General features: G+C 69.7%; 206 protein-coding genes, 1 tRNA gene, 2 pseudogenes and 1 riboswitch (2 of these 210 only partly in view). Of the genes and pseudogenes, 150 read left to right on the forward strand and 59 right to left on the reverse strand.

The window, feature by feature from the left end; all coding sequences use genetic code 11:
- Window positions 1-3,146: the 5' portion of an isoleucine--tRNA ligase gene (gene ileS / locus ACFV9C_RS20195; RefSeq protein WP_380195630.1), read on the reverse strand. The gene continues 7 nt to the left of window position 1, outside the view; the window shows 3,146 of its 3,153 coding nt (coding positions 1-3,146); its start codon is at window positions 3,144-3,146; its stop codon lies off the left edge, out of view.
- 278 nt (window positions 3,147-3,424) lie between these two features.
- Here ileS and ACFV9C_RS20200 point away from each other — a divergent pair, with 278 nt between their 5' ends.
- From ACFV9C_RS20200 to ACFV9C_RS20215, 4 genes are all read left to right on the forward strand, one after another.
- Window positions 3,425-3,700 carry a DUF167 domain-containing protein gene (locus ACFV9C_RS20200; RefSeq protein ID WP_380195632.1) on the forward strand — a complete coding sequence of 92 codons (276 nt, stop codon included), beginning with the start codon at window positions 3,425-3,427 and terminating at the stop codon, window positions 3,698-3,700.
- Window positions 3,701-4,115: 415 nt separating this feature from the next.
- Window positions 4,116-4,571: a TraR/DksA family transcriptional regulator gene (locus ACFV9C_RS20205; protein ID WP_380195634.1), complete on the forward strand. Its 456-nt coding sequence runs from the start codon at window positions 4,116-4,118 to the stop codon at window positions 4,569-4,571.
- The gene (gene lspA, locus ACFV9C_RS20210; protein ID WP_380195636.1) at window positions 4,544-5,371 is read left to right on the forward strand and encodes a signal peptidase II; all 828 of its coding nucleotides are present in this window, start codon (window positions 4,544-4,546) and stop codon (window positions 5,369-5,371) included. The genes ACFV9C_RS20205 and lspA overlap by 28 nt, the downstream gene beginning before the upstream one ends.
- Window positions 5,368-6,291: an RluA family pseudouridine synthase gene (locus tag ACFV9C_RS20215; protein ID WP_380195638.1), complete on the forward strand. Its 924-nt coding sequence runs from the start codon at window positions 5,368-5,370 to the stop codon at window positions 6,289-6,291. The genes lspA and ACFV9C_RS20215 overlap by 4 nt, the downstream gene beginning before the upstream one ends.
- Here the strand turns inward: ACFV9C_RS20215 and ACFV9C_RS20220 are convergent.
- Complete coding sequence (locus tag ACFV9C_RS20220) at window positions 6,288-7,097, reverse strand: class I SAM-dependent methyltransferase (RefSeq protein WP_380195640.1); 810 nt, start codon at window positions 7,095-7,097, stop codon at window positions 6,288-6,290. The genes ACFV9C_RS20215 and ACFV9C_RS20220 overlap by 4 nt on opposite strands.
- A gap of 112 nt (window positions 7,098-7,209) precedes the next feature.
- Here ACFV9C_RS20220 and ACFV9C_RS20225 point away from each other — a divergent pair, with 112 nt between their 5' ends.
- Window positions 7,210-7,899, forward strand: coding sequence for a DUF998 domain-containing protein (locus ACFV9C_RS20225; RefSeq protein WP_380195642.1), 690 nt, complete (start codon window positions 7,210-7,212; stop codon window positions 7,897-7,899).
- Here the strand turns inward: ACFV9C_RS20225 and ACFV9C_RS20230 are convergent.
- A complete protein-coding gene (locus tag ACFV9C_RS20230) occupies window positions 7,896-9,473 on the reverse strand; it encodes an HD domain-containing phosphohydrolase (RefSeq protein ID WP_380195644.1) in 1,578 nt (525 codons plus the stop codon). The two genes, ACFV9C_RS20225 and ACFV9C_RS20230, sit on opposite strands and share 4 nt — an antisense overlap.
- 165 nt (window positions 9,474-9,638) lie before the next feature.
- On the opposite strand from ACFV9C_RS20230, the gene dnaE reads away from it, so the two are divergent.
- From dnaE to ACFV9C_RS20255, 5 genes are all read left to right on the forward strand, one after another.
- Window positions 9,639-13,187 (forward strand): DNA polymerase III subunit alpha, encoded by a 3,549-nt coding sequence (dnaE, locus tag ACFV9C_RS20235; protein WP_380195646.1) that lies wholly within the window; start codon window positions 9,639-9,641, stop codon window positions 13,185-13,187.
- Window positions 13,188-13,300: 113 nt separating this feature from the next.
- On the forward strand, window positions 13,301-13,831 hold the full coding sequence (locus ACFV9C_RS20240) for a hypothetical protein (protein ID WP_380195648.1): 531 nt from the start codon (window positions 13,301-13,303) through the stop codon (window positions 13,829-13,831).
- 47 nt (window positions 13,832-13,878) lie between these two features.
- A complete protein-coding gene (locus ACFV9C_RS20245; protein ID WP_380195650.1) occupies window positions 13,879-15,690 on the forward strand; it encodes a DUF3352 domain-containing protein in 1,812 nt (603 codons plus the stop codon).
- Window positions 15,691-15,816: 126 nt separating this feature from the next.
- Entirely contained in the window at window positions 15,817-16,188 is a 372-nt protein-coding gene (locus ACFV9C_RS20250; RefSeq protein WP_380195652.1) for a VOC family protein, read from the forward strand.
- A 19-nt stretch (window positions 16,189-16,207) separates the two neighbouring features.
- The gene (locus ACFV9C_RS20255; RefSeq protein WP_380195654.1) at window positions 16,208-17,350 is read left to right on the forward strand and encodes a serine hydrolase domain-containing protein; all 1,143 of its coding nucleotides are present in this window, start codon (window positions 16,208-16,210) and stop codon (window positions 17,348-17,350) included.
- Here the strand turns inward: ACFV9C_RS20255 and ACFV9C_RS20260 are convergent.
- From ACFV9C_RS20260 to ACFV9C_RS20270, 3 genes are all read right to left on the reverse strand, one after another.
- Window positions 17,343-17,909, reverse strand: coding sequence for a dihydrofolate reductase family protein (locus tag ACFV9C_RS20260; protein WP_380195656.1), 567 nt, complete (start codon window positions 17,907-17,909; stop codon window positions 17,343-17,345). The genes ACFV9C_RS20255 and ACFV9C_RS20260 overlap by 8 nt on opposite strands.
- A 69-nt stretch (window positions 17,910-17,978) precedes the next feature.
- Window positions 17,979-19,814 carry a DNA helicase RecQ gene (recQ, locus tag ACFV9C_RS20265; RefSeq protein ID WP_380195658.1) on the reverse strand — a complete coding sequence of 612 codons (1,836 nt, stop codon included), beginning with the start codon at window positions 19,812-19,814 and terminating at the stop codon, window positions 17,979-17,981.
- A 10-nt stretch (window positions 19,815-19,824) separates the two neighbouring features.
- A complete protein-coding gene (locus tag ACFV9C_RS20270; RefSeq protein ID WP_380195660.1) occupies window positions 19,825-20,673 on the reverse strand; it encodes a helix-turn-helix domain-containing protein in 849 nt (282 codons plus the stop codon).
- A gap of 120 nt (window positions 20,674-20,793) precedes the next feature.
- On the opposite strand from ACFV9C_RS20270, the gene ilvD reads away from it, so the two are divergent.
- A complete protein-coding gene (gene ilvD / locus ACFV9C_RS20275) occupies window positions 20,794-22,644 on the forward strand; it encodes a dihydroxy-acid dehydratase (RefSeq protein WP_380195662.1) in 1,851 nt (616 codons plus the stop codon).
- Here ilvD and ACFV9C_RS20280 read toward each other — a convergent pair.
- From ACFV9C_RS20280 to ACFV9C_RS20295, 4 genes are all read right to left on the reverse strand, one after another.
- Entirely contained in the window at window positions 22,641-22,943 is a 303-nt protein-coding gene (locus tag ACFV9C_RS20280) for a type II toxin-antitoxin system PemK/MazF family toxin (RefSeq protein WP_380195664.1), read from the reverse strand. The genes ilvD and ACFV9C_RS20280 overlap by 4 nt on opposite strands.
- On the reverse strand, window positions 22,943-23,176 hold the full coding sequence (locus tag ACFV9C_RS20285; RefSeq protein WP_380195666.1) for a ribbon-helix-helix domain-containing protein: 234 nt from the start codon (window positions 23,174-23,176) through the stop codon (window positions 22,943-22,945). The genes ACFV9C_RS20280 and ACFV9C_RS20285 overlap by 1 nt, the downstream gene beginning before the upstream one ends.
- Window positions 23,177-23,200: 24 nt before the next feature.
- Window positions 23,201-24,028, reverse strand: coding sequence for an SDR family NAD(P)-dependent oxidoreductase (locus ACFV9C_RS20290; protein WP_380195668.1), 828 nt, complete (start codon window positions 24,026-24,028; stop codon window positions 23,201-23,203).
- 65 nt (window positions 24,029-24,093) lie between these two features.
- Entirely contained in the window at window positions 24,094-24,765 is a 672-nt protein-coding gene (locus tag ACFV9C_RS20295; RefSeq protein ID WP_380195670.1) for an LON peptidase substrate-binding domain-containing protein, read from the reverse strand.
- Window positions 24,766-24,866: 101 nt separating this feature from the next.
- Here ACFV9C_RS20295 and hisD point away from each other — a divergent pair, with 101 nt between their 5' ends.
- From hisD to hisH, 4 genes are read left to right on the forward strand one after another with little or no spacing between them, the layout of a single operon-like run.
- Window positions 24,867-26,180 carry a histidinol dehydrogenase gene (hisD, locus tag ACFV9C_RS20300; protein ID WP_380195672.1) on the forward strand — a complete coding sequence of 438 codons (1,314 nt, stop codon included), beginning with the start codon at window positions 24,867-24,869 and terminating at the stop codon, window positions 26,178-26,180.
- Entirely contained in the window at window positions 26,180-27,298 is a 1,119-nt protein-coding gene (locus ACFV9C_RS20305) for a histidinol-phosphate transaminase (protein WP_380195674.1), read from the forward strand. The genes hisD and ACFV9C_RS20305 overlap by 1 nt, the downstream gene beginning before the upstream one ends.
- A complete protein-coding gene (hisB, locus tag ACFV9C_RS20310) occupies window positions 27,295-27,894 on the forward strand; it encodes an imidazoleglycerol-phosphate dehydratase HisB (protein WP_380195676.1) in 600 nt (199 codons plus the stop codon). The genes ACFV9C_RS20305 and hisB overlap by 4 nt, the downstream gene beginning before the upstream one ends.
- Window positions 27,891-28,532: an imidazole glycerol phosphate synthase subunit HisH gene (gene hisH, locus ACFV9C_RS20315; RefSeq protein WP_380195678.1), complete on the forward strand. Its 642-nt coding sequence runs from the start codon at window positions 27,891-27,893 to the stop codon at window positions 28,530-28,532. Before hisB ends, hisH begins: the two co-directional genes overlap by 4 nt.
- Here hisH and ACFV9C_RS20320 read toward each other — a convergent pair.
- Window positions 28,529-28,942: a ferritin-like domain-containing protein gene (locus tag ACFV9C_RS20320; protein WP_380195680.1), complete on the reverse strand. Its 414-nt coding sequence runs from the start codon at window positions 28,940-28,942 to the stop codon at window positions 28,529-28,531. The two genes, hisH and ACFV9C_RS20320, sit on opposite strands and share 4 nt — an antisense overlap.
- Window positions 28,939-29,496: a cell division protein FtsK gene (locus ACFV9C_RS20325; protein WP_380195682.1), complete on the reverse strand. Its 558-nt coding sequence runs from the start codon at window positions 29,494-29,496 to the stop codon at window positions 28,939-28,941. The genes ACFV9C_RS20320 and ACFV9C_RS20325 overlap by 4 nt, the downstream gene beginning before the upstream one ends.
- 153 nt (window positions 29,497-29,649) lie before the next feature.
- Here ACFV9C_RS20325 and rimP point away from each other — a divergent pair, with 153 nt between their 5' ends.
- The 9 genes from rimP to ACFV9C_RS20370 all read left to right on the forward strand — a co-directional run bounded on the left by rimP (window position 29,650) and on the right by ACFV9C_RS20370 (window position 39,166).
- Complete coding sequence (rimP, locus tag ACFV9C_RS20330; RefSeq protein ID WP_380195684.1) at window positions 29,650-30,195, forward strand: ribosome maturation factor RimP; 546 nt, start codon at window positions 29,650-29,652, stop codon at window positions 30,193-30,195.
- Window position 30,196: 1 nt separating this feature from the next.
- A complete protein-coding gene (nusA, locus tag ACFV9C_RS20335) occupies window positions 30,197-31,189 on the forward strand; it encodes a transcription termination factor NusA (RefSeq protein WP_380195686.1) in 993 nt (330 codons plus the stop codon).
- A gap of 45 nt (window positions 31,190-31,234) precedes the next feature.
- Window positions 31,235-31,528, forward strand: a complete 294-nt coding sequence (locus ACFV9C_RS20340) for a YlxR family protein (RefSeq protein WP_380195688.1) — start codon at window positions 31,235-31,237, stop codon at window positions 31,526-31,528.
- A 134-nt stretch (window positions 31,529-31,662) separates the two neighbouring features.
- Window positions 31,663-34,911 (forward strand): translation initiation factor IF-2, encoded by a 3,249-nt coding sequence (infB, locus tag ACFV9C_RS20345; protein ID WP_380195690.1) that lies wholly within the window; start codon window positions 31,663-31,665, stop codon window positions 34,909-34,911.
- A gap of 95 nt (window positions 34,912-35,006) precedes the next feature.
- On the forward strand, window positions 35,007-35,444 hold the full coding sequence (rbfA, locus tag ACFV9C_RS20350; RefSeq protein ID WP_380195692.1) for a 30S ribosome-binding factor RbfA: 438 nt from the start codon (window positions 35,007-35,009) through the stop codon (window positions 35,442-35,444).
- A gap of 8 nt (window positions 35,445-35,452) precedes the next feature.
- On the forward strand, window positions 35,453-36,343 hold the full coding sequence (gene truB, locus ACFV9C_RS20355; protein ID WP_380195694.1) for a tRNA pseudouridine(55) synthase TruB: 891 nt from the start codon (window positions 35,453-35,455) through the stop codon (window positions 36,341-36,343).
- A gap of 34 nt (window positions 36,344-36,377) precedes the next feature.
- The gene (locus tag ACFV9C_RS20360) at window positions 36,378-37,241 is read left to right on the forward strand and encodes an LLM class flavin-dependent oxidoreductase (RefSeq protein WP_380195696.1); all 864 of its coding nucleotides are present in this window, start codon (window positions 36,378-36,380) and stop codon (window positions 37,239-37,241) included.
- A gap of 67 nt (window positions 37,242-37,308) precedes the next feature.
- Window positions 37,309-38,256 (forward strand): acyltransferase domain-containing protein, encoded by a 948-nt coding sequence (locus ACFV9C_RS20365; protein WP_380195698.1) that lies wholly within the window; start codon window positions 37,309-37,311, stop codon window positions 38,254-38,256.
- A gap of 13 nt (window positions 38,257-38,269) precedes the next feature.
- Complete coding sequence (locus ACFV9C_RS20370; RefSeq protein WP_380195700.1) at window positions 38,270-39,166, forward strand: NAD-dependent protein deacetylase; 897 nt, start codon at window positions 38,270-38,272, stop codon at window positions 39,164-39,166.
- Between the two features lie 40 nt (window positions 39,167-39,206).
- Here the strand turns inward: ACFV9C_RS20370 and ACFV9C_RS20375 are convergent, their stop codons facing one another.
- Window positions 39,207-40,214: an SGNH/GDSL hydrolase family protein gene (locus ACFV9C_RS20375; RefSeq protein ID WP_380195702.1), complete on the reverse strand. Its 1,008-nt coding sequence runs from the start codon at window positions 40,212-40,214 to the stop codon at window positions 39,207-39,209.
- Between the two features lie 118 nt (window positions 40,215-40,332).
- On the opposite strand from ACFV9C_RS20375, the gene ACFV9C_RS20380 reads away from it, so the two are divergent.
- The 16 genes from ACFV9C_RS20380 (at window position 40,333) to ACFV9C_RS20455 (ending at window position 62,370) form a co-directional block, all read left to right on the forward strand.
- Window positions 40,333-41,301, forward strand: a complete 969-nt coding sequence (locus tag ACFV9C_RS20380) for a bifunctional riboflavin kinase/FAD synthetase (protein WP_380195704.1) — start codon at window positions 40,333-40,335, stop codon at window positions 41,299-41,301.
- A gap of 130 nt (window positions 41,302-41,431) precedes the next feature.
- Entirely contained in the window at window positions 41,432-41,704 is a 273-nt protein-coding gene (gene rpsO / locus ACFV9C_RS20385; RefSeq protein ID WP_171670133.1) for a 30S ribosomal protein S15, read from the forward strand.
- A 260-nt stretch (window positions 41,705-41,964) separates the two neighbouring features.
- The gene (locus tag ACFV9C_RS20390; RefSeq protein ID WP_380196245.1) at window positions 41,965-44,178 is read left to right on the forward strand and encodes a polyribonucleotide nucleotidyltransferase; all 2,214 of its coding nucleotides are present in this window, start codon (window positions 41,965-41,967) and stop codon (window positions 44,176-44,178) included.
- Window positions 44,179-44,225: 47 nt separating this feature from the next.
- Window positions 44,226-45,488 carry a M16 family metallopeptidase gene (locus ACFV9C_RS20395; protein ID WP_380195706.1) on the forward strand — a complete coding sequence of 421 codons (1,263 nt, stop codon included), beginning with the start codon at window positions 44,226-44,228 and terminating at the stop codon, window positions 45,486-45,488.
- A gap of 180 nt (window positions 45,489-45,668) precedes the next feature.
- The gene (locus ACFV9C_RS20400; RefSeq protein ID WP_380195708.1) at window positions 45,669-47,348 is read left to right on the forward strand and encodes an ATP-binding cassette domain-containing protein; all 1,680 of its coding nucleotides are present in this window, start codon (window positions 45,669-45,671) and stop codon (window positions 47,346-47,348) included.
- 171 nt (window positions 47,349-47,519) lie between these two features.
- Entirely contained in the window at window positions 47,520-49,307 is a 1,788-nt protein-coding gene (locus ACFV9C_RS20405; RefSeq protein ID WP_380195710.1) for an ABC transporter ATP-binding protein, read from the forward strand.
- Window positions 49,304-51,067 (forward strand): ABC transporter ATP-binding protein, encoded by a 1,764-nt coding sequence (locus ACFV9C_RS20410; protein WP_380195712.1) that lies wholly within the window; start codon window positions 49,304-49,306, stop codon window positions 51,065-51,067. Before ACFV9C_RS20405 ends, ACFV9C_RS20410 begins: the two co-directional genes overlap by 4 nt.
- Before the next feature lie 283 nt (window positions 51,068-51,350).
- Entirely contained in the window at window positions 51,351-52,931 is a 1,581-nt protein-coding gene (locus tag ACFV9C_RS20415; RefSeq protein WP_380195714.1) for an ABC transporter substrate-binding protein, read from the forward strand.
- Entirely contained in the window at window positions 52,928-53,854 is a 927-nt protein-coding gene (locus ACFV9C_RS20420; protein WP_380195716.1) for an ABC transporter permease, read from the forward strand. The genes ACFV9C_RS20415 and ACFV9C_RS20420 overlap by 4 nt, the downstream gene beginning before the upstream one ends.
- The gene (locus ACFV9C_RS20425; RefSeq protein WP_380195718.1) at window positions 53,847-54,746 is read left to right on the forward strand and encodes an ABC transporter permease; all 900 of its coding nucleotides are present in this window, start codon (window positions 53,847-53,849) and stop codon (window positions 54,744-54,746) included. Before ACFV9C_RS20420 ends, ACFV9C_RS20425 begins: the two co-directional genes overlap by 8 nt.
- Window positions 54,743-55,744 (forward strand): ABC transporter ATP-binding protein, encoded by a 1,002-nt coding sequence (locus ACFV9C_RS20430; protein WP_380195720.1) that lies wholly within the window; start codon window positions 54,743-54,745, stop codon window positions 55,742-55,744. The genes ACFV9C_RS20425 and ACFV9C_RS20430 overlap by 4 nt, the downstream gene beginning before the upstream one ends.
- Window positions 55,745-56,752, forward strand: coding sequence for an ABC transporter ATP-binding protein (locus ACFV9C_RS20435; protein WP_380195722.1), 1,008 nt, complete (start codon window positions 55,745-55,747; stop codon window positions 56,750-56,752). It begins immediately after the preceding gene.
- Between the two features lie 29 nt (window positions 56,753-56,781).
- Window positions 56,782-58,578 carry a hypothetical protein gene (locus tag ACFV9C_RS20440; RefSeq protein WP_380195723.1) on the forward strand — a complete coding sequence of 599 codons (1,797 nt, stop codon included), beginning with the start codon at window positions 56,782-56,784 and terminating at the stop codon, window positions 58,576-58,578.
- A 39-nt stretch (window positions 58,579-58,617) separates the two neighbouring features.
- On the forward strand, window positions 58,618-59,364 hold the full coding sequence (gene dapB / locus ACFV9C_RS20445; RefSeq protein ID WP_380195725.1) for a 4-hydroxy-tetrahydrodipicolinate reductase: 747 nt from the start codon (window positions 58,618-58,620) through the stop codon (window positions 59,362-59,364).
- A gap of 1 nt (window position 59,365) precedes the next feature.
- Entirely contained in the window at window positions 59,366-59,809 is a 444-nt protein-coding gene (locus tag ACFV9C_RS20450) for a hypothetical protein (protein ID WP_380195727.1), read from the forward strand.
- 95 nt (window positions 59,810-59,904) lie between these two features.
- A complete protein-coding gene (locus tag ACFV9C_RS20455; RefSeq protein WP_380195729.1) occupies window positions 59,905-62,370 on the forward strand; it encodes an ATP-binding protein in 2,466 nt (821 codons plus the stop codon).
- A 351-nt stretch (window positions 62,371-62,721) separates the two neighbouring features.
- On the opposite strand, the gene ACFV9C_RS20460 is transcribed toward ACFV9C_RS20455, so the two are convergent.
- The 3 genes from ACFV9C_RS20460 to ACFV9C_RS20470 all read right to left on the reverse strand — a co-directional run bounded on the left by ACFV9C_RS20460 (window position 62,722) and on the right by ACFV9C_RS20470 (window position 66,289).
- Complete coding sequence (locus ACFV9C_RS20460) at window positions 62,722-64,419, reverse strand: alpha/beta hydrolase (RefSeq protein WP_380195731.1); 1,698 nt, start codon at window positions 64,417-64,419, stop codon at window positions 62,722-62,724.
- Window positions 64,420-64,480: 61 nt separating this feature from the next.
- Entirely contained in the window at window positions 64,481-65,083 is a 603-nt protein-coding gene (locus ACFV9C_RS20465) for a GNAT family N-acetyltransferase (protein ID WP_380195732.1), read from the reverse strand.
- Between the two features lie 18 nt (window positions 65,084-65,101).
- A complete protein-coding gene (locus ACFV9C_RS20470) occupies window positions 65,102-66,289 on the reverse strand; it encodes a DUF418 domain-containing protein (RefSeq protein WP_380195734.1) in 1,188 nt (395 codons plus the stop codon).
- A 165-nt stretch (window positions 66,290-66,454) separates the two neighbouring features.
- Here ACFV9C_RS20470 and paaA point away from each other — a divergent pair, with 165 nt between their 5' ends.
- From paaA to paaE, 5 genes are read left to right on the forward strand one after another with little or no spacing between them, the layout of a single operon-like run.
- The gene (gene paaA, locus ACFV9C_RS20475) at window positions 66,455-67,366 is read left to right on the forward strand and encodes a 1,2-phenylacetyl-CoA epoxidase subunit PaaA (RefSeq protein WP_380195736.1); all 912 of its coding nucleotides are present in this window, start codon (window positions 66,455-66,457) and stop codon (window positions 67,364-67,366) included.
- The gene (gene paaB / locus ACFV9C_RS20480; protein ID WP_167213524.1) at window positions 67,363-67,641 is read left to right on the forward strand and encodes a 1,2-phenylacetyl-CoA epoxidase subunit PaaB; all 279 of its coding nucleotides are present in this window, start codon (window positions 67,363-67,365) and stop codon (window positions 67,639-67,641) included. Before paaA ends, paaB begins: the two co-directional genes overlap by 4 nt.
- Window positions 67,638-68,372, forward strand: coding sequence for a 1,2-phenylacetyl-CoA epoxidase subunit PaaC (gene paaC / locus ACFV9C_RS20485; RefSeq protein WP_380195737.1), 735 nt, complete (start codon window positions 67,638-67,640; stop codon window positions 68,370-68,372). The genes paaB and paaC overlap by 4 nt, the downstream gene beginning before the upstream one ends.
- Window positions 68,366-68,830 carry a 1,2-phenylacetyl-CoA epoxidase subunit PaaD gene (gene paaD, locus ACFV9C_RS20490; RefSeq protein ID WP_380195738.1) on the forward strand — a complete coding sequence of 155 codons (465 nt, stop codon included), beginning with the start codon at window positions 68,366-68,368 and terminating at the stop codon, window positions 68,828-68,830. The genes paaC and paaD overlap by 7 nt, the downstream gene beginning before the upstream one ends.
- On the forward strand, window positions 68,830-69,915 hold the full coding sequence (gene paaE / locus ACFV9C_RS20495) for a 1,2-phenylacetyl-CoA epoxidase subunit PaaE (protein ID WP_380195740.1): 1,086 nt from the start codon (window positions 68,830-68,832) through the stop codon (window positions 69,913-69,915). The genes paaD and paaE overlap by 1 nt, the downstream gene beginning before the upstream one ends.
- A 52-nt stretch (window positions 69,916-69,967) precedes the next feature.
- Here the strand turns inward: paaE and argG are convergent, their stop codons facing one another.
- Window positions 69,968-71,401 (reverse strand): argininosuccinate synthase, encoded by a 1,434-nt coding sequence (gene argG, locus ACFV9C_RS20500; protein WP_380195742.1) that lies wholly within the window; start codon window positions 71,399-71,401, stop codon window positions 69,968-69,970.
- A gap of 99 nt (window positions 71,402-71,500) precedes the next feature.
- Here argG and ACFV9C_RS20505 point away from each other — a divergent pair, with 99 nt between their 5' ends.
- Window positions 71,501-72,304 carry a metal-dependent hydrolase gene (locus tag ACFV9C_RS20505; RefSeq protein ID WP_380195744.1) on the forward strand — a complete coding sequence of 268 codons (804 nt, stop codon included), beginning with the start codon at window positions 71,501-71,503 and terminating at the stop codon, window positions 72,302-72,304.
- Here ACFV9C_RS20505 and ACFV9C_RS20510 read toward each other — a convergent pair.
- Window positions 72,295-72,801, reverse strand: coding sequence for a hypothetical protein (locus tag ACFV9C_RS20510; RefSeq protein WP_380195746.1), 507 nt, complete (start codon window positions 72,799-72,801; stop codon window positions 72,295-72,297). The two genes, ACFV9C_RS20505 and ACFV9C_RS20510, sit on opposite strands and share 10 nt — an antisense overlap.
- A gap of 229 nt (window positions 72,802-73,030) precedes the next feature.
- On the opposite strand from ACFV9C_RS20510, the gene dapA reads away from it, so the two are divergent.
- The 3 genes from dapA to ACFV9C_RS20525 are packed head-to-tail and all read left to right on the forward strand — an operon-like array spanning window position 73,031 to window position 76,704.
- Window positions 73,031-73,945 carry a 4-hydroxy-tetrahydrodipicolinate synthase gene (dapA, locus tag ACFV9C_RS20515; protein ID WP_380195747.1) on the forward strand — a complete coding sequence of 305 codons (915 nt, stop codon included), beginning with the start codon at window positions 73,031-73,033 and terminating at the stop codon, window positions 73,943-73,945.
- Window positions 73,942-75,636: a ribonuclease J gene (locus ACFV9C_RS20520; RefSeq protein WP_380195748.1), complete on the forward strand. Its 1,695-nt coding sequence runs from the start codon at window positions 73,942-73,944 to the stop codon at window positions 75,634-75,636. Before dapA ends, ACFV9C_RS20520 begins: the two co-directional genes overlap by 4 nt.
- Before the next feature lie 36 nt (window positions 75,637-75,672).
- On the forward strand, window positions 75,673-76,704 hold the full coding sequence (locus tag ACFV9C_RS20525; protein ID WP_380195750.1) for a LacI family DNA-binding transcriptional regulator: 1,032 nt from the start codon (window positions 75,673-75,675) through the stop codon (window positions 76,702-76,704).
- Here the strand turns inward: ACFV9C_RS20525 and ACFV9C_RS20530 are convergent.
- From ACFV9C_RS20530 to ACFV9C_RS20540, 3 genes are all read right to left on the reverse strand, one after another.
- Entirely contained in the window at window positions 76,658-77,509 is an 852-nt protein-coding gene (locus ACFV9C_RS20530; RefSeq protein WP_380195752.1) for a hypothetical protein, read from the reverse strand. The genes ACFV9C_RS20525 and ACFV9C_RS20530 overlap by 47 nt on opposite strands.
- Window positions 77,510-77,530: 21 nt before the next feature.
- Window positions 77,531-78,577 carry a fatty acid desaturase family protein gene (locus ACFV9C_RS20535; RefSeq protein WP_380195753.1) on the reverse strand — a complete coding sequence of 349 codons (1,047 nt, stop codon included), beginning with the start codon at window positions 78,575-78,577 and terminating at the stop codon, window positions 77,531-77,533.
- 75 nt (window positions 78,578-78,652) lie between these two features.
- Window positions 78,653-79,732, reverse strand: coding sequence for a fatty acid desaturase family protein (locus ACFV9C_RS20540; protein WP_380195755.1), 1,080 nt, complete (start codon window positions 79,730-79,732; stop codon window positions 78,653-78,655).
- 196 nt (window positions 79,733-79,928) lie between these two features.
- Here ACFV9C_RS20540 and ACFV9C_RS20545 point away from each other — a divergent pair, with 196 nt between their 5' ends.
- Complete coding sequence (locus ACFV9C_RS20545) at window positions 79,929-81,449, forward strand: alkaline phosphatase D family protein (protein WP_380195757.1); 1,521 nt, start codon at window positions 79,929-79,931, stop codon at window positions 81,447-81,449.
- 74 nt (window positions 81,450-81,523) lie between these two features.
- Here the strand turns inward: ACFV9C_RS20545 and ACFV9C_RS20550 are convergent, their stop codons facing one another.
- The 3 genes from ACFV9C_RS20550 to ACFV9C_RS20560 are packed head-to-tail and all read right to left on the reverse strand — an operon-like array spanning window position 81,524 to window position 84,696.
- Window positions 81,524-82,135 carry a maleylpyruvate isomerase family mycothiol-dependent enzyme gene (locus tag ACFV9C_RS20550; RefSeq protein WP_380195759.1) on the reverse strand — a complete coding sequence of 204 codons (612 nt, stop codon included), beginning with the start codon at window positions 82,133-82,135 and terminating at the stop codon, window positions 81,524-81,526.
- Entirely contained in the window at window positions 82,132-82,860 is a 729-nt protein-coding gene (locus tag ACFV9C_RS20555) for a disulfide bond formation protein DsbA (RefSeq protein WP_380195760.1), read from the reverse strand. Before ACFV9C_RS20555 ends, ACFV9C_RS20550 begins: the two co-directional genes overlap by 4 nt.
- Window positions 82,861-82,908: 48 nt before the next feature.
- Window positions 82,909-84,696: a LuxR C-terminal-related transcriptional regulator gene (locus tag ACFV9C_RS20560; RefSeq protein ID WP_380195762.1), complete on the reverse strand. Its 1,788-nt coding sequence runs from the start codon at window positions 84,694-84,696 to the stop codon at window positions 82,909-82,911.
- A 37-nt stretch (window positions 84,697-84,733) separates the two neighbouring features.
- Between ACFV9C_RS20560 and ACFV9C_RS20565 the strand changes: the two genes are divergently transcribed.
- Entirely contained in the window at window positions 84,734-86,782 is a 2,049-nt protein-coding gene (locus ACFV9C_RS20565; protein ID WP_380195763.1) for a prolyl oligopeptidase family protein, read from the forward strand.
- Between the two features lie 10 nt (window positions 86,783-86,792).
- Here ACFV9C_RS20565 and ACFV9C_RS20570 read toward each other — a convergent pair whose 3' ends face one another.
- The gene (locus ACFV9C_RS20570) at window positions 86,793-88,157 is read right to left on the reverse strand and encodes an aminotransferase class V-fold PLP-dependent enzyme (RefSeq protein WP_380195764.1); all 1,365 of its coding nucleotides are present in this window, start codon (window positions 88,155-88,157) and stop codon (window positions 86,793-86,795) included.
- A gap of 17 nt (window positions 88,158-88,174) precedes the next feature.
- Window positions 88,175-88,288: riboswitch (SAM riboswitch) on the reverse strand.
- Between the two features lie 96 nt (window positions 88,289-88,384).
- Between ACFV9C_RS20570 and ACFV9C_RS20575 the strand changes: the two genes are divergently transcribed.
- The 8 genes from ACFV9C_RS20575 to pgsA all read left to right on the forward strand — a co-directional run bounded on the left by ACFV9C_RS20575 (window position 88,385) and on the right by pgsA (window position 98,459).
- A complete protein-coding gene (locus ACFV9C_RS20575) occupies window positions 88,385-88,900 on the forward strand; it encodes a DinB family protein (RefSeq protein ID WP_380195765.1) in 516 nt (171 codons plus the stop codon).
- 64 nt (window positions 88,901-88,964) lie between these two features.
- Entirely contained in the window at window positions 88,965-91,058 is a 2,094-nt protein-coding gene (locus ACFV9C_RS20580; protein ID WP_380195766.1) for a DUF6351 family protein, read from the forward strand.
- A gap of 18 nt (window positions 91,059-91,076) precedes the next feature.
- Complete coding sequence (locus ACFV9C_RS20585; RefSeq protein WP_380195767.1) at window positions 91,077-91,850, forward strand: DUF4184 family protein; 774 nt, start codon at window positions 91,077-91,079, stop codon at window positions 91,848-91,850.
- A gap of 271 nt (window positions 91,851-92,121) precedes the next feature.
- The gene (locus ACFV9C_RS20590) at window positions 92,122-94,542 is read left to right on the forward strand and encodes a DNA translocase FtsK 4TM domain-containing protein (protein WP_380196247.1); all 2,421 of its coding nucleotides are present in this window, start codon (window positions 92,122-92,124) and stop codon (window positions 94,540-94,542) included.
- 4 nt (window positions 94,543-94,546) lie between these two features.
- Window positions 94,547-95,113, forward strand: coding sequence for a hypothetical protein (locus ACFV9C_RS20595; RefSeq protein ID WP_380195768.1), 567 nt, complete (start codon window positions 94,547-94,549; stop codon window positions 95,111-95,113).
- A 109-nt stretch (window positions 95,114-95,222) separates the two neighbouring features.
- Entirely contained in the window at window positions 95,223-95,978 is a 756-nt protein-coding gene (locus ACFV9C_RS20600) for a helix-turn-helix domain-containing protein (protein WP_380195769.1), read from the forward strand.
- A 103-nt stretch (window positions 95,979-96,081) separates the two neighbouring features.
- Window positions 96,082-97,839, forward strand: coding sequence for a MiaB/RimO family radical SAM methylthiotransferase (locus tag ACFV9C_RS20605; protein ID WP_380195770.1), 1,758 nt, complete (start codon window positions 96,082-96,084; stop codon window positions 97,837-97,839).
- Window positions 97,836-98,459 (forward strand): CDP-diacylglycerol--glycerol-3-phosphate 3-phosphatidyltransferase, encoded by a 624-nt coding sequence (gene pgsA / locus ACFV9C_RS20610; protein WP_380195771.1) that lies wholly within the window; start codon window positions 97,836-97,838, stop codon window positions 98,457-98,459. Before ACFV9C_RS20605 ends, pgsA begins: the two co-directional genes overlap by 4 nt.
- 178 nt (window positions 98,460-98,637) lie before the next feature.
- Here pgsA and ACFV9C_RS20615 read toward each other — a convergent pair whose 3' ends face one another.
- The gene (locus ACFV9C_RS20615) at window positions 98,638-99,786 is read right to left on the reverse strand and encodes a DUF2332 domain-containing protein (RefSeq protein ID WP_380195772.1); all 1,149 of its coding nucleotides are present in this window, start codon (window positions 99,784-99,786) and stop codon (window positions 98,638-98,640) included.
- A gap of 100 nt (window positions 99,787-99,886) precedes the next feature.
- Here ACFV9C_RS20615 and ACFV9C_RS20620 point away from each other — a divergent pair, with 100 nt between their 5' ends.
- The gene (locus ACFV9C_RS20620) at window positions 99,887-100,381 is read left to right on the forward strand and encodes a CinA family protein (RefSeq protein WP_380195773.1); all 495 of its coding nucleotides are present in this window, start codon (window positions 99,887-99,889) and stop codon (window positions 100,379-100,381) included.
- Window positions 100,382-100,544: 163 nt separating this feature from the next.
- A complete protein-coding gene (locus ACFV9C_RS20625) occupies window positions 100,545-100,835 on the forward strand; it encodes a helix-turn-helix domain-containing protein (protein ID WP_380195774.1) in 291 nt (96 codons plus the stop codon).
- Between the two features lie 8 nt (window positions 100,836-100,843).
- Here the strand turns inward: ACFV9C_RS20625 and ACFV9C_RS20630 are convergent, their stop codons facing one another.
- The 3 genes from ACFV9C_RS20630 to ACFV9C_RS20640 all read right to left on the reverse strand — a co-directional run bounded on the left by ACFV9C_RS20630 (window position 100,844) and on the right by ACFV9C_RS20640 (window position 106,821).
- Window positions 100,844-101,329 (reverse strand): DUF4262 domain-containing protein, encoded by a 486-nt coding sequence (locus ACFV9C_RS20630; protein WP_380195775.1) that lies wholly within the window; start codon window positions 101,327-101,329, stop codon window positions 100,844-100,846.
- Between the two features lie 82 nt (window positions 101,330-101,411).
- Window positions 101,412-102,197: an Fpg/Nei family DNA glycosylase gene (locus ACFV9C_RS20635; RefSeq protein ID WP_380195776.1), complete on the reverse strand. Its 786-nt coding sequence runs from the start codon at window positions 102,195-102,197 to the stop codon at window positions 101,412-101,414.
- Window positions 102,198-102,201: 4 nt separating this feature from the next.
- Window positions 102,202-106,821, reverse strand: coding sequence for an ATP-dependent helicase (locus ACFV9C_RS20640; RefSeq protein WP_380195777.1), 4,620 nt, complete (start codon window positions 106,819-106,821; stop codon window positions 102,202-102,204).
- Window positions 106,822-106,941: 120 nt separating this feature from the next.
- Here ACFV9C_RS20640 and ACFV9C_RS20645 point away from each other — a divergent pair, with 120 nt between their 5' ends.
- Both ACFV9C_RS20645 and ACFV9C_RS20650 read left to right on the forward strand, forming a co-directional pair.
- Entirely contained in the window at window positions 106,942-108,120 is a 1,179-nt protein-coding gene (locus ACFV9C_RS20645) for an LppM family (lipo)protein (RefSeq protein ID WP_380195778.1), read from the forward strand.
- Complete coding sequence (locus ACFV9C_RS20650) at window positions 108,117-108,311, forward strand: DUF3046 domain-containing protein (RefSeq protein ID WP_380195779.1); 195 nt, start codon at window positions 108,117-108,119, stop codon at window positions 108,309-108,311. Before ACFV9C_RS20645 ends, ACFV9C_RS20650 begins: the two co-directional genes overlap by 4 nt.
- 9 nt (window positions 108,312-108,320) lie before the next feature.
- Here ACFV9C_RS20650 and ACFV9C_RS20655 read toward each other — a convergent pair whose 3' ends face one another.
- Both ACFV9C_RS20655 and ACFV9C_RS20660 read right to left on the reverse strand, forming a co-directional pair.
- On the reverse strand, window positions 108,321-108,881 hold the full coding sequence (locus tag ACFV9C_RS20655) for a GrpB family protein (protein WP_380195780.1): 561 nt from the start codon (window positions 108,879-108,881) through the stop codon (window positions 108,321-108,323).
- 39 nt (window positions 108,882-108,920) lie between these two features.
- Window positions 108,921-109,712: a hypothetical protein gene (locus ACFV9C_RS20660; RefSeq protein WP_380195781.1), complete on the reverse strand. Its 792-nt coding sequence runs from the start codon at window positions 109,710-109,712 to the stop codon at window positions 108,921-108,923.
- A 243-nt stretch (window positions 109,713-109,955) separates the two neighbouring features.
- Here ACFV9C_RS20660 and recA point away from each other — a divergent pair, with 243 nt between their 5' ends.
- The 6 genes from recA to rny all read left to right on the forward strand — a co-directional run bounded on the left by recA (window position 109,956) and on the right by rny (window position 118,288).
- A complete protein-coding gene (gene recA / locus ACFV9C_RS20665) occupies window positions 109,956-111,029 on the forward strand; it encodes a recombinase RecA (RefSeq protein ID WP_380195782.1) in 1,074 nt (357 codons plus the stop codon).
- Window positions 111,030-113,154: 2,125 nt separating this feature from the next.
- On the forward strand, window positions 113,155-113,676 hold the full coding sequence (locus tag ACFV9C_RS20670; RefSeq protein WP_380195783.1) for a regulatory protein RecX: 522 nt from the start codon (window positions 113,155-113,157) through the stop codon (window positions 113,674-113,676).
- A 700-nt stretch (window positions 113,677-114,376) separates the two neighbouring features.
- Window positions 114,377-114,691, forward strand: a complete 315-nt coding sequence (locus ACFV9C_RS20675) for a GNAT family N-acetyltransferase (protein WP_380196248.1) — start codon at window positions 114,377-114,379, stop codon at window positions 114,689-114,691.
- Window positions 114,692-114,700: 9 nt separating this feature from the next.
- The gene (locus ACFV9C_RS20680) at window positions 114,701-115,093 is read left to right on the forward strand and encodes an MmcQ/YjbR family DNA-binding protein (protein ID WP_380195784.1); all 393 of its coding nucleotides are present in this window, start codon (window positions 114,701-114,703) and stop codon (window positions 115,091-115,093) included.
- 383 nt (window positions 115,094-115,476) lie between these two features.
- A complete protein-coding gene (locus tag ACFV9C_RS20685) occupies window positions 115,477-115,875 on the forward strand; it encodes an antitoxin (protein ID WP_380195785.1) in 399 nt (132 codons plus the stop codon).
- Between the two features lie 772 nt (window positions 115,876-116,647).
- The gene (gene rny, locus ACFV9C_RS20690; protein ID WP_380195786.1) at window positions 116,648-118,288 is read left to right on the forward strand and encodes a ribonuclease Y; all 1,641 of its coding nucleotides are present in this window, start codon (window positions 116,648-116,650) and stop codon (window positions 118,286-118,288) included.
- Between the two features lie 3 nt (window positions 118,289-118,291).
- On the opposite strand, the gene ACFV9C_RS20695 is transcribed toward rny, so the two are convergent.
- The 5 genes from ACFV9C_RS20695 to ACFV9C_RS20715 form a co-directional block, all read right to left on the reverse strand.
- The gene (locus tag ACFV9C_RS20695) at window positions 118,292-118,726 is read right to left on the reverse strand and encodes a group II truncated hemoglobin (RefSeq protein ID WP_380195787.1); all 435 of its coding nucleotides are present in this window, start codon (window positions 118,724-118,726) and stop codon (window positions 118,292-118,294) included.
- Between the two features lie 69 nt (window positions 118,727-118,795).
- Window positions 118,796-119,959: an acyl-CoA dehydrogenase family protein gene (locus ACFV9C_RS20700; protein WP_380195788.1), complete on the reverse strand. Its 1,164-nt coding sequence runs from the start codon at window positions 119,957-119,959 to the stop codon at window positions 118,796-118,798.
- A gap of 54 nt (window positions 119,960-120,013) precedes the next feature.
- Entirely contained in the window at window positions 120,014-120,490 is a 477-nt protein-coding gene (locus ACFV9C_RS20705) for an NUDIX domain-containing protein (protein ID WP_380195789.1), read from the reverse strand.
- Window positions 120,487-121,062 carry a DUF1707 domain-containing protein gene (locus ACFV9C_RS20710; protein ID WP_380195790.1) on the reverse strand — a complete coding sequence of 192 codons (576 nt, stop codon included), beginning with the start codon at window positions 121,060-121,062 and terminating at the stop codon, window positions 120,487-120,489. The genes ACFV9C_RS20705 and ACFV9C_RS20710 overlap by 4 nt, the downstream gene beginning before the upstream one ends.
- 21 nt (window positions 121,063-121,083) lie before the next feature.
- Window positions 121,084-121,776, reverse strand: a complete 693-nt coding sequence (locus ACFV9C_RS20715) for a type 1 glutamine amidotransferase (protein WP_380195791.1) — start codon at window positions 121,774-121,776, stop codon at window positions 121,084-121,086.
- Window positions 121,777-121,865: 89 nt separating this feature from the next.
- On the opposite strand from ACFV9C_RS20715, the gene ACFV9C_RS20720 reads away from it, so the two are divergent.
- From ACFV9C_RS20720 to ACFV9C_RS20745, 6 genes are all read left to right on the forward strand, one after another.
- The gene (locus tag ACFV9C_RS20720) at window positions 121,866-122,699 is read left to right on the forward strand and encodes an FHA domain-containing protein (protein WP_380195792.1); all 834 of its coding nucleotides are present in this window, start codon (window positions 121,866-121,868) and stop codon (window positions 122,697-122,699) included.
- A 17-nt stretch (window positions 122,700-122,716) separates the two neighbouring features.
- Window positions 122,717-123,928, forward strand: a complete 1,212-nt coding sequence (dxr, locus tag ACFV9C_RS20725) for a 1-deoxy-D-xylulose-5-phosphate reductoisomerase (protein ID WP_380195793.1) — start codon at window positions 122,717-122,719, stop codon at window positions 123,926-123,928.
- On the forward strand, window positions 123,925-125,232 hold the full coding sequence (locus ACFV9C_RS20730) for a M50 family metallopeptidase (protein ID WP_380195794.1): 1,308 nt from the start codon (window positions 123,925-123,927) through the stop codon (window positions 125,230-125,232). The genes dxr and ACFV9C_RS20730 overlap by 4 nt, the downstream gene beginning before the upstream one ends.
- 6 nt (window positions 125,233-125,238) lie before the next feature.
- Entirely contained in the window at window positions 125,239-126,390 is a 1,152-nt protein-coding gene (gene ispG / locus ACFV9C_RS20735; protein WP_380195795.1) for a flavodoxin-dependent (E)-4-hydroxy-3-methylbut-2-enyl-diphosphate synthase, read from the forward strand.
- 18 nt (window positions 126,391-126,408) lie between these two features.
- On the forward strand, window positions 126,409-126,603 hold the full coding sequence (locus ACFV9C_RS20740; protein WP_380195796.1) for a hypothetical protein: 195 nt from the start codon (window positions 126,409-126,411) through the stop codon (window positions 126,601-126,603).
- A gap of 147 nt (window positions 126,604-126,750) precedes the next feature.
- Window positions 126,751-127,299 (forward strand): nucleosidase, encoded by a 549-nt coding sequence (locus tag ACFV9C_RS20745; protein WP_380195797.1) that lies wholly within the window; start codon window positions 126,751-126,753, stop codon window positions 127,297-127,299.
- Here ACFV9C_RS20745 and ACFV9C_RS20750 read toward each other — a convergent pair.
- The gene (locus tag ACFV9C_RS20750) at window positions 127,280-127,783 is read right to left on the reverse strand and encodes an NUDIX domain-containing protein (RefSeq protein ID WP_380195798.1); all 504 of its coding nucleotides are present in this window, start codon (window positions 127,781-127,783) and stop codon (window positions 127,280-127,282) included. The genes ACFV9C_RS20745 and ACFV9C_RS20750 overlap by 20 nt on opposite strands.
- 63 nt (window positions 127,784-127,846) lie before the next feature.
- On the opposite strand from ACFV9C_RS20750, the gene ACFV9C_RS20755 reads away from it, so the two are divergent.
- Both ACFV9C_RS20755 and trxA read left to right on the forward strand, forming a co-directional pair.
- On the forward strand, window positions 127,847-128,212 hold the full coding sequence (locus ACFV9C_RS20755) for a MerR family transcriptional regulator (protein WP_380195799.1): 366 nt from the start codon (window positions 127,847-127,849) through the stop codon (window positions 128,210-128,212).
- Window positions 128,209-128,544: a thioredoxin gene (trxA, locus tag ACFV9C_RS20760; RefSeq protein WP_380195800.1), complete on the forward strand. Its 336-nt coding sequence runs from the start codon at window positions 128,209-128,211 to the stop codon at window positions 128,542-128,544. The genes ACFV9C_RS20755 and trxA overlap by 4 nt, the downstream gene beginning before the upstream one ends.
- A 182-nt stretch (window positions 128,545-128,726) precedes the next feature.
- On the opposite strand, the gene ACFV9C_RS20765 is transcribed toward trxA, so the two are convergent.
- Window positions 128,727-129,104, reverse strand: a complete 378-nt coding sequence (locus ACFV9C_RS20765; protein ID WP_380195801.1) for a nuclear transport factor 2 family protein — start codon at window positions 129,102-129,104, stop codon at window positions 128,727-128,729.
- Between the two features lie 81 nt (window positions 129,105-129,185).
- On the opposite strand from ACFV9C_RS20765, the gene ACFV9C_RS20770 reads away from it, so the two are divergent.
- The 8 genes from ACFV9C_RS20770 (at window position 129,186) to ACFV9C_RS20805 (ending at window position 136,455) form a co-directional block, all read left to right on the forward strand.
- Complete coding sequence (locus ACFV9C_RS20770; RefSeq protein ID WP_380195802.1) at window positions 129,186-129,350, forward strand: CopG family transcriptional regulator; 165 nt, start codon at window positions 129,186-129,188, stop codon at window positions 129,348-129,350.
- Entirely contained in the window at window positions 129,347-129,973 is a 627-nt protein-coding gene (locus ACFV9C_RS20775; protein ID WP_380195803.1) for a VOC family protein, read from the forward strand. The genes ACFV9C_RS20770 and ACFV9C_RS20775 overlap by 4 nt, the downstream gene beginning before the upstream one ends.
- Window positions 129,970-130,446, forward strand: a complete 477-nt coding sequence (locus ACFV9C_RS20780; RefSeq protein ID WP_380195804.1) for a GNAT family N-acetyltransferase — start codon at window positions 129,970-129,972, stop codon at window positions 130,444-130,446. The genes ACFV9C_RS20775 and ACFV9C_RS20780 overlap by 4 nt, the downstream gene beginning before the upstream one ends.
- Before the next feature lie 18 nt (window positions 130,447-130,464).
- A complete protein-coding gene (locus tag ACFV9C_RS20785) occupies window positions 130,465-131,724 on the forward strand; it encodes an MFS transporter (protein WP_380195805.1) in 1,260 nt (419 codons plus the stop codon).
- Window positions 131,725-131,773: 49 nt separating this feature from the next.
- Complete coding sequence (locus tag ACFV9C_RS20790) at window positions 131,774-132,598, forward strand: GNAT family N-acetyltransferase (protein WP_380195806.1); 825 nt, start codon at window positions 131,774-131,776, stop codon at window positions 132,596-132,598.
- A gap of 10 nt (window positions 132,599-132,608) precedes the next feature.
- Window positions 132,609-132,965, forward strand: a complete 357-nt coding sequence (locus tag ACFV9C_RS20795) for a DoxX family protein (protein WP_380195807.1) — start codon at window positions 132,609-132,611, stop codon at window positions 132,963-132,965.
- Window positions 132,966-133,054: 89 nt separating this feature from the next.
- On the forward strand, window positions 133,055-134,818 hold the full coding sequence (locus tag ACFV9C_RS20800; RefSeq protein ID WP_380195809.1) for a proline--tRNA ligase: 1,764 nt from the start codon (window positions 133,055-133,057) through the stop codon (window positions 134,816-134,818).
- A 254-nt stretch (window positions 134,819-135,072) separates the two neighbouring features.
- Window positions 135,073-136,455, forward strand: a complete 1,383-nt coding sequence (locus ACFV9C_RS20805) for an FAD-binding oxidoreductase (RefSeq protein WP_380195811.1) — start codon at window positions 135,073-135,075, stop codon at window positions 136,453-136,455.
- Here the strand turns inward: ACFV9C_RS20805 and ACFV9C_RS20810 are convergent.
- Together ACFV9C_RS20810 and ACFV9C_RS20815 are read right to left on the reverse strand one after the other, a co-directional pair.
- Entirely contained in the window at window positions 136,419-137,630 is a 1,212-nt protein-coding gene (locus ACFV9C_RS20810) for an RNA polymerase sigma factor (RefSeq protein WP_380195813.1), read from the reverse strand. The two genes, ACFV9C_RS20805 and ACFV9C_RS20810, sit on opposite strands and share 37 nt — an antisense overlap.
- A gap of 7 nt (window positions 137,631-137,637) precedes the next feature.
- Window positions 137,638-138,030 carry a YciI family protein gene (locus ACFV9C_RS20815; RefSeq protein WP_380195815.1) on the reverse strand — a complete coding sequence of 131 codons (393 nt, stop codon included), beginning with the start codon at window positions 138,028-138,030 and terminating at the stop codon, window positions 137,638-137,640.
- A 90-nt stretch (window positions 138,031-138,120) separates the two neighbouring features.
- Between ACFV9C_RS20815 and ACFV9C_RS20820 the strand changes: the two genes are divergently transcribed.
- Both ACFV9C_RS20820 and ACFV9C_RS20825 read left to right on the forward strand, forming a co-directional pair.
- Entirely contained in the window at window positions 138,121-138,897 is a 777-nt protein-coding gene (locus ACFV9C_RS20820) for a sulfite exporter TauE/SafE family protein (RefSeq protein ID WP_380195816.1), read from the forward strand.
- A gap of 20 nt (window positions 138,898-138,917) precedes the next feature.
- A complete protein-coding gene (locus tag ACFV9C_RS20825) occupies window positions 138,918-139,670 on the forward strand; it encodes a class I SAM-dependent methyltransferase (protein ID WP_380195817.1) in 753 nt (250 codons plus the stop codon).
- Here the strand turns inward: ACFV9C_RS20825 and ACFV9C_RS20830 are convergent.
- On the reverse strand, window positions 139,654-140,766 hold the full coding sequence (locus ACFV9C_RS20830; RefSeq protein WP_380195818.1) for a cytochrome P450: 1,113 nt from the start codon (window positions 140,764-140,766) through the stop codon (window positions 139,654-139,656). The genes ACFV9C_RS20825 and ACFV9C_RS20830 overlap by 17 nt on opposite strands.
- A 121-nt stretch (window positions 140,767-140,887) precedes the next feature.
- On the opposite strand from ACFV9C_RS20830, the gene priA reads away from it, so the two are divergent.
- The 12 genes from priA (at window position 140,888) to ACFV9C_RS20890 (ending at window position 153,350) form a co-directional block, all read left to right on the forward strand.
- Window positions 140,888-141,625, forward strand: coding sequence for a bifunctional 1-(5-phosphoribosyl)-5-((5-phosphoribosylamino)methylideneamino)imidazole-4-carboxamide isomerase/phosphoribosylanthranilate isomerase PriA (priA, locus tag ACFV9C_RS20835; protein WP_380195819.1), 738 nt, complete (start codon window positions 140,888-140,890; stop codon window positions 141,623-141,625).
- The gene (locus tag ACFV9C_RS20840; protein ID WP_380195821.1) at window positions 141,622-143,910 is read left to right on the forward strand and encodes an HAD-IB family hydrolase; all 2,289 of its coding nucleotides are present in this window, start codon (window positions 141,622-141,624) and stop codon (window positions 143,908-143,910) included. The genes priA and ACFV9C_RS20840 overlap by 4 nt, the downstream gene beginning before the upstream one ends.
- On the forward strand, window positions 143,907-145,106 hold the full coding sequence (locus ACFV9C_RS20845) for a zinc-binding dehydrogenase (protein ID WP_380195823.1): 1,200 nt from the start codon (window positions 143,907-143,909) through the stop codon (window positions 145,104-145,106). The genes ACFV9C_RS20840 and ACFV9C_RS20845 overlap by 4 nt, the downstream gene beginning before the upstream one ends.
- Window positions 145,107-145,157: 51 nt before the next feature.
- Complete coding sequence (locus ACFV9C_RS20850) at window positions 145,158-146,720, forward strand: lactate racemase domain-containing protein (protein WP_380195825.1); 1,563 nt, start codon at window positions 145,158-145,160, stop codon at window positions 146,718-146,720.
- Window positions 146,720-147,652: a lysophospholipid acyltransferase family protein gene (locus ACFV9C_RS20855; protein ID WP_380195826.1), complete on the forward strand. Its 933-nt coding sequence runs from the start codon at window positions 146,720-146,722 to the stop codon at window positions 147,650-147,652. Before ACFV9C_RS20850 ends, ACFV9C_RS20855 begins: the two co-directional genes overlap by 1 nt.
- Window positions 147,653-147,842: 190 nt before the next feature.
- Complete coding sequence (locus ACFV9C_RS20860) at window positions 147,843-148,160, forward strand: hypothetical protein (protein WP_380195828.1); 318 nt, start codon at window positions 147,843-147,845, stop codon at window positions 148,158-148,160.
- Window positions 148,161-148,629: 469 nt separating this feature from the next.
- Entirely contained in the window at window positions 148,630-149,190 is a 561-nt protein-coding gene (locus tag ACFV9C_RS20865; protein WP_380195830.1) for a hypothetical protein, read from the forward strand.
- A gap of 54 nt (window positions 149,191-149,244) precedes the next feature.
- Window positions 149,245-149,814 (forward strand): hypothetical protein, encoded by a 570-nt coding sequence (locus ACFV9C_RS20870; protein WP_380195832.1) that lies wholly within the window; start codon window positions 149,245-149,247, stop codon window positions 149,812-149,814.
- Window positions 149,815-149,934: 120 nt separating this feature from the next.
- Complete coding sequence (gene hisF, locus ACFV9C_RS20875; RefSeq protein WP_380195833.1) at window positions 149,935-150,696, forward strand: imidazole glycerol phosphate synthase subunit HisF; 762 nt, start codon at window positions 149,935-149,937, stop codon at window positions 150,694-150,696.
- Complete coding sequence (locus ACFV9C_RS20880) at window positions 150,693-151,148, forward strand: MarR family winged helix-turn-helix transcriptional regulator (protein ID WP_380195835.1); 456 nt, start codon at window positions 150,693-150,695, stop codon at window positions 151,146-151,148. The genes hisF and ACFV9C_RS20880 overlap by 4 nt, the downstream gene beginning before the upstream one ends.
- 103 nt (window positions 151,149-151,251) lie before the next feature.
- Entirely contained in the window at window positions 151,252-151,758 is a 507-nt protein-coding gene (locus tag ACFV9C_RS20885; RefSeq protein ID WP_380195837.1) for a MarR family winged helix-turn-helix transcriptional regulator, read from the forward strand.
- Window positions 151,758-153,350 (forward strand): MDR family MFS transporter, encoded by a 1,593-nt coding sequence (locus ACFV9C_RS20890; protein WP_380195839.1) that lies wholly within the window; start codon window positions 151,758-151,760, stop codon window positions 153,348-153,350. Before ACFV9C_RS20885 ends, ACFV9C_RS20890 begins: the two co-directional genes overlap by 1 nt.
- Here the strand turns inward: ACFV9C_RS20890 and ACFV9C_RS20895 are convergent.
- The 5 genes from ACFV9C_RS20895 to dacB form a co-directional block, all read right to left on the reverse strand.
- Complete coding sequence (locus tag ACFV9C_RS20895; protein ID WP_380195841.1) at window positions 153,347-154,600, reverse strand: MFS transporter; 1,254 nt, start codon at window positions 154,598-154,600, stop codon at window positions 153,347-153,349. The two genes, ACFV9C_RS20890 and ACFV9C_RS20895, sit on opposite strands and share 4 nt — an antisense overlap.
- A complete protein-coding gene (locus ACFV9C_RS20900; protein ID WP_380195843.1) occupies window positions 154,600-155,190 on the reverse strand; it encodes an ArsR/SmtB family transcription factor in 591 nt (196 codons plus the stop codon). Before ACFV9C_RS20900 ends, ACFV9C_RS20895 begins: the two co-directional genes overlap by 1 nt.
- A gap of 133 nt (window positions 155,191-155,323) precedes the next feature.
- Window positions 155,324-156,373, reverse strand: coding sequence for a GNAT family N-acetyltransferase (locus tag ACFV9C_RS20905; protein ID WP_380195844.1), 1,050 nt, complete (start codon window positions 156,371-156,373; stop codon window positions 155,324-155,326).
- Complete coding sequence (locus ACFV9C_RS20910; protein ID WP_380195846.1) at window positions 156,370-157,320, reverse strand: GNAT family N-acetyltransferase; 951 nt, start codon at window positions 157,318-157,320, stop codon at window positions 156,370-156,372. The genes ACFV9C_RS20905 and ACFV9C_RS20910 overlap by 4 nt, the downstream gene beginning before the upstream one ends.
- 41 nt (window positions 157,321-157,361) lie before the next feature.
- On the reverse strand, window positions 157,362-158,933 hold the full coding sequence (gene dacB / locus ACFV9C_RS20915; RefSeq protein ID WP_380195848.1) for a D-alanyl-D-alanine carboxypeptidase/D-alanyl-D-alanine-endopeptidase: 1,572 nt from the start codon (window positions 158,931-158,933) through the stop codon (window positions 157,362-157,364).
- Between the two features lie 173 nt (window positions 158,934-159,106).
- On the opposite strand from dacB, the gene ACFV9C_RS20920 reads away from it, so the two are divergent.
- The 4 genes from ACFV9C_RS20920 to ACFV9C_RS20935 are packed head-to-tail and all read left to right on the forward strand — an operon-like array spanning window position 159,107 to window position 163,913.
- Entirely contained in the window at window positions 159,107-160,402 is a 1,296-nt protein-coding gene (locus ACFV9C_RS20920; RefSeq protein WP_380195849.1) for a family 43 glycosylhydrolase, read from the forward strand.
- Between the two features lie 50 nt (window positions 160,403-160,452).
- Window positions 160,453-162,558 carry an alkaline phosphatase family protein gene (locus ACFV9C_RS20925; RefSeq protein WP_380195851.1) on the forward strand — a complete coding sequence of 702 codons (2,106 nt, stop codon included), beginning with the start codon at window positions 160,453-160,455 and terminating at the stop codon, window positions 162,556-162,558.
- Window positions 162,559-163,323, forward strand: a complete 765-nt coding sequence (locus tag ACFV9C_RS20930) for an MBL fold metallo-hydrolase (protein ID WP_380195852.1) — start codon at window positions 162,559-162,561, stop codon at window positions 163,321-163,323.
- On the forward strand, window positions 163,320-163,913 hold the full coding sequence (locus ACFV9C_RS20935; RefSeq protein WP_380195854.1) for a DedA family protein: 594 nt from the start codon (window positions 163,320-163,322) through the stop codon (window positions 163,911-163,913). Before ACFV9C_RS20930 ends, ACFV9C_RS20935 begins: the two co-directional genes overlap by 4 nt.
- Here ACFV9C_RS20935 and ACFV9C_RS20940 read toward each other — a convergent pair.
- Window positions 163,899-164,540: a TIGR03085 family metal-binding protein gene (locus ACFV9C_RS20940; RefSeq protein ID WP_380195856.1), complete on the reverse strand. Its 642-nt coding sequence runs from the start codon at window positions 164,538-164,540 to the stop codon at window positions 163,899-163,901. The genes ACFV9C_RS20935 and ACFV9C_RS20940 overlap by 15 nt on opposite strands.
- A 93-nt stretch (window positions 164,541-164,633) precedes the next feature.
- Between ACFV9C_RS20940 and ACFV9C_RS20945 the strand changes: the two genes are divergently transcribed.
- Together ACFV9C_RS20945 and ACFV9C_RS20950 are read left to right on the forward strand one after the other, a co-directional pair.
- Complete coding sequence (locus tag ACFV9C_RS20945) at window positions 164,634-166,454, forward strand: ABC transporter ATP-binding protein (RefSeq protein ID WP_380195857.1); 1,821 nt, start codon at window positions 164,634-164,636, stop codon at window positions 166,452-166,454.
- A complete protein-coding gene (locus tag ACFV9C_RS20950; protein WP_380195859.1) occupies window positions 166,451-168,256 on the forward strand; it encodes an ABC transporter ATP-binding protein in 1,806 nt (601 codons plus the stop codon). Before ACFV9C_RS20945 ends, ACFV9C_RS20950 begins: the two co-directional genes overlap by 4 nt.
- A gap of 87 nt (window positions 168,257-168,343) precedes the next feature.
- On the opposite strand, the gene ACFV9C_RS20955 is transcribed toward ACFV9C_RS20950, so the two are convergent.
- On the reverse strand, window positions 168,344-168,646 hold the full coding sequence (locus tag ACFV9C_RS20955) for a Fe-S cluster assembly protein HesB (RefSeq protein ID WP_380195860.1): 303 nt from the start codon (window positions 168,644-168,646) through the stop codon (window positions 168,344-168,346).
- A 90-nt stretch (window positions 168,647-168,736) separates the two neighbouring features.
- Between ACFV9C_RS20955 and ACFV9C_RS20960 the strand changes: the two genes are divergently transcribed.
- Complete coding sequence (locus tag ACFV9C_RS20960) at window positions 168,737-169,603, forward strand: GNAT family N-acetyltransferase (protein WP_380195861.1); 867 nt, start codon at window positions 168,737-168,739, stop codon at window positions 169,601-169,603.
- Here the strand turns inward: ACFV9C_RS20960 and ACFV9C_RS20965 are convergent.
- A complete protein-coding gene (locus tag ACFV9C_RS20965; protein WP_380195863.1) occupies window positions 169,600-170,712 on the reverse strand; it encodes a dipeptidase in 1,113 nt (370 codons plus the stop codon). The genes ACFV9C_RS20960 and ACFV9C_RS20965 overlap by 4 nt on opposite strands.
- 89 nt (window positions 170,713-170,801) lie before the next feature.
- Between ACFV9C_RS20965 and hisI the strand changes: the two genes are divergently transcribed.
- The 11 genes from hisI (at window position 170,802) to lgt (ending at window position 179,453) form a co-directional block, all read left to right on the forward strand.
- A complete protein-coding gene (gene hisI, locus ACFV9C_RS20970; RefSeq protein WP_380195865.1) occupies window positions 170,802-171,125 on the forward strand; it encodes a phosphoribosyl-AMP cyclohydrolase in 324 nt (107 codons plus the stop codon).
- Window positions 171,122-172,612: an anthranilate synthase component I gene (locus ACFV9C_RS20975; protein WP_380195867.1), complete on the forward strand. Its 1,491-nt coding sequence runs from the start codon at window positions 171,122-171,124 to the stop codon at window positions 172,610-172,612. The genes hisI and ACFV9C_RS20975 overlap by 4 nt, the downstream gene beginning before the upstream one ends.
- Entirely contained in the window at window positions 172,609-173,139 is a 531-nt protein-coding gene (locus ACFV9C_RS20980; RefSeq protein ID WP_380195868.1) for a Trp biosynthesis-associated membrane protein, read from the forward strand. Before ACFV9C_RS20975 ends, ACFV9C_RS20980 begins: the two co-directional genes overlap by 4 nt.
- Window positions 173,140-173,207: 68 nt before the next feature.
- Window positions 173,208-173,453, forward strand: coding sequence for an HGxxPAAW family protein (locus ACFV9C_RS20985; RefSeq protein WP_380195870.1), 246 nt, complete (start codon window positions 173,208-173,210; stop codon window positions 173,451-173,453).
- A gap of 13 nt (window positions 173,454-173,466) precedes the next feature.
- Window positions 173,467-174,273, forward strand: coding sequence for an indole-3-glycerol phosphate synthase TrpC (trpC, locus tag ACFV9C_RS20990; RefSeq protein ID WP_380195871.1), 807 nt, complete (start codon window positions 173,467-173,469; stop codon window positions 174,271-174,273).
- 79 nt (window positions 174,274-174,352) lie between these two features.
- Entirely contained in the window at window positions 174,353-175,561 is a 1,209-nt protein-coding gene (gene trpB / locus ACFV9C_RS20995) for a tryptophan synthase subunit beta (protein ID WP_380195873.1), read from the forward strand.
- Window positions 175,558-176,379 carry a tryptophan synthase subunit alpha gene (trpA, locus tag ACFV9C_RS21000; RefSeq protein ID WP_380195875.1) on the forward strand — a complete coding sequence of 274 codons (822 nt, stop codon included), beginning with the start codon at window positions 175,558-175,560 and terminating at the stop codon, window positions 176,377-176,379. The genes trpB and trpA overlap by 4 nt, the downstream gene beginning before the upstream one ends.
- A gap of 7 nt (window positions 176,380-176,386) precedes the next feature.
- A complete protein-coding gene (locus ACFV9C_RS21005; RefSeq protein WP_380195877.1) occupies window positions 176,387-177,061 on the forward strand; it encodes an SCO family protein in 675 nt (224 codons plus the stop codon).
- Window positions 177,058-177,537: a MauE/DoxX family redox-associated membrane protein gene (locus ACFV9C_RS21010; protein WP_380195879.1), complete on the forward strand. Its 480-nt coding sequence runs from the start codon at window positions 177,058-177,060 to the stop codon at window positions 177,535-177,537. Before ACFV9C_RS21005 ends, ACFV9C_RS21010 begins: the two co-directional genes overlap by 4 nt.
- Window positions 177,534-178,232, forward strand: a complete 699-nt coding sequence (locus ACFV9C_RS21015; RefSeq protein WP_380195880.1) for a DsbA family protein — start codon at window positions 177,534-177,536, stop codon at window positions 178,230-178,232. Before ACFV9C_RS21010 ends, ACFV9C_RS21015 begins: the two co-directional genes overlap by 4 nt.
- A 51-nt stretch (window positions 178,233-178,283) precedes the next feature.
- Entirely contained in the window at window positions 178,284-179,453 is a 1,170-nt protein-coding gene (gene lgt, locus ACFV9C_RS21020) for a prolipoprotein diacylglyceryl transferase (RefSeq protein WP_380195882.1), read from the forward strand.
- Here the strand turns inward: lgt and ACFV9C_RS21025 are convergent.
- Window positions 179,446-180,474: a 1-aminocyclopropane-1-carboxylate deaminase gene (locus ACFV9C_RS21025; protein WP_380195884.1), complete on the reverse strand. Its 1,029-nt coding sequence runs from the start codon at window positions 180,472-180,474 to the stop codon at window positions 179,446-179,448. The genes lgt and ACFV9C_RS21025 overlap by 8 nt on opposite strands.
- A 27-nt stretch (window positions 180,475-180,501) precedes the next feature.
- Here ACFV9C_RS21025 and ACFV9C_RS21030 point away from each other — a divergent pair, with 27 nt between their 5' ends.
- Window positions 180,502-181,284: a hypothetical protein gene (locus ACFV9C_RS21030; protein WP_380195885.1), complete on the forward strand. Its 783-nt coding sequence runs from the start codon at window positions 180,502-180,504 to the stop codon at window positions 181,282-181,284.
- On the opposite strand, the gene ACFV9C_RS21035 is transcribed toward ACFV9C_RS21030, so the two are convergent.
- On the reverse strand, window positions 181,221-182,078 hold the full coding sequence (locus ACFV9C_RS21035) for a phosphotransferase family protein (protein ID WP_380195887.1): 858 nt from the start codon (window positions 182,076-182,078) through the stop codon (window positions 181,221-181,223). The genes ACFV9C_RS21030 and ACFV9C_RS21035 overlap by 64 nt on opposite strands.
- A 241-nt stretch (window positions 182,079-182,319) precedes the next feature.
- Between ACFV9C_RS21035 and gltB the strand changes: the two genes are divergently transcribed.
- The 4 genes from gltB (at window position 182,320) to pyk (ending at window position 191,599) form a co-directional block, all read left to right on the forward strand.
- Window positions 182,320-186,843, forward strand: a complete 4,524-nt coding sequence (gltB, locus tag ACFV9C_RS21040; RefSeq protein ID WP_380195889.1) for a glutamate synthase large subunit — start codon at window positions 182,320-182,322, stop codon at window positions 186,841-186,843.
- Entirely contained in the window at window positions 186,843-188,309 is a 1,467-nt protein-coding gene (locus ACFV9C_RS21045; RefSeq protein ID WP_380195891.1) for a glutamate synthase subunit beta, read from the forward strand. Before gltB ends, ACFV9C_RS21045 begins: the two co-directional genes overlap by 1 nt.
- Window positions 188,310-188,497: 188 nt before the next feature.
- On the forward strand, window positions 188,498-190,048 hold the full coding sequence (locus ACFV9C_RS21050; protein WP_380195893.1) for a metallophosphoesterase: 1,551 nt from the start codon (window positions 188,498-188,500) through the stop codon (window positions 190,046-190,048).
- Between the two features lie 99 nt (window positions 190,049-190,147).
- A complete protein-coding gene (pyk, locus tag ACFV9C_RS21055) occupies window positions 190,148-191,599 on the forward strand; it encodes a pyruvate kinase (RefSeq protein WP_380195894.1) in 1,452 nt (483 codons plus the stop codon).
- Window positions 191,600-192,181: 582 nt separating this feature from the next.
- Here the strand turns inward: pyk and ACFV9C_RS21060 are convergent.
- A tRNA-Leu gene (locus ACFV9C_RS21060) sits at window positions 192,182-192,255 on the reverse strand.
- 118 nt (window positions 192,256-192,373) lie between these two features.
- On the opposite strand from ACFV9C_RS21060, the gene ACFV9C_RS21065 reads away from it, so the two are divergent.
- From ACFV9C_RS21065 to ACFV9C_RS21105, 9 genes and pseudogenes are all read left to right on the forward strand, one after another.
- A complete protein-coding gene (locus tag ACFV9C_RS21065) occupies window positions 192,374-193,099 on the forward strand; it encodes a transcriptional regulator (protein ID WP_380195895.1) in 726 nt (241 codons plus the stop codon).
- Between the two features lie 15 nt (window positions 193,100-193,114).
- Window positions 193,115-193,702 (forward strand): response regulator, encoded by a 588-nt coding sequence (locus ACFV9C_RS21070; RefSeq protein WP_344197031.1) that lies wholly within the window; start codon window positions 193,115-193,117, stop codon window positions 193,700-193,702.
- Window positions 193,703-194,051: 349 nt separating this feature from the next.
- Complete coding sequence (locus tag ACFV9C_RS21075) at window positions 194,052-195,281, forward strand: branched-chain amino acid ABC transporter substrate-binding protein (RefSeq protein ID WP_380195896.1); 1,230 nt, start codon at window positions 194,052-194,054, stop codon at window positions 195,279-195,281.
- 84 nt (window positions 195,282-195,365) lie between these two features.
- Window positions 195,366-195,509: pseudogene (locus tag ACFV9C_RS21080) on the forward strand (branched-chain amino acid ABC transporter permease); the annotation flags it as partial.
- 111 nt (window positions 195,510-195,620) lie between these two features.
- Window positions 195,621-195,719 (forward strand): annotated as a pseudogene (locus tag ACFV9C_RS21085) (branched-chain amino acid ABC transporter permease); the annotation flags it as partial.
- A gap of 30 nt (window positions 195,720-195,749) precedes the next feature.
- Window positions 195,750-196,682: a branched-chain amino acid ABC transporter permease gene (locus ACFV9C_RS21090; protein WP_380196249.1), complete on the forward strand. Its 933-nt coding sequence runs from the start codon at window positions 195,750-195,752 to the stop codon at window positions 196,680-196,682.
- Window positions 196,679-198,394 carry a branched-chain amino acid ABC transporter permease gene (locus tag ACFV9C_RS21095; protein WP_380195897.1) on the forward strand — a complete coding sequence of 572 codons (1,716 nt, stop codon included), beginning with the start codon at window positions 196,679-196,681 and terminating at the stop codon, window positions 198,392-198,394. The genes ACFV9C_RS21090 and ACFV9C_RS21095 overlap by 4 nt, the downstream gene beginning before the upstream one ends.
- Window positions 198,391-199,371 carry an ABC transporter ATP-binding protein gene (locus tag ACFV9C_RS21100; protein WP_380195898.1) on the forward strand — a complete coding sequence of 327 codons (981 nt, stop codon included), beginning with the start codon at window positions 198,391-198,393 and terminating at the stop codon, window positions 199,369-199,371. The genes ACFV9C_RS21095 and ACFV9C_RS21100 overlap by 4 nt, the downstream gene beginning before the upstream one ends.
- Entirely contained in the window at window positions 199,371-200,087 is a 717-nt protein-coding gene (locus tag ACFV9C_RS21105; RefSeq protein WP_380195899.1) for an ABC transporter ATP-binding protein, read from the forward strand. Before ACFV9C_RS21100 ends, ACFV9C_RS21105 begins: the two co-directional genes overlap by 1 nt.
- A 16-nt stretch (window positions 200,088-200,103) precedes the next feature.
- Here the strand turns inward: ACFV9C_RS21105 and ACFV9C_RS21110 are convergent, their stop codons facing one another.
- Window positions 200,104-200,844 (reverse strand): DUF554 domain-containing protein, encoded by a 741-nt coding sequence (locus ACFV9C_RS21110; protein WP_380195900.1) that lies wholly within the window; start codon window positions 200,842-200,844, stop codon window positions 200,104-200,106.
- A 115-nt stretch (window positions 200,845-200,959) separates the two neighbouring features.
- Here ACFV9C_RS21110 and ACFV9C_RS21115 point away from each other — a divergent pair, with 115 nt between their 5' ends.
- Window positions 200,960-201,550 carry a GNAT family N-acetyltransferase gene (locus ACFV9C_RS21115; protein ID WP_380195901.1) on the forward strand — a complete coding sequence of 197 codons (591 nt, stop codon included), beginning with the start codon at window positions 200,960-200,962 and terminating at the stop codon, window positions 201,548-201,550.
- Here ACFV9C_RS21115 and ACFV9C_RS21120 read toward each other — a convergent pair.
- Window positions 201,513-201,932 (reverse strand): hotdog fold thioesterase, encoded by a 420-nt coding sequence (locus tag ACFV9C_RS21120; RefSeq protein ID WP_380195903.1) that lies wholly within the window; start codon window positions 201,930-201,932, stop codon window positions 201,513-201,515. The two genes, ACFV9C_RS21115 and ACFV9C_RS21120, sit on opposite strands and share 38 nt — an antisense overlap.
- Window positions 201,933-202,000: 68 nt before the next feature.
- Between ACFV9C_RS21120 and polA the strand changes: the two genes are divergently transcribed.
- Together polA and ACFV9C_RS21130 are read left to right on the forward strand one after the other, a co-directional pair.
- Window positions 202,001-204,703: a DNA polymerase I gene (gene polA / locus ACFV9C_RS21125; RefSeq protein ID WP_380196251.1), complete on the forward strand. Its 2,703-nt coding sequence runs from the start codon at window positions 202,001-202,003 to the stop codon at window positions 204,701-204,703.
- Window positions 204,704-204,707: 4 nt separating this feature from the next.
- A complete protein-coding gene (locus tag ACFV9C_RS21130; RefSeq protein WP_380195905.1) occupies window positions 204,708-205,553 on the forward strand; it encodes a hypothetical protein in 846 nt (281 codons plus the stop codon).
- On the opposite strand, the gene ACFV9C_RS21135 is transcribed toward ACFV9C_RS21130, so the two are convergent.
- A complete protein-coding gene (locus tag ACFV9C_RS21135; protein ID WP_380195907.1) occupies window positions 205,537-206,019 on the reverse strand; it encodes an NUDIX domain-containing protein in 483 nt (160 codons plus the stop codon). The two genes, ACFV9C_RS21130 and ACFV9C_RS21135, sit on opposite strands and share 17 nt — an antisense overlap.
- A gap of 218 nt (window positions 206,020-206,237) precedes the next feature.
- Between ACFV9C_RS21135 and ACFV9C_RS21140 the strand changes: the two genes are divergently transcribed.
- The 3 genes from ACFV9C_RS21140 to ACFV9C_RS21150 are packed head-to-tail and all read left to right on the forward strand — an operon-like array spanning window position 206,238 to window position 209,861.
- Window positions 206,238-207,989, forward strand: coding sequence for a hypothetical protein (locus tag ACFV9C_RS21140; protein WP_380195908.1), 1,752 nt, complete (start codon window positions 206,238-206,240; stop codon window positions 207,987-207,989).
- The gene (locus tag ACFV9C_RS21145; RefSeq protein ID WP_380195910.1) at window positions 207,986-208,882 is read left to right on the forward strand and encodes a carbohydrate ABC transporter permease; all 897 of its coding nucleotides are present in this window, start codon (window positions 207,986-207,988) and stop codon (window positions 208,880-208,882) included. The genes ACFV9C_RS21140 and ACFV9C_RS21145 overlap by 4 nt, the downstream gene beginning before the upstream one ends.
- 4 nt (window positions 208,883-208,886) lie before the next feature.
- Entirely contained in the window at window positions 208,887-209,861 is a 975-nt protein-coding gene (locus tag ACFV9C_RS21150; RefSeq protein WP_380195912.1) for an ABC transporter permease, read from the forward strand.
- 1 nt (window position 209,862) lies between these two features.
- Here the strand turns inward: ACFV9C_RS21150 and ACFV9C_RS21155 are convergent, their stop codons facing one another.
- Window positions 209,863-211,119, reverse strand: a complete 1,257-nt coding sequence (locus ACFV9C_RS21155; protein WP_380195913.1) for a polysaccharide biosynthesis protein — start codon at window positions 211,117-211,119, stop codon at window positions 209,863-209,865.
- Window positions 211,120-211,222: 103 nt separating this feature from the next.
- Here ACFV9C_RS21155 and ACFV9C_RS21160 point away from each other — a divergent pair, with 103 nt between their 5' ends.
- A complete protein-coding gene (locus ACFV9C_RS21160) occupies window positions 211,223-213,904 on the forward strand; it encodes an alpha-(1->3)-arabinofuranosyltransferase family protein (protein ID WP_380195915.1) in 2,682 nt (893 codons plus the stop codon).
- Here ACFV9C_RS21160 and ACFV9C_RS21165 read toward each other — a convergent pair.
- A complete protein-coding gene (locus tag ACFV9C_RS21165) occupies window positions 213,811-214,854 on the reverse strand; it encodes an acyltransferase family protein (protein ID WP_380195917.1) in 1,044 nt (347 codons plus the stop codon). The genes ACFV9C_RS21160 and ACFV9C_RS21165 overlap by 94 nt on opposite strands.
- On the reverse strand, window positions 214,851-215,642 hold the full coding sequence (locus ACFV9C_RS21170) for a class I SAM-dependent methyltransferase (RefSeq protein ID WP_380195919.1): 792 nt from the start codon (window positions 215,640-215,642) through the stop codon (window positions 214,851-214,853). The genes ACFV9C_RS21165 and ACFV9C_RS21170 overlap by 4 nt, the downstream gene beginning before the upstream one ends.
- A gap of 24 nt (window positions 215,643-215,666) precedes the next feature.
- Here ACFV9C_RS21170 and ACFV9C_RS21175 point away from each other — a divergent pair, with 24 nt between their 5' ends.
- Together ACFV9C_RS21175 and rpsA are read left to right on the forward strand one after the other, a co-directional pair.
- Window positions 215,667-216,533: a phosphotransferase family protein gene (locus ACFV9C_RS21175; protein ID WP_380195921.1), complete on the forward strand. Its 867-nt coding sequence runs from the start codon at window positions 215,667-215,669 to the stop codon at window positions 216,531-216,533.
- Between the two features lie 251 nt (window positions 216,534-216,784).
- A complete protein-coding gene (gene rpsA, locus ACFV9C_RS21180; RefSeq protein WP_380195922.1) occupies window positions 216,785-218,263 on the forward strand; it encodes a 30S ribosomal protein S1 in 1,479 nt (492 codons plus the stop codon).
- 60 nt (window positions 218,264-218,323) lie between these two features.
- Here the strand turns inward: rpsA and ACFV9C_RS21185 are convergent, their stop codons facing one another.
- Window positions 218,324-218,959, reverse strand: a complete 636-nt coding sequence (locus ACFV9C_RS21185) for a hypothetical protein (protein WP_380195924.1) — start codon at window positions 218,957-218,959, stop codon at window positions 218,324-218,326.
- Between the two features lie 33 nt (window positions 218,960-218,992).
- Between ACFV9C_RS21185 and coaE the strand changes: the two genes are divergently transcribed.
- The 10 genes from coaE to ACFV9C_RS21235 form a co-directional block, all read left to right on the forward strand.
- A complete protein-coding gene (gene coaE, locus ACFV9C_RS21190) occupies window positions 218,993-219,610 on the forward strand; it encodes a dephospho-CoA kinase (protein WP_380195925.1) in 618 nt (205 codons plus the stop codon).
- Window positions 219,611-219,811: 201 nt separating this feature from the next.
- Window positions 219,812-220,933 carry a PrsW family glutamic-type intramembrane protease gene (locus ACFV9C_RS21195; protein WP_380195926.1) on the forward strand — a complete coding sequence of 374 codons (1,122 nt, stop codon included), beginning with the start codon at window positions 219,812-219,814 and terminating at the stop codon, window positions 220,931-220,933.
- A complete protein-coding gene (locus ACFV9C_RS21200) occupies window positions 220,930-222,027 on the forward strand; it encodes a PT domain-containing protein (protein ID WP_380195928.1) in 1,098 nt (365 codons plus the stop codon). The genes ACFV9C_RS21195 and ACFV9C_RS21200 overlap by 4 nt, the downstream gene beginning before the upstream one ends.
- Window positions 222,024-222,920 carry a hypothetical protein gene (locus ACFV9C_RS21205; RefSeq protein WP_380195930.1) on the forward strand — a complete coding sequence of 299 codons (897 nt, stop codon included), beginning with the start codon at window positions 222,024-222,026 and terminating at the stop codon, window positions 222,918-222,920. Before ACFV9C_RS21200 ends, ACFV9C_RS21205 begins: the two co-directional genes overlap by 4 nt.
- A gap of 40 nt (window positions 222,921-222,960) precedes the next feature.
- Window positions 222,961-223,725 (forward strand): hypothetical protein, encoded by a 765-nt coding sequence (locus ACFV9C_RS21210; RefSeq protein ID WP_380195932.1) that lies wholly within the window; start codon window positions 222,961-222,963, stop codon window positions 223,723-223,725.
- Between the two features lie 176 nt (window positions 223,726-223,901).
- Window positions 223,902-226,007: an excinuclease ABC subunit UvrB gene (gene uvrB / locus ACFV9C_RS21215; RefSeq protein ID WP_380195933.1), complete on the forward strand. Its 2,106-nt coding sequence runs from the start codon at window positions 223,902-223,904 to the stop codon at window positions 226,005-226,007.
- Between the two features lie 6 nt (window positions 226,008-226,013).
- On the forward strand, window positions 226,014-226,382 hold the full coding sequence (locus ACFV9C_RS21220; RefSeq protein ID WP_380195934.1) for a VOC family protein: 369 nt from the start codon (window positions 226,014-226,016) through the stop codon (window positions 226,380-226,382).
- Window positions 226,375-226,725 carry an MmcQ/YjbR family DNA-binding protein gene (locus tag ACFV9C_RS21225; protein ID WP_380195935.1) on the forward strand — a complete coding sequence of 117 codons (351 nt, stop codon included), beginning with the start codon at window positions 226,375-226,377 and terminating at the stop codon, window positions 226,723-226,725. Before ACFV9C_RS21220 ends, ACFV9C_RS21225 begins: the two co-directional genes overlap by 8 nt.
- A complete protein-coding gene (locus tag ACFV9C_RS21230; RefSeq protein ID WP_380195937.1) occupies window positions 226,722-227,696 on the forward strand; it encodes an Lrp/AsnC family transcriptional regulator in 975 nt (324 codons plus the stop codon). The genes ACFV9C_RS21225 and ACFV9C_RS21230 overlap by 4 nt, the downstream gene beginning before the upstream one ends.
- A 69-nt stretch (window positions 227,697-227,765) precedes the next feature.
- On the forward strand, window positions 227,766-228,111 hold the 5' portion of the coding sequence (locus ACFV9C_RS21235; RefSeq protein ID WP_380195939.1) for an SDR family oxidoreductase. The gene runs 491 nt beyond the window's last position; only the first 346 of its 837 coding nucleotides appear in the window; its start codon is at window positions 227,766-227,768; its stop codon lies beyond the right edge, outside the window.

The raw sequence follows: 228,111 nt of genomic DNA on the forward strand, positions 1-228,111 counted from the left end.
TTGGTCAGCCAGTAGGTGAGTTGCAGGTTCTCTTCGGTGCCGGTGGCAACGCCGGACTCGGACGGGGCCGACTGGTTCAGCTCGACGGCGAGGACCTCGCGGGCGATCTCGTCGGCGTGCTTGCCGAGGGCATCGGACAGTTCGGCGTCGGTCGAGGTCAGCCAGACCTTGATCCGGTCCGACACCTCGAGGCCGGCGTTCTTCCGGGCCTCCTGCAACGTGCGGACCACCTCACGCGCCAGGCCGGCCTGCTTCAGCTCCGGCGTCACCTCGAGGTCGAGGGCAACGGTCTCGCCCTGCTCGTTGACCACCGACCAGCCTTCCTTCGGCCGCTCGGACACCAGCACCTCGGCGGCGCTGACCTCGACGTCCTCGCCGTCGACGACGACGGTCGCCGTACCGGACTCCTTCAGCGCGGCCGCCAGCGCACCGGCGTCCGCCGCCGCGATCGCCGCCGCGACCACCGGGGTCTGCTTGGCGAACCGCTTGCCGAGCTCCCGGAAGTTGCCCTTGGCAGCGAACTCGACCAGGTCCGCCCCGGCCGACGACAGCGGCGCGACGGTGCCGACGTTCAGCTCGTCGGCGATCTCCTGGAGCAGCTCGGGGGACAGGTCCGCGATCGCGGCGGATCCGACCAGCGCCCGGGCCAGCGGCTGCCGGGTCTTCACCTTCGCCTCGGCGCGGGCCGACCGGCCGAGCTCGACGACCCGGCGGGCCATCGACATGTGCTGCGCCAGTACGTCGTCGATCAGCGTCGCGTCGTACGCCGGGAAGCTCGTCAGGTGCACGGACTCCGCCAGGCCGGGGGTGACCGGGCGGAACACGTCCTGCCAGACCCGCTCGGTGACGAACGGCATCAGCGGCGCCAGCACCCGGGTCAGTACGTCGAGCGTCTCGTGCAGCGTCGCCAGCGCGCCGGTGTCACCGGCCCAGAACCGGCGGCGCGAACGGCGGACGTACCAGTTCGAGAGCACGTCGACGAACGAGTTGATCAGCGAACCGAGCCGCTGCGTGTCGAATGCGGCGTACGCCTCGTCGGTGTCGCGGACCAGCCGGTGCGTCTCGCTCACCAGCCACCGGTCGAGCACACTCCGCTCCGGCACCGCCGGCGCGTCGGCAGGCGACCAGTCGGCGAGCCGCGCGTAGAGCGCGTGGAACGCGACCGTGTTCCAGTAGGTGATCAGTACCTTCCGGGTGATCTCGTTCAGTACGTTCGGCCCGATGCCGCGCGCCTTCCACGGCGACCCGGAGGCGGCCATGAACCAGCGCACCGCGTCCGCGCTGTGGTTGTCCATCAGCGGGATCGGCTCGAGGATGTTGCCCAGGTGCTTGGACATCTTCCGGCCGTCCTCGGCCAGGATGTGCCCGAGGCAGACCACGTTCCGGTACGACGACTCGTCGAAGACCAGCGTGCCGATCGCCATCAGCGTGTAGAACCAGCCGCGGGTCTGGTCGATCGCCTCGGAGATGAAGTCCGCCGGATAGGTCTGCGCGAACTTCTCCTGCGAGCCCTCCGCCCACGGGTAGCCCCACTGCGCGAACGGCATCGAGCCCGAGTCGTACCACGCGTCGATCACCTCGGGAACCCGGTGCGCCTCCTCGCCACACTGCGGGCAATCGAACGTGATGTCGTCGACGTACGGCCGGTGCGGGTCGGTGCCGCTCAGGTCGCGGCCGGCCAGCTCGCCCAGTTCGGCCAGCGAGCCGACGCAGACCTGGTGGTCCTCGGCGCAGCGCCAGATCGGCAGCGGCGTACCCCAGTAGCGCGAGCGGGAGACGGCCCAGTCGATGTTGTTCCGCAGCCAGTCGCCGTACCTGCCCCACTTCACCGACTCCGGGTACCAGTTGGTCTGCTCGTTCTCGCGGAGCAGCGCGTCCTTGACCTGGGTGGTGCGGATGTACCAGGACGGGAGCGCGTAGTACATGACCGGGGTGTGGCAGCGCCAGCAGTGCGGGTACGGGTGCTCGTACGGGACGTGCTTGAACAGCAGGCCTCGGGTCTTGAGGTCTGCGACCAGGTCCTCGTCGGCCTTCTTGAAGAACTGCCCGCCGACCAGCGGTACGTCGGCGTTGAAGTGCCCGGTCGTGTCCACCGGGTTCACCACGGGCAGGTTGTACGCGCGGCCCACCGCGAGGTCGTCCGCACCGAACGCGGGGGACTGGTGGACCAGACCCGTACCGTCCTCGGTGGTCACGTACTCCGCGAGTACGACGTAGTGCGCCGGCTCGTCGAACGGCACCAGCTCGAACGGCCGCTGGTACGTCCAGCGCTCCATGTCGCGGCCGCCGTACTCACCGGTGACCGTCCAGCCCTCGCCGAGCCGGTCCAGCAGTGGCTTGGCCACCACTAGCGACTCGTTACCGTCGGTGGCCACGACGTACTCGACGTCGGGGTGTACGGCGACGGCCGTGTTCGACACCAGCGTCCACGGGGTGGTCGTCCAGACAAGCAGCGACGCCTGGCCGGCCAGCGGGCCGGAGGTCAGCGGGAAGCGGACGTACACCGACGGGTCGACGACCGTCTCGTACCCCTGGGCAAGCTCATGGTCCGACAGGCCGGTGCCGCAGCGCGGGCAGTACGGCGTGATCCGGTAGTCCTCGACCAGCAGTCCCTTCTCGTGGATCTGCTTGAGCGACCACCAGACCGACTGGACGTACTCCGGGTCCATCGTCTTGTACGGGTGTTCGAGGTCGACCCAGTAGCCCATCCGGACCGTCAGTTCGTTGAACGCGTCCACGTGCCGGAGCACCGACTCGCGGCACTTCGCGTTGAACTCGGCGATCCCGTACGCCTCGATGTCCGGCTTGCCGTTGAAGCCGAGCTCCTTCTCCACCGCGACCTCGACCGGGAGGCCGTGGCAGTCCCAGCCGGCCTTGCGCTCGACCCAGAAGCCCTTCATGGTCCGGTAGCGCGGGAACACGTCCTTGAAGACGCGGGCCTCGATGTGGTGGGTGCCGGGCATGCCGTTCGCGGTCGGCGGGCCTTCGTAGAACGTCCACGGCGTACCGCCGGCGGACTGTTCGAGGCTCTTGGCGAAGGTGTCGTGCTCGTCCCAGAGGGTGAGCACCTCCCGCTCGAGCGCGGGGAAGTCGACCTGGGCGGGGACCTGCCGCCAGGGGGTGCCAGGGGTATGCGCTGCCGCCATGTTGTGCGTCCTTCGTCACGTCCTGCTCTGCTGGACGAGGGACGAAGCACCCGGACCGAGCCGGCTACCGCGCGGTACCACCCTCCTTGGTGACCCTGAGTACGGTCACCCACTTCCTTTACGACACGCTGCCGGTTCTAATAGGTCCCTACGGACTGTTCTTCCGGCGGCTCCGGGGTGATGGCCCCATCACTGCCTTGCGGTTCGCGGTTGTCAGTGTACGGCGTTGTACCAGGTGACTACGAATCGTTAATGAGTGGTGCAGTAAGAATTCGGCCATGAGAATTCTGCTGCGGGTCAAGCCGGGGGCTTCCAGGACAGCGGTCGGCGGCCGGTACGACGGGCCGTCCGGACCGGCGCTGGTGGTTGCGGTGGCGGCCCGTGCAGTGGAGGGACAGGCGACGAAGGCTGTCCTGACGGCGGTCGCCGCGGAGTTCGGCGTACGGCGGTCCGCGGTGCGACTGGTGCGTGGTGCGACCAGCAGGGACAAGCTGGTCGAGGTGGAGGGGGAGGAGAGGGACATCCGGGAACGGCTCGAGCGACTACTGGGTTGACCTGGGAAGTGTTACGGACAGTGATGTCTGCAACACGCTTGTGATGTGCGGAACATCGAGCGGACTTGAAGAACCGACTACCTTATGTCCACGGTCTGCGAGTCGGGCTGGCACGGGCTTTACCCGTGTCCTACTGTCTTGCGACCGGTCCGCTCCAGTCTCCGACGAAGGCAGGGGGTAGCTGACCATGGCTACATCGGCACCGAAGAAGTCCGCCCCCCAACGCACGGCCGCGGCCAAGAAGAGTGCCGCCAAGAAGTCAGAGCCGGTTCAGAAGACAGCGGCTCGGAAAAGCCCGGCGAAGACCTCGCCGGCCAAGAAGACCTCCGCGGTGAAGAAGCCGGCACCGGCCACCGCGGCGAAAAGCACAGCGGCTAAGACCCCTGCCAAGAAAGCTCAGACGAAGAGGGTGGCCATGAAGACCAACGAGAACAGGAGCCCGGCGACGGCGCCGGCGAAGTCCGCAGCACACACGGCCGAGACCTTCATGGTGAAGCCGGGCGAAGACCCGTGGACCGCGGCCGAGATCGCCGAGCTGCGCACGGAGCTCGAGGGTGAGGTCGAGCACCTCAAGCAGGAGATTCGCAACGCCGAGCAGGAGATCGTGGGCCTGTTCCGGGACGGCAGCGACGGCGCCGGCAACGACCAGGCGGACGTCGGCTCCACCACCCTCGAGCGGTACCACGAGCTGTCGCTGGCCGACAACGCCCGCGACATGCTGAACCAGATCGAGTTCGCGCTGACCCGCCTCGACGACGGCACGTACGGCGTCTGCGAGAACTGCGGCAACGCGATCGGCAAGGGTCGGCTGCAGGCATTCCCGCGTGCGACACTGTGTGTCTCATGCAAAGAACGCCAGGAACGCCGCTGAACGACCCCACCTCGTCCCCTCAGGTGGAGGACGCAGCCACCCCCGAACCGGCCGACTCCCCGTCGGCCGGTTCTCCGTCGTCCACCCCGGCAGAACCGGCGACGGTGGGAGCCCCGAGCACGACCTCCAACGGCGGGGCAGCGGCCGCAGGCGGAAGCAACTCCGCACCTGAAGGTGCGGACTCCTCCACCAACACCTCTGCGGCCGATGTCGCCGCCACGGGCGGCGAGGCCGGCGGTGGGGAGGACGGCTCCGCGGCCACCTCCTCCTCCAGGGCCGATGTCGCCGGAGGCGGCGAGGCCGGGAAGCGGTCGTGGAAGTGGACTGTGGTCTTTGGTGGTGTGGGGTTGGTGGTGTTGTTCCTGGATCAGTTGACCAAGGCTTTGGCGTTGGCTCATCTGACGCCGGGTGAGCCGGTGAACGTGATCGGCAGCCTGCTCAAGTTCAACCTGATCCGGAACTCCGGCGCCGCCTTCAGCCTCGGCGCCGGTTACACGCCGTACATCAGCGCCGTCCAGATCATCGTCGCGATCGGCGTGATCTACCTCTCCCGCAAGCTCGGCTCCGTCGGCTGGGCGATTGCCTTCGGGCTGCTGTTCGGCGGCGCGGTCGGCAACATCCTGGACCGGATCTTCCGCGAGCCGTCCCCGTTCCACGGGCATGTGGTCGACTTCCTGCAGACCCCGCACTGGGCGATCTTCAACGTCGCGGACATGGCCGTCACCTCGGCCGCCGTACTGCTGGTGATCCAGACCCTGCGCGGCATCAAGCTCGACGGCACCCGGGAGCAGCGCAAGTGAGCGCCAGAACCGTGATCGTGCCCGACGGTCTCGCGGGGGAGCGGCTGGACGCGGCACTGTCGCGGCTGTTCGGCGTCTCCCGGACCAAGGCCGCCGAGCTGATCGAGTCCGGCCTGGTCCACGTCGACGGTTCCCCGGCGCCGAAGTCCTCCCGGGTCGCGGCCGGCGTACTGCTCGACGTCGAGCTTCCCCCGCCGCCGTCCGAGGTCACCGTCGTACCGGAGACCGTCGACAACCTGCGGATCGTGTACGACGACGACGAGATCGTCGTGGTGGACAAACCCGTCGGCGTCGCCGCGCACCCGTCGCCCGGCTGGACCGGCCCGACCGTGATCGGCCACCTCGCCGGCGCGGGCTTCAGCATCTCCACCAGCGGCGCCGCCGAACGCAAGGGCATCGTCCACCGCCTCGACGTGGGTACGTCGGGCCTGATGGTGGTCGCGAAGACGGAGTACGCCTACACCGTCCTCAAGCGCGCCTTCAAGGAGCGCACGGTGAAGAAGATCTACCACGCGCTCGTGCAGGGCCATCCCGACCCGTTCACCGGTACGGTCGACGCCCCGATCGATCGGCATCCGCACCACGACTACAAGTTCGGCGTGGTGGCCGGCGGGAAGCCGAGCGTCACGCACTACGAGACCCTCGAGGCGTTCCGCTACGCGACCCTCCTGGAGATCACCCTGGAGACGGGCCGCACGCACCAGATCCGCGTCCACATGTCCGCGATCGGCCACCCGTGCTGCGGCGACCTCACGTACGGCGCCGACCCGGTCCTCGCCGAACGCCTCGGCCTCTCCCGCCAGTGGCTGCACGCGATGCGCCTGGGCTTCACCCACCCCGGCACCGGCGAGTACGTCGAGTTCACCTCGGAGTACCCCGAAGACCTCGACCACGCCCTTGATCTGCTCGTCGACGGCTAGCTCTCGTTCTTCGTTCCCTGGACGACGAGGTACTCGGCCGGCGCGCCGCTGACATAGATCGAGACGAGCTTCGAGCGCAGCGCGTCCCACTCGCCGCGCTGGTCGAGCAGGCCGCGCAGCATCATCAACGGGCCGAAATGTGTCGCGGTCCAGTCGACGGCCTCTTCCGGCGAGTCGAACGGTGCGAGTGGCACGGTTTCGCGGGCGAACTCGAGGATGACCCCGGCATCGGCGAACAACTCGCGGACATGGGATTCGTCGCCCCACAGCAGCGGTGGCTGGACGAACGGCGGAGCCGGCGGCGCGTAACTCCCGAGCATCCGGAAGAAGGTCCCCTGGAGTCCCTCCGGCGTCCAGCTCGTGCAACCGAAGCGGCCGCCGGGCCGTAGCACCCGGACCAGTTCGCGGGCGGCGACCGCGTGCCGCGGAGCGAACATCACGCCGAACGTCGACAGCACCACGTCGAAGCTCTCGTCCGCCCACGGGAGCTCCTCCGCATCTCCTTCGACCCACTCCACCTCGACCCCGGCCTCGGCGGCGAGCGCCCGGCCGGCCGGGAACAACTCGGGCGTCAGGTCCACACCGACGACCTTGCCGCCGGCCTCGGCTGCCCGCAGCGCGGCGTTCCCCGTGCCACACGCGACGTCCAGCACCTCCTCGCCCCGTCCGATCCCGACGCGGCGCACGAGTCGCTCACCGACGTCCCACAGCTGCATCCTCGCCACCGCGGGGAAGTCACCGGCAGCCCAGCTCGCTCGCGCGTGCTGCTTCAGCTCGGCAAGCATCGGTAGTTCTTGGGTCGTCATGGTCGTTTCCTTCCGGTTGGTTGGTGTCCCCACAACGTAGGAAGTCCGGCCGGACCCGCACATGAGGCGAACGCCTCATGACAGCAGCGGTACGGCGCACGACTCTGGCGGCATGAACGACGTACGGAGAAGTCTCGCGGCGGGCGTGATCGCCGCACAGTTGCTGTTCGCCGGGGGCTGGCTGGTCCTCGGCGCAACGGAAGGCCACGGCTATTCGGCCACGCGGCACGACATCAGCGACCTCGGCGCACTGACCGCACAGCATGCGACGGCGTACCGGCTCACCGTAGGGATCGCGGGCCTCGTGACGATCGCCTTCGCGCTCCTCGCACTGCGTCCGAGCCTGCGATCCGCGGGCCGGGCGGGTGTCGCCGGCGCCTGGCTGGTCGCGCTGTCGCTGCCAGGTCTCGACACGATGAGCGACGCGTTCTTCCAGCTCGACTGCCGCGCCGCCGACGCCGGATGTACGCCGTCGGACGCGTTCGGGTCGTGGCACGGCAAGGCGCACCTGATCTCGTTCGTGATCTCGGCGCTGGCCACTGTCGCAGCACCCTTCGTGCTGTCCCGAGCCATGCGCCGCGTCGACGGCTGGCGTGAACTGGCCGTACCGGCCCGGGCGTTCGGGATCTTGACGTTCCTCCTGCTGGCGGTGACCGGCGCGACCTCGGGTACGACGGTGCAAGGCCTGACGCAACGTGTGGCCGCGGTCGTGATCACGGCGGCCGTCGCCTTCCTGGGTTGGCGTGTGCTCCGCCTGACCAGCCGGTCGCCCCGGACGGCGACGCTGATGGCCGGGCGTTAGGTCCTGCGGACCGGGTCCGGTTCGAAGCTGCCGACCAGGCCGTGGCTGGTCGCGAAGAGGGTCGCCGCGGCGCGGCTGCTCACGCCGAGCTTCGCGTAGACGTGTTCGACATGGTTCGAGACAGTCTTTGGTGTGACGCCGAGTTCCCGGGCGATCTGCTTGTTCGGCCGGCCGCGGGCGAGCAGCGTGAGCACCTCCACCTCGCGGCCGGTGAGCCCCGCCGGGCCTTCCCGGCGGGCGGTGGCCCGGTGACCGGCGGCTCGCAGTACCGCCTCGGACGCGTTGGGGTCGAGGCGTCCCGCGCGTACCTCGGAGCGGAGTTGGGTGGCGGCGGCGTCGCCGATCAGGGGCACCCGGTGCGGGCGCGGCTCGGTCATCGCGTGGTACGCGTCCGCGGCGGCCAGGATCCGGTCGGCGGCTGTCAGCGAGGCCGCCGTCAGGCCGCGTGGGTAGCCCGAACCGTCGAGTCGCTCGTGATGGCGTTCGGCGATCGTCCGGCTCGGTGCGATCGCCGGGATGCCGAGCAGCATCTTGCCGGTCAGGTAGGGATGCAGGTCCACGCGGTCCCGTTCGAGGGCGGTGAGCGGTCCCGGCTTGTCCCAGATCGTGTTGGAGACGCCGAGCCGCCCGAGGTCGTGCAGCAGGCCGGCGCGGTACAGCCGCGTCCGCTCCGCCTCCGGCAGGCCAGTGAACCTGGCCGCTTCGGCGGCGAGGTTGGCAACGCCTCGCGAGTGACCCGCGTGGTACGGCGACTTGAGGTCGACCAGATCGGCCATTGCTTCGAGGACCTCGTCGAGCTCGGTCCCCGACACGCGCCGCGACAGCCGGGGCTCGGCCTCGAGCACCGTGGTCCAGTCCGTCGTCTCCAGTCCGGTCAGCACTTCGTCGGCCCACCGGACGAACAGGTCGGCGAGGCCGGGATCGAAGAGCGACCCGGCGTGCCTGCGTGCGGTCTCGGTCGCCGCGGGTACGCCGTGCCGCCGGGCCATCACCTCGATCGGGCCCGCGAACTGGACACACCGCGACGGCAGACTGATGTCCGTACCCCGCAGATGCATCGGGACGCCCTTCCCGTCCCACTGCTCGTAGGCCTGCCGCAGTGCCGCCACGGCTGCCGGACCGAGCCCGATCCGCGCAGCGAACTCCGAGCCGAGCGTGGCGTGGGTGGTGAGCCACGACTCGACCGTTCGCTTGCCGGTGACCGGGAAGGCGGCGAGACGCTTGACCCGAGCCAGCGCGCTGCCGTGCGCTCCGAGCCGGCTCAGGATGAAGGCGGCCGTCTGGACGGTGTTCATCGCGAGCATCTCGTAGCTGTCGCCTTTGAAGGAGATGTCGTCGCCGAACCACTCGGCCTGCTCCGCGGCGTCGGCATGGCAGTAGGCGTTCATCAGGAGACCGAGGTAGTACGTCGCCTCCCGCTCGGTGTCGGCGGCACCGGCCAGGTCGGCCAGTCGCAGCGCGATCACGGTCTGCCGCAGGCAATGCTCCATCGGCTGGCCCAGTCCCAGGTCGGCGGCGTACGACAGGGTCGCCACCAGCTCGGCGATCCTGACACTTCCCTCCGCGCCCGCCATGTCCCGAGTGTGCGCCGCCACGCCCCGAGTCCGGAACAGCCGCCGCCGCTCTCCGGATAGCGGGCGGGTGAGGGGCGCGCCGGTGAGGTGATTCCTGGACTGTCGGTGGCGCCACATAGGCTGTAGCGGTTCATCTGAATCGCGCCCTGGGAGGTCTGCGTCGATATGGCGTCCAGCGACAGTTTCGTGCATCTTCATGTGCACACGGAGTACTCGATGCTGGACGGCGCGGCGCGGATCGACGAGTTGTTCAAGACCGCCCAGGAGATGGGGCAGCCGGCGATCGCGACCACCGACCACGGGTTCGTGTTCGGCGCCTACGAGTTCTGGAAGACCGCGAAGAAGTACGACGTCAAGCCGATCATCGGCGTCGAGGCGTACCTGACGCCGCACACCCACCGGACCGAGCGCAAGCGGGTCAAGTGGGGCGACGCGAACTCGGGCCGCGACGACGTCTCCGGCTCCGGTGCGTACACGCACATGACGCTGCTGGCGAAGAACACGTCCGGCATGCACAACCTGTTCAAGATGAGCTCGCTGGCCAGCCTCGAGGGGTATTACTTCAAGCCCCGGATGGACCGCGAGTTGCTGAACACCTACGGCCAGGGCCTGATCGCGACCACCGGCTGCCCGTCCGGCGAGGTGCAGACCCGGCTCCGGCTCGGGCAGTACAAGGAGGCCATCGAGGCGGCCGCGGAGTTCCGCGACATCTTCGGCAAGGAGAACTTCTACTGCGAGCTGATGGACCACGGCCTCGGCATCGAGCGGGACATCCAGAAGGACCTGCTGAAGCTGGCCAAGGAACTCAACCTGCCGCTGGTCGCGACCAACGACCTGCACTACACCAAGCCCGAGGACTCCACCTCGCACGCCGCGCTGCTCTGCGTCCAGTCCGGCTCGACGCTCTCGGACCCGAACCGCTTCAAGTTCGACGCGAACGAGTTCTACGTGAAGACCGCCGCGGAGATGCGCGAGGTCTGGAAGGAGTTCCCGGAGGCGTGTGACAACACGCTGCTGATCGCGGAGCAGTGCGACGTCGGCTTCACCGAGGGCGAGGGCCGGTTCATGCCGCGCTTCCCCTGCCCCGACGGCCACAACGAGGAGTCGTGGTTCGTCTCCGAGGTCGAGACCGGGCTGCTCCAGCGGTATCCGGGCGGCGTGCCGGACGACGTCCGCAAGCGCACCGACTACGAGATCGAGATCATCGTCTCGAAGGGGTACGCCGGCTACTTCCTGGTGGTCGCCGACTTCATCAACTGGGCCAAGGCGAACGGGATCCGGGTCGGCCCGGGCCGTGGTTCCGGTGCGGGCTCGATGTGCGCGTACGCGATGAAGATCACCGACCTGGACCCGCTGCTGCACGGTCTGTTCTTCGAGCGCTTCCTGAACCCGGAACGTATGTCGATGCCCGACTTCGACATCGACTTCGACGACCGTCGCCGCCCCGAGGTGATCCGGTACGTCACCGAGAAGTACGGCGACGACCGGGTCGCGATGATCGTCACGTACGGAACGATCAAGGCGAAGCAGGCGATCAAGGACGCCGGCCGGGTGCTGGACTACCCGTTCGCGATGGGCGACCGGATCACCAAGGCGATGCCGCCCGCGGTGATGGGCAAGGACGTGCCGCTGTCCGGGATCTTCGACCCCTCGCACAAGCGGTACTCCGAGGCCGGCGAGTTCCGCCAGCTGTACGAGGGCGACCAGGACGTCCGCAAGATCGTCGACACCGCCCGCGGCCTGGAGAACCTGAAGCGCCAGTGGGGTGTGCACGCGGCCGGCGTGATCATGTCCAGCGAGCCGCTGATCGAGCTGATCCCGATCATGCGCCGCGACCAGGACGGTCAGATCATCACCCAGTTCGACTACCCGAGCTGCGAGACGCTCGGCCTGGTCAAGATGGACTTCCTGGGCCTGCGGAACCTGACGATCATGGACGACGCGGTCAAGAACATCGAGGCCGCGCACGGGATCCAGATCGACCTGGACAAGCTCAGCAAGGACCTCGACGACCAGCCGACGTACGACCTGCTCGCCCGCGGCGACACGCTCGGCGTGTTCCAGTTCGACGGCGGCCCGATGCGGGCGCTGCTGCGGCTGATGAAGCCGGACAACTTCGAGGACATCTCCGCGAGTACGGCGCTGTACCGGCCGGGCCCGATGGGCGCGAACAGCCACACCAACTACGCCCTCCGGAAGAACGGGCAGCAGGAGATCAGCTACCCGCACCCGGAGCTGGCCGAGGCGCTCGAGCCGGTGCTCGGCATCACCTACGGCCTGATCGTGTACCAGGAGCAGGTGATGGAGATCGCCCAGCGCCTGGCCGGCTACTCGCTCGGCAAGGCGGACCTGCTCCGCCGCGCGATGGGCAAGAAGAAGCGCGAGGTCCTGGACGCGGAGTACGTCGGCTTCTCCGAGGGCATGAAGGCGAACGGGTACTCCGAGGCGTCGATCAAGGCGCTCTGGGACATCCTGCTGCCGTTCTCCGACTACGCGTTCAACAAGGCGCACTCCGCGGCGTACGGGCTGGTCTCGTACTGGACCGCGTACATGAAGGCGAACTACCCGGCGGAGTACATGGCCGCGGTCCTGACGTCGGTGAAGGACGACAAGGACAAGATGGCGATCTACCTGAACGAGTGCCGCCGGATGGGCATCAAGGTGCTGCCGCCGGACGTCAACGAGTCCGACTCGAACTTCACCCCGGTCGGCACCGACATCCGCTTCGGGCTGTCCGCGATCCGCAACGTCGGCGTGAACGTGGTCGCCGAGATCGTCGCGGCCCGCGAGGAGAAGGGCCGGTTCACCGACTTCGTCGACTTCATCGACAAGGTGTCGCTGCCGGTCTGCAACAAGCGCGTGATCGAGTCGCTGTCCAAGGCCGGCTCGTTCGACTCGATGGGGCACGCGCGGCGCGCGGTCGTCGCGGTGCACGAGCAGGCCGTCGACGAGGCCATCGACCTGAAGCGGAACGAGGCGCACGGCCAGTTCGACCTGTTCTCGATGGGCGACGACGACGCGGACGAGGGCGAGGGCAACAGCCGGCTCACCGTCACCGTGCCGGAGATCGAGGAGTGGGACAAGGCCACCAAGCTGGCGCACGAGCGCGACATGCTCGGACTGTACGTGTCCGACCACCCGCTGTTCGGCGTCGAGCACGTGCTGACCAACGGCTCGGACTGCACGATCGGTCAGTTGCTCGCCGACGAGGATCGTCCGGACGGCAGCCGGGTGACGATCGGCGGCCTGGTCACCGCGGTCCAGCGGAAGGTGAACAAGCGCGGCGACATCTACGCGATCGTGACGATCGAGGACCTCGAAGGTTCGATCGAGGTGATGATGTTCTCCTCGGCGTACCAGTTGCACGCGCACCTGCTCAGCAACGACGCGATCATCCTGATGAAGGGCCGGATCCGCCGCCGCGAGGACCGGGTCGAGCTGAGCGGCGACGAGGTCGTCGTACCGGACCTGACCGAAGGCCCGAGCGGCCCGGTCGTCCTGACCATGCCGGTGAACCGCTGCACCCCTCCGGTCGTCGACTCGCTCCGCGACATCCTCCAGTCCCACCCCGGCATGACCGAGGTCCACCTCCGCCTCCAGGCCCGCCAGAAAACCACCGTCATGCGCATTGGCGACCGCTTCCGCGTAACCCCCACCTCCTCCCTGATGGCCGACCTCAAAGCCCTCCTCGGCCCCTCCTGCCTGGCCAGTTGACGGCTATGCGTCACACTGGCGTCGTGAGTCAACCGGAGTCGTTTCAGTCTGCGCCGTACGGGGCGCCGTCGTCGGTCGGTCCTTTGGGAGGGGCGGCGGTGGGGGAGTCGCGGATGCCGTGGGCCAAGGCTGTGGTGGTGACGGTGGTGGTGTTCCTGGTGGCCGGGGTGGTGGCCGGGTGGGCTTGGCAGCAGTTCTCGCCGTTGGCGCAGTACACGGTGGACGACCGGGGCGGGGAGCTCGGCGAGGAGCAGATGACGCGGATCTTCGGTCCGGACGGGACGTTCACCGCGATCGGGTTCGTGGTCGCCGTGGTGCTCGGCGGTGCGTTGTTCTGGTGGTTGCGTAACCACGGTCCGTGGTCGGTCGCGATCGTTGCGCTCGGCGCCTGTCTCGGCTCGGGCGTCTCGTGGGGCGTCGGCATGCTGCTCGGGCACGACCCGCTCGACCCGCGGTTGCGGGCGGCGCACGTCGGCGATCTGGTGAATGCGCCGCTGGAGCTGCACACCTGGACGCCACTGGTGTCGTGGCTGGTCGGGGCGGCGTTGGTGTGTGCGGTGATCGCGGCCGCGACCTGGCGCGCGGAGCCTGTTGCAACCACTTCGCAACCTCCTGCGTCAGAGCCTGCACCGCCGGTCCACTAACCTTTGCAGGTCCGGCGGTGAGGCCACCGGAGCCAGCGAGGGAGCATATGTCCGACCAGAACCAGCCACCGAACTACCCAGGTGCCGGCGGCCAGCAGCCGCAGTACGGTCCGCCGCAGGGCCAGAACGTCCCGCCGCAGCAGGGCCGTCCGGGTCCGCAGCAGCCGGGCCAGCAGGGCTACCCGCAGCAGGGCCAGCAGTACGGCGGCCCGCAGCAGGGTGGCCAGCAGTACGGCGGGCCGCAGCACGGGGGTCCGCAGCCGGGTGGTCCGCAGTACGGCCAGCAGTACGGCCAGCAGTACGCGCAGCAAGGCGCCTCGCAGTACGGGCAGTCGGCGCAGGGGTCGTACGAGCAGCTGCACATCGGCGGGCAACCGCCGCAGGGACCCGGGTACGGCGGTCCGCAGCAGTGGCAGCCGGAGCCGAAGAAGAAGCGCGGCAAGCTGATCCCGATCGTCGCGGCGCTCGCGATGGTGCTGGTGGTCGCCGGCGGCGGCATCTTCGCCTACGGCAAGCTCGGTGGCGGCGGCAAGCAGCCGGCCGATGTACTGCCGGGCACCGCGGTCGGGTACGCCCGCATCGACCTGAACCCGTCGGCCGGCCAGAAGGTCAACGCGATCCGGTTCATGATGAAGTTCCCGTCGGTGAAGGACAACCTCGGGCTCACGGGTGAGCAGGACGACCTGCGGCAGAAGCTGTTCGAGCAGATCAAGAAGTCGGCCGGCAGCGATCTCGCGGACGTCGACTACGACAAGGACATCAAGCCGTGGCTGGGCGACCGCGCCGGGTTCGCCGCGCTGCCGCCCGCCGAGGGCAAGAGCTCGCCGGTCCCGGTGGTCGCCGTCCAGGTGAAGGACCAGGACGCGGCGAACAAGGGCATGGACAAGCTGCTCGCGCACGAGGACAAGAAGCCGGGCCGGGCGTTCACCGACGGCTACATGATCCTCGGCGAGGACCAGGCGACCGTCGACTCGGCCGTCGCCGCCGCGAAGGACAACCCGCTGAGCAAGAACGCCAAGTACAAGGCGGACATGGACAAGCTCGGCGAGCAGGGCTTCGTCTCCGGCTGGGCGGACATGAAGGCGATCGCGTCGATGAGCGGCAAGGTCGAGTCCAGCCAGCTGGCCGGTCTCGGTGACGCGACCGCGGCCGTGGCGCTGCGGTTCGACCCGTCGTACGTCGAGCTGAAGGCGATCGGGCACGGCGACAAGAGCGTCAAGGTCGGGTCCGCGAACGCCGGGGACGTGATCAGCAAGCTGCCGGACACCACGGCGGGCGCGATCGCGGTCTCCGGTGGCGAGTCGCTGATCGACACCGCCTGGCAGCAGATCCAGAAGTCCGGCGGCGAGAACCTGCAGCCGATGATCGACCAGATCACCGAGGAGACCGGCCTGAAGCTGCCGGACGACCTGAAGACGCTGGCCGGCAAGAACCTCGCGGTCGCGATGGACAAGGACACCGCGAACGGCCCGAAGGTCGCGATCCGGATGGAGACCGACCCGTCGAAGGCCGAGCCGGTGGTGCAGAAGCTGACCACGCTGCTCCGCGAGCGGTCGTCGGCGAACATCCCGATCGAGACCGCGAAGGACGACAAGACGCTGGTGGCGGCGACCAGCAAGGAGTATGCCGACGAGGTGCTGAAGGGCGGCAACCTCGGCTCGACGGACGGCTTCAAGCAGGCGGTGCCGGACACCAAGAACGCGGTGATGATCGGGTACGTCGATTTCGCCGCCCTCGGCTCGCTGAGCCCGCGGGTCTCCGACAACAAGGACCTGGCCGCGCTGAAGTCGGCGGGCATCGTCTCCCGCTCGACCGGTGACGGCGAGGGCGAGTTCACACTGCGGGTCGTTGCCAAGTAGTCAGTAGTTGCCGAAGAAGCCCCGGACCATTTTTTTGGCATCCGGGGCTTCTTCGTATGTCGAAAAGCCCGGGACGGCTTCTACCTCTGAGTGAAAGCGCCACTTCACACCACGAGGAGAACCACGATGAACCACATCACCGAGATCCGGACCGTCGGCGTACCAGTGCGCGACCAGGACCGGGCGCTGGCGTTCTACACCGAGACGCTGGGCTTCGAGGTCCGGCTGGACGTACCGCTGCCGCAGTTCGGCGGCCGCTGGCTCGTCGTCGCCCCCGCCGGGTCGGTCGCGAGCATCGCGCTGGTCCCGGAGAGCGAAGGCAACCCGGCCGGCGTCGACACCGGCATCCGGATGGGCAGCCCGGACGCGAAGACCGCGCACCAGCACTTCCTGGACGCCGGCGTCGACACCGACGAGCTCCTCGAATGGCCGGGCACCCCGCCGATGTTCAGCCTCCGCGACCCCGACGGCAACCGCCTCTACATCTCGCAGGTCTGAACGGTGCCATCATCGGAGGATGAGGTGGAGCGCAACCGCCCTGCTGGTGATTGCGTTGGTGGGGTGCTCTGGTGGGGGAGAGGTACCGGTACCCGCGCCGGAGACGCCTGCCGCCTTTCCGGCGCCGGGGACTCAGGTCCTTGCGCCGGGTAAGGCGAAGGCGCTGCAGGACGAGCTGGCGCAGATCGTCCAGTTCCCCGACAGCCCGTCCGGTTCGCGCGGTGCCACGGCCGCGGTCGTCACCGACCGCTGGACCTGGTCGGGCGCCGCCGGAACGGACAGTCGCGGTACGCCGTTGCGCGCCGACACGAGCATGGCCGTCGCCAGCATCACGAAGACGTTCATCGCGGCCGAGGTACTGCTGCTCGCGAGCAAGGGCAGCCCCAACCTGGAGCTGCCGCTCTCGCGGTACGTCCCACACCGGCTGACCGCGAACTACGCGACCGTGCGGCAACACCTGGCGATGACGGCCGCCGTACCGGACTATCAGCCGGGCGACTTCGCCCGGCTCGACCGGGCTGCCGCGGCGGCGCCGGAGAAGCACTGGACGCTCGCGGAGTCGCTGAACTTCGTCGGCGACGGCCGGCTCGGTGAGCCCGGACAGGCCTTCATCTACAGCAATCCGAGCTACGTACTGCTCGGCATGCTGATCGAGAAGCTCACCGGGCTGCCGCTGGCCGCGGCGCTGCGCCGCGACCTGGCCGCGCCGGCGGGGCTGCGGCACGCCGCGTTCCAGGACGGGGAGAAGCCCCAGCCGCCCGCGGCCGTCGACGACGATCCGGCGTGCGGCGTGCCGGACGGCTACCTGCCGTGCCGTGCGTTCGCCAGCCTGGCCGCGGCCCCGGGCGGGCTGGCGGCCGACGCGCCGACCGTCGCTCGTTGGGGCTACCAACTGTACGGCGGGCGGGTGATCCCGGCCGAGCTGGTCAGCCAGATGACCGACGGCGACGGCCAGTACGGCCTCGGAACGATGCTGTTCACCCGTCAGTTCGGCCTCGGCGACGCGTACGGGCACCGCGGCGACATGCCCGACCACACCAGCCTGCTGGTCGTCGTTCCCGCGAAGCGCGTCTCGATCGCGCTGATCCTCGCCGACGGCGGACGCAGCATCGACCGCCGGATGGCCGAGCTGGCCAAGGCCGTCGAACCCTTGCTCAGCTGACCCGGTAGCGGATGTGGGTCGCCTGCGGAGTGTCGATCACGCGGGCGATCTCCAGCTCGATGCGGTGCGGAAGTACGTCGAACAGTCGCAGACCGCTGCCGAACAGCACCGGCACCTGGCTCAGCTGCAACTCGTCGAGGACCCCGGCCGCCAACGCGGTCCGCGCCGTCATCGCACCGTGCACCAGCACGTCGCGATCACCGGCGGCTTCCTTCGCCCGCGCCATCGCGGTCTCGATGTCACCGACGAAGTGCACCTGCTCGTACGGCACCGCCGGCGGGTCGTGACTCACCACGAACAGCGGTACGCCGTGGTGGTCGCCGCCGTAGTAGTCGACCTGTTCCGCCGTACGCCGACCGACGACGACCGCCCCGGTCGCCTGCATCGCGTCCCAGATCGACCCGGCCTCGCCCGCGGGACGGCCGACCGACCCGTCGGGCTGCAGGTACCAGTCGTGCAGCCGCATGAAGTCGTCACCGCCGGGGTTGCCCGGCCGGTCGTGCGGCCCGGCGACGTACCCGTCGACGGACATCGACATCAACAGCACCGATGCGGACATAACGTTCCTCCAGACCGGGCGCGGCGCGCCCTCTGGCTACGCGTCGAACACCCGGCGCCGGTTTCGACATCACTCCGCGGCGAGTGCCTCCAGTACGCCGTCGCCGTACTTGGCGAGCTTGTTCTCGCCGACGCCGCTGATCGTGCCGAGCTCCGTCAGCGAGGACGGCAGCTCGGTCGCGATCTGGCGCAGCGTCGCGTCGTGGAAGATGACGTACGCCGGGACGCCCTGCTCCTTGGCGACCGCGCCCCGCCATGCGCGCAACCGCTCGAACACCGGCGCGGCCTCCGGCGGCAGGTCCACGGCCACCTTCTTCGAACCGGACGACGACCGGGACTTCGACCGGAGCCGCTCGGGCTCGCGGCGCATCATCACCTCGCGCCGCCGGCCGAGCACCTCGCCGCTGTCCTCGGTCAGCACGAGCGTGCCGTAGTCGCCCTCGACCGCGAGCAGCTGCGACGCGAGCAGCTGCCGGACCACGCCCCGCCACTCGGTGTCCTTCAGCTCGGTGCCGATCCCGAACACGGTGAGCTGGTCGTGCCGGAACTGTTTGACCTTGTCGGTCTCCTTGCCGAGCAGGATGTCGATCAGCTGCCCGGCGCCGAACTTCTGCCCTCGCTCGTGCTGCAACCGGTACACCGTCGACAGTAGTTTCTGCGCCGCGATCGTGCCGTCCCAGGACTCGGGCGGTGTCAGGCAGGTGTCGCAGTTCCCGCAGGCCTCGCCCTGCTGGCCGAAGTACGCCAGGAGTTGCGAACGGCGGCACTCGACGGTCTCGCACAACGCGAGCATCGCGTCCAGATGCGCGCCCAGCCGGCGCCGGTGCGCGAGGTCGCCCTCGGAGGTGTCGATCATCTTCCGCTGCTGCACGACGTCCTGCAGACCGTACGCCAGCCAGGCCGTCGACGGCTGCCCGTCGCGGCCCGCGCGACCGGTCTCCTGGTAGTAGCCCTCGACGGACTTCGGCAGGTCGAGATGCGCGACGAACCGGACGTCCGGCTTGTCGATGCCCATCCCGAACGCGATCGTCGCGACCACGACGAGCCCGTCCTCACGGAGGAAGCGGGCCTGGTTCTGCGCGCGGGTCCGGCTGTCCAGGCCGGCGTGGTACGGCACCGCCTCGATCCCGTTCTGGGTGAGGAACGCCGCGGTCTTCTCGACGCTGTTCCGGGACAGGCAGTACACGATGCCGGCATCGCCCGCGTGCTCGGTGCGCAGCAGCTCGAGCAGCTGCCGCTGCGGGCTGTCCTTCGCGACGATCCGGTACTGGATGTTCGGCCGGTCGAAGCTCGCGACGAAGTGCTTCGCCTCGTCCAGCTTCAGCCGGGTCGCGATCTCCTGGTGGGTCGCCTCGGTCGCCGTCGCGGTCAAGGCGATCCGCGGCACGTCGGGCCAGCGCTCGTGCAGCTCGGACAGCATCAGGTAGTCGGGCCGGAAGTCGTGGCCCCACTGCGACACACAGTGCGCCTCGTCGATCGCGAACAGCGCGATCTTGCCCTGGTCGAGCAGCCGCACCGTGCCCTCGACCCGCAACCGCTCGGGCGCCAGGTACAGCAGGTCGAGCTCGCCGGTCAGGAACGCCTGCTCCACCTCACGGCGCTGCTCGAAGTCCTGCGTGGAGTTCAGGAATCCCGCCCGGACGCCGAGGGCCGTCAGCGCGTCGACCTGGTCCTGCATCAGCGCGATCAGCGGCGAGATCACCACCCCCACCCCGGACCGCACCAGCGACGGGATCTGGTAGCACAGCGACTTGCCGCCGCCGGTCGGCATCAGCACCAGCGCGTCGCCGCCCGCCACCACCGTGTCGATGATGGCGGCCTGCTCGCCGCGGAAGGCGTCGTACCCGAACACCCGCCGGAGGACCTGAAGGGCTTCGGAGTCGGGAAGTTCGGTCGTGTCACTCACCCCGGCGAGTTTAGTGAGTCCCGGCGGCCGATGCCGACACGATCGCCGCAGCCTGTGGATTACTCGGCAAGTTCGGCAGTTCCTCGGCCATCCACTGCCGTGGCGAGCAGCCCGCGATCGACTGGAACTCGCGGGTCAGGTGCGACTGGTCGGCGAACCCGGCGGCGGCCGCGACGTCGACGAGCCGCGTCCGGGGCCGGCGACGCAGGTACGCCGTGGCGCGCTCGAACCGCAGCACCCGGGACGCGACCTTCGGCGCCAGCCCGAACTCGGTGGTGAAACAGTCCGTCAGATGCCGCCGGCTCCACCCGACCTCGGCTGCCAGCTCCTGTACGCCGATGGCGCCCGCGGACTCGCACAACCGCAACCAGGCCCATCCGAGCTCGGGACGCGCCTCGACGGGCCGGCGCTCCCCGAGCCGCCGCAGCAGCAGGCCCTCGAGCAGGTCGAAGCGCAGGTCCCACGTCGGAGCCTCGCGGAGTTGCTCGGTCAGCTCGCGACCGCGCCGGCCGAGGAACTCGTCGAGATCAAGGACCACGGACCCGAGCTCACCGGGCGGCACCCCGAGGAGCGTCCGCGCGGCCGCGGGGGTGAGGGACAGTTGCACGCCGGCGCGGCTCGCCGTACCGGCGATCACGACCGCGGTGGAGTGCAGCCCGCCGATCAACGCGTCGTGCTTCTGCAGCCGGCCGCCCGGCCACGAGACGCCCAACGGCTCGTCGAGCGTGACCACGATCGTGAGATGGCGCGACGGCAGCCCACGGTGCACCTCCGGCGGCGGCGCGTCGGACGCGTAGCCGACCACGTCTCCGACGTACGGCCGCAGCGCCGGGTGCACCGCGCGGGTCGCGTATCCCATGTGAGCAGGCTAGAACCGGCCGCCGACAGAAATCAGTACTCCAGAATCCGGGACCGCCGTACCGGCATCCGGACGGGCGTGGCAGTATCGGAAGGTACGCACACCTAAGGAGAGATCGTCGTGCCTGCTCTGAGGTCCCGCACTGTCACCCACGGCCGCAACATGGCGGGCGCCCGCGCGCTCATGCAGGCCTCGGGGGTAGCCCGGGAGGACTTCGGGAAGCCGATCATCGCGGTGGCGAACAGCTTCACCGAGTTCGTCCCCGGCCACACCCACCTGGCCCCGGTCGGCCGGATCGTGTCCGAGGCGATCCACGCGGCCGGCGGGATCGCCCGCGAGTTCAACACGATCGCCGTCGACGACGGGATCGCGATGGGCCACGGCGGCATGCTCTACAGCCTGCCGTCCCGGGACCTGATCGCCGACTCGGTCGAGTACATGGTCGAGGCGCACTGCGCGGACGCGCTGGTCTGCATCTCGAACTGCGACAAGATCACCCCCGGCATGCTGAACGCCGCGCTCCGGCTGAACATCCCGACCGTGTTCGTCTCCGGCGGCCCGATGGAGGCCGGCCGGGCGACGCTGGTCGACGGCACGGTCCGCAAGCTCGACCTGATCGACGCGATGTCCGAGGCCGTGAACGAGAACGTCTCCGACGCCGACATCCTGCGGATCGAGGAGAACGCCTGCCCGACCTGCGGCTCCTGTTCCGGCATGTTCACCGCGAACTCGATGAACTGCCTGACCGAGGCGATCGGCCTGTCGCTGCCCGGCAACGGGTCCGTCCTGGCCACCCACACCGCTCGTCGCGCCCTGTACGAGAAGGCCGGCGAAACCGTCGTGGAGATCACGAAGCGGTACTACGACAACGACGACGCCACGGTGCTGCCGCGGAACATCGCGTCCAAGGAGGCCTTCGGCAACGCGATGGCCCTGGACATCGCGATGGGCGGCTCGACGAACACGATCCTGCACCTGCTGGCCGCCGCGCAGGAGGCCGAGGTCGGGTTCGACCTGGACGACATCAACGCCGTCTCCCGCCGGGTCCCGTGCCTGGCGAAGGTCGCGCCGAACGTCGCCCCGGGCGGTACGTACTACATGGAGGACGTGCACCGGGCCGGGGGCATCCCCGCGATCCTGGGCGAGCTGCACCGCGCCGGCCTGCTGAACGAGAACGTGCACACCGTGCACAGCGACTCGATCGACGACTGGCTGAAGACCTGGGACGTGCGCGGCGGATCGCCGTCGCCGGAGGCCGTCGAGCTGTGGCACGCGGCGCCGGGCTGCAAGCGGTCCGCGACGGCGTTCTCGCAGTCGGAGCGGTGGGAGACGCTGGACACCGACGCGGCCGGCGGCTGCATCCGCGACCGCGAGCACGCGTACTCCAAGGACGGCGGTCTCGGCGTACTGAAGGGCAACCTGGCCGTCGACGGCTGCGTCGTGAAGACGGCCGGCGTGGACGAGTCGATCTGGACCTTCGAAGGCCCCGCGGTGGTGTGCGAGTCGCAGGAGGAGGCCGTCGAGAAGATCCTCGCCAAGCAGGTCACGCCCGGCGACGTCGTGGTGATCCGCTACGAGGGCCCGAAGGGCGGCCCGGGCATGCAGGAGATGCTGTACCCGACCTCGTACCTGAAGGGCCGCGGACTCGGCAAGGTCTGCGCGCTGATCACCGACGGCCGCTTCTCCGGCGGTACGTCGGGACTCTCGATCGGGCACGCGTCGCCCGAGGCGGCCGCCGGCGGGACGATCGCCCTGGTCCAGGACGGCGACCGGATCCGGATCGACATCCCGAACCGCTCGATCGAGCTGCTCGTCTCCGACGAGGAGCTGGCCACCCGCGAGGCGGCTCTCGGCGGCGTGTACGCGCCGAAGAACCGCGACCGCAAGGTGTCCAACGCCCTGAAGACCTACGCCGCGATGGCCACCAGCGCGGACAAGGGCGCCGTACGGGACATCTCGAAGCTCGGTTAGAGCTCCAGGTCGAACGCGATGTTGATGGCCTCGGCCAGGGCGGGTTCCTGGTCGGGGTGCAGGTAGCCGATCAGCCGGCCGAGCTGCGACTTCGGGATGGTCTGGATGTTGTCGCAGGAGATCGCGCTGGCGTGGTCCAGGCCGTTGTCGACCCCGACCAGTACCTCGGTGGACAGGCCGCGGATCGTGCTGGTGATCGGGGCGACCGTGACGTTGGTCAGCCGCGGGCGGATGAGTTCGCGGGTCAGCACCACCACCGGCCGCGGTTTGTCGAGCCGGGCGATGTGCAGCGGACGCATCAGTCGAGTTCGAGTACTGTGCCGGCGGCCGCCGGGGCCAGGCCTTCGAGGTCGGGGTACCCGCCGTGCTGACTCAGCACGGCCAGGTCGCGGGCCGCGAGCTCGCGGCGGCGTTCGCGTTCCATCGCCCGGGCGACCACGGACGCCCGGCTGGTCGCCTTGTCGGTGGCGACCAGCTCGTCCATGAAGTCGACCAGGTCATCCGGCAACCGGACGGTGATCTGTTTGCTCATACCACGACCATACCGGGATGGGATTCATTTCGGTAGCGTCTGCTCGATCAGGGTTGACCAGAGCTGCTCGGCCGCCTCCCGGTCCTGTGCCGCGGGGGAGGGCTCGGTACGGCGTTCGCGGGAGTAGTACAGGCCCGTCTCGTCCGCGACGTCCGGCGACGTGGCCAGCCAGACGAGCGTGGCGGCGCCCTGCTCCGGCGTCCGCGCGAACGGCTTGGTCATCGCCATCATCAGCTTCATCAGCCGGCCGTTGTTCGTGTTGAACCCGGTCGCGACCAGCCCCGGCTCGAACGTGTACGTGTGGATCGTCGGCATCCGCCGGGCCAGCTCGCCACTCAGCAGGATCAGCGCGAGCTTGGTCTCGCCGTACCGCCGCAGCGAACCGCCCGCCAGCCGGGACGGCCCGGAGAAGTACCGGTCGCCGCCGAGGTCGCCGAAGTCGATCCGCTTCGCCTTCGCGTGCTCGTCCGACGCGGTCCCGATCACCCGGGCGCCCGGCGCGAGGTGGGTGGCGAGCTGGGTGGTGATCAGGTACGGCGCGACCACGTTCAGCGCCCAGGTCAGCTCGATCCCCTCCGGCGAGACCTGGTGCGTGCCGAAGATCGCGCCCGCGTTGTTGACCAGTACGTCGATCGCCGGCGCCCGCCCCGTGACGTCGCCGATCATCTTCCGGATCGACGCCTGCGACGTCAGGTCCGCCTCGAACACGTCCGCCTCGTCGAGCTCGGCCGCGACCCGCTCGGCCTTGTCCCGGTCCCGCGCCACCAGACCGACCCGGGCCCCGCGCGCGACCAGTTCCCGCGCACCCGCCAGCCCGATCCCGTTCGTTCCACCCGTGATCAGTACGTACATCGCCCCGACTCCTCCCCAGATCACCCCAGACTAGGAACCGAAGCGCGACCCCACCAGGTCTGAGGTCAGTTGGGGGAGAGGGCCGACCAGGTGATCAGGTCGGTGGCGGGCAGCGACGGGAGGGCCGCGATGGCGGCGAGTTCGCTGTCCAGGAGGCCGACCAGTTGGGCGAGGCGGGTGGTGGCGTCGGCGGCCTCGAGGAGCTTCTGCCGGTCGGGTGTCATCAGCTTCATCGCGGCGGACATCAGGTACGACAGCGTGCTCGGGTTGTCGGGCAGCTCGCCGAGGTGCAGGCCGGGGCGGCTGATCTCGCTGACCGCGTCGGCGTACTTGCGGAACCGCTCCAGCGCGATCGTTGCCGTGCCCAACGGGTCGTCGCCGAGGTCGTCGTCCAGCCACTCGACGTCCGCGACCAGGTAGTCGCCGCTGCCGTCCAGCTCGGACACCTTGAACCGCCGGTTGCCGGTCAGCGTGACCTCGATCGGCCCGTCCTCGTCCGCGTCCACCGCGATCTCGGAGATCGTTGCCGCGCACCCGGTCCCGTACAGCGACCGGAACACCCGCTCGCCGAGCTCGTACCCGTCCCGCACCGCGAGCGCCCCGCAGACCAGCTCCCCGCCGTTCTCGACCAGGTCGCGGACCACCGCACGCCCCTGCACGTCGGTGACCGGAATCGCCACCACCAGCCCGGGAAAGATCACCGTGTCGACAGTGAGCAACGGCAGGCGGGAGTCCATGCCGACGAGCCTAGTGGACAACCAGCGTGCTCACGTGCCGTGACCGGCCGGCCTGTGGATAGCCGGTCGGCGGCGGGGGTGGCGACCACTAGACTGACGGCATGATTCGCCGCGTCGACCTGCGGGGCCGAGTGGCGGCTGGTGAGGTGCTGAACCTCCAGGCCCTGGTCCCCCGAGCTGTGTTCGACGTCGAGGCTGCCCTCGACGTCGTCCGTCCGATCTGCCTGGACGTCCGCCATCGCGGACTCGCGGCGATCAGGGAGTACGGCGAGAAGTTCGACCATGTGCGGGTCGAGGACGTCCGGGTCCCGGCGGAGGCGCTGAAGACCGCGCTGGAGGAGCTCGACCCGGTGGTGCGGAGTGCCTTCGAGGAGTCGATCCGCCGGGTGCGCGAGGTCAGCGAGGACGAGCTGACCGCGGACGTCGCGTCGGAGCCCGCACCGGGCGGCCGGGTCACGCAGCGGTTCGTGCCGGTGCAGCGCGTCGGGCTGTACGTGCCGGGTGGTCGGGCGCCGTTGGCGTCGAGCGTCGTCATGAACGTCGTACCGGCACAGGTCGCCGGGGTGCCGTCGCTCGCCGTGGCATCCCCGCCACAGAAGGAGTTCGGCGGACTGCCGCACCCGACGGTGCTGGCGGTGTGTGCGCTTCTCGGGATCGAGGAGGTGTACGCGATGGGCGGCGCGCAGGCGATCGCCGGGTTCGCGTACGGCTTCGAGGGCTGCCCGAAGGTCAATCTGATCACAGGTCCCGGCAACATCTACGTGGTCGCCGCCAAGCGGTTCCTGCTGGGCGACGTCGGCATCGACTCCGAGGCCGGGCCCACCGAGATCGCGATCCTCGCCGACGACACCGCGGACCCGGCGCACGTCGCCGCGGACCTGATCAGCCAGGCCGAGCACGACCCGATGGCCGCCAGCGTGCTGGTCACACCGTCCGAGACCCTCGCCGCCGCCGTGGAGGCAGAGCTCCCGGGCCAGGTGACGCGGACCAAGCACGTCGAGCGCGTCACCGAAGCGCTGTCAGGGCAGCAGTCCGCCGTCGTGCTGGTCGACGACCTGGACCAGGGCACGGCCGTCGTGGACGCGTACGCCGCCGAGCACCTTGAGATCCAGACCGTGGACGCCGAGGAGCGTGCCGGGCAGATCACCAATGCCGGCGCGATTTTCGTCGGTGCCTGGTCGCCGGTCTCGCTCGGCGACTACTGCGCCGGCTCCAACCACGTGCTGCCGACCGCCGGCTGCGCGTGCCACTCGTCCGGCCTGTCCGTGCGCAGCTTCCTGAAAGCCGTGCACGTCATCAACTACTCCCGCGACGCGCTGCACGAGGTCGCCGGCCACGTGCTCGCGCTGGCGCACGCCGAGGACCTGCCCGCCCACGGCGCCGCGGTGTCGGCGCGGTTCCCAGGGGAGCGGTGATGGGCCGCTTCGACGGGCTGCCGATTCGCGAGGAGCTGAAGAGCTTCGAGCCGTACGGCGCCCCGCAGCTCGACGTCCCGATCCTCCTGAACGTCAACGAGAATCCGTACCCGCCGAGCGAGGACACCGTCCAGGACGTCGCCGCCTCGGTGGCGGAGGCGGCGCGCGGGATGAACCGCTACCCGGACCGCGAGTTCCTCGGCCTGCGCGCGGACCTCGCGGCGTACCTGGCCCATGAGTCCGGCGCGCAACTGGAGCCCGAGCAGCTGTGGGCGGCGAACGGGTCCAACGAGGTGATGCTGCACATCCTGCAGGCCTTCGGCGGCCCGGGCCGTACGGCACTGTCGTTCGCGCCGACGTACTCGATGTATCCGGAGTACGCGCGGGACACGAACACGGCCTGGGTCACCGGCCGCCGTGCCGAGGACTTCACGCTCGACCGGAGCAAGGCGATCGCCGCGATCTCCCGGCACCGCCCGTCGGTCGTGCTGCTCGCCTCGCCGAACAACCCGACCGGTACGGCGCTGCCGATCGACGTGACCGAGGCGATCGTCGCGCAGGCCGCGGCGCTCGGCTCGGTCGTGGTGGTCGACGAGGCGTACGCCGAGTTCCGCCGGGCCGGGACGCCCAGTGCGGTGTCGCTGCTGCCGTCGTACCCGAACCTGGCCGTCTCGCGCACGATGTCGAAGGCGTTCGCGATGGCCGGCGGGCGGGTCGGATACCTTGCCGCGAGCAAGCAGTTCGTGGACGCGCTGCGGATCGTCCGGCTGCCGTACCACCTGTCCGCGGTGACGCAGGCGACCGCCCGCGCGGCGCTGCGGCACGCCGGCGAACTGCTCGGCCGGGTCGAGCAGCTGCGGATCGAGCGCGACGAGACCGTCGACTGGCTGCGTTCGCTGGGCCTCCGCGCGGTCGACTCGGACGCGAACTTCGTGCTGTTCGGGACGTTCGCGGACCGGCACGCGGTCTGGCGGGCGTTGCTCGACGACGGCGTACTGATCCGCGAGACCGGGCCGGACGGCTGGCTCCGGGTCTCGATCGGCACCGGCGAGGAGATGGCGGCGTTCCGCGCCTCGCTGGAGCGCATCCTCAAGACCGACACGGGAAGGCAATCATGACCCGCAGCGCGCGGATCGACCGCGAAACGAGCGAGTCCAAGGTCCTGGTGGAGCTCGACCTGGACGGCACCGGCCGGGCCGACATCTCCACCGGTGTGGGCTTCTACGACCACATGCTCAACGCGCTGGCCAAGCACGCGCTGCTCGACCTGCACGTGAACACGGTCGGCGACCTGGAGATCGACGCGCACCACACGGTCGAGGACACCGCGATCGGTATCGGCCAGGCGCTGCGCGAGGCGCTGGGTGACAAGCGCGGCATCCGCCGGTTCGGTGACGCGACGGTCCCGCTGGACGAGGCGCTCGTGCACTGCACGGTCGACCTGTCCGGCCGGCCGTACTGTGTGCACACCGGCGAGCCGGAGGGTCAGGTGTACGCGATCATCGGCGGCGACTACGCCGGATCGCTGACCCAGCACGTGTTCGAGACGCTGGCGTTCAACGCGGCGATCTGCGTCCACATCCGGGTGTTGTCGGGCCGCGACCCGCACCACATCGTCGAGGCGCAGTTCAAGGCGTTCGCGCGGGCGCTGCGGGCCGCCGCCGAGCACGACCCGCGGCAGCCGGGCATCCCGTCCACCAAGGGTGCTCTGTGAGCAAGAAGGTCGTCCTGCTCGACTACGGCAGCGGCAACATCCGGTCGGGAGAGCGTGCCCTGCAACGGGTCGGGGCCGACGTCACGGTGACCGCGGACTTCGACGAGGCCAGTAACGCCGACGGCCTGCTGGTGCCGGGCGTCGGCGCGTTCGAGGCCTGCATGACCGGGTTGAAGGCGGTCCGTGGCGACGTCGTGGTCGATCGCCGGCTGACCGGCGGCCGCCCGGTGCTGGGGATCTGCGTCGGCATGCAGATCCTGTTCGCCCGCGGGATCGAGCACGGCGTCGAGACCGACGGCTGCGAGCAGTGGCCCGGTACCGTCGAGCGCCTGCGGCCCGAGGACGCCCAGCCGGTGCCGCACATGGGCTGGAACACGGTCGACGTACCGTCCGGGACGACGCTGTTCGACGGCGTGGAGAAGGAGCGCTTCTACTTCGTGCACTCGTACGGCGTCCGCACCTGGGAGCTCGACGACGCCCGCGCCTCGGTGGCCCCGCTGGTCACCTGGACGACGTACGGCGGGGACAAGTTCGTCGCCGCGGTCGAGAACGGGCCGCTGACGGCGACGCAGTTCCACCCGGAGAAGTCCGGCGACGCCGGCGCGACCCTCCTGGAGAACTGGGTCCGCTCGCTCTAGGACACCGCGCCGGGGAACGCGATCGGCGCGCCGCCCCAGGCCAGTTGGTTGCCGGCCGCGGTCTGCAGGGCGTCGATCGCGAACAGCCGGACCGGTGCCTGCTCGGCGGCCTCGACGAGGTCGCCGTACACGGCGGCGATCCGGCGTTCGACGTACAGGATCAGGGCGGTCGCCGTCGCGGCGTTCGTGACCGGCTGCGGGAGCTGGTACGCCGGCTGGGCCGCGACCGGGGTCTGGCCGGCGGCGACGATCAACGCGCTCAGGTGGTCGCGGTTGTCGCGATGCGCCCCGAACAGGTCGGTCGCCGCGCGGAACCGGGCGCCGTTCAGCTTCCCACCGGCCACGCCGACGCCGTACACCGCCGCATGCTCACCGGCGAGCGCGGCCTGGAGGGCGTCGACCTCGTTCACGATGCGGCTGCTTTCTTCTTGGCGGGGGCCAGAGTGATGCTGAGCTGGGACTCGGAGGCGGCGATCTCGGCGAGCAGCCTGGCCGGAGCGCCGGACAGCTTCGCGGCGGCCGCCACCTGCGCGGTGGCCGCGGCCTTCTCCTGCTTGGCGATCGCGGACAGCGCGGCAGCCTGCGAACTCGCCGGAGCGGCGGCCTTCGCCGGCTGGGCGGTCACACCTGCCGTCTCCTTGAGCTTCGCCAGGTGGCTGACGTGGTACTTCGCGCCCGCCGCCAGCTGCGCCCGGAGCGCGGGGAACTTCTGCGCCGCGGTTGTGTAGAGCTGGGACAATTGAGTCACCTGGGTCGCCGCGGCGCTGAGTGCGGCCACGACAGCCGGGTCGGCCGTCGGCGTCTCCGCGGTCGGTCCGGGTGACGTCGTACCGTTCACGGCGCCATTGGTGCCCTGCGTACCGGACGCGGCCGGGTCGTCCTTGCAGCCGGTCAGGGCGGCCGCGCCGGGAACCAGGGCAGCGGTCACCACGACCGTACGTCGTCTCAGGTGGCGTTCAGGCACGCCGGAACGATACCTGGTGACACGCCCACGACCCGGCCCGGGGACGGCCCGATGAGCGCGATCCGGGCACCGGGCGGATAGGGTGGGCTACTGCTCTCGGCGGAACCGCCGCGGGCACAACGGGTGCACAACTGGAGAGAGGCAGGTCAACCTGTGAGCCGAAAGCCGGACCACAAGGGTCACACGGACACCACGAGCCTCGAGAACTTCCTGCGGCCGATCGTCGAGCAGTTCGGCTGCGACTTGGAGGCCGCCGACATCGCGCCGGCCGGCCGCCGCCGGTTGCTGCGCGTGCTGGTCGACTCCGACGGCGGCATCAGCCTCGACGACGTCGCCGAGGTCACCCGGGCGATCTCCAAGGCGCTCGACGCCGACGACATCATGGGCGAGGGCGCGTACACGCTGGAGGTCTCCAGCCCCGGCGTGGACCGGCCGCTCACCCTGCCCCGGCACTGGCGGCGCAACCTCGACCGGCTGGTCAAGGTCGAGCTGGCCGCGGGTGAGACGCTCACCGGCCGGATCAAGTCCGCCTCCGACGAGGCGGCCGAACTGGACGTCGACGGCACGCGGCAGAGCGTCGCGTACGCCGACGTCGCAAAAGCGAAGGTCCAGATCGAGTTCAACCGGGCTGCCGGCAACGACACTGAGACATTTGACGGCGTAGAAACACCTGCCGACGGCACGGTGGAGGAGAACTGACATGGACATCGACATGGCCGTGCTGCGGTCGCTGGAACGGGAGAAGGACATCTCCCTGGACGTGGTCGTGGAGGCGATCGAGCAGGCGCTGCTGGTCGCGTACCACCGCACCGAGGGCGCGCAGCAGCACGCCCGCGCCGAGCTCGACCGGCGGACCGGGCACGTGACCATCTTCGCGCGGGAGCTCGCCGAGGACGGCACCGTGGCCCGCGAGTACGACGACACCCCGGACGACTTCGGCCGGATCGCGGCCACCACCGCCAAGCAGATCATCCTGCAGCGGCTCCGCGACGCCGAGGACGAGGTCCGGTACGGCGAGTTCTCCGGCAAGGAGGGCGACATCGTGTCCGGCGTCGTCCAGCAGGGCCGCGACCCGCGGTCGGTGATGGTCGACCTGGGCAAGATCGAGGCCGTCCTGCCGGCGCCCGAGCAGGTGCCGGGGGAGCAGTACGAGCACGGCTCCCGGCTGCGGGTGTACGTCGTCGGCGTCCGGAAGGGTTTCAAGGGCCCGCAGATCACGGTCAGCCGGACCCACCCGAACCTGGTGAAGAAGCTGTTCGCGCTGGAGGTCCCGGAGATCGCCGACGGCACGGTCGAGATCACCGCGATCGCGCGTGAGGCCGGTCACCGGACGAAGATCGCCGTACGGACCCTGAATCCGTCGGTGAACGGCAAGGGCGCCTGCATCGGGCCCATGGGGCAGCGGGTGCGGAACATCATGCACGAGCTGCACGGCGAGAAGATCGACATCATCGACCACAGCGACGACCCGGCGACGTTCGTCGGGAATGCGCTGTCGCCGGCGCAGGTTACGTCTGTCGAGGTGGTGGACGCCGCGGCCCGTGCGGCGCGCGTCGTCGTCCCCGACTACCAGCTCTCGCTCGCGATCGGCAAGGAAGGGCAGAACGCCCGCCTCGCGGCCCGGCTCACCGGCTGGCGGATCGACATCCGGCCGGATACCGATGTGACGCCTGAGCCGGAGAAGGTAGACTGATCTCTCGGTCGGTCGACTGAGTCGCAACCACACCCTGAGGAACAAGTGACAGACGCGCGTCCTGGCAACATTCGGGAGCGCACCTGCATCGGGTGCCGGAAGCGGTCCAGTCCGACTGATCTGCTGCGGATGACGGTGTCCGGAGGACTTGTCCTCCCGGATCCCGGGCGTCGGGCACCTGGTCGTGGAGCGCACCTGCACCCCACGACGGAGTGCTTCGAGCTGGCTGTCCGGCGCAAGGCGTTTCCACGGGCCTTCCGGGTCCTGGGCCCGCTCGACGTCACCGGGCTGCACGCCTACCTCGCGCAGCGTGATAATCAAGATGTACGCACGGTCTGACCGGACCGTGTGACCGACATGAAGGCGGGTCATCGACTCATGACCACTCGATGAGTGTCTACCGATGAGTGCAATGCGATGAGCATGTACGCCAGCTAACGGTCCGCGCCCAGGCTCGGACCAGAGGGAGAGTAGTGGCAAAGGTCCGGGTCTACGAGCTCGCGAAGGAGCTCGGAGTTACCAGCAAGGTCGTTCTGACCAGACTGAACGACATGGGCGAGTTCGTCCGATCGGCATCCTCGACGATCGAGGCACCAGTCGTTCGGCGGCTGGCGGAGGAGTTCGAGAAGAACCCGCCGAAGAAGCGCACGGCCAAGAAGGCCGCCGCGAGCACGTCTGCCGCGCCGCAGGCGACCGCACCGGTCGCCCCCGCGGCTCCGAGGCCGGCCCAGCCGGCCACCCCGAAGGCTCCGGCCGAGCGCCCCGCGCCGGCCGACCGTCCGGTGCCGGCCGAGCGGCCTGCACCGGCTGAGGCACGCACCGAGGCCCCGGCCCCGGTCGAGTCCGCACCGGCCGCCGAGGCGCCGGTGAAGTCCGCTCCGGCTCCGGGCGCCCGCCCGGGTCCGCGGCCAGGCCCGAAGCCGGGTCCGCGACAGGAGACCGCTCCGGCCGAGTCCGCTCCGGCGGCCCAGGTCCAGGCTCCGGCCGAGACCCCGGCCGCTCCGGTGACGCCGGCCTTCGAGGCACCTGCCGCCAGGCCGGCCGACAGCGTGGCCCCGGCTGCGCCGGCGGCCCGTGGTACCGGCGACAACACCTCGGCTGCGCGCCCAGGTGGTCCGGGTGCCGGCCCGCGTCCGGGTGGTCAAGGCCCGCGTCCGGGTGCGGCCCCGCGTCCGGGTGGCCAGGGCTCCGGCCCGCGTCCCGGTGCTCCGCGTCCGGGCGGCGAAGGTGCCCGCTCCGGCGGTTCGGCACGTTCCGACAGCCCGCGTCCGGGTGCGCCCCGTCCGGGTGCCCCGCGTCCCGGCGCTCCGCGTCCGGGTGGCGCTCCGGGCGGTGCGCCGCGGCCGGGCAACAACCCGTTCAGCTCGACCCAGGGCATGGGCCGCGGACCGCGTCCCGGCCCGGGTGGCGGCGGTTCCGACCGGCGGGGCCCGAGCCCGGCCGGTGCGACGCCGCGCCCGCCGCAGGGCCGCTCCGGCGGACCTGGTGGTCCGGGTGGCGGCGGTGACCGGCCGCGTCCGGCCGGCGGCGGCGTTCCGGGTGCTCCGCGCCCGAACCCGGCGATGATGCCGAAGTCCTCGGCCGGTACGTTCACCGGCCGCCCAGGTGGCGGCTCCGGTGGTCCCGGTGGCGGCCGTGGTGGTGGCGGCGGTGGCCGTCCGGGCGGTGCCCCGGGTGCCGGTCCGCGCGGTGGCGGCGGTGGCGGCGGCGGCTTCCGTCCCGGTGGCGGCGGCCCGAGCGGCCCGCCCGGTGGCGGCGGTGGCCGTCCGGGTCCGGGCAACCGGGGCCGTGGCGGGACGCAGGGTGCCTTCGGGCGTCCGGGCGGTCCGGCGCGCCGTGGCCGTAAGTCGAAGCGGGCCAAGCGCCAGGAATTCGACAACATGCAGGCCCCGGCGGTCGGTGGCGTCCGCGTCAAGCACGGTGACGGCGAGGTCGTGAAGCTGCCTCGTGGTGCCTCGCTGACGGACTTCGCCGAGAAGGTCGGAGTCGACCCGGCGTCGCTGGTCCAGGTGCTGTTCCACCTCGGTGAGATGGTCACCGCGACCCAGTCGGTGAACGAGGAGACGCTCGAGCTGCTCGGTACCGAGCTGAACTACGACGTCCAGATCGTCTCGCCGGAGGACGAGGACCGCGAGCTGCTGCAGTCGTTCGACATCGACTTCGGCAACGACGAGGGCGACGAGAGCGACCTGGCACCGCGGCCGCCGGTGGTGACCGTGATGGGTCACGTCGACCACGGTAAGACGAAGCTGCTGGACGCGATCCGGATGGCGAACGTCCAGGCCAAGGAAGCCGGCGGTATCACCCAGCACATCGGTGCGTATCAGGTGACCACCGAGGTCGACGGCCAGGAGCGGGCGATCACGTTCGTCGACACCCCGGGTCACGAGGCGTTCACCGCCATGCGTGCCCGTGGTGCGCAGGCCACCGACATCGTCATCCTGGTGGTCGCGGCCGACGACGGCGTGATGCCGCAGACGATCGAGGCGCTGAACCACGCCCGCGCGGCGGGTGTCCCGATCGTGGTCGCGGTGAACAAGATCGACGTCCCGGCGGCGGACCCGACCAAGGTGCGCGGTCAGCTGACCGAGTACGGCCTGGTGCCCGAGGAGTACGGCGGCGACACGATGTTCGTCGACGTCTCGGCCAAGTCCCGGATCAACATCGACGGCCTGCTCGAGGGCGTCGTACTGACCGCTGACGCGGCGCTGGATCTGCGGGCGAACCCGAAGATGCACGCCGAGGGCATCGCGATCGAGGCGAACCTGGACAAGGGCCGTGGTCCGGTGGCGACCGTGCTGGTGCAGCGCGGAACGCTGCGGGTCGGCGACTCGATGGTGGTCGGTCCGGCGTACGGCCGGGTCCGGGCCATGCTCGACGAGCACGGCGACCCGGTCGAGGAGGCGACGCCGTCGCGTCCGGTGCTGGTCCTCGGTCTGACCGCGGTTCCGGGTGCCGGTGACAAGTTCCTGGTCGTCGACGACGACCGCCAGGCCCGGCAGATCGCCGAGAAGCGCGAAGCCCGCGCCCGTGCGGCGGCCAACGCCAAGCGGCGCGTCCGCCGGACCCTCGAGGACTTCATGGCCTCGATGGAGAAGGGCGAGGCCCAGGAGCTGCTGCTGATCCTCAAGGGCGACGTGTCCGGTTCGGTCGAGGCGCTGGAAGACGCCCTGGTCCGGATCGAGGTCGGCGACGAGGTCAACCTGCGGATCATCGATCGCGGTGTCGGTGCGATCAACGAGAACGACGTCAACCTGGCCATCGCGTCGAACGCCGTCATCATCGGCTTCAACGTGCGGCCGGCGGGCAAGGCCGGTGACCTGGCCGAGCGCGAGGGCGTGGATGTCCGGTACTACTCGGTCATCTACTCGGCGATCGACGACATCGAGGCGGCCCTGAAGGGCATGCTGAAGCCGATCTACGAGGAGGTCACCCTCGGCCAGGCCGAGATCCGGGAGATCTTCCGCTCCTCGAAGGTGGGCAACATCGCCGGTTGCTGGGTGACCAGCGGCCTGCTCAAGCGGAACGCCAAGGTCCGGTTGATCCGGGACGGCGCCGTGGTCGTCGACAACTCCGAGCTGTCGTCGCTGAAGAGGTTCAAGGACGACGCGTCCGAGGTCCGCGAGGGCTTCGAGTGCGGTCTGACGATCAACAACTTCAACGACATCAAGATCGGCGACGTCGTCGAGGCGTTCGAACTGCGCGAGAAGCCGCGCAGCTGACGTAGGCGGTGACCCGGTCCGGGTCACCGGAGAGTAGCGTCCGGAGAGACTGCGGTCTCTCCGGACGTTGTTCATGAATGAGGGAGTGAGCCCTGATGGGTGAAGCAAGGGCGAAGCAGCTGGCCGACCGGATCCAGGTGCTCGTCGCGGAGCTGCTGGAGCGCCGCGTGAAGGACCCGCGGCTCGGGTTCGTCACGGTCACCGACGCCCGGCTGACCGGTGACCTGCGCGAGGCCAGCGTCTTCTACACGGTGTACGGCGACGAGCAGGCGCGGGCGAACACGGCCGCCGCCCTGGAGTCGGCGAAGGGCCTGATCCGCAGCGAGGTCGGCAAGGCGCTGGGTCTGCGGCACACGCCGAGCGTGGCGTTCTTCCTGGACGCCGTACCGGAGAACGCGGGCCAGATCGAGGAGCTGCTGGCCAAGGCCCGCGAGGCCGACGCCGAGGTGGCCAAGGCCGCCGCGGGCGCGAAGCCGGCCGGTGACGCCGACCCGTACAAGCGGCCGCACGACGAAGACGACGACGAGGACTGAGTACTGCGTTGAGCCTCGACTTCACGGCCACGTCCGACGGGATCGTGGTCGTCGACAAGCCGGGCGGTATGACGTCGCACACGGTCGTCGCCCGGATCCGCAAGCTGGCCGGCACCCGCAAGGTCGGGCATGCCGGCACGCTGGACCCGATGGCGACCGGGGTGCTGATCGTCGGGATCAACCGGGCGACCCGGCTGCTCGGCCACCTGCAGCTGGCGGACAAGTCGTACGACGCGACGATCCGGCTGGGCGCGACCACGACCACGGACGACGCCGAGGGCGAGGTGCTGGCCACGGCGCCGGTCGACGGGGTGACCGCGGACGCGATCGCGGCGGCGGTCGACGGGTTCCGCGGGGAGATCTCGCAGGTCCCGTCGAAGGTGTCCGCGATCAAGGTCGACGGCCGCCGGGCGTACGACCGGGTCCGGGCCGGCGAGGAGGTCGAGCTCAAGGCCCGCGCGGTGACGATCTCCCGGTACGACGTCCTCGACGTACGGCCGGACGCCGACGGCATCTCGGTCGACGTCTCGGTGGACTGTTCCAGCGGCACGTACATCCGGGCGCTGGCCCGCGACCTGGGCGCCCAGCTGGGAGTGGGCGGTCACCTGACCGCGCTCCGGCGTACCCGGGTCGGCTCGTTCGAGCTGTCGGTGGCGCATTCGCTGGAGGCGCTGGCGACGTCGTTCGACTGGCTGCCGATCGCGGACGTTGCCGCCGGCACCTTCCCGCGGTACGACGCGGACGACGCGCAGGCGGCGGCGATCCGTACCGGGCGGCCGCTGCCGGGGCTGGAGCTGGCGGCCGGGCAGACCGCGATGTTCGCGCCGGACGGCACGTTCCTGGCGCTCTACGAGCCGCGTGGACCGGTCGCGAAACCCACCGCGGTGTTCGTCGGCTGAAAACTGTCGGTGCCGCCCGTTAGCGTGCGGTGGCATGAAATACGGGTTCGTGATGGCGTACGGCGATGCCCGCGACGCGGCCGAGCTGGCCCCGATCGCAGAGGAGCACGGCTGGGACGGGTTCTTCGTCTGGGAGTCGATCTGGGGGATCGACGCCTGGGTGCTGCTCGGCGCGGCCGCGATGACGACCGGGCGGATTCGGCTGGGCACCATGCTCACGCCGCTGCCGCGGCGAAAACCCTGGGACGTCGCCGGGCAGGTCTCGACCGTCGACAACCTCAGCGACGGGCGGGTGATCCTGTCCGTCGGGCTCGGGGTGACGGGGGAGGACCGGTTCTGGCTGTTCGAGGAGGACCCGGGCCGCAAGGTGCGCGCCGAGCTGATGGACGAGTCGCTCGCGATGCTGCCGTACCTGTGGCGTGACGAGGCGTTCGACTTCTCCGGGAAGCACTACAGCGCCCGCAAGATCGCCGACCTGGTGCCGCCCGCGCCGCCACCACCGGTGCAGCAGCCGGGCGTCCCGATCTGGGTGGCGGGCGGCTGGCCGCGACCGAAGTCGATGCGGCGGGCCGCGCTCCAGGCCGGCTGGCTGCCGAACTATGCGCCGATCGTCCAGCCCGGAGCCGAGCCGGGCGAGCTGACCCCGGAGCACCTGGCCGAGGGCGTCGCGTGGATCCGCCGGGAGCGGTCGGCGCACGGGTTGACGATGGACGGGTATGACGTCGTTGCCGAAGGCGTGACCCAGGCCGAGGACGCCAACGCCGCCGAGACGGTCCGCCCGTGGGCGGAGGCGGGCGCCACCTGGTGGATCGACGCCGACTGGTCCTCGCTCGACCAGGCGGTTGTCCGCGAGAACGCCGAGCGCCGTTTACGCGCCGGTCCGCCCCGGGTCGGCTGATCGCGCTCGACGCCGCAAACGACCGTGGCCCGAACCGGCCTGGTCTTCGCGGGTGTCAGGCTGTGGCATGTCTTCCGCTGAACAGGTGGCCGCCCGCCTCGGCCTGTCCGTCGACGACCTGCGCCCGTTTGAGGCTCTCGGGATGCCGGTCGACCTCGATCTGCCGCTCGCAGACCTCGCCCGCCTTGGACTGAGCGCCGAGGACCAGCAGGACACACTCGCCAACCGTCCAGACCCTGAGCGCGACTCCGATCTCTGGTGGCTGCTGGAGCGCTGCCACCACCAACTCGTCCAGCAACTGGGGACCACCGGCCCGCTCCCACCGTGGCCGGACCTCCCAGCGGCAGCAGGATCGGTCGGCCGCTTCCTCTACGTCTGGGCGTTCCTGGCCACCCTCCCCGCCGTACGCCGCTACCACGCGGCCCACGGCATCTCCGACGCCGACTCCTGGCCGATCCTCGCGGTCCTCGGCGCCCAGATGGCCAACCGCCGCGAGCTGTACGGCGAAGGCGGCCTGCACACCCAGAACTGGGTGACCCACCACTTCCGCGGCGCCATCTACGCCCTCGACCGCCTGCACTTCGAACGCCAACGCTGCTGGTACGACGCTGCCAACGGCCCCGCACAAGGCGAACCTGTCCTCGGACTGCACATCCCGGAAGGCCGCCTCACCCCCGACTCGGTCGACGCCGCCCTGGACCGCGCCCGCAGCTTCTTCCGCGCGCACTACCCGGACGAGCAGTACCGTTTCGCCACCTGCGTCTCCTGGGTGCTCGACCCGCAACTGACGGAGTACCTCGCCGCCGACAGCAACATCATCCGCTTCCAGCAACGCTTCACACTGCTGGAAGCCGACGCCAAGGACGAGCGCGCCACGGTGGTCGAGTTCCTTTTCAAACGACCGCTTTCCGAGCTCGATTCGTTGCCGCGCACAACGACCCTGCAGCGGGCGGTCGCCGACCACATCCGCGCCGGCCGCCCGTGGCACTTCCGTACCGGCTGGTTTCGCCTCTAGGTACGCTGGAGCGGTGCGTTCTCGTCCGACCTTGCAGTGGGCTCCAGGCCCCGACGTACTGGCGTTGCAGCCCGGGGCGACGGACGTCGGGCCGGTTGCCGAGGTCGTCGCGGGTGGGGGAATCGTCGTACTGAGTGGTGCGGGGCTGTCGACCGAGTCCGGTATCCCCGACTATCGCGGTGAGACCGGGAGCCTGCGGACCCATACGCCGATGACGTTCGGCGACTTCACCGGCAGCGAGGCGGCGCGGCAGCGGTATTGGGCGCGGAGTCACCTCGGCTGGCGGACGATCGCCCGCGCGCACCCGAACGACGGCCATCGCGCCGTCGCGACACTCCAGGCGCGCGGCAGGCTGAGCGGGATCATCACCCAGAACGTCGACGGCCTGCACCAGGCGGCCGGTGCCCGCGACGTGATCGAGCTGCACGGCAACCTCGACCGGATCATCTGCCTGGACTGCGGTACGACGTCGGCCCGGGAGGTCCTGGACCGCCGGCTGCGGGCGGCGAACCAGGCGTTCACGGCCGAGGCGACCCGGATCAACCCGGATGGCGACGTGGAGCTGCCGGACGAGGTTGTCGGCGAGTTCACCGTCGTACCGTGCACGGTCTGCGGCGGGGTGCTCAAGCCCGACGTGGTGTTCTTCGGCGAGAACGTCCCGCGCGGCCGCGTGCAGCGCTGCTACGACCTGATCGACGACGCGAGCGCCGTCCTGGTCCTCGGCTCGTCGTTGACCGTGATGTCCGGGTTCCGCTTCGTCCGGCACGCCGCCAAGGCCGGTACGCCGGTGCTGATCATCAACCAGGGCCTGACCCGCGGCGACCCGTACGCGACGTACCGGGTGAACCTGCCGCTCGGGCAGGCGCTGACCGAACTGCTGACAGAAACCACCGGGCCGAGCCACGCGTGAGGTGGCCCGGCCCGGAGTCCGCAGTACGGATTGGAAAGGGTCAGCGTTGCGCGCTGGTCCGTACGCGGTTCAGGGAGGCCACATAGGCCTGTTGGGGTGAGACAGCCGCCTGCTTGGCGAGCGCCGCCGCCTGGCGGGACCAGGTGGCCTGCTCCGCACCGGTGACGACCGCCGGCTGGCCGGTCAGCGTCTTGTAGGTCAGCGAGGCCATCCCGGCCTCGCCCTCGTACCGAGGGTGGTAGTTCCAGGCGCGGAGGATGTTGACGTCCTTGCCCTGGATCCACGCCTGCCCGTCCGGCGCGCAGGCGTCGTGCCCGGTCGACGGCCCGAAGGTGTCGACGTACGTCGCCCCGCCGGCGGCGGCCGCGTTCGAGACGGCGGTGTTCAGCGCCTGCTCGATCGAGTACAGGTAGGTGTAGTCGCCGTCGGCGAACGGCAGCGTCGCCGGGCAGGTGCCGTGCTCCGGGGCGATCTTCGGGTAGCCGAGCAGCACGATCTCGGCCTTCGGCGACCGCGCCCGGATGCCTTGGACGACGATCGCGATCCGGGTCTGCGTCTGGGCGATCTTCTGCCGCAGCGTGTCGACGCCGTTGACCGTGAAGTGCGCCTTGCACGGCGCACCGGCCGGGTCCGAGGCGCGCAGCCCCGGGCAGGTGTCGATGATGCTGCCGAACACCCCGAAGTCGTTGCCGCCGATCCCGACCGTGACCAGGTCCGTGTCCGGCGCCAGCGCGTCGAACTGCGGCGCCGCGGTCCCGAGCAGGGTGCTCTGCGGCTGCGTCATGTTCGTGGTGTCGGCGCCGCCGCAGCTCACGTCGGTCAGGTGCCGGACGTGCAGCTTCGCGGCGAGCTGCTTGGGATAGTTGTTGTACGAGCGGAAGCAGCCGAGCGACAGCACGTCCGGCAGCGGGACGAACGGCGCGGCCGTGTACGAGTCGCCGAGGGCGACGTACCGCTCGAAGCGTGGCGCCGCGGCCGCCTGAGCGACCGGAAGGCCACCCAGCAGCGCGAGTGCCGCACAGGCCGCGATCAGACGGCGTAGCTTCACAGGACCTCCCCAGGCTCGGCAGTGCGCGGCCCACCATAAGTTGAGTCACTGCCCGATTACAAGGGGTGATCGGCGACCTGGTTGAAGCAATCGCCTCCCGGCATGGAATCCTGCTGCCATGCGTGTCTGGCACGGATTGGACCAGGTGAGCCCGGATCTCGGGCCGACGGTGGTCACCATCGGCAACTTCGACGGCGTGCACCGCGGTCACCAGGAGGTGCTCGCGCACGCCCGCGCGCGGGCCGCGGAGCTGGGCGGACTGCCGGTGGTCGCGATGACGTTCGACCCGCACCCGATGCGGGTGCTGCGCCCGGACCACGCGCCGCTGATGCTCAGCGACCCGGAGCAGCGCGCCGAGCTGCTCGGCGCCGCCGGGGCGGACGCGGTGCTGATCCTCCCGTTCACCAAGGAGGTGTCGAACTGGTCGCCCGAGGAGTTCATCGAGCGCACGCTGGTGAACGCGCTGCACGCGAAGGCGATCGTCGTCGGCGAGAACTTCCGCTTCGGGCACAAGGCCGCCGGGCACGTCGACACCCTCGTCCAGGCGGGAACGCAGTACGGCTTCCAGGTCGAGGGGCTCGGCCTGGCGGGGGACCGGCAGCCCTGGTCGTCGACGTACGTCCGGCAGCAGCTCGCCGACGGTGACGTCGAGGCCGCCGCGCAGGCGCTCGGCCGGCCGCTGCGGGTGACCGGCGTGGTCGTCGAGGGTGACAAGCGCGGCCGCGAGCTCGGGTATCCGACCGCGAACATCCCCGCGGACCCGGGCGCCGCGGTCCCGCAGGACGGCGTGTACGCCGGCTGGCTCACCGTGCTCACGCCCGCGCCCGGCGCCCCGGCGTACCCGGATCCGCTGCCGGCCGCGATCAGCGTCGGCACGAACCCGACGTTCGACGGCCTGGACCGGCGGGTGGAGTCGTACGTGCTGGACCGCGACGATCTCGAGCTGTACGGCGCCAAGGTCGCGATCGACTTCGTGGCCCGGCTGCGCGGCACCCAGATCCGGTTCGGCAGCATCGACGAGCTGCTGGTCCAGATGAAGGCCGACGTCGACGGCGCCCGCCGCCTGCTGCGGGCTGATCAGGGCTGATCAGGGCTGATTAGGGTGGGCCGTCCACGGACTGATACGCTGGCTGCTGCCGTCTGAACGGCCGCGGATCGAGAGTGCTCGGGTGGAGAATGCCCCGGTGCGCCGCGCAACGGAAATCGAGAGGACACCTGTGTCAGCTGTTGACGCTGCTACGAAGAAGAAGATCATGGGCGAGTACGCCCTGACCGAGGGCGACACCGGGTCCCCCGAGGTCCAGGTCGCGCTGCTGACCCACCGGATCAGCCACCTGACCGAGCACCTCAAGGAGCACAAGCACGACCACCACAGCCGTCGTGGCCTGCTGCTGCTCGTCGGTCAGCGCCGCCGGCTGCTGAACTACCTGGCGAAGAAGGACATCAACCGCTACCGGTCCCTGATCGAGCGGCTCGGCCTCCGCCGATGACGTCGCGAGGAGCGGCCTCCCGATTCCGGGTGGCCGCTCTTGGCGTATCCGCGCTCCGGCGCGGATCAAACTGAATACAGAGAGACGTAACGAGGCGACGCGAAGCGCGTGGCGGGAGGACGACCGGTCCTCGGTAGTGGCTTTCGGATGCAGGGTCATCCGCGGGCCTCGATCGAAGACCGGCACCCCGGAAGCTCGCGCCTCGCAGTCGTCACACTGTGAGAGAGGGGTATCCCGTGTCGGGATCCACAAGTGCGCCGATGGACGGCGCCGACTTCGCTGAGGCCGTCATCGACAACGGCAGCTTCGGCACCCGCACCATCCGCTTCGAGACGGGCCGTCTGGCCCAGCAGGCCGCCGGCTCCGCCGCCGCCTACCTCGACGGCGACACGATGGTGCTTTCGGCCACCACGGCCAGCAAGAAGCCCAAGGACCAGTTCGACTTCTTCCCGTTGACGGTGGACGTCGAGGAGCGGATGTACGCCGCGGGCCGGATCCCCGGCTCGTTCTTCCGCCGTGAGGGCCGGCCGTCCGAAGAGGCCATCCTGACCTGCCGGCTGATCGACCGCCCGCTGCGGCCGTCGTTCGTCTCCGGCCTGCGGAACGAGATCCAGGTCGTCATCACGGTCCTGGCGCTGAACCCGGACAAGCTGTACGACGTGCTCGCGATCAACGCCGCGTCGATGTCCACCCAGATCGCCGGGCTGCCGTTCTCGGGCCCGATCGGCGCCACCCGCGTCGCGCTGATCGGCACCCAGTGGGTCGCCTTCCCGACGCACACCGAGCTCGAGGACGCCGTCTTCGACATGGTGGTCGCCGGTCGTGTCACCGAGTCCGGTGACGTCGCGATCATGATGGTCGAGGCCGAGTCGACCCCGACCACCTTCGACAAGGTCGCCGGTGGCGCGCAGGCGCCGACCGAGGAGATCGTCGCCGAGGGCCTCGAGGCCTCCAAGGCGTTCATCAAGATCCTGGTCGACGCGCAGTCCGAGCTGGCGGCCAAGGCCGCGAAGCCGACCGGTGAGTTCCCGGTCTTCCCGGACTACGCCGACGACGCGTTCGCCGCGGTCGAGGCCAGTGCGAGCGAGGAGCTGGCGCAGGCGCTGACCATCGCCGGCAAGCACGAGCGCGAGGACGCCACCGACGCGGTCAAGGCCGCCACCGTGGACAAGCTCGCCGCCGACTTCGAGGGCCGGGAGAAGGAGCTGTCCGCGGCCTTCCGCTCGCTGACCAAGAAGCTCGTCCGGCAGCGCGTGCTCAAGGAGAAGGTCCGGATCGACGGCCGTGGGCTGACCGACATCCGGCCGCTGAAGGCGCAGATCGGCGTGCTCCCGCGGGTGCACGGCTCGGCGCTGTTCGAGCGCGGCGAGACCCAGATCCTGGGTGTCACCACGCTGAACATGCTCCGGATGGAGCAGCAGCTGGACACGCTCTCCCCGGAGACCCGCAAGCGGTACATGCACAACTACAACTTCCCGCCGTACTCGACCGGTGAGACCGGCCGGGTGGGTTCGCCGAAGCGCCGCGAGATCGGTCACGGCGCGCTGGCCGAGCGGGCCCTGGTGCCGGTGCTGCCGTCCCGCGAGGACTTCCCGTACGCGCTGCGTCAGGTGTCCGAGGCGCTCGGCTCGAACGGTTCCACCTCGATGGGTTCGGTCTGCGCCTCGACGCTGTCGCTGCTGAACGCCGGTGTGCCGCTGAAGGCCCCGGTCGCCGGTATCGCGATGGGCCTGATCTCCGGTGAGATCGACGGCAAGGAGGAGTTCGTCGCGCTGACCGACATCCTCGGCGCCGAGGACGCGTTCGGCGACATGGACTTCAAGGTCGCCGGTACGAAGGACTTCGTCACCGCCCTGCAGCTGGACACCAAGCTGGACGGCATCCCGGCCAGCGTGCTCGCGGGTGCGCTGACCCAGGCCAAGGACGCCCGCCTGACGATCCTGGACGTGATGGCCAAGGCCATCGACGCGCCGGGTGAGATGAGCGAGTTCGCGCCGCGGGTCATCTCGGTGAAGGTCCCGGTCGACAAGATCGGCGAGGTCATCGGCCCGAAGGGCAAGATGATCAACCAGATCACCGAGGACACCGGCGCCGACATCTCGATCGAGGACGACGGCACGGTGTACATCGGCGCCACCGACGGTCCGTCGGCGGAGGCCGCCCGGGCCGCGATCAACGCGATCGCGAACCCGACCATGCCGGAGAAGGGCGAGCGCTACCTGGGCACGGTCGTGAAGACGACCAACTTCGGTGCGTTCATCAGCCTGCTGCCGGGCAAGGACGGCCTGCTGCACATCAGCAAGCTGCGTCCGCTGGCCGGTGGCAAGCGGGTCGAGACCGTCGAGGACGTGCTGTCGGTCGGCCAGAAGCTGCAGGTCGAGATCGCCGAGATCGACGACCGGGGCAAGCTGTCGCTGATCCCGGTGATCGAGGGCTCGGACGACAAGAAGCCTGAGGCCGAAGCGGCCGAGTGACTCGCGCGATCACGAGTACCTTACTGAGCCCGGAGGCGGGCGGTCCGGTGAAACGGACCGTCCTGCCCTCCGGGCTCCGGGTTCTCTCCCAGTCGGTACCGGGCTTCCGCTCGGTCACATTCGGCCTCTGGGTCGGCGTCGGCTCCCGCGACGAGCCCGCCCAGCTGGCAGGTGCGACGCACTTCCTCGAACACCTGTTGTTCAAGGGCACCGAGCGTCGCGACGCGCTGGAGATCTCCGCCGCGATCGACGCGGTCGGCGGCGAGATGAACGCGTTCACCGGCAAGGAGTACACCTGCTACTACGCGCGGGTGCTGGACACCGACCTGCCGCTCGCGGTCGACGTCATCTGCGACATGATCACCTCCGCGACGCTCACCGACACCGACGTGGAGAGTGAGCGGGACGTCATCGACGAAGAGATCGCGATGCACGCCGACGAGACGTCGGACCACATCCACGACCTGTTCGCCGAGCAACTGTGGGGCAGGTCCCCGCTCGGCCGCTCGATCACCGGTACGCCGGAATCGGTCGCCGGGCTGACCCGCCGGCAGGTGGTGGGCTGGTACCGCCGCCGCTACAAGCCGTCGGACATCGTCGTCTCGGTGGCCGGGAACGTCGACCACACGGACGTCGTCCGCCTGGTACGCAAGGCGTTCGAGCGCCACTGGGTGACGGCGGAGGCCGAGCCGATCGAGGTACGGCGTGGCGCCGCCCGGCGGGTGCCGACGTACGGCGGGGTGCGGGTGCACCACCGCGACGTCGAGCAGGCGCATCTGGTGCTGGGGATGCCCGGGCTGGTGCGCAGCGACGAGCGGCGGTACACGGCCGGCGTACTGCACGGGATCGTCGGCGGCGGGATGTCGTCGCGGCTGTTCCAGGAGGTGCGGGAGAAGCGCGGGCTGGCGTACTCGGTGTTCACGTTCGGCTCGGCGTACGCCGACTCCGGGATGGTCGGCGTGTACGCGGGCTGTCTGCCGAAGAAGGCCCCCGAGGTGCTGGACGTGATCCGCGCCGAGCTCGAAGCGATTGCCTCCGGCAACATCACGCCCGACGAGCTGCTCCGCGGCAAGGGCCAGATGCGCGGCTCGGTGGTGATGGGCCTGGAGGACACCGGCGCCAAGATGACCCGGATCGCGAAGGCCGAGCTCGTGTACGGCGAACTCCCGACCGTCGACGAGATCCTGCACCGCATCGACGCGGTCACCCTCGACGACGTCACCAACCTGGCCGCCGAACTGTACGCCGGCACCCCCGCCCTGACCGTCATGGGCCCCTTCGAAGAGAACACCACCGCCTTCATCGTGTGACCGCTGGTGACGCGGCTCCCATCGAGGTAGGGTTCGGGCCGAACACGTCATCGTGATCTGCCACTGGATCCCTGGATGCACGGGCGGGGCCTGTTTGCTGGGATGGCACGCAATTTGCGGCCGACGTGAGCTGGACCGGGTCCCCGGTGCCAGCTCCGGCCTGCGTGCAAAGGGATCATCGTGCTCGACGCGTTTCGTGCTGTCCGTGAGTCATTGGTCGACGCCGTCCGCATCACCCCGGGACGGTTGGCGACGTACTCCGCTCTCCAGCTGCTGCTGGCGATCCTGCCCGGCGCCCAGGTGGTGCTGATCCGGGAGCTGGTCGAGGGCCGTGATCGCTGGGGTCCGCTGCTCGGGCTGACCGTGGTGGTCGGGGCGATGTATCCGCTGACCCAGGTCGCGAACGTCGTGGGCCAGCGGATGATGTTGCGCCTTCGGCTGGCGCTGCGGGTCGAGCTCGCGGAGGTGGCGGCCAGGCTGAGTCCGAGCCGGCTGGCGACGCCCGAGGTGGTGCGGGATCTGGAGGCGAGTCAGGCGGCGACGCATCCGATGAGTGATGTCGCGGGCAAGCCGGTGCAGGTCCTCAGCGCCGCGGCGACGGCCGTCGTCCTGTGCGTGGCGATCGCGTCGATCAACGTGGTGTCCGGCCTGCTGGTGCTGGCCGCGCTGGTGCCGACGGTGCTCGCGTTCACGTTGATCTCGCGGATGGAGGCGAAGGGCTGGCCGCGGGTCGCGGAGCACGAGCGGAAGGCGGCGTACGCGACCGAGCAGTTGATCCAGCAGCGGCCGGGGACCGAGCTGGCGGTGCTCGGGTCCGGGTGGAAGGTGGCCGGGTTGGTCGCGGAGAGCCGGACGGCGGCGACCGGGGTGCTCGACCGGATGGTGCGGGCGGCGATGTTCTACGAGCTGGGGGCGGCATTCGTGACGGTGCTGTTGTTCGGCGGGGCTCTGATGGCGCTGGGCGGTTCGAGTGCGGGGGCGGTGGCGGCGGTCGCGGGGACGATCTCCGGGTTGAACGCGATCCGGCAGTGCGGGTACGCGTTCGGCAGCATCGTGACGGCGGCTCCGCAGGCGGCGATCTACCGGCGGTTCGTGCGCAGCGTGCCGCCGGCGGAGCGGCGGACGGTGGTGCGGCGGGTGGATTCTGTTGCCCTGGACAACGTTAGCTTCAGGTACCCGGGTGCCGAGAAACCGACGTTGCGCGGGGTGAGTGTCGAGGCGCGGCGGGGTGAGCTGGTGGCGCTGGTCGGCGTCAACGGGGCGGGGAAGTCGACCGCGATCAACCTGCTGGTCGGGAGTCTGTGTCCCGACGGCGGCCGGGTGTTGATCGACGGAGTGGATGCGGCCGGGACGGGCGAGGAGGAGCGGCTCGCGCATTTCGGGCTGCTGGTGCAGGAGTTCGGGCGCTTCGAGTTCACGCTCCGGGACGCGGTTGCCCTCGGCGCGCCCGCGGAGGTTGCGGATCGGGAGGTGCGTACGGCGCTGGGCGGTACGTTCGCGGCGGAGCTGCCGTTGGACACGCAGCTCGGTCAGCAATGGGGTGGTACCGGGATCTCCGGCGGGCAGTGGCAGCGGCTGGCGCTCGCGCGGATCCGGCTGCGCGACGCCGGCATCTGGATCCTCGACGAGCCGACGTCGGCGATCGACGCGGAGGCGGAGCAGGCCATCTTCGCCGAACTCCGCCGTACCAGCGCTTCCCGGATCACGATCGTGGTCTCGCACCGGGCGTGGACGCTGCGGGAGATGGATCGCATCTACGTCGTGGACGACGGGCGAGTGGTCCAGCAAGGTACCTACCAGGAGTTGATCGCTCAGCCCGAGGGCCGCTTCGCTCGGTTGTTCGCAGCACAAAAGGAGTGAGCGGTCCGAATGGGAGGATCGACAGGTAGAGCACCTGTGAGACACCGTACGCGGAGCCAAGATCACGCTCAGGTGCACTAGCCGGCGACCCGACACCTCCTGTCGAAACGCACACCACCCGCCCGCGAACCTGAAGTACAAGAGCCGATTGGTTGGTACGTTGGCACGTCCGTGCGGAAGGGCGGGGAGATGCCGGCCAACTCCGGGATGCTGAGGTTCGCCGGGGTGGCCTGGCGGGCTGGGCGTGGGCTGTTCTTGGTGAGCGCGATGACGGTCGTGCTGTCGGCTGCCGCGCCGGTCGGGGCCGCGCTCGCGATCGGGCAGGTCGTCGCCGGGGTTGTGCGCGGTGATTCGGCGCGGGCCGTGGTGTGGGCTGTGGTTGCGGCCGGGTGCCTGCTGTTGCAGTGGATGGCTGGGGCCTTGCAGCGGGCGGCGGGTACTGCGTTGGGGGAGCGGGTCGACGCGGTGCTGCAGCACGACCTGATGCGGGCGGTGTCGGCGCCGCGTGGTGTGCAGCAGTTGGAGGATCCGGCGACGGCGCAGCTGGTGGAGGTCGGGCGGGACACCTTACGGGCGGACTGGGCGCGGCCGGGGCGGTTGGCGAGTACCGTCGGCGGGCTGGCGACCGGGCGGGTGGTGCTGGTTGCGTCCGGCATCATCCTCGGCGGCTTCCACTGGTGGCTCGGCGCGGGTCTGCTGGTCGCCGGTGTGTGGGCGGCGTACGAGGACAAGGTCGCCTCCCGGACCGAGGCCGGCCACCACTACGGCGCCAGCGAATCCGCCCGCCGGATGCGGTACTTCGACGACCTCGGCACCACCCCGCCGGCCGCGAAGGAGATCCGCCTGTTCGGCCTCCCGGAGTACGTGGTCGCGCGGCACGGCGAGACCTGGACGCAAACGATGGAACGCGTGCTGAGCCGTCCAGGTCGTCGTCCGCTCGTCGCCACCGCGGCGCTCGGCGTGGTCGTCCTGACCGGGATCGTGCTCGTGGTCCGCGAGGCGACCGCGGGACGCCTGTCCGCCGGCGCGACCGCGACGTACGTGCAGACCTTCCTGATCGCGCTCGGCGGCATCCAGCAGTCGTCGTGGACCGGCCTCCAGACCGAGCTCGCCCTCGCCACCCTCCGCCGGTACGACGATGCGCTCCAGGCGCTCGCCACCACCTCGAGCGACCGGGGGACCGCCCCGGCGACCGGACTGCCGACGCGCGCGATTGCCTTCCACACCGTGTCTTTCGCCTATCCTGCCGGTGATCGGCAGGTGCTGCGCAACCTCGACCTTGTCATCCACGCCGGACAGTCGCTCGCGATCGTCGGCGCGAACGGCGCCGGCAAGACCAGCCTGGTCAAGCTCCTCTGCGGCCTGTACGAGCCGACCCACGGCACGATCACCGTCGACGACGCCGACCTCGCGGACCTGGACCTCGACGACTGGCGGCGTCGACTCGCCGTCGTCTTCCAGCAGCCGCTCCGCCTCCCGATGTCGGCGTACGACAATGTCCGCTTCGGCCGCGCCGACGGCGTACCGGACGCCGCGGTCGAACGGGCCGGCGCGACGGGCGTGATCGACGCGCTGCCGAACGGGTGGGACACGATCCTGTCCACCGAGTTCGACGGCGGTGTCGAGCTGTCCGGCGGCGAGTGGCAGCGGCTCGGTCTCGCACGAGCGCTGTACGCCGTACAGCAAGGGGCCTCCGTACTGATCCTGGACGAACCCGCCGCGCACCTCGACGCCCGCTCGGAAGCCGAGCTGTACCGGCGTTTCCTCGAACTGACCGCGGGACTGTCGACGATCCTCATCTCGCACCGGTTCTCGACGGTTCGGCAGGCGTCGTCGATCGTGGTCCTCGACGAGGGCCAGGTGATCGAGCAGGGTACGCACGACGAACTGCTGGTACTCGACGGCAGCTACGCCCGGATGTTCCGCCTGCAGGCCGCACGTTTCGAGGAGCCGGCATGAAGTCGTGGATCAACACGGCCCGGCTGCTGATCGGGCTCGGCTGGGAGATCGGCCCGGGCCTGTTCCTGCTCTACACGGTCGTCACCATGTCGAGCTTCGTCAGTCCGCTGCTGTTCGCGCTCGCGGTCCGGCCGCTGGTCGACGGCGTGGTCTCCGGCGAGCGGCACCGAATCGTTGCCGGCGGGATCGGGGTCGCGATCGCGCTGACCCTCGTCCTGGTCGCGCCGATCGGCTACCGGTGGGCCACGATCCGGATGCGCGAGCGGTCCGGGTTCGTGTCCGAGCGGCGGGTCCTGCGGCTGGCCGCGGGCGCGCCGCGGATCGAGCACTTCGAGCGGCCGGACTTCCTCGACCGCCTGCAGTCGCTGCGCCGCGAGGCGTCCGAACTCGGCGACAGCGTGACACTGCCGTTCATCGCGCCGCTGGTCCTCGCCCAACTCGTGATCAGCACGGTCCTGCTCGCGAACCTCGAACCCGTCCTCGCGCTGCTCCCGCTCGTCGCGCTTCCCGCGCTCTGGCTCAGCCGCCGCGCCGAGCAACTCCGCCGCCAGTCCGAGCTGGACGCCGCCCCGCGCCGCCGGCTCGCCCAGCAACTGTTCATGGTCTCGGTCGACCCGTCCTCGGCCCAGGAGATCCATGTCGCGTCGCTCGGCGACGAACTGCTCGGCGAACACCGCCGCGCGACCGACGACGCGAACCGGATAGCCCACACAGCGCTCTTCCGGTCGGTGCTGATCGGCTCGGCCGGCTGGGCGCTGTTCCCGATCGCGTACGTCGGCGCCTTGCTGATTATCCTCCGCGAGGCCGCAGCCGGACGGGTGACCGCCGGCGACGTGGCGCTGGCGATCGCGCTCGCCGGTGCCGTGGTGAGCGCCGCGAACCGGATCCTCGACCTGGCCGGTTCCGTACTGCGCATCCGGACGACCGCCGAGCACTACTTCTGGCTCGCGGACCAAGCGCGGTACCAACCGGGCCGGACTCCGGCGCCGGACCGTCTCAGCCACGGTATCGAGCTGAAGAACGTGACCTTCGGGTACGGCGGCGAGGACCGGCTCGCACTCCCCGGCACGGACCTGTTCCTGCCGGCCGGGCAGACGATCGCGATCGTCGGCGAGAACGGCGCCGGCAAGTCAACCCTGGTCAAGCTCCTCACCGGCATGTACCGCCCGCGCTCCGGCGAGGTCCTCATCGACGGCGTCGACCTCGCCGCACTGGACCTCAGGCAGTACCGGCGTAAGGTCAGCGCCGGCTTCCAGGACTTCGTCAGGTACCAGCTGACCGTGGAGGAAGCGGTCGGGGTCGGCGGCCTGGACGAGCCGCCGGACCGCGTCCGGACCGCGCTCGGCAAGGCCGGCGCCACCTTCGTCGACGAACTGCCGCACGGCGCCGGGACCCAGCTCGGTACGTCGTGGGCGGGCGGCGTCGAGCTGTCCGGCGGGCAGTGGCAGAAGCTCGCGATCGCCCGGGCGCTCGTCCGGCCGGCGCCGCTGCTGATGATCCTCGACGAGCCGAGTGCCTCGCTGGATCCGCAGACCGAGGCGGCGCTGTTCGACCGGCTGGCCGCCGAGGCCCGGGCCGGCCGGGCCGACGGCCGGATCACGCTGCTGATCTCGCACCGGTTCTCGACCGTCCGGTCCGCGGACCTGATCGTCGTCCTCGAGAACGGCCGCGTGACCGAACGCGGCACGCACGCCGAACTGCTGGCCGACGGTGGAACGTACGCCGAACTCTACAGTCTGCAAGCGGCCGGTTACCGCTGATAATGCGCAGCTGTGCGCAATGGCGAGTTTTGCCACAAACTGACCTGTCATCTGATGACTCTGGCGCACTGATCTGATTAAGTGAGGCTTCGCTTCGCAACCAGGGGCTGGTCATCTGAGGTCTTGGCAAAGTAACGCTCACGTTACGCGCCGCCGCTTTGCGCCTGACAACGTTGACATGCGCAGTTTCGACCAGACACCATGACGCTTGTTCCGCCCGCCTAGCGGCCCTCCCGCCGAGGAAGTTGGTTTGACCGTGCGACGTCTGACTGGGGTTGTGGGGGTGGCACTCGGCCTTGCGCTGGTGCTCGCCTCCTGTGGAGACGGCAAGAGCAGCAGCGGAGGCGGCTCCGGTGCCAAGAGCGAGACCATCGCGGTCATCGCCGACCCGCTGGAGTACATCAACCCGCTGAACGACAACGGCAGCCCGGGGATCGGGGTCGCGATGGCGATCTTCGCTCCGCTGGTGCAGACCGATCCGGAAACGGGCAAGCTGCAGAACGTGATGGCCGATTCGGTCACGCCGGACAAGACCAGCCAGACCTGGACGATCAAGCTGAAGGCCGGCAACACCTTCCAGAACGGCCAGCCGCTGACCGCGAAGGACTACGTGGACAGCTGGAACATGACCGCCGAGGGCTCGAACGGCTGGAAGAACAACGGCTTCTTCTCCAAGGTCGAGGGGTACGACGCGCTGAACCCGCCGACGCCGGACGGCGCCACGCCGAAGCCGACCGCGGTGAAGACGCTCAGCGGCCTCAAGCAGATCGACGACCTGACCTTCTCGGTGAAGCTCAAGGTCCCGTTCTCGCAGTTCGGCCTGACGCTGCAGTACCTCGGGCTCGCGCCGCTGCCGGAGGAGGTCCGGAAGAACCCGGACGCCTACAAGCGCAAGCCGATCGGCAACGGCCCGTTCAAGATGGCGGGCGACTGGAACGCCGGTGACGACATCAAGCTCGTCAAGTGGGACGGCTACAAGGGCCCGCAGATCCCGCAGGCGGACAACATCACCTACAAGTTCATCGCGAACGGCGACACGGCGTACAACGAGTTCCTGGCCGGCAACCTGGACTTCGTCGACGTACCGCCGACCAAGGTGAAGAGCTTCAAGACCGACGCCCCGGACCAGTGGGTGACCAGCATCAGCTCCGGTGCGAACTACCTGGTGATCCCGGCCTGGGACGCCCGGTTCAAGAACCCGAAGCTGCGGCACGCGATCTCGGAGGCGATCGACCGGAAGGCGTTCGCGGACCTGGTCGGGCTGTCCGAGCCGGCCAAGGGCCTGGTCGCGCCGGACATGGCCGGCTACCGCGACGACGCCTGCAAGTACTGCGACTTCGACGCGAGCAAGGCGAAGGCGGACCTGGCCGCGGCCGGGGGCTTCTCCGGGGTGCTGAACATCAACTACAACACCTCGTCGGCGACCGGCCAGATCTTCGCCGAGGCGATCGGCAACATGCTCCGGCAGAACCTCGGCCTGCAGGTGAAGTACACCGGCAAGCAGAGCTCCGAGATCGGCGCGCTGGCCGACAGCCGCAAGCTGGACGGCCTGCGGTTCTCCGGCTGGGGCCACGACTACCCGTCGATCGAGGACTACCTGACCCCGATGTTCAAGTCCAACGGCGACGCGAACTTCGCCGGGTACTCGAACCCGGCGCTGGACGCGGTGCTGGCCAAGGGCGACGCCGAGCCGGACCCGGAGAAGGCGATCAAGCTGTACCAGCAGGCCGAGGACATCGCGCTCGAGGACATGCCGCTGATCCCGCTGTACACCAAGTCGAACGCGTACCTGCACTCGGCGAAGGTCCAGCCCCGGGTCTCGAAGTACGTCGGCGTCTCGGCACTCTGGGCGACCTTCAAGTGATCCGTTTCGTCCTCCGCCGCGTCCTCGCGGCGATCCCGATCGGCCTGATCGTCACGCTGGGGGTCTTCGCGCTCGTGTTCGCGATGCCCGGGGACCCCCTGCGCGAGCTGGCCGGCGACAAACCGATCCCGGCCGCGGTGCTGGCCGCGAAGCGGGCGCAGTACCACCTGGACGACCCGTTCATCGTCCAGTACCTGCTGAGCATGAAGGACATCCTGACCGGCCACTTCGGCACCACGTTCGCCGGCGCCGACATCGGCGACCAGCTCCGGCTGCGGATCCCCGTGACGCTGAAGCTGGCCACGATGAGCATGGTGTTCCAGTGGGTGCTCGGCCTGATCTTCGGGATCTACGCGGGCTTCAAGCGGAACGGCTGGGTCGACCGGTCGTTGCTGCTGGCAACACTCGTGCTGCTCGCGATCCCGGGCCTGGTGGCGTACTTCGCCGCCCAGTACCTGTTCGCGGTGGAGCTGAAGTGGTTCCCGGTGTCCGGCGTACTGGAAGGCTATCCACGGGCGTACCTGCTGCCCGCGCTGGTGATCGGCGTGCTCGGCTTCGCCGGGCTCGGCCGGTTGATGCGAACGTCGATCGTGGAGACCGTGAACGCGGACTTCGTGAAGACCGCGCGGGCCAAGGGCCTCGGCGAGCAGCGCGTGCTCTGGCGGCACATCCTGCCGAACGCGCTGCTGCCGGTGGTCACGTTCATCGGTCTCGACCTGGCCGGCCTGTTCGGCGGCGCGATCATCACCGAGAGCATCTTCAACCTGCCCGGGCTCGGCCAGTTCATGTTCCAGGCGGTCAAGCTGAAGGAGGGCGGCGTGGTGGTGCTGCTGTGCACGCTCGCGTTCATCTCGTTCATCCTGATCAACCTGCTGGTCGACGTGCTGTACGGCGTCCTGGACCCGAGGGTGCGCAATGTCTGAACAGATCTCCGCGGCCGTCGGCGCCGAGGCGCAGGAGCTCGGCGACGGCCGGACACTGTCGAACCGCGAACTGCTGCGGGCGCTGCTGCGCAAGCCGCAGTTCATCGTGTGCAGCCTGCTGCTCCTGCTGTTCTTCGCGATGGCGGCGGTGCCGAAGCTGTTCACGTCCGCGGACCCGCGGTTCTGCGACCTCGCCAAGAGCCGGCAGAGCAGCGGTCCGGGGCACCCGTTCGGGTTCGACATCCAGGGCTGCGACTACTTCGCGAACGTCGTGTACGGCGCGCGGCCGTCGGTGCTGGTCAGTATCTGCGCGAGCTTCGGGGCGTTCCTGCTGGCCGGCACGCTCGGGCTGCTGGCCGGGTACTTCCCGGGCGCGGTCGACGCGCTGATCTCGCGGACCGCCGACGTCCTGTTCTCGATCCCCGGCATCGTGGTGCTGATCGTGATCCTGAACTCGGTGCAGGACCGGAGCATCTGGATCATCGTCGGCGTCATCCTGGTGATCAGCTGGCCGGGCGGGATGCGGTTGATGCGGGCCACGGTGTTCTCGGTGCGGAACCGCGAGTACGTGCTGGCGGCCCGGTCGATCGGGGTGCCGCCGCTGCGGATCCTGCGCAAACACGTGTTCCCGAACTCGATGGCCCCGCTGCTGGCGATGACCACGCTCGGCATCGGCGGCATGGTCGGCCTGGAGGCGGCGCTCACCTTCCTCGGTGTCGGCCTGCAACCGCCGTCGATCTCGTGGGGCTCGCAGTTCGGCGTCGCGGCGTCGTACCGGGACACCCCGCACCTGTTCATCTGGCCGGCGATCTTCATCTCGACGATGACGATCTCGTTCATGATCATCGGCGACTCGATCCGGGACGCCCTCGACCCGAAACTTCTGCGATGACTGCTACTGGCGAAGTACTACTGAAGGTCGACAACCTGACCGTCGACTTCGAGACTCCGCGTGGACCTGTGCGGGCGGTGGACGGGGTGTCCTGGCAGGTGCGGGCCGGGGAGACGCTGGCAATCCTGGGGGAGTCCGGGTCGGGCAAGAGCGTCTCGACCCAGGCGCTGACCGGTATCCTCGAGATGCCGCCGGGCCGGATCGTGTCCGGGACCGCGGAGTACCGCGGCGAGGACCTGATCGCGATGACCACCAAGGAACGCCGCAAGATCGTCGGGAACCGGATCACGATGGTGTTCCAGGACTCGCTGTCCGCGCTGAACCCGGTGCAGTCGGTCGGCACCCAGATCGCCGAGTGCTACCGGGTGCACCGCGGGATGTCGAAGCGGGAGGCGATGGCGAAGGCCGCGGAGATGCTCGACCGGGTCCGGATCCCGGCCGCGTCGAAGCGGGTCCGGGACTACCCGCACGAGTTCTCCGGCGGCATGCGGCAGCGCGTGATGCTGGCGATGGCGCTCGCCCTCGACCCCGACGTACTGATCGCCGACGAGCCGACGACGGCCCTCGACGTGACTGTGCAGGCGCAGATCCTCGAGCTGATCGCGGAGCTGCAGGCCGAGCGGGACATGGGCGTCGTACTGATCACCCACGACCTCGGCGTGGTCTCGGACGTCGCCGACAACGTGGTGGTGATGTACGCCGGGCACGTCGTCGAACGGGCCGCGACCGCGGCGGCACTCGCGCACCCCGTGCACCCGTACACCGAGGGCCTGCTCGGGTCGATGCCGTCGGCCGATCTGAAGGGCCAGGAGCTGCCGACGATTCCCGGTACGCCGCCGTCGCTGCTGGCGATCCCGTCCGGCTGCGCGTTCCGGCCCCGCTGCCCGATCGCGATCGACGACTGCGCGCTCGACGTACCGCCGTTGCTGACAGTCGCGCCGGGCCGGGATGCGGCGTGCATCCGCCGTACGACGCTCGCCGAGAAGGAGGCGGTCTAGATGGCCGACGAGTTGCTGGTGGCAACCAATGTCGTGAAGTACTACGACATCAGCCCGGCGCTGAGCTTCGGGTCCAAGACCGTCGTACGGGCCGTCGACGGCGTCGACCTGACGCTGCGCAAGGGCGAGTCGCTCGGCATCGTCGGCGAGTCCGGCTGCGGCAAGTCGACGCTGGTCCGGCTGCTCGCGGCGCTGGAGAAGCCGACCGAGGGCCGGATCGAGTACGGCGGCGTCGACGTCAGCAAGCTCCGCGGCCGCGAGCTGCGGCAGTGGCGGCGGAACGTCCAGGTGGTGTTCCAGGACCCGTACTCCGCCCTGAACCCGCGGATGCGGGTCGGCGAGATCGTCGCCGAGCCGCTGCAGGTGCACCCGGACGTCTCGAAGGGCGTCGACATCCGGGCCCGGGTCCGGGAGCTGCTCGACCTGGTCGGGCTGCGGCCCGAGGACGAGACGAAGTTCCCGCACCAGTTCTCCGGCGGCCAGCGGCAGCGGATCGGGATCGCCCGCGCGATCGCGCTCAATCCCGACGTACTGCTGTGCGACGAGCCGGTGTCGGCGCTCGACCTGTCGGTGCAGGCGCAGGTGGTGAACCTGCTGATGCGGCTGCAGCGTGAGCTCGGCCTGAGCATCATCTTCGTGGCGCACGACCTGTCCGTCGTCCGGCACGTCTCGGACCGGGTCGCGGTCATGTACCTCGGCAAGGTCGCGGAACTCGGCGAGCACCAGCAGGTGTACGACGCTCCCGCGCACCCGTACACGCAGGCCCTGCTCTCGGCCGAGCCCGGCCTCGCCCGCCAGGGCCGGCAACGGATCGTCCTGGCCGGTGACCCGCCGTCACCGGTGTCCCCGCCGTCCGGCTGCCGCTTCCACACCCGCTGCCTGCGCGCGGCGGACAGATGCAGCACCGACGTCCCGGAACTCCGCGAGCTCAGCTCCGGCCAGACGGTCTCCTGCCACTTCGCCGAGGAGTCACAAGCGGAGTACTCGGCGGGAGTAGCTGCGAGATAGCTCAGGCATGATGGCCTAGGGTTGCGGCCGTGAAGACGGTTTCCTCGGCAAGCAGACGGTTCATGCTGCTCGCCGGGGTGACCGCGGTCGCGACCGGGCTCGCGCTCTGGTGGATCGTGGCGGCGGCAGTGGCTGCCGGCAAGGGCTTCGACATCACCGACGAGGGCTATTACCTGCTCTCGTACCGCTGGTGGCACAACAATCCACTCGCGCTGACCGGCGTGCAGTACCTGTACGGACCGGTCTTCCAGCTCCTCGGGTACAGCATCCCGGGGCTCCGGGTGTTCCGGCTGTGCACGGTGGTCGCCGTACATCTGCTCTTCGGCTACAGCTTCATGCGCTGGCTCCGCGGGCGGCGCCCGGCGATGCCCCCGACCCGGTGGTTCGAGGCGGCCGGTACGGCGGTGATCCTTGCGGCGGGCGGGATGTGCTACGCGTGGCTGCCGTTGTCGCCCGGGTACAACGACGTCGTACTGCTGGGCGCGCTGTTGCTGATCGCGTGCGTGCTGTGCATGGCGACGGCGGTGGACCGCGGTACGCCGGTGCCGTTCTGGGTACCGGTCGTGGCCGGGCTGGTGATCGGCGCGATGGTGCTGGCGAAGTGGACGTCGGTCGCGCTGATCGGGCTGATCGTCCTCGCCGCGATCGTCGTACTGGCCGCCCAGGGCCGGCGGGCCGTTGCTCGCGGCATCCTTTTCGCGCTCGCCGGGCTCGCGGTCGCGGTGCTGTTCGTCCAGCTGTTCGTGATCCGGCTGAACGTCGCGGTGCCGGGGATCCTGACCGTCAACCGGTTCATCGCCGGTACGTCGTACTCGCCGACCGAGCTCCTGCACCACTACTGGACGACCGGCCTCACGCTCCTCGGCCGCACGCTCTGGTACCACGGCCTGCTGCTGGTCGCCACCGCCGTCGCGGTCGTCGGCCGCCCGCGCGTCCTCCGCCGTGTCGCGGCTGCCCTCGCCATCCTCGGGCTCGCCGTCTCGGCCTGGCGCATCATCGGGTACGGCGGTGCGCTCGGCGGCACCATCCACGTGGGGACGTACCCGTCGACGCTGCTCGCCGCGGTGCTCGTCACCGTCGTGGCCGCGGCGGGTGCGGTGATCGGGTGGCGGACCGGCGTCACGGAATGCTCGCGGCTGTGCCGGGAGAACACCAGGACGTGGGTGGTGCTCGTACTGCTCCTGCTGCTCCCGCTCGTCCAGGCTTTCGGTACGAACACCCCGCTGTACGTGATCGGCTTCAACGCGTTCGCCGCCTGGGCCGCGCTGATGATCGCCGTACTCACCGGGATCTGGGCGACGCCGGTCGCGACCCGGGCGATCGTGGGCGCCGTACTCGCGGGTTCGCTGCTCGCAACGACGACGATCGCGTTCACCGGGCTGACGAAGTACCCGTACCGCTCGCCGCCGACGTCGGAGCTGACCGTGGCCGCGACCCAGCCGGCGCTGAAAGGCCTGCACCTGACCCCCAAGAACGCGCAGGCGTACACCAGGCTCGCCGAGGACCTCCGCCCGTATCTCAAGCCCGGCCGTCCGATGCTCGCGCTCGACAAAATGGCCGGACTGGTGCTGATGCTCGACGGCCGCCCGCTCGGCGAGGCGTGGATCGCCCCGGCCGAACGCGCGCGCACCGTGGCCGGCATCGAGGAGGTCTGCCGGACGAAGCGCCCGTCTCCGGCGCCGCTGATCATCCTGAACCGCGCGATCACCGACCAGGACATCACCGCGCTCCGGTCGTGCGGGCTGGATTTCCGCGCCGGCTACCGGCAGTTGGCGCCGCCGCGGCAGACGATGGACCTGCAGGTCTGGGTGCCGAAGGCCGGATGAGATCCTGTAGTCCTCTACTGGACTGGAGGACTGGTGCGGATGATCAAGGTCGGTGTGCTGGGGGCCAAGGGCAGGATGGGCGCTCAGACGTGCCTCGCGGTGGAGGAGGCGGCCGACTGCGAGCTGGTCGCGCAGCTCGACCAGGGTGACTCGCTGGACGCGCTGACCGCGGCGGGTGCCGAGGTCGTGGTCGACTTCACCCGGCCCGAGGTCGTGATGGACAACCTGGCCTGGTGCATCGCGCACGGCATCCACGCGGTCGTCGGGACCACCGGCTTCGACGACGCCCGGCTCGCGACGCTGCGCGACCAGCTGGCGAAGTCGCCGGCGACCGGCGTGCTGATCGCGCCGAACTTCTCGATCGGCGCGGTGCTGATGATGCGGTTCGCCGCCCAGGCCGCGCGGTACTACGAGTCCGTCGAGATCATCGAGCTGCACCACCCGGACAAGGTGGACGCCCCGTCCGGTACGGCGCGCCGTACCGCCGAGCTGGTCGCGGACGCGCGCCGCGCGGCCGGCTGCGGTCCGATCCCGGACGCGACCACGACGGCGCTGGACGGCGCCCGTGGCGCGGACGTGGAGGGGATCCGGGTGCACGGCGTCCGGCTGCGCGGGCTGATCGCGCACCAGGAGGTGCTGTTCGGCGACGAGGGCGAGACGCTGACGATCCGGCACGACTCGATGGCGCGGGTGTCGTTCATGGCCGGCGTACTGCTCGGCGTCCGGACGGTCGGCGCCGCGCCGGGTCTCACCGTCGGCCTCGAGCACTTCATGGACCTGTCCTGACATGAAGGCCAAGCAGACCGCGTTCCTGCTGGCGGTCGTGTTCGTGGTGTACGCCGGGCTGATCGGCTGGCGGGGGGTGCTGCTGATCGGGACCGGTGAGCCGGTCGCGATCGTGCTCGGGGTCGCGGTACTGGTGATCCCGCTGCTCGGTGCGTACCTGGTGTGGCGGGAGATCCAGTTCGGGCGGCGTACCGAAGTACTGGCGCGCGAGCTGGAGGCGGCCGGCGGGCTGCCGGTGGACGACCTGCCGCGGCGGCCGTCCGGGCGGATCGACCGGGCCGCCGCAGATGCGGCGTTCGGTCAGTACCGGGCGGAAGCAGAAGCGGCACCGGACGACTGGCGGGTGTGGTTCCGGCTGTCCACGGCGTACGACGCGGCCGGCGATCGGCGGCGGGCGCGCGAGACGATGCGGAAGGCGATCGGGCAGCACGACGCCGGGAGCTGAGACGAATGCCTGACAAGCCGGTGTGGTTCGGGCTATTTTCGGGAGAGTACGTGGCAGCCGCCACGTAGAGGTCGGAGACTGGGTGGGGCCGTCCTGTGGCGTCAGAAGGGTCTCGCCGCGGCTCGGACGACGTGCAGGAGGCTGGGTTCGGTGGCCTGCTGCGCCGGCATCGGCGGGAGGCCGGGCTGTCGCAGGAGGGGCTGGCGGAGCTTGCCGGTCTGAGCGTCGACGCGATCGCGGCACTGGAGCGAGGACGCCGGCGTGCGCCGCGGGCGCAGACGCTGCGGCTGCTCGCGGACGCCTTGCGGCTGGGCGACCAGGACCGGTTGCTGTTCGCCGCGGCGGCCCGCCGGGACGCGGACACGGCCCGGATGCCGCTGCGTCAGCCGCCGGTGCCGACCAGTGAGCTGATCGGCCGCAGCACGGAGCTGACCACGACGACCCGCTTGCTGACCAAGCGCGTCACTCGCCTGCTGACGCTGACCGGGCCTGGCGGGGTCGGCAAGACCAGGCTCATGCAGGCTGTCACCGGAGAGGTCGGCGACGCCTTTCAGGACGGCGTCTGCTGGGTACCGCTCGCGCCGCTCACCGATCCCGAGACTGTCGTACCGGCCGTTGCCGAGGCCATCGGTCTGCAGAGCCGGCTCGCCGTCGACATCGCGGAACAGATCGGCCGCAGCGCCATCCTGCTGGCCCTCGACAACTGCTCGCACGTACTCGCGCCGGTCGAGGACCTGTGCGGCACGCTCCTCGAGCACTGCCCGAACCTGTCGATCCTCGTGTCGAGCCGCGAACTGCTCCGGCTGTCCGGCGAGAGCGTGTACGTCGTCCCGTCGCTGAGCCTGCCGTACGACGAGGACCACCTGGAGTCGTCCGAGGCGGTCCGGCTGTTCGTCGAGCGTGCGACCGCCCGCGGGTACGACCCGGCCGGGCAGCTCGACCAGGTCGCCCGCGTCGTCCGCCGCCTGGAAGGCATGCCGCTCGCGATCGAACTGGCCGCGGCGCGGACGTCCGTGATGACGATCGAGGAGCTCGCGGCGGAACTGGAGACGTCGTTCGGGATCCTGGCCGGCGGGTCGCGGACGCTGTCGCCGCGGCAGCAGTCGATGTACGGCGCGATCGAGTGGAGTCACGCGCTGCTCACCCCGGCCGAGCGGGAGATGTTCGCGCAGCTGTCGGTGTTCAAGGGCGGCTGGACGCTCGGCGCGACGGCGGCGGTGCTGTCCGGCGTACGCACGCGGGTCGAGGCGCTCGACCTGATCGGGCGGCTGGCGGACAAGTCGCTGATCAAGGTGGTCCGGCGCGGCGGGGTCGCGCGGTACTACATGCTCATGGTGATCCGCGAGTTCGCCGCCGATCACCTGGACGCGGCGGGCGGTGTGGAGGCGACGGCCGAGCGGCACGCGCGGTACTACCTGAGCCTGGCCGAGGAAGCCGACAGCCGGCTGCGCGGACCGGAGCAGGGGGAGTGGCTGGATCGGCTGGAGGCCGAGCTGGCGAACCTTCGGGCCGCGATGGCGTGGGCGGTGCGGACCAACTCCGTCGCCGAGGCATTGCGGTTGGCTGGTGGGTTGTGGCTGTTCTGCTGCCTCCGTGGTCACTACTCCGAGGGCAGTCAGTGGTTGGAGCGGGCGTTGGACCTCGGCGATGCGCCTGGTCTTGAGGCAGCCCGGGCGAAGGCGAACCTCGGAGCGGGGACACTGGCGTTCCTGCGGTGCGAGTACGACGCGGCGACGGCGCGGCTGCAGACGGCGCGGACGCAGTACAAGGAGCTCGGCGACAAGGCCGGTACGGCGATGGTGCTGCAGCGGCTCGGAGGAGTGGCGCGCGAGCGTGGGGACTACGTTGCGGCCGAGGACCTGCACTGCGAGAGCTACGACCTGTACGAGAGCCTCGGCGATCGGGCCGGAATGGCGTGGGCGCACAACCACCTCGGGTTCGTGGCGTGGTTGCGTGGCGATCTCGAGATCGGGGCGCGGCGGTGCCGGCGGGCACGCGACAGCTTCCGGGTCGTTGGCGACGGCGAGGGGCTGGCCTGGTCGTTGATCAGCCTCGGGACGATCGCGCAGTACAGCGGGGAGCTCGTCGAGGCGGAGGAGCTGCTGCAGGAGAGCTTGGCGCTGTCGCAGCGGCTCGGGTACCGCGAGGGCGTGGCGTGGTCCCTGAACCAGCTCGGCATCGTCGAGCGGCGGCGCGGGCTGACCGAGCGGGCCGTGCATCTGCTCGACGAAAGCCTTGCGGAGCACCGGGATCTGGGCGATCGGTGGCGGTCGGCCAGTGTGCTCGAGGAGCTGGCCGCTGTCGCGCAGCATCGTGGGCGGAGCGAGTACGCCGCGTTCCTGCTCGGGGCCGCGGCGGAGGTCCGGGAAGTGATCCGTGCACCCGTGCCCCGCATCGAACAGCCCGACTACGAGGCCACCCGCATCGCCGTCGAGTCGTCCCTCGACCGCCGAACTCTCCGCACCGCCTGGTCGGCCGGCCGAGCCGCCCCCCTGGCAGCAGTAGTCGACGGCTACCCACCGGGTCCACGACCACACGATCGGACCCGGGACACGCTGTGAACGTGGTGGAGCCTCGCGAGGCACCACGACCTGGGGGATCGACGGTACCCCGCGAGGGATCTGGAGATGCGTGACCCGACCGGCTGTGTTCTGTCCGGGCTCCCCAAGCCCTCGGCAGTCCCCCCACCCGCACAGCCGGCCGAAGCCACGTCCGGCGTAGGCCGTCGTCGAGCCCTCCCAGTCGACGCTCGGTCCTCCGCGTTGACTCCAGGTTGCCGCGATCACGCTCTGTCGCACAGGGACGTAACCCTGACATCGCCCTGACAACTATGTCCTGACAACGAAGTCATTCCGCGGAATTCGCCCACCGTGACCATCCGGTGCCGAATTCCGGAGAATGTCAAACGCTCGCTACCGAAGATATCCGGAAACGGCTTTCGTGAATCCGGCGATCTTTTGTAACGGAGCACCCTCGACGGCGTCCATGCCCGGCACCTCCGGCCCCGGCGCCGGGATCCCCTCGCCCTGGCAACTCACGTCCGCGGCCGGCGCGACGCCAGTGGTGAGGAACGTGTTCACGATCCGGTCCGCGCACTTGTTCACGCCGCCGTACACGCCGTGGTCGCCTTCGCCGGTGACGGTCAGCAGGCGCGATCCGGCGTACCGCTCGTGGGCCGCGACCGCGAGCCCGTAGTTCGTCGCCGGGTCGTGGACCGACTGCACCATCAGCGTTGTGGGCAAGCCTTTGCCGGTCGGCGTGGGCATCGTCAGGTTCGGACGCTTCCAGGAGAAGCACGGGTTCTCGTTCATCGTCCAGCCGACCAACGGGTAGTGCGGACCGAGCCGGGCGGCGAGCTGTTCGCCGTACTCCGATCCCTGTGGCCAGGGTGTGTCGTTGCAGGTGATCGCGGCGAAGGTGGCACCCTCGGAATCGACCTCGCCGGCCATCCGCAGGCCGATCGGTGCCCGGTGCGCGCGCCGTACGAGCTGCTGCTGACGGGCCGCCGGAAGGGCGTCGACCTGCCGTTGCGCGGCCCGCGGGCCTCCTTTTGCCTGGGCCGCGGAAAGGTCGGTCAGAAAGCGCAGATCCGACGCCAGGGAATGGAAGTCGAGCTTCGAGTACAAATCCCCGGTGATCATCAGGTCGAGGGTGTTCTCGTCGTACGTGATCTTGACCGCGCCGTCCAGGAACTCCTCGGTCGCGGGCGCCGCCTTCAGTGCTCGCCGTAACCGTTCGTACAACCGGATCACCGCTCCGGGTGACGACCCGAGGTGCAGGTCGGCGTCGTACTTCGCCGCCCACGGCGCGAAGTCCTCGCGGAAGCGGCGCTCGAACGACTGGGGCTGGCCGCTGAACGTGTCCAGCCAGGTGCCGGTGAAGTCGGTGTTCGAGTCCAGCACGAACCGGCCGACGTGCTCGGGGAAGTAGGTCTGGTAGTACGCGCCGAGCCAGGTGCCGCCGGAGTACCCGACGTAGTCCACCTTGTCGAAGCCCAGCAGCTGCCGGATCAGGTCCATGTCCTGCACGGTCTGCGCGGTCGTGATGTACGGCATCAGTCCGCGCGACTGGCTGTCGCAGTACGGCTGCGTCAACTCGGACGCCTCGGTGATCAGGCGCCGGGTCCCGGGATCGCGGTCGCGGGCGTCCATCGTGTAGCCAGGGGCGCCGTCGCAGCTGACGTTCGAGCTGCCGCCGGTGCCGCGTGGGTCGAAGCCGACCGCGAGGAAGTCCTTGGCCAGCGGCGCCTGGCTCGCGAGGTACGGCGCCATCCCGAGCCCGGCGCCGCCCGGCCCGCCCGGGTTGCCGAACACCACCCGGGTCGGCTTGCCCTTCGCGGGCGCGACCTTGCTGACCGCGATCTGCAGATCGTTGCCGGCGTACTGGTTCGCCCAGTCGCGCGGGACGGTGATCTTCGCGCAGTACGTCCGAAGCTCTTCGTCACCGCACTTGGTCCACGCCGGTCTCTGCTTCAGGTACTTGGACGCCACCGGATGCGGCCGGTCGACGACCGTCGCCGCATTCATCGACGCCGTCGCCCCCGATCCCGGGACGACGAGCACAGCAACAGCGGAAAGGCCCAGGCCGACGGCCAGGGTGAGGTACTTCATGCAGACTCCAACAGATGGCCACGCGTAATCGGTCCGTGACAATCTGTCATGCCTGCCGGAGCTACTCCGTGCCGGGGTCGGCGTGCAGCCGGATCTGCTTGATCCGCACGGACTCGTCGCCGTACAGGTCGAGCTCGCGGTGCGCCCCGTCCGGCGCCCAGCCCGCCTCGGTGTAGAAGGCGCGGAGTACGTCGTCGGTCGAGTTCACCCAGGCGGTCACCCGGCGGAAGCCGTCGGCGCGGGCGGTGTCGACGACCGCGTTCAGCAGCCGCGATCCGTGGCCGGCGCGGGTGGCCTCGGGGCTGACCGCCAGCTCCGCGATCAGCGCGTCGTGCTGCTGGTCGGCGTCCGGGTCGTCGGACGGGGTGACGGCCGCGAAGCCGACCAGGGTGCGGCCGGCCAGCGCGACCAGGACCCGGTTCCGCGCCTCGCCCGGGGCGAGCAGCGCGGCCCGCCACTGGGCCGCGAACTGCGCGGGGTTGAGATCGGCGAGGACGTCGGCCGGCAGCAGCCCGGCGTACGACGCCCGCCAGGCCGCCACCTGGATCTCGCCGATCTCTCCTGCCTCCGCGGGCAGCGCGAGCCGGACGCTGGTCTCGGCGATCGGCGCGGCAGCGGACAGGTCCGAGAGGTTGGCGGGTTCCGGAACCCCGAAGTCGCTCATGGTCGCAATCCTCGCAAGTCAGTACACGAGCCGGCGCAGCAGGGTCTCGGCCGGGCCGCGGTACGACCGGCGGCTCATCGCGTACGCCGCGACGACCGAGATGATCCAGACGCCGATCGCGACCAGCGCCGCGGTGTACGCCGTGCTCCCGAAGCGCAGGTCCAGCGTGAACGGGGCCAGCAGGATCATCCACGACACCGACTGGAACAGGTACCCCGACAGCGACCGCTGACCGAGCGCGGAGATCGCCCGTACCGGAAGCGACTGCGTGCGGATCCGCGCGACGATCAGACCGAACAGGGCGACGTACCCCGGACCGCCGAACATGCCGGACACGTGCGAGAGCAGGCTCGCCGAATCCACCGCGGCCTGGTCGACGTGCATCCAGCCGGCCCCGATCAGCGCGAGCGGAAGACCACCGAGGAACGTGATGCCGAGGCAGCCGACGGCGACGCGGGTCAGCAGGGTCTTGTGGGCGGTGGGGTTCTCCAGCAGCTGCTTGCGGGCGGCCCAGACACCCAGCCAGACGATCACGATGAAGCCGAAGACGCTGGCCATGTGCAGCGGGTACTCTTGCAGCCGGTGGACGAGGCTGCTCAGGTACGACGTGGCCGCCAGCGACGGGTTGGGGGAGTTGGTGAGCGTGTGCGCCGGGCCGGAGCTGGTGACGATCGAGGCGACGGCCTTGGCGGCGACGAACAGCGTCTCCAGAGTCATGAACGCCCAGAGGGCCAGCACGATCCGGTGGAACTTGTCGCCGCGGTTGAGCAGTAGCAGCGCGCAGGCGATCCCGACGACGCCGTACGCGCCGAGGAAGTCGCCGAAGTACAGCAAGGTCGCGTGTACGAGGCCGAAGGCGATCAGCCAGGCGTTCCGCTTGACGAGGATCCGGCGTACGGCGGAGTTGGTGGCGCCGGACGCCTGCTGCCGGCGGGCCAGCTGGACCAGGCCGTAGCCGAACATCACCGCGAACACCGGGTACGCGCGGGCGTCGACGAAGGTCAGCTTGAGGAAGTTCAGGATGCGCTCGAAGCCGTGCGGCGTGCTCTCCACGCCGGGCTGGCCGGCGAAAGCGAAGTTCGCGCTGTTCGCGAGGCCGATCAGCAGCAGCATCGCGCCGCGGATCAGGTCCGGGGCAAGCGCGCGCTCGCGGCCGGTGACCGGGCCTCTGTGGTCGGTCGTCGGGTTCAGAGTGGTGGTGGTCACGGGGTCCTCCGGGGAAACTGTGCAGCCCTTGAACGGATGACTCCATCCTGGGTCCGCGCGACCGGGCTCCCCAGTACGGCAAGCCCACTCCCGGGGGTGGGTTCAGCACCACCTTTGTGACACCTGTTGTTGATTCTGGCAAAAAGTGTCACATATGCTGGAGGCATGGACAGCTTCCAGGCGACGATCGACGCCGACGGCCGGATCGAGCCGCGGGACGCGATGCCCGACGGGTACCGCAAGACCCTGATCCGGCAGATCGCGCAGCACGCGCACTCCGAGATCATCGGGATGCAGCCGGAAGGCAACTGGATCAGCCGCGCGCCCTCGCTGCGCCGCAAGGCGATCCTGATGGCCAAGGTGCAGGACGAGGCCGGCCACGGTCTCTATCTGTACGCCGCCGCGGAAACGCTCGGCGTCGACCGCGCGGACCTGCTCGACCTGCTGCACAGCGGGAAGCAGAAGTACTCCAGCATCTTCAACTACCCGACGCTGACCTGGGCCGACATTGGCGCGATCGGCTGGCTGGTGGACGGCGCTGCGATCGTCAACCAGGTGCCGCTGTGCCGCTGCTCGTACGGTCCGTACGCGCGGGCGATGGTGCGGGTCTGCAAGGAGGAGTCGTTCCACCAGCGGCAGGGGTTCGAGATCCTGTACACGCTGTGCAACGGGACGCCTGAGCAGAAGGCGATGGCACAGGACGCGCTGGACCGGTGGTGGTGGCCGTCGCTGATGATGTTCGGCCCGCCGGACTCGGCGTCCACGCATTCGGAGCAGTCGATGGCGTGGGGGATCAAGCGGCACAGCAACGACGAGCTGCGGCAGCGGTTCGTGGACATGACCGTGCCGCAGGCCGACGTACTGGGTCTTCGGGTGCCTGACGACGGGCTGGTGTACTCCGACGGGCACTACCGGTTCACCGAGCCGGACTCTGCGGAGCTGTACGAAGTTGTCAAGGGCAACGGTCCGTGCAACCAGCAGCGGCTGTCGCGGCGGGTGAAGGCGCATGAGGACGGTGCCTGGGTTCGCGAGGCGGCTGCAGCTTATGCAGCCAAGAAGGAGGCTCGCGCCGCATGATCGAGCCACTGTGGGAGGTCTTCGTCCGCTCGCGCCGCGGGTTGTCGCACACGCATGTCGGCAGCCTGCACGCGCCGGACGCGACGATGGCGTTGCGCAATGCGCGTGACGTGTACACACGTCGACAAGAGGGTGTGTCGATCTGGGTGGTACGGGCGTCCGACATCACCGCGTCCTCGCCGGACGAGAAGGACGAGTTCTTCGACCCCGCGGGGGACAAGGTGTACCGGCATCCGACGTTCTACCAGGTTCCGGAAGGTGTCGAGCACCTGTGAACGACCTGTACGAGTACGCCCTCCGGCTCGGTGACGACGCGCTGATCGCGGCGCAGCGGACCGGCGAGTGGATTGCGGCCGCCCCGCAGCTCGAGGAGGACGTTGCCCTCGGCAACATCGGGCTGGACCAGCTGGGGCAGGCGCGGTCGCTGTTGCAGTACGCCGGGTCGCTGACCGGGTCCACCGAAGACGAGCTGGCGTACTTCCGGGACGAGCGCGAGTTCCGGAACCTGCTGCTGTGCGAGCTGCCGAACGGGGATTTCGCGTTCGCGATGGCGCGGTTGCTGTACTTCGCGACGTACCAGCAGCTGCTGTACGACGAGCTGCGAGCATGCGCCGACGAGACGCTGGCGGGGGTGGCGGGGAAGGCGGTGAAGGAGACCGCGTACCACGTGGACCACGCGACCCAGTGGGTGCTGCGACTGGGCGACGGAACTGCCGAGAGTCATCGACGGATGCAGGACGCGCTGGATGCGTTGTGGCCGTACACCGGCGAGCTGTTCGAGTCGGACGCTCTGGTGGAGCGCCTGCCCGTCGCCGTCGACCCTGCGCGGTTGCAGGACGAATGGAACCGTCGAGTTCTGGGAGTCGTCGAGGAGTCGACCTGCACGCGGCCTTCGTCGTCGTATCAGCACAGCGGCGGCCGCGAGGGGCGTCATACCGAACACCTGGGCTACCTGCTGGCGGAGCTGCAGCACATCGCCCGGTCCCACCCAGGTGCGACATGGTGACCGACGCCGCCGTCCTCGAGGCCGTGGGTGAGGTCACCGACCCCGAGATCCCGGTCCTCACCATCGCCGACCTGGGAGTCCTCCGCGGCCTCCACCACGACGGCGACCAGATCGTCGTGACCATCACCCCCACCTACTCCGGCTGCCCGGCGATGGACCTCATCCGCCACGAGGTAGAACTCACCCTCCAGTCCCTGCACGTCGTCGGCCGGGTAGAAACAGTCCTCTCACCCGCCTGGACCACCGACTGGATGACAGACGCCGGCCGCACCAAACTCCACGAGTACGGCATCGCCCCACCATCAAGCGGACCGGTCCTGCTGCAGTTGAGCATTCGGTGCCCTTTGTGTGGCTCCCCGAACACGACCGAGCTCAGCCGCTTCGCCTCCACCTCCTGCAAGAGCCTGTGGCGCTGCAACACCTGCAAAGAACCCTTCGACCACTTCAAGGCGATCTGATGACGACCATCGCCCCGAGACGCCGCGCCACCTTCCACAGCCTGAAGGTCGCCGCGATCGAGCCCATCACCGACGACGCGGTCGCGATCACCTTCGCCGTACCACCGGAGCTGGCAGCCGCGTACGACTTCACCGCCGGCCAGCACCTCACGATCCGCCGTACCGGAGAAGAGGTCCGCCGCAGCTACTCGATCTGCTCACCCGCCGGCTCCGGCGTACTGAGGATCGGCGTCAAGCGGATCCCCGGCGGCGAGTTCTCGGCGTACGCCGCCCGCGATCTGAAGGTCGGCGACGAGCTCGAGGTGATGACCCCGCTCGGCCGCTTCGGCACCACCCTCGACGCCGCCAACGCCAAGCACTACGCGTTCGTGGCGGCAGGCAGCGGCATCACGCCCGTACTGTCCCTCGTCGCGACGATCCTCTCCGTCGAACCGTCGAGCCGCGTCACGCTGCTGTACGGCAACCGCACCGCAGGCTCGGTGATGTTCTCCGACGAGCTGGCCGACTTAAAGGACAGGTACGCCGAGCGTTTCCACCTCGTCCACGTACTGTCCCGCGAGTCGACCGAGGTGGAGCTGTTCAGCGGCCGGATCGACACCGACCGGCTGCGGCGGATGTTCGCGACGATCCTGCCGCTGGACTCCGTCGACGAATGGTTCCTGTGCGGCCCGTACGCGATGGTCGTCGGCGCCCAGGACCTCCTCCTGTCCGAGGGCGTAGCCCGCGAACACGTCCACGCCGAACTCTTCCACGTCGGCGACGAAGCCCCCCAGGCCCCGGTCGAGGAAACTGTCACCGACGAGGACGCCGCCCAGGTCACGGTGATCCTCGACGGCCGCCGCTCCACCTTCTCCCTGGGCCAACACTCCAAAGCAGTCCTCGACGCAACCCTCGCCGTACGCTCCGACGCCCCCTTCGCCTGCAAGGGCGGCGTCTGCGGCACCTGCCGAGCCAAGGTCCTCGAAGGCAAGGTCCGCATGGACACCAACTGGGCGCTGGAGCCCGACGAGATCCGCGCCGGCTACGTCCTGACCTGCCAGTCCCACCCCACCACCGCCGCCGTAACCCTCGACTACGACGCGTAGCTGGCCGGTGTAGAGACCGACAGGACGTAGTCGTCCACCGGCAAGGCGGGCCTCAGTCGGTGCCGGACTCCATCGCGGCGCGGTCGAGGAGTTCGTCTTGCTGGGTGGCTTCGCCGCGGGAGGCGATGGCTTCGGCGCCGCCCTTGGGGAGTTCGCCGATCAGGTCGGTCGAGGAGGCGAGGGCCGCGTTCGACTGGCCGAACATGCCGAGGCCGGCGTACTGCTCCAGCTTCGACCGCGAGTCCGCGATGTCCAGGTTCCGCATGGTCAGCTGGCCGATCCGATCGACCGGGCCGAAGGCCGAGTCCTCGATCCGCTCCATCGACAGCTTGTCCGGGTGGTAGCTCAGCGCCGGGCCGGTGGTGTCGAGGATCGAGTAGTCCTCACCGCGCCGCAGCCGGAGCGTGACGGTTCCGGTGACCGCCGTACCGACCCACCGCTGCAGCGACTCCCGGAGCATCAGCGACTGTGGGTCGAGCCAACGACCCTCGTACATCAGCCGGCCGAGCTTCCGCCCCTCGTTGTGGTAGCTGGCGAGCGTGTCCTCGTTGTGGATCGCGTTCACCAGCCGTTCGTACGCCGCGTGCAGCAGCGCCATGCCCGGCGCCTCGTAGATGCCCCGCGACTTGGCCTCGATGACCCGGTTCTCGATCTGGTCGGACATGCCGAGCCCGTGCCGGCCGCCGATCGCGTTCGCCTCCAGGACGAGGTCGACCGCCGTACCGAACTCCTTGCCGTTGATCGTCACCGGCCGGCCCTGCTCGAAGCCGATCGTGACGTCCTCGGTCTCGATCACCACCGTGGGATCCCAGTGCGCGACGCCCATGATCGGGTCGACGGTCTCGACCCCGGTGTCGAGGTGCTCGAGGGTCTTCGCCTCGTGGGTGGCGCCCCAGATGTTCGCGTCGGTGGAGTACGCCTTCTCGGTGGAGTCGCGGTACGGCAGGCCGTGCGCGACCAGCCATTCCGACATCTCCTTCCGGCCGCCGAGCTCGTGCACGAACTGCGCGTCCAGCCACGGCTTGTAGATCCGCAGCTGCGGGTTCGCGAGCAGGCCGTACCGGTAGAACCGTTCGATGTCGTTGCCCTTGAACGTCGACCCGTCGCCCCAGATCTGTACGTCGTCGCCGAGCATCGCCTTGACCAGCAGCGTGCCGGTCACCGCCCGGCCGATCGGGGTGGTGTTGAAGTACGTCCGGCCGCCGGAGCGGATGTGGAACGCCCCGCAGGCGAGCGCCGCGAGCCCTTCCTCGACGAGCGCCGCGCGGCAGTCGACCAGGCGCGTGATCTCCGCGCCGTACGCCGTGGCGCGCGTGGGCACCGAGGCGATGTCGGGCTCGTCGTACTGCCCGATATCAGCCGTGTACGTGCACGGGACGGCTCCCTTGTCCCGCATCCACGCAACCGCAACCGACGTGTCGAGACCACCTGAGAAGGCAATCCCGACCCGCTCACCGACCGGCAAAGAAGTAAGCACCTTGGACACAGGAAGAGTATGCACCACCCTGAATGATTATGCAAAGCCGGAGCTGCTCTGCGTGGCTGGTGGGGTTGGTGGGGTTTGTGGGGGAGGATGGACGGGAGTGTGAGGGGAGTGAGGCGCGGGATGATGGGGCGGTCGCATGCCTTGTCGGGGTGGTGTGCCGGGCTGGCGGTGGCGCCGTTGGTCGGGTTGACGACGGTGGCGGAGGTGGTGCCGTTCGCCGCGGCCACAGCCGGGTACGCCTTGCTGCCCGACCTGGATCACCCCGGCGCCAGCGCCTCCCGCCTCCTGGGTCCGGTCACGCGCCTGGTCTCAGGCGCCGTACGGGCGTTCTCCGGCGTCCTCTACAACCTCACGAAGGGGCCTCGTGACGAGGAGGGCACCGGCAAGCACCGGCATGCGACGCACACGCTCGTGGCGGCCGTGCTGCTCGGTTTTCTCGCGGCAACCCTGGGCGACCGCGGCAAGTGGGCCGTGCTGGCGGTCGCCGTAACAGGTCTGGTGCTAGCCGCCGACGCCCTAGGTGACTGGATCGTCATCGCGGTCCTGGCAGCTGCCGGCTGGTCGGTAATAGGAGCAGGACCTGCTGACGCGGTACAAACGGGCCTCACTCAGATCGGCGGCTGGATCGGCGCCGCGGTAGCCGTCGGCATGTTCGTCCACTGCCTCGGCGACAGCCTCACCCGGTCGGGCTGCCCGTGGCTCTGGCCGCTCCCGATCCGCGGCGAGACCTGGTACGAGATCCGCCTCCCGAAGCCGTTCCGCTTCAGCACCGGCCACTGGTTCGAGCACGCGATCATCGTCCCGATCCTCACGATCGCCGGCGTACTGCTGCTCCCCGGCGGCATCCAGGTAGTGCAGCGCCTCTTCGACGCGACCTCGGTCTGGCTCGCCGGTCAGTCCTGAAGCCGGCCGCCGACCAGGTACGACGGGATCCCGCGGGACTCCAGCGCCGCCGCGAATCGGCGCTGGTTCCGCTCGCCCGGCCATGCCTCGAGGAGGAAAAGTGGCAGCGCGGCCACCGCCCCGATCAGCACCACCCAGAAGCTCTGCACGACGAACGCGAGCGCGACCGACACCATGAACGGCGCCTCGCACAGCGCGATCCGGGTGAACGTCGACGCGGTGAACCGCGCCCACGACGCGCGCTCGACGTCGGCGGCCGACCGGTCGGAGTACTCGAGCGCCGGAGTCCGGAACCCGGCCAGCTCACAGAACGCGTACGCCGCGCCCGCGACGGCCAGTACGGCGATCGGCGCCCACACGACGGGGAAGTCCCCGATCCCGTCGGCGGCGAGGACGAACCAGAGCACGAGGGTCATCATCGGGATCGCGCCGGCGATCGCGGCGCAGACCGTCGTCAGGGTCTGCCGGGCGGCGGGAGGGGCAGCAGGTGTCGACACGCGGAAGAGCGTAGCGGTCCCGGATGCCATCGGAATATCGACGGAGAGCGATCGTGATTACACGCAGAGTATTCGCAGAAGTTTTTCCGGACTTTTTCGCCGGAAGCTGTAACGACTACGGGGGTGGGCCCGATAGGACGAGTGAGCCTGGTGGCTGCCCGGACCCCCGAGCGGACAGCCACCAGGCCTACCCATTTCTTCAGGGGTCGGGAGCGGTAATCTGAGGCTCATGTCCTCGCCAGTAACCACGCCCTCGCAGGCGCTGCCCTTCGGCCGCCTGACGACCGCGATGATCACCCCGTTCCGGCCTGACGGCTCCCTCGACCTGGCAGCTGTCCAGAAGGTCGCGACGTACCTCGTCGACGGCGGCAACGACGCCCTGGTGCTGAACGGGACCACCGGGGAGGCGCCGACCACGTCGGACCAGGAGAAGGTCCAGATCATCGAGGCGGTCCGCGAGGCCGTCGGTGACCGGGCGAAGCTCGTCGCCGGTGTCGGCACCAACGACACCGCGCACACCGTCGAGTGTGCCAAGCAGGCAGAGGCTGCGGGCGCCGACGGTCTGCTGGTCGTCACGCCGTACTACAACAAGCCTCCGCAGGCCGGGCTGCGCGCGCACTTCACCGCGGTCGCCGACGCCACCGGCCTGCCGAACATGCTCTACGACATCCCGGCCCGCGCCGGCGTGGAGATCAAGAGCGAGACGCTGATCGAGCTCGCCGCGCACCCGCGGATCGTCGCGGTGAAGGACGCCAAGGGCGACATCGCCGGGACCACCAAGGTGCTGGCGAACACCGATCTGATCTACTACTGCGGTGCGGACGAGCTGAATCTCGCCTCCCTGGCGATCGGCGAGGCCGGGATCGCGAGCGTGGTGGCCCACGTGGCGAGCCGTGAGTACCGGCAGCTGATCGACGCCGTGGTGGCCGGCGATCTCGCCACCGCACAGGACATTGATCGACGGCTGGTGCCCGCCGTCGAGACGATCATGACCATGACCCAGGGCGCCATCATGGTGAAGGCCGCACTCAAGCTGGCCGGCGTCATCGAGCACGCGACCCTCCGGTTGCCGCTGGTCGAGGCGACGGCCGAGCAGCTCGACCGGCTCACCACCGACCTCAAGACGGCAGGACTGATTGCATGAGCCATCCCCATCCAGATCTCGACGCGCCCGGACCTCTCGCTCCGGGCGCTTTGCGGGTCATCCCGCTCGGCGGCCTCGGCGAGGTCGGCCGGAATATGACCGTGTTCGAGTACGACGGCAAGCTGCTGATCGTGGACTGCGGCGTACTCTTCCCGGACGAGAACCAGCCCGGTGTGGACCTGATCCTGCCGGACTTCGAGCCGATCCGGGACCGCCTCGACGACGTCGTCGCGGTCGTCCTGACGCACGGCCACGAGGACCACATCGGCGGGTTGCCCTACCTGCTGCGTGAGCGGGGCGACATCCCGGTCGTCGGGTCGCAGCTCACGCTCGCGCTGCTCGAGGGCAAGCTGAAGGAGCACCGGCACCGCAACGTGCCGCAGCAGACCGTGGTCGAGGGCGAGAAGCTCCAGATCGGGCCGTTCGTCTGCGAGTTCGTCGCGGTGAACCACTCGATCCCGGACGCGCTCGCGGTCGCGATCAAGACGCCGGCCGGCGTCGTGCTGCACACCGGCGACTTCAAGATGGACCAGTTGCCGCTGGACAACCGGATCACCGACCTGCGCGCGTTCGCGCGGCTCGGCGAGGAGGGCGTCGACCTGTTCATGGTCGACTCCACGAACTCCGAGGTGCCCGGCTTCACCACCCACGAGCGCGACATCGCGCCGGTGCTGGACCGGGTCTTCACGAAGGCGAAGAACCAGCGCATCATCGTCGCCTGCTTCGCCTCGCACGTGCACCGCGTGCAGCAGGTGATGGACGCCGCGGTGAAGCACAAGCGCAAGGTCGCCTACGTCGGCCGCTCGATGGTCCGGAACATGGGTGTCGCCCGCGACCTGGGCTTCCTGAACGTGCCCGGCGACACGCTGATCGACATGCGCGAGCTGGACGACTACCCGCCGGAGCAGGTGGTGCTGGTGTCGACCGGGTCGCAGGGCGAGCCGATGTCGGCGCTGTCCCGGATCGCCGCGAACGACCACAACGTCGTGCACCTGCAGCGCGGCGACACCGTCGTACTGGCGTCCTCGCTGATTCCCGGCAACGAGAACTCGGTGTACCGGGTGATCAACGGGCTGATCCGGCACGGCGCGAACGTGATCCACAAGGGCAACGCGCTCGTGCACGTGTCCGGGCACGCGAGCGCGGGCGAGCTGCTGTACTGCTACAACATCGTCAAGCCGCGGAACGTGATGCCGGTGCACGGCGAGATCCGGCACCTGCACGCGAACGCGGACCTCGCGATCCAGACCGGCGTACCGCGGGAGAACGTGGTCGTGGTCGAGGACGGCGTGGTGGTCGACCTGATCGACCGGAAGGCCGTGGTGGCCGGCAAGGTCGAGTGCGGGTACGTGTTCGTGGACGGCTCGACCGTCGGCGACATCACCGAGACCTCGCTGAAGGACCGCCGGATCCTCGGCGACGAGGGCTTCATCTCGGTGATCGCGGTGATGGACTCGGTGACCGGCAAGCTGACCGCCGGTCCGGAGATCCACGCCCGCGGGTTCGCCGAGGACGACGCGGTGTTCGACGACCTGAAGCCGCGGATCGAGGCGGAGATCGAGAAGGCGATCGGCACCGGGGTCGACGACATGTACCAGCTGCAGCAGGTGATCCGCCGGGTGGTCGGCAAGTGGGTCAGCGACACCCACCGCCGCCGCCCGATGATCATTCCGGTCGTGGTGGAAAGCTAGTACCCTCGGCGCGACGAGACGAAGGGTGGGCCGGCGATGAGTGGCAACGGGGTGAACGGGACGGGCCAGCGCCGGCCCACGATGAAGGAGGTCGCCGCCCGGGCCGGGGTCGCGTTGAAGACCGTGTCCCGGGTGGTGAACGAGGAGCCCAACGTCAGCCCGGAGCTGACCGCCAAGGTGCAGGCGGCGATCAAGGAGCTGAACTACACCCCGAACGAGTCGGCCCGGATGCTGCGCCGCGGCAAGACCGGCACGATCGCGGTGGTGATCCGCGACATCGGCGACCCGTTCTTCGCCTCGCTCGGCCGTGCGGTCGAGCTGTGGGCGCGGTCGTCCGGTTCGGTGGTGATGATCGGGCTGACCGACGAGGACCCGGAGCGGGAGCGGGACGTCTGCCTGGAGTTCGTTGCCCGCCGCCCCGATGCGCTGATCATGGCGCCGATCGGGGAGACCCAGGAGTACCTGGCGCCGCACGTGGACGCGGGGATGGCGGTCGTCACGATCGACCGGCCCGCGCACGGGATCGAGGCGGACGCCGTACTCGCGGACAACGCGGGCGGGATCGACCAGGCGATCGACCACCTGGTCCGCCAGGGGCACCGGCGGATCGCGTACCTCGGTGACGACGAGCGGATCTTCACCGCCCGCGAGCGGGTGGTGGCGTACCGGGCGGCGATGGCCCGGCACGGGATCGGCGTCGACGAGGACCTGGTGCACCTGTCCGAGCCGACCACCGAGGGCATCGGCATCACGCTGTCGGCGGTCCTGGACCGGGCCGAGCCCGCGACGGCGTTGCTGTCGGCAAACAACATGACCACCGCGGAGGTACTGCGCGGTCTCGCGGGCCGGCGGGACCGGGTCGCGCTGGTGTCCTTCGACGACCTCGCGCTCGGCGACCTGCTGAGCCCGGGACTGACCGCGGTCGCGCAGTCGGCCGACGTGATGGCCCGGACCGCGATCCAGCTGATGACCGAGCGGCTGCCCGAGCCGCACCGTCCCGGCCGGACGGTCCGGGTGCCGGTCAAGCTGACGATTCGCGGCTCGGGGGAGATCCCGCCGGCGCGCTGACCGCCTGTCCGGGCTCGCCGAAGCGCGCCAGCATGAGCGCCGCGGCGACGGCGACGACGAATCCGCACCCGGCGACGACGGCGTACCCGTGCCGCGCGCGATCGCCCAGCAGCAGGAGCCCGACGAGGGCGGGAAAGACGGTCTCGCCGACGACCAGCATCGCGGTGGCCGTCGTGACGCCGCCGCGTTGCAGCGCCGAGGCGTAGCAGAGCATCGCGAGCGCACCGCCTGCGACCGCGGTGTACGCCGCCGGCTCGGTGATCAGGTGGAGCGGCGCCAGGCTGGGGATGATCCGGGCCGAGATCGCGACGATGCCGAAGCCGAGACCGGCGATCAGGCCGAGCCCCGGACCGTGCAGCCGTCGAGGCGCCAACCGGATCAACACCCACGCCAGCGCGAGCACCGCGACGGCAACAGCCAGGACGATCCGGAAACCGTGCCCGACAGTCGGCGTACCCTCGCTGCCCGCCGACAACCCCAGCAGGCCGAGTCCGACGCAGACGCCGCCGACCGCGAGCCACTCGCGCCGGCCGAGCCGGACGCCCAGGACCCGCGCCGCCACCGCGGTGACCGCCAGGCTGGCAGCCAGCGCCGACTGGACCACGAACAGCGGCAACACCTGCAGGGCGGCGACCTGTACGCCGAAGCCGACCGCGTCGAGGCTCATCCCGAGCACGAACCGCGGCTTGAGGACCACGTTCGCCGCGCTGGCGTCCCGCGAACTGTCCGCGGCGGAGGCCTGCAGGATCGATGCCAACCCGTACGCAACCGCTGCCGCCAACGCGCCGGCCAGACCCCAAACCATGCCCGCCACACTAGTTCACGGCTACCTCCGGTACTGCGTCACCAACGGGCACTGGAACGGGTCGCGTGCCCCGAGCCCGACGTCGTTCAGGTGCCGGACGACGATCCGGTACGACGTGAACAGGCCGACCTCGGCGTACGAGACCCCGTGCAGCTCGCAGTACTCCCGGACGATCGGCCGCACGCGCCGCAGCGTCGGCCGCGGCATGCTCGGGAACAGGTGGTGCTCGATCTGGTAGTTCAGCCCGCCCATCGCGAGGTCGGTGAACACGCCGCCGCGGATGTTGCGCGACATCAGCACCTGCCGGCGGAGGAAGTCGAGCTTGGTCCCGGCCGGCACGATCGGCATGCCCTTGTGGTTCGGGGCGAACGCCGCGCCGAGGCAGACCCCGAACACCGCGAGCTGCAGCCCGAGGAACGCCGTCGCCTTCCCGGCCGGCAGCAGCAGGTAGAGCGCCGCGACGTACGCCGTGATCCGGGCCACGACGATGCCCGCGTCGATCCGGTCGCTGCGGGTCGCGCCGGGACGTAGCAGGTGCTTGAGGCTCGACGCGTGCAGGCCGATGCCCTCGAGCGTGAGCAGCGGGAAGAACAGCCAGCCCTGCCGCCCCGCGAACCAGCGGCCGAGCGGTCCGCGTCCCTCGAGGGCCTCCGGGGTGAACGCCAGCACCTTGAGCTGTACGTCGGGGTCGCGGTCGGCCTGGTTAGGCGCCGCGTGGTGCTTGTTGTGCTTGGTCCGCCACCAGCCGACGCTCATCCCGAGGACGCCACCGGACAGGATCCGCGCTGTCCAGTCGTTGCGCGCGTTCGACCGGAAGATCTGCCGGTGCGCGCTGTCGTGGCTGAGGAACGCGACCTGGACCAGGACGAGCGCGAGGGCGCCGGCGAGCCAGAGCTGGTGCCAGGAGTTCCCGAGCAGCACCATCCCCGCGACGATCAGGAGCAACGCGCCGAGCACGATGCTCATCCGGGTGACGTAGTAGCCCTGCCGCCGCCGGAACAGACCGAGGTCCCGAACCGTCTGGAGGAGGTCCGTGTAGAGGCTGACGTACTGCTCCTGTGCGCTCATGAGGCCCAGGGTGATGACATGGTGTGGCGCTCGGCAAGCGGCCGGATGGCCCGATGAGGTCGGCTTGGCAAAGTGCTATCCCCGGTACTGCGCGACGAGCGGGCAGGCGAACGGATCCCGCGCCCGCAGGCCGACGTTGTTCAGGTAGTCGACGACGATCCGGTACGACGTGAACAGGCCGACCTCGGTGTACTTCACGCCGTGCAGCTCGCAGTACTCACGGACGATCGGCTGGACCCGCCGCAGCGCCGGACTCGGCATGTTCGGGAACAGGTGGTGCTCGATCTGGTAGTTGAGGCCGCCCATCGCGAAGTCGGTGAACACGCCGCCGCGGATGTTCCGCGACATCAGCACCTGGCGGCGGAGGAAGTCCAGCTTCATCGTCTTCGGGACCAGCGGCATGCCCTTGTGGTTCGGCGCGAACGAACCGCCGAGCAGGATCCCGAAGAGGGCGAGCTCGACACCGAGGAACGCCCCGGCCTTGCCGATCGGCAGCAGCAGGAGCAGAACGGTCAGGTGCGCGGCGAGGCGGCACACGACGATCGCGGCCTCGATGCGCTCGACCTTGCTCGTGCCCCGCCGGAACAGGTGCTGCATGCTGGCGACGTACAGGCTCAGGCCCTCCAGCGTCAGCAGCGGGAAGAACAGCCAGCCCTGGCGGGCGGTCAGCCAGGCCTTGAAGCCGGTGCGCCGGGCGGCGTGCTCCGGGGTGAACGCGATCACACCGATGTCGATGTCCGGGTCCTTGGTCAGCTGGTTCGGCGCCTGGTGGTGCCGGCTGTGCTTCGAGCGCCACCAGCTCGCACTGATCCCGACCAGCCCGCCGGCGAGCAGCCGCGCGGTCCAGTCGTTCCAGCCGGCGGAGGTGAAGATCTGCCGGTGCGCGCTGTCGTGGCTCAGGAACGCGACCTGGGTGAGCACGAGCGCCAGCGCGCCCGCCATCAGCAGCTGGAACCAGGAGTTCCCGAGCAGTCCGACGCCGACCCACACGGCCGCGAAGGCGGCGAGCACCAGGCCGATGCGGGTGAAGTAGTACCCGCGGCGGCGGCGCAGCAGCCCGAGCTCGCGGACAGTCCGGAGCAGGTCGGTGTAGAGGTTCGTGTGCCGGTGTTGAGCCCGTAACGGGTCGTGGTCTTCGGCAAGCAGCTGTGACATGAGACGGCCCCGGTTCCAGTAGTGCATCGGTCGATGCGCCACCAGGTTCAGGGCAGCGTCACGAGAAGGTGCTGAGGCCCCAACAGAACCATGTCCGATGCCGGCACACAAGGCCGGCGAAGTGGCCCCGGCTGAATTGACGCCCAGTTCGCCGCCGTGTCACCTGGCCGTCATCAGCGCAGCGCACCTTCGGGTCATGAAACTGAGTCGCCGCCAACTTCTCGCCGCCACCACTGCCGCCGGCGCGTCCCTCGCCGTGCCGGGTGTGGCGTCTGCTGCCCCCAATCTCGTCCGCCGTGACCGCGCCGCCCTGCCCTCGGGGATCGCGAGCGCCGACGTCACGCCGAACTCGGCCGTCGTCTGGTCGCGCACCGACCGCCCCGGCCGGCTGGTCGTCGAGCTCACCAGCCACGGGCGGTTCGACCGGGCGATCAGCCTCCGCGGGCCGAAGACGGACGCGAACGACGACTTCACCGCGCGGCTGCCGTTGCGCGGCCTGCGCCCCGGGCAGCGGTACGACTACCGGATCGGGTTCGAGGACGCGTACGGCCGGATCGGCGAGACGCTCGACGGCTCGTTCCACACCCCGGGCCGCAACCGCGAGGTGTCGTTCGTGTTCACCGGCGACACCGCGGGCCAGGGGTACGGCATCAACCCCGAGCTCGGCGGGATGGTCGCGTACAAGGCGATGCACGACACCCGGCCGGACTTCTTCCTGCACTCCGGCGACAACATCTACGCCGACGGCCCGATCCAGGCCGAGCTGAAGGTTGCCGACGGCACCGTGTGGAAGAACGTGGTGACCGAGGAGGTCTCGAAGGTCGCCGAGACGCTGGCCGAGTACCGCGGCCGGTACAAGTACAACCTGCTCGACGAGAACGTTCGCGGGCTCTATGCCGACGTACCGCTGGTCGCGCAGTGGGACGACCACGAGACGCTGAACAACTGGTACCCCGGTGAGATCCTCGACGACGCGCGGTACGTCGAGCGGCGTGTCGACGTACTGGCGGCGCGGGCGAAGAAGGCGTTCCTGGAGTACCTGCCGATGGAGCACGCCGCGGGCCGGGACCGGATCTACCGCAAGGTGAGCTACGGGCCGCTGCTCGACGTGTTCTGCCTGGACATGCGCACGTACCGCGGCGCGAACCCGGTGCCGTCGACGGCCGGGCCGGTCGCGATGCTCGGCGCCGAGCAGGCCGCCTGGCTGGTCCGCGAGGTGGCGGCGTCGCGGGCGACCTGGAAGGTGATCGCCAGCGACATGCCGCTCGGCCTGCTGGTGCCGGACGGCGACCTGATCGAAGCGGTCGCGAACGGTCTGCCGGGCGCGCCGGGCGGCCGCGAGCACGAGATCGCCTGGGTGCTGAGCCAGTTCAAGAAGCGCAAGGTGCGGAACGCGATCTGGCTGACCGCGGACGTGCACTACGCGGCCGCGCACCACTACGACCCGGCGCGGGCGGCGTTCACCGACTTCGACCCGTTCTGGGAGATCGTGGCCGGGCCGATCAACGCGGGCGCGTTCGGTCCCAACCAGCTCGACCCGACGTTCGGCCCGGAGGCGGTCTTCGTCAAGGCGGCCGACTTCCCGAGCCAGTCGCCGGCCAGCGGGAACCAGTTCTTCGGCCACACCCGGATCGACCCGCGGACCGGTGTCTTCTCGGTGTCGCTGCGGAACCTGTTCGGCACGGTGATCTGGAGCAAGGACATCAATCCGGCCTGACACGAGGCCCGTCGTACTCACCGTGCTCCGGCGCCTGTGCGGGATGCCGCCCACCGGAGCCGGTGGGTACGACGTCAGATCCCGGTGAGCTGGGGTACCACCACGGTCCGCCCGGTCATCCAGAGCAGCAGCGAGAGGACCGGGCCGCGGACCTCCGGCCCGGCGCCGACGCTCCAGTCGGCGTCGTCCGCGATCAGCCGGTGGCCGTCGTACGGCGTGGGCTTGAAGACCTTCGACAACCTGGTGCCGCGGCTGTCCCAGACCCGGGTCGCGGCGGCCGCGGCCACCTCCGGCGGTACGGGGAGCGAACGGCCGATCGGTACGGCGATGTCCTGGCCGTGGACGACGATGTCGATCAGGGTCTCGCGGGGCGTGACGCCGAGGTTGTGCCGGCGGGAGCCGACCATCGCGCGGATCTCCGCGATCAGGTGCTCGGTCGGCTGCGCGGCCTTGCCGTGGCCCGCGGCGTGGATCATCCGGTTCAGGCTGCCCGGGTACTTGAGGGCCAATCGGAGTGCGCCGCCGAGGGTCATCTGCTGCAGGGTGAGGTGGGCGGCGACGTCCCGTACGGTCCAGCCGTCGCAGAGCGAGCGGTGGGTCCAGTCGCCGGGCGTCAGCGTCGCCAGCAGGTCGGCCGTGCGTACCCGCTGTGTGTCGATCGCGGCCCAGAGTTCGTCGTCGTTCATCTCGACCCCTTCTTGTCCGGACGGTAGCGCACGTCGGGCGGTGTGGACCGCGTGCGTTTGAGCTCGAAGAAGTCCGGCGACCCGGCGAGCAGCCGTACCCCGTCGAACAGCCGCAGCGCGTCGTCGCCGCGCGGGACCGCGTTCAGCACCGGCCCGAAGAACGCCACGCCGTCGACGTGGACGACTGGTGTGCCGCCGTCGACGCCGACCGGGGCCGTCCCTTCGGCGTGGCTGCGCCGGAGCGCGTCGTCGTACTCGGTGCTGCCGGCCGCGGTCAGGAGCGCCTCCGGCAGACCGGTCTCGTGCAGTGCGTACCGGCAGGCCTCGCGGTACTCCGTCGGGGTCGGATACCGCCACTCGTCGAAGATCAGGTCGCCGAACGCGGCGTGCCACCGGCGGAAGGCGTCACGTCCGTGGGTCTCGACGATCGCGGTGGCCACTCGGGACGGCCCGGCGTGCTGGTCGTCCCTGCCCGGGTTGAGCATGCCGAGGCTCATCACGTGGTACCTGACGTCCAGGTCGCGGTGCTCCTCGACCTCGCGCAGCCAGCAGGCGACGATCCAGGTGTACGGGCAGATCGGGTCGATGTACAGGTCGACTCCGGGTGCCGTGGCGCCATCGGTGCGCGCTCGTTGTGTACGCCGGTTGAAGCCGGCCGCCGGCGTGCCGCCGGTCCGGTCGGCGAAGTAGGTCGAGGTGACCCGCTCCCAGAGGTCGTCCGTCATGCTCACACGGTCCACCTGCCGGGCGGCACGGCGCATCGTGCGAATTGCTCATTGTCTACTCATCCAGGCGGCGATCTGGGCCCGGTTGACGAACCCGAGCTTGGTCAGGATGTGCTGGACGTGGTTCTGCGCGGTCCGCTCGGAGATGACGAGGGCCGTCGCGATCTCCCGGTTGCTCATCCCGTCCGCGACCAGTCGCGCTACCTCGTCCTCGCGGCGGCTCAGCCTCGAGGGCTTCAGCCGCTCGACCCACGGCGTCATCCCCAGGGTCCTTGCCAACGGCAACGTCTCGGCGGCCAGCGCTCGAGCTCGTGCCGGGTCGCCGGCCCGTTCGTACACCTCGGCGAGCAGGCAGGCGGCCTCGACCGCGAAGCCGGGCGCCCCGACCGCGCGGCACATCCGGCCCGCCTCGGTCAGGTCCGCGACGGCGGCGTCCCAGTCCTCCAGGGCGGCCGCACAGATCCCGAGTGACAGCTCGACCGGTCCGAGAAAGTTCGTCCCGCCCGCGCCGCCGACGACGTACCGGCCACGGCGGCGGTCCAGCGCGGCACGCAGCCGGCGGACGTCGCCGGTCGCGCCGACCGCGGTGGCGACCCGCGCGGCGATTGCCTCCAGCAACAGTTCCGCCGCGCGCATCCGGGGCCAGGAGTCCGGCCCGCCGCAGCGCCGGTAGGCAGCGGCGGCCTCGTGGAGGCGCCCCGCGTCGGCGAGCACGAAGGCACGGAGCAGCCGCGCACCCAGGTCCCAGCGGACGTCCGTACCGAAGCGCCAGGCGTCCTGGGCGATCAGCTCGGCGGTGTGACCACGGTGGTGACCGAGAAGCATCTTGGTCGCGATCTCCGCACCGTGGGCGGCCGGATGGCCGATCTGCCGGAAGCCGTGCAGAGCCTCGTCGAGCAGTGCCTCCGCGTCATCGAAGTCCGCCCGCGCCAGGGCTAGCGACGTACGGGTCATCAGCACGTGCCAGCGGCCGTGCGGTTCGTCCAGGCGGGCAGCGCAGCTGTCGAGCCGGGCCGTCTCGGCAGCGATCGCCGACAGGTCACCGGCGTACCAGAGCGCGTCGACCCGCCAGAGGCGGCCGCGGAGCTCAACCTCGGCGCGGCCGGTCGACGTACCGAGGTCGATCATGCGGTCTGCGGCGTCCGTGAGTTCGTCCACGTCGTCGGGGCCGCTGGTGGCGAGCTGACGGGCGGTGAGGGCTTCGATGTCGGTGGGGGCTTCCCGGAGAGCTTCTTCACTGGTTGCGAGGGCCTCTGCTGTGCGGCCCAGGTACGTGGCGGCTTGACTCTGCCGGGCGAGCAACCGGACGGACCTGCCTCCGGCCAGCGCCTCAGTGCACCACTGGTGGATGTCGCCGTCCCAGGTGGATTGTCCGATCGGTTCCAGCGTCACTGCGGCTTCAGCCAGCAGCTCGAGGTCTTGCGACGTGCGGGCGTGCGCTACGGCGGCTGTGGTTGCCTCATGTGCTGTCTTGAGGTCACCTGACCGCACAGCTGCTCTGGCCAGCCGCAGCTGCAGTCGCGCACGCTTCGCTGGGTCCGTGGTGACAGCAACGGCTGCCGACCAGTGATGTACGTCGTCCAAGGCGTGTGCTGCCCGGCAGTACAGGTCAGCGCGGGTTACGAGGGGCAGTGCGGCCTCGGCTTCACGCCGTACGGCCTCGGTGGCGAACCAGGCCTCACCGGACTCCGGAGCGAGGACCAGGGCGCCAGACCGGACCTGTGCGTCGACCGCGGCGAGGAACTCGTCCGCGGGCAGGTCGACGAGTTGCCGGAGTACGTCGAGACGCACCCGCTCGCCGACCACCGCAGCCGCTCCCAGCAGGTCGTTGATCACACTCGCAGTGTGAGCGGCGATTGCATAGGTTGTCAGCATGAGCTACCCGGAGAGCCGCCGCGACGACGTGGTCGAGACGTTGCACGGGCACCAGATTGCCGACCCGTACCGCTGGCTGGAAGACCCTGACGCGCCCGAGACCCAGGACTGGGTGACCCGGCAGAACACCTACACCGAAGCCGAGCTGTCCGGCTACCCGGAGCGCCCGTGGTTCCAACGCACGATGGCCGCGATTCTTGCGCGCCCACGGGCCGGCGTACCGGCTAAGAAGGCCGGCTGGTACTTCGTCGGCCGCAACGACGGCACGCAGGCGCAGGACGTGATCTACGTGGCCGAGTCGCTCGACGAGCTGCTGTCCGGCGGCCGGGTGCTCATCGACCCGAACACACTGTCCGCGGACGGTACCGACTCGCTGGGGACGTTCACGGTCAGCCCGGACGGCAAGTACTTCGCGTACGGCATCAACGAGAGCGGCAGCGACTGGACGACGTTCCGGCTGCTCGACATCGCCACCGGCGCACAGGTGGACGACCTGGTGTCGGAGGCCAAGTTCAGCGAGGCGACCTGGCTCCCGGACAGTTCGGCGTACCTGTATCTGCACTACCCGACGAGCGGGCGCAGCGAGGGTACGGAGACCACGTCGCTGTCCGGCGGGCGGCTGATGATGCACCGGGTCGGTACGGCGCAGTCGGACGACGAGCTGGTGCTGAGCTTCCCGGGCCACGACCAGTACTTCCTGATGCCCGAGGTGTCCGACGACGACAAGTCCCTCGTCGTCCACATCACCGAGGGCACGGACCCCAGCACGCGGCTGTGGGTGTACCCGATCACCGGTGACGGGCTGGGCGAGCCGGCGAAGGTCGTGGACGAGTTCGCCGACGAGATCGCGTTCGTCCGGATGTCCGGCGACCGCCTGGTACTGCGGACCGACCGTGACGCGCCCCGTGGCCGGGTGGTGCTGTCGGACCTGGCCGGTACGTTCACCGACCTCATCCCGGAGAGCGACTCCACCCTCCAGGCAGTGCGTCCTACCGCGGACGGGCTCGCCACGCTGGCCTTGGTCGACGCCCAGTCGGTGCTGACGCTTTACGCGCTGGACGGTTCGGCCGCGCGCGTCGTCGACGTACCTGGTGGGGGAGTGGTCGGGTTCAACGCAGGACCGAAGTACGACGAGCTGTTCATCGGCCTGTCCACGACGACCGACCCCACGTTGTCGTACGTCGTGTCCACCGGTTCAGGCGCCGTACGCGCGCTGCCGGAGCTGGTCCGTGGTGCTGACGGCTTCACCCCGCCCGAGGTCACCGTGACGCGCCGCAACGGGCCCGTGCCGTACTTCTTGATCAGCCGGTCCGACCTGGGCTTCGACGAGCCGCGGCCGACCCTCATGTGGGGGTACGGCGGGTTCCGCATCCCCATCCAGGCCGACTACCGCCCAGGCTGGCCCGCATGGCTCGCGGCCGGGGGCGTACTGGTGATCGCGAACCTACGTGGCGGTGGTGAGTACGGGAGCGAGTGGCACGACGCAGGGCGGCTCAAGAACAAGCAGAACGTGTTCGACGACTTCATCGCTGTCGCCGAGGACCTGCAAGCCACCGGTGTGACCACACCAGCCCAGCTTGCTATCCACGGTCGTAGCAACGGTGGCCTGCTCGTCGGAGCTGTCATGACGCAGCGGCCGGACCTGTTCGCAGTCGCACTGCCCGGTGTGGGCGTGCTGGACATGCTGCGGTTCCACCTGTTCACAGTGGGAGCGGCCTGGGCGTCCGACTACGGCCTGCCCAGTGACCCGGAGCAGTTCGAGGACTTGCTGGCCTACTCGCCACTGCATCGCGTCAGCGACGGTACGGCGTACCCGGCGACTCTTGTGGTCACGGGCGATCACGACGACCGCGTCGTACCGCTGCACAGTCACAAGTTCATCGCTGCGCTGCAGCACGCCCAGTCCGGTCCGCGGCCGGTCTTGACCCGGGTGGAGGTCAACACCGGCCATGGCTTCGGCAAACCTGCCGCGATGGTCGCGTCGGAGTGGGCGGACCTACTGGCGTTCGCTGCTCACCATGTAGGTCTCGTACCTCCTGAGCAGTAGGAGGGCTCCTTCACCAGATCCGCGGTGCGTGGAGATCGCGGGGATCGTCGGCGGGCTGACAGCCGTGGGCGCTCTCCGTGTACTCCGTGCGCGGCCCGGACGTGGCCAGCGTGCGTACGGCGTTGACGAGCCGGTCCACGTGCTCCCGGGTCGTCCCGAGGCCGAGGCTGGCGCGGACCGCCGTACCGTGCTCCGGGCTGTTCGCGAGTAGGTGACCGACCAGGGGGTGCGCGCAGAACTTCCCGTCCCGGACGCCGATGCCGTACTCGGCGCTCAGCGCGGCGGACACCAGCGTCGACGTCAGACCGTCGATCGTGAAGCACACGGTGCCGACCCGGTCCGCGTCCTCGCCGAAGATCGAGTACGTCGTGACGGCGTCGAGCTGGGCGAGACCGGTACGCAGCCGGGCCAGCAGGCTGCGCTCGTGCTGCTCGATCGCGTCGCGGTGCTTGGTGATCGCGGCGCAGGCGCTCGCCAGGGCGATGGCGCCGATGACGTTCGGGGAGCCGCCCTCGTGCCGCGCCGGGCCGGTCGACCAGACCACGGTGTCGCTGGTCACGGCGTGCGTCGCGCCGCCGCCGTACAGGTACGGGTCGGCCGCGTCGAGCCAGTCGGAGCGGCCGATCAGCGCGCCGGCGCCGTACGGGGCGTAGAGCTTGTGGCCGGACAGTGCGACCCAGTCGACGTCCAGGGTGGCGATGTCCACCGGACGGTGCGGGGCGAGTTGCGCCGCGTCCAGGCAGACCCGGGCGCCGTGCGCCTTGGCCACCTTGGCGATCTCGGCGATCGGGAAGATCTCACCGGTCACGTTCGAGGCGCCGGTGATCACCACCAGCCGCGGACCCTCGGGCGCGTTGCGGAGCGCGTCGGCGACCTTCGTGACGGCCTCGCTCTGGCTGGCCGGAGCCTTGAGCCGGACGGTTCGCTCGGCCGGCCAGGGCAGCAGCGCGGCGTGGTGCTCGGACTCGAACACGATCACGGTCGCGTCCTGCGGTACGGCGTTCGCGAGCAGGTTGAGCGCGTCGGTGGTCTGGCGGGTGAAGATCACCTGGTCCGTGCGGCGGGCGCCGACAAAGGCGTGCACCTCGGCGCGGGCTCGCTCGTACCACTGGGTCGTGATCCGGGAGGCGTACCCGTTGCCGCGGTGCACCGAGGCGTACGACGGCAGCGCCGCCTCGACGCTGGCGCGCACGGACTCCAGACACGGGGCGCTCGCGCCGTGGTCGAAGTTCGCGTAGTCGGTGACCCGGCCGTCGGCCAGCGGAACCAGCAGGTCGGAGCCGACGGTCGCGGGGATGTTGCCGGCGAGCTGCCGCTTGCCGGCCGGCCGCGGGGTGGTGGTGCCGGCCGGTTCGAGAATGGACAGGATCGACATGGATCTGCTCCCAGGAAAGTCCGCGCTTGCCGAACGGGGTATCCGCACGGCCTGGTCTTCACCCGGGGCACCCCACCGCGGAGGAGGGTTGCCGGCCAGCGAGCCGGGGCTTGTCGCTGGCACTCATGACCTACCGAGAACGGTAACGAACGGGACACGGACTCCGCCAGTGCGAATCTCATGTGATGAGATGACTGAACACATCGTGGGACGACGTGAGGATGGCAATGACCTGGACTGCCCCTGCGGTCGAGCGGCCGGACGGCTCGCTGACGGCACCGGAACGCGAACTGCTGCAAGGATATCTGGACTTCTACCGCAGCACCTTGCTGGTGAAATGTGCCGGGCTGACCGCGGAACAGCTGGCCGAGCGGCCGTCGCCGCCGTCGAACCTCTCGCTGCTCGGCCTGATCCGGCACCTCACGAAGGTCGAGCGGATCTGGTTCCGGATCCACTTCGCCGACGAGCCGGCCGAGCCGCTGTTCGCGCCCGAGCTCGGCAAGGACGCCGACTTCGAGCGGATCGACCCGGCCGACGCGCAGACGGCGTACGACGGGCTGATCGCCGAGTGGAAGCTGTCCGACGAGGCCGCCGCCGGGCGCTCGCTCGACGACCGGTTCACGTTCGGCGGGACCGAGTCGTCGTTGCGGATGATCTACATCCACCTGATCGGGGAGTACGCGCGGCACTGCGGGCATGCCGACCTGGTTCGCGAGCAACTGGACGGTACGACCGGGGCCTGAAGTGCCTGGAAACCGATTGCCGCGAGCCCTTCCGGCCTCGGACCTGCTGTGATCGACTCATCACATGAAGCGACCAGCCGCCCTCGTGGCCCTTCTGACAGCGATGTTCACCGCCGTGCTGGTGACGCCCGCCGGCGCCGCCTCCGACGTACGGATCGAGGTCCTGTCCACACCCCGCGCCGACATGGTCAGCGACGGCAACGTGCTGCTCGGGATCACCGGGCGGCACCTGGACGACCTGAAGATCCGGCTGAACGGGAAGGACGTCAGTAGCGCGTTCACCCGGCAGCAGGACCGCCTGATCGGCGTCGTCCAAGGCCTCACCGACGGATCCAACACGGTCACGGCCGCCTCGTCGCGGCTCGTGATCACCAACCATCCACGCAGCGGTCCGCTCCTCGCCGGCCCGCACGAGACGCCGTACGTCTGCGGTACGGCGGACTTCGTGACGCTCGCCAAGGTCAAGCTCGGTCCGCCCTCCGACGCGAACTGCACGGTGCCGACCCGCGTCGACTACCTGTACCGCTCGACCGTCGACCGCTCGCTGAAGGTGCTGCCCGCGACGAAGCCGGCCGACCTCGCGACCACGACCACCTCGGACGGCCGCACGGTGCCGTACATCGTCAGGGTCGAGACCGGCGTCATCAACCGGTCGATCTACGAGTACGCCGTACTCAACGATCCCGCGGGCGGTGAGCCGAGCGTCGTGAAGGCGCCGAGTGGGTGGAACGGCCGACTGGTCTACACGTTCGGCGGCGGCTGCCCCGGCGGGTGGTACCAGCAGGGGAGCGGCACGGGCGGCATCAACGACGACGTACTGCTCGGGCAGGGGTACGCCGTCGCGTCGTCGAGCCTGAACGTCTTCGGCATCAACTGCAACGGTGTGCTCGCCGCCGAGACCATGTCGATGACGCGGGAGCACATCCTGGAGACGATCGGCGTTCCGCGGCAGACGATCGGCTGGGGCTGCTCCGGTGGTTCGTACCAGGTCTTCCAGATCGCCGACGACTACCCGGGGCTGCTGGACGGGATCGTGGCGTCCTGCGTGTTCCCGGAGGTCGGGTTCGCGACGCTGCACACGATCACCGACGCGCTGCTGCTCGACCACTACTTCCGGTCCGCGACCGGCTGGACCGACGAACAGAAGCGGGCCGCTGCGGGCTTCGGCAAGGTCGGCACGATCGCCAACCTGGCCGGCGCCGGCCGCCGGATCGACCCGCGGGTCTATTGCCCTGCGCAACTACCGGTCGAGGACCGGTACGACCCGGTGACGAACCCTCAGGGTGCGCGTTGCGACGTGTACGACCACCAGGTCAACATCTGGGGCAAGGATCCGCGCACCGGCGCCGCCCGGCGGCCGCTGGACAACGTCGGGATCCAGTACGGCCTGGACGCCGTGAACGCGGGCAAGATCTCGGTCGCGCAGTTCATCGACCTGAACAAGACGGTCGGCGGCTTCGACACCGACGCGAACTTCGTCCCGGCCCGGACCGTCGCGGACCCGCAGGCGATCAGTACGGCGTACCGCACCGGGCAACTCATCAACGGCGGCGGAGGACTGGCCAGTACGCCGATCATCGACTACCGGCAGTACTGGGACGAGCAGCCGAACGGCGACATCCACCTGATCTTCCACTCGTTCTCGCTCCGGGAGCGGTTGCGTAAGGCAAACGGTGACGCCGGCAACCAGGTCATGCTCGTCCAGGCGGGCGACGTGCCGGGCGGATTCAGTACGGCGAACCCGGTGCTGACCGACGCGCTCGCCTCGCTCGACCGGTGGATGGATGCGGTGGACGCGGACCACGACCCGGGTTCGCCGCACGCGAAGCTGATGCGCAACAAGCCCGGCGCGCTGACCGACGCGTGCTGGAGTCCGACGAACCAGAAGATCGTGGAGACACAGGTGGACGGCATCGGAACGACGCGGTGCAACACGTTCTACCCGGCGTGGCCGGCGCCGCGGCAGGTGGCTGGTGCGTCCGTTGCCAACGACGTCATCAAGTGCCGCTTGCAGCCGCTGAACAAGTCCGACTACAAGGTCAAGCTGACGTCTCTGCAGTGGAAGGCGTTGCGGCAGACGTTCCCGAACGGTGTTTGCAACTGGTCGGTGCCTGGTGTCGGGCAGCAGCCGCCGGCAGGCAGTTGGCCGACGTTCTGAACCAATAGGGTGCGGGGTGTGCCCTTCACTCTGGCTCACCCCGCAGCTGTCCTCCCGCTGGTCCGGCGCCCTTTCGTGGCGTCAGCATTGGTGGCCGGTGCGGTGGCACCTGACCTGCTGTACGTCGGTGCGGTCTACCGGATCGCCACGCAGTACATCAACGGGAACTTCACGCTGACGCTGACGCACAAGTTCACGTCGGCGTTCTGGCTGGACCCGTTGCTGGCGTTGCTGCTCGTGCTGGTCTTCAACCTGCTCCTGAAGCGCCCGCTCATCGCCCTCGCGCCACCTGCCCTGGCAGCCCGGTTGCCCGTTGCCCGCCCGCTTCGCCTGCCGTCTCCGATGGTCCTGCTCTGGACGGCCGTTTCCGCCGTCGTCGGCGCGCTGACCCACGTGATCTGGGACTCCTTCACGCATGGCGACGGGTACTTCGTCCGCCGTTTCCCGGACGTCTTCGACGACATCAACCGCATCCTGCAGTACGTCTCCACGATCGGCGGCTGCCTGATCCTCGCGATCTGGCTGTACCGCTGGTACCGCCGTACCCCTCCGCTGGCCACGCAGCGTGACAGGCTCCAGGCGTGGATCAGGTACGTGGTCTTGGGTGCGCTGGTGCTGTTCGCGGTAGTGGGTGCGGTCGTGGAGCTCAACCGGGTGGACGGTGACCTGGCGGGGGAGACCGTCGTACGGACGGTGCTGTCCGGGCTCGTGTCCGGCGGGCTGGCCGCGCTGGGCTTCTACGTCGTCGTATGGCACCTCGGGCGGCTGCGCCGTACGGCTCGTGCGTCGTGATGCTACGGATGGGACCGTGTGATCGGCGTGTGACACGTGGGACTCGTGGGGTAGTCGGGGTAGCCTGATCAATATGGCGACCCGCACGTCTTCCCCGGCGCGGGCGCAGAAGTCAGCAGCCAAGCGGCCGAGTTCGGCCCGTTCGGCCGCTGGTGGACGCTCCCGTCCGTCAGGCGCCCAGAAGCGTGGGCAGAGCGCGAAACGCGGTGGAACCTCCGCCGCGCGGACCAGCACGCCCAAGAACAGCGGACCAGGACCGTTCGCGGCCGCCATGCTCGCTCTCGGTCGTGGAGTGATCAGGGTCTGGATCGGGATCGCGCACCTGCTCGGCAGCATGGTGCGGGGGATCGGCCACAGCGCCCGTGACCTGGAGCCGGAGCACCGCCGCGACGGTGCCGGCCTGTTCCTGATCGGCCTGGCGATGGTTGTCGCCGCGGCGATCTGGTGGGACCTGCCCGGCTCGGTCGGCAACGGCGTACGGACGGTCGTCGGCGGCAGCATCGGCATGCTCGGCTGGGCGCTGCCGCTGATGCTGGTCGTGATCGCGGTCCGCACCTTGCGGCACCCGGACCGCAACGGCCCGGCGGGCCGGCAGGTGATCGGCTGGACCGCGATCTGCCTCGGCGTCCTCGGCCTGATCCACATCGCCAACGGCCTGCCCCGGCCGAACAACCCCGCCGACGGCCCGCTGCGCGAGGCCGGCGGCGCGATCGGGTACTTCATCTCGTCGTTCCTGTCCGACCTGCTCACGCAGTACGTCGCGGCGCCGCTGCTGGTGCTGCTGTCGATCTTCGGCGCGCTGGTCGTGACCGGTACGCCGGTGTATGCGATCCCGCTGCGGTTCCGCGCGGCGTTCGACGTACTGATGGGCCGGACCGAGCTGCCCGCCGACGCGCCGTCCGTGCAGGGCGCGCCGACCGACGACACCGTCCGGCTGACCCGCAAGCAGCGCCGCGCGAAGGCCGAGCTCGAAGACGACGGCGAGCCGACGGTCAAGCCGTACGACTCGCCGGTGCTGAAGGACGAGCCCAAGCGCGGCCGCAAGACGAAGGCCAAGCCGGCCGACGACGAGGACGACGCGTACGACGTTGACGAGGCCGCCTCCGACGCCGTCGAGCCCTCGTTCGAGCCGCTGGCCGCGGCGAGCAAGCAGCCCGCACCGCCGCCCGAGCCGCCGCCGCACACTCCGCTGCCGCAGCGCGTCGAGCAGCTCAGCCTGTCCGGCGACATCACGTACACGCTTCCCGACGGGCAGATGCTCAAGCCCGGCTCGGTGCACAAGGCCCGCACCAAGGCGTCCGACCAGGTCGTCGACCGGCTGACCGAGGTGTTCGAGCAGTTCGGCATCGACGCCCAGGTCACCGGCTACACCCGCGGCCCGACGGTCACCCGGTACGAGGTCGAGGTCGGCGCCGCGGTCAAGGTCGAGAAGGTCACCGCGCTGTCGAAGAACATCGCCTACGCGGTGGCCTCGGCCGACGTCCGGATCCTGTCCCCGATCCCGGGCAAGTCCGCGATCGGCATCGAGATCCCGAACACCGACAAGGAGACCGTCAGCCTCGGCGACGTGATCCGCTCGGCGACCGCCCGCAACGACCACCACCCGATGGTGGCCGGCCTGGGCAAGGACGTCGAGGGCGGCTTCGTGGTCGCGAACATGGCGAAGATGCCGCACCTGCTGGTCGCCGGCGCGACCGGCTCCGGTAAGTCGTCATTCATCAACTCGCTGATCACCTCGATCCTGATGCGCGCCACGCCCGACGAGGTGCGGATGATCCTGGTCGACCCGAAGCGGGTCGAGCTGAACAACTACGAGGGCATCCCGCACCTGATCACGCCGATCATCACCAACGCCAAGAAGGCCGCCGAGGCGCTGCAATGGGTCGTCCGCGAGATGGACATGCGGTACGACGACCTCGCCGCGTTCGGGTTCCGGCACGTCGACGACTTCAACAAGGCGGTCCGCGGCGGCAAGGTGAAGCCGCCGCCCGGGTCGGAGCGGGTGCTCACGCCGTACCCGTACCTGCTGGTGATCGTCGACGAGCTCGCCGACCTGATGATGGTCGCACCGCGCGACATCGAGGACTCGATCGTCCGGATCACCCAGCTGGCCCGGGCCGCCGGTATCCACCTGGTGCTCGCCACCCAGCGGCCGTCGGTGGACGTCGTCACCGGTCTGATCAAGGCGAACGTGCCGTCCCGGCTGGCGTTCGCGACCTCGTCGCTCGCCGACAGCCGGGTCATCCTGGACCAGCCCGGCGCCGAGAAGCTGGTCGGTCAGGGCGACGGGCTGTTCCTGCCGATGGGCGCGAGCAAGCCGATGCGTATTCAGGGCGCGTGGGTCACCGAGAACGAGATCCACGTCGTCGTCGAGCACTGCAAGGAGCAACTGCAGCCGACGTACCGCGAGGACGTCACCGCGGCGCCGGGCCCGAGCAAGGACCTGGACGACGAGATCGGCGACGACCTCGACCTGGTCGTGCAGGCCGCGGAGCTGATCGTTTCCACCCAGTTCGGCTCCACGTCGATGCTGCAGCGTAAGCTCCGCGTCGGTTTCGCCAAGGCCGGCCGGCTGATGGACATCCTGGAGAGCCGCGGCGTCGTCGGTCCCAGCGAAGGTTCCAAGGCCAGGGACGTCCTGGTCAAACCCGACGATCTAGAGGACTTCATCAGCACCCTCCGAGGAGAGTGAGACCGTGACCGCCGCGAGCGCACTGCCCAGGCAGCAACGATTCGACGGGGACCCCAGGCCGGCACCGTTCACCGTGCGCGCCTCCCAGAAGGTTCACGGCGGCCTCGCCGTCGGCGCCGCACTGGTGGCGCTGGGCTTCGCGGCGTCCGGCTCGACCAGCGCGACCGGCATCCTGCGCTGGATCGTGGCGGCCGCGTTCGCCGTCCTGGCCGTCGTCTGCGCCCGTGCGCTGACGGTCGGGGACATGCTGGTGGCCGACGACGTCGGCATCCGGCTGCGCATCGGGAGCGAGTGGGTGGGTACCCGGTGGGAGGACATCGAAGAGGTGACGGTGCTGCGGCGCCGGCATCCGCTCGACGACGGGCGGATCGCCGTACATCTGCAGGATCCCGGGCCGATCCTCGGCGCACTGCCGAGTTCGACCCGCAAGACAACCGATGCGAACCGCCGTCTGACCGGGTCGTCACTCGCGATACCGTTCGGGTTGACGGCTCGTCCGTCGAACGGGGAAGTGGTGCAGGCGCTGCACATGCTGGCCGACGCCAGGTGTCCGGTGAGGGAACAACTCTGACTCGTCCGTGACCCCGTCGTACCAAGGCCGTTGACATGTTGTTCAGTGGGATGTCGACGGTCCATTTGCCGATGACCTGTAGCGCGGAGTACGAGAGGACGGTGGGGACGTGAGCATCGGCAGCGAGCTCACGGCGGCCCGCGAACGGGCCGACATGACGATCGAGCAGCTGAGCGCCGCGACCCGGATCAGAACCGGGTTGCTGATCGCCATGGAGGCCGACGACTTCTCCCGGTGCGGCGGCAACTTCTACGCCCGCGGGCACATCCGGGCGATCGCCCGGGTGGTGAAGGCCGACCCCGCTCCGCTGCTCGCCACCTTCGACGCCGAACACGGCGCCGAGGACGAGAAGTCGCGCCGCGAGGAACGCGCCGTGGTGAAGAGCCCGACCCTGCGTCCGGCGCGCCCGCGCTGGGCCCTGGTGGTCGGCGCGATCCTGGTGATCCTGATGGGCTGGGGGATGGTGCGGCTGTTCACGCTGCCCAGCGACATCGAGGCGAACGCCTCCAAGACCGCGACCACCTCCGCGACCGTCACCACACCGACCCCGAAGCCGACGGCCCAGCCGACCGTAGCGCCGACGAAGAAGCCGCACACCCCGAAGCCGCCGGTCCTCAGGACCGAGCTGACCATGACGGCCAAGAACGACGGCACCTACCTGACGGTCCGCGACCGGACCGACCGCAAGATCTTCCAGGGCAAACTCAGCCCCGGCATCGCCCAGTCCGTCACCAGCGCCGGCGACATCCGCGTCCAGGTCGGCAACCCGAGCAACCTGATCGTCGTACTCAACGGCAAACGCGTCCCCACCACCCTCACCAAGTTCACCGCCCACCCGAACGGCACTCTCAGCAAAACCAACTGATCCGCGGGTGTAAATGAGTCCAACTGGCTCAATACCCGTCGGCGGGTGTGAGGTAGCTGGCTGAGTTAGGCGCGGACGTACACGGCGCGTCATACTCGTGGGGATGACTACGCCACCCACCACCGTCGCCCTGGTCACGCTGGGCTGTGCCCGCAACGATGTCGACTCCGAGGAGTTGGCCGGCCGGCTCGAAGCCGGCGGTTTCCGCCTCGTCGACGACGCCGCCGAGGCGGACACGGTGGTGGTGAACACCTGCGGCTTCGTCGAGGCCGCGAAGAAGGACTCCGTCGACACCCTCCTGGCCGCCGCCGACTACAAGGACTCCGGCCGCACCCAGGCGGTCGTCGCCGTCGGCTGCCTCGCCGAGCGGTACGGCGAACAACTCGCCGAAGCCCTCCCCGAAACCGACGCCGTCCTCAGCTTCGACGACTACACCGACATCTCCGCCCGCCTCCGCTCCATCCTGGCCGGCACCAAGCACCAACCCCACGTCCCCCACGACCGCCGCAAACTCCTCCCGCTGGCCCCCGCCGACCGCCACGAGGCCCCCGTAGTAGCCCTCCCCGGCCACGGCGACGCAGCCACCACCCCGTCCTCCACAGCCACACCCGGCTCCTCTGCGGGCGCGACCGCCACCTCCACAACCGGCTCCGCCGCAGGTGCGACCGGCTCCGCCGCTGCGAGGGCCGGCGTGGGGGACCACATCCCCGAGGCCCTGCGCCCAGCCGGCTCGCCGGCTCCGTCCGAGTTGAAGGGCCGCTTCGTCACCGGCGCTCCCGAAGAGCTGAAGATCGACGCCCCGGACCTCGCGACCGCCCCCGCCAGCGGCCCGCGGGTGATGCGCCGCCGCCTCGACGGCGGACCGATGGCGCCGCTGAAGCTCGCCTCCGGCTGCGACCGGCGCTGCGCGTTCTGCGCGATCCCGATGTTCCGCGGCGCCTTCATGTCGCGCCGCCCCGCCGAGGTACTCCGCGAAGCCGAGTGGCTCGCCGAGAACGGCGTACGCGAACTCTTCCTGGTCTCCGAGAACTCCACCTCCTACGGCAAGGACCTCGGCGACCTCCGCCTGCTCGAAACCCTGGTCGCCGAGATCGCCAAGGTCCCCGGCATCACCCGCGTCCGCGTCTCGTACCTCCAGCCCGCCGAGATGCGCCCGACCCTGATCAGCGCGATGACCGCCACCCCCGGCGTCGTCCCGTACTTCGACCTGTCGTTCCAGCACGCCTCCGGCCCGCTCCTGCGCCGGATGCGCCGCTTCGGCGACGCCGAACGCTTCCTCGAACTGATCGCCCAGGTCCGCGCCGCCGCCCCGACCGCCGGTATCCGCAGCAACGTCATCGTCGGCTTCCCCGGCGAGACCGAGGAGGACGTCGACGTCCTCTGCGACTTCCTCTCCCGCGCCGGCCTGGACGCGATCGGTGTCTTCGGCTACTCCGACGAGGACGGCACCGAGGCCGAGACGTACGACGGCAAACTCGACGAGGACACCATCGCCTCCCGCCTCGACCGCGTCACCCGCCTCGCCGAAGACCTGACTTCGGCCCGCGCCGAATCCCGCATCGGCGAACTCCTCGAAGTAATCATCGAATCCCTCGACCCGACCGACATCCCAGCCACAGCCTTGCCGGCCGACGCGACAGCGGAAGGCGTCACCTTCGCCGGGGTTGCTGAGGGGCGCGCGGCGCACCAGGGGCCTGAGGTGGACGGTGTGACCACGGTGACGGGACTTCCGGAGGGGATCCGGGCGGGAGATCTGGTGTCCGCGAAGGTGGTGGCGAGCGACGGCGTCGACCTGATCGCCGAGTTCGCGGCCCTCGTGAGCACCCCAGACACCCGCCCGGCAGTTAACCTGACCGCGTGACCAACCCGCCTCCGAACTCGGCGCCGCGCGCAGCCGGCGGACAACTCCACGCGCCCAGCGCCTGGAACGTGCCGAACGCGCTCACCGTACTGCGGCTGGTCCTGGTCCCACTCTTCGTCTGGCTCCTGCTCCGCGACGGCGGCCACGCGACGGGCGACCGCCTGCTCGCCACGGCGGCGTTCGTGGTCGCGATCGTCACCGACCGCTTCGACGGCGACATCGCTCGCCGCTGGAACCTGGTCACGAACTTCGGCAAGATCGCCGACCCGATCGCCGACAAGGCCCTCACCGGCGCCGCCTTCCTAGGCCTCTCGTACCTGGGCGAACTCCCGTGGTGGGTGACCATCCTCGTCATGGTCCGCGAATGGGGCGTCACCGCCCTCCGCTTCTGGGTCATCCGCCACGGCGTCATGCCCGCGAGCCGAGGTGGCAAGCTCAAAACCGTCCTCCAGGCCATCGCCCTAGGCCTGTACCTCCTCCCGTGGCAGCACCTCGCCGTCATCCACTGGCCGGCCGTCGCCATCATGACCGCCGCCGTCCTGGTAACCGTCGCCACCGGCATCGACTACCTCTCCCGAGCCCTCCACCTCCGCGCCGCCGCCAAACGCCCCCTGCCATAACCGGACCGGCACGTCGAACCTCTTCTACAGGCAGGCGCCCCTGCAGTTCGCCTGCTCCGGCCGCACGGTCAACCGCACCTCATCTGGCCCGGCAGGGCACCCAAACCCGCCCGCCGATCCGATGCCCGGCCTGGAGGCACCGCTCGGGGACCAGGTGGTTCGGCGGGTGCGGAGGGGACTAGGCGTCGGCGAACCAAGCGAGCATCTCGCCTCGCAGCCAGCACCGACCAACCCCGGCCGCATGCAGCGACGAATGCTCGAACACGCTCACCCCGAGAACGCTGTGCCCCGAAGCCTTCCGATCGCCGTACGTCGGAACCCCAGGCGCCACCCCGACCCCCTCGACCGACACCCACGCCACCGGCCGTCGCGTCGCCGCCTCGTCGAGCCGCTGCAGGAACCGCAACCGCTCCTCGAGCCCCAAACTCGACAACACCCACGTCGTCATCACCACCGGCAGTACGCCGTCCGGCACCCGCGCGATCGCCTCCGGCAGCACCTCGACGACCCCACCCCGCACCACCTCCGGCGGATCCGCCGCAGCCAACGCCAACTCCGCCTCCAGCCGCGCCGACCGCTCCACCTGGTCCGGCGGCACACACGCCCGCAACCACCGCGCCTCGTCCGCGTCGGTCACGTCCACGAGCTCATCGCCAACCGCAACCCGAGCCACCACCTCCGGCACGGCGGTCGACGGCACCAGCCCGTCCCCAACCACCGAAGCCGAGACCTGTACCGCAGAATCCGCAGCCCCTAACAACTGGCCACTGCCGTACGAGATCCCGACCCGATCCACCACCAAGTTGAGCCCAGCCGCCCGCCCAACTTCAATCAACCCGACCGCTCTCGCGCCAACCCGCCGCGCAACCTCGGCAACCGCCGGATACAGCACCGCGTGCCGCCCGCCCTCGTCTCCCCGAACCTTCCGCCCCATCACCCGCTCCAAGACGAGTCCCCCCGTCTCCACCATCACCTCAACCGCCACCTCCGCGGCCGATCTCGGACCATCACCACTCGCCGCACCGCGGAGAGGAGCGACAGGGGCTGTGACCTCGGAAGCGTTCGAGACACCGAACGCAGCAGTGAGCGCCGGGGACTGCCCCGCGAGCGCGAAGTCATGCAAGGCGGCCAGGACCAGCGTTGGGCTGCGCCGGCGTGATGGAACGGCCTCGATCACACGCAGAGCCTCGTCGGACTCGCTCAGTGCGATCGCGATCTGACCGTACAGCGGCGAGCCCTTCTCGCCCTCGGTTTCACCGAATCGCCGGTACACGTCAGCGAGCGTTCGCCCACGAGCCCGTGCCTTCCCACCACTCGACGCTGGCATTTCAGCGAGTCTAGTCACGCCCGCTCGCCTTGGTCGGTCATGCATGCTGGTCAGCTCCTGGTGTTGAGTACGAGTACAGGTTGCGACGTGGAGGTGGCGAGTGGCTCAGGACAGGATCGGAACGGCGGTCGGCCGGTTGGTCGAGCTGTTGCTCGAGCGTGGCGTGACGCTGGCCACGGCTGAGTCGTTGACCGGTGGGATGGTCGGTGCGGTTCTGACGGATGTGCCGGGGGTGTCGGCTGTGTATCGGGGTGGTGTGGTGGTTTACGCGACCGACCTCAAGGCCAAGCTTGCAGGTGTGCCGGACGAGCTGCTGGCCGCTGTGGGGCCGGTCCACCCGGATACGGCCGCCGCATTGGCCACTGGTGTGCGGGAGCGTTTGGAGGCGGACTACGGCCTCGCCACGACCGGTGTGGCCGGACCGGACCCGCAGGCGGGGATCGAGGCGGGGACGGTGTACGTCGCGGCGGCCGGCCCGCGCTCCGTGCAGGTACGGAAGCTACAGCTGTCCGGGGACCGGTCAGCTGTCCGGCGGGGGAGTGTCCAGGCCGTCCTGGAACTGGGAGCGGAAGTTGTGGCGGAAGAACTCGACTGAACGGCGTGTTAGGACCAGCATGGTGACAGGTAAGGCAGACTTGCACGGCGCACCGAAGGTGGACATTGCGAGGGGTAGTGACCCAGCAACAGGTACCGTTGGTTCCTACGGCCGAGCTACCGTGCGAGTAGACGTGGCCGGACAGGCGGAAGGGAGAAACCTCATGGTGCTGGTTCGTGGCCTGCTGGGCGACGTGCTGCGGCGTAAGCGGCTGCGCCAGGGGCGCACTCTGCGCGAGGTATCCGCCGACGCCCGCGTGAGTCTCGGCTACCTGTCGGAGGTCGAGCGGGGCCAGAAGGAGGCCTCCAGCGAGCTGCTGGCGGCGATCTGCACGGCACTCGACGTGCCGTTGTCGACGGTCTTCGCCGAGGTCAGCGAGGATCTGGCCCGCGAAGAGGCGCTCGTGCTGGCCCACCCGGCGATCGAGCCGGAGGTCGTGGCCTCGGCCGCCTGATTCGCGGCTCATCGGACACCTCGGTCGGAAGCCGGCCGGTCGGAGACGGGCTGGACCAGCGTGACGGGCCTCGGCCACACGAGCTGGAGTGCGGGCAGTGGTGGTTGCCCGGGCCGGCGGTACATGCTGTTGGCCAGGTGCAGATGCAGCTCGGAGTCGGGGAACCGGAGCAACTGGGCGGTGTGTGGTGGCGGAAAGAACGCCGTCAGGTCGTCACCCTCGTCGAACTCGGAACCTTCCAGCACCGCCCAGGCCAATGGCTTGAGGCTGAGGAACGCGTAGCAGGGCTCGCTCTCGAAGACGATGATCTCCGGATGCTGGTACTGACTGAGTCCCACCGTGTATCCGAACCCAGGGTTCCTACCGCCGTCGCCGGCGATGTAGGTCATCGTCCAGCCGTAGGTCTGGATGTTCTCCTCGATCCACCGCGAGTAGTCCTCGCTGGTCAGGTCACCGCACCTGTTGCACATCGCCTTCTCCTCTCGATCGAACATTTGTTCGATGCGCCAGAGAAGGTATCGGCGTTCTGCCGCTGCGGGGGAGTTGTCCACAGGGCAGTTTCGGCGGGAGGGCGGATCAGTCCTCGGGCTGGCAGGCCGGGCACCAATAGGTGACACGTTCGCGTGTCGGCTCGCCCAGATTTCCGGTGCGAATCGTCGCACCGCATCGTCGACAGGCATTGCCGGCGCGTTCGAACACCCAGGTGCGTTGACCGGGACGGTCCACTCCGGTGCTCACCTGGACGCCGTTCCGGACGTTGGCCTTGAGCAGTTTCCGGCTGAGGTCGACCGCGGCCGGTACGTCGACGTCCGAGACCGGGCGCCACGGGTGCAGGCCGAGCAGGAAGCAGACCTCGGTCCGGTAGAAGTTGCCGATCCCAGCAAGGTTGCGTTGGTCGAGCAGCGCTTCGCTGATCGTGCGCCCGGGGTCGGACTCGACATTGGCGATCGCCGTTGCGCGGTCGAACGACGGCGACAGCAGATCAGGTCCGAGATGCCCGACGACGCTGTCCTCGTTGTCGGTGGCGACGAGGTCGAGCACAGGCAGCCGGTAGCCGACCGCGGTCCAGCTCGACGTCTCCAGCACGGCGCGGATCTCGTGGGTCGGCCCGCCGCGCCAGCGCTCGCCGGGGCGGTACAGATGCCAGCTGCCGTCCATCCGGAAATGGCTGTGCAGCGTCAGCCCGCCGGACAGCCGCATCAGAATGTGCTTGCCGCGCGCAACGACCTCCAGCACGGTTCGCCCGCTCAGGTCGGTGGTCGCCAGCGACGGCACCCGGAAGTCGGTATGTACGATCTCCTGCCCGGCGAGGGACTGGTTCAGCCGCTTGCACGCCCTCCAGACCGTGTCTCCTTCAGGCATCTCGTCACGCCCGGAGCCGCAGACCCCGCGGGGTCGCGTGGAAGCCGGCCTTGGCGAGCGCGTCCCCGAAAGCCGTGTGCCGAACCTGTTCGCCGTCGGCTGTCTCGACGCTCAGCTTGCCCAGCTGACCGTCCCGGATCGCCAGCGCCAACGCGTCGACCGCGGGCTGCAGCAGATCGGATTCCTCGGTGAAACTCAGCACCGTCCGCCCGCCACGTTCGACGTACACGATCAGCTGGCCGTCGACCATCACGACCAGCGCGCCGGCCTTCCGGCCTGGACGGTGCCCGCCTGCGTTCTCCCGCTCGGGCCACGGCAGCGCAGCGCCGTACGGGTTCGCGGGATCGGACGCAGCCAATACCACGGCGCGTACGGTCGGCTCGTCGTCCTTACGGCCCCGACCTCCACGTGGGCCTGGCGGCCCGAGGGTCCGTTCAGGCTCTGCGGCAGGAAGCTCTGCGAGCGCTCGCAGCCGGTCGACCGCGCCGGGCAGCGCGAACTGGGCCGCGCCCAGCCCCGCAACGAAGTATCCGCGCCGGCATCGCCCGGACTCCTCGAACGCGCTCAGCACCTTGTACACCGCCGCGAACCCGCCAGGAGTCCGCTCGGTGATGACCGATCCGCGCGTCACGATGCCGTACCGGTCGAGCAGGGTCTCGGCCGCGGCATGCGCCCGCCGGGTCGTGTCCGAACTACGGGCCGGAAGCAACGACCACCGACCGCCCGCAGTCGGCGGACCGCCGCGTGCCGGCATCGACGGCCGTCCGGGACGCATCGGACGACCAGGCCGGGCGCGGGGCGTCGAACGGCGGGCTCGATGACTGCCACGGCCGCCGCCGACCAGCGAGCGGACCGGCGTCAGCGTGTCGTTGGTGAGGTGACCGGCCCAGACGAGATCCCACAGCACGCTGACCAGCGTCTCGTCGTCGACCACGCCGGAACTCGACCCGATCACATCGCTCAACTGCCGGAAGAAGAACGCGCCACCACCTGACAACGCGTCCAGGACCGCCTGGTGCGTGTCGCCCAGCTCGAACGCGGCATCCGGATCCGGCAACGTCAGATCGCAGTTGTCCGCCAGATGCAGCGACACCCACCCGTCCGTACCGGGCAACGAACCCGAGCCGGCCCACACCACCTCGCCGGTCGCGGTGAGCTCGTCCAGCATCGACGGCTGATACCCCGGCACCCGCGACGGCAGCACGATCGACTCGAGCGCCGAGGCCGGTACGGCGCAGCCGGCGAGCTGCTCGACCGCGCCGAGAAGTACGTCGTACCCGCGCCCGCGACTGCTCGTGACGCCCTGCCACGCGGGCAGGAAACGGGCGAGCGCGGATGGATCGACCGGCTCGACCTCCTTCCGCAGCGCGGCGAGCGAACGTCGCCGGAGCAGCCGGAGCACCTCGCTGTCGCACCATTCGAGCGCGATCCCACCCGGCAGGAACTCGCCCTCGACGACCCGCCCGGCCGCGCCCAGACGACGCAGCGCCTCGCTGACCACCGCGACGCCGATCCCGAGATGCGTCGCGAGATCGATCGCCCGGAACGGCCCGTGCGTCCGCGCGTACCGCGACACCAGATCGCCCAACGGATCCGCGACCGGCTCCGCGTGCGCCTCCGCAACCCCCGGCGGCAGCGGCACGCCGAGCGTGTCACGCAGCCGTGCGACATCCTCGACGACCGCCCATCGGTGCTCGCCCGCGATCCGCACGCGGACGACACGCCGCGCCGCCGCGAGCGACGTCAACCAGGTCTCCGCATCGGACCCGTCGACACACCGCTGGGTCGCTTCCGACAAGGACAGCGGGCCGATAATCCGCAGGACGTCGAACAGACCCTCGGCGTCCCGCGCCCGGCGATCCTCGGCCAGCCGTTGCAGCTCGGCCTCGGTGCGCAGTACTACTTCCGCATCGAGCAGTTCCCGAAGCTCGGTCCGCCCGAGCAACTCCGCCAGCAGGCTCTGGTCCAGCGCGAGCGCGGCCGCACGCTTCTCGGCGAGCGGGCTGTCGCCCTCGTACATGAACGCGCCCACATACCCGAACAGCAAGGACTTCGCGAACGGTGATGCCTCGGGCGTCTCGACCTCGACGACCGAGATCCGGCGCTCGCTGATCCCGGTCAGCAGGTCCTTCAACGCGGGCAGGTCGTACACGTCCTGCAGAACCTCGCGCAGCGTCTCCAGCACGATCGGGAACGACCCGAACTTGCTCGCCACACTCAACAGCTGCGAGGCCCGTTGCCGCTGCTGCCACAACGGTGACCGTCGTCCCGGATTGCGCCGCGGCAGCAGCAACGCGCGTGCCGCGCACTCCCGGAACCGGGCCGCGAACAACGCCGACCCGCCGACCTCGGTGGTCACCAGGTCCTCGATGTCCGCAGGATCGAACAGCACCAGCTCCGCACCCGGCGGCGCCTCGTCGGTCTCCGGCAGCCGCAGCACGATCCCGTCGTCGCCCGAGACCGACTGCGCGTCCATCCCATAGCGATCGCGCAGCCGCGCCGCGATCGCCAGTGCCCACGGGCCGTGCACCTGACCGCCGTACGGCGAATGCACGCAGACCCGCCAGTCGCCGAGCTCGTCGCGGAACCGCTCCACCACGATCGTCACGTCGTCCGGCACCCGGCCGGTCGCCTCTCGTTGCTCGGCCAGGTACGAGACGAGGTTGTTGGCGGCGTACTCGTCGAGGCCCGCGGTGCGCGCCCGCTCGACCGCCTTCCCGCTCGGTAGCGACGCCATCTTGCGGACGAACGCACCGGTCGCGGCACCCAGTTCGGCCGGACGCCCGACCGCGTCGCCCTTCCAGAACGGCAGCCTGCCGGGCTGACCCGGAGCGGGGGAGACCAGCACCCGGTCGTGGGTGATGTCCTCGATCCGCCAGCTCGACGCACCGAGCGTGAACACGTCGCCGACCCGCGACTCGTACACCATCTCCTCGTCGAGCTCGCCCACCCGGTGGTTGGTCGACTCGCCGATCAGGAACACCCCGAACAGGCCGCGGTCCGGAATCGTCCCGCCGCTCGTCACCGCGAGCCGCTGGGCACCCGGCCGCCCCGAGATCTCGCCGCTGACCCGGTCGAACACGATCCGCGGCCGCAGCTCCGCGAACTCGTCCGACGGATATCGCCCGGAGAGCATGTCGAGGACCCCGTCGTACGCCGATCTTGGCAGCGTGGCGAACGGGGCGCAGCGACGGACCAGGGCGAACAACTCGTCCACGTCGACCGCGTCGAGGGACACGATCGACACGATCTGCTGGGCGAGCACGTCCAGCGGATTGGCCGGGATGTGCAGGCTCTCGATCAGCCCGTCGCGCATCCGCTGCACGACGACCGCCGTGTCGATGAGATCGCCACGGAACTTCGGGAAGAGGACGCCCCGGGACACCGCACCGACCTGGTGACCGGCGCGACCCACACGCTGCAGACCGCTCGCGACCGAAGGCGGCGCCTCGACCTGGATCGCCAGATCCACCGCACCCATGTCGATGCCGAGCTCGAGGCTGCTGGTGGCGACCACACACGGCAGCCGGCCCGACTTGAGGTCTGCCTCGATCAGCGCCCGTTGCTCCTTGCTGACCGAGCCGTGATGCGCACGCGCGATCAACGGTGGCGCCGCGAGCGACCCGCCGGACTGCGCCATCAGCTGAGCCGGCGAGCCCAGCTCCGGTAGCTCCAGCTCGGCCCGCTCGGCGGCGATCTCGTTCAGCCGGGCGGTCAGCCGCTCGGCCAGACGGCGCGAGTTCGCGAAGACGATCGTCGAGCTGTGCCGACTGATCAGGTCGAAGACCTGCTCCTCCACATGCGGCCAGATCGAGGCGTGCTGTTGCGGCCCGGCCGCTGACCCGGACGTCTCCACCTCGGTCGCGGCCAGCTCGGCCATGTCCTCGACGGGAACGACGACGCTCAGCTCCCACTGCTTCGTGAACTTCGGCTGCACCACCGTGACCGCCCGCTCACCGCCCAGGAACCGCGCGACCTCCTCGACCGGACGCACGGTCGCGGACAGGCCGATCCGCTGCGCCGGCTTCGGCAGCAGCTCGTCGAGGCGCTCGAGCGTCAGCGCCAGGTGCGCGCCGCGTTTCGTCCCGGCGACGGCGTGCACCTCGTCGACGATGACGGTCTCGACGCCGCGCAGCGACTCGCGACCTTGCGACGTGAGCAGGAGGAACAAGGACTCAGGAGTGGTGATCAGTACGTCGGAAGGCCGCGTCGCGAACCGGCGCCGCTCGGCCGCGGGCGTGTCGCCGGATCGGACGGCGACCTCGACCTCGACCGGTGCCTCACCCAACCGGCGAGCCGTCTCGCGAATGCCGATCAGCGGCGCGCGCAGGTTGCGCTCCACGTCGACGGCGAGGGCCTTCAGCGGTGACACGTACAGCACCCGGCAGCGCAGCTTCGGATCGTCGGGCGGGGGAGTCGTGGCCAGCCGGTCCAGCGCCCAGAGGAAAGCGGCCAGCGTCTTGCCCGAACCGGTCGGTGCGACCACCAGCGCGTCCCGGCCCGCCGTGATCGCGTCCCACGCCTCGAGCTGGGCCGGGGTGGCCGCCTCGAAGACGTCGCCGAACCACGCCCGGGTCGCGGGCGAGAACCGGCTCAACGCGCTGGTCTTCTTCACGCCGACCATCTTGCCGGGTGCCGCCGACAGTTTTCACGCGCCGGCCAGATCGGGCTCCGTCGCCGACCGTGAGCACCCGCTTTCCGTCCGGTGCGCAGATTGTCCCCGTCGTCTGGAATGATCGGCGACATGATGAACCGCGTACGCGCAGCACTCGTCGTCGTGGCGTGCCTGGTCGGGTTGACCGGGTGCGTCAAGATCGACGGCGACCTGAAGGTCGGGTCGAACGAGACGGTGTCGGGCTCGATGCAGATCGGCGTCGACAAGCAGCTGCTGCAGTCCAGCGGCCAGTCCCTGGACAAGATCCGCCAGGAGATCGAGAGCAGCATCAAGTCGTCCGCGACCGAGGGCGTCAGTTGCAAGTCCTACGAGGACAGCAAGTACGTGGGCTCGGACTGCACCTTCTCGAACGTGCCCTTCTCCAAGATGGGCGGCGCGAGCCAGGACGGCATCGGCTTCAGCAAGGACGGCGACAAGGTCAAGGTCTCCGTGAACGGCGGCTCGCTCGGCAACAACCTGCCGTCGGGCAGCAGCCAGCCGGAGGTCAACGTCAAGATCACCATGCCGGGCAAGATCCTCGAGCACGACGACGGTGCGAAGGTCAGCGGCCGGACGGCGACGTACGACAGCCTCGAGAAGCTGGGGAAGATCTCGCTGACCTCCGAGGCCGGCGGCGGGTTCCCGGGCTGGGCGTTGATCCTGATCATCGTGGTCCTCGTGCTGGTGATCGCCGCGGCGGTGTTCTTCATCCTGCGCAGCCGTAAGGGCAAGGGCCAGCAGGGCTACGGTCAGCCGTTCCCTGGGCAGTATCCGGGGCAGCCTGGGCAGTACGGCGGTCCGGGGCAGTACCAGGGACAGCAGCAGTACGGGCAGCCTGGTCCAGGGCAGTATCCGGGCCAGCCGGGGCAGTACGGCGGTCAGCAGGGGCAGCCTGGTCAGTACGGTGGTCAGCCGGGGCAGTACCCGGGTCAGCCGCAGCAGGGCCAGCCCGGGCAGGCGCCGTACGGCGGTCAGTCGGGTTCGCAGCCGCAGTACCCTGGGCAGCCGCAGCAAGGTCAAGGGCAGTGGGGTGCGCCGCAGCAGGGTCAGCAGCCCGGGCAACAGCAAGGTCCTGGTGGCTGGGGGCAGCAGCCGGGGCAGGGGCAGCAGCCCGGCCAGCGGCCGCAAGGTCCGCAGCAAGGACAGCAGTACGGTCAGCAGCCGCCGCAGCAGGGCGGCTGGGGGCAGCAGCAGGGTGGTCAGTCAGGCCCTCAGCAGGGGCAGCAGGGTGGTTGGGGACCGCCGAAGGACGACGACGGGCAGGCATGAGACTGACTGAGTTCTGGGCACGGATGGATCACCATCTCGGACCCGCGTACGCACGGACCTGGGCAGAAACCCAGGTGGTCCAGGAGCTCGGCGGCCGTACGGTGGTCGAGGCCTTGGACGACGGTGAGGCCGCCAAGTTCGTTTGGCGCGCCGTGTGGGCGCACCTCGACCTTCCGCCCAGCGAACGCTGACGGCGCCCGCTAGCCGCCCCATCCGGTGCGGGCGGCCCAGTCCTCGGCCGGCAGATAGACGAGATCGCAGACCGGGTCCTTGAGATCGGTGTAGTCGCCGAGCTCCAGCCCGAGCGTCGAGGCCTGCTGCTTGAACACGCCGTACGCTCGCGCCGTCTCGGGATGCGCGCGCAGATAATCGCGGAACAGGAGCGCGTAGCGCTGGTTGGCACGACCCGCCACGCGGACGTGCAGATTGACTCGGCGCCGGTACATAGGCTCGACCAGCATCCGCTGCACCCATTGACCCTCGTCCGTGGGCAGGCCGGGCACCGGGTGGTCGCGCCGTGGCGGGCGAAGCTCCCAGTCGGCGGCGACCATCCGCTCGGCCACGTCGTCGAGCTCTGCTTCGGTGGCGACCGTGACCTGGATGTCGAGGATGTCCTTGGCGGGCAGGCCGGGCACCGAGGTGGACCCGATGTGGTCGATCCGCTGCGCCAGCTCGCCGAGCGCACCGCCGATCACGTAGGCGGTTTTCTGGTACTGCGCCGGCCAGGTCTCGTCCGGCCTCACGACGACGATCCCAGTCATGCGGAGATCATCTCAGTACGGCGATGCCCCGCCCAGCGGTCAGATCGGTTTGACCCGGAAGGTGCTGTTGGCGAGCAGGTCGCCCGCCTCGTACGCTGCTTTCCGAATGCCCTTGCGCTCGTCGAAGAACCCGCCGACGACCCCGACGCCGGGCAGCTTGCCGATGAACCGGGCGCCGAGGCTTCCGCGCGGCCGCTCCTCGAACACCTCGCTGAGCCCGCCGAACAGCTTGCTGAGCCGCCAGACCAGCCGGACGCCTTTGCGCAGACCCATGTCCGTCGAGACCTCGTCGAGCCCGAGCTGGTCGGCGACGTCGTCGCCCGCGACCACCGGGTCGTCGTACTTGAGCACCTCGTCCGGCGTGATCGGGCGATCGGTCAGGACCCGGATGATGACCGACGTACGGTCGGCATGCGCCTCGACGCCGTACTCGCGGCAGACCGCGCCGATCACCATCGCCTGCACGGCCGCGCCGAGGGTGTCCTTCATCGGCAGCCGGTCCGCTGCCGCGCCGCTGAGCCGGGGGAGTCCGGCGACGATCGCGGCGAATCCGCCGAGGCGCTCGACCCACCAGTCGCAGCGCTTGGCGAGCGGGAGGGCCGGCCACTCCTCGTGCCCCGGGACCTTCATCTGGAGCAGCCGGTCGATCGCGAGGATCAGGCCTTTCTCGGCGAGGTTCGGCTGCTCCTGCTCCGAGTACTCCGTCAGGTAGCTGCGGATGCCGAACGGGTCCTGGGTACGGAGCGCGTCGAGGACGTGGTCGATCCCGAGCTCGACCCGGCTGACCGCCAGGACGACCGCGGAATCGGGGACGTCCGGCCGGTCTGTCACGCCCGCAAGAGTAGAGATCCGGTGGGTCAGCACGGCTGCTGGGTCAGGCTTCGGCGTGTCAGTTGTGATTCGAACACGTGTTCGGGATACTTTGGTCTCCGGAAGGTGCTGGGGCGGCCGAGTTGTCCACAGATCCGAAGTGGCGACGAAAACTGTCCGAGGCAACGAATACCTTCTCTTGCGACAACGAAAGTTCCTTCGGGCGGCAGCCCTGGATTATCAGATGGGTCAGGTGGCAGTCACATGGCGAGTGCAGCGAGCGCGACGAGTGCGGAGCGCGCGGCGGCCGATCGCGAGAAGGCGCTTGCGACCGCGCTCACGCAGATCGAGCGGCAGTGTGGCAAGGGTTCGGTGATGCGTTTGGGGGAGCAGAACAGGCCGCCGATCGAGGTCATCCCGACCGGGTCGATCGCGCTCGACATCGCGCTCGGGATCGGTGGTCTGCCACGCGGCCGCGTGGTGGAGATCTACGGCCCGGAGTCCTCCGGTAAGACGACGGTCGCCCTGCATGCGGTCGCGAACGCGCAGCGGGCCGGCGGGATCGCGGCGTTCATCGACGCCGAGCACGCGCTCGACCCGGAGTACGCGCGGAAGCTGGGCGTCGACACCGACGCGTTGCTGGTCTCGCAGCCGGACTCGGGTGAGCAGGCGCTGGAGATCGCCGACATGCTGGTCCGCTCCGGCGCGATCGACATCGTCGTGATCGACTCGGTGGCCGCACTCGTGCCGCGCGCCGAGATCGAGGGCGAGATGGGCGACAGCCACGTCGGTCTGCAGGCCCGGCTGATGAGCCAGGCGCTGCGGAAGATGACCGGTGCGGTCAGTGGAACGAACACGACCGCGATCTTCATCAACCAGCTGCGCGAGAAGATCGGCGTGATGTTCGGCTCCCCGGAGACGACGACCGGTGGTAAGGCGCTGAAGTTCTACGCGTCGGTGCGGCTGGACGTGCGCAGGATCGAGTCGCTCAAGGACGGCACCGACGTGGTCGGTAACCGGACCCGCGTCAAGGTCGTGAAGAACAAGGTCGCCCCGCCGTTCAAGCAGGCCGAGTTCGACATCATCTACGGCCAGGGCATCAGCCGCGAGGGCAGCCTGCTCGACCTCGGCGTGGAGCAGGGCTTCGTCCGCAAGGCCGGCGCCTGGTTCACGTACGAGAGCGACCAACTCGGTCAGGGCCGGGAGAACGCGCGGAACTTCCTGCGCGACAACCCCGACCTGGCGAACGAGCTGGAGAAGAAGATCATGGAAAAGATGGGCATCGGTCCGACCCTGGACCAGCCGGCCGCCGCGGCCGAGGTCGATGTCGACTTCTGATCGACCCTCCGCGGGCGGCAGCGTCCCTCGGCAGCCCACAGTTGCCGAGGACGCCGCCCCCGCGGCACTGTCCCTGCCCCACGACGAACGCCTGGCCTTGGCCCGCAAACTCCTGGCGCAGGGCGCGTCCGGCGCCGCAACCTCCTCCGCGGGTGAGCCCGCCGAGAACACGTCGTACCGTCGCGCAGCGTCCCGGCGGGTCGCCGAACAACGCAGTACGACGCAACCCGGCGACGGCGCACCCGAAGAATCGCCCCGCCGTGGGCGAAGGAGCCGCTCGCGCGGACGCAGTCCTGCCGCGGACGAGACCCTGGTGGACAACGACGGCTTCGGGGAAGCCAGCGACTGGAGTACGACGCGTCGACGCCCAGGCTCTATCCGCCGGACCGCCGGCACGGTGGATCCATGGGACGAGCCCTCGACGGACGACGCTACCCCGGCCCGGACCGGACGTAAGCCGCGTCGACGGGACGAATCTCCTCAGTCCAACGCCGAGCCGTTCGACGGGGAGCCACCGACCACCCGGCCGGCGAGCCGCCGCAGGACACCGCCTCCAGCCGCGAAGCTGGTCAATCCGTGGGGCGACGACGACCAAGTAAACCGAACCTTCAAGACGCAGGCCGCCAACCGCCTCGCCGAAGCCCGCGCCTTCGCCGACGACAAACCCTTCGAGCCGGCCGCCGACGCGCCGTCCCCACCCACCCGCGACGCATCATCCCCACCCACCGACGACAAGCCCGCCCCACACACCACCGACCGTCCCCACGACACCACCGACCGTTCCCATGACGCCCCTCGCGGCATCAGTTCCCCCGAGCCCGAGCTCAGGACCACGCGCGAGCCGAAGTCCGCGCCCGAGATCGGACGCGAGCCCGCGCCCACCTCCACGCCGGGGACGACACACGAGCCCAGGACCGCGCAGCCGTCGGCCACCCACGAGCCGACGTCCGCGTCCAACACCACGCACGAGTCCGCGCCCACGTCCGAACCAGGGCCGACGCGCCAGCCCAAGACCATGCCCGAGCCCGGCACGGCGCACGAGTCCGAGTCCAGGCGCGAGCCTGCGTCTGGGGCTCCGCTTGGGTCCGGGGCGGCGCATGAGCCCGAGTCCAGGCGCGAGTCCGAGCCTGGGGTGGCGCGTGAGTCTGGGACCACGCCCGAGCTTGAGCCGGGGGCGGCGCTCGAGTCCGAGTCCAGGCGCGAGCCTGCGTCTGGGGCTCTGCTTGGGGCCGGGGCGGCGCATGAGTCCGAGACTCGGCACGAGCGTGAGCGCGGGGTTGCGCTTGGGGCCGGTGCCGGGCGCGAGCTTGGGGCGGCGCGAGAGTCCGAGACCACGCGCGAGCTTGAGCCCGGGGCGGCGCGTGGGTCCGGGGCCGGGCGTGAGCCTGAGGCTGGGGATGCGCTTGGGTCCGGGGTCACGCGCGGCCTCGCGCCTGCGGCGGCGCGTGAGTTCGAGACTGGGCGCGAGCCGGAGTTGGGGACGACGCACCAGTTTGGGGCCACGCGCGAGTCCGGGGCAGCGCGGTGGTCCGGGGCCAGGCGGGATTCTGAGATCGCGGCCGCGGCGGTTGACGACGGGGCACGTCGCTCAGGAGCGTCGCTCGAAGGCGGGTTGTCGCCGACGACCCGCGAGGCCGACCTCACCGGCACCACGCAGTTCGATCCGTGGGCGGATCCGGACGAATCTGCGGAGATTGTCGAGCCATCGGCCGACGGTCGAGTCGAGTCGCCCGACGCTGTGCGGGGCCGTGGCGCGCTGAAGCGATCGGCGACAGCTGCCACGACAGCTGACTCGGCGGTTGACCCGTGGGGGGACTTGAGTGATGCGGTCGGGGCGGGTGGGGGTTCGGCCATCTCGGGCCGCGGTGAGGTGGGCCGTACTCGGGCGGAGACGTCCTCGGCGTCTGGCGGAGCCTCCCGGGGCGAGGGGGACGAGACTTTGGACGGTCCCGCGGCGGCCGCGCGCCCGGAGCGTGTTGATCAGAGCACACCGCGACGTGACGCGGCTTCGGGTGGTTCGGCGGGGAGTGGGGTGGGGGCTCGGCGGCGGCGGACGATGGGTGGGGGGTTTGGGCGGTCCCGGAGGCGGCGAGGGGATGAAGAGCCGGGGGCTGCGGATCCGGGGATGGATCAGGATGCTGATCCGTATTCGGTGGCCCGGACGATCCTGCTGGACAAGTTGACGGGGCAGCCGCGGACGCGAGCCGAGTTGGCGGATGTGCTGGCGGATCGGGAGATTCCGGACGAGGTGGCCGACGAGGTGCTGGATCGGTTCAGCGATGTCGGGTTGATCGACGACGCGGCGTTCGCGAACGCGTGGGTAGAGTCGCGGCATCGTGGGCGGGGGCTGGGGAAGCGTGCGCTGGCGCAGGAGCTTCGCCGGCGTGGGGTGGACGATCAGTTGGCGCGGGACGCGCTCGAGGAGCTCGACCCCGAGCAGGAAGAGCAGACGGCGCGGGAGCTGGTACGGCGGAAGCTGCGGTCGATGCGTTCGCTCGAACGGCAGGTGGCGATGCGGCGCTTGCTCGGACTGCTTGCCCGCAAGGGATATCCGGGCGGCTTGGCGATGACGATCGTGAAGCAGGAACTCGACGCGAGCCACGAGGAGTTCCCGTTGCTCGACTCCTCGGGGCTGGAAGTCGAGTAGTCGCGCGCGTCTGATCCATGCCGGTGTCCTGCCAACGATGGCTGGGCAGCCCAGCGCTCGACCCGGGTGCTGCTTGAGCGCTCTCGATCGTCTGCAGCGCGGCCGCCCACAACCCCCGGCAGTTGTCGGGGGTGTCCGCCCGCTCGCTAGCTGGGACAGGCGCGGGCGGATCTTCGCCGCGCTGTTCGCGACCGCCGGCAAGGGCGTGCGCTGCTGGTCGCTCAGGTTGTTGTGCCGGACGGTCGCGGCGGCCGTGTGCCGGGACACCGGCGAGCGCCCGCCGCTGCGTCATCGTCAGCACCAGGTCTGTCGGCTGATGCTGGACGTTAAGCGGCGGGACGTCGCACCCGCTTGATGCGTTACGGACCCTTAGTCGGTTCCTCCAGCAGGCTGCGGCTCGTGAGCTGGGGTTTGGCTGTGGATCAGCTTGGTTGGTCGCCCACCAGATCGAGCACCACCCAGCGCGGTCTCGCGGGGGAGTGCCAACGAGGGTGAGTGTTGCTCGGCGTGGTGGCGGGGTTCGTTTTGCGGGTACGAGGCGAACGTTCGGTTGGGCGCATGCAGGACGGAGGCCGGGGTGAGCGGTCGAAGTGCGGATGGGTTTGTTGTGCGTGATGGGGAGGCTGCTGATCGGGCGGGGATTCGGCGGTTGTTGCGTGAGTTGCACGGGGTGGGGGCTGACAGGGTGACGGTGCCTGTCGTGCGGCAGGCGGCGCGGACGTTTGTGGCTGTTGGTGGCGATGAGTTGGCGGGGGTGGTTGTCGGGACGTTTGTGGATTATGGGCATGAGCCGTACGGGACCATCGAGGAACTCGTTGTGGCGCCGGGGCGGCGTGGAGCCGGGGTTGGGACTGCTTTGCTGGACGAGTGCCGGGGGTGGCTGGCGGGCGCTGGGGCTGAGGTGGTGTTCGTTTCAGCGGTTGGAGAGGAGGCCGCGGATTTCTACGTACGGGCCGGGTTCGCTCGGTGTGTCGGGCCGTGGTTGTGGGGGCGGACGGGCGAGGGGCGGGGGTAGCTTGGGGGGATGGTGGGATTTGGGGATGTGGAGCGGGTGGTTGCGGGGTTGCCGGAGACGGTTGAGGTGGAGCGGCATGGGACGCAGACGTGGAAGGTTGGCGGGAAGGCGTATGCGTGGGTTCGGCCGTTCAGTAAGGCGGATTTGAAGCGGTTCGGGGATGAGGCGCCGCCGGAGGGGCCGATTTTGGCGTTGACGGTCGAGGATCTGGCGGAGAAGGAAGCTGTGCTTGCGGCGCGGGCGGGGGACGGATTCTTCACGATTCCGCATTTCGACGGGTATGCGGCGGTGCTGGTTCAGCTCGACAAGGTGTCGGAGCGGGTGCTGGAGGAGGCGTTGCTCGACGCGTGGTTGGTGCATGCGCCGGCGGACGTTGCGAAAGCTCACCTTGGGCGGAATTAGCCGTTCGGGTTGAGGCGCTCCGGGCTCAGGTCAGGCGCATGGTGCCGTGGCCGGACCTCCACGGTCGCCTCGTGGTCGCGCAGTGCGTCGGTGGAGACGCTTGAGGAGGCAGTGCGTGCGTTCAGATGGTTCGTGAGCGGGAACCTGGGTAGCCCGTGTGGCGGGGCGATCGGGTGGCGTATGCGGTGCGCGCTCACGTACGCGGTGGGGTGTCTGGTGAGGGGTGAGGTTACGGAGGGTTATGGGGTTGGGGGACTGGGGTGCGGCGAGGGGCGTTGACGGGTGGGGCGTGACGGTGTGTTATCCGAGGTAGGGCCGGTATTTGGGCTGGTCCGTAGGCTGTGATTTTCCGTCGATCCGCCCCAGACACCGCGGAGGGTGCAATGAACGATTTCCAGGAACAGGCGAAGAACTGGCTCCGGAATGTCGTCAAGCAGAACCCGGACAAGATCAAGGCCGGGGTCGAGAAGGCCGGCGACCTGATCGACAAGCAGACCGGCGGGAAATACGCGGACAAGGTCGACGCGGTCCAGCAGAAGGTCGGCAGCTTCGTCGACAAGCAGAACTCCGAAGACGCACCGGCCGCCGCATCTGAGCAGGCCGCAGCTTCCGAGCAGGCCGCGCAGCCGGAAGCCGAGTCCGGGCGCACCGCCGAGGCAGCCGACGCGGCAGGCGCCACCCAGCCCACCGAAGCCGCGAGTGACGCGCAGTCCGCTGAGGGCGGAGGCACCGCCGAAACTGCGGGCGCTGCCGAGTCAGCGACAGGTCCGCAGACGGCATAGACCGCCGAGGCTCCGGTCGCCACCAGCAGCCCCAGGCTCACGCCCTCCAGCGTCAGTCATGGGGAGAGAACAGCCGGCCATGGCGACTGGTCGGCCAGGCTCGGAAGCCGGTGCGCCGGGCGGCGTGCGATCGGCCAACTCGGCCGCACCCCCGCCAGGCGTCGACCGGTCCAGTCCCGGAGCGCCAGAACCCGGCCGAGAAGCCGGTGTCGAGGCGTAGTAGGTACGCGAGACCGGGTGCGGCCCGTGAATTCACCTGTCACGGGCCGCACCGGCTGCACGGGTCGTGCCGGTGGAGGCGGAGTGGACCAGATCACGAGGTGGTCCTGTGGGGAGATCCGAGGGTCGAGGCGTGAGTGTCCGTCTTGACCGGGTGGTAGGGCGCGCTTAGCCTCGGCATCAGGAAGGGATGCATCCACCGGTTCGGTGGCGGACATGAAACGGTGGGCCGGTGAAACGGCCGGCCGGACGAGAACGCAATCACGCTCTCCGGAGCTGAAGGAAGGGCGACGGTGCCGAAGAGTGCCGTCGGATAGGCAGTACCGCTCGTGACGCCCGGCCGGGTCGGCGAGTGGAGTTCCCGACGCGCTGCGGGTGTGCGGGACGAGTCGGCGGGCGGGGGTCCGCGGGCCGTGAGTACCTGTAGCCGATCCGAATCACCGGCGCCGGCACCGGCCGGTTCGCCGTACCCGCGATGCCGCCGTACCTGCGGATTCCCTTCGACCGATGGCCACAGTCCCGCGCTGGGACTCGACGGAGAAGGGAGACGCCGATGACCGCGATGTACGTTGGCCTGGCCCTGATCGGACTGCTGATCGCCGGACTGCTGGCCTGGATCGGCCTCACTCTCTCCCGCCGGAAAGCCGTCGACACCGCCACCGCCCATCATGAGGTCGAGGCCGCGGCCGAGCAGGTGCGCCGGCAGGCCGAGGAAGATGCCGTCGTACTGCGGTCCCGCGCCGAGACCGCGGAGCGTCGCGCCGAGGAGGTCCGGCGTACGGCGGAGGACCGGGCGTCGGAGGTACGGCGGGACGCGGAGCAGCGGGCGTCCGACGTACGGCGGGAAGCCGAGGCGGAGGCGCAGTCGATCCGGGACGACCTGCGCGAGCAGCGCCTGGAGATGGAGCGCCGCGACCACCGGCTGACCGAACGCGAGGAGCGGCTCGACGAGCAGCACCGCGGGATCGAGGAACGGCAGACCGAGCTGACCGCGCAGCTCGCCGAGCTGTCACGGCGCGGCCAGGAGATCAAGGACCTGGAGGACGAGCGCCGGCGGATCCTCGAAGGGGTCGCGAACCTGACCGCCGAGCAGGCGAAGGCCGAGCTGGTGGCGTCGATCGAGGACGAGGCGAAGCGGCACGCCCACGCGACCGTCCGCGAGATCGAACGGCAGGCGCTGGACGAGGGCGAGACGAAGGCGCGCAAGATCATCACCGGCGCCGTGCAGCGGCTGGCGTCGGAGCAGACGAGCGAGTCGGTGGTGTCGGTCGTGCATCTGCCGAGCGACGACATGAAGGGCCGGATCATCGGCCGCGAGGGCCGCAACATCCGCTCGTTCGAGCAGACCACCGGCGTGAACCTGATCATCGACGACACCCCTGAAGCGGTGCTGCTGTCGTGCTTCGACCCGGTACGGCGGGAGACCGCGCGGCTGACGCTGGACTCGCTGGTGCTGGACGGCCGGATCCACCCGAGCCGGATCGAGGAGATCTACGAACGCAGCAAGGGCGAGGTCGCCGAGCTGTGCGAACGGGCCGCGGAGGACGCGATGGCCGAGGTCGGCATCACCGACCTGCACCCGGAGCTGGTGCGCACGATGGGCCTGCTGCGGTACCGGACGTCGTACGGCCAGAACGTTCTCAAGCACCTCGTCGAGTCGGCGCACATCGCCGGGATGATGGCGGCCGAGCTCGGGCTGGATCCGAAGCTGTGCAAGCGTGGCGCGTTCCTGCACGACATCGGGAAGGCCCTCACGCACGAGTCCGAGGGCAGTCACGCGATCGTCGGCGCGGAGCTGGCGAAGAAGTACGGCGAGAACGACGACGTCGTGCACTGCATCGAGGCGCACCACAACGAGGTCGAGGTACGGACCGTCGAGGCGGTGCTGACGCAGGCGGCGGACGCGGTGAGTGGCGGGCGGCCCGGTGCGCGGCGGGAGTCGCTGGAGGCGTACGTGCAGCGGCTCGAACGGCTGGAGGAGATCGCGATGCACCACGAGGGCGTCGAGAAGGTGTTCGCGATGCAGGCCGGTCGCGAGATCCGGGTGATGGTGCTGCCGGACGCGGTCGACGACATCGCGGCGCAGGTGATGGCCCGCGACATCGCGAAGCAGGTCGAGGAGGAGCTCACGTATCCGGGGCAGATCCGCGTGACCGTCGTTCGGGAGTCGCGGGCTACTGAGGTCGCGAAGTAGGACTCACCAGGTCCACTGCGGCATCTCGCGGAGCGGGTGCAGTTCGTCGTCGGTCGTCGCGTTCGAGTTCTGCGTCGCGACCTGCGAGCCGAATTCCGCATGCGAGTTCCAGGCGGCGCGGAAGCGGTCGTCGGTGGGCAGCCCGGCCTCGTCCGCGGCGGCGATCATCAGCACGACGAACCGTTGCCGCTGCGGTTCCGCGATGCCGAGCCCGCGGTGCGTCGCGACGATGTGGTCGAAGCCGCCGAACTCGTCGGTGTACTGCGACGGTCCGCCGAACACCTCGGCCATGAACGCGGTCAGGTGCTCGACATGATCCGGCCGGCCCGCGCCGAACAGCGGCTGCAGCAGCGGATCGGCCAGCACCGACGAGTAGAAGATGTCGACGGCGCGGTGCAGCGCGTCGTGCCCGCCCAAGTGATCGTAGATCGACGTCATGCTTACACGATTACACCGACGCTGAAGGTCGTCTAGGTCGTAGCTACACGGACGAGTGCGACTAGCGGCTCAGCGGAACGCGGACTCGCCGGTCAGGGCCTGGCCGATGACGAGTTGGTGGACCTCGGACGTGCCCTCGTAGGTGAGGACCGACTCGAGGTTGTTGGCGTGCCGCATGATCGGGTACTCGCCGCTGATGCCGTTCGCGGCCAGGATCGTCCGGCACTCGCGGGCGATCGCGATCGCCTCGCGGACGTTGTTCAGCTTGCCGACCGACACCTGCTCGGGGCGCAGCGTGCCCTTCTCCTTCAGCCGGCCGAGGTGGACGGCGAGCAGGATGCCCTTGTTCAGTTCGACGGCCATGTCGGCGAGTTTCGCCTGGGTCAGCTGGTACGCCGTGAGCGGCTTGTCGAACACGATCCGCTCGCCGGCGTACGCGATCGCGGTTTCCAGGCAGTCCCGGGCGGCGCCCATCGCGCCGAAGATGATGCCGAACCTGGCCTCGTTCAGGCAGCCGAGCGGCCCGGACAGACCGCGGGCCTCGGGCAACATCGCGGACGCCGGGAGCCGTACGTCGTCGAGCACCAGCTCGGAGGTGACGGACGCGCGCAGCGACATCTTCTGCTTGATCTCGGGGGCGGAGAAGCCGGGCGTCGACGTCGGTACGACGAAGCCACGGACGCCGTCGTCGGTCCGCGCCCAGACGACCCCGACGTCGGCGACCGAACCGTTGGTGATCCACATCTTCGAGCCGTTGAGGACCCAGTCCGAACCGTCGCGGCGGGCGTTGGTGCGCATGCCGCCCGGGTTCGAGCCGAAGTCGGGTTCGGTGAGGCCGAAGCAGCCGATCGCCTCGCCGGCGGACATCCTGGGGAGCCACTCGTTCTTCTGGTCGTCGCTGCCGTACTTCCAGATGGCATACATCGCGAGCGAGCCCTGCACGGAGACGAGCGAGCGCATGCCGGAGTCGGCGGCCTCGATCTCCAGGCAGGCCAGCCCGTACGCGACCGGGCCGAGGCCGGCGCAGCCGTAGCCGGTCAGGTGCATCCCGAGGAAGCCGAGCGCGCCGAGCTCCTTCGCCAGCTCCCGCGCCGGGATCGAGGCGGACTCGAACCACTCCGGCAGGTTCGGCCGCAACCGCTCATCCGCGAACCGCCGCGCCGCCGCCCGTACGTCGACCTCTTCCGCCGTCAGCAACGAGTCGACGTCCACCAGATCCAAGGAAGCACCCATATGCTCACGCTAGCGGGTGGAACCGGCGTCGCGGTGGTGTGGAAGGCCACACGCCTACTTCAGGATCACGGTCCCGTCGAAGGCGTCCAGATCGGCGAGCGTCTCCTGGTACACCGGCCGAAGCGCGGGCAGCTCGTCGCGAGCGAAGAACCGGGCGTCGCGCGTCTCGTCGGTCTCAACGAGCAGCGAGCCCCTCCAGCGATCCACCCGGAACACCACCGCGAACATCTGATGCTCACCGCCGTAAGCATTGGTGAACCAGTACTGCGGACCTGTGTACAGAGCGATCGGGGTCGCTGCCTCAACCACCAGGCCGGTCTCCTCGCGGACCTCGCGGACCAGTGCGTCCCAGATCGACTCGCCCAGCTCGAGCCCGCCGGCCGGCATCACCCAGGTGTCGTCGTCGGAGCGCCGTACGAGCAGCACGGCGCCTGTGTCGTCACGAATCACAGCACGGGGGCCCGGCGTGATGAGGCGTTGCGTACCGACATGAGTGCGCAGGTTTCCGGCGTACGACTCCTCGTAGCTCACTTGCGGTACCAGGGCCACCACCAGTGGCGTTTGCGGGCGTGGCGGACGACGACGCTGGCGTGGTGGGCTTTGCCGGTGACGTGGAGGCGGACGCCGCCGGGGCGGGAGGCCACGGCGCGGTTCTTGGCGCTGCTGTGGTTGGCCTCCACCTGGTCGATGTCTACGCTCCAGCCCTCCGGTATGACCATCACCACGGAGCTGTGGATGGCCTGGGCGTCGACGTGGATGTCGGACCAGTGGACGACGGCGTCGGTGAAGTCGAGCTTGACCGAGGAGTGCTCGGCGATCGCGGTCAGGCGTTCGGGGACGACCCACGCGCCTTCGCGCTTCTGGGCGCTGTGGCGGGCTCGGAGGGTGAGTTCCTGGGCGCTGCCGTGGGCGACCGGGACCAGGTCGGCGGTCGCGTTGCGCAGTTCGAGTTGGGTCTTGGCGGTGTAGATCTGGGTCAGCCGCTCGTCGAGCTCCTCGAAGTCGAGCCGCCCGTCGGTGTGCGCTTCCTGGACCACGGCGGCGGCACGCTCACGGTCGTTGTCGGATGCCCGGTGACCGGGCGGCGGCTGCTCCAGACTCATGCACCCAAAGGTAGCGCCGCATCAGCCGACGAGGGACAGGAAACGACCCACCACGGTCGACCACGTCTCGTCGAGTTCCGACGCGTACCGGTCTGCGTCGGCCACAACCTGCAAGGGGTCGAATCCGAGCGCACGCAGCCGCTCCGGGCTCCACCGGCGTACCCGTGCTGCCGTGACCTCCGGATGGAACTGCACGCCCCAGCTCTGACCGATCCGCAGCATCTGATGCGGGCAGCGGTCACTGGACATCAGCAGCACCGCTTCCTCCGGCAGCCGCGTGATCTGGTCCTGGTGACTCTCCACGGCCCACACCGAAGTAGGAAGCCCAGCCAGCAGTACGTCGTCAGCAGCGGCAGGGAGCACCGTCAGTGCCGTCACGCCCTTCTCCGGCAGCCCGTACTTACCACGCACCTCTCCACCGAACTCGTGCGCCAGCATCTGCCCGCCGAGGCAGATACCGAGCACGGGCACCCGGCCGTGTGCGTCACGGAGCAACGAACGTTCAGCCGGCAGCCAGGGCGACCGCTCGTCCTCGTCCGGCAGCATCCCGCCGCCTAGCAGAACCAGCGCCGCATGCCCGTCGATGCTCGCGGGTACCGGCTCGCCGTCCCACGCCCGGACGACGACCGGGGTGATTCCACGGGCATCCATCCAGTCGAGCAGTAGCCCAGGTCCACTCTCAGCGTCGTTCTCGATGATCAGCACGGTCGTCACCCGGGCAACGGTACGGCGGCACCAGTTGACACGCAGAGACCGGCGTACCGGAGTTGCTGTTCCTGGATACTGATGCACTGGGGGTGCCGATGGAGCCTGTCAGTGGATTCGTGCGCGCCGTTGTCGGAGACGTGGCCTTCGTCTTCGGCAAGGGCATGGTGAGCGCGTACCTGCTTGCGCGCCGCAACGGGTGGTCGCGCCCGCAACTGGACATCCTGGTGCGCTCGCACGGCCAGTACGTGCCGCTGTCCGTCCCAACCGGCACCGTGCCGGTGATCGGCCGGCTCGTAGGACTGGACGAGATCCGCCCGGCGCCGATGGTCACCGTCGAGTTCACGCCAGGCGACACGGGTGCCGAAGCACACCTCACGGCCAACAACCCGGTGCTCATCACGATCACTGACGTCAGCCACCGCGAGTACGACGCGGTAATACTGACCACGTCGCTCGGTGCAGCGGCGTACGCACAGCTGCCGCCGGGGTATTACCACGTGTCCGCTGTGGTTGTTGATGAGTACGGCGACCTCTTGCAGGGGTACGGCGCTCAGCACAACCTCCATGTGGACAAGGGCGACGACGTGATCGTCTCGCTGTCTATCCGGACCGCGGGCGTCGCCGAGATCGCCGCGGCGCTGGAGACCGGCCCGCAGCCCGCACTGGTCACGCAGACCGGTGACGTCGTACCGCTGCTGGACCTGGTGCGTATCGGCCGCGCACCCGACTGTGACCTCATCCTGGATCGCCAGGAGATCAGTCGGCACCACGCGGAGCTGCTGCGCATCGACGCCGTCAGTTACGAGCTGCGGGACCTCGGGTCGACCAACGGGACACAGGTGAACGGCGTACCGATCCAGACCGCAATGGTGGGTCACGGCGACGAGATCCGGCTCGGGGGCCTCCCGTTCCGCCTGCTGGTGTCCTGACCTGGAACAATGGCGTTGTGAACCCGCGCAGCGTCGTCATCCTCGGCTCGACCGGCTCGATCGGTACTACGGCGCTGGAGCTGATCGGACGCAACCGGGACCGCTTCCACGTGCTGGCGCTGTCCGCCGGCGGCGACAACGTCGGATTGCTGGCGGAGCAGGCGCTCGAGTTCGGCGTCGAGGTCGTGGCTGTCGCGAAGGCCACGGTCGCGCAGGACCTGCAGCTGGCGTTCTACGCGGAGGCGCAGCGCAAGGGGTACGCGCAGGGCGAGTTCCGGATCCCGAAGATCCTCACCGGGCCGGACGCGTCGAGCGAGCTCGCGGCGCTGCCGTGTGACGTCGTACTCAACGGCATCAACGGATCGGTCGGCCTGCACGCGACGCTGGCGGCGCTCGACGCGGGGAACACGCTCGCGCTCGCCAACAAGGAGTCGCTGGTGATCGGCGGGCCGATCGTCACCCGCCGTGCCAAGCCCGGGCAGATCGTCGCGGTGGACTCCGAGCACAGCGCGATCGCCCAATGCCTGCGCGGCGGTTCGCCGGACGAAGTACGCAAGCTGCTACTGACCGCGAGCGGCGGGCCGTTCCTGGGGAAGCCGCGAAGCGAGCTGGCGAACGTCACGGTCGAGCAGGCCCTCGAGCACCCGAACTTCGCGATGGGCCCGGTCGTCACGATCAACTCCGCGACGCTGGTCAACAAGGGCCTGGAGCTGATCGAGGCGCACCTGCTGTTCGGCATCCCGATGGACCGGATCGACGTGGTCGTGCACCGGCAGCAGGCGATCCACTCGATGGTCGAGTTCACCGACGGCGCCACCATCGCGCAGGTCGGGATCCCGACCATGACGGTGCCGATCGCGCTCGCACTCGGCTGGCCCGACCGGATACCGGACGCGACCCGGCCGTGGAGCTTCGCCGAGGCGAGCACCTGGACGTTCCAGCCGGTCGACGACGCCGAGTTCCCGTCGGTCGGGCTGGCCCGCGAGGCCGGGACCCGGGGCGGTACGGCGCCGGCCGTGTTCAACGCCGCCAACGAGGTCTGCGTGCAGGCGTTCCGGGACGGTCTCCTGCCGTTCACCGGGATCGTCGACACGGTGGCCCGGGTGGTGACCGGTCACGACGTACCCTCGTATGAGGAACTGTCCGTCGACGACGTGCTGGCGGCGGACGCGTGGGCCCGAACGCGGGCCCGTGAGATCACCGGAGTACAGGAGACCCACCAGGCATGAGCGTGCTTCTCACCATCCTCGGCATTGTGGTGTTCGTGCTCGGGGTGCTGATCTCCGTGGCGCTGCACGAGCTCGGCCACATGCTCCCGGCGAAGGCCTTCGGGATGAAGGTCACGCAGTTCTTCGCCGGGTTCGGGCGCACCCTGTGGTCGGTGCGGCGCGGCGAGACGGAGTATGGCATCAAGGCGATCCCGGCCGGCGGCTTCGTCCGGATCATCGGCATGATGCCGCCCGCGAAGGGCCAGGACCCGACCAAGGTCCGCAAGGCCAACACCGGCGCGATCCAGTCGATGGTGGAGAACGCGCGGACCGCGGAGTACGAGACGATCGCGCCCGAGGACGACGGCCGGCTGTTCTATCAGAAGGTGTGGTGGAAGAAGCTGATCGTGATGGCGTCCGGGCCGTTGGTGAACGTACTGATCGCGACCGTGCTGTTCACCGGCCTCTACACGCTGTACGGCGACCGGGTGCCGCAGACCACGATCTCCACCGTGACCGACTGCGTGATCCCGGCCAAGCAGGCCACGCCGAACCGGAAGTGTCAGGACGGCGACAAGGAGTCGCCCGCGAAGCTCGCCGGGTTCCACGTCGGCGACAAGATCCTGTCCTTCAACGGCACCCAGATCACCAGCTGGGACCAGCTCACCCCGCTGATCCGGGCGAACACCGACAAGGCCGCCACGATCGTTGTCGAGCGCAACGGTCAGCAGCTCACCCTGAAGACCAGCACGATCGTCAACCAGGTGCTGGACACGCCGGGGTCGGACAAGTACGTGTCGGTCGGGTTCCTCGGCGTCTCGCCGGTGAACAAGCTCGAGCGGCAGAGCGTCGGCTACGCGCTGGACAAGATGGGCACCTACACGGTCAGCACCGTGCAGGCCCTCGGCCGGTTCCCGGAGAAGCTCGTCGGCGTCGCGAAGTCGATCGTCGGCGGCAAGCGCGACCAGGACAGCCCGATGAGCGTCGTCGGTGCGAGCCGGGTCGCCGGCGAGATCGCGGCCAGTGACCTCGGCGTCGGCGACAAGGCCGCCACGCTGGTCCTGCTGCTCGCCTCGCTGAACTTGTTCCTTGCCCTGTTCAACTTCATCCCGCTGCTGCCGCTCGACGGCGGGCACATGGTCGGCGCGATCTGGGAAGGTATCCGGCGCGGCCTGGCCAAGCTGTTCGGTCGGCCGGACCCCGGGTACGTCGACGTCGCCAAGCTGCTGCCGATCGCGTACGTCGCCGCGAGCGTGATCGTGGTGATGGGCGTCCTGCTCGTCATCGCCGACATCGTGAATCCCATCAAGCTGTTCAACGGATAAGGACACATGAGCATCAACCTGGGCATGCCCGCGCTGCCTCCGCCGACCCTGGCCCCGCGCCGCAAGACCCGTCAGATCAAGGTCGGCAGCGTGCTGGTCGGCGGTGACGCACCGGTGTCGGTGCAGTCGATGACGACCACCCCGACGAACGACGTCAACAAGACGCTGCAGCAGATCGCGGAGCTGACCGCGGCCGGCTGCGACATCGTCCGGGTCGCCTGCCCGCGGCAGGAGGACGCCGACGCGCTGGCCGAGATCGCGCAGCACTCGCAGATCCCGGTGATCGCCGACATCCACTTCCAGCCGTCGTACGTGTTCGCGGCGATCGAGGCCGGCTGCGCCGCCGTCCGGGTGAACCCGGGCAACATCCGCAGGTTCGACGACCAGGTCAAGGAGATCGCCCAGGCGGCGAAGGACCACGGTACGTCGCTGCGGATCGGGGTGAACGCCGGTTCGCTGGACAAGCGGCTGCTGGAGAAGTACGGCAAGGCGACACCGGAGGCGCTGGTCGAGTCGGCCGTGTGGGAGGCGTCGCTGTTCGAGGAGCACGACTTCCACGACTTCAAGATCTCGGTCAAGCACAACGACCCGGTCGTGATGGTGCAGGCGTACGAGCAGCTCGCCGAGCGTGGCGACTGGCCGCTGCACCTGGGCGTGACCGAGGCCGGGCCGGCGTTCCAGGGCACGATCAAGTCGTCGGTCGCGTTCGGGGCGCTGCTCTCGAAGGGCATCGGCGACACGATCCGGGTGTCGCTGTCCGCGCCGCCGGTCGAGGAGGTCAAGGTCGGCCTGCAGATCCTGCAGTCGCTGAACCTGCGCGAGCGCAAGCTCGAGATCGTCTCCTGCCCGTCCTGCGGCCGCGCACAGGTGGACGTCTACACGCTCGCCGAGCAGGTGACCGCCGGCCTGGAGGGCATGGAGGTCCCGCTCCGGGTCGCCGTCATGGGCTGCGTCGTGAACGGCCCCGGCGAGGCCCGCGAGGCCGACCTCGGCGTCGCCTCCGGCAACGGCAAGGGCCAGATCTTCGTCAAGGGCGAGGTCATCAAAACGGTCCCCGAGTCCGCCATCGTCGAAACCCTGATCGAAGAGGCAATGCGCATCGCCGAAACAATGGAAGCCACCGGCGAACCCGGCGAACCCACCGTCAGCGTGAGCTGACTGCGGAACGCTTGGCGAGTGATGGACGAGATGCTCCGCGGACCTGATGACGCTGACGAGCCTGCGCCCACGCCCGAGGATGTCGCGCGGGCGCTGATAGCCACGTTCAACGAGGTACCGATGGATTTCACCGGCTCGGCCGACGCGTGGAGGTACGGCGGCGGACGGGACCTGAGTCGGCTGGCGGAGCGCGCTCGGGAGAGCGCGGACTGACGATAGAGCCGGTCAGGGTGCAGCTAGACAGGACGTATACGGCCACAGTCGGTGGGGATACGCCTAGGTGTTCCCAGGTCGGCTGGCAGTGGACGCCTACGTCCTGTTGAAATGCAGAAGAGTGGGCAGCGGCACTAGCCTTCTGGCGTGAGTGAGTATCTGGTGGTCAGTGCGATTGCTGGTGAGGCTCGGTATGTGCCGGAGGGGATTCCGGTGGTGGTCACCGGGGTTGGGAAGACTGCGGCGGCGGTGGCTGTGAGTCGGGCGTTGGCGGGGCATGATGTGACGGATCTGGTGGTTCTGAACGTCGGGACCACTGGGGCGTTGCGGGACGGGCTGTCGGGGTTGTTCCTGCCGAGCAGGGTGATCAATCACGACGTGAACGCGGACGCCGTACGGGCGATCGGGCTCGACCCGCAGGACGAGCTGGCGATCGAGGGTGGCGACGGTACGGTCCTCGCGTCGGGGGACGTGTTCGTGGCCGATCCCGTCGTACGGGCGCGGTTGGCGGAGCGGGCGCAGCTGGTCGACATGGAGGCGTACGGCGTGGTGTACGCGTGCCGCGCGTACGGCGTACCTGTCCGGGTCGTGAAGCACGTCTCGGACTCCGCCGACGAGGCCGCGCTCGACTGGCCCGCTCTCGTCGACGCCAGCGCGAAGGTGCTGGGGGAGTGGGTCAGCCGGCACGCCCGCTGAGCCACTCCAGCACCGCGATCTCCCGCACCAGCCACCGCATCACCCCGACCCCACCCGCGAGCACCCGCCGGTTGGTGGCCAGCGCGTCGGCCACCGTGACCCAGACGGGCGTGAGTTCGAGGTCGGCCTCGTAGGCCTCCAGGTTCTGCGGCCGGCCGGGCTCGCCGCCGGAGCAGGTGAGGTAGTACGACGTCATCGCGAAGACGTCGTACTCCGCGTCGCGGGCGGGGAGCTCCTCGCGGGTGGTGGCGAGCTCGGGGCCGACCAGGATGCCGTCGTACCCGCACTCCTCCTGGAACTCCCGGCGCAGCGCCTGCTCGAACGACTCGCCGGGCTCGACGCCGCCGCCGGGGAACTTGTAGTCGCCGTGCCGGGAGGCGAGCAGCAGGAGTTCGTCGCCCCGGCGCAGGACGCCGCGGACAGCGGTGCGTTCGATCGTCCGGCCGGCGCGGAGGTTCGGTGGGCGGAAGGTCGCGAGGTGCATCGGATTATGCTGGCTTGACCTTGACCTTGGGGGCAAGGTTTAGCGTGGGGTGAAGGAGGCGGGATGCGGATCAGTGATCTGGCGGCCGAGGCCGGGGTGACGGTCAAGGCGGTGCGGTACTACGAGTCGCAGGGGCTGCTCAAGCCGCGCCGGGAGGCCAACGGGTACCGGACGTACGAGGCGGACGACGTGGTCGTGGTGCGTGAGGTGAAGGCGTTGCTGAGCCTCGGGCTGACGGCTGAGCAGACGTATCCGTTCATCGAGTGCCTGCGGGCCGGCAATGCGCGCGCGGACGTCTGCCCGGCGTCGCTGACGGCGTACCGGACCCGGATCGAGGAAGTGGATCGGCGGATCGCCGAGCTCACCGACCTGCGGGCGCGGCTGACCGACCTCCTGTCCGATGCCGAGAGCTGGAGAAAGAAACCATGAGCAAACTTCGCAGTGTCGACCAGAAGACCTTCAGGGACGAGGTACTGCGCTCCGAAAAGCCTGTGCTGGTGGACTTCTGGGCGCAGTGGTGCCCGCCGTGCCACCAGATCGCGCCCGTGCTCGCGCAGATCGCCGACGAGCGCGCGGACAAGCTGACCGTGGTGAAACTCAACTCCGACGAGAACCCGCAGATCGCCGCGAACTACCGGGTGATGGCGCTCCCCACCCTCGCCCTCTTCCACCGCGGCGAGCTGATCTGGTCGGTCGTCGGCGCCCGCCCGAAGCACAAGCTCCTGAAGGAACTCGACGACGCGCTACTGACCGCCGTCTAGTGTCCTGAGCCAGGGGTCCGGGACGGTGTGAAGATCGACAGGACATAGTCACTCGCAACATCTGCCGCGGACCGTCGCTGAGCCTGCACGGACCCGGCCGACGACGGACACGTCCTGTCGAAATTCACGTCGCCACCCCCGGCACCACGTTGAGGGTTGGCAACCCACTTATGCAACGAGTTTCATACGCAGGACACCAACGCCGTCTGCTGGTGGAACGCGACCAGCCACTCACCGGAGGCGTTCGTCCAGACGGTGCTCGCGTACGACGGCGCCTGCACCTCGTTGCCGTCGACAAGCACCGTGACGTCGACGTGGTACGTGACGACCGCCGTGTGCTCGTCCACCACGATCACGCGCTCCCCGGTGCGCACCGTCTTCAGGTACGGGTTGTGGTTCGCGGTGATCCCCGGTACGGCGGTCGCCTTGTCGATGATGCCGAACCGGCTCACCGCGATCGCGTCGTCCCGCAGATACCGCTGGTAGAACGCCCCGTCCCCTTCCCGGTTCGCCTTCCACAACAACTCCTCGAGCCCCGAGAGCTCCTCGTCCACTGACATACCCCCACTCTGACCGCCGCCGAGGACAACCACGGCCCTAGGCGTTGACTGTTAGCCGTCTAGGATGCTAGCAATGTAGCCATGGCGGATGAGGCAGGCAAGAAGGTGCAGTTCAACGTGTATCTGCCGCCGGGGCTGGTGCGGCGGGTGAAGCACAAGGCGATTGACGACGGGGCGAGTTTGTCGGCGTTGGTGGAGCAGGCGCTGGCGGAGTATCTGGACAACCATGGGGAGGCCCGGGGATGAGTGGCGTGATGATCAGGCCGTTGCGGTTCACGGACGACGTGGCGGCGATGCGCGCGTTCCTGGAACGGCTCGGGTTGCGGGCGCGGATCGAGTCGGAGCGTGGTGGGTGGGTCGACATGCTGGCGGGGCGCGGCATGGTGGCGTTGCACGACGCGGCGTCGAGTTCGACCGGTGGGCAGGCGGGGCAGACCTCGTTGACGTTCGAGGCGGAGAAGCTCGACGAACTGGTCGAGCGGCTGGAACAGGCCGGGTTCGGTGATGCGACGGTCTTCGACGAGGCGTACGGCCGGGTGCTGTCGGTGACCGGCCCGGACGGCGCCGTGATCTGGGTCGACGAGCGCGCCGAGGACCTGTACGGCTACAAGCTGCACGCCGCGCGTCCCGACGAGCGCGTCGAGGTCACGCCGTACCTCAGCGGAGCCGACGAGCCCGCCTGGCGCACGTTCCTGGGCGCGATGGGCGTGGACGCGACGGTCCGGTTCGGGCCGGGCGCCGAGTTCGCCGTACGGCTCGATCTGACCACCACCGATGACGACCTGCAGAACCGCGTGCACGGCACCCGCACCGGCGACGGTCTGGAGCTCACGGACCCGGACGGGCAGCTCGTCGTGGTGCACGGATGATCCGCCGGGCCGGGCTCGTCGACGTCGACGCGGTCCGCGCGATCGGACTGCAGACCTGGCCGGTCGCGTACGCCGGCCTGGTCCCGGACGAGTTCATCACCGACGGACTCGCCCAGTGGTGGTCCCGCGAGGCCGTCGAGCGCGGCATCACGAACGGCATCACGCTGGTCGCCACGGACGGCGACGACCTCGTCGGCATGACCGGCCTCGGCCGGCAGGACGACTTCTGGGTGATGTGGAAGCTGTACGTCGTGCCTGGCCACCAAGGGAAGGGGATCGGCAAGGCGCTCCTCGACGCGGCGGTCGCCGCCCTCCCGGACGGTACGCCGGAACTCCTGCTCGACGTGCTCGTGACGAACGCGAAGGCGATCGGCTTCTACCGTGCGCAGGGCTTCGAACCGCCGCGCCGGGTGCCGGACCGCGACCTCGGCGACGACCTGATGTGGATGAGTCTTGACCTCCACCGCACCTGAGGTTGCAGGATGCCCCTCATGACAGCGACGGGGGCGCCTCAACGGCTGCGCGACGATCCGGACTTCCGGCGGTACTGGCTGGCGCGGGCGCTCTCGGTCACCGGCTCGATGGTGACGGCGATCGCCCTGCCGGTGCTGGTCTACCGGTTGAGCGGGTCGACCGTGCTGACGGCCGTGGTGAGCGCGCTCGAGTCGGCGCCGTACCTGCTGGCCGGCCTGTTCGCGGGTGCGCTCGCGGACCGCTGGAACCGGCGGCGCGTGATGGTGACGGCGGACTGCGTGAACGCCGTCCTGGTCGCATCGGTCCCGGTCGCGCATCTGCTCGGCGTACTGACCGTCGTTCAGGTGCTGGTGGTCGCGTTCACCGTGCAGGCTGTCTATACGTTCTTCGACGGTGCGAACTTCGGCGCCCTGCCGGTGCTGGTCGGCCGCGCGCGGGTCGCGCAGGCGAACTCGGCGGTCTGGACGGCGTCCAGCCTGATCGAGCTGTTCGTCCCGCCACTCACCGGCCTGCTGCTCGCCGTACTCGACCCGGCCAGCCTGCTGACGCTGGACGCGATCAGCTTCGCGGCGTCCGCGTTCGCGGTCCGCGGGATCGTCCGGGCGATGTCCGAGCCGCGCGACGGCCGCCCGCCGTTGCGCCCGCGGGTGGTGCTGAACGACATCCGCGACGGGCTCCGGTACCTGATCCGGCACGCCGGTGTCCGGACGATGACGATCGTCGGCAGCATCCAGTCGTTCGCGGGCGGCGGCTTCATGGCGCTGATCGTGGTGTGGTGCGACCGCGTTCTGCACATCGGTACGTCGGGACTCCGGTTCGGGCTGGTCTGGGGCGTGTGGGGGATCGGCGGGCTGATCGCCGCGCTGAGCCTTCCGCGCCTGCTCAAACGGACGTCGCCCGCCGCGATCACGCTCTACGCACTCCCTGGCTCGGCGCTTCTCGGCGTACTCGCGCCGCTGTCGCCGCACTGGGTCGTGGCCGCGCTCGCCCTGCTGGTCTGGGGATCGGCGTACGTGCTCGTGATCGTGAACGCGGTCTCGTACCGGCAGCAGGTGACGCCGGAGAACCTGCTCGGCCGGGTCAACACCGCTGGACGGATGCTGTCCTGGGGCGTCGGCTGGACGCTCGGCTCGGTCCTCGGCGGCGTGCTCGGGAACGCGTTCGGGCCGCGCACCGGGATGGTGCTGATGGGCCTGTTCGGGTGTGCAGGCGTCGTGGTCGCGTGGACCTCGCCGCTGCGCCGGATCGCCGCGGGCCACGAGCCTGAGCCGGCCTGACCCGGCCCCGTTGCATACGAACCTGCTGATGATCCGCTAGGTTCTGCGCGTGGGCGTACGGGTTCTCGGTCCTCGCGACCTCGCGGCGGCGCGCGCGGTCATCGCCCGCGATCCGGTGGTGAACGTGTTCGTGGACAGCCTCGTGCAGGCGTCCGGACTCGATCCGCGGCGCGGCGCCGAGGTGTGGGGGTACGTCGAGAAGGGTGTCCTCGAGGCGCTGTGTCACGCGGGCGGAAACATGGTCCCGGTCGGCGCCGACGACGCGGCGCTGCGGGCGTTCGCGGCGTACGCGCTGCGCCGGGGGCGGAACTGCTTCCAGATCCTCGGGCCGGCCCGCGCGGTCGACCAGCTGTGGACGATCCTGGAGCCGCACTGGGGCCCGGCCCGCGAGGTACGTGACGACCAGCCGTTCATGGTGATCGAGGGGGCGCCGGCGATCGCGCCGGATCCGCTGGTCCGCGCGGTCGAGCCGGTCGAGCTGCCGATCCTGTACCCGGCGTGCGTGGCGATGTACACCGAGGAGGTCGGCGTACCGCCGCAGACCGGGCCGGACGGGACGTTCTACCGGTCCCGGGTCGCGGAGCTGATCCGGGCCGGCCGGGCGTTCGCGCGGATCGAGGACGGGCGGGTGGTGTTCAAGGCCGAGGTCGGCTCGGTCGGCACCGGCGTCTGCCAGATCCAGGGTGTCTGGGTCGACCCGGAGTACCGCGGCCGCGGCCTCGCCGCTCCCGGCATGGCCGCCGTGGTGGAGCTGGCCCGCCAGATTGCGCCGGTGGTGACGCTGTACGTGAACGCCTTCAACCTCCCGGCCCGTGCGGCGTACGAACGCGTCGGCTTCCGCACCATCGAAACGTTCGCGACCATCCTGTTCTAAGCTCCCACGCATGGCATCGCGGAGTACGACGGGTCTGGCCGCTCTGTTCGGCGTGCTCGGGACGCTGCATTTCGTCAAACCCGAGCCGTTCGAGGCGATCGTGCCGAAGGTGCTGCCGCGGAAGAAGGAGCTCGTCTACGCGTCCGGCGTGGCGGAGCTGGCGTGCGCGGCGGGGTTGCTGCACCCGCGGACGCGGCGGCTCGCCGGCCTGGCGAGTGCCGCGCTGCTGGTGGCGGTCTTCCCGGCCAACGTCCAGATGGCCGCCGACCTGCGGCAGGCCTCGCCGAAAGCTCGAACGATCGCTTTCGCCCGGCTGCCGCTGCAGCTGCCGCTGATCCGGTGGGCGCTGAAGGCCGCCCGCGAGTGACCTGTGGATAACCTGGTCCGATCAGTACCGCAGGACCGATATTCTCTCTGTTGTCGTTGGTTCCCGATTTTGCCCGCTTGGAGACTCCCGTGATTTTGCGTATGTCGTCGTTGTTCCTCCGCACCCTTCGCGAGGACCCGGCGGACGCGGAGGTCCCGAGCCACAAGCTGCTCGTCCGCGCCGGCTACATCCGCCGGACGGCGCCCGGCATCTACACCTGGCTGCCGCTCGGCCTGCGGGTGCTGCGCAACGTCGAGCGGATCGTCCGCGAGGAGATGGACGCGATCGGCGCGCAGGAGCTGGTGTTCCCGGCGCTGCTGCCCCGCGAGCCCTACGAGGCGACCGGCCGCTGGACCGAGTACGGGCCGAACCTGTTCCGCCTGAAGGACCGCAAGGGCGCGGACATGCTGCTCGGCCCGACGCACGAGGAGATGTTCACGCTGGTCGTGAAGGACCTCTACTCGTCGTACAAGGACCTGCCGCTGTCGATCTACCAGATCCAGAACAAGTACCGCGACGAGGCGCGGCCGCGGGCCGGCGTGCTGCGCGGGCGCGAGTTCGTGATGAAGGACTCGTACTCGTTCGACATCGACGACGACGGGCTCGCCGCGTCGTACGAGCTGCACCGCAAGGCGTACATCAGGATCTTCGACCGGCTCGGGTTCGACTACGTGATCGTGCAGGCGATGTCCGGCGCGATGGGCGGGTCCCGGTCCGAGGAGTTCCTGGCGATCGCCGAGAACGGTGAGGACACCTTCGTCCGCTCGCCGGGCGGGTACGCCGCGAACGTCGAGGCCGTGGTGGTGCCGCAGTCGGCGCCGGTCGACGCGTCCGCCGTACCGGCCGCCGAGGTCGTCGACACGCCGGACACGCCCACCATCGACACGCTGGTGGACGCGCTGAACGCGAAGCACCCCCGCACCGACGGGCGCGAGTGGACCGCCGCGGACACCCTGAAGAACGTGCTCGTGATGCTGCTCAACCCCGACGGCACCCGCGAGCCGCTGGCGATCGGCGTTCCCGGGGACCGCGCGATCGACGAGAAGCGGCTCGGCGCGCAGGTGGAGCCGGCCGAGGTGGTCGCGTTCGAGGAGGCGGACTTCGAGAAGTACCCGTCGCTGGCGAAGGGGTACATCGGTCCCGGTGTGCTCGGCGCCGACAACACCTCGGGCATCCGGTATCTGCTGGACCCGCGGGTCGGCGAGGGCTCCGCGTGGGTGACCGGGGCGGACCGGTCCGGCTTCCACGTGATCAACCTGGTGCATGGGCGGGACTTCACCGCGGACGGCACGATCCAGGCCGCCGAGGTCCGCGACGGCGACCAGGCGCCGGACGGATCGGGTGCGCTGGAGGCCGCGCGCGGGATCGAGATGGGGCACATCTTCCAGCTCGGCCGGAAGTACGCCGACGCGCTCGATCTGAAGGTCCTCGACCAGAACGGCAAGCTCGTCACGGTGACGATGGGGTCGTACGGCGTGGGTGTGACCCGCGCGGTGGCGGCGGTCGCGGAGGGGAACCACGACGAGCTCGGCCTGATCTGGCCGCGCGAGCTGGCGCCCGCCGACGTCCACCTGGTTGCCACGGGCAAGGACAAGGAGGTCTTCGACAAGGCGGCCGAGATCGCCGCCGAGCTGGAGTCCCGCGGCCTGACCGTGCTGTACGACGACCGCGAGAAGGTGTCGCCGGGCGTGAAGTTCAAGGACGCCGAACTGCTCGGCGTCCCCACGATCGCCGTCGTCGGCAAGGGCCTCGCCGACGGCACCATCGAGGTCAAGGACCGCCGCACCGGCGACCGCACCGACGTCCCACTCGCCGACGTCGTCAACCACCTCGTCACCGCAGTCCGCAGCTGACCCAGCAGCCCCGGCCCCGTTCCCCCCAGGGAACGGGGCCGCTCCACGTCCCGCGCAGCAGGTGGGGCGGCTTTGGAGGGGATATTCGTTGGTGTTGGGGTTAGCTGCTGGTGTGCGAGGGGAGAACCTCCAACTCGCGGGGTTATCCCCTCGAATGTTTCCTGAGGTTTGTGCGGTAGGGATGTCGAGGAGGCTCGGTCGGCTCCGATCCCGGGGTGAGGCGCCAGAGGGGGCGCCTGGGATTGGAGTTGGTGATGAGCGAATCTGTGGTGGCGCAGGGTGGGCTTGGGGAGTTGCGGGGGGTTGTGGCAGGGGAGGTGCTCGTCCACGGCGACGCGGGGTATGCGGACGCCGGGCGGGTGATCATGAACCCGGGGCGGCCGCGGGTGGTGGTGCGGTGTGCGGGTGCGGCGGATGTGGTTGCGGCGCTGCGGTACGCCGAGGGGCAGGACCTGCCGGTCGCGGTACGGAGCGGTGGGCATCACGCGGCCGGGTTCGGGACGAACGACGGGGGCGTGGTGATCGACGTACGTCCGATGGACGAGGTGCGGGTGCTCCCGGACAACGTCGTACGAATCGGCACGGGCGCCACCTGGGGACAGGTGGCGCAGCGGCTCGGCAAGTTGGGTCTCGCGATCTCGTCGGGTGACACGGCGAGCGTCGGCGTCGGCGGGTTGATGGCGGGCGGCGGCATCGGGTGGATGGTGCGCAAGCACGGGCTGGCGATCGACACTGTGGTCGCGGCCGAGGTGGTGACCGCCGACGGCGCCGTACGCCGGGTCGACGCCGCCACCGAGCCCGAACTGTTCTGGGGCGTTCGCGGCGCCGCGGGCGGGATCGGTGTGGTCACGTCGTACGACATCACCGCCGTACGGCAGCCGACCGTCCACTTCGGGAGTTTCCTGTACCCGTGGACCCAGGCGGAGCAGGTGCTCCGTGCGTGGACGGAGTACATGATCGACGCGCCGGAGGAGCTCAGCGCGAGTCTGCAGCTGGCGCCGACGATGATGGCCGACCGGCAGGTCCCGGTCGCGATCCAGGTGTGTGCGACGACCGACGCCGTCCTCGAGCCGCTGCGGCATCTCGGTTCGCTGATCACCGAGAAGGTCGCGGAGGTGTCGTACGCCGACGTGTTCGTCGAAATGGCGATGCCGCCCGAGTGGCGCCCGCGGATCCGCAACGGCTTCTACAACACCTGGTCGAACGACGTGGGGCGGAAGCTGCTCGAGGCCCGCCCCCGGATCCCCGGCCTCGCGATCGAGATCCGCGCCCTCGGCGGCGCGTACGGCGCGATGCCCGCGGACGGTACGGCGTTCGCGCACCGGGACGCGCGGTTCCTGGTGAACTCGGTGCTGATGGGATCACCCGAGCAGCAGGGCGCGCGGCAGCCGAAGGACTTCGACGCGTTGTGGCGGTCGCTGACGCCGGACGGCGCGTACCTGAACTTCCTGTCCGACCCGACCGAGGCCGACCTCGACGCCTGCTTCCCGGAGGCGCACCGCAAGCGGCTGGCCGCGCTCAAGCAGTCCGTCGATCCGGGCCACGTGTTCCGCAGCCCGCTGACGGTCCCGCCGCGACCGGAGTGGACCGGCGGCCGCCGTCACTTGATGAGGTGGGCGATGCGTTCGCGCAGGTAGTTCTGTTCGGCCGTGTTCCGGGTGCGCTCCAGCGCCGCGAGGTAGTTGGCGCGCGCCTGGTCCGGCCGTCCCGCGAGTTCGTGCAGGTGTGCGAGTACGGACAGCCGGCGGTGGTGGTCGCGGAGGTACCGGTCGCCGGCCAGTCCCTCGACGATCGCGATCCCGGCGTCCGGGCCGTCGGTCATCGCGACCGCGACGGCCGCGCCGAGCGTCACCATCGGGCTCGGGTCGACGCGTTCGAGGAGCCGGTACAGCCCGGCGATCTGGATCCAGTCGGTGGTCTCGACCGAGTCGGCCTCGCCGTGGACGGCGGCGATCGCGGCCTCCAGCTGGTACGGGCCGACGGCGCCGGCGCGGAGCGCGTCCTCGACCAGGCGGGTGCCCTCGGCGATCTCGTCGGCGTACCAGCGCGAGCGGTCCTGCCGGTCGGCCGGGATCAGGCTGCCGCCCGGTCCGGTGCGGGCGTCGCGCCGCGCGTGGGTGAGGATCATCAACGCGAGCAGGCCGGTGACCTCGCCCGACCCGCCGGCCGACCGGTGTAGCAGCCGGGTGATCCGGAGCGCCTCGTCGGCGAGATCCACGCGCTGCAACGAGGCGCCCGCGCTGGCGGTGTGACCTTCGTTGAAGATCAGGTACAGCACCTGCAGCACAGCGCGGAGCCGTACGTCGTACTCCTCGGCCGTCGGCAGCTCGAAGCGCGCGCCGGCGATCTGCCGCTTGGCCCGGCTGATCCGCTGCGCCACGGTCGTCTCGCTGACCAGCAACGCGGCCGCGACCTCGGCCGTGGTCAGACCGCCGACCGAGCGCAGCGTGAGCGCGATCTGCGAGGCCGGGCTGAGTGCCGGGTGGCAGCAGAGCACGAGCAGTCGCACGGTGTCGTCGGTGTCCTCGTGATAGTCCTCCGGGTCGGGATCCGCCGCGCGCAGGAAGTCGTTCAGCTCCCGCTGCCGGCGCGCGTTGTCCCGCCGCCAGCCGTCCATCATCCGCCGGGTCGCGACGCTGATCAGCCACCCGATCGGCTGCTCCGGTACGCCGTTGTCCCGCCACCGCACGAACGCCTCCAGCAGCGCCTCCTGGACGGCGTCCTCGCACTGGTCGAACGCGTCGTACCGCCGGACCAGCGCGGCCAGCGCCCGCGGCGCGGCGGCCCGGATCGCGGCCTCGGTGTCGCTCATCGGTCGGTCACGCGCCGTCGAGCTCCGCGAGGAAGTCGTCCTGGTCGAGCCGGATCTCCCGGAACTCGACGCGCCGGAACCGCGCCAGCGGGATCATCGCCGCGATCTCCAGCGCCCGTTCCTGCGACGCGCAGTGCAGCACCATCGCGCCGGCGAGGTACTCCTTGGTCTCCAGCAGCGGCCGGTCCGACACGACCGGCGTGCCGCCGACGAGCTGGACCTTCTCCGTCGGCCGGCCGGGCTCCTCGAGCCCGAGGACCGACACCAGCTCGCCGGTCGCCAGCAGCTTGCGGGCCAGCTCGGCGACGTGTTCGCGGCCGCCGGACATCTCCACCAGCTGCTGCTCGGTGTAGTCCTGGAGCGCCTCGGCGTTGTTGTGGATCAGCAGTAGGAACTTCACCCGGCCATTCTCCCGGATCGGGTGTCATCGCTCTCATCGGCCGGTGTAAAGGTTGAGCGGTACTACGCCCTTACCGGATCATGGTCGCCTGTGCCCGATGTTTCCTTGCTGACGTTGCTGTTCCTGGTGATCGCGGCCTTCGCGGCGGGCTGGATCGACGCGGTGGTGGGCGGCGGCGGTCTGCTGCAGCTGCCCGCGATGCTGCTCGGCCTGCCGAACGCGTCGCCCGCGCAGATCCTGTCCACCAACAAGATCTCGTCGCTGTGCGGTACGACGACCAGCGCGGTCACGTTCGGTGTCAAGGTACGGCCGGATCGTAAAACCGTGCTGCCGTTGGCGATTCTGGCCGGTCTCGGCGCGGCGTCCGGTGCTTTGGTCGCCACGAAGATCCCGATGTCGTGGTTCAAGCCGATCGTACTGGTGCTGCTTGTCGTGGTCGCGATCTACACCGCGATGAAGCCGTCCCTCGGCGCCCGGACGGCGCTGCGCTTCGACGGCCGCGACCACTACCTGGCCGCGGCCGGGGTCGGCGTACTGATCGGGTTCTACGACGGCGCGGTCGGGCCGGGCACCGGGTCGTTCCTGATCTTCGCGCTGGTCGGCCTGCTCGGATACAACTTCCTGCAGGCCAGCGCGAAGGCGAAGATCGCCAACGTGGCCACGAACCTGGGCGCGATCCTGGTCTTCGCCCTGCACGGCGCACCGCTCTGGGGCCTCGGCCTGATCATGGGTGCCGCCAACATGCTCGGCGGCCTCCTCGGTGCCCGCACCGCGGTCGCCCGCGGCAGCCGGTTCGTCCGGGTGATCTTCCTGGTGGTGGTCTCCGCCCTGATCCTCCGGCTCGCGTACGACGTGTTCCTCGGCTGACCGGCGGTAGGTTGGCGGGCATGGTCGACTACGACGGGCGGATGAGCAGCGTGTACGTCGCGGGGCGGCGGATCTCGGCGGGGGAGGTCGCGCGCTGGACGGCGGCGTTCGCGGCGTACGCGCCGGGGCGGCGGCCGTTGGACGTGCTCGATCTCGGGAGTGGCACGGGGCGGTTCACGCCGGGGCTGGCGGCCGAGTTCGGCGGGCAGGTGTACGGCGTGGAGCCCGCGGACCGGATGCGCGAAGCTGCCGGGCCGGCGCCGGGGGTGAGCTACCTGAAGGGCAGCGCCGAGGACATTCCGTTGCCTGAGGCATCGGTCGACGTGGTGCTGATGTTCCTCACGTTCCACCACTGGGCGGACCCGCTGCAGGGCTTGCGCGAGGTACGCCGGGTGGTGCGGCCCGGGGGAGTGGCGCTGCTGCGGACGCAGTTCTCGGACCTGATGCCGGACCTGTTCTGGTACCGGTACTTCCCGTCGGCGCGGGCGGTCGACGCGGCGATGTACTGCTCGGCGGACGAGGCGCGGGCGCTGGCCTTCGAGGCGGGGCTGGTGCCGGGCGAGGACGTCGTACGGATCACGGGGGAGGATCCGCGGACGGTGCGGGCGACGTACGAACGGTTGAGTCTGCGGGCGTTGTCGACGTTCGAGAAGCTGCCGGAGGCGGAGCTGGAGGCCGGGTTCGCGCGGTTCGCGGCGTACGTGGAGCAGGACCCGGACCGGGTGCTGCCGGTGCACGAGGCGACGATGCTGGTGCTCACGCGTCCCAGCTGACGTTCAGCGCGGACGGCTTGCGGAAGACCAGGCCGCTCGGTGGCGGCGAGTCCGGTGCGAGGCGGAGGCCCGGGAGCCGGAGGACGGCTTCGAGGGCGGTGAGCGTCTCCAGGCGAGTCAGGTGCATGCCGAGGCAGATGTGCGGTCCGCTCGCGAAGGCCAGATGGCGGCGGGCGTTGGTACGCCGTACGTCGAAGGCGTCGGGGTTCTCGAACACGTCCGGGTCGCGGCCGGCGCCCGCGAGCGAGACGGTGACCATGTCGCCGCGGCGGATCTGGTGGCCGGCCAGTTCGACGTCGCGGGTCGCGTAGCGGTCGACCACCGCGGCGGCCGGTTCCAGGCGGAGCGATTCCTCGACGGCGTTCGCGAGGAGGGCCGGGTCGGCCAGTACCAGCTCGAGTTGGAACGGGTTGGTCAGTAGGTGCCAGAGCGCGTTGGTGATCATCCCCTCGGTGGTCTCGATGCCGCCGAACATCAGCACGGCCGCGTTCGCCACCACCTCGTCCACCCCGAGCCCGGCGTGGGCGGCGGCCGCCAGCAGCGAGTCGCCGGAGTCGATGCCCGAGGCAACGTGTTTGTGAAGCTCCGCGAACGCGGCGCCACCCGCCTCCGTCACGGGCCGCGCCGCGGACACCCCCGACACGGAGTCGGAGATCGCCGAATACCACCCGAGGACAGTCGGCGCCGAGGCCGGTGGGAGACCCAACGAGTAGGCGACCACGGCCACGGACAACGGCCCCGCCAGCCCGGTCCGTAGGTCGGCCGGTGAACTTGAGGCAGACATCAACTGGTCCACCGTCTGCTGGACTGGCTCCACGAAGCGGCGGCGGGTCTCGGCGAGGCCGAACGGCGACTCGAAGGGGTCGCGGTGCGCTTTGTGAGGGTTGCCGTCGAGGGACAGCATCGACGGGCCGACCACCTGGGCGGTGGAGAAGCGGGGGTCGTCGACCGTGAAGGTCTCAGGGTCGCGCAGAACCTGGACAGCCAGGGTGCGGCCGGTGACGACCCAGGAGTTCAGGGCGCCGATCCAGCCGACCGGGCGGATCGCGGCGAGGGTTGGATGAGGGTCGCGTTCGAGCTGCTCCAGGGTGACCACCGGACCAGCCTAGGCGTAATACCATTGACCCCACTGGTATTACTGAGACAGATCGATTTCAAACGACTCAGGAGGCCTCCGGGTTACGGATCTCTCAGCAACGCCCTCTAGGGTGTGGCCCATGTCTGACCATTTGGTGCTGCTGCCTGCCGTCGATGTGGCGGACGGGCAGGCCGTTCGGCTGGTGCAGGGCGAGGCCGGCAGCGAGACGTCGTACGGCGATCCGCTGGCGGCGGCGATGGCCTGGCAGGAGGCGGGGGCGGAGTGGATCCACCTCGTCGACCTGGACGCGGCGTTCGGCCGGGGCTCGAACCGTGAGCTGCTCGCCGAGGTGACCGGCAAGCTCGACGTACAGGTCGAGCTCTCCGGCGGCATCCGCGACGACGAATCCCTGGAAGCCGCGCTGGCCACCGGTGCCCGCCGGGTGAACATCGGGACCGCGGCGCTCGAGGACCCGGAGTGGTGCGACCGGATCATCCGGCAGTACGGCGACCGGGTCGCGATCGGCCTGGACGTCCGCGGCCGGACGTTGGCGGCCCGCGGCTGGACCAAGGAAGGCGGCGACCTGTACGAGGTGCTCGCCCGGCTGGAAGCGGCCGGCTGCGAGCGGTACGTCGTCACCGACGTCACCAAGGACGGCATGCTCCAAGGCCCGAACCTGGACCTGTACCGCGACCTGTGCGCCCGTACCGACAAGCCGATCGTCGCGTCCGGCGGCGTCTCGAGCCTGGACGACCTGCAAGCCCTCGCCACGCTCGTGCCCCAGGGCGTCGAGGGCGTCATCGTCGGCAAGGCGCTGTACGCCGGCGCGTTCACCCTGACCGAGGCACTCGAGCTCACGCGTGGAGGCGACAAGTGAGTCTGGCCGACAAGCTCCGGGACAAGAAGGTCCTGGTCACCGGCGTCACCGGCTTCGTCGGTGAGGCGCTGCTGCACCGGATCATCGGTGAGCTGCCGGGCACCACGGTGGCCGCGATCATCCGCCCGAAGGGCTCGCTCACCGGCGCTGATCGGATGGCCCAGCTGCTCCGCAAGGACATCTTCAAGCCGTTCTACGGCGAGGGCACGGAATACGCCGACGCCGAGGCGCTGTCCGCGGCGCGGATCCACGTCATCGACGGCGACCTGTCCGACGTACCGGAGTTGCCGAAGGATCTCGACATCGTCGTGCACTGTGCCGGCGACGTGAGCTTCGACCCGCCGATCCACGAGGCGTTCACGACCAACGTGCTCGGTACCAAGAGCCTGCTCGAGCGGATCGTCGAAACCGGGCGGCCGGTGCACTACGTCCACATCTCGACCGCCTACACCGCGGGACGGCGACGCGGTGCGATCCCGGAGGCCCCGGTCGAGCACTTCGTCGACTGGCGGACCGAGGCCGAGGCCGGGATGGCGATGAAGGCCCGGATCGAGGAGCAGTCCCGGTCCGCGCCGATGCTGGCGAAGTTCCGCAAGGAGTCCGAGAAGCTGCACCGCCGCGCCGGCCACCTGACCGCCGCGGCCGACACCGAGCGGCGCCGGACCGAGTGGGTCGCGAAGCGGCTCGTCGAGACCGGCACCGAGCGCGCCCGCAGCCTCGGCTGGACCGACTGCTACACGTTCACCAAGGCGCTCGGTGAGCGCGTGGTGGAGGAGTTCTCCGGCACGCTGCCGACCTCGATCGTCCGGCCGGCCATCATCGAGTCCGCGGTACAGAGCCCGCACCCGGGCTGGATCGAGGGCTTCAAGATGGCCGAGCCGCTGATCCTGGCGTACGGCCGCGGCGAGCTGCCGGAGTTCCCGGCGTCGCCGGACTCGGTGATCGAGATCATCCCGGTCGACCACGTGGTCGGCGCGATCTGCGCGGTGATGGCGACCGAGCCCGAGCTGAACAAGCCGGAGTACTACCACATCGGCTCCGGCGCCCGGAACCCGCTGACCTTCGAGCAGCTGTACGCCGGTGTCCGCGCGTACTTCTCCAAGCACCCGTTCGACCTCGGCGAGCGCGGCGCGGTCCGGCTGCCGGTGTGGAAGTTCCCCGGCGGCGACTCGGTCGAGACGATGCTGCGGTACGGCGAGAAGGCCCACAAGATCGCCGACGCGGTGATCACCCGGGTGCCGCGCGGCGAGCGGACCCGCAAGTACGCCCGCGAACTCGACATCCAGAAGCGGCGGCTGGACTTCCTGCGCCGTTACATGGACCTGTACTCGGAGTACGCGCAGGCCGAACTGCAGTTCATCGACGACAACGTGCTGGCGCTGCACAACGCGCTCGAGGGTGACGACAAGGAGAAGTTCGCCTGCGACACCTCGGTCGTCGACTGGCAGTACTACCTGCAGGAGCTGCACTGCCCGAGCGTCACCGAGTCGATGCGCCGCCTCGACGTCGTCCGGAAGAAGCGGAACAAGGCGCTCGCCGAGTCCGCCGGCGTCCTGAAGAAGGTCGAGCCGTCGGAATCGAAGGTGATCGCCGCGTTCGACATGGACGGCACCCTGCTGTCCTCGAACGTGATCGAGACCTACCTGTGGATGCGGCTGCCCGAGCTCGACGGCCCGCAGCGCGCGAACGAGATCGGCGCGATGCTCCGCAAGCTGCCGAAGCTGATCGCCGCCGAACGCAAGGACCGCGGCACGTTCCTGCGCACCATCTACCGCCGGTACGCCGGTGCGGACCTCGAGGAACTGAACCAGATCGTCGACGAGATCCTCGCCGAGCACGTCCTGGAACGGTTGAGCGGCGCCGCCGTACGGCGGATCCGTGAGCACCGCGCCGCCGGGCACAAGACGATCCTGATCACCGGCGCCGTCCGCCCGCTGACCCGCCCGCTGGAGCCGCTGTTCGACGAGATCGTCGCGGCCGAGCTGGCCGTCGACGACCGCGGCCGCTGCACCGGGTTCCTCTCCGGCCCGCCGCTGGTCGGCGAGTCCCGGGCCGCGTGGATCAAGCACCACGCGCGGCAGACCGGCGTCGACCTGTCCAAGTCCTTCGCGTACGCCGACAGCCACTCGGACCTGCCGATGCTGTCGACCGTCGGCAACCCGGTCGCGGTGTCGCCGGACGTGTCACTGTTCCGGGCCGCCCGGGCCGCGCGCTGGCAGATCGTCGACTGGAAGACCCCGTCCACCACGTCCCGTCTGGAGTTGCCCGGGGTGAACGCCCGATGATGCTCGCACTGGAGATGTACCGGTCGCCGGCCAAGTTCCTGGCGGCCAAGGCCGTCGGCGGCCGGATCCCCGGCATCCTCACCGGCCCGGCCGCGCCGCTGCGGCTGGTCACGATCAACGAGCCCAAGGCCGAACGGGACGGCTGGGCGCGGATCCGCCCGATCCTGTCCGGCATCTGCGGCTCCGACCTCGGCATGGTCACCGGCAGCACCAAGATGTACTTCTCCGCCGTCGTGTCGATGCCGTTCGTCCCGGGCCACGAGATCGTCGGCGAACTGCTCGACGACTGCGAGGACCTGCCCAAGGGCACCCGCGTCGTGATGGACAGCGTCCTGACCTGCGCGACCCGCGGCGTCGAACCCTGCGAGGGCTGCGCGTCCGGCAACACCAACCGGTGCGACCGGATCACCGTCGGCCACCTGAAGCCCGGCCTGCAGACCGGGTTCTGCCAGGACACCGGCGGCGGCTGGGGCAACCTGATGGTCGCCCACCGCAGCCAGCTGTACGCCGTACCCGATGAGCTCAGCGACGAACGCGCCGTACTCGTCGAGCCGCTGGCCGGGGCCGTCCACGCCGCACTCCGGGCCCAGGTCCAGCCGGGCCAGTCCGTGCTGATCAGCGGCGCCGGGGCAGTCGGACTCTTCGCCACGCTCGCGATCCGCGAACTCACCCAGGCCGGCCGGATCACCGTCGTCGCCAAGCACGCCAAGCAGCGCGAGCTCGCCCGGGCCTTCGGCGCCAGCGACGTGGTCGCGCCCGACGAAGTGTTCCGCGGCGTCCGCCGCGCCACCGGCGCGTTCCGGCTCAAGCCCGACCTCGGCGCCAAGGAGTTCCTGCTCGGCGGCGTCGACGTCGCCGTCGACGCGGTCGGCAGCAAGGACTCGATCGACACCGTGCTGCGGGTCACCAAGGCCGGCGGCCGCGTCGTACTGTCCGGCATGCCGTCGACCGGCGTCGACCTGTCCCCGGTCTGGTTCCGCGAACTCGACCTGGCCGGCACCTACGCGTCCGCCCGCGAGGAGCCGAACGGGCGACCCGCGTTCGAGACCGCGCTGGAACTCGCGGGGCGCGCCCCGCTGGACGGCGTCGTCGGCGCCCGCTACCCGCTGTACCGCTGGCGCGAGGCACTGGACCACGCGCATTCGGCCGGCCGGCTCGGCACGGTCAAGGTTGCTTTCGATGTGAGGGCCTCATGAGGGCGCTGAACGTACGACGAGAGGGTTTCTGACATGTCTCGGCCAGGTTTTGTGCTTGAGGTTGACGACCGCACACCGCCGCTGCTCGTGCACAACGGTGAGGGCTTCCTGCTGGAGCGCTTCCCGCAAGGCACTCGGGTGGTGTACCCGCCGGAGGCGCTGCCGCCGGTCCGGGACGTCGACGAGGCGATCCAGAACGCGCTCCTGAACCCGCTCGAGTCCGAGCCGCTGCCGGAGCTGCTGCGTGCGGGGATGCGGCTGACGATCGCGTTCGACGACATCTCGATCCCGCTGCCGCCGATGAAGAAGCCGGACATCCGGCAGCGCATCATCGAGGCCGTGCTCGAGCTGGCCGCGCAGGCCGGCGTCGACGACGTCGAGCTGATCTCCGCGAACGCGCTGCACCGCCGGCTCACCCCGAACGAGCTGCGCGACATCGTCGGTGAGCGGGTGTTCCGGTCGTTCTTCCCCGACGGCAAGCTCTACAACTTCGACGCCGAGGACAGCGCGAACCTGACCCATCTCGGTCAGACCAGGCACGGCGAGGACGTCGAGATCTCCAAGCGGGCGGCCGAGTCGGACCTGCTCGTCTACGTGAACGTGAACCTGGTGGCGATGGACGGCGGCCACAAGTCGACGTCGATCGGCCTGGCGTCGTACAAGTCGCTGAAGCACCACCACAACAGCCACACGATGATCCACTCGCGCTCGTTCATGGACCACAAGCGGTCGAAGATGCACGAGTCGGCCTGGCGGATGGGCGAGATCCTCACCCAGCACGTCAAGGTGTTCCAGATCGAGACCACGCTGAACAACGACATCTTCGGCGGTCCGCTCGAGTTCCTGCAGAAGCGCGAGTGGGAATGGTCGCTGAAGGACCAGGCCTCGATGCTCGGCACCAAGCGCGCGCTCGCCGCGGCGCCGGCCAAGCTGCGGCACAAGATCTTCACCGACGTCCGCTCGAACTACGGACTGACCGGAGTGCACGCCGGCAAGATCGAGCCGGTGCACGACAAGACGCTGGAGAACGTGCACCGCCAGCACATGGTCGAGGTGCAGGGCCAGTCCGACGTCGCGATCATGGGCGTGCCGTTCATCGGCCCGTACAACGTGAACTCGGTGATGAACCCGATCCTGGCCGCCTGCATGGGGCTCGGGTACTACTTCAACTCGTACCGGGGCAACCCGGTCGTCCGCAAGGACGGCGCGGTGATCCTGTACCACCCGGTCGACTACGAGTTCAGCCAGCTGCACCACCCGTCGTACGTCGACTTCTTCGAGGAAGTGCTTGCCGAGAGCACCGATCCGGCCACGATCGAGGCGAAGTTCGAGAAGCAGTACGCCGAGGACCCGTGGTACATCCACCTGTACCGGACGTCGTACGCGTACCACGGCGTGCACCCGTTCTACATGTGGTACTGGATCTCGCACGCGCTGGACCACTGCGGCGACATCGTCTGGGTCGGCGCGAACCGCAAGACCGTCGAGCGGATGGGCTTCCGGTCCGCGTCGACGCTGTCCGACGCGCTCGAGATGGTCAGCCACTCGGTCGGCCGGTCGCCGTCGATCACGTACCTGCACAACCCGCCGCACCTGCTCGCGGACGTGCGCTGATGGGTACCAGCCTGGTGAAGTTCAGCCGCGACACCGCGCGTGACGTTCGTCAGGTCGCCCGTGGCTGGCGCTGGGGACGGCGGCCGCAGGTGCCGCGGTCGGCCGAGCCGTACGTGATCCCGAAGGAGTCCACGGTCTTCCCGACCAAGTGGGCCCGGAAGCCGGCCGCGATCGCGGTCCGCGACCTGATCCAGAAGGGCCCGCTGAACGCGGTGCTGAACTTCGAGGTCAGCCCGCAGGTCAGCGGCCTCGACTCGCTGCTCAAGCTCGACGGCCCCGCGATCATCGTCGCGAACCACTCGTCGCACCTCGACACCCCGCTGCTGCTGCTGTCGCTGCCCGACGCGATGCGTCGCCGTACGGCGTTCGCGGCAGCCGCCGACTACTTCTTCGATACCTGGTGGCGGGCCGCCGGGTCCGCGATCGTGTTCAACACGTTCCCGATCGAACGGCGCGGCGGCAAGATGAGCTCCACGCCCGGCGACCTGCTCGCCGACGGCTGGAACGTCGTCGTCTTCCCCGAAGGCACGCGCTCGCCCGACGGGTGGGTGCAGCGGTTCCGGATGGGCGCGGCGTACCTCGCCGTCGAACACGACGTACCGATCATCCCCGTCGGCATCAAGGGCTCCTTCGCCGCCATGCCCCGCGGCCGCGGCTGGCCCGTCCCCGGCCGCCCCGCCGTCCACGTCCGGTACGGCGACCCGCTCCGCCCCGCCGCCGGCGAAAGCGCCCGCGACTTCGCCCCCCGCATCGCCGCCGCCGTATCAGCCCTCCTCGACGAGGAATCCACCACCTGGTACGAATCCCGCCGCCGCGCCGCCCTCGGCGCATCCCCCACCCAAACCGGCCCCGACGCCGCCCGCTGGCGCCGAGTCTGGGAATCCACCCGCCCCATGAAATCCACCGACAACCGCCGCCGAGCCTGGAAGTAGGCCCAACCGCGCCCACCCACCCTCCAGAGGGCGGTGGGGCGCGGATGTGCTCGCCGGTGGTGGGATGGTGTGCCGCCCACCCGCCCTTGAAGGTGATGTGGTGCGGGGGTGGTGGCCGGCACGTGTGGGTTGGTGTCCCGCCCGCCGCCCGCCGCCCGCTGAGGGTCTGGGGCGCGGATGTGTTCGCCGGTTGTGGGGGGTGCGGTGCTGCGGCATCGAGGTCGTCGACCCCGACCGGATCGGCCGGCCGACTGCCGCGCACGCGATCCCGGCCGTGGCCGCGGGACCGACGCTCCTCACCCGCCTGCGCACCCGGATCGGCCTCGCGGCACCGCCCGTCCCCGAGCCCGAGCCGCACGGCCCGACCCACCGCCGCGCCGACCTCGTCGTCGAACTCCCGGTCGACACCGAACTCCAGCGCGGCACCCGCGTCCACCTGGCCCTCGACACCACCCGCATCCACGTCTTCGACCACACCGGCCGCCGCGTCGATCGAATCACCCGTTGAACAAGCGGTGGGGTCGCTGAACAAGCTATTGCTTGTCGCCCGACCCCACCGGGTGTTCAAGTCACCCGCCGACGACGGTGCCGTTCGCGATGACGAGGTGGGGCTTCTCGAGTACGGCGGGAGTGTCGAGGGGGCTGCTGTCGACGAGGATCACCCTTGAAGGTGGCGTGGTGCAGGGGTGGCGGCAGGCGGGTGAGGTTGTCGCGCCCGTCCTCCGCTGAGGGTGTGGGGCGCGGAGGTCTTCCGCGTTGTGGGACGTGCTGTCCGGCCCGCCCTTGAAGCTGGTGGCACGCCCGAGCGCTAGCTGGGCGCATCGTGCGCTAGCCCGGCGCCGCTGTGCGGGGCGCTCGCCGGATGAGGGCCCGCGTGTCGGTGTCAGGGAACAAGCTATTGCCTGTTCCCAGACACCACCGCCTGTTCAGGGTTGGGCGACACCCGAGTAGACCCACCCGCAGATACCGTTGCCGAGGTGGATGAGCGGCGGCCGCGGCGGATCTCGCGAATGGTGCGTTATGGGACTGCCACCGGACTGACCCTGGTGGTCGCCGTGACGGTGGCGTTTCTGGTGAGCGTGGGCACGCGGTCCACCATCGCCCTGATCGTGACGACCATCGGCCTGCTCGCGATCTCGTTGTTGATCGGCAACCTGGGATGGCGCCCACGCACCAACGGACCGTACCTCGACGTCGCCACCGTGATCGGCCGCCAGTCGGTCGACGTCGCCCGCCTCACCGCCACCCGGTGGGAACGCAGCAGAGGCGGCGCGATCTGGATCCGCCTGCACGACGACATCACCGACGTGTCGATCCAGATCCCGGTACCGCACCAGGTCCGCCCAGCCATCACCCAAGCGCTCAGCGACGCGATAACCCGCGGCGTCCAGGTCCCGCAACGCATCACCAACCTCTTCAACCTCCCACCCGTCCCAGGCGCCCCGCGCAACGGCGGCAGCAACCTCGCCGTACTCGCGGGTGTCCTCGTCGGCGTCCTGGTCTTCGGCGTCGTCTTCGGCCTGATCGCGTCATCCTGAGGGCGTCCTCAGCACCACCCGGCCGCTAGCCCCCCGCGGCGATACCGTGCGGCCGTGGAGGACACCCGCCCGCGCCGCATCCCGCGGCTGACCCGCCTCGGCCTGTCCGTCGGGCTGGTCCTGGTCATCGCCGCGGCGCTGGCCCTCCTCGCCACCGCCATCGGCCGATCCTGGGTGACCTCGGTCGCCCTCGCGATCGCCGTCGTAGGCCTGATCGTGATCGCACAGGTGATCGGGAACGTCGGAACGAACCCGCAGATCAACGGCCACTACCTCGAAGCCCGCACCCTGATCGGCCGGCAGTCCGTGGACCTGACCCGTGTCACCGGTGTCCGCTGGGACCGGTCCAGGGGCGGCACGGTGTGGATCAGCGTCCACGACGACATCACAGACCTTGCGATCACGATCCCGGTTCCCTCAGCGGTCGAGCCGGTACTGACCGACGCGCTCCGCGCCGCCCTCGCCCGCGGGGTCCGGCTGCCGCCGCGTGTCACCGACCAGTTCGGCCTGCCGCCGGTCCCGGGCGCGCCGCGCGTCGGCGGCAGCAAGCTGACGATCCTCGCCGAGGTCGTCGTCGGCCTCGTCGCCTTCGCCGTGGTACTCGGCCTGATCGTCTCGTTCTGAACGTCAGCGCATGTCTCCTGATCCCGCGCCTACTGCGGGGCACTCGGCGCGGCGAGCTACCGCACCGAGCACCTCCTCGCTACGGCGGGGGATCAGGAGACATGCCCTACGCTTGGCCGCGTGAGCCTTGCCGTACGAGTGATTCCCTGTCTGGACGTCGACGCCGGCCGCGTGGTCAAGGGCGTCAACTTCGCCGACCTGCGCGACGCGGGCGACCCGGTCGAGATGGCGCAGGTGTACGACGCCGAGGGCGCCGACGAGCTCACCTTCCTCGACATCACCGCGTCCTCGGGCTCCCGCGAGACGACGTACGACGTGGTCCGCCGGACCGCCGAGCAGGTCTTCATCCCGCTGACCGTCGGCGGCGGGATCCGGGAGGCGGCCGACGTCGACCGGCTGCTCCGGGCGGGCGCCGACAAGGTCGGGATCAACACCGGCGCGATCGCGCGGCCCGAGGTGATCCGCGAGATCGCGCACCGGTTCGGCAACCAGGTGCTGGTGCTGTCGCTCGACGTACGGCGGTCCGCCGAGCAGCCGAGCGGGTTCGAGGTCACGACCCACGGCGGACGGCGGTCCGCCGGGCTGGACGCGATCGAGTGGGCGCAGCGCGGCTGCGAGCTCGGCGCGGGCGAGATCCTGCTGAACTCGATGGACGCCGACGGCACGAGGCAGGGCTTCGACCTGGAGCTGATCAAGGCGGTCCGCGCGGTGGTCGACGTACCGCTGATCGCCAGCGGGGGAGCGGGGGCGCCGGAGCACTTCCCGCCCGCGGTGCAGGCCGGTGCGGACGCGGTGCTCGCGGCCAGTGTGTTCCACTTCGGCGACTTCCGGATCGCGGCCGTGAAGCAGGCGCTCCGGGACGCCGGGATCGTGGTGCGGTGAGTACGACGGTGGAGCACTCGGAGGAACTGGTCGCGGCGATCGAGCTGGAGCTGTCGGCGCTGTTCCGCCGGTCCCGGTCCGCGTCGCTGCGGCTCGCCCGGCGGGTGCACCCGGAGATGGACGCGGCCGGCTACGCGCTGATCTCCCAGATCGAGCTCGGTGCCGGTACGGGCGTTCGCGCGTCGGACGTGGCGCATGTCCTCGGTCTCGACAAGTCCACGGTCAGCCGCGGCATCACGCAACTGGAGAACCTCGGGCTGATCGAGCGCATCGGCGACCCGGACGACGGCCGCGCCCGCCTGCTCCGGCTGACCACGTCCGGCGCCGAGCGCTACGAGGCGATGCGCACCCAGCGGCAGACCGAGTTCCGCGCGATCCTCGACCGCTGGAACCCCACCGACCTCGCCGACCTCGGCCGCCTCCTCGGCCGGCTCAACACCGACCTCGGCTGAACACCGACCCCGGCTGAGCCGTCGATCTCACCGGTAGTAACCACTGATCCACATCCTGCGCATATGGTTGTGGAAACCAACTATCCGTGTATATAGTTGGGTTATGCAACTAGCTCAGCAACCCCTTGTCCCCGGGGTAGAGCGGGATGCGGCGGCTCAGGAGTTGCTCGAGGGAGTCAGCTCCCTGATCCGGGCCGTCCGCTGTATCGAGCACCGGCACCTCAGCGGCGACGGCGGACTGCGCCGGTCCGACGCGAGCGTGCTCAAGGTGCTGATGAAGGACGGCGAGCAACGTGGCGGCGAGATCGCCGGCAAGCTCGGCGTCGACGCGTCGGTGGTGAGCCGGCAGTTGACCGCGCTGGAGGCCGACGGACTGGTGAGCCGTCGGCCGGATCCCGCCGATGCCCGGGTCGGGCTGGTCAGCCTCTCGGCCGAGGGCAAGGCCCGGCTGGAGGCCATGTACTCCGCCTACACCCGGCAACTCAGAACCGCGTTGGCAGACCTCGACGACGACGCGATGACAGCCGCCGCAGCAACGATGCAGCGCGTGGCGATCGCGATCACCGAGGCCAACAAACTCGTGAGGCAAAGCCCCAAGACTGGAGAGTAATGACTGTCACCGAGACCCGGCAGCAGACGCCCGCTGCGCCGGAACTCACCCACCGCGAGATCCTCGAGATCCTGATCGGCCTGCTCGCCGCGCTGTTCACGGCGATGCTGAGCTCGACCATCGTCAGCAACGCCCTGCCGACGATCATCGCGGACCTCGAAGGCACCCAGACGCAGTACACGTGGGTCCTCACCGCGAGCCTCCTGGCCACCACGGTGTCCACGCCGATCTGGGGCAAGCTGTCGGACCTGGTGAGCAAGAAACTGCTGGTCCAGGTGGCGATCTCGGTCTTCGTGATCGGGTCCGCGCTGGCCGGCCTGTCCCACAACGTGCCGTTCCTGATCGGTGCCCGGGTCCTCCAGGGTCTCGCGATGGGCGGTCTGATGGCGCTCGCCCAGGCCATCATCGGCGCCGCGATCCCACCCCGGTCGCGGGGCCGATACTCCGGTTACATGGGTGCCGTGATGGCGGTCGCGACCGTTAGTGGCCCGCTGATCGGCGGCGTCATCGTCGACACCTCGTGGCTCGGCTGGCGCTGGTGCTTCTACGTCTGCGTCCCGCTGGCCGTGGTCAGCCTGGTGATCCTGCAGAAATACCTGCACCTGCCGGTGCTCAAGCGCAAGGTCCAGATCGACTACCTCGGCGCGGTCCTGATCAGCATCGCGGCCAGCCTGCCGCTGCTCTGGGTCAGCTTCGCCGGGACCGACTTCGCGTGGATGTCCTGGGAGTCGGCGCTCTTCGTCGGCGGAACGCTGCTCGCCGGCTTCCTCGCCGTACTGGTGGAGAACCGGGTCGCCGAGCCGCTCGTCCCGCTGAAGGTGGTGCGGGAGCGCACCACCGCGCTGGCGATCGTGGCCAGCCTGTCGGTCGGTGTCGCGATGTTCGGCAGCGCGCTGTTCCTCGGCCAGTACTTCCAGATCGCCCGCGGGTACAGCCCGACCGAGGCCGGTCTGCTGACGATCCCGATGATGCTCGGCTCGTTCGTCGGCTCGGCCGGCTCGGGTCAGCTGATCACCCGCTACGGCAAGTGGAAGCGATACCTGGTCTCCGGCGGCATCCTGCTGCTCGCCGGCCTGCTGATCCTCGGCACGATCGACCACAGCACCCCCTACTGGTACGTCGGACTCGGCATGCTGGCGATGGGCCTCGGCATGGGGATGACCATGCAGAACCTGGTGCTCGCCGTCCAGAACACCGTCGACGTCACGCAGATCGGCGCCTCGTCCGCGACCGTCGCGTTCTTCCGCAGCCTCGGCGGTGCGGTCGGCGTCTCGGCACTCGGTGCGGTGCTCGCCGCGCGGGTCAAGACCCTGATCGTGGCCGGCGTACTCGCCGGACCGAACGGCCCCGAGGCCGCGCGCAAGCTGCAGGAGAGCGGCTCCGGCAGCACCAGCCTGCTCGACGTGAAGAACCTGCCGCCGCAATTGGCCGCCTTGGTCCGGCACGCGTACGGCGACGCCACCGGGCGGATCTTCCTGATCGCGGCCGCGTGTGCGGTGGTCAGCCTGATCGCGGTCGTGTTCATCAAGGAGGTCCCGCTCCGCAAGACGGTCGCGAAGGTCGCCCCCGTCGAGGAGCTGGTCGAGGACTAGTCGGGCGGCTCCAGGCCGGTCAGTTCGCGGGTGCGGATGATCGGTGAGCCGATCAGCCACACGACGGACAACAGGCCGCCGGCGGCGGAAACGAGGAGGGTTTCGCGGACACCGATCCAGGTGCCGAGGAACCCTCCGGCGACCGCGCCGAGCGGCCTGATGCCGTAGTTGATGCTGCTGAACGCGCCCGCCACCCGGCTGCGCATGTGGTCGTGGCAGACCACGGCCTGCAAAGCGTTCAGCGGTACGTCGAAGCACATGACCGCGAACGCCCCGACGAACTCGGCCGCCGCCAGCGCGACCGCCTTCACCCACAGCGGGCCGTTCGCCAGGGCGGCGATCGCGATCGAGCACGGGAAGACCACAGCGCCGAACGCGATCACCGGGCCGGCGCCGAACCGGCGGCTGAGCGGCGAGGCGCTGACCGCACCGAGCAGGCCGCCCGACGCGCCGATCCCGAACGCCAGGCCGATGACCCCGGCCGACAGCCCGAGGATGCGGCTCGCGAACAGCACGAGCAGCGCCGTACTCATCAGGTTGAAGAAGTTCACCGTGGTCGCGCAGCCCAGGCTGCGGCTGATGTACGGATGCTTCAGCACGTAACGCATCCCGGCCGCTGCCCGGCGCAGGATCGGCTCGCCGGACTCCTCCGCCGGGCCCGGGTCGATCTTCAGCCGGGCGAGCTGCACCGCCGAGAACACGAACGTGAAGGCGTCGACGACGATCGCGAGCGGCGCGCTCAGCCACTGCACCAGCAGGCCCGCGACGGCCGGCCCGCCCATGAACGAGATCGACCGGGTCGCGGACAGCTTGCTGTTCGCCTCCAGGAACTGCTCGCGCTCCACCAGCCGGACGAAGAACGACGCGTTCGCGGTGTTGAACACGACATGCGCCGTACCGGCCAGGACCGCGATCGCGTACAAGTGGCCGAGGGCAAGGAACCCGAACCAGTAGGCGACCGGCAGCGTGAGCAGCAGGACCGTCCGGGTGAGGTCGGCGGCGATCATCAGCGGGCGCTTGTCGCGGCGGTGGTCGACCCAGGTGCCGATGAACAGCGACGCGATGTTCGGCAGCCAGACCGCCGCGGTCAGGAAACCGACCTGGCTGGGGGAGGCGTCCAGCATCGTGACCGCGATCAGCGGCAGCGCCAGCTCGGTGATCCGGTCGCCGAACTCGGACACGCCCTGCGCGGACCAGAATCGGCGGAACCGGGCGTCCCGCCAGAGGCTCGTGGCGGCGAGCGTGGCCATCAGGCGTCCGTTGCTTCAGGCAAGGAGATCCGCAGGTGCCGGACCGGCCGCGCGTCCGGCGGTACGTCGCCGGCGTCGCGGCGCTGGACGTACGGCGCCAGCAGTTGCTCGATCGCGGACTCGAGCGCGTCCGCCTCGGCCGGGGTGACGACCAGCAACGTGTTCGCCGACCCGGCCCGCCGGCTCCACTCCGGGTCGAGGTTCGGCTCGGTCTCGACCAGCCAGTGCTGCGCGGCCTCGAGCGCCTGGTTCATGATCTCGGTCCGCAGCAGCCGGCCGGCCTCGGCGCCTTCCGGGGTGTCCGGCATCTGGTAGCGGAACCCGCGGGACGCGGCGTACCACCACCGTTGCCGTTTGTCCGAGCCGCTCGGCGGCGGGCCGTCCTTCACCAGGCCGAACTGCGCCAGGTGCCGCAGGTGCCAACTCGTCACCGAGGGGGAGGCACCGACGTGTTCGGACAGCTGCGTGGCCGTCGCCGGGCTGTTGCCCTGCAGGTAGCTGAGCGCGGCGAGCCGGACCGGGTGGGCGAGCGCACGCATCGCCTGCGGGTCGGTGATCTCGAAATCGCCGTACGGATTTCTGAGAGACATGTTTCGAGAGTAGTCTCTCAGATCTCCGGCGGCAAGGTTCTACGGCTAACGACAGGAAGTGGTCGCGCTCGCCGTTGCCTGTGACGCTCACCGAAGGTCAGAATCGAGGCCCAAGGGCGACTACCTCCTGTCGTTAGCCCAGGGTCCAGATGTCGCTGATCAGGTCGGGGCGCATGCCCACGGTGGTGTACAGGGCGACCGCGGGGGTGGGGTTGTTGGTGTCGACGTGCAGGATCGTGCCGGAGTGGCCGGCCGCGGCATCGGCGGCGAAGGCGTTGCGCAGCAGATACTTGGCCAGTCCGCGGCCGCGGGCGGACGAGACGACAGCGAGGCGGCCGACGTACCCGCAGTTGTCCGTGCCGACGAAGTTGTCGTTGCACTCGGTCATCGCGACCGCCTGCCCGTCCAGCTCCAGGATCGTCACCTGCGACCAGTCGAACGTCGACCGGCTCTCCCGCGACGCCACCCACTCGTCGTACGGCCGCGGCAGCGTCCCGGGCTGCTCCGCGAACGCCTCCAGCAGTACGGCGTGCGCCGCCCGCCGGCTCGCCTCGTCCGGAGCACCTCGCCGTACGACGATCCCGTCCGGCACCGCGGGTTCCGCCACCGGGCCGTCGAAGGTGATCCGCATCCGGTGGACGGAGGTCCCGATCGCATACCCGCGCGCGGTGAGGACGGCCGGCAACAGCTGGTCCTGTTGAATCGCCCCAACCCGAAGCACGGCCGCTCCGCGGCCGGCGGCGGGGGTGACGGCGGGCGGGGCGGCGGGGGTGACGGCGGGCGGGGCGGCGGGGGTGACGGCGGGCGTGGCGGCGGGGGTGACGGCGAGGGGCGCGGCGGGGGCGAGGGCGGGGGGCGCGGAGGCTGCGGTTGCGCGTTCTTCCGCCTTCTGCAGCAGCCAGTTGAGGACGGGCGGCTCGGTGCTGAGGATGTCGACGACGATGTGCGAGCCGCCGGTGATCGGGACCGCCGTGGCCGACCCGGCGAAACCGTCCGGTCCGAAGACCACCCAGCCGTCGGTGGCCGGATTCGTGCCGGGGTCGCGCAGGTAGTTGGCGACGTCTTCAGGGCTGTGTTTCGCGAAGCCCAGGAGGGCGGACGTGTAGGCGGCGGACCGCTCGGCGATCAGCGGCGCGTCGTCCAGCCGCATCGGCCGCCAGGTGTAGCCGTCGGGCAGGCTCATACCGCGACCTCGAGCCGCCAGACCTCCATGACGAGCACGGCCCGCATCCCGACGGACAGGTACACGCCGAGTGCCGGCGTCGGGTTGTTCGTGTCGACGTGCAGGATCGTCCCGGCCCGCCCGTTCGCCGCGTCCACCGCGAACTGGTCCCGCAGCAGGAACTTCGCCAGCCCTTTCCCGCGCGCCTTCTCCAGTACGGCGAGCCGCCCGACGTACCCGCAGTCCTCGTCCTCGACGAACTGGTCGTTCGCGGACAGCATCGCGACCGCCTCGCCGTCGACCTCCAGCACCGTCAGCTGCGACCAGTCGAACGCCGAGTGGTTCTCCTGCGCCGCCTGCCACTCCTCGAACGACCGCGGCGTGAACCCGAACTGCCCGTCGAAGGCAGCGTTCAACACGGCATGCGCCGCCCGCCGGCTCGCCTCGTCCGGAGCGCCCCGCCGCACCACAACCCCCGCAGGAACCTCCGGGGCGGCAACCGCCCCGTGGTGGTCGATCCGCATCCGATGGAAGGTTGTCCCCGGAGCGAACCCGTAACCGGCCAGACGTGCTGCACGGGCGATGTCGGCCCGGTAATTGACGGCGTCGAGCTGGACCGAAGAATGCCCGTAGCTTCGAGCGAACTCCGCCGTCCGCCGCAGGATCTCCGCGAGGAGGTAGGCCTCCGCAGCGAGGTCGGTGGTGACCACGTCGGCGTCCAGCTGGCGGTGATCGCCCTTGCCGAACACCGCCGCGTACCCGGCCAGGCGATCCCCGTCGAACACCAGCCAGCCGTCGGTCGCGGGTTCGAAGCCGGGCTCGGTGAGCTGGTCCTCCGCATCCTGCAGGGTGTAGTCGGCGAAGCCGACGACCGACGTGTTGTAGTCGGACACCAACTCGAGGAGTGCCCGCGCGTCCGCCTTCGACGGTGGGCGCACGGAGTACCTGTCAGGCAGTACGGCGGTCATTCGCCCATCGTGGTGAATGACCGCCGCACCTGTCGAACGGATTAGCAGGCCTTGTCCCACTCCGACTCACACGCAGGCGAAGCCGCCTTGAACGGCGCGACGACAGCGGCCGGCGGAGGAGCCTGGTCGGACCACGACGCGAGCGTCACGCCGACCGCGTCCTCGATCGAACGCGGACTGACCAGGTAGTTGTTGCTGATCATCGAGAACACGAGCTTCCGGCCGTCCTTGTTCGTGACGTACCCGGACAGCGCGGTGACGCCCGTGAGCGAGCCGGTCTTGCCGTGCAGGTTGTTCGCGGCCGGCGTGTTCTGCATCCGGCTGCGCAGCGTCCCGCCGACGAACCGGTCCGGGTTGCCCGCGATCGGCAGCGCGTCGTACCACTGCTTCCACCACGACTCCTTTTGCGCTCCGATCAGTACGTCGGTGACCGAGTCGGCGGTGACATTCACCTTGCGGGACAGCCCCGAGCCGTCGGACAGCCGGATCCGGCTGGTGTCGACGCCGAGCGTCTTGGCGTACTTCGTCACCACGTCGAGCCCGGACGACCAGCTGCCGTCTGCCTCCGCGACCGCGCCCATCATCTTGACCAGTGTCTCGGCGTGCATGTTGTTGGAGAGCTTGAGGAACGGCGTCATCAGTTCGCCGACCGTCATCGACTCGTCCCGGGCGAGCCGGGTCGCGCCGGCCGGTGTCGCCGCGTTCTCGATCTTCCCCTGCACCGTGATGCCCTGCGCCGCGAGCGCCCGGCGGAACACGTCGGCGGCGTACAGCTCGGGCTCCCAGACGGTCACCCAGTCCTGCTCGACCGCGGACCCGAACGGCATCGACCCGGTGATCCGGACGACGTTCGTGCCGTGGTCGCGGTCGACGCTGATCGTGTTCGCGGAGCCGGCCGCGCCGGTGGTCGCGGTGTTGACCAGCTTCAGTACGCCGTTCGCGGGCACTAGGTCGAGCTTCGCCGGAGCACCGGCGGCGGCACCCGGACGGGTCTCGACGATCGCCGTACCGGAGTCGTAGTCGGTGTTCGGCGCCAGCGTCAGCGCGGAGATCTGGGCGTTGTAGTAGTACGGCTCGTCGTCCCAGGCCCAGCTGTCGCCGAGCCGGACGTGGTCGAAGTACGTGTCGTCCGCGACCAGGTTGCCGAAGACCCGGCGGACACCGGCCGCCTTCAGCTGCTTCGCGAGGCCGGCGTAGTCCGACTCGAGCGCGGTCGGGTCGCCGTACCCCTTGAGGTAGAGGTCACCGAGCAACTGTCCACCGCGGACGGGTGCGGTGGCGAGGACGTCGGTGTGGAAGCGGTACGACGGGCCGAGCGTGTGCATCGCGGCCGTCGAGGTGAACAGCTTGGTGTTCGACGCGGGCAGCAGTCGCTCGGCGCCGTTCTTGTCGTACAGGGTCTCGCCGGTGCTCGCGTCGCGCACCACCAGCGCGACCTGCGAACCGTCGTACCGGCTGTCGTTCAGCAGGCTGTCCAGCCGTTGCTGCAGTGGCGTCGCTTGTACGGCGGCCGGCGTCGCCGCGGACTGCCCGACGAAGCCGCCGGCGACCGCGGCGACCGCGGCCACGGCGGCCACCATCCCGCGCCCCGACACTCTCGGTAAAAGACTCACGAGACACTCCCTTGATCCAGGCGGAAATCAACTAGCGGGAGTCTCCACCTCCGAATCTTCAGGGTCCACCCCTAACTTCCCTTTCTTTCCTTCCTTCATTCCCTGGTGTGTTTCAGGTGAATCGATGTAAAAGTGGGAGTCGCAGGTATCCGCCCCCACCTGAGGAGTCACCCATGCGACGACTTCTGGCGGCCTTGGTGGCCGCCCTGAGCTTGACCACGTTCCTGTCCGTGCCGGCGCAGGCAGACGCCGGAGCCGTCTTCCCGAGCGAGATCATCGGCGAGAACTTCCCCGACCCGGACGTCTTCGAGCAGAACGGCACCTGGTACGCGTACGCCACCAACGGCAGCCGCGGCACCGTCCCGGTCGCCTCCGCACCGAGCGCCGACGGCCCGTGGACGATCCGCGGCGACGCGATGCCCGGCGGCCCGTCCAGCGCCTGGGCGCAGCCCGGCCGCACCTGGGCACCGGACGTCTACCCGAACCCGGACGGCACCTACACGCTCACCTACACCGCCTGGCACAAGGCGTCCGGCCGGCAGTGCATCGGCGTCGCCACTGCCACCAGCCCGCTCGGCCCGTTCCAGCCCGTCGGTACGGCGCCGTTGATCTGCCCGCTCGACATCGGCGGCGCGATCGACCCGAACACGTTCGTCGCGAACGACGGCACCCGGTACCTGGTCTGGAAGAACGACGGCAACGCGGTCAGCCAGCCGTCGACGCTCTGGCTGACCAAGACCGCGAACAACGGCCAGACGCTGGTCGGCGGCAACACCGCGATGCTGACGTCGAGCGGCATCATCGAGGCGCCCGACCTGGTGCAGCGCGGCTCGCAGTACGTGCTCTACTTCTCCGGCGGCGGGTACAACGACTGCAACTACCTCACGTCGTACGCGACCTCGACAAGCCTCAGCGGGCCGTGGACCACGGCGTACCGGCCGTTGATGACGACCGCGACGTTCGACAGCCACGTCTGCGGGCCGGGCGGCGCGGACTTCGTCGGTGACAAGGTGTTCCTGCACGGCTGGGTGAACGGCGCCCGGCACCTGTATGTCGCGGACGTCGGGTACGCGAACGACTACCCGGTGGTCCGCGGCAGCCGGGTCCGGTACGAGGCTGAGCGCGGGACGCTCAACCACTGCACGGTCCGCGCGAACGCGGCCGGCGCGTCGGACGGGAAGGTGGTCGCGTACATCGACTACGCCGACTCGTGGGTGGAGAACACCGTGTTCGCGCCGGTCGCGGGCAGTTACACGCTGTACGTCGGGTACGCCAACGGATCGGCGTCTACCGCCAGCCACGGTCTCGTTGTCAATGGCAACAACGCCGGCTCGGTCAGCTACCCGGTCACCGGGTGGGACAACTGGCACGAGAGCGCCGTCCCCGTGACGCTGAACGCCGGCTGGAACACGATCCGGCTGACCAAAGGCAACTTGTACACGGAGGTCGACTACCTCGAAGTGCAGTAAGGCCTGACCCCGTAGTCTCGTACTGCACAAGTACTACGGGGAAGCAGGCGATGGCGAAACCACCAGAGCAGGTGTCGAAAACCCGGCGACGACGTCCGGTATGGCTGGATCTCCGCCGTACCGGACGTGGCCTGGGCGCCATGCTGTACGGCGGGCTCGCGTCGCTGATCACGCTGACCATCACGTTCTGGCTGCTGCCGCAGATCAGCAGCGACGGGCGGCTGCCGATCTTCCGGCTGGTCGTGCTGCTGGCGGTGTTCTCGGTGCTGATGCGCTGGATCCTGGCCGGGATCGCGGTCCTGATCGGGTCGATCGGCGTGCTGGTCGGCGGGCTGCTGTCGCAGTTCGCGGTGGTGTACCTCGGGATCACCGTCGACCCCGGCGTCGACCTGCACGGCGGCGTCGAGGCGCCGGTGCTGGTGTCGATCGTGATGTCGTCGATCAGCGCCTTCGTCGGCTGGGTCGCGTACGCGGGCAGTGACGACGCGTACGTCGCCGAGGTGATGCGGGTCGTGCACCGCCGCGCCCGGCGGATCCAGCCCGCGCCGAAGACCGGGATGCTGATCGTCCAGATCGACGGCCTGTCCGCGCCGCTGCTGAACTGGATGGTGCTGGCCGGCAACCTGCCGAACCTCGGCGGCTGGATCCGGGACGGCGACCACTCGCTGCAGACCTGGCACACCGGCGTACCGGCGACCACGCCCGCGAGCCAGGCCGGCATCCTGCACGGCGGCTCGCTGCACATCCCGGCGTTCCGGTGGTACGAGAAGGAGACCGGCCGGGTGATGGTGACCAACCGGGCCCGGGACGCGGCGGAGATCGAGAAGCGGATGTCGACCGGGCGCGGGCTGCTCGCGGACGGCGGCGTCAGCATCAGCAACAACTGGTCCGGCGACGCCGAGAAGTGCGAGCTGGTGTTCAGCCGGGCCGCCCTGCCGACCAGCCGCAGCCGCGGCTACATCCGGTTCTTCTCCAGCCCGCAGGGGGCCGCGCGCGGCCTGATCCTGTGCGTGGCGGAGGTGATCAAGGAACTGCACCAGGCCCGCCGGCAGCGCGTCCGGCACCTGGTCCCGCGGGTGAAGCGCGGTGGCGGGTACATCTTCGTGCGCGCGATCACCAACGTCCTGCTCCGCGACCTGAACGTCTCGCTGATCACCGACGAGCTGGTCAAGGGCACGCCGGTGATCTACTGCGACTTCGTCGACTACGACGAGGTCGCGCACCACGCCGGGCCGACCCGCGCCGAGTCGCTGCAGACGCTGGAGGGCCTGGACCGGGTGCTCGGCGCGCTGCGGCGGATCATCGAGATCCTGCCGCACTCGTACGAGATCGTCGTCCTGTCCGACCACGGCCAGAGCCAGGGGTCGACGTTCCTGCAGCGGTACGGGCGCACGCTCGCCGAGGTGGTCGACGACCTGGTCGACACCACCAAGGAGCCGGTCCAGGCGGTCGGCAAGTCCGAAGGCTGGGGCCAGGTGAACGCGTTCCTCACCGAGCTGACGATGCGCCGCAGCGTCGCCGGATCGGTGACCCGGAAGGCGCTGCACGTGAAGACCGGCGAGGTCGAGCTCGGCCCGAAGGACTGCGAGCCGCCGATCGCCCCGGACGAGCAGATGGTCGTCACCGCGTCCGGCAACCTCGCGCTGATCTACCTCGCGACCACCCCCGGCCGGGTGCCGCTGGAGGAGATCGAGCTGCTGCACCCGAAGCTGATCCCGGGCCTCGCGACGCATCCCGGCATCGGGTTCGTGGTGGTCGACTCGCTCGCCGAGGGCCCGGTCGCGATCGGCGCCGCCGGGGTTCACGTGCTGCGCTCCGGGCGGGTCGAGGGCGCGGACCCGTTGACGCCGTACGGCGAACTCGCCGCCGCCTCGATGCTCCGGCAGGCGGGGATGCCGCACAACGGGGACCTCGTCGTGGTCAGCCGGCTCGACGAGTACACCCACGAGGTGGCGGCGTTCGAGGAACTCGTCGGCTGTCACGGCGGCATCGGTGGCTGGCAGACCGAGGCGGTGCTGGTGCACCCGAGCCGCTGGGTGCTCGGCGAGCCTCCCGTAGGCTCGGACGCGGTACACGAGGTGCTGATCGGCTGGCTGGAGAACCTGGGGCAGCGCAAGGACCAGCGAGAACCGGTCGAGTCGAAGGTAGAGGCCTGAATGCGCGTCACCTGGTGGGGTCATGCCACCACGACGATCGAGGCGAACGGTACGCGGCTGCTGACCGACCCGGTGCTGACCGCGCGGATCGCGCACCTGCGGCGCCGCCGCGGCCCGGCCCCGCTGCCCGAGGCGGGTGACTGCGACGCGGTCCTGGTGTCGCACCTGCACGCCGACCACCTGCATCTGACGTCGTTGCCGTTCATCTCGCCGGACGCCGCGCTGGTGGTGCCGCGCGGTGCCGCCAAGCTGATCCACGCCGACAGCGGGCCGCTGTACTCGGACCGCTGCATCGAGGTTGCTCCCGGCAACCAGCTGAAGATCGGGTCGCTGCAGCTCGACGTGGTCACCGCCCACCACGACGGCCGCCGGCTGCCGTGGTCGTCGTACTCGGCGCCCGCGGTCGGGTACCGGGTCGACAGCTCGCCGAGCGTCTGGTTCGCCGGGGACACCGATCTGTACGACGGTCTCGCGGCCGAGGCCGGGCCGGTCGATGTCGCGCTCGTCCCGGTCGGCGGCTGGGGGCCGTCGCTCGGCCCGGGCCACCTGGACCCGGTCCGGGCGGCCGAGGCGGTGCGGCGGGTCGGTGCGGCGACCGCGGTACCGGTACATTTCGGGACGTTCTGGCCGATCGGCTGCGACTGGATCAAGCCGGAGCTGTTCCTGCCACCGGGGGAGAGGTTCAAGACCGCGATGACCGACGTCGACCCCGGAGTGAAGGTCGAGGTCCTGACGCCGGGCGATTCCCTCGAGGTCCCTGCATGAGCGGCGACGCCACGTTCGATCTTTGGTATCTGTTCGCGTTGGCCGGGGCTGTGCTGATCGGTGCGGTGCTGCCTGTGCTGCCGACGGGGGCCGCGGTGTCGGCGGGCGCCGTACTGGCGTCGCACAGCCACCCGATCGGGCTGGTCGGTGTACTGATCGCCGGTGCCGGTGGTGCGTACGTCGGCGACCTGATCGTGTACGCGGGCTGCCGTTTCGGCGGTGAGCGGCTCGCGAAGCGGATCGGGTGGTTGCGCGACAATGCGTCGCTGGACGCGCTGCGGGACCGATTGGCCGAGCACGAGATCGGCGTCCTGCTCACGTCCCGGCTGGTCCCTGGAGGCCGGGTGCCTGTGCTGCTCGCGGCGGGGCTCGCCGGGTACCGCTGGGAGCGGTTCGCGATTGTCGACCTGGCAGCCTCGTCGCTGTGGGCCGCGGTCTACATGGCGATCGGCCTGCTCGGCTACGCGCTCTTCGACGAGCCGTGGCAGGGCGTATTGGCGGCGATCGTGCTGGTCATCCTGACCACGGTCGTCAGCAGCCTGATCCAGCGCGCCCGACGCCGGTCGAAGGCCGCGTCAAAGGCCGAATGACGCGTTCCGGAGCTGCTCGACAGCTTCCGCGTCACCGTCGAGCTGTACGTCGGCGACCGCCTGCCGCCCGCTGCAGAACAGCGTCAGCTCGGCGGGCTCACCGCTCACCGTGATCGAGCCCAGCGCGGTCGGCTGCTTCGCGACGACGCTCGTACCGTCGGGCCGCATGATCACCAGGCCGGTCGGGGACTTCCGGGCCATCGACCGCGCCGCCAGCTTGATCCCCTTCCACAGGCCGTCCTGCTGATCGGCCGGCAGCGCGCGGATCTCGTACGACGGCTGCGCGCGGCGGACGTCCTCGTGGTGGATGAAGTACTCCCCGGTGTTGATCTGCGCACCGAGCTTCGGGACCGCGAACAGCGACGCCCGCGGCGGCCCGCTCCGGACCTTGCCGACCACCTCGGCGAACCCGTACCGCTCCTTCACCCGCTTCATCCGGCGCTCGGTCGTCTCCGCGAACGCCGAGATCACCAGCCCCGGCCCGGCCATCGGATCAGCTTCCCGCACATACAGGTGCACCGCGAGGTCGTAGGCGTCCCAGCCTTCACACAACGTCGGGGCAGCTGGTCCGACCTGGTCGAACAGTTCACACAGAGCGAGTCGTTCTACCCGGCTGTAGTCGGTCACATATCCGATCGTAGTTGTCGGTGGGGAATGGCAGAATGTCAATCGTTGTCATGCCTGTGTCCCACGTTCGCACCTGTCTGCCTGGAGTGAGTCTTGCCTGTCCCGAAAGTCCCCGACAAGGGCAGCGTCACCCGGCGGGGGTTCGGGGTGCTGCGGGTCGCGATCTGGGAGGAGCCGGGCATCTTCGCGCTGTCCGTGCTCGCCAGCATGTTGTACGGCGGGATGACCGTGGCCGGTGGCTGGGCGCTCGGCTGGTCCACCGACCACCTGATCCGCCCGGCCTTCGAGCGCGGTGACGTCAGCGGCGGCACGATCGCGGCGCTGATCTCGCTGTTCATCGGGATCGCGATCCTGAACGCGATCGGCGTCGTCGGCCGCCGGCTCGGCGCGGGCGTGATGCAGTTCCGGCTGCAGGCGACGTACCGGCGCCGGGTCACCCGGCAGTACCTGAGGCTCCCGCTCGAGTGGCACCACCAGCACTCCACCGGCATGTTGCTGTCGAACGCGAACGCCGACGTGGAGTCGACCTGGTTCGTGATCGCGCCGCTGCCGATGGCGATCGGCGTGATCGCGATGCTGGTCTTCGCGACCGTCGCGATGTTCGCCGCGGACGTCTGGCTGGCGCTGGTCGGCTGCCTGGTGTTCCCGCTGGTGTTCGTCGCGAACGTGATCTTCCAGCGGTACCTGCAGCCGCTCGCGACCCGCGCGCAGCAGCTCCGCGCGGACGTGTCCGAGGTGGCGCACGAGTCCTTCGACGGCGCGCTGGTGGTGAAGACGCTGGGCCGGGAGGCGGCGGAGACCGAGCGTTTCCGCGGTCCGACGTACGCGCTCCGGGACGCGAACATCGCGGTGAACAAGGCCCGCGGCATGTTCGACCCGGTGATCGACGGCCTGCCGCGACTCGGCGTACTCGCGGTCCTCCTGGTCGGCGTCGGGCGGGTTCGATCCGGTGGCGCGGACGCGGGTGACGTGGTCCAGGTGGCGTTCCTGTTCACGCTGATCGGGTTCCCGATCCGGGCGCTCGGCTGGGTGCTCGGCGAGCTTCCGCGGTCGGTCGTCGGCTGGGACCGGGTGCAGCGCGTGCTGACCGCCGAGGGCGGGATGGAGTACGGCGAGGCGCGGCTGACGTCGGCGAAGGCGGCCCGGCTGCAGGTGGCCGGCGTCCGGTTCGGGTACCTCCCGGAGCGCGACGTACTCGCCGGTGTGGCCTTCACCGTCGAGCCGGGCAGGACCGTCGCGGTCGTCGGGCCGACCGGGGCCGGGAAGTCGACGATGACCACGCTGCTGACCCGGCTGGTCGACCCGGAGCAGGGCGCGGTGAAGGTCGACGGCATCGACCTGCGCGACCTCGCCCGCGACGAACTGGCCGGATCCGTCGCACTGGTCGCGCAGACCGCGTTCCTGTTCGACGACACGATCCGCGGCAACATCACGCTCGGTGGCGAGTACACCGACGACGACGTGTGGGACGCGCTCCGGATCGCCCAGGGCGACAGCTTCGTGAAGGCGCTGCCGGACGGCCTGGACACCAAGGTCGGCGAGCGCGGTACGACGCTGTCCGGCGGGCAGCGGCAGCGGATCGCGCTGGCCCGCGCACTGGTCCGGCGGCCGCGGCTGCTGATCCTGGACGACGCGACCAGCGCCGTCGACCCGCAGGTCGAGGCGCGGATCCTCGCCGGCCTGCGGTCCGCCGTCCAGGAGGACGCCGCGGCGGCGACGACCGTGCTGGTGATCGCGTACCGGAAGGCGACGATCTCGCTCGCCGACGAGGTGCTGTTCCTGGACGAGGGCCGGATCCAGGCGCACGGCTCGCACACCGAGCTGCAGGCGTCGACCCCGGCGTACCGGGACCTGGTGGACGCGTACGAGAAGGACGCCGAACGGCGCGAGGAAGAGGAAGAGGTGTCGGCGTGAGCGCGGCAGAGGCCAGTCGTCTGGACCACGGCGACAACGCGGGTGGGATGCAGACCCTCAAGGAGGGCCTGAAGGTCTCGCCGGAGCTGGCGCGCGGGTGGTGGCTGACCGGGATCCTCGCGCTGACCATGACGGCCGGGCGGATCGTCGTACCGATCGCCGTCCAGCAGACCATCGACAAGGGCCTGTCCGGCCCGAACGGCCCGAACATGTCGTACGTCGCCTGGATGTGCCTGGTGTGCGCGCTCGGCGTGATCCTCACCGCGGGCGCCTCGTACCTGACCACCGTGCGGCTCGCGGTCAACTCCGAGCACGGGCTCGCGACGATGCGGATCAAGGCGTTCCGGCACGTGCACGACCTGCCGGTGCTGACCCAGAGCACCGAGCGCCGCGGCGCACTGGTCAGCCGGGTCACGTCCGACGTCGACACGGTCTCGCAGTTCCTGCAGTTCGGCGGGTTCATCTTCCTGGTCAGCATCGGGCAGATGTTCCTGGCGACGATCGTGATGTTCTTCTACTCGTGGCAGCTCGCGCTGGTCGTGCTGCTCTGCTTCGTCCCGCTGTTCGGCAGCCTGAAGTACCTGCAGCGCGCGATGTCGGCGGCGTACGGCGTGGTCCGGGCGAAGGTCGGCGAGATGCTGTCCGCGATCGCGGAGCCGGTGGTCGGCGCGCAGGTGGTCCGCTCGTACGCGATCGAGCAGCGCACCCAGGACCGGATCGACGCCTCGATCGAGGACTACCGGAAGACCGCGACCCGGGCGCAGACGATCACCGGTGTGACGTTCTCGATCGGCGGTCTGGCCGCGGGGCTGGCGAACGCCGGCGTACTGACGGTCGGCGTGCTGCTCGGCGTGGACAAGCAGGCGACGCTGGGCGAGCTGCTCGCGTTCATGTTCCTGGTCGCGCTGTTCTCGGACCCGGTGCAGATCGCGACGCAGGTGCTGACCGACGCGCAGAGCGCGTTCGCCGGCTGGCGGCGGGTGCTCGGCGTGATCGCCACGCCCGCCGACGTCGCGGACCCGGGCGAGGACGGCGTCCGGCAGGCACGCGGCCCGATCACGGTGGAGTTCGCCGATGTCGACTTCGCGTACCCGGAGGGCGAGCTGGTGCTGCGGGACGTCGACGTCCGGATCGAGCCGCGGCGGCGGGTCGCGGTCGTCGGCGAGACCGGGTCCGGCAAGACGACGTTCGCGAAGCTGCTCACCCGGCTGATGGACCCGACGTCCGGGGCGGTCCGGCTGGACGGGGTGGACGCGCGGGAGATCTCCTTCGACTCGCTGCGGGAGCGGGTCGTGATGGTGCCGCAGGACGGGTACCTGTTCGACGCGTCGCTGGCCGACAACGTGCGGTTCGGGCGGCCCGAAGTGACGGACGCGGAGCTGCTGGCCGCGTTCGAGTCGCTCGGGCTGACGGACTGGCTGGAGTCGCTGCCGGACGGGCTGGACTCACCGGTCGGTCAGCGCGGCGAGTCGCTGTCCGCGGGGGAGCGGCAGCTGGTCGCGCTGGTCCGCGCGAACATCGCCGACCCGGACCTGCTGGTGCTCGACGAGGCGACCTCGGCGGTGGACCCGGGCACCGAGGTACGGGTGAACGCGGCGCTCGAGCGGCTGATGGCCGGCCGTACGTCGGTCACGATCGCGCACCGGCTGTCGACGGCCGAGGCCGCGGACGAGGTCCTGGTCTTCGACGAGGGCGTCGTCGTGGAGCGCGGGCCGCACGCGCGGCTGGTGTCCGCGGGCGGGGTCTACTCGCGGTTGCATGAGAGTTGGGTGGCGCAGGGCGGCGTACCGAAGAACGGGTAGTCCTCGCCGCCGGCAGCTCGGGTCACGCTCAACGTGAGCCGCCGGCGGCCGAGGACGGCCAGTACTACCCGTTCTTCGGTACCGCGATCACGCCGTCGGTGCGGGCCCCGGCTGCGGAACCAGCAGGAACTCGACACCACCCTTGTCGTCCACCGCCGCATCCAGGATCTTGTCGTCGAGGGCGTTCGCGGCGTTCTGCTCGAGGAAGACCCGGGCACCGGCCTCCTCGACGACCTGGTCTCCCGGCTGCGGAGCCTCGGTCGTGGTCACCGCGAGCGCCGGATCTGCCGGGTTCTCCTGCGAGATCCGCACCCCGGCTCCCGCCGGCGCGCCCTCGACCCCGGTGATGCTCTTGATCACCAGCGTCGCGTTCTCAGTCAGGGTCAGCACAGCCCACTCCATCCGTCGGTTGTCATAGCTCCCGCCCCGTGCCCGCAACCCGGAATCACAAACCTCCGGGCGATGGTGTGTGATCGGGGGATGGCGATCGAGTTGAGTACTGCGGGGACCGGGGAGCTGGGCAGCGTCGTGGCGGTGCTGCGGGAGTGGATCCGGGACGGCGACCCGTCGCAGCTGCATCCAGGGGATCTGGGGTGGTTCTGGCGGTTCGGGATCGAGCGGACGGCCGCGGCGACGCGGATCTGGCGGCGGGACGGGGAGATCGTCGCGGTCGGGATGCTGGACGAGCCGGACTGGCTGCGGACGGGGATCAGGCCGGAGTTGCTGCGCGACGACGAGCTGGCGCGGCGGATCGTCGCGGACGTGTCCGTGCCCGCGACCGGTGTGCTGGTCGAGGGCAAGGCGTACGTCGAGACGCCGACGGGTGCGCTGGTTCAGGACCTGCTGTCCAAGGACGGCTGGAAGGCGGACGCCCCGTGGGTCCCGGTCCACCGCGACCTCAGCGACCCGGTGCCGGATCCGGGTGTGCGGGTCGACGTGATCGGCGCGGCGGAGGCGCACGAGCGCACCGCTGTCCAGCGCGCCTCGTTCGCCGGGTCGACGTTCACGAACGAGCGCTGGTTCGCGATGTCCGACGGCCTGCCGTACGCGGACGCGCAGTGCCTGGTGCTGCGCAACGAGATCGGCGAGTCGGTGGCCGCCGCGACCGTGTGGTCGGCCGGAGCGGGCCGCCCCGGCTACATCGAGCCGATGGGCGTCCACAACCTGCACCGCGGCCGCGGCTACGGCACCGCGATGGTGCTCGCGTGCGCGCGGGCACTGCGGGAGCTCGGCTCGTCCAGCGTCTACACGGTCACGCCGGGCACCAACGTCGGCGCGATCGCGACGTACCAGGCCGCCGGGATGCGGACCCTGGACGAGATCCGTTCGCAGTACCGGGACGCTTAGACAGCCACGTCGTCCGCGGCCCGGAGCACGCGCAGAATGTTGCCTCCGGCAAGCTTGCCGAGGTCCTCGGAGCTCCAGCCGCGGTCGGCCAGGGCCGTGAACAGCACGGGGTACGACGCCACGTCCGGCAGCTCCAGCGGGAAGTCCGGGCAGCCGTCGTAGTCGCCGCCGACCCCGATGTGGTCGATCCCGGCGACCTCCCGGACGTGCTCGACGTGCGCGACCACGTCCGCGAGCGTGGCCCGCGGCCGCGGGCGGCCGACCAGTTCCTCGACCTGCGCGCGGTGCTCCGGGCCGTAGACGTTCAGGCCGGCCTCCTTGGCCTTGGCCTGGGCGTCGTGCACCCACTCGGCGTACGCCGGCGAGACGAACATCGGCACGAACGTCACCATGCAGACGCCGTCGTTGCCGGCCAGCGTCTCGAGGACGTCGTCCGGCGCGTTCCGCGGTACGTCGCAGACCGCGCGGGCCGACGAGTGGCTGAAGATCGCCGGCGCACCGGTCGCCCGGAGCGCGTGCCGCATGGTGTCCGCGGAGACGTGCGACAGGTCGACCAGCATGCCGATCCGGTTCATCTCCCGGACCACCTGCTCGCCGAACTCGTTCAGCCCGCCGAGCACCGGCTCGTCGGTCGCGGAGTCCGCCCAGGACACGTTGTCGTTGTGCGTGAGCGTCATGTACCGGACGCCGAGCGACCGCATCACCCGCAGCACACCGAGCGACTCACCGATCGAGTGACCGCCCTCCATCCCCATCAGCGACGCGACCCGGCCGGCCTTGATCGCGGCGTCCACGTCGTCGGCGGTGTCCGCGAGCTGCAGGTCGTCGGGGAACCGCTCGACCAGTCGCCGGACGAAGTCCAGCTGCTCGAAGGTCCGCCGTACGGCGTGCTCGTCCTGCGGCACCCACAGCGACCAGAACTGCCCGCCGACGTTCCCGGCCCGCAGCCGCGGCAGGTCCGTGTTCAGCTGCGGCACCGATCCGGCGAGATCGTGCGCGTCCAGGTCGTACCCGCACAACTCGTAGAACGCGATCGGCAGGTCGTTGTGCCCGTCGATCACCGGATGGTCCGCCAGCACCGCCTGAACCTGCGCCTCACTCGTCGTCATGCCGGTCATCTTGTCAGCAATCCACCGGCCGGAGTTCGTCGGCACACACCGTTGTCGGGCCCCGGCTTGTGATCAGCGACAATGGACAGGTGAACATCGACGAGTTGACCTTCGACGCGGCCGGGCTGATCCCGGCGGTGGTGCAGCAGTACGACACGCGCGAGGTCCTGATGGTGGGCTGGATGAACGCCGAGGCAGTACGCCGTACCGCCGAGACCGGGCGCAGCACCTTCTGGTCGCGCAGCCGGCAGCAGTACTGGGTCAAGGGCGAGACCAGCGGCCACCGTCAGCACGTCAAGCAGCTCCTCGTCGACTGCGACGCGGACACCCTGCTGGTGCTCGTCGACCAGGAGGGCCCGGCCTGCCACACCGGCACCCGCAGCTGCTTCGAGCACGGGGAGATCAAGGCGTGAACACCCCGGACATCGACACGTTCCGCGAGTACGCGAAGGACCGCCGGGTCATCCCGGTCACCCGCCGGCTGCTGGCCGACGCCGAGACCCCGATCGGGGTGTACGGCAAGCTGGCCGCCGAGCGCGAGGGCACGTTCCTGCTGGAGTCCGCGGAGAACGGCGGCGTCTGGTCGCGGTACTCGTTCATCGGCGTCCGCTCCGCCGCGACGCTGACCGAGCGGAACGGCGAGGCCGTCTGGACCGGGAACCCGCCGGTCGGCCTGCCGCAGACCGGCGACCCGCTGCGGGCGCTCCGGGAGACGCTGGAGATCCTGCACACCCCGCGGCTCCCGGGCCTGCCGCCGCTCACCGGCGGCATGGTCGGCTTCCTCGGGTACGACGCCGTCCGCCGGCTGGAGCGGTTGCCCGACACAACGACCGACGACCTCGGGCTGCCCGAGCTGACGTTCCTGTTCGCGACCGACCTGGCCGCGCTCGACCACGAGACCGGCGAGATCTGGCTGATCGCGAACGCGGTCAACTGGGACGACTCCGACGACCGCGTCGACGAGGCCTACGCGGACGCCGTCCGGCGGCTGGACGCGATGGAGCGGGACCTGGCGCAGCCGACCCCGTCGTACGTCGTCCGCGCCGACCGGCAGGCGCAGCCCGACCCGCACCGGCAGCGGTCGAGCGCGGAGTACCGGCAGGCGGTCGAGCACGCCAAGGAGGAGATCCGCGCGGGCGAGGCGTTCCAGATCGTCGTCTCGCAGCGGTTCGAGCTGCCGAGCACGGCGTCCGCGCTGGACATCTACCGGGTGCTCCGCCGGTCGAACCCGAGCCCGTACATGTACCTGGTCCGCCTGGACGGCTTCGACATCGTCGGGTCCAGCCCGGAGGCCCTGGTCAAGGTCACCGAGAACAAGGTGATCCTGCACCCGATCGCGGGCACCCGCCGCCGCGGCGCGACCCCGGAAGAGGACCACGCGCTGGAGGAGGAGCTGCGCGCGGACGCCAAGGAGCGCGCCGAGCACCTGATGCTCGTCGACCTCGGCCGCAACGACGTCGGAAAGGTCTGCGCCCCGGGCACGGTCGAGGTGGTCGACTTCATGGACGTCCGCCGGTACAGCCACGTCATGCACCTGGAGTCCACTGTCACCGGTCAGCTCAAGGCCGGGATGACGGCGTTCGACGCGCTCGCCGCGGCGTTCCCGGCCGGAACGTTGTCCGGGGCACCGAAACCGCGGGCGATGGAGATCATCGACAAGCTCGAGATCACCCGGCGCGGGGTGTACGGCGGCGTGGTCGGCTACCTGGACTTCGCCGGCGACGCGGACACCGCGATCGCGATCCGGACCGCGGTGCTCCGCGGCGGGACGGCGTACGTGCAGGCCGGTGCCGGGATCGTCGCGGACTCCGACCCGGCCGCCGAGGACGCGGAGTGCCGGACCAAGGCGGCCGCCGTACTGAACGCGATCGCGGTCGCGGGAACGTTCAGCGAAGTATGAGACTCCAACGGATCGTCGACCTGCTCGCCGTCGCGGCGCTCGTCCTGCTCGGGCTGTCGGGCTACCTGACGTGGGTGTCCGCGAACCCCGGTAACGGGCGCAAGGACGTGGTCTTCAACGGCTACACGATCACCAAGGCGCCCGTGACGCTCGCCCTCGCCGCGGTGGTCGCTGTAGTGGTCACGAAGCTCGCCGGCACGCTCCTGCGGAGAGTACTGGGCGGTCTGGTCGTGCTGCTCGGAGTAGCCGCGATCGTCGTCGCTCTGGGCGTGCGCCCCGATGGCCCTGAGCTGAGTAGGTTGCGGCCCGAGTTGAGTGATGTGATCGCCAACCAGGTGACCCAGACGGTGGGGCCGGCGCCGTGGCTGGCGTTGGTGGGTGGGATCGCACTGGTCGCGGCGGGGTTGCTGACCGCGCTGACGGCGGGGCGATGGCGGCGGCCGACGCAGCGGTACGAGCGTGATCCGGCCGCCGCACCGGCCGATCAGTGGAAGGCGATCGACGCCGGGGAGGACCCGACTCTCTGATCGCGGAGGGCTACCGCCACAATAGGACGGGACGACGAGGAGGAGTGGCGCCAACTATGGACAATACGGTGGCGAATCAAGGGGCCGACCGGATCGAGGAGGAGGCTCCGCACGATCTGCACGGCAACAGCCCCGCGGCGTGGACGGCGGTGGCGATCGTGCTGGTCGCGTTCACGGTCGGCGCCATCGCGATGGTGCTCGGGCCGAACTGGGTGCTGTTCTGGATCTCGGTCGCGATCGCGGTGCTCGGCGCGCTGGCCGGCAAGGTGCTGCAGCTGCTCGGCTTCGGGGTACCGACCGACGGCCACCTCTGAAGGGCGGACGGACATGACTGTGCTTGACGACATCCTCGCCGGGGTCCGGGAGGACCTCGCGGAGCGCCAGGCGCGGGTCAGCCTGGACGACCTGAAGCAGGAGGCCCAGCGGAAGCCGGACGCCAAGGACCCGATGCCGGTGTTCCGCGGCGACGGGATCGCGGTGATCGCCGAGGTGAAGCGGTCCAGCCCGTCCAAGGGCGACCTGGCCGAGATCACCGACCCGGCCGCACTGGCCGGGGAGTACGAGCTGGGTGGTGCCGCGGCGATTTCGGTGCTGACCGAAGAGCGCCGGTTCAACGGCAGCCTGGACGACCTGCGCGCGGTCCGCGGCCGGGTGGACGTGCCCGTGCTGCGCAAGGACTTCGTGGTCTCGTCGTACCAGCTGTGGGAGGCCCGGGCGGCCGGCGCCGACATGGTGCTGCTGATCGTGGCCGCGCTCGAGCAGGAGGCGCTGGTCTCGCTGATCGAGCGGGCGCACTCGATCGGCCTGTGCCCGCTGGTCGAGGTGCACGACGAGGAGGAGACCCGGCGTGCGGTGGACGCCGGCGCTCAGCTCATCGGCGTCAACAACCGGAACCTGAAGACCCTCGAGGTCGACCGGGACACCTTCGCCCGGGTCGCGCCGACGATCCCGACCGAGCTGGTCCGGGTGGCCGAGTCCGGCGTCCGCGGCCCGCATGATGTAATCGAGTTCGCGCGCGCCGGGGCCGATGTCGTCCTCGTCGGTGAAACTCTGGTGACCGGCCGCGATCCCCGCGCCTCGGTCGCCGACCTCGTCGCCGCCGGATCGCACCCCGCCATCCAGCAGCGGCACTAGACCTCTCCTCCCGGTCCAAACGGGTAGGGGCAGTAACTCTCCCGAGCCGTCTGGGCCGGGATCGGAAGGTTTTAGTCGGATGAGTACTGTGCTGCCCGACCAGTTCGGGCACTTCGGCCGTTTCGGCGGCAGGTTCATGCCGGAGGCGCTGATCGCGCCGCTCGACGAGCTCACCACGGCGTGGCGCGAGGCGATGGCCGACCCGGAGTTCACCGGCGAGTTCGAGCGGATGCTGCGCGACTACATCGGCGCCCCGAGCCTGCTGTACGACGCGACCCGGCTGTCGGACGTGGCCGGTGCGCGGATCCTGCTGAAGCGCGAGGACCTGAACCACACCGGCGCGCACAAGATCCGGAACGCGATCGGCCAGGCGCTGCTGACCAAGCGGATGGGCAAGCCGCGGGTGATCGCCGAGACCGGCGCCGGCCAGCACGGCGTCGCGACCGCGACCGCCTGCGCGTACCTCGGCCTCGAGTGCGTGGTCTACATGGGCGAGGTCGACACCGAGCGGCAGGCGCTGAACGTGGCCCGGATGCGGCTGCTCGGCGCCGAGGTGATCTCGGTCAAGACCGGCAGCCGGACGCTGAAGGACGCGATCAACGAGGCGCTCCGCGACTGGGTCGCGAGCGTCGACAAGACCCACTACATCCTCGGTACGGCGGCCGGTTCGCACCCGTTCCCGGCGATGGTGCGCGACTTCGTCCGCGGCATCGGCGACGAGGCCCGCGAGCAGACGCTCGCGCTGACCGGCCAGCTGCCGGACGCCGCCGTCGCGGCGGTCGGCGGCGGGTCGAACGCGATCGGCCTGTTCACCGCGTTCATCCCGGACGAGTCCGTGAAGCTGTACGGCATCGAGCCGGGCGGCGACGGGTTCGAGACCGGCCGGCACGCGGCGACGATCACCGCCGGCCAGGTCGGCGTACTGCACGGTGCGCGGTCGTTCCTGCTGCAGGACGAGGACGGGCAGACGATCGAGTCGCACTCGATCTCGGCCGGGCTGGACTACCCGGGCGTCGGCCCGGAGCACGCGTGGCTGGCCGAGACCGGGCGGGCGACGTACCGGCCGATCACCGACGCCGAGGCGATGGACGCGTTCAAGCTGCTGTCGCGGACCGAGGGCATCATCCCGGCGATCGAGTCCGCGCACGCGGTCGCGGGCACGCTCGAGATCGCTCGCGAGTTGGGGCCGGAGGCAACCATCCTGGTGAACCTCTCGGGCCGCGGCGACAAGGACATGGACACGGCCGCGACCTGGTTCGGGCTGGGCGAGAAGGGATCCGGCGCATGAGCGACGTTGCCCTCGGCAAGGCCGGAGCCGCGATCCGGAAGGCGAACGACGCGGGCCGCGGCGCCTTCATCGGCTACCTGCCGGCCGGGTACCCGACGTACGACGGTGCGCTCGACGGGCTGAAGGCGCTCGTCGACGGCGGCGCCGACGTTGTCGAGCTCGGCCTGCCGTACAGCGACCCGGTGATGGACGGCGTCACGATCCAGCGGGCCACCGAGATCGCGCTCGCGGGCGGTCTGCGTACCCGCGACGTACTCAGCACGGTCGAGAAGCTCGCGGCGTACTCCGACGTGCCGGTGCTCGTGATGACGTACTGGAACCCGATCGAGCGGTACGGCGTGGACCGGTTCGCGGCGGACTTCGCCGGCGTCGGGGGAGCGGGGCTGATCACGCCCGACCTGATCCCGGACGAGGCCGCGGAGTGGACCGCGGCGGCCGACAAGCACGACCTGGACAAGGTGTTCCTGGTGTCGCCGTCTTCGACCGACGAGCGGATCGCGATGACCACCGCGGCCTGCCGCGGGTTCGTGTACGCGACCGCCGTGATGGGTGTCACCGGTGCCCGGGACAAGCCGTCGGAGCTGGCGGCGCCGCTGGTGGCCCGGACGCACGCGGCGACCGGCCTTCCGGTCGGTGTCGGTCTCGGCATCTCGAACGGCGACCAGGCGGCCGGTGTGACCGCGTTCGCGGACGCCGCGATCGTCGGTGCGGCACTCGTCCGGGCGCTCGGCGACGGCGGCCCGGCCGCCGTCCGAACGCTCGCCGAGGACCTGTCGGCAGGCGTCCGCAGGGAACCTCGCACACCCGCCGATCGTTAGTAGAGCCGTGAGTCGAACCAGGGCTGTGTCGTCAGGCAGAAGTGGCGCGCTGCTGTTGGCGGCGGTGGCTCTGCTCGCCCTCGCGGGCTGCAGCGGCAATCAGCAGAAGGCGGACAACCCCGGCGGAGCGATCATCCGCAGCAGCCAGGACCCGAACGGGATGCGCGGCGCCACGCTGGACCGGCCGTACTCGATGCCCGCGGCCACCTTGACCGACACGAACGGCGACCCGTTCAACCTGGTCACGTCGACGAAGAAGCCGGTCACGCTGGTGTTCTTCGGGTACACGAACTGCCCGGACGTGTGCCCGACCGTGATGGCCGACGTCGCGTCCGCACTGACCAAGCTGGACAAGCCGGTGCAGGACCAGATCCAGATGCTGTTCATCACCACCGACCCGGCCCGCGACACCGGGCCGGTGATGCGCAAGTACCTGGACCGCTTCGACCCGTCGTTCGTCGGGCTGACCGGTTCGCTGACGTCGATCAAGGACATCGCGAAGGCGGTCGGCGTACCGGTCGAGGGCATGCAGAAGCTGCCGTCCGGCGGGTACGAGGTCGGTCACGGAGCGCAGGTGATCGGCTTCGGGAAGAACGACAAGGCGAACGTGATCTGGCTGTCGAACGCCGCGATCGGCGACCTGGCGCACGACTTCGGGAAGCTGGTCGAGGACAACCAGTGAAGCGGCGGGGCTGGTTCGGCTGGGTCTCGCTCGGGGCGCGGTTGCTGCTCGGTGGCGTGATGCTGGTGGCCGGCGCGATGAAGGTCACCGATCCGGAGACGGCGGCGCAGGCGGTCCGCGCGTACGAACTGCTGCCGTCGTGGCTGGTGCAGCCGGTCGGCTGGGGGCTGCCGTTCCTGGAGATCGCGATCGGGCTGTTGCTGGTCGTCGGCTTCGGCGTCCGCGCCTCCGCCGTGGCCGCGGGTGTGTTCCTGCTCGTGTTCGTCGTCGCGGTGGCGTCGGCCTGGGCGCGCGGGTTGTCGATCGACTGCGGCTGTTTCGGCGGCGGCGGGCAGGTCGCGCCGGGAGAAACGAAGTACCTGCAGGAGATCCTGCGGGACGTCGGCCTGCTGGTGCTGGCCGGCTGGCTGTGGCTGTACCCGTCCAGTAAGTTCGCCGTCGTGTCCGAAACACCACAAGGAGTCACCGCGTCGTGAGCAATCCCGTGAATCCGTTGGCGCCGCAGCCGAAGCGCCGGATCTCACCCGGCATCGTCGTCGCGGTCGTCCTGGTGCTGGCGCTCGCCGCCGGGGTCGGCGTGCAGTACTACCGCGGTCACTCCAAGGTCGAGGTGGCGATGACCGACCGGGACGAGCCGGCCGTCATCACCGGCCCGGGCACCTCCGGGAAGGGCGTCACGGTCGGCAAGGCCGGCGCGAAGGTGACCATCGACCTGTACCTCGACTTCCGCTGCCCGCACTGCGCGGACTTCGAGAAGGAGAGCGGCGCGACCATCGACAAGCTGGTCGCGGACGGTACGGCGACGCTCACGTACTGGCCGCTGCAGTTCGTGAACCCGAGCGCCTCGCCCCGGCTGGCGAACGCGTTCGCCGCGGCCGCCGCGAACGGCAAGGCGCTGAGCTTCGCCGACGAGCTGTACGGCGACTTCGCGAAGTCCTGGACCACGGACCAGCTGCTCGAGCTCGGCAAGCAGCTCGACATCGACGACGCGAAGTACCAGCAGGCGCTGCAGGACACCACGTACGCGGGCTGGCTCGACTCGGTCGGGAAGGCCGCCGACGACCGCGGCGTGACCGGGACGCCGACCGTGTACCTGAACGGCAAGCAGCTCCCGACCGACCAGTTGACCGCCGAAGGCCTGCAGAAGGCCGTGGATGCGACCGCATCGTGACCGTGCGTTTGTGGCCGTGCCCGGACGGGTCGAGTAGCGTTCCCACTTGCCATGTCTAGTCTGAGTCTTGCCGTGACGGTTCCGGCGTTCATCCCCAGCCCGAGCCAGGGCGTCTGGCACCTTCTCGGCCTGCCGATCCGCGCGTACGCGCTGTGCATCCTGGCCGGCATCTTCGCCGGGTACTGGCTCGGCCGCCGCCGCTGGGTCGCCCGCGGCGGGTCCGCGCCGGTGCTCGCCGACATCATGTTCTGGGCGATCCCGTTCGGCCTGGTCGGTGCCCGGATCTACCACGTGATCACCGATGCCGAGCTGTACTTCGGCCCCGGCAAGCACCCGATCGACGCGCTGAAGATCTGGCACGGCGGACTGGGCATCTGGGGCGCCGTCGGGTTCGGCGCGCTCGGCGCCTGGATCGCCTGCCGGCGCGCGAAGGTGCCGTTCCTGGCGGTCGCGGACGCGATGGCGCCCGGGATCGCGCTGGCGCAGATCTTCGGCCGCTTCGGCAACTACTTCAACCAGGAGTTGTTCGGCCGTCCGACCACCAAGCCGTGGGGCCTGGAGATCTCTCCCGAACACCGCCCACCGGGCTTCGCCGACTTCGCGACGTTCCACCCGACGTTCCTCTACGAGGCGATCTGGAACCTCGGCGTCGTCGCACTGGTCCTCCTCGTCGACCGCCGCTTCAAACTCGGCCACGGCCGCGCGTTCTTCCTGTACGCCGCCGCCTACACCGCGGGCCGCGCCTGGATCGAGAACCTGCGCATCGACACCGTCAACCACATCTTCGGCCTCCGCCTGAACGTGTGGACCGCCCTCATCATGTTCGTCCTCGCCGTCATCGCCTTCATCCTCAGCGCCCGCCTCCGCCCCGGCCAGGAAAACCTCACCACCGGCCCCGCCGCCGGCACCCCCACCCCCGAAACCACGGCAGCGAACGGCGAGCCCGCGACCGCCGACGACCAGACCGCCGACGTACAGACCGCGACCACCCAGACCGCCGACGGCCAGACCGCCGACGGCCAGATCGCCGACGTACAGACCGCGACCGGCCAGACCGCGACCGGCCAGACCGCGGCCGGCACGGCGGACGCCGCCGACAGCGCCAACCCCACAACCACGACCGCCGCCAAAGACCAAGCCTCCTCGGCGAAGCCGGCCGGCGGGCCGGCTGCCGAGGAGACCCCCGGCCCGACCCACCACACCGGCGGCCGCCTCAAGTAGCGATCGGTTGGCTCTGGGTGAAGAGGCCGCTGTAGGCGTTCAGGGCGGGTTGGCCGCCGAGGTGGGCGTAGAGGACCGTTGAGGTCGGCGAGATGTCGCCGGTGCGGATCAGGTCGATCAATCCGGCCATCGACTTTCCTTCGTAGACCGGGTCGATGATCATGCCCTCGAGCTGCCCGGTCAGCCGGATCGCGTCGAGCGTCGACTGCACCGGTACGCCGTACTCGTCGCCCGCCCAGCCCTCCAGGACCGTGATCTCGTCGGCGCGCAGGTCGCGCCGCAGTCCGATCAAGGCGGCCGTCGCCCGGGCGATCCGTTCGACCTGGTCGCGGGTCTCCTGCAGCTTCGCGCTCGCGTCGATCCCGATCACCCGCCGCGGCCGGTCCTGCCCGGCGAACCCGGCGATCATCCCGGCATGTGTCGACCCGGTCACCGAGCAGACCACGATCGTGTCGAAGAAGACGCCGAGCTCCTGCTCCTGCTGCTGGACTTCGTACGCCCACTGAGCGAACCCGAGCCCGCCGAGGCGGTGGTCGGAGGCGCCGGCCGGGATCGCGTACGGCGTACCGCCGCGAGACCGCACGTCCTCGAGCGCCTGCTTCCAGCTGTCCTTGAACCCGATCCCGAACCCGGCCGGGTCGAGCCGCACCTCGGCGCCCATGATCCGGCTGAGCAGGATGTTGCCGACCCGGTCGTTCAGCGCGTCCGGCCAGTCGACCCAGTTCTCCTGCACCAGCACGGCCTTCAGCCCCACCTTCGCGGCGACAGCGGCGACCTGGCGGGTGTGGTTCGACTGGTACCCGCCGATCGACACAAGCGTGTCCGCACCCTGCGCGAGCGCGTCCGGGATCAGGTACTCCAGCTTCCGCGTCTTGTTCCCGCCGTACGCAAGCCCCGAGTTGCAGTCCTCCCGCTTGACCCACACCTTCGCACCCCCGAGGTACGCCGACAACCGCTCCAGCGGATGCACCGGGCTCGGCCCGAACAGCAGGGGGTACCGCGGAAAATCGCTGAGAGCCATTGGTGTTCCTCCACTAGGGTCGGCGGGATGTTCCCAGGTGCGATCGAAGTCGTCCCGGCCACGTACCTCGACCAGCTAGGCACCATCTTCGCCCGCTTCGCCCCGAAGGACTCGGGCAACATTTCGTACGGACTGCAGACCGCCACCGACCGGTACTTCGTGAAGACCGCCGGTGACGCGACCGACGCGTACGTGAATTTCCCCGATCGTGTCGCTCTGCTCCGCAACGCGATCGAACTGGCGGAGTCTGTCCCACACCCGGTATTACCTGCTCTGCACGCGGTGATCGAGTCCCCGTCCGGCCCGCTGCTCGTGTACGAGTGGCGCGACGGCGAACTGTTCGGCGACTCCACCAGCCGCGAGCGCTTCCACGCGCTCCCCACCGCGGAGATCCTCGCCGCCGTCAACGCCCTGTACGACCTGCACGCCGCACTGGACGCAGCCGGCTGGGTCGAGTGCGACTTCTACAACTCGTCGATGCTCTACGACTTCCCGGCGCATCGCCTGACGGTCTTCGACCTGGACCTGTATCACCGCGGTCCGACCCGCAACACCATGGGCCGGATGTTCGGCTCCAGCAGCTACATGGCGCCGGAGCAGCACGTCCTCGGCGCGCCGATCGACACCCGTACCACCGCGTACGTGATGGCTCGAGCCGGTCAGCTCCTGTTACCTGACCCGCCGCAACCCGTGGCCGACGTGCTCATCGAAGCCACCACGACCCGGTTCCCCAGCTACCAGGCGTTCTACGCAGCGTGGCTGACCGCCTCGTCAACGATCGACGCCAGCCGCCCCAACCGCTCCACGTGATCGCCGGCGCCGGTTCGCCCCAGCGCCCAGGCGGCTCGAGAAACCCCGGTGTACGCCGCGACCAGCGCCGCCCCACCGCGCACATCGCCGCTGGGCGGCGCCGACGGGAGGTGGTGCGTGCGGCTCGCGCCAGCCTCGTGGGCGGCGACGAGGTCGTCCAGCGGGACATCCGTGCCGAGCAGCAGGTAACCCAGGTCGAAGCCGGCCGGGCCCAGGCCGAACTGTTCCCAGTCGATCGCGATCACGTCGTCGCCGTCCCGGCCTAGGAGGTTTGCCGGGTGGGCGTCACCGTGCGTGGGCACCCGGGGGAGCGCGTCCAGAACCTCCAGCGCGGTCTCGCGGCGTGCCCACAAGGCCTGGATCGCCGGCGTCGACAAACCACCCAGCGCCGCCCAGCCGCCGCGGCGCTCCACGGTCCTCAGACGGTCCCGGAGTACGTTGCGAGCACCCCAGTCGGGCTCGGGCACGGAACAGGCCGAGAACCGCCCCAGAGCCTCAGCCAGTGCCTCCGGAGCCCACTCGTACGGCGCGACGTGCGCCATCCGGAGCGTGATGCCGTCCGCGTCCCGTTCCAGGCCCCTACACACCGGCGCCCGGAGACCCGCCGTACGGGCAACAACACCCGACTCGGCGACCAGCGCCTGCCGCTCCCAGTAGGCGTGGTGACGCGGTTCGGTCACGCCGCTGACCAGGCGTTTCACCACTTCGCCACCTGGCGTCCGCCACACGCCGCCGGTCGCCTGGCCGATGCCGGCGGTGAGCGGTTGCCAGTCGGGGGAGGGCTGCCAGGACATGGTTCCGGCCTATCAGTCCCGGCAAGTGAATTTCCGGTGCTGTGGGTGGTTGCGGAGGCGGTCGGCTGGGAAGATAGGAGGCTACTAGTGAGCGCTTGCTTACTGAGGGTCATCAAGGCGTTGCGCGGTGGACAGGAAGTCCATTTGGCGGGCGTCATGAGGTAGTCTCGGGACTCCCGGCTTGGGCCAGTGTTGTCCCGCGGCCAGTTGTTTTTGACCGTAGGACGACGGGAGCTCCTGAATGTTCGGTGTCCCCCCATTCCCGAGCGAGGGTCTGTACGACGGCAAGCACGAGCACGACGCGTGCGGTGTGGCCTTCGTCGCGACCCTGACCGGTGAACCGAGCCACGACATCGTGGCCAAGGCCTTGACCGCCCTGCGGAACCTCGAGCACCGTGGCGCGTCCGGTGCCGAGCCCGACTCCGGTGACGGTGCCGGCATCCTGATCCAGGTGCCGGACGCCTTCTACCGGAAGGCGTGTGACTTCGAGCTGCCGGCGCCGCACAGCTATGCGACCGGTATCGCGTTCCTGCCGGCGGACCCGGACGACGCCGCGAAGGCGGTCGACCGGATCGAGGAGCTGGCGGCGGAGGAGCAGCTGACGGTCGTCGGCTGGCGGGACATCCCGACCACGCCGGACCTGCTCGGTGCGACCGCGCGCTCGGTGATGCCGACGTTCAAGCAGCTGTTCGTGACCGCGAAGGCGGGCCGCGTGCTCGGCCTGGCGCTGGAGCGGATGGCCTTCCGGCTGCGCAAGCGCGCCGAGAAGGAGACCACGACGTACTTCCCGTCGTTGTCCGGCCGGACCATCACCTACAAGGGGATGCTGACCACCGACCAGCTCGACAAGTTCTTCCCGGAGCTGACCGACCCGGACCTGGCGTCCGCGATCGGCGTCGTGCACAGCCGGTTCTCGACGAACACGTTCCCGTCCTGGCCGCTGGCCCACCCGTACCGGTACATCGCCCACAACGGCGAGATCAACACCGTCCAGGGCAACCGGAACTGGATGCGCGCCCGCGAGGCCCTGCTCTCGAGCGACTTGATTCCTGGTGACCTCGAGCAGCTCTACCCGATCTGTACGCCGGAGGCGTCCGACTCCGCGTCGTTCGACGAGGTCCTGGAGCTCCTGCACCTCGGTGGCCGCTCGTTGCCGCACGCGATGCTGATGATGATCCCGGAGGCGTGGGAGAACGCCACCACGATGGACGCGAAGCGGCGCGCGTTCTACGAGTTCCACTCGACGCTGATGGAGCCGTGGGACGGCCCGGCGTCGGTGGTCTTCTCCGACGGTACGAAGGTCGGCGCGGTGCTGGACCGCAACGGTCTGCGCCCTTCGCGGTACTGGGTCACCGACGACGGTCTCGTCGTGCTCGCGTCCGAGGCCGGTGTACTGGACATCGACCCGGCGACCGTGACCGAGAAGGGCCGGCTCGAGCCGGGCCGGATCTTCCTGGTCGACGTCGACGCGCACCGGATCATCACCGACACCGAGGTGAAGAACGCCCTCGCGACCGAGCACCCGTACGACGAGTGGCTGCACGCCGGACTGATCCGGTTCGAGGACCTGCACGAGCGCGAGCACGTCGTCCACAGCCACGCGTCGGTGGCCCGCCGCCAGCAGGTGTTCGGGTACACCGAAGAGGAGCTGCGGCTCATCCTCACCCCGATGGCGCGGACCGGTGCCGAGCCGATCGGCTCGATGGGGACCGACACCCCGATCGCGGTGCTGAGCGACCGGCCGCGGCTGCTGTTCGACTACTTCGCGCAGCTGTTCGCGCAGGTCACGAACCCGCCGCTGGACGCGATCCGCGAGGAGCTGGTGACCTCGCTGTCGTCCAGCCTCGGCCCGGAGGCCAACCTGCTCAACCCGAGCCCGGCGTCCTGCCGGCAGGTGGTGATCCCGTTCCCGGTGATCACCAACGACGAGCTGGCCAAGCTCCGGCACATCAACCTCGACGGCGACATGCCCGGCCTGGCCACCACGGTGCTGCGCGGCGTGTACGACGTGGAGGGCGGCGGCGAGGCGCTCCGGACCCGGCTCGACGAGCTGTGCGCCGAGGCGAGCGCCGCGATCACCGACGGCGCCCGGATCCTGGTGCTGTCCGACCGGCACTCGAACGCGGACAGCGCGCCGATCCCGTCGCTGCTGCTGACGTCGGCGATCCACCACCACCTGGTCCGGGAGAAGACCCGTACCCAGGTCGGCCTGGTCGTCGAGGCCGGTGACGTCCGCGAGGTCCACCACGTCGCGCTCCTGATGGGGTACGGCGCGGCCGCGATCAACCCGTACCTGGCGCTGGAGTCCGTCGAGGACCTGTGCCGCCAGGGCACCTACCTGCCGGGCATCGAGCCGGAGCAGGCGGTCCGCAACGTGGTGAAGTCGCTCGGCAAGGGCGTCCTCAAGGTGATGTCGAAGATGGGTGTCTCGACCGTTGCGTCGTACACGGGTGCCCAGATCTTCGAGGCGAACGGGCTGTCCCCGTTCCTGGTCGACATCTACTTCACCGGTACGTCGTCGCGGATCGGCGGCGTCGGCCTGGACACGATCGCCGAGGAGGTCCGCCGCCGGCACCTGCGCGCGTACCCGGCGGACGGGATCCTGCCCGCGCACCGCAAGCTCGAGATCGGCGGCGAGTACCAGTGGCGCCGCGAGGGCGAGCCGCACCTGTTCGACCCGGACACGGTGTTCCGGCTGCAGCACAGCACTCGCACCGGGCGGTACGACATCTTCAAGCAGTACACGTCCCGGGTGAACGAGCAGTCCGAGCGGCTGATGACGCTGCGCGGCCTGTTCGGGTTCACGTCGGACCGGCAGCCGATCCCGATCGACGAGGTCGAGCCGATCAGCGAGATCGTCAAGCGGTTCTCCACCGGCGCGATGAGCTACGGCTCGATCAGCATGGAGGCGCACCAGACGCTCGCGATCGCGATGAACCAGTTGGGTGGCAAGTCGAACACCGGTGAGGGCGGCGAGGACGCCGACCGGCTGTACGACCCGGCCCGGCGGAGCTCGATCAAGCAGGTGGCGTCCGGCCGGTTCGGTGTGACCGCGGAGTACCTGACGAACTCCGACGACATCCAGATCAAGATGGCGCAGGGCGCGAAGCCCGGCGAGGGCGGGCAGCTGCCCGGCCCGAAGGTGTACCCGTGGGTGGCCAGCACCCGGCACTCGACGCCCGGCGTCGGCCTGATCTCGCCGCCGCCGCACCACGACATCTACTCGATCGAGGACCTGGCGCAGCTGATCCACGACCTGAAGAACGCGAACCCGCGGGCGCGGATCCACGTGAAGCTGGTCTCCGAGGTCGGCGTCGGCACGATCGCGGCCGGTGTCTCCAAGGCGCACGCGGACGTCGTACTGATCTCCGGCCACGACGGCGGTACCGGTGCGGCGCCGCTGACCTCGCTGAAGCACGCGGGCGGTCCGTGGGAGCTCGGCCTCGCCGAGACCCAGCAGACCCTGCTGCTGAACGGGTTGCGGGACCGGATCGTGGTCCAGACCGACGGCCAGCTGAAGACCGGGCGGGACGTCGTGATCGCGGCGCTCCTCGGCGCCGAGGAGTACGGTTTCGCGACCGCTCCGCTGGTCGTGTCGGGCTGCATCATGATGCGCGTCTGCCACCTGGACACTTGCCCGGTCGGCGTCGCGACGCAGAACCCGGTGCTGCGCGAGCGGTTCTCCGGCAAGCCGGAGTTCGTGGTGAACTTCTTCGAGTTCATCGCCGAGGAGGTCCGCGAGTACCTGGCGGAGCTCGGCTTCCGGACGCTGGACGAGGCGATCGGGCACGCCGAAGTCCTCGACATCGAGCGCGCGGTCGACCACTGGAAGGCCGACGGGCTCGACCTGTCGCCGATCCTGCACGTGCCGGCCCTGCCGGAGGGCGCGGCCCTGCACCAGACCGTCGAGCAGAACCACGGGCTGGACAAGGCACTCGACAACGAGCTGATCCGGATCTGCCGGCCCGCGCTCGAGAACGGCGAACCGGTCCGGGCGCAGGTCGCGATCCGGAACGTGAACCGGACCGTCGGCACGATGCTCGGCCACGAGATCACCAAGCGGTACCAGGCCGCCGGTCTCGCGGACGGGACGATCGACCTGACCTTCACCGGGTCGGCCGGCAACTCGTTCGCCGCGTTCGTGCCGCGCGGGGTCACCCTGCGGCTCGAGGGTGACGCCAACGACTACGTCGGCAAGGGACTGTCCGGCGGCCGGGTGGTCATCCGGCCGGACCGCAAGGCCCGGTTCGACGCCGCCGACCAGATCATCGCCGGCAACGTGATCGCGTACGGCGCGACGTCCGGCGAGCTGTTCATCAGCGGCGGCGCGGGGCAGCGGTTCTGCGTCCGGAACTCCGGTGCCACCGCGGTCGTCGAGGCGGTCGGCGACCACGCCTGCGAGTACATGACCGGCGGACGGGTCGTCGTCCTGGGCGCCGTCGGCCGGAACTTCGCGGCGGGTATGTCGGGCGGCGTGGCCCACGTACTCGACCTGGACCCCGCGCTGGTCAACCCGGAGCTGGTCGACCTGCGGCCGGCCGACGAGGCCGAGTCCGAGCTGCTGCGGGACCTGGTCCGGCGGCACCACGAGGAGACCGGCTCGGAACGGGCGGCGAAACTGCTCGCCGACTGGGCCGCCGCCGGTCCGCGTTTCACCACAGTGATGCCGCGCGACTACGCCCGGGTGCTGGCGGCCAAGGCGGCCGCCGAGCGCGACGGGCTGGACGAGGACGCGACCACGCGAGCGATGATGGAGGCCATCTGATGGCTGACCCCAAGGGATTCCTGACCACCGGCCGCGAGGTCGCCGACCGGCGGCCGGTCGCGGAGCGGGTGCAGGACTGGAAAGAGGTCTACCCCGGCGGGCCCGGCAAGGCGTTGCTGCCGATCATCACCAAGCAGGCCGGCCGCTGCATGGACTGCGGCATCCCGTTCTGCCACAACGGCTGCCCGCTGGGCAACCTGATCCCGGAGTGGAACGACCTGGTCTGGCGGGACGACTGGTCGTCGGCGATCGAGCGGTTGCACGCCACCAACAACTTCCCGGAGTTCACCGGGCGGCTGTGCCCGGCGCCGTGCGAGACCGCCTGCGTGCTCGGCATCAACCAGGACCCGGTGACGATCAAGAACGTCGAGGTCGCGATCATCGACAAGGCCTGGGAGACCGGCGACGTCAAGCCGCAGCCGCCCGAATGGCTGACCGGTAAGACGATCGCGGTCGTCGGGTCCGGCCCGGCCGGCCTGGCCGCGGCCCAGCAGCTGACCCGCGCGGGGCACACGGTCGCGGTGTACGAACGCGCCGACAAGCCCGGCGGCCTGCTGCGGTACGGCATCCCCGAGTTCAAGATGGAGAAGGAACAGGTCGACCGCCGCATCCAGCAGATGAAGGACGAGGGCACGGTCTTCCGCTCCGGCGTCAACGTCGGCGTGGACGTCACCGGGACCCAGCTCAAGCAGCGGTACGACGCGGTCGTGATAGCGACCGGCTCCACCGCCGCGCGCGACCTGCCGGTACCGGGCCGCGAGTACGGCGGGATCCACCAGGCGATGGAGTACCTGCCGCAGTCGAACCGAGTCGCGCTCGGGCAGACCGTCGAGGACCAGATCGTTGCCACCGGCAAGGACGTGGTGATCATCGGCGGCGGCGACACCGGCGCCGACTGCCTCGGTACGGCGCACCGTCAGGGCGCCCGGTCCGTGACCCAGCTGGAGATCATGCCGCGGCCCTCCGAGGAGCGCCCGGGCAACCAGCCGTGGCCGACGTACCCGATGATCTACCGGGTCGCGTCCGCGCACGAGGAGGGCGGCGACCGGGTGTACGCCGTCTCCACGGTGAACTTCGAAGCCGATGCCGACGGCAACGTGTCGGGGCTGAACCTGGTCGAGGTCGAGTTCAAGGACGGTCGCTTCACCCCGGTCGAGGGCTCGGAGCGGACCATCCCGGCGCAGCTCGTGCTGCTGGCCATGGGATTCCTCGGCCCGGAGCGCGAGGGCTTCCTCGAGCAGCTCGGCGTCGAGCTCGACGAGCGCGGCAACGTCAAGCGGGACAAGCAGTACCAGACCTCGGTCAAAGGGGTGTTCGCCTGCGGCGACGCCGGCCGCGGTCAGTCGCTGATCGTCTGGGCAATCGCCGAGGGCCGGTCCTGCGCCGGCGGCGTGGACGCGCACCTCACCGGCTCGTCGACCCTGCCGACCCCGATCCCTCCGACGGCACGCCCCCTGGCCGTCTGACCCAAGTCCTCCCACCGAGAGCCATTTCAGTGGTTAACCCGGCAAAGTGCCCGTTCCCGCACCGCATGCGCGAGGTGAACGGGCACGGCGACGGGTTAACCACTGAAATGGGCCGGATGGGCGGGGGATGAGCCGGGTGGCCGTGGCGGTGGGGGCGTGGGATAGAGCAGGCCGCTAGGTTGGGGACCGTGGTCAAGCGGCTGGTGACGAAGGCGCGGCTCCGGGCGATGGCGCCCTGGGCCGCGTTGAGCGTGCTGTTCGTGGCGACCTCGGTCGTGGTCGGGCTGTTCGCGTTTGTGAACGACTCCGAGCGGGTCACGATCGGTGCGCACGCGGCGGTCGTGTCGCCGACGTTCGACGGGCATGCGACCGTCGACCTCGGCGCGGTGCTGCCGCGGTTCCGGCTCGCCAGTAGCGACCCACTCGGGATCGGTGTCTACATCGACGTCCAGGAGACCGACGCCGCGAACCTCACCGACCTGATCAACAGGGACGCGCTGATCGCCGCCCAGCCCGAAGGTGAGATCGCGCGGATCCAGCAGACCGTCCAGGAAATGGCGGTCGACGACGCGCTCGCCGGAGCGGGAACCGGGTTCCTGGTCGTCGTACTCGTCGCCACGCTGTGGACGATGATCGGCGTACGGCGCCGCCGCGAGCTGTGGCACCTCGTACATCGGCACGAACGGCGGGTCGAGCACCGGGCGATCGTCGTACTCGTCGCGATGCTGATCACGATCGCCTCGATCTTCGGGCCGGGCCGGATGCGCCGGGTGGAGGCGCCCGCGACCCAGTGGATCTCGCTGGCGCAACTGCTGCCGCAGCTCGACCTGGATGACCAGCTCAAGGGGGTCGAGGTGGCGGCCGGGTTCTCCACCACCGGCGGGGTCGGGGTGATCAAGACCGCCGTCGAGACGTACCAGCGGTCGACCCAGTTCTACGGCCAGCTGAAGGACAAGGTCAACGGGGTCAAGCGGCAGATCCACCAGCCGGGCAAGGACGAGAAGGTCGCGATCCAGGTCAACGACCGGCACGACAACATCGGGATGGACCCGGTCGCTGCCGAGATCGCCAAGGCGGCCGGGGCGAAACTGCTGATCGACGCCGGCGACGACACCTCGTCAGGGCAGGAATGGGAGATGTTCAGCGTCAACTCGCTGCGTCAGCACTTCAAGGACTTCAAGGTGGTCGCGGTGGCCGGCAACCACGACGCCGGCGGGCACGTCGAGGCGGCGTACCGCAAGAGCGGCTTCACCGTGCTGGACAGCAAGCCGGTCGAGGTCGACGGGATCCGGTTCCTCGGCGACAGCGACCCGACCAAGACCGGGCTCGGCAGCGCGGACCAGCCGGGCGACGAGACCGTCGACCACCAGTCCAAGCGGCTCGCCGACATCGCCTGCGACCAGCCATCCGACAAACGGATCGCCACATTCGTCGTCCATGATCCGTCGTCGTTCGCGGACACCGCTTCCCGGGGCTGCGCGACGCTGCTGCTCTCGGGGCACCTGCATCACCAGGTCGGGCCGGAGACCAAAGTCGTCGACGGGCGGCCGGTCACGACGTACACGAACGGGACGACCGGGGGAGCGGCGTACGCCTTCGCCCTCGGCTACACGCTGCGGCGGCCGGGTGAGGTCACCCTGATCACGTACCTGAAGGGCGAGCCGGTCGGCCTCCAGACGGTCACCGCCGAGCTGACCGGCGACATCACCGTCGGGGCCTACACCCCCTTGTCCTCTTGACGATTCAGCGATCCGCCGAGGAGTTCCCCGGTTGTTAACTGTCCAGTAAGGGGGGCGGACCAGCGGGGGCAGTGGTTTGCAGGAGTAGGGTTTTGTGACGTGCGTCGCGCAAAGATCGTTTGTACGCTCGGCCCGGCTACGGCCGCCCCGGAGCGCATCACGGAACTCGTCCAAGCCGGTATGGACGTCGCAAGGCTGAACCTGAGCCACGGCGCCCATGCCGAGCACGAACGGATCTATCAACGGATCCGCACCGCCGCCGCGGAGACCGGGAGCAACGTCGGCATCCTCGTCGACCTCCAGGGCCCGAAGATCCGGCTGGCCGAGTTCGCCGAGGGCAAGGCGACCCTGACCTACGGTGAGCGCTTCACGATCACCACCCGGGAGGTGCCGGGCGACCAGACCATCTGCGGAACGACGTACGACGGCCTGCCGGGCGACGTGAACCCCGGTGACCAGCTGCTGATCGACGACGGCCGGATCGGGCTCGTCGCCGAGGAGGTCACCGAGACCGACGTGATCTGCCGGGTCACCGTCGGCGGACCGGTCTCGAACCACAAGGGCATCAACCTGCCGGGCGTGTCGGTGAGCGTGCCGGCGCTGTCCGAGAAGGACGCCGAGGACCTGCGCTGGGCGCTGCACCTGCCGGCCGACATGATCGCGCTGTCGTTCGTGCGCGACGCCGCCGACATCCAGCTCGTGCACAAGATCATGGACGAGGAGGGGCTGCGGCTCCCGGTCGTCGCCAAGATCGAGAAGCCGCAGGCGGTCGCGAACCTGGACGAGATCATCGAGGCCTTCGACGGGTTCATGGTCGCGCGCGGTGACCTCGGCGTGGAGCTCCCGCTCGAGGAGGTCCCGCTGGTCCAGAAGCTGATCATCGACCAGGCCCGGCTGAACGCGAAGCCGGTGATCGTCGCCACCCAGATGCTGGAGTCGATGATCTCCGCGCCGCGGCCGACCCGGGCGGAGGCCTCCGACGTCGCGAACGCCGTACTCGACGGCGCCGACGCGGTGATGCTGTCCGGCGAGACCAGCGTCGGCCGGTTCCCGATCGAGACCGTCAGGACGATGGCCCGGATCGTGGAGTCCACCGAGGAGCACGGCCTCAGCCGGGTCCAGGAGATCGAGTGGGAGCCGAAGACCAAGGGCGGCGTGATCGCCCGCGCGGCCGCGGACGTGGCCGAGCGGCTGGACGCGAAGTACCTGATCGCCTTCACCCAGTCCGGTGACACGGCACTGCGCCTGGCCCGCTACCGCACCGAGGTCCCGCTGCTCGCGTTCACCCCGGTCCCGTCCGTCAGCTCCTGGCTGAGCGTCGTCTGGGGCATCACCACCCACATCGTCCCCACCGTCGAACACACCGACGAAATGGTCCGCCAGGTAGACCAGCGCCTCCTCGAACTCGGCATCCTCCAAAAGGGCGACCTGGTGGTAATCGTCGCCGGCTCCCCACCCAGCATCCCCGGCTCCACCAACGCCCTCCGAGTCCACCGCATGGGCGACGCCATCGAAGGCATCGCCCCCGCCTACCGCAGCCCCAACCCGTAAGAACAGCTGACAGCAGAAGTACTACTCGAGGCGAACGGTCACCCGACCGTTCGCCTCGAACACGTCCACGGCGGACGAGCAACACCAAGCAGGTCGGGCGACAGGTGAATTTCGACAGGACGTGTCCGTCCGCGGCCCGCTCCGTCCACCCTCAGGGACCGTCTGTGGCAGGTGCCGCGGGTGTCTACGTCCTGTCGGTCTTTACACCGACCAGTCGCGGTTGTGCGCACCTCAACCACATGTGGGGTGGCCGGCGACTGTTCGCGTGGTCCAGTTCGCGACGCGGGAGCCTTCGGAGTTGAAGAGGCCGCGGAGCAACAGTTCGGGGTACTCGGCAACGATCTCGTGTTGATGCGCGTACTGCGCGGCGTCGAGCGGCGCGTCGGCACAGCGGGGACACGCGCTCGCATAGGTAGCGCGGTCAGTGCGATCGCGCCAGTCCCGAAGCGCCGCCCGGCTGATCCCGAGCCGCTTGCTGATCGAGTTCAGGCTATCGCCGGAGAAGATTGCATCGAGTGCGACCGCCCGCGTCTGCTCGTCCTACACCAACCGAGCTTCGCAGGCTGTACCGACAGATTTCGGTGCCCTGGGTGGGACTCGAACCCACACTGTACGGGTTTTGAATCCGCGTTCTCTGCCAATTGGAATACCAGGGCATGTGGCCAGACAGATGTTAGCGCATCGGTGCTACCAACCGAAAACTGTCCGTGCCGTGCCCGACGATGAGGCATGGGGCACATCAGGTCGCAGGAGACGGTGGACTCTGCACTGCGGATGTCGGACGACGGCGTGCCGGATCGTGCCAACGCTGAGATCCACGGTGTGGCGATCAAGACGATCAGGCGGTGGCGGCGGCTGTATCAGCGGCGCGGGTTGCCGCGGGGGACCGGGTTTCAGGGGACGCCGTGTCCGCGGTGCGATGGGGCCGAGTTGGATGAGGCGGCGTACGCGTTGTTGCTGGGGTGGTATCTCGGCGACGGGCACATCGCGAAGGCGCGGCGGGGCGTGTTCACGCTGCAGATAGCCAACGACGAGAAGTACCCGGATCTCAATCGCGAGATCTTCGAGACCATGAAGCTGGTCAAGCCGACCGCGAGTCCGTGTCCGCGTCGCGGCGTCGGCTACGTGCGGACGGAGGCTCGATGGAAGCACTGGCCGTGCCTGTTTCCGCAGCATGGGCCGGGGCTGAAACATCGGCGGAAGATCGAGTTAGCGGACTGGCAGCGGGAGATTGTTGCCAAGTACCCCGAACAGCTGTTGCGCGGGCTCTTCCACTCCGACGGGTGCCGGTTCATGAACTGGGCGAGTAAGCCGGACGGGAAGCAGTACTACTACGTGCGCTACATGTTCTCCAACGAGTCTGAGGACATCCGCAACATACTGACGGATGCGCTGGATCAGCTGGGTATCAAGTGGCGGCGGCCGCGGCCGAACGTGGTTGCGGTCAGTCGGAAGGAAGGTGTGGCGGTGTTGGACGGGTTTGTCGGGCCTAAGTCGTGACGTGGGGTCGATAAGGTGTCGGGTGTGACTGCTAAGCGTGTGGTGATCGCTGAGGACGAGGCTCTGATTCGGATGGATCTGGCTGAGATGCTCGCGGAAGAGGGGTATGACGTCGTCGGGCAGGCGGGGGACGGGGAGGAGGCGATCCGGCTGGCGATCGAGCAGCGGCCGGATCTGGTGATTCTCGATGTGAAGATGCCGAAGCTGGACGGGTTGAGTGCGGCGGAGAAGATCGCGGGGGAGCGGATCGCGCCGGTGCTGATGCTGACCGCGTTCTCGCAGCGGGAGCTGGTCGAGCGGGCCCGGGACGCGGGCGCGATGGCGTACCTGGTGAAGCCGTTCTCGAAGGCCGACCTGTTGCCCGCGATCGAGATCGCCGCCTCCCGGTACGTCGAGCTCGCCGAGCTGGAGCGGGAGGTCGCGGACCTGGCCGAGCGGCTGGAGACGCGGAAGCTGGTGGACCGGGCGAAGTCGATCCTGCAGACCAAGTTCGGGCTGTCCGAGCCGGACTCGTTCCGGTGGATCCAGAAGACCGCGATGGACAAGCGGGTCTCGATGCGGCAGGTCGCCGAACTGGTGGTGAACGAGGCCGGCGACTCCTGAGCGCTACCTGTGTACGGCGTGAGCACGACCTGGCCGTGATCCGCCTGCAATACCGGCGTGTCGTGACCGTGAGGTGAACCCGGCGGCGCAATCGTGACGAACCGTGGCGGTCCGGCCGATTGACCGGCACCGAATCTCACCGAGGTAGTTCGCGTGCTGACCCTATGTCACTGCCACACCTGCGGGGTCAGCATCCAGATGCTAAGACGATGCTTACCGGGGTAACGACCTCACAACACAGGCAGTGCGCTGTTCGCTTGGGACCATCGCCGGGTCTAACCTGCGGATGCTCGCGGCAAATGCGCGAGAGTCCCGGTCTCGCTGGGACTATCCAGACATTGGAGGAACAGTGCACCAGCGTTCCGTAGTACGGGTCGGCGCGACGCTGATCGTTGCGTCGTTGGCCCTGACTGCCTGCGGTTCACGCAGTGGCAACAACTCTGGCGGGGGCTCCGGAGGCTCGACCAAGACCGCGAAGATCGGCGTCATCGCGCCGCTGTCCGGAGACTTGTCGGCCCTGGGTCTGGGTATCCAGCACTCTGTCGAACTCGCTGTGAAGCAGGCCAACGACTCCAACGCCATCCCGGGCTGGAAGCTCGAGGTCGTGCCGAAGGACGACGAGGCCAAGCCGGACCCCGGCAAGAACGCGGCCACCGCGCTCTCCAGCGACAAGGACGTCATCGGCGTCGTCGGCACGCTGAACACCAGCGTCAGCCAGCAGGTCCAGCCGGTCCTCGCCGCGGCGAAGATCGTCCAGGTCTCGCCGGCCAACACCGGCCCGGGCCTGACCCAGGGCGCCAACTGGCAGACCGACCCGAAGCGGCCGTACCCGACGTACTTCCGGACCTGCACCACGGACGCGGTCCAGGGCCCGTTCGCGGCGCGGTACCTGTACGAGACCGCGAAGATCACCAAGGTCGCCACGATCCACGACAAGAAGGCGTACGGCCAGGGCCTGGTCGGCACCTTCACCGAGGAGTTCAAGAAGCTGGGCGGCACGATCACCGCGGCCCAGACGATCAACCCGGACGACTCGAACTACCAGGCGGCGCTGACGGCGATCAAGCCGTCGAACCCGCAGGCCATCTACTACGGTGGTGAGTACCCGCAGGCCGGCCCGCTGTCGCAGCAGGCGAAGGCCGCCGGCCTGAACGTCCCGCTGATGGGCGGCGACGGTATCTACGACCCGAAGTACATCACCCTGGCCGGTAAGACCGCCGACAACGACCTGGCCACCTCGGTCGGTGCGCCGGTGGACTCGCTGGACTCGGCGAAGAAGTTCGTCTCGGACTACAACGCGGCCGGCTTCAAGGAGCCGTACGCGGCGTACGGCGGCTACTCCTACGACGCGGCGAACGCGATCATCGACGCCCTGAAGGTGTCGCTGAAGGACGCCAAGGACGTGGAGTCCGCGCGTCAGGCGACGGTCGATGCCATGAGCAAGGTCTCCTTCGACGGCGTGACCGGGAAGGTGGCCTTCGACCAGTACGGCGACACCACCTCCAAGGTGCTCACCGTCTACAAGGTTGCCGCCGGCAAGTGGGCGACGGTCGAGACCAAGGCGTTCGAGAACAAGTAGGCAGGGTCGACCTCATGTCTCGGGGGTGGGAGTGATCCTCCCACCCCCCTGGCATGTCACAACCGAGGCAGATGGGAGGTCGACGTGGACCAGTTCTTCCAGCAGCTCGTCAACGGGTTGACCTTGGGCTCGCTGTACGCCCTGATCGCGGTCGGGTACACCGTCGTGTACGGCATCGTGCAGCTCATCAACTTCGCCCACGGCGAGGTGTTCATGATCGGCGCGTTCGGTGCGCTGACGACGTACCTGTTGTTCTTCAACGGTCAGACCAGCGTGTGGATCCTGCCGGTGATGATCGTCGGCGCGATGATCGCGTCGGTCAGTACCGCGGTGCTGATGGAACGTATCGCGTACCGTCCCCTGCGGAACGCGCCACGTCTCGCACCGCTGATCACGGCGATCGGCATCTCCGTGTTCCTGCAGGAGTTCATCCGGCTGTTCTACGAACGTCCGGGCTGGACCGTGGTGGTGTTCGCCGGGCTCGCGATCGCGGCCGGCTACGCGGTCAGCCGCCGGCAGTCCGGCGCGAACCTCGACAACCCGGTCACCAAGTGGTTCGACCGGGCCCCGCTGCTCGGCGGCGCGGCCGGTGCGGTGGCGCTGTGGATCGTGGTGCTGCTGATCAGCACCGACGTCTCCGCGGTGTACGTCGTGATCGCGATCGTCGGCGGCGCGGTCGTCGGCACCCTGGTCGGCATGGCCGTCGGCCAGGCCGTGAAGGAGCAGGCCCGGGTCAGCATCGACGTCCGCTCGGTGGCGGTCGCCGCCGCGGTGGCAGCGGTCGCCGCGGAGCTCGGCTGGGTGCTGTTCAAGGAGCTCATCAACAAGGTCGCGTGGCCGAGCGCGAAGGCGCGGATCCCGTTCCCGCAGCTCGACGGCGTGACCGGCAAGGCGCTGCAGGTCGGCGGTGTGACGATCCAGCGGTCCGCGATCTTCACGGTCGCCGCGCTGGTGGTCTGCGCCGTGGTGCTGTGGTTCTTCATCAACCGGACCCGGCTCGGCCGCGGTATGCAGGCCGTGTCGCAGGACCCGGACACCGCGCGGCTGATGGGTATCAACGTCGACCGGATCATCGTGGTCGCGTTCGCCCTCGGTGCGGTGCTCGCCGCGATCGCGGGGGTCTCGCAGGGTCTGCAGAACAACAACATCGACTTCCGGATGGGCTTCCTGGCCGGCCTGAAGGCGTTCACCGCCGCGGTCCTGGGCGGTATCGGCAACGTGTACGGCGCGGTCGTCGGCGGTCTGGTGCTCGGTGTGGTCGAGGCGATGGCCACGCAGTACATCCCGGGCCAGTTCGGTGGTAGCACCTGGAAGGACGTCTGGGCGTTCGTGATCCTGATTCTGGTTCTGGTCTTCAGGCCGCAGGGCCTGCTCGGCGCGAGGGTGGTGGACCGGGCATGACCGACGTCAAGACCCCTGTGGGTGAGGCCGCCGAGGCGCCGGCGGCGAGGCCGGGCAAGCCGTTCGCGTGGCCGCTCGGCCTCGCCGGCGCGGCGCTGCTCATCGTGGGCTCGTTCCTGTCCTGGAGCTACAACAGCGAGATCCTGAACGACCTGTCGATCAACTTCTATCCGGGCGGCCTGCAGATCCTCGCGATCCTCGGCGCGGTGCTGTCGCTCGTCCTGCTGCTGGCCGAGAAGGGCCCGTTGGTCAAGCTCGGTTCCTGGCTGGACGCGACGCTCGGGCTGCAGGTGCTCGGTACCGGACTGGCGCTCTACATGGTGCTGATCGTGATCGCGATCACCACCCAGGCCGGCGGCCTGATCAACGTGAACCCGGGCGGGTACGTGTCGCTCGTGGGCGCCGTACTGCTCGCGGTGTCGGCGTGGATGCTGCCGTTGCGGCAACTGCGGGACCTGAGCGCGGCCCGGCTGCCGGGCTGGTTCGAGATCCTGGCGATCGCCGTACTGATGGGCTCGATCCTGTACGCCGCGGCGTACGCGCTCGGTCTGCAGGACGCGTGGTCGTTCATCCTCTGCCTGCTGTTCATCGGCGTGGTCGCGACGACGCTGTTCCGGACCGGTGCGCTGTCGTGGATCGGTCACGTCGCGCAGCGCCGCAAGCGGGTGCTGACGCTGGCCGCGTTCGTGGTCGCGTTCCTGTTCCCGTTCACCCAGAACGGGTCGGACGCGAACATGTCGATCGCGAACCAGGTGCTGATCTTCAGTGCCACCGCGATGGGCCTGAACATCGTGGTCGGCCTGGCCGGCCTGCTGGACCTCGGGTACATCGCGTTCCTCGGTGCCGGTTCGTACACGGCCGCGGTGCTGTCGCAGTCGGCGTTCGCGACGGTGCACTGGAAGCCGCCGTTCCTGGTCGTGGTGCTGCTCGGCGCCTGTGTCTCGATGGTGCTGGGCCTGATCATCGGTACGCCGACGCTGCGGGTCTCCGGCGACTACCTGGCGATCGTCACGCTCGGCTTCGGCGAGATCTTCCGGTTCACGATGGGCAACCTGGACGGCAACAACGGCCCGAACCTGACCAACGGGCCGAACGGCGTACCGGGCATCCCGGACCTGAAACTCGGCGGCTTCAACTTCGGTGACAGTCACACCCTGGGCCCGATCGACCTGGGCAGGTTCTCGAACTACTACTTCCTGCTGCTGGTGCTGATCGGGTTCGTGATTCTGGTCTTCGCCCGGCTGAACAACAGCCGGATCGGCCGCGGCTGGGTTGCGATCCGGGAGGACGAGAAGGCCGCCGAGGCGATGGGCGTGAACGTCTTCGGGCTGAAGCTGCTCGCGTTCGCGGTCGGCGCCTTCCTGGCCGGTCTGGCCGGCACCATCAAGGCCCACCAGGACGCCGCGGTGAGCCCGGACCAGTACCAGTTCATCGAGTCGGCGTTCCTCCTGGCCGCGATCGTGCTCGGCGGTATGGGCACCATCGCCGGCGTGTTGCTGGGTGCGACGATCCTGAAGCTGCTGCCGGAGAAGCTGCGGTTCTTCCAGGAGTACCGGCTGCTGATGTTCGGTCTGCTGCTGGTGCTGATGATGCGATTCCGGCCCGAGGGGCTGGTCGCGAGCAGACGAAGGCAGCTGGAGTTCCACGAGGAGGACGAGGAACTGGCCGACGTGGTCGAAGAGGAACAACTCGTCACCGGGGAGGCGAAATGACCACCGTGCAGGACGTGGACCGGCCGGCGGCGACCGGCGAAACGGTGCTCGAGGCAACCGGTGTGACGATGCGGTTCGGCGGTCTGCTGGCCGTGAACGACGTCAGCCTGACTGTCCGGCAGGGCGAGATCGTCGGTCTGATCGGCCCGAACGGTGCCGGCAAGACGACGTTCTTCAACTGCCTGACCGGCCTCTACAAGCCGACCAGCGGCCAGGTACGGTTCGCCGCCTCGCCGGCGCAGAAGCGGGCGCCGATGTTCTTCCTGCCGCAGCGGATGCGCGGCGGAGGCATGAAGGACACACCGCTGCTGCAGGCGAACCCGGGCCTGACTCCGCCGATGCCGGGCGTGCTGGCGCCGTTGCCGCCCAAGCCGCGGGCCGTGGTCCGGGCCGGGATGGCGCGGACGTTCCAGAACATCCGGCTGTTCGCGAACATGACCGCGCTGGAGAACGTGATGGTCGGCCGGTACTGCCGGACCAGCGCGGGCGCGTTCACGTCGGTGATCCACGGGCCGAAGTTCCGGCACGAGGAGGCGGCCACCCGGCTGCGGGCCCAGGAGTTGCTGGACTTCGTCGGTCTGGGCAAGTCTGCCGAGCACCTGGCCCGGAACATGCCGTACGGCGACCAGCGCCGGCTCGAGATCGCCCGGGCGCTGGCCACCGACCCGAAGCTCATCCTGCTGGACGAGCCGACGGCCGGTATGAACCCGCAGGAGACCCGGCAGGCCAGTGACCTGATCTTCAAGATCCGGGACGCCGGCCTCGCGGTGGTGGTGATCGAGCACGACATGCGATTCATCTTCAACCTCTGCGACCGGGTGCTCTGCCTGGTCCAGGGCCAGGCCCTGATCGAGGGCTCGCCCGCCGAGGTGCAGTCCGACCCGCGGGTGATCGAGGCCTACATCGGCACCGGCGAGGACGACGAGGACGACGGTGACATCAGGCCGCAGGACGGCGTACCCGGAGGTGAGGTCTGATGACGGCCATGCTCGAGGTCAAGGACCTGGAAGTTGCCTACGGCAAGATCGTCGCGGTGAAGAAGATCAGCTTCAGCGTGGAGCAGGGGCAGGTGGTGTCGCTGATCGGCACCAACGGCGCCGGCAAGACCACCACGCTGAAGACGATCTCGGGTCTGCTCCGGCCGACGTCCGGCGAGGTCTGGTTCCAGGGCGAGCGGATCGACCACGTGGCGGCGCACGATATCGTCGCCCGGGGGCTGGCGCACTCGCCCGAGGGGCGGCGGATCTTCCCGCGGCTCTCGGTCGAGGAGAACCTGATGCTGGGCGCGTTCTCCCGCAAGGATCCGACGGGGGTGCGCACCGATCTGCAGGCGGCGTACGACCTGTTCCCGATCCTGGGGGAGCGGCGCAAGCAGCCGGCCGGTACGTTCTCGGGCGGTGAGCAGCAGATGCTGGCGATGGGCCGGGCGATGATGAGCCGGCCGAAGCTGCTGATGCTGGACGAGCCGTCGATGGGCCTGTCGCCGCTGATGATGAAGCGGATCATGTCCACCGTGACCGAGCTGCAGAAGCAGGGTACGACGATCCTGCTGGTCGAGCAGAACGCGCAGGCGGCGCTGAAGCGCGCCGACTTCGGGTACGTGCTCGAGGTCGGGAAGATCGTGCTGTCCGGCACCGGTCGCGACCTGCTGGTGAACGACTCGGTCCGGAAGGCCTATCTGGGCGAGGACTGACGCCTTCGCTGCTGGTTCAGTTGCGGATCACGACGAGCAACTGGACCAGCAGCGGGGCGACGATCAGTGCGGGCAGCAGGTCGGCGACCGCTACCTGCTTGAGTTTCAGCAACCTGAGCGCCACTCCGATGAGCATCACGCCGCCGGTGGCGCCGAGTGCGGTGACATGGGCATCAGGCAGTACGTCGCCCAGTACTGCTCCTACTGCGGTCATCGAACCCTGCACCACGAGTACGACGACGGCCGAGGCTGCTACGCCCCAGCCGAACGAGGCGGCGAAGGCGATGCTGGTGAAGCCGTCGAGGACCGCCTTCAGGAACAGCTGGTCCGCGCCGCGGCCGAGGCCGTCGGAGAGCGCGCCAAGGAACGTCAGCGGGCCGACGCAGAACACCATCGACGCGGACACGAACCCCTCGACGAACTTGCCCTCGCCCTCGCCGCGGTCGAACCGGTGCTGCATCCAGGCGCCGAAGCCCTCCAGCCGCTGCTCGATCCGCAGCAGCGAGCCGATGATGCCGCCGATCAGCATCGCGCCGAGCACGATCAGCACCGGGGCGCTGCTGCCGACCGCGTCGCTGAGTGCCTTGTCACCGACGGTGAGTGCCGAGGAGATCGCGATCAGCAGCGTGACCAGGCCGATCGCGTCCGTGACGAGGTCCCTGGTCCGGTGACTGAGCCGGTGGCCGACGAGCACGCCGAGTACCGAACCGACGAGCACCGTCGCGACGTTCACGGCGGTCCCGATTCCGATGAACAAACTGGTCTCCAACTCGACTTTGCAGGTGACCCCCGAGGGCCTACTGTTGCGCGAGGACGAGCGTATCGGCCCGTCTGTTCACCTCGGGGGTGGACCGGACCGGGAGGTCGCTGTGGTGGCAGCCGTCGAGGTGAGGGACGCGCAGCCGGGGGACGCGGACGCCCTGGTCACGCTGTGGCGCGAGCTCAGCACCGCCGCCGGGCTGCCGTCCCGGTTGCCGGCGCCGCCGTCCGTCGCCGCCGCGGAGGTTGCTGTCGGCAAACATCTCGACGACCCGGACGGCCGGCTGCTGGTGGTCGAGCTGGACGGCGCGGTGCACGGGATGGCGTACCTGCGCCGGACCGCGATCAGCCCGCTGCACGACGACAACACGGTCACCGTCGAGTACCTGCACGTCACCGACGCGGCCCGCCGGCACGGCCTCGGCAAGGCGCTGATCGCGGAGGCGGTCGCGTGGGCGGAGTACGAGAGCTGCGCGCACCTCGCCGTGGTCGCGCCCGCGATCGCCCGCGAGGCGAACCGGTTCCTGGCCCGCCTCGGTCTCGGCCAGGCCGGCGTACTGCGGTTCGCGAACACGCTGACCGTCCGCCGCCGGCTCGCCGCCGAGCACGCCCCGAACCTGCTCGCCCTGCTCTCCTCGCGGCGGTCGGCCTTCGCCCGCCGCGCGGTCAGCTCCCGGGTGGAGCCTGAATCAGCTGGCAAGTGATCCGCGCCGTACACACCCGCTTGTCCCGGTCGTCGGTGATGACCACCTCGTACGACGTCGTCGTACGGCCGAGGTAGACGGGCGTCGCCACGCCGGTGACCACACCGTCACGGACCGCGCGGTGGTGGGTGGCGTTGATGTCGACGCCGACCGCGACCTTCCCGTACGTCGCCGCGTGCAGCGCGGAGCCGATCGAGCCGAGGCTCTCGGCGAGGACGCAGGACGCGCCGCCGTGCAGCAGGCCGTACGGCTGCGTGTTGCCCTTGACCGGCATGGTGGCGACCACCCGGTCCGCCGTCGCCTCGCTGACAACGATTCCCATCGTCTGCAGGAGCGTGCCCTCGAGGCTCATGCCTGGTCCGAGGTTCGATTCATCTGTCACGGAAGCAGTGTGTCAGAACTGTCCGTGGGACCCATTAGAGTCGGTACGTGGCTCCAGAAACGAACACCATGACCAAGGACTCCGCGACCCCGGGCACCGGGCGACCGCGGATCCTGCTGCTGGACGGGCACTCGCTGGCGTACCGGGCGTTCTACGCGCTCCCGGTGGAGAACTTCTCCACCACCACCGGTCAGCACACCAACGCGGTGTACGGGTTCACCTCGATGCTGATCAACATGCTCCGCGACGAGCAGCCCACCCACATCTGCGTCGCGTTCGACGTGTCCCGCAAGACCTTCCGCTCCGAGCAGTACACGGAGTACAAGGCCGGCCGGTCGAAGTCGCCGGACGAGTTCAAGGGGCAGATCTCGCTGGTCAAGGAGGTGCTGGAGGCGCTCCGGATCCCGACCACGGAGATCGACGGGTGGGAGGCCGACGACATCCTCGCGACGCTCGCCACGCAGGCCGACGAGCAGGGCTTCGAGGTGCTGATCAGCAGCGGCGACCGGGACTCGTTCCAGCTGATCAACGAGAACATCACCGTGCTGTACCCGAAGCGCGGCGTCTCCGAGATCGCCCGGATGGACCCGGCCGCGATCGAGGAGAAGTACGGCGTCGGACCCCGGATGTACTCCGACCTCGCCGCGCTGGTGGGCGAGCAGAGCGACAACCTGCCCGGCGTCCCGGGCGTCGGCCCGAAGACCGCCGCGAAGTGGCTGAACCAGTTCGGTTCGCTGAACGACCTGATCGACCGGGTGAACGAGATCAAGGGCAAGGCCGGTGAGTCGCTGCGCGAGCACCTCGCCGACGTGATCCGGAACCGGCAGATCAACGAGCTGGTCCGCGACCTGACCCTCGACGTGTCGGTCGACGACCTGGCCCGGGTCGCCTGGGACCGGGACAAGGTGCACACGCTGTTCGACAGCCTGGAGTTCCGGGTGCTGCGCGAGCGGCTGGTGGCCGAGCACGAGGAGGTCGACGCGACCGTCGACCACGGCTTCGACCTGGACGGCGTGCAGCTGAAGCCGGGCGAGCTGGCGGCCTGGCTGAAGGAGCATGTCAGCGGCGGCGACCGGGTCGGCGTCGCCGTCCAGGGCAGCTGGGGCGGCGGGACCGGGCAGATCACCGGGCTCGCGCTGGCGAACCCCACCGGCGCGGCGGCCTGGTTCGACCCGGAGGTCCTGACCCCGGACGACGAGGAGGCCTGGAAGGTCTGGCTCGCCGACCCGGCCCTGCCGAAGGCGCTGCACGACGTGAACGGCCCGCTGCTCGGGTTCCTCGAGCGTGGCTGGACGCTGGGCGGGCTGAGCTCCGACACGCAGCTGAGCGCGTACCTCGTCCGCCCGGACCAGCGCGCGTACGACCTCGCCGACCTGACCGTGCGGTACCTCAAGCGCGAGCTGCGCAACGAGGAGGCCGACAACGGGCAGCTGAGCTTCGACGACGTCGAGGGCGGCCCGGCGGCGGACCACACGATGCTGCGCGCCCGGGCGATCGCGGACCTCGCGGACACGCTCGACGCCGAGCTCGAGAAGCAGGCCGGTACGGCGCTGCTCGCGGACGTCGAGCTGCCACTGATCCAGGTGATCGCGGCGATGGAGCGGGACGGGATCGCGGTCGACCGGCCGTACCTGGAGCAGCTCGAGGAGCGGTTCGCGACCGGCGTGCGGGAGGCGGCGACGTCGGCGTACGAGGTGATCGGCAAGGAGATCAACCTCGGGTCGCCGAAGCAGCTGCAGGTGGTGCTGTTCGACGAGCTGCAGATGCCGAAGACCAAGCGCACCAAGACCGGGTACACCACGGACGCGGACTCGCTGCAGGCGCTGTTCGAGAAGACCGAGCACCCGTTCCTGGCGTACCTGCTGGCGCATCGGGACGCGACCCGGTTGCGGCAGACCGTCGAGGGTCTGTTGAAGACGATCAGCCCGCGCGACGGCCGGATCCACACGACGTTCAACCAGACGATCGCGGCGACCGGCCGGCTCAGCTCCACCGAGCCGAACCTGCAGAACATCCCGATCCGCACCGAGGAGGGCCGCCGGATCCGGCAGGCGTTCGTGGTGGGCGAGGGCAACGAGTCGCTGATGTCGGCGGACTACAGCCAGATCGAGATGCGGATCATGGCGCACGTGTCGCAGGACCAGGGCCTGATCGACGCGTTCAACTCCGGGATGGACTTCCACTCGGTGACCGCGTCCCGGGTGTTCTCGGTCGAGCCCGGTGACGTCACGCAGGAGCAGCGCGCGAAGATCAAGGCGATGAACTACGGCCTCGCCTACGGGTTGTCGGCGTACGGGCTGAGCCAGCAGCTGAAGATCGGCGTCGACGAGGCCAAGGGCCTGATGGACGAGTACTTCGAGGGCTTCGGCGGGGTCCGGGACTACCTGCGGTCGATCGTGATCGACGCCGGCAAGACCGGGTACACCGAGACCATCCTGGGCCGCCGGCGCTACCTGCCGGACCTGACCAGCGACAACCGCCAGCGCCGCGAGATGGCCGAGCGGATGGCGCTGAACGCCCCGATCCAGGGCTCGGCCGCGGACGTCATCAAGATGGCGATGCTCAAGGTCGACGCGTCCCTGCGCGCCTCGGGCCTGAAGTCCCGGATGCTCCTCCAGGTCCACGACGAACTCGTCTTCGAGATCGCCCCGGGCGAACGCGAAGCCCTCGAAGAACTGGTCCGGCACGACATGGGCCACGCCGTCGACATGGCCGTCCCGCTGGACGTCTCAGTCGGCATCGGCCGCACCTGGCACGAGGCCGCGCACTGACCCGATGGAAGCGAACCGGCCGTTCCGCTGGGACCTGATCCGGCCGGACAACCTCGGCTCGCTGCTGGACGACGTACAGAGCTGGGAGCCGTTCTTCCTCGACGACCTGGTCCGCTGCGCCGCGCGGGTGCTGGGGCAGAGCGGCGACGGCGTGCTGTACTTCGTCGGGCGGTCGGTGGACAGTCTGTTCGACCTGCTGAGCGGGGCGCTGGCGGACACGGAGTGGAGTTCGCGGCTGCGTCCGCTGCCGTTGTCGTTGTTCCAGCGGGACGGGCGGGCGTTCACCGACGACGAGCTCCGGCAGCTGCGGACCAACCTGGCTGCGGACGGTCTCGCGCCGGCCGAGCTGATGCGTGGGCGCCCGAGCGTGTTCGTCGACCTGGTGCACGAGGGCTCGACGTTCGAGAACCTGTACGGCGTACTGCGCCGCTGGGTCGCCGACGAGCATGCCCAGTGGGACGTGATTCGCCGGCAGTTGCGGTTCGTCGGGATCACGGCCCGGACGAAGACCAGCCCGAACACCTGGCGCTGGCAGCAGCACGCCGGGTTCGCGGCGGAGCTGCCGGCGTCGGCGATCCGGAACGTGTCCCTGGACGCGCGGCTCTGGTCGTACTTCGGCGACTACCAGTACAAGACCGCCGCCTCGTTCCGCCGGACCCGCTGGGCCGACCCGGAGGTGGCCGACCCGCGGCGAGACGAGAAGACGCGGATGGCGCTGGCCGAGGCGGTCACGCTGGTCGCGGCGGCACGGACGCCGAAGGTACGCCGGCAGCTCGCGGAGTTGCTGACCCGCGAGCCGGCGATCGGCGAGCGGTGGCTGCGCGACCTGCAGCTCAGTCTGCGGCGGTGATGTAGACCGGCTGGTCCGTGGGGGAGAGGGCTCGCTGGATGCGGAGGTGTTCGCGGGCGGTGAGCTCGGCGGGGAGGGCGGTGAGGGGCCACCAGGCGACGGCCGTGGACTCGTCGTCGTTGACTCGGGGCTCGCCGGCGAGGGGCCGGCAGCTGAAGCAGAGGTCGAGGAACTGGACCCGGTCGCCGTTGGGGTAGGCGGCCGGGGGTATGGCCTCGATGCTGAGCAGGCGGTCGACCTGTGCCTCGACCGCGGTCTCCTCCTGGATCTCACGGACCACCGCGACGGCCGGCTCCTCGCCCGGCTCCAGGATCCCGCCGATCAGGCTCCAGCGGCCGTTGTCGGCGCGCTGGACCAGTAGCACCTCGCCGTCGTCGTTGAGCACCACCGCGCTCAGCCCGGTCAGCCAGAGCAGGTCGTGCCCGATCTTCTCGCGCAGGTCGAGGATGAACTTCGGTGTCGGCATGCCCCGACCCTAACCGGTTCGTTGACGCAAGAAAGGCAGGTGCGGAACGGCAAGCAGTAAACGCTTACACGCAAGATGCTGACAGTGATCAGTCGATCCCGTTCAGTGCTCGGCGACCTCTTCCGTCAACTCGCTTTCTATGTCATTCTCCCGGGCAAGATCCGAGATCCTATTGGATATTTCGTCTTTTGTTCCGACCCAGCCGCCTTGGAGGAACCATGTCGAACGATCACGCACGCCCGGGAGTCAGCCGCCGGTCACTGCTGTCCGGCGCCCTCGGACTCACCGCGGCGACCGCCGCCGGCGGCCTGCTCAGCGCCTGCAGCGGCGGTGGCAACGCAGGCAGTGCGGTCGCGGGCGCGGGTGAGGTGGTCCCGAGCGTCACGCTCGGCCCGAAGCTCGCCACGGTGCAGTACCCGGAGGGGTACGTCGGCCCGGTGGCCCGCGCGCTGAAGCCGCTCACCAGCGAGAAGGTGACGTTCAAGATCGTCGTACCGCAGGACGTGACGATCGGGGACTGGAAGACCAATGCCTTCACCAAGTGGCTGGAACAGAAGACGAACGTCCACATCGAGTGGAACCAGATCGGCGGGACCGACGACGACATCATGACCAAGGTGAACGCGATGATCGCGGCCGGCGACATCCCGGACGCGTTCATGGGCGTGAAGTTCACCCGCTCGCAGCTGTTCCTGTACGGCCAGCAGGGCCTGTTCACCGACGTCGGCCAGCACATCGGCGGGTACGCGCTGAACCTGCAGCAGGCGATGAAGGACTACCCGGACACCCGCAAGCTGGTGCAGGCGCCGGACAAGAAGATCTACTCGTTCCCGAGCATCAACGACTGCTACCACTGCCGGGCCAGCAACGGCCGGACGTTCCTGAACACCGACTGGCTGCAGCAGGTCGGCCTGGACGTCCCGAAGACCACCGACGAGTTCCGCGAGGTACTGCGGGCGTTCAAGAAGGCCGACCTCGGCGGCAACGGCAAGACGATCCCGTTCGCGGGCTACAAGGACGCGGCGCTGGACTCGTACTTCATGAACGCGTTCCTCTACAACCCGGGTGACCCGTGGCTGGTCGTCAACGACGGCAAGGCCGACGTCACGTTCGACAAGGACGAGTGGCGCGAGGGCCTCAAGTACCTGCACGGCCTGTACGGCGAGGGGCTGATCAACAAGGACGTGTTCACCGCCGACCAGGACCAGATGGACCGCTACGGGAACTCCCCGGGCAAACCGATCATCGGCGGCGCGCGGTCGTACTACTGGGGCGGCTTCGTCGACATCGACCAGAAGGACCCGAACGCGCGCTGGCGCAAGTACCAGGCGATCCCGCCGCTCGAAGGCCCGAACAAGGTCCGGTACGCCGCCTGGAACTACCTCGGCGTCGGCGTCGACGTGGCCAAGCTGGTGATCACCAAGAAGTGCGCGAAGCCGGAGCTGATGGTGATGTGGGCGGACGCGCAGATGGAGCTCGAGGCGATCCTGCGCGGGTACGGCGGCCCGAAGTTCGCATGGGCGAAGAAGGGCGAGCTGGGGATCAACGGCAAGCAGGCGATCTACGGGTTCGACGCGACCTGGAACACCGGCAAGAACCTGAGCTGGAGCCAGGACAACGCGATGTACCGGTCCCAGGACTTCCGGCTCGGCGAGAAGGTGAACCCGAAGGACCTGACGTTCGAGCAGCCGCTGTACCAGCAGACCGTCGACAGCTACTTCCCGTACAAGCAGCCGCAGGAGATGCAGTTCCCGCCGGTCACGCTCGACCAGGACCAGGCGGCGCAGGAGGCCGAGCTGAAGACCAACCTGAAGAACGAGGTGTCGCAGTCGCTGTCCCGGTTCGTGACCGGCCAGCTCGACCCGAACGACGACGGCGCGTGGAACGACTACAAGGACCGGGTCGCCAAGATCGGCGTGAAGCCGTACCTCGACCTGCAGCAGGCCGCCTACGAGACGTACAACTCATGAGCGCTACCGCTACCCAGGACACCCGTTCGGACAAGATCGTCTCGGCCTGCATCTACTCGGCGCTCGGGCTGTTCTGTGTCGCAGTCCTCTACCCGATCGTCTACGTCGTCAGCGCGTCGGTCAGCAACACCAAGAGGGTCGCCGCGGGTGAGGTCTGGCTGTGGCCGGTCGGCTTCACGCTGGACGCGTACAAGGCGGTGTTCGACTACAAGTCGATCGTCAGCGGCTTCGGCAACTCCGTGTACTACGCGGTCGTCGGGGCCGTGGTGGCGACGGTCCTCACGCTGCTCGCGGCGTACCCGCTGTCCAGGAAGGGCCTGCCGGGCAAAGGCCTGATCATGGCGGCGTTCGTGTTCACGATGATGTTCAGCGGCGGGCTGATCCCGACGTACCTGGTGGTCGACAAGCTCGGGCTGCTGAACACCCGGTGGGCGATCATCCTGCCGGCCGCGCTCGCGGTCTGGAACGTGATCATCACCCGGACGTACTTCATGGTGACGATCCCCGAGGAGCTGGTGGAGGCCGGCAAGGTCGACGGCTGCAGCGACTTCGGGTTCTTCTGGCGGATCGTGCTGCCGCTGAGCAAGCCGATCATCGCGGTGAACCTGCTGTTCTACGCGGTCGCGCAGTGGAACTCGTTCTTCAACGCGCTGATCTACCTCACCAACGAGCACCTGTTCCCGCTGCAGGTGATCCTCCGGCAGATCCTGATCCAGTCGAGGATCGACCCGTCGCAGATGCCGGACACCAGCAAGCTGATCCAGCTGAAGGAACTGCAGCAGCAGCTGAAGTACTCGCTGATCGTGATCGGGATGATCCCGCCGCTGCTGGTCTACCCGTTCGTCCAGAAGCACTTCGTCAAGGGGGCCATGATCGGCTCCCTGAAGGGATGAGCGCATGACGACGCTGAATGCCGAACGAGCGGCGGCCACCCACAAGCGGGAACGGGCCGCGAAGTCGTCGGTCGGACTCGGGCTGCGGATCCGGCGGAACTGGCAGCTGTACGCGATGCTCGCCGTACCGCTGATCTGGCTGGCGGTCTTCGCCTACTGGCCGATGTACGGCGTGATCATCGCGTTCAAGGACTACAACGTGGTGTCCGGGATCTGGGGCAGCCCGTGGGCCGGGTTCAAGTACTTCGAGCGGTTCGTGGAGTCGTACCAGTTCTGGCGGCTGATCCGGAACACGGTGTTCCTGCACGTGTACGAGCTTCTCGCGACGTTCCCGTTGCCGATCGTCCTCGCGCTCTGCCTGAACACGGTCCGGCGGAAGTGGTTCAGCCGGTCGGCGCAGCTGATCACGTACGCGCCGCACTTCATCTCGACCGTGGTCGTCGTCGGCCTGCTGGTCGTCCTTACCAACCCGAACACCGGCGTCGCGAACCAGCTGCTCGGGCTGTTCGGGATCGGACCGGTCGACCTGATGGGCGATTCCGGACTGTTCCGGCACCTGTACGTGTGGTCCGGGGCGTGGCAGACGATGGGGTTCTCGGCGATCATCTACCTCGCGGCGCTGACCAGCGTGCCGCCGGAGCTGCACGAGGCGGCGATCGTCGACGGGGCGTCCCGGCTGCGGCGGATGTGGCACATCGACCTGCCGGCGATTGTGCCGGTGGCGGTGATCCTGCTGATCCTGGACATCGGCCGGATCCTGTCGGTCGGGTTCGAGAAGGTGCTGCTGATGCAGAACAACCTGAACCTGGACGTGGCCGAGGTGATCGACACGTACGTGTACAAGATCGGTCTGGCGTCGGCGGTGCCGCAGTTCAGCTACGCGACCGCGATCGGGCTCTTCCGATCGGTCATCGGTCTCGTGTTGCTGGTGCTGGCGAACACCTTCGCCCGGCGGTTCGCCAAGTCCAGTCTCTGGTGAGCTAGGTCGATTGGCGATGCAGCCCGGTGGCGAGAGCGCCGGACAGGAGGAGCGCGCAGGTGCTGGTCATGCCGGCCAGCACCTTCACGCCGGTCAGGCCGGCGGCCGTGCCGGTGCCCAGGACGATCCCGGCGGCGACCGCGAGTACGACGAGGCCGAGCCAGATCGCCAGCGCGGCGCGCTTCTCCTGCTGCGCGATCGCGGCGTACACGACGAGCTGCAGTACGGCGTACGCGGAACCGGCGACGGCGAACAGCCAGGTGTACGGGCCGAGCGGGGCGTACTTCTCCTTGCCGCCGATCACCTCGACCACGATCCCGGGCAGGATCAGCGTCCCGGCGACCGCGCATGCCCCGAGGCCGGCGACCGCGAAGATCGCCCGCCGGAGCCGGACCGTGTCGCCGGGGGAGTTCGCCAGCGACGGGAACACCAGCACGATCACGAACTGCGGGAGGAACAGGCAGGCCTTCGCGATGATCAGCCCGGCCGCGTAATACCCGCTGTCCTTCGTGTCGAGCAGCGCGCGGGCGAACAGGATGTCGGCGTTCGCGAGCGCGAAGAACGCGAGCAGGGTGTGCGTGCCGTGCACGGTCTCCCGCAGTACCTGCTTGACCTGTTCGCCGGTCGAGCCGGTCGACCGCCGCAGGAAGTACTGCCCGAGCACCGCGGGTACGGCGGCGCCGACGGCGAGGCCGGCCATCGCCCAGTCGAGCGACGGGTGCACGAGCAGCGCGCCGCCGCCGAGCACCAGCCGGCCGATGCCTGCCGACGTGTAGACGGCGGCGAGCTCGGTCCAGCGGTGGCTGCCCTGGAGGATGCCGAGCTGCGAACCCATCAGCGTGAGGCCGCCGAGCGTCGGTGCGAGCAGCAGGATCGCGACGACCGAGTCGACGTGCAGCAGCCACATGAACACCGGTGTCAGCACCAGGCAGAGCACGGTGAGGCCGGCGGCGGACCGGCGACCCGCCCGCAGGATCGCGTCGGCCAGCGTCGCCGCGCCGTCGCCGGAGTGCGTGGCGAGCTGCCGGGCGGCGGTGGCCTGCAGACCGAGCGATGCGACGTTGCCGATGAGCAACAGCCCGAGCAGCGCGGTGATCGCGCCGAACTGGTCCTGCTCCAGGCGCCGGGACCCGATCAGCGTGAAGCCGTACGCCGCCACGTTCATGATCGCCATGGCGACCGCGACGACCGTGGCACTGCGCAGGAAGCTCTTGCGGGGAGCCTGCGGTTGCGGCGCCGGGGTGGTGCCAGAAGTCATGCGTGCTGCCTCGGCTCGGTTGGTGCTGATGTGAGATTTGCCGGACCTCACGGTACGGCAACGATGCCACTGCGGAGCCGCCGGATCCGTTAATGTCCGGCCGGTGAGGAGGCTGACAGCAGGGAGTTCGGAGCAGGTGGTCTGGCGGGCACGGCTCGTTCTGGGCTGCCTGGCGCTGATCGCCCTCTGTTTCCAGCATGCTCCCGGCCTGGTCGTCCCGGACCGCAAGCTCGAGCTGACCGCCGGACCGGGCGGCTTTCTGTCGCGGGCCATGCATCTCTGGGACCCGCACACCGCCTTCGGCCAACTGCAGAGCGATGCGTACGGCTACCTGCTGCCGATGGGGCCGTTCCACTGGTTGCTGGACGCGCTGTCGGTGCCGGACTGGATCATCCAGCGCCTCTGGTGGTCGCTGGTGCTGTGCGTCGCCTTCCTCGGTATCTGGAAGCTGTGCAACGTCCTGCAGTACGGCGTGCCGTGGACGCGCTTCGCCGTCGGCCTGCTGTACGCGTTGGTGCCACGGGCGTTCGGTGAGCTCCCCATCGAGGTATGGCCGATGGCCATGGCCCCATGGGTGCTGCTGCCACTCGTCTCACCACGTATCCGCTCCGGCTGGTGGCGGGCCAGTTGGTCAGCCGTCGCCTTCGCACTGATAGGTGGCGCCAGCCCGGCCGGTAGCGCAGCTGTCCTCGTCTTACCCGCGGTGTGGTTGGTACTGCGAGCACGGGTGAAGCTCACGCTCGTCTGGCTCGGCTTCGTCGTGGCCGCGTCGATCTGGTGGCTCGTACCGCTCCTGATGCTCATCCGGTACGGCGCTGCGCCGCCAGGCCCGCGTTGGTTGCCCGTGGCGGGTGCTGTCGTCGGCCTGCCGCTAGCACTCGCGGCAGCGCACTACCTGCCGCGGCTGACCACCCTGTCCGTGTCGCGCGGCATCAACCGTCGCGTGGTACCCGTCCTGGTCACCAGTCTCGCCGCGGCCGCTGCGCTGCCGGTGGTCCTGGTGCAGCCCGCCGGCGCGTTCGCCGCGATCCCGAAGCACTGGGAGCAGGCGGCGGACTGGCTCGACGGCCAGTCCGCACCGGGCAGTGTGCTCGTCCTGTCGGCCTCCAACGAGCCCTTGGCCGCCCTGGTGAAGCGACCGATGGCTGCGCTCACCGATGACCTGTGGAGCCGCGTGGACTCCGGTGTCGGCGACCAGACCCTGCGGCAGGAGCTGAACCGGGACGGTGTCCGCTACGTTGTCGTGCGCAACGATCTGGCGGACGGTACGCCGGCGCTCGCGATCCACGAGAGCCTGGCCGACGCCGGGCTCGGGCGGGTCGCGTACTTCGGTCCCGCCGGCGAGACCCGGTTGCCGTACCCGAGCGTGGAGATCTACGACGTCGGCGCCACCACACCGGGCCGGCTGATCCCGCAGTCCCGGCTGGTCGCGGTCGACGGCAGCGCGGACGACGTACCGACGGTGGTGACCGCGCTCGGCGGTGAAGGTGGCGCCGTGCTGCGGGCGGACGCGAGCGGCAAGGTCGACGGACTGCCGCTGGTCGAGACCGACGGCCGGGCGGCCGACGAGGAGCCGAGTGCCGTCGTACTGCGGAACAAGCAGATCGGGCGCTCCGCCTGTCTGCACCTGGGAGCGCGGGCGCTGTGCGGCCCGGAGCAGGCGAGGAACTCCGCCGAGCCGAACGGGCTGTCACGGGCGATCCGCATCCCGCGGGCCGCGTCGTACGAGTTGCGCGGGACTGCGCTGGCGAAGGACGGCGAGACGCTCGAGCAGCTGCTCACCGTGCCGGGCGCGATCACCGCGACCGCGTCGTCGCGGGGGATCGCCGCGCCCGAGGGCCGGCCGGGCGCGGTGGTTGATCGCTCCACCGGCACGGGGTGGCTGGCCGCCTCGGACGACCCGACGCCGAGCCTCACGCTGACGTTGCCGACCGCGCGGGACGTCCACGGGCTGCGGTTCCAGGCGGACGCGTACCTTAACGGGTCGCGGCCCGCCGCGGTCACGCTGCACTTCGACAACAGCACGCCGGTGAGTGCGACCGTCGACGCCGGCGGGTACGTCCGGTTCGCGACCCGGCACACGCGGAACGTCAAGATCGACTTCACCGCGACCAAGCCCCTGCAGGACGCCCGCACCAGTCCGGTCGGCGTCTCCGAAATCCAGGTGCTCGGCGCCGACGACCTGCGCAAGGCGGTCGACCCGAAGCGACAGGTTCCGGCGTACTGCGGTAACGGGCCGGCTGTCCGCGTGGACGGCGTACCGATGCGGACACAGGTCGCGGCCACGATGCAGCAGCTGCTCCTGCGGCAGCCGGTGCCGTTCAGCCTGTGCGGCACGCTGCCCGCGGTCCCGCTGCGGTCCGGGCAGCACCAGGTGGAGGTGCAGTCCAACGGCGGCCTGGTTCCGATCGAGACCACACTGGCGAAGGCCGGGCTCGGTGACGTGAAGGCCCAGCCGATCCAGGGCGTGGACGTGTGGCGGCCGAACCCCACGGAGCTCACCGTTGAGGTGCCTGGCGCGGACCAGCAGTCGGTGCTGGTGGTGGCGCAGAACTACAACGAGGGCTGGGAGGCGTACGACGGGAGCGGCCAGAAGCTGACGCCGATCCGCATCGGCGGCTGGCAACAGGGCTGGCTGCTACCGGCCGGGCAGGAACAGGTCGTCACGGCACGGTTCATGCCGGACAGGACCTACAGGGCCGCGTTGCTGCTCGGGCTGGTCGCGTTGCTCTCCGTCTTGGCCGTAGGCGTCTTCCTTCCAAGGGGACGTTGGAGCAGGCGGTAGCTGACTGCCGCGAGCACTACCGCGGTCAGCAATGTCACCGGAAGCTGTACGACGAACGGTCCGTGCAGGAGCCCTAGTACGACGAACTGGTACACAACGACGCCGTACGAGAGGTGTGCGGCTATCTGTGCGCGTCGACCGCCAAGAACGCGGACCGTCGTGGCGCTTGGTGTCAGGACCGGGAAGAGGACACAAGCGACGACCACCGTGTACAGCAGGCTCTTGATCAGCGCCTGGGCCGGTGTGGGCGTCGAGTGGTCGTACGGGCCAGCAATCGGGGTGGCGGCGATGAGCAGGAGCGCTGCGGCGATGCCCCAGAGCGTGCCGGGGACCCTGGTCAGTGTGTCGAGCGTGGACGGGCCGAGGCGCCCGGTGGCGCGGGCCACCTGCCAGAGCGCCATACCCATGCCGACGGCGTACCAGCCGAGGTAACCGGGCAGCCAGAGGCCTGCGTCCGGGTGGTCGGTGGCTGTCACCGCGGCCATCCAGACCGGTCCCACGACGGTCAGGGCGACCAGGACGAGGAGCCGCCAGCGCACACTGCGCCGGGTGGGACGTTCGTACCCGGTCAGCAGCCGGCCGAGGCCAGGGAGGAGCAGGTAGAACAGGAACGGCGTGAACGCGGCCCAGCGCAGGTAAGTCGTCGCGGGGTGCGGAACGAACGCTATAGAGAGCAGTACTGCAACAAGCAGCGCCGGGAGGATGCGTAGGGCGCGGCTGCGGAGGTACGGCAGCGTCAGCGGAGGCAGCGTGCCCGAAAACCACGCCAGTACGTGCGGGCGGTACAAGAGGAAGCCGGACAGCGCGCAGAAGATCGCCCAGCCCACGTCCAGCCGCGACACCACGCCGGCGAACGGTGCGTGCGTCTGCAGGCCGACCTGGGAGCTGACGACCGCGAGCGCGGCGATCACCCGCAGGCCGTCGACTGCCGGGAAACGGGTGTCTTTCATGGTTTGTGCGCCGTCCAGATCGCGGTCCCCGGGACGAGCGGGCCGCGGATCGGGCCCCAGCCGCCCCAGATCAGTTCGTGCCCGGCCGGCCATTCCGGTTCGAGCAGGTCGTCGACGACGAAGCCCGTGCTGGTGAGCGCGCGGATCCAGTCGCCGGTGGTGCGGTGGTGCTCGGCGTACACCGGCGTACCGGCGTCGTCGACCTCGACGTACGGCGTGCGGTCGAAGTACGAGTGGGTGATGCGCAGCCCGGCCTCCGACGGGTCGTCCGGCATCGTCCAGCGGAACGGGTGCGTCACCGAGAACACGAGCAGCCCGCCCGGGCGCAGTACCCGGGCGATCTCGCGGAACGCCGTACCGGCGTCGGCGACGAACGGGAGCGCGCCGAAGGCCGAGCAGACGATGTCGAACGCGGCGTCGCGGTAGGGGAGTGCGACAGCGTCCGCGGCGACCGTACGGACCGCGGTGCCGGTGCGCTCGTCCAGCGTCTTCGCGATCCGCAACTGCTCGACCGAGATGTCGAACGCCGCCACGTCCGCGCCCTGCGTCACCAGCCAGCGCGCGCACTGCGCCGCGCCGCAACCGACCTCCAGCACCCGCCGCCCGCGCACCGCCCCGAGCAGCCGCGCGTCCGCCTCGTCGACCCCTTCCGGAGACCAGACGAACCGGTCCTCGCCGAGGAACTCGCCGTGCTCCGCCAGATACTCCTCGGCGACCTCGTTCCAGTAGGCACGGCTGGCCCGCGACGTCTGCGCTTCCGTCAGCTCAACCCGTACCGGCTCGTTCACGCTGCACACTCTAGTGTTGGCTGCATGATCGACTTCTCAGCCAGTGCCGTTCCCTTGGCCGGTGGGTACGGCGGGCAGACGTTCGCGGTGAGTGCGGGTGGTGAGGACGCGGTCATCAAGTTCTACGCGAAGGACCCGGGGCGGGCTGCCGTGGATGCCGCGCTGCTGGAGCTGGTCCGCGGGCTGTTGCCGGTTCCCCGGGTGCTGGACCTCAAGCGTGACGGGTCGTACGAGGAGCCGCCGTACCTGCTGACGGAGCGGCTACCCGGAGTGAACCTGCAGGTGTTCCTCGAGACGGCGGACGAGGCGCAGCGACGTACTGTCGGGACGCAGCTGGGGGAGTTGCTCGCGCGGCTGAGCGGGATGCCGTTCCTGCGGCCCGGGATGTTCCGCGACGACGAGCTCGGGGTCGAGCCGTTCGGGCTGGGTGACCTGACCGAGTACGTCGCGGGGCTGCGGCTCGGCCTCGGCGACGGGTTCGCGACGGTGATCGACGAGGCGGAGGAGCTGCTGGGCGGTGGTGTGGACCGGTTCTGCCTGGTGCACAGCGACTTCAACCCGAAGAACCTGCTGGTCGACCCGGAATCCGCGCGGATCACCGGCCTGATCGACTGGGAGTTCGCGCACGTGGGCTCGCCGTACGCCGACCTCGGCAACCTGCTGCGCTTCTCGGAGGACACGGTGCTGGCGGGCGCCGTACTGAACGAGCTCCGGTGGCTCGGCGGGCCGCTCGTGGACCTGGGCCGGGCGGCCGATCTGTGGGCGCTGCTGGACCTCGCCGCGCGGGCCGCCGAGCACGAGATCGCGGCCCGCGCGCACCGGCTCGTCTCCCGGATGGCGGACACGGGCACGCTCGCGGGCGGCCGGCCCGACCTGGACGTCGTACATTGAGATCAGTGGCACGTCGGGAACACCTCGGCGGGCGGCCGGTGATGCCGGGTGCCCCAGGTTGTGCTGTCCGAGTCAAGACCGGTATTCTGTCAGATGCGCTATGGGCCCGCGCGACCTCGGACGGAGCAGGCTCGTGACTCGCAGCAGCTCGGTGGTGAATCTGTCGTCTTCTGGCAATCCCGCGGTTTGATGCGATCCAAGGACCATGGCGCAACCGCACGACACCACCAGTCCACGGAGCAACCCACCACATGACGGCCAGCATCGAGGCTCCCCTCGACCCCGCAGTTCGCACCACCCCGCAGGTAGCGGTCAATGACATCGGGTCGGAGGAAGACTTCCTCGCGGCGATCGATCAGACCATCAAGTACTTCAACGACGGCGACATCGTCGAGGGCACCATCGTCAAGGTCGACCGGGACGAGGTCCTGCTCGACATCGGTTACAAGACCGAAGGCGTGATCCCCTCCCGCGAGCTGTCGATCAAGCACGACGTCGACCCGAACGAGGTCGTCAACGTCGGCGACCACGTCGAGGCCCTGGTTCTCCAGAAGGAGGACAAGGAAGGCCGCCTGATCCTCTCGAAGAAGCGCGCCCAGTACGAGAAGGCCTGGGGCACGATCGAGAAGATCAAGGAAGAGGACGGCGTCGTCACCGGTACCGTCATCGAGGTCGTCAAGGGTGGTCTCATCCTGGACATCGGCCTCCGCGGCTTCCTCCCGGCCTCGCTCGTCGAGATGCGCCGGGTCCGCGACCTCCAGCCGTACGTCGGCCAGGAGATCGAGGCGAAGATCATCGAGCTGGACAAGAACCGCAACAACGTGGTCCTGTCCCGCCGGGCGTGGCTGGAGCAGACGCAGTCCGAGGTGCGGATGAACTTCCTCACCCAGCTGCAGAAGGGCCAGATCCGCAAGGGTGTCGTCTCCTCGATCGTCAACTTCGGTGCGTTCGTGGACCTCGGCGGCGTCGACGGTCTGGTGCACGTCTCGGAGCTGTCCTGGAAGCACATCGACCACCCGACCGAGGTCGTCGAGGTCGGCCAGGAGGTCACCGTCGAGGTGCTGGACGTCGACATGGACCGCGAGCGCGTCTCGCTGTCGCTGAAGGCGACCCAGGAAGACCCGTGGCAGCAGTTCGCCCGGACCCACCAGATGGGCCAGATCGTGCCCGGCAAGGTCACCAAGCTGGTTCCGTTCGGTGCGTTCGTCCGCGTGGAGGAGGGCATCGAGGGTCTGGTGCACATCTCCGAGCTGGCCGAGCGGCACGTCGAGATCCCGGAGCAGGTCGTCCAGGTCAACGACGACGTCATGGTCAAGATCATCGACATCGACCTGGAGCGGCGCCGGATCTCGCTGTCGCTCAAGCAGGCCAACGAGGGTGTCGACCCGGTCTCGGACGACTTCGACCCGACGCTCTACGGCATGACGGCGACGTACGACGACCAGGGCAACTACATCTACCCGGAGGGCTTCGACCCGGAGACCGGCGAGTGGCTCGAGGGCTTCGACGCGCAGCGTGAGGAGTGGGAGCGGCAGTACGCCGAGGCCCACACGCGCTGGGAGGCCCACAAGAAGCAGATCGAGGAGGCCAAGTCGGCCGACGTGGAGGCCGGCGAGGCTTCGACGTACTCCTCGGCTGCTGCCCCGAAGGACGACGCCCCCGTCGAGGGTGCGCTCGCTTCCGACGAGGCGCTGCAGGCACTTCGCGAGAAGCTGACCGGCCAGGGCTGATCTCTTCAGCTGTAGCCTTCGAGGCCCCCGCATCCACCCGGATGCGGGGGCCTCGTGCGTTCAGTCGTAAGGCCGGCGGATCCGGGGCTTGCCGAGGCCGTTGCCCCATTGGCCGCGGCCCTCGCCCCTCATCCGTAGCTTGAGCTCGAGGACCTGCGCGCGGGCGGCGCTCGCCGAGAAGAAGCCGATCCGGTACGGCTCGTTCGGCGCGCCCGCCTCCCACGCCGGTACGTCGTGCTCGCCGTACCGGACCGTCCGTACCGGCGGGTCCTCGCCGGCCTGGACGCGGGCCGCGTCCTGCGCGCAGGCGGGCACGCGGCGGGTGGGGCCGGCGCTCGGCGTCCACACCACGTCGACGGCCGCCGGTCCGTGCTGCGGGTTGAAGAAACACGGCGTACGGCGTTCCGGGAGCGGCTCGCCCGCGACCCGGGCGCGGACGCACGCGAGCGCGTACCGCCCGTCGGTCAGCGTGTCGACGACCGCGCTGATCGCTTCGAACGAGTTGAGCCGGTCCACCAACCGCTCGGCGGTCTCGTACGCGTCCAGCGCGGCCTGGAAGTCGTGTCGCGCCTCCGCATCCAGGGGAGCATCTTCCCCGAGCCGGGTCAGCTCCTCCCCGAAGCGGACGACATCCTCCTCGGCCATCACCCGGACGTGCCGCAACTCCTCCGCACGCCGCCGCTGCCACCACCCCATAAGCAATCGTAGGCACCTGGATAGGGTGCTGGCGTGCTGAGAGTGGGACTGACCGGCGGGATCGGGTCCGGGAAGAGTGCGGTGTCGGCGCGGCTGGCTGCTCGTGGGGCCGTCGTGATCGACTCCGACGTCCTGGCGCGGGAGGTCGTCGCGCGCGGGACCGACGGGCTGGCCGAGGTGATCGCGGCGTTCGGGGACGGCGTACTGACGGCCGGCGGTGACCTGGACCGGCCGGCGCTAGGGAAGATCGTGTTCGGCGACGAGCCGGCCCGGCGGCGGCTCGAGGCGATCATCCACCCGCGGGTCCGGGCCCGCTCCGCCGAGATCGAGGCGGCCGCGGCGAAGGACGCGATCGTCGTACACGACATCCCGCTGCTGGTGGAGACCGGTCAGGCGGACCGGTTCGACCTGGTGCTGGTGGTCGACGTACCGGTCGAGGTCCAGGTCGAACGGCTCACCGCGCAGCGCGGGATGGCCGCCGCGGAGGCCGGGCAGCGGATCGCCAGCCAGGCGTCCCGCGCCGACCGGCTGGCGGTCGCCGACGTCGTGGTCGACAACTCCGGGAGCCTCGGCGACCTGGATCGGCGCCTGGACGAGGTGTGGGCAACATTCGAGCACCGTCTAAGGCACGGTCCGGACACGAAAAGGTGACCCCTGCGCGGGAAATGATGCTTCCGGGACCCCCTGTACGAGAATCTGTCCCGGTCCGGCCCGAACCGTTCGGGGCCGGGCACGGCCGGCGCGTCCCGCGCTAGGCCGGACGTCCGAGGTTGGGAGGATGGCGTGGTTTGTCCGCGCTGCAGCTCTGACGTCCCCGATGTGTCGAACTTCTGCCATCACTGTGGCAACGACATGCGCACCGGGGACTCGAAGCGGAAGAACGCGTACGCCGCCAGGCCCGACGAGCCGGTGGCGTCATTCAAACTCGTCTCGACGATCATGCCGCAGGGGTCCGGCAAACAGCCGTACACCTACAAGGTCGCGCTCGGCATCGCCCTGCTGCTGACCGTGGTGACCGCCGCGCTCGGCGCGCTGCCGGTCGCGATCATGATCGCTGCCTTCGCGATCCCGATCGTCTACATCATCTACTTGTACGACGTGAACCTCTGGGAGGACGAGCCGATCCCGGTCGTCGCGGCGGCCTTCGTGCTGACCGGGCTGCTGGCCTGGCTGTTCACCTGGATCTGGTCGGACAAGATCGGGCTGTCGCTCGACTCGATCGGCGGCAACAGCAGCGGCCCGTCGCTGCGCGACCTGCTGATCCTGCTCCTGCTGGTACCGGTGGTGTCCGAGCTGATCCGTCAGATCGGCCCGCTCTACCTGGCCTCCCGGCCGCGGTACGACGACCTGATGGACGGGTTCACGTTCGGCGTCGTCGCCGGTGTCGGCTACGCCTGCTTCGAGACGCTCGTCCTGCACTGGGGCTGGATCAACGGCGGCTTCGCCGGTCCGGGCAGCAGCGCCGGGACGTGGATCTCGATCGTCCTGCTGCACGGCTTCATCAAGCCGCTCGTGTACGGCTCGGCGACCGGTCTCGCGGGGGCGGAGTTCTCCGGCCTCGGCGAGGGGTACGACGGCTTCACGCCGCGCTGGGTCGGCGGCCTGCTGCAGGCGATGGCGGTGAACGCGCTGTTCCAGGGCGGCGTCTACCTGCTCGGCTTCGTCGGCGGCCGCGGCTCCACGATCGGCGCGGTCCTCGGCATCGTCTGGGGCCTCTTGCTGCTCGCGGCGCTGATCATCCGGGTCCGGACCGTGCTGCACACGGGCCTGATGGAGGCGGCGCTGGAGTCGGCCGCGCGCGGTGGTTCGAACCACGCGTCCGGTGAGCTGGCGTTCTGCTCGCGCTGCGAGATGCCGCTGCTCCCGCAGTCCGACTTCTGCTCCGCCTGTGGCAACTCGGTGCGTTCGGTACCGAAGTCCGCCCGTGGGGTGACCGCACCGACCGCTGCGACGAGTGGAGAGACGCAGGCATGAGCAACCAGCAGCAGCCGCCGTACGGCGGTCAGCCGGGACAGCAGCCTGGTTACGGACAACAGCCTCCCCAGCAGCAGCCTCCTCAGCAGCAGCCTCCCCAGCAGCCGGGTCAGCAGCAGCCTGGCTACGGTCAGCCTCAGCAGCCCGGGCAGCAGCAGCCGGGGCAGTATCAGCAGCAGCCCGGGGAGCAGCAGCCCGGGTACGGCGGTCAGTACCCGCAGCAGGGTCAGCAGCCGGGGCAGCAGACGTTCCCGGGGCAGCCTGGCCAGCAGCAGTACCAGCAGCCGCAGCAGGGGTACCCCGGCCAGCAGCAGTACCAGCAGCAGGGCTTCCCGGGTCAGCAGCAGCAGTACGGCGGCCAGCAGTGGGGCGGCCAGCAGCCGCCGCGCCGTGGCGGCAACAGCAAGACCCTGCTGATCGCCGGCGGTGCGTTCGCCCTGGTCGCGATCATCGGCGTGATCCTCGCCCTCGTCTTCAAGGGCGGCGACGACCAGGCCGACCCGACGCCGACCACGTCGACGTCCGCGCCGACGGCCAACCCGACCGACGGCCCGACGGGTGAGCCGACCGCGAACCCGACCGGCGAGCCCACGGCCGAGCCGACCGCTAACCCGACGACCCAGCCGAGCACCGGCAGCGACGAGGGCATCGCGGTTGCCGAGGGCATCTACGTGAAGCCGCAGCCGGGCTACGTCCGGCAGAGCCTCGACGGCTACCAGGGTGTGTTCCTGGTCAACAAGGGCGAGGGTCTGTTCATGGTCGCGGCGGCGAAGACCGCCGAGTCCAGCCAGTCGATCCTGTCCCAGGTGGTCAAGGCCAACACCAAGTCGCTGTCCTCGGTGCAGACCAAGCAGGTCAAGACCGTGACACCGGGTCCGGACGACAAGACCCCGGTGAAGGTCCTGATGTCGCAGGCCTACTCCGGGGTCACGACCTCGCAGAGCGGCAGCTTCGCGGTGGTCGGGTTCGTCGCGGTGATCGAACGCAACGACGGCGTGATCACGGTCGCGCAGGCGTACGGGCGCAAGGACAAGCTCGCCACCCTCGACCCGGACTCGACGGCGATGCTGAAGTCGGTGATCCAGAGTCAGTGAGCGGAAAGCGCGACAAGGGTCCCGCCGGTAACCCTTGGGTCAACCAGCCGGGACCGGACGAGGTCCAGGGCGACGAGCCGGAGGATCAGCTCCCGCCGTCGCCCTGGAACCTCGAGGTGCAGCCGCCCCCGTCACCGTGGGGCGGCTCTGCCGCGCCCGGACCCGACGGACCGTCGACGCAGACCTCGTCGTCCTGGGGCGACAAGGTGGGCCCGCCGTCGCTGCGCCGCCCGCCGCCGCAGAAGAAGAAGGGCTTCCAGCTGCCGCACGTCCCGCCGCTGCTGATCCCGATCGGCGCCGGCCTGCTCGTGGTGGCGATCGTCGCGGTCGTCCTGGTGGCGCTGTCCGGCGGTGACAAGAAGGCCGGCCCGGACAACCCGCCGAGTACGCCGGTGAGTACGCCGGCCGCGCCGAAGTCGTCGTACCAGCCGCCGTCGAACGCGATACCGGTCGGCTTCGGCGTCTCCGTCGTACCGGCCCAGGGCTGGACGCTGTACACCAAGGAGAAGGCCGGCAAGGAGCTCGCCGTCTACCCGCCGAACGACACCGCGAACGCGCGGGCGTTCTTCTGGGTCCGGCAGAAGCGCGACGTCACCGCGAACGCGTACCTGCTCGGCATCGTCGAGGGGGAGACCGAGAACGAGGTCGCCCAGCTCGGCAGCGTACGGAACCTGCCGTGCCCCAAGGACGTCTTGGTGGAGTGCGTTGCGATCGACTACACGTCCACCTTCACCAGCAACGGTGCCGAGGCCAGGATCAAGGGCTCGGTCGAGGTGTACCGGCGCAAGGACGGTGTGGTCACGGCGCTGGACTTCCGGACCAACGCCGACTTCGCCCCGAAGGCCGAGGCGGACGCCGCGACCATGAAGAAGTCCGTGATCGACAGCCTCTGATCAGCAGTCTGTGTCCAAAGAACTACCGCGAGGAACAACCATGAGTCAGCAGTACGGTCCACCGCCGGGCCCGCCGCCGGCCCCCGCCCCCGCCCCGGCTCCTGGCGGCTGGGGTCCCGGCCCGTCGCGGCCGACCCATCCGCCGAAGCCGAGCAAGCTGCCGTGGATCATCATGGCCGGCGCGATCGTCGCGGTGCTGCTGGTGGCGGTCGGCGTCGTACTGCTGGTGACCGGCAAGGACGACGGCAAGACCGCCGCGGAGAAGTCGCCCGAGCCGCTCGGCACCCTGTACACCCCGTCACCGACGCCGACCCCGAACGACTCCAAGGGCCCGAACGACCTCGGCGTCGAGGTCGGGTACGGCGTCTGGTTCACGCCGTCCAAGGGCTGGCTGCCGGACTGGGACAAGACCAGGGCCGGGAAGAACTACATCCTGCAGAAGTTCAACACCCGCGGGATCATCGACGGGTACTACTGGGTCCGGCAGACCACGCTGTACGACGCGAAGGGTCTCGCCGAGCACCTGGTCGACGTCGAGTCGAACGGGATGCAGGGCGTCCGGATCGGCAAGGGCGCCGTGTGCAAGCCGGCGAACCCGAACATCAAGGCGTGCTACGCGCTCACCTACACCGGCACCTGGGTGTCCAAGACCGGCAAGACGGTCGCGATGCAGGGCTTCGTGACCGCGTACCAGGACCAGTTCGACCGCGTCACGGCGAGTGACGCCGCCCTCAAGACCACCGTCTACCAGCGCCGGGTCAACGAGCTGACCTACATGAACAACAGCCTGATCAAGAGCTTCTGACCCCGCCCCGCCCCGCCCAGCCCCGCGCCGCCCCGCCCCCGCCCCCGCCCCCGCCCCGCCCGGGCGCGCGGGCTGCTCCTCCAACCACCCGCCGAGCGAAGCGAGGCGGGTGTGTTTTTGCGGTTGGTTTCTGGGGTTTTTAGAAACTGTCGGCGGCGGGCCGTACGGTGGTGGGCATGAGACAGGTGTCGGATCTCCAGCGTATGGTCGCGCCGTTGAAGGTGGTGTCGGACTTCGATCCGGCCGGTGACCAGCCGGCCGCGATCGCGGACCTCGAGCGGCGGATCAACGCCGGCGAGCAGGACGTCGTGCTGCTGGGCGCGACCGGTACCGGCAAGACCGCGACGGTCGCCTGGCTGGCCGAGAAGATCCAGCGGCCGATGCTGATCCTGCAGCCGAACAAGACGCTCGCGGCCCAGTTCGCGACCGAGCTCCGGCATTTCTTCCCGGAGAACGCCGTCGAGTACTTCGTGTCGTACTACGACTACTACCAGCCCGAGGCGTATGTCCCGCAGACGGACACCTACATCGAGAAGGACTCCTCGATCAACGAGGAGGTGGAGCGGCTCCGGCACTCCGCGACCTGGTCGCTGCTGACCCGCCGCGACGTGGTCGTGGTCGCCACCGTCTCCTGCATCTACGGCCTGGGCTCCGCCGACGAGTACCTGAACCGGATGATCCACGTGAAGGTGGGCACCGAGATGGACCGCGACGGCCTGCTCCGCCAGCTGGTCGGCGTGCAGTACGCGCGCAACGACCTGGCCGGCACCCGCGGCACGTTCCGGGTCCGCGGCGACACGCTCGAGGTCTTCCCGGTGTACCAGGAGCTCGCGGTCCGGGTGGAGTTCTTCGGCGACGAGATCGAGCGGGTGATGACGCTGCACCCGCTGACCGGCGAGGTGCTGTCCGAGGAGGACGAGGTCTACATCGGTGCGGCCACGCACTACGTGACCGCGCCGGAGCGGATGGAGCGGGCGATCACCTCGATCGAGGCCGAGCTGGCGGAGCGGCTCACCGAGCTCGAGCGGAACGGGCAGCTGCTGGAGGCGCAGCGGCTGCGGATGCGGACGACGTACGACATCGAGATGATGCGCCAGATCGGCACCTGCTCCGGGATCGAGAACTACTCCCGGCACACCGACGGCCGCGAGCCCGGGACGGCGCCGCACTGCCTGCTGGACTACTTCCCCGAGGACTTCGTGCTGGTCATCGACGAGTCGCACGTGACCGTCCCGCAGATCGGCGGGATGTACGAGGGCGACATGTCCCGGAAGCGGACGCTGGTCGAGCACGGGTTCCGGCTGCCGTCGGCGATGGACAACCGGCCGCTGCGCTGGGAGGAGTTCCTGGAGCGGATCGGCCAGACCGTGTACCTGTCCGCGACGCCGGGGCAGTACGAGCAGGACAAGTCCGACGGGTACGTCGAGCAGCTCATCCGGCCGACCGGCCTGGTCGACCCCGAGGTGATCGTGAAGCCGACCAAGGGGCAGATCGACGACCTGATCCACGAGATCCGGCTCCGGGTCGAGCGGGACGAGCGGGTGCTGGTCACCACACTGACCAAGAAGATGTCCGAGGACCTGACCGACTACCTGCTCGAGATGGGGATCCGGACCAGGTACCTGCACAGCGAGGTGGACACGCTGCGCCGGGTCGAGCTGCTCCGCGAGCTGCGGATGGGCGAGTACGACGTCCTGGTCGGCATCAACCTGCTGCGCGAGGGCCTGGACCTGCCGGAAGTGTCGCTGGTCGCGATCCTGGACGCGGACAAGGAAGGCTTCCTGCGGTCGGGCCGTTCGCTGATCCAGACCATCGGCCGGGCGGCCCGGAACGTGTCCGGTCAGGTGTTCATGTACGCCGACAAGATCACCCCGTCGATGGAACAGGCGATCGACGAGACGAACCGACGGCGCGCGAAACAGATCGCGTACAACGAGGAGCACGGGGTCGACCCGCAGCCGCTGCGGAAGAAGATCGCCGACATCACCGACATGCTGGCCCGCGAGGACGCCGACACGGCCGAGCTGCTCGGCTCCGGCCGGACACAGTCGCGCGGCAAGGCACCGGTGCCCGGCGGCGGCAAGGCGAAGGCGGGGGAGAAGGCGAAGGAACTGGCCGGCGGCCTGCCGTCGTCCGACCTTGCGGACCTGATCCAGCAGCTCACCGACCAGATGCACAACGCGGCCGCCGAGTTGCAGTTCGAGGTCGCGGCCCGGTTCCGCGACGAGATCTCCGAGCTCAAGAAGGAGCTCCGGCAGATGACCAACGCGGGCGCGAAGTAGCAGGCCGTGTTCGATCACCTGTCGCTGCAGTGCGACGACCTCGCGGCCAGCCGGCGGTTCTACGAGCTGGTGCTGGGGCCGCTCGGGGTCGGTGTGACGATGGACTTCGGGGACGTGCTCGGCTGGTCCGGGGCGGACGGGGTGCCGAAGTTCTGGCTCGGGGCGCAGACGACCGGGGGTGCGCAGCGCGAGATCCACCTCGCGTTCGGGGCGCCGGACCGGGCGACCGTCGACGCGGTGCACCTCGCGGCGCTGGAGCGCGGTGCCGAGGTGCTGCACGCGCCGCGGGAGTGGCCCGAGTACCACCCGGGCTACTACGCGGTCTTCCTGCGCGACCCGGACTCGAACAACGTCGAGGTCGTCACGCATGCCTGAGCGGCTGACCGGGGACGCCCTGCGCGACTACTGCCTGGAGAAGGCGGGAGCCTGGCCGGACGAGCCGTGGGACGGGGACACCGTGGCGAAGGTCGGCGACAAGATCTTCGCGTTCCTCGGCGCGAGCGGCGTCGGGCTGAAGTGCGGGGCGAACCGGGACGAGGCCGACGAGCTGGTCGCGGCGTACCCGGACGACGTCCAGAAGATGGCGTACATCGGGCGCGCCGGGTGGAACACCGTGCAGCTCGGCGGCGCGGTCCCGGACGACGAGATCCTCGAGCTGATCGACACGTCGTACGAGACGGTCGTTGCCAAGCTGCCGCGGCGCCTGCGCCCGACGTGACGTACGACGAGCTCGACCGGGAGCTGCTGCACGCGCTGTCGATCGACGCCCGCGCGCCGTTCCGCCGGCTGGGGGAGGTGCTCGGCGTGTCCGACCAGACGGTGGCGCGGCGGTACGCACGGTTGCGGGAGAGCGGGGCGCTGCGGGTGACCGCGCTGAGCCACCCCGGGCGCATCCGCGAGGTGCAGTGGCTGCTCCGGGTCCGGGCCGTGCCGAGCGCGGCCGGCGAGGTCGCGGATGCGCTCGCCCGGCGGCCCGACACCAGTTGGGTGAACCTCTGCGCGGGCGGTACCGAGATCGAGTGCACGGTGTACGGCGCCGACGTCGGCCCGCTGCTCCTCGAGGTGCTGCCACGGACGCGGCAGGTGCTCGACGTGGAGGCGGCCGAGGTGTTGCAGGTGTTCTACGGTGGCGCGGGGTCGCCGTACGCGAAGGGCGGACCGTTGCGGCCGGAGCAGGTCGCCGTACTCGAGCAGCCTGCGCCGGAGACGGCGGCCGGCACCGTCGTACTCGAAGGGCTCGACCGGCGGATCTTCGAGGAGTTGCGGGACGACGGGCGGGCGTCGATCGAGCAGTTGGCGAACGCGTGCGGTGTGTCCGGGCCGACCGTCCGTCGGCGACTGCTGGCGTTGGTGTCCGGCGGGGTGATCAGCTTCGACGTCGACGCGGAGCCGGGCCTGCTGGGGCTGCCCGCGCGGGCGATAATGCGGCTGGCCGTGACGCCGAATCGTCTCGACGCGACCGGGCGGGCGCTCGCCGAGCACACCGAGGTCGCGTTCGTGGCCGCGACCACCGGATCGACCTCGCTGTACGCCGCGATCGGCAGCCACTCGCCGGACGGCCTCTACCGCTACCTGACCACGGAGATCGCCGGGCAGTCCGGCGTCACGCAGGTCACCCTGACGCCCGTCCTGCGCACGGTGAAGGCGGCCACGACGCACTATCGGATCACGACATCCCAACGGCCGTGATTGTCGAGATCAGAACACCTTGGCGCGATCCCGCGTAGTTTCTGGGCGGACTCGAGCAGGCTGATCGGCATGACCACTCTTGTGATTGGTGCCCGTGGAGCCGTCGGCCGGCACGTCGTCGACGGGTTGCTCGCCGTCGGTACGCCGGTCCGCGCCTCGGTCCGCGACCTCGCCAAGGCCGACTTCCCGCCAGGCGTCGACGTCGTACAGGCCGACCTGACCCAGCCCGACACGCTGCCCGCGGCTTTGGACGGGATCGACCAGGTCTTCCTGTACGCCGAACCCAGCGGAGCGGCCGACTTCGGCAAGGCCGCGCTGGTTGCCGGCGTACGGCGTGTGGTGCTGCTGTCCTCGGGCAGCGTTCTGGTGCCCTGGGCAACGGCCAACCCGATCACCGTCGAGCACCGGACCACCG

It is taken from the genome of Kribbella sp. NPDC059898, assembly GCF_042730855.1.
Taxonomy (GTDB): domain Bacteria; phylum Actinomycetota; class Actinomycetes; order Propionibacteriales; family Kribbellaceae; genus Kribbella.

What these genes read in the sequence shown, in the direction of transcription:
- ACFV9C_RS20200 (WP_380195632.1), top strand. Translation starts at nt 3,425, where the DNA reads ATGAGAATTCTGCTGCGGGTCAAGCCGGGGGCTTCCAGGACAGCGGTC.
- ACFV9C_RS20205 (WP_380195634.1), top strand. Translation starts at nt 4,116, where the DNA reads ATGAAGACCAACGAGAACAGGAGCCCGGCGACGGCGCCGGCGAAGTCC.
- lspA (WP_380195636.1), top strand. Translation starts at nt 4,544, where the DNA reads ATGCAAAGAACGCCAGGAACGCCGCTGAACGACCCCACCTCGTCCCCT.
- ACFV9C_RS20220 (WP_380195640.1), bottom strand. Translation starts at nt 7,097, where the DNA reads ATGACGACCCAAGAACTACCGATGCTTGCCGAGCTGAAGCAGCACGCG.
- ACFV9C_RS20225 (WP_380195642.1), top strand. Translation starts at nt 7,210, where the DNA reads ATGAACGACGTACGGAGAAGTCTCGCGGCGGGCGTGATCGCCGCACAG.
- ACFV9C_RS20230 (WP_380195644.1), bottom strand. Translation starts at nt 9,473, where the DNA reads ATGGCGGGCGCGGAGGGAAGTGTCAGGATCGCCGAGCTGGTGGCGACC.
- dnaE (WP_380195646.1), top strand. Translation starts at nt 9,639, where the DNA reads ATGGCGTCCAGCGACAGTTTCGTGCATCTTCATGTGCACACGGAGTAC.
- ACFV9C_RS20240 (WP_380195648.1), top strand. Translation starts at nt 13,301, where the DNA reads ATGCCGTGGGCCAAGGCTGTGGTGGTGACGGTGGTGGTGTTCCTGGTG.
- ACFV9C_RS20245 (WP_380195650.1), top strand. Translation starts at nt 13,879, where the DNA reads ATGTCCGACCAGAACCAGCCACCGAACTACCCAGGTGCCGGCGGCCAG.
- ACFV9C_RS20250 (WP_380195652.1), top strand. Translation starts at nt 15,817, where the DNA reads ATGAACCACATCACCGAGATCCGGACCGTCGGCGTACCAGTGCGCGAC.
- ACFV9C_RS20255 (WP_380195654.1), top strand. Translation starts at nt 16,208, where the DNA reads ATGAGGTGGAGCGCAACCGCCCTGCTGGTGATTGCGTTGGTGGGGTGC.
- ACFV9C_RS20260 (WP_380195656.1), bottom strand. Translation starts at nt 17,909, where the DNA reads ATGTCCGCATCGGTGCTGTTGATGTCGATGTCCGTCGACGGGTACGTC.
- ACFV9C_RS20270 (WP_380195660.1), bottom strand. Translation starts at nt 20,673, where the DNA reads ATGGGATACGCGACCCGCGCGGTGCACCCGGCGCTGCGGCCGTACGTC.
- ACFV9C_RS20280 (WP_380195664.1), bottom strand. Translation starts at nt 22,943, where the DNA reads ATGCGTCCGCTGCACATCGCCCGGCTCGACAAACCGCGGCCGGTGGTG.
- ACFV9C_RS20285 (WP_380195666.1), bottom strand. Translation starts at nt 23,176, where the DNA reads ATGAGCAAACAGATCACCGTCCGGTTGCCGGATGACCTGGTCGACTTC.
- ACFV9C_RS20290 (WP_380195668.1), bottom strand. Translation starts at nt 24,028, where the DNA reads ATGTACGTACTGATCACGGGTGGAACGAACGGGATCGGGCTGGCGGGT.
- ACFV9C_RS20295 (WP_380195670.1), bottom strand. Translation starts at nt 24,765, where the DNA reads ATGGACTCCCGCCTGCCGTTGCTCACTGTCGACACGGTGATCTTTCCC.
- hisD (WP_380195672.1), top strand. Translation starts at nt 24,867, where the DNA reads ATGATTCGCCGCGTCGACCTGCGGGGCCGAGTGGCGGCTGGTGAGGTG.
- ACFV9C_RS20305 (WP_380195674.1), top strand. Translation starts at nt 26,180, where the DNA reads ATGGGCCGCTTCGACGGGCTGCCGATTCGCGAGGAGCTGAAGAGCTTC.
- hisB (WP_380195676.1), top strand. Translation starts at nt 27,295, where the DNA reads ATGACCCGCAGCGCGCGGATCGACCGCGAAACGAGCGAGTCCAAGGTC.
- nusA (WP_380195686.1), top strand. Translation starts at nt 30,197, where the DNA reads ATGGACATCGACATGGCCGTGCTGCGGTCGCTGGAACGGGAGAAGGAC.
- rbfA (WP_380195692.1), top strand. Translation starts at nt 35,007, where the DNA reads ATGGGTGAAGCAAGGGCGAAGCAGCTGGCCGACCGGATCCAGGTGCTC.
- ACFV9C_RS20360 (WP_380195696.1), top strand. Translation starts at nt 36,378, where the DNA reads ATGAAATACGGGTTCGTGATGGCGTACGGCGATGCCCGCGACGCGGCC.
- ACFV9C_RS20365 (WP_380195698.1), top strand. Translation starts at nt 37,309, where the DNA reads ATGTCTTCCGCTGAACAGGTGGCCGCCCGCCTCGGCCTGTCCGTCGAC.
- ACFV9C_RS20380 (WP_380195704.1), top strand. Translation starts at nt 40,333, where the DNA reads ATGCGTGTCTGGCACGGATTGGACCAGGTGAGCCCGGATCTCGGGCCG.
- ACFV9C_RS20390 (WP_380196245.1), top strand. Translation starts at nt 41,965, where the DNA reads ATGGACGGCGCCGACTTCGCTGAGGCCGTCATCGACAACGGCAGCTTC.
- ACFV9C_RS20410 (WP_380195712.1), top strand. Translation starts at nt 49,304, where the DNA reads ATGAAGTCGTGGATCAACACGGCCCGGCTGCTGATCGGGCTCGGCTGG.
- ACFV9C_RS20425 (WP_380195718.1), top strand. Translation starts at nt 53,847, where the DNA reads ATGTCTGAACAGATCTCCGCGGCCGTCGGCGCCGAGGCGCAGGAGCTC.
- ACFV9C_RS20430 (WP_380195720.1), top strand. Translation starts at nt 54,743, where the DNA reads ATGACTGCTACTGGCGAAGTACTACTGAAGGTCGACAACCTGACCGTC.
- ACFV9C_RS20435 (WP_380195722.1), top strand. Translation starts at nt 55,745, where the DNA reads ATGGCCGACGAGTTGCTGGTGGCAACCAATGTCGTGAAGTACTACGAC.
- dapB (WP_380195725.1), top strand. Translation starts at nt 58,618, where the DNA reads ATGATCAAGGTCGGTGTGCTGGGGGCCAAGGGCAGGATGGGCGCTCAG.
- ACFV9C_RS20450 (WP_380195727.1), top strand. Translation starts at nt 59,366, where the DNA reads ATGAAGGCCAAGCAGACCGCGTTCCTGCTGGCGGTCGTGTTCGTGGTG.
- ACFV9C_RS20460 (WP_380195731.1), bottom strand. Translation starts at nt 64,419, where the DNA reads ATGAAGTACCTCACCCTGGCCGTCGGCCTGGGCCTTTCCGCTGTTGCT.
- ACFV9C_RS20465 (WP_380195732.1), bottom strand. Translation starts at nt 65,083, where the DNA reads ATGAGCGACTTCGGGGTTCCGGAACCCGCCAACCTCTCGGACCTGTCC.
- paaA (WP_380195736.1), top strand. Translation starts at nt 66,455, where the DNA reads ATGGACAGCTTCCAGGCGACGATCGACGCCGACGGCCGGATCGAGCCG.
- paaB (WP_167213524.1), top strand. Translation starts at nt 67,363, where the DNA reads ATGATCGAGCCACTGTGGGAGGTCTTCGTCCGCTCGCGCCGCGGGTTG.
- paaD (WP_380195738.1), top strand. Translation starts at nt 68,366, where the DNA reads ATGGTGACCGACGCCGCCGTCCTCGAGGCCGTGGGTGAGGTCACCGAC.
- paaE (WP_380195740.1), top strand. Translation starts at nt 68,830, where the DNA reads ATGACGACCATCGCCCCGAGACGCCGCGCCACCTTCCACAGCCTGAAG.
- dapA (WP_380195747.1), top strand. Translation starts at nt 73,031, where the DNA reads ATGTCCTCGCCAGTAACCACGCCCTCGCAGGCGCTGCCCTTCGGCCGC.
- ACFV9C_RS20520 (WP_380195748.1), top strand. Translation starts at nt 73,942, where the DNA reads ATGAGCCATCCCCATCCAGATCTCGACGCGCCCGGACCTCTCGCTCCG.
- ACFV9C_RS20525 (WP_380195750.1), top strand. Translation starts at nt 75,673, where the DNA reads ATGAGTGGCAACGGGGTGAACGGGACGGGCCAGCGCCGGCCCACGATG.
- ACFV9C_RS20530 (WP_380195752.1), bottom strand. Translation starts at nt 77,509, where the DNA reads ATGGTTTGGGGTCTGGCCGGCGCGTTGGCGGCAGCGGTTGCGTACGGG.
- ACFV9C_RS20535 (WP_380195753.1), bottom strand. Translation starts at nt 78,577, where the DNA reads ATGAGCGCACAGGAGCAGTACGTCAGCCTCTACACGGACCTCCTCCAG.
- ACFV9C_RS20540 (WP_380195755.1), bottom strand. Translation starts at nt 79,732, where the DNA reads ATGTCACAGCTGCTTGCCGAAGACCACGACCCGTTACGGGCTCAACAC.
- ACFV9C_RS20545 (WP_380195757.1), top strand. Translation starts at nt 79,929, where the DNA reads ATGAAACTGAGTCGCCGCCAACTTCTCGCCGCCACCACTGCCGCCGGC.
- ACFV9C_RS20550 (WP_380195759.1), bottom strand. Translation starts at nt 82,135, where the DNA reads ATGAACGACGACGAACTCTGGGCCGCGATCGACACACAGCGGGTACGC.
- ACFV9C_RS20555 (WP_380195760.1), bottom strand. Translation starts at nt 82,860, where the DNA reads ATGACGGACGACCTCTGGGAGCGGGTCACCTCGACCTACTTCGCCGAC.
- ACFV9C_RS20565 (WP_380195763.1), top strand. Translation starts at nt 84,734, where the DNA reads ATGAGCTACCCGGAGAGCCGCCGCGACGACGTGGTCGAGACGTTGCAC.
- ACFV9C_RS20570 (WP_380195764.1), bottom strand. Translation starts at nt 88,157, where the DNA reads ATGTCGATCCTGTCCATTCTCGAACCGGCCGGCACCACCACCCCGCGG.
- ACFV9C_RS20575 (WP_380195765.1), top strand. Translation starts at nt 88,385, where the DNA reads ATGACCTGGACTGCCCCTGCGGTCGAGCGGCCGGACGGCTCGCTGACG.
- ACFV9C_RS20580 (WP_380195766.1), top strand. Translation starts at nt 88,965, where the DNA reads ATGAAGCGACCAGCCGCCCTCGTGGCCCTTCTGACAGCGATGTTCACC.
- ACFV9C_RS20590 (WP_380196247.1), top strand. Translation starts at nt 92,122, where the DNA reads ATGCTCGCTCTCGGTCGTGGAGTGATCAGGGTCTGGATCGGGATCGCG.
- ACFV9C_RS20605 (WP_380195770.1), top strand. Translation starts at nt 96,082, where the DNA reads ATGACTACGCCACCCACCACCGTCGCCCTGGTCACGCTGGGCTGTGCC.
- ACFV9C_RS20615 (WP_380195772.1), bottom strand. Translation starts at nt 99,786, where the DNA reads ATGCCAGCGTCGAGTGGTGGGAAGGCACGGGCTCGTGGGCGAACGCTC.
- ACFV9C_RS20625 (WP_380195774.1), top strand. Translation starts at nt 100,545, where the DNA reads ATGGTGCTGGTTCGTGGCCTGCTGGGCGACGTGCTGCGGCGTAAGCGG.
- ACFV9C_RS20630 (WP_380195775.1), bottom strand. Translation starts at nt 101,329, where the DNA reads ATGTTCGATCGAGAGGAGAAGGCGATGTGCAACAGGTGCGGTGACCTG.
- ACFV9C_RS20635 (WP_380195776.1), bottom strand. Translation starts at nt 102,197, where the DNA reads ATGCCTGAAGGAGACACGGTCTGGAGGGCGTGCAAGCGGCTGAACCAG.
- ACFV9C_RS20640 (WP_380195777.1), bottom strand. Translation starts at nt 106,821, where the DNA reads ATGGTCGGCGTGAAGAAGACCAGCGCGTTGAGCCGGTTCTCGCCCGCG.
- ACFV9C_RS20645 (WP_380195778.1), top strand. Translation starts at nt 106,942, where the DNA reads ATGATGAACCGCGTACGCGCAGCACTCGTCGTCGTGGCGTGCCTGGTC.
- ACFV9C_RS20650 (WP_380195779.1), top strand. Translation starts at nt 108,117, where the DNA reads ATGAGACTGACTGAGTTCTGGGCACGGATGGATCACCATCTCGGACCC.
- ACFV9C_RS20655 (WP_380195780.1), bottom strand. Translation starts at nt 108,881, where the DNA reads ATGACTGGGATCGTCGTCGTGAGGCCGGACGAGACCTGGCCGGCGCAG.
- recA (WP_380195782.1), top strand. Translation starts at nt 109,956, where the DNA reads ATGGCGAGTGCAGCGAGCGCGACGAGTGCGGAGCGCGCGGCGGCCGAT.
- ACFV9C_RS20670 (WP_380195783.1), top strand. Translation starts at nt 113,155, where the DNA reads ATGGATCAGGATGCTGATCCGTATTCGGTGGCCCGGACGATCCTGCTG.
- ACFV9C_RS20680 (WP_380195784.1), top strand. Translation starts at nt 114,701, where the DNA reads ATGGTGGGATTTGGGGATGTGGAGCGGGTGGTTGCGGGGTTGCCGGAG.
- ACFV9C_RS20685 (WP_380195785.1), top strand. Translation starts at nt 115,477, where the DNA reads ATGAACGATTTCCAGGAACAGGCGAAGAACTGGCTCCGGAATGTCGTC.
- rny (WP_380195786.1), top strand. Translation starts at nt 116,648, where the DNA reads ATGACCGCGATGTACGTTGGCCTGGCCCTGATCGGACTGCTGATCGCC.
- ACFV9C_RS20695 (WP_380195787.1), bottom strand. Translation starts at nt 118,726, where the DNA reads ATGACGTCGATCTACGATCACTTGGGCGGGCACGACGCGCTGCACCGC.
- ACFV9C_RS20700 (WP_380195788.1), bottom strand. Translation starts at nt 119,959, where the DNA reads ATGGGTGCTTCCTTGGATCTGGTGGACGTCGACTCGTTGCTGACGGCG.
- ACFV9C_RS20710 (WP_380195790.1), bottom strand. Translation starts at nt 121,062, where the DNA reads ATGAGTCTGGAGCAGCCGCCGCCCGGTCACCGGGCATCCGACAACGAC.
- ACFV9C_RS20720 (WP_380195792.1), top strand. Translation starts at nt 121,866, where the DNA reads ATGGAGCCTGTCAGTGGATTCGTGCGCGCCGTTGTCGGAGACGTGGCC.
- ACFV9C_RS20730 (WP_380195794.1), top strand. Translation starts at nt 123,925, where the DNA reads ATGAGCGTGCTTCTCACCATCCTCGGCATTGTGGTGTTCGTGCTCGGG.
- ispG (WP_380195795.1), top strand. Translation starts at nt 125,239, where the DNA reads ATGAGCATCAACCTGGGCATGCCCGCGCTGCCTCCGCCGACCCTGGCC.
- ACFV9C_RS20750 (WP_380195798.1), bottom strand. Translation starts at nt 127,783, where the DNA reads ATGCACCTCGCGACCTTCCGCCCACCGAACCTCCGCGCCGGCCGGACG.
- ACFV9C_RS20755 (WP_380195799.1), top strand. Translation starts at nt 127,847, where the DNA reads ATGCGGATCAGTGATCTGGCGGCCGAGGCCGGGGTGACGGTCAAGGCG.
- trxA (WP_380195800.1), top strand. Translation starts at nt 128,209, where the DNA reads ATGAGCAAACTTCGCAGTGTCGACCAGAAGACCTTCAGGGACGAGGTA.
- ACFV9C_RS20765 (WP_380195801.1), bottom strand. Translation starts at nt 129,104, where the DNA reads ATGTCAGTGGACGAGGAGCTCTCGGGGCTCGAGGAGTTGTTGTGGAAG.
- ACFV9C_RS20770 (WP_380195802.1), top strand. Translation starts at nt 129,186, where the DNA reads ATGGCGGATGAGGCAGGCAAGAAGGTGCAGTTCAACGTGTATCTGCCG.
- ACFV9C_RS20775 (WP_380195803.1), top strand. Translation starts at nt 129,347, where the DNA reads ATGAGTGGCGTGATGATCAGGCCGTTGCGGTTCACGGACGACGTGGCG.
- ACFV9C_RS20780 (WP_380195804.1), top strand. Translation starts at nt 129,970, where the DNA reads ATGATCCGCCGGGCCGGGCTCGTCGACGTCGACGCGGTCCGCGCGATC.
- ACFV9C_RS20785 (WP_380195805.1), top strand. Translation starts at nt 130,465, where the DNA reads ATGACAGCGACGGGGGCGCCTCAACGGCTGCGCGACGATCCGGACTTC.
- ACFV9C_RS20795 (WP_380195807.1), top strand. Translation starts at nt 132,609, where the DNA reads ATGGCATCGCGGAGTACGACGGGTCTGGCCGCTCTGTTCGGCGTGCTC.
- ACFV9C_RS20805 (WP_380195811.1), top strand. Translation starts at nt 135,073, where the DNA reads ATGAGCGAATCTGTGGTGGCGCAGGGTGGGCTTGGGGAGTTGCGGGGG.
- ACFV9C_RS20810 (WP_380195813.1), bottom strand. Translation starts at nt 137,630, where the DNA reads ATGAGCGACACCGAGGCCGCGATCCGGGCCGCCGCGCCGCGGGCGCTG.
- ACFV9C_RS20825 (WP_380195817.1), top strand. Translation starts at nt 138,918, where the DNA reads ATGGTCGACTACGACGGGCGGATGAGCAGCGTGTACGTCGCGGGGCGG.
- priA (WP_380195819.1), top strand. Translation starts at nt 140,888, where the DNA reads ATGTCTGACCATTTGGTGCTGCTGCCTGCCGTCGATGTGGCGGACGGG.
- ACFV9C_RS20845 (WP_380195823.1), top strand. Translation starts at nt 143,907, where the DNA reads ATGATGCTCGCACTGGAGATGTACCGGTCGCCGGCCAAGTTCCTGGCG.
- ACFV9C_RS20855 (WP_380195826.1), top strand. Translation starts at nt 146,720, where the DNA reads ATGGGTACCAGCCTGGTGAAGTTCAGCCGCGACACCGCGCGTGACGTT.
- ACFV9C_RS20885 (WP_380195837.1), top strand. Translation starts at nt 151,252, where the DNA reads ATGCAACTAGCTCAGCAACCCCTTGTCCCCGGGGTAGAGCGGGATGCG.
- ACFV9C_RS20890 (WP_380195839.1), top strand. Translation starts at nt 151,758, where the DNA reads ATGACTGTCACCGAGACCCGGCAGCAGACGCCCGCTGCGCCGGAACTC.
- ACFV9C_RS20895 (WP_380195841.1), bottom strand. Translation starts at nt 154,600, where the DNA reads ATGGCCACGCTCGCCGCCACGAGCCTCTGGCGGGACGCCCGGTTCCGC.
- ACFV9C_RS20900 (WP_380195843.1), bottom strand. Translation starts at nt 155,190, where the DNA reads ATGTCTCTCAGAAATCCGTACGGCGATTTCGAGATCACCGACCCGCAG.
- ACFV9C_RS20905 (WP_380195844.1), bottom strand. Translation starts at nt 156,373, where the DNA reads ATGAGCCTGCCCGACGGCTACACCTGGCGGCCGATGCGGCTGGACGAC.
- ACFV9C_RS20910 (WP_380195846.1), bottom strand. Translation starts at nt 157,320, where the DNA reads ATGACCGCCGTACTGCCTGACAGGTACTCCGTGCGCCCACCGTCGAAG.
- ACFV9C_RS20920 (WP_380195849.1), top strand. Translation starts at nt 159,107, where the DNA reads ATGCGACGACTTCTGGCGGCCTTGGTGGCCGCCCTGAGCTTGACCACG.
- ACFV9C_RS20925 (WP_380195851.1), top strand. Translation starts at nt 160,453, where the DNA reads ATGGCGAAACCACCAGAGCAGGTGTCGAAAACCCGGCGACGACGTCCG.
- ACFV9C_RS20930 (WP_380195852.1), top strand. Translation starts at nt 162,559, where the DNA reads ATGCGCGTCACCTGGTGGGGTCATGCCACCACGACGATCGAGGCGAAC.
- ACFV9C_RS20935 (WP_380195854.1), top strand. Translation starts at nt 163,320, where the DNA reads ATGAGCGGCGACGCCACGTTCGATCTTTGGTATCTGTTCGCGTTGGCC.
- ACFV9C_RS20960 (WP_380195861.1), top strand. Translation starts at nt 168,737, where the DNA reads ATGGCGATCGAGTTGAGTACTGCGGGGACCGGGGAGCTGGGCAGCGTC.
- ACFV9C_RS20965 (WP_380195863.1), bottom strand. Translation starts at nt 170,712, where the DNA reads ATGACGACGAGTGAGGCGCAGGTTCAGGCGGTGCTGGCGGACCATCCG.
- ACFV9C_RS20980 (WP_380195868.1), top strand. Translation starts at nt 172,609, where the DNA reads ATGAGACTCCAACGGATCGTCGACCTGCTCGCCGTCGCGGCGCTCGTC.
- trpC (WP_380195871.1), top strand. Translation starts at nt 173,467, where the DNA reads ATGACTGTGCTTGACGACATCCTCGCCGGGGTCCGGGAGGACCTCGCG.
- trpB (WP_380195873.1), top strand. Translation starts at nt 174,353, where the DNA reads ATGAGTACTGTGCTGCCCGACCAGTTCGGGCACTTCGGCCGTTTCGGC.
- trpA (WP_380195875.1), top strand. Translation starts at nt 175,558, where the DNA reads ATGAGCGACGTTGCCCTCGGCAAGGCCGGAGCCGCGATCCGGAAGGCG.
- lgt (WP_380195882.1), top strand. Translation starts at nt 178,284, where the DNA reads ATGTCTAGTCTGAGTCTTGCCGTGACGGTTCCGGCGTTCATCCCCAGC.
- ACFV9C_RS21025 (WP_380195884.1), bottom strand. Translation starts at nt 180,474, where the DNA reads ATGGCTCTCAGCGATTTTCCGCGGTACCCCCTGCTGTTCGGGCCGAGC.
- ACFV9C_RS21030 (WP_380195885.1), top strand. Translation starts at nt 180,502, where the DNA reads ATGTTCCCAGGTGCGATCGAAGTCGTCCCGGCCACGTACCTCGACCAG.
- ACFV9C_RS21035 (WP_380195887.1), bottom strand. Translation starts at nt 182,078, where the DNA reads ATGTCCTGGCAGCCCTCCCCCGACTGGCAACCGCTCACCGCCGGCATC.
- gltB (WP_380195889.1), top strand. Translation starts at nt 182,320, where the DNA reads ATGTTCGGTGTCCCCCCATTCCCGAGCGAGGGTCTGTACGACGGCAAG.
- ACFV9C_RS21045 (WP_380195891.1), top strand. Translation starts at nt 186,843, where the DNA reads ATGGCTGACCCCAAGGGATTCCTGACCACCGGCCGCGAGGTCGCCGAC.
- ACFV9C_RS21065 (WP_380195895.1), top strand. Translation starts at nt 192,374, where the DNA reads ATGTCGGACGACGGCGTGCCGGATCGTGCCAACGCTGAGATCCACGGT.
- ACFV9C_RS21095 (WP_380195897.1), top strand. Translation starts at nt 196,679, where the DNA reads ATGACCGACGTCAAGACCCCTGTGGGTGAGGCCGCCGAGGCGCCGGCG.
- ACFV9C_RS21100 (WP_380195898.1), top strand. Translation starts at nt 198,391, where the DNA reads ATGACCACCGTGCAGGACGTGGACCGGCCGGCGGCGACCGGCGAAACG.
- ACFV9C_RS21105 (WP_380195899.1), top strand. Translation starts at nt 199,371, where the DNA reads ATGACGGCCATGCTCGAGGTCAAGGACCTGGAAGTTGCCTACGGCAAG.
- polA (WP_380196251.1), top strand. Translation starts at nt 202,001, where the DNA reads ATGACCAAGGACTCCGCGACCCCGGGCACCGGGCGACCGCGGATCCTG.
- ACFV9C_RS21130 (WP_380195905.1), top strand. Translation starts at nt 204,708, where the DNA reads ATGGAAGCGAACCGGCCGTTCCGCTGGGACCTGATCCGGCCGGACAAC.
- ACFV9C_RS21135 (WP_380195907.1), bottom strand. Translation starts at nt 206,019, where the DNA reads ATGCCGACACCGAAGTTCATCCTCGACCTGCGCGAGAAGATCGGGCAC.
- ACFV9C_RS21140 (WP_380195908.1), top strand. Translation starts at nt 206,238, where the DNA reads ATGTCGAACGATCACGCACGCCCGGGAGTCAGCCGCCGGTCACTGCTG.
- ACFV9C_RS21145 (WP_380195910.1), top strand. Translation starts at nt 207,986, where the DNA reads ATGAGCGCTACCGCTACCCAGGACACCCGTTCGGACAAGATCGTCTCG.
- ACFV9C_RS21150 (WP_380195912.1), top strand. Translation starts at nt 208,887, where the DNA reads ATGACGACGCTGAATGCCGAACGAGCGGCGGCCACCCACAAGCGGGAA.
- ACFV9C_RS21155 (WP_380195913.1), bottom strand. Translation starts at nt 211,119, where the DNA reads ATGACTTCTGGCACCACCCCGGCGCCGCAACCGCAGGCTCCCCGCAAG.
- ACFV9C_RS21165 (WP_380195917.1), bottom strand. Translation starts at nt 214,854, where the DNA reads ATGAAAGACACCCGTTTCCCGGCAGTCGACGGCCTGCGGGTGATCGCC.
- ACFV9C_RS21175 (WP_380195921.1), top strand. Translation starts at nt 215,667, where the DNA reads ATGATCGACTTCTCAGCCAGTGCCGTTCCCTTGGCCGGTGGGTACGGC.
- rpsA (WP_380195922.1), top strand. Translation starts at nt 216,785, where the DNA reads ATGACGGCCAGCATCGAGGCTCCCCTCGACCCCGCAGTTCGCACCACC.
- ACFV9C_RS21185 (WP_380195924.1), bottom strand. Translation starts at nt 218,959, where the DNA reads ATGGGGTGGTGGCAGCGGCGGCGTGCGGAGGAGTTGCGGCACGTCCGG.
- ACFV9C_RS21195 (WP_380195926.1), top strand. Translation starts at nt 219,812, where the DNA reads ATGCGCACCGGGGACTCGAAGCGGAAGAACGCGTACGCCGCCAGGCCC.
- ACFV9C_RS21200 (WP_380195928.1), top strand. Translation starts at nt 220,930, where the DNA reads ATGAGCAACCAGCAGCAGCCGCCGTACGGCGGTCAGCCGGGACAGCAG.
- ACFV9C_RS21210 (WP_380195932.1), top strand. Translation starts at nt 222,961, where the DNA reads ATGAGTCAGCAGTACGGTCCACCGCCGGGCCCGCCGCCGGCCCCCGCC.
- uvrB (WP_380195933.1), top strand. Translation starts at nt 223,902, where the DNA reads ATGAGACAGGTGTCGGATCTCCAGCGTATGGTCGCGCCGTTGAAGGTG.
- ACFV9C_RS21225 (WP_380195935.1), top strand. Translation starts at nt 226,375, where the DNA reads ATGCCTGAGCGGCTGACCGGGGACGCCCTGCGCGACTACTGCCTGGAG.